A 168,000-nucleotide genomic window follows, 5' to 3' on the forward strand; every position below is an offset into this window, starting at 1 on the left:
GACGCCACGAGGCCGAGCGTCAGGCGGCGGCCGGCGACGGGACGGCCCAGGGCAACACGTAGGCCGTCGCGCGGTCAGGCGTCGCGGTCGGCGCCGGCGTCCGGGTGCGGGTCCCAGAGCGGCGGCCTGCGGGGCTCCGCGGGCGGCTCGGGCGCGACCGGCGGGGCCCAGCCCGCGGGCGCGGCCGCGTCGGGCCCGGCGTCGTCGGGCCGCGGGGGCGCGGCGCCGGGCACGGGCGGCGGCGGCGACGGCGGCGTGTCGGCCGGGGGCGCGATCGGGTGGCCGAAGGCGTCGCGCTCGGGCGCGCGCGCCGACGGCGCCGCCGTCGGCGCGGCGGCGACCCCGTCGCCCGTCCAGCCCTCCTTGCGCACGCGCAGGTCGAAGTAGACGAGCATCGCGACCGCGGCCAGGAACGGCGTCGCGAAGAGCGACACCACCAGGTTGCTGATCGCCTCCACGACGAGCGCCGCCGTCGAGGTGTCGCTGAACGGCGCGAGCAGCACGCTGCCGACGACCGCGCTGGCGACCGTGACGAGGACGACGGCCACGACGAAGCGCCCGCAGGTCGCCCACCAGCGGCCCTGGACGAGCTTGGTCGAGCGCCCGAGCGCCGGCAGCCCGCCGGTGCCCTCGACGATCATCGCGGGATAGGCGACCGACCACGTGACCGCGAGCCAGATGCCCGGCAGGATGAACGCGAAGAACCCGGCCACGATCCCGGCGACGAGCACGATCCCCAGCCACAGCGTCGCGCCGAGCCGCTCGCCGGCGAAGCGCAGCGACGCCGCCGCGCTGGTCTCGCGCCCGAGGTAGGCGTCGGCGACCAGGCGGTAGCAGGCGACCGTGCCGAAGAGGTAGCCGAGGATCATCAGCGCGATGATCGCCGTGCCGCCGGCGACGTAGTCGCCGCCGTGCCCGCTGCTCGTGCTCTCCGGCGTCAGGAAGGTGGAGCCGACCTTGTGGCCGTTCATCGTCGCCAGGGCGATCACCACGGTCGCCACCTGGATCGGCACCCCGACGACGAGCATCACCGTCGCCAGCGCGCGCCACCGCGCGCGGACGATCTTGATGCTCGCGTCGAGCGTCTCTCCGAGGTTCAGCGGGCGCACGGCCCGCAGGCTACGCGGCGGCGCGGCGCAGCAGCGCGACGAGGTCGACGACCAGCGCGCGGCGGGCGGGCGGCACGTCGTCGGCGAGGATCGACGAGTGCTGCTGTCGAGACATGCTGTCTCGACAGTTGGAAGGGCGGCGGGTCGTCGTCGCCGGCGGCACCTCGGGGATCGGCGAGGCGACGGCGGGCGCGTTCGCCGCGCGCGGCCCTGCTGGAGGAGGTCGAGCGGATCGACCGGTCGGGTCGGCGGCGGACGTCGCCGAGGCGATCGTCCTCGCCGCGACCAACCCCCACATCACGGGCGCGGTGCTGCCGGTCGACGGCGGCTACACGCTGCCGCGCGGCTGACGCCGCGGGCTCAGTCGCGCTCGACCGGGATGCGGCGCGGCCCGCGCGGGGCGGGCGGCGCCGCCGGCGGCTCGGGCTCGGGCTCGGCCGCGGCGGCGGCGGGCGGCCGCGGCACGAGGTCGCGCGTGTGCTTCAAGGGCACCAGCTCGCCGCCGCGCAGCTCGCGCTTGACCTGCTCGATCTGCTCGGCGAACTCCGCCTGCAGATCGGTCGTGCGGCGCTCCAGCGCCTCGACGCGGCGGCGGGAGCGCTCCAGCTCCTGCTCCAGGCGCAGCACGTGCTCGACCCCGGCCAGGTTCAACCCCAGCTCGTTGGTCATCTCCTGGATGCGGCGCAGGCGCTCGACGTCCTCGTGCGAGTACAGGCGCGTGCCCTTCGGCGAGCGCTTGGGCTCGATCAGCCCGCGCTGCTCGTACATCCGCAGCGTCTGCGGGTGCATCTCGGCCAGCTCGGCGGCGACCGAGATCATGAACACACCCCGGTCGGAGCTGACCGTGACCGTGGTCCGCGTCGTGCGCCTCATGAGAACAACCTCGCTCTCGGATCGTCGCCCATGACCTCCGACAGCTTCTCGACCGCCTCGGACTGCTCGGCGCTGAGCGTCGCCGGGACGTCGATGACGAACTTGTAGTGGAGGTCGCCCCGGTGGGCGGGTCCCTTCCCGAGCTTCGGCGGCCCCTCGCCGCGCAGGCGCTGCACCGTGCCGTGCTTCGTGCCCGGAGCGACGCGCAGCTTCTTGCGGCCGTTGAGCGTCGGCACCTCGATGTCGGCGCCCCGGATCGCCTCCGGGATCGTCAGCGGCACCTCGACCTCGAGGTTGTCGCCCTTGCGCTCGAAGATCGGCGACGGCGCGACGTGGGTGATCACGTACAGGTCGCCGGGCGGCCCGCCGTTGCGGCCCGCCTCGCCCTTGCCGGCCAGCCGGACCCGCGAGCCCTCGCGGACGCCGGCCGGGATGTTCACCTTGTAGTTCTTGACGGTCTTCTGCTGGCCGGCGCCCTGGCAGGTCGGGCACGGGTCCTCGATGATCGCGCCGGACCCGTGGCACCGGGAGCACGGCTGCGAGATCGAGAACAGGCCCTGGCCCTGGGACTCGATGCCCCGGCCCTGGCACTTCGGGCAGACCTTCGGCGAGGTGCCGGGCTTGGCGCCCGTTCCCCGACAGGTCGGGCACGGCTGCGTCGTGGCGACGCTCAGCGGGATCTGCGCGCCGTTGATCGCCTGCTCGAAGGAGATCGCGACCGACGACTCGAGGTCCTTGCCGCGCTCGGCGCGCGGGCCGGTGGGCTGCGTGCGCTGCTGACGCCCGCCGCCCGGGGCGCCCCCGCCCTGGCCGCCGCCCCCGAACAGGTTGGACAGGATGTCCTGGAAGCCGCCGAAGTCGCCCGCGCTGAACCCGCCGGACGGGCCGCCGGAGCCGCCCGCGCCGCCGGCGCCGCCCATGCCGAAGATCCCGCCGCGGTCGTACTGCTTGCGCTTGTCGGGATCGCCGATCAGGTCGTAGGCGGCCTGGACCTCCTTGAACTTCTCCTCGGCGGAGGCGTCGCCCGGGTTGCGGTCCGGGTGGTACTGGCGGACCAGGCGGCGATGGGCCTTCTTGATCTCCTCCTGGGACGCCTTGCGATCGACCCCAAGGATCTTGTAGGGGTCGCTCGGGCTCACGCCGCCACCACGACCTTCGCCGCGCGGAGGATCTCCTCCTTGTAGCGGTAGCCCGGCTGGTAGACCTGCGTGATGATCCCCGCGTCGACGCCCTCGGCGGGCATCTGCGCGACGGCCTCGTGCTGGTGGGGGTCGAAGACCTCGCCCGCGGGGGCGTACTGCTCGATGCCCACGCGGGTCAGCGCGCCCAGGAGGTCCTGCTGGACCAACCTGATGCCCTTGGTCAGGTGGTGCTCGCCCTCGCCCTCCTCGGCCTCGGCGGCGGCCAGCGCGCGGTCGAGGTTGTCCAGCGACGGCAGCAGCTCGCGCGCCAGGCGCGCGACGCCGCGGGCCTGCGCGACCTCGACGTCGCGCCGCGCCCGCTTGCGGATGTTGTCCGTCTCGGCGGCGGCGCGCAGGTACAGGTCCTTGAAGTCGGGCTCGTCGACCTCGGGCGCCTCGACCGCGCCGTCCTGCGCGTGCTCGGCGACGTCGTCCTCCACGGACGCGTCCACGGGCGCCTCGGCGGCGGTCTCCTCGACCGCCGCCTCCTCGTGCCCCACGTTGGGCTCGTGCTCGGCGCCGCTCACTACTTGCCCTCGTCCACGACCTCGGCGTCGACGACGTCCTCGTCGCCCGACCCGGAGGCGCCGTCGCCCGCGGGCGCGCCGTCGGCGGCCGCGGCGGCCTGCTGCTGCTGGGCCTTCTCGTACATGGCCTCGGAGACCTTGTGGAAGGCGTTCTGCAGCGCCTCGGCCTTGGCGTTGATCTCGTTGGGGTCCTCGGACGTCAGGGCGTCGCGCACCGCGGTGATCGCGGCCTCGATCTCGGTCTTGGACTCGGGGTCGACCTGGTCGCCGAGGTCCTTGAGCTGGCGCTCGGCCTGGTAGGCCGCGTTCTCGGCGTTGTTGCGGGCCTCGGCCAGCTCGCGCGCCTTCTTGTCCTCCTCGGCGTGCGCCTCGGCGTCGCCGACCATCGACTTGATCTCGGCGTCGGACAGGCCCGAGCCCGCCTTGATCTCGATCTTCTGCTCCTTGCCGGTGCCCAGGTCCTTCGCGGACACGGCGAGGATGCCGTTGGCGTCGATGTCGAACGTGACCTCGATCTGCGGGATGCCGCGCGGTGCCGGCGGGATGCCCGTCAGCTGGAACTTGCCCAGCGACTTGTTGTAGGTCGCCATCTCGCGCTCGCCCTGCAGGACGTGGATCTCGACCGACGGCTGGTTGTCCTCGGCCGTCGAGAAGACCTCGCCCTTGCGGGTCGGGATCGTCGTATTGCGCTCGATCAGCTTGGTCATGACGCCGCCCTTGGTCTCGATGCCCAGGGTCAGCGGGGTCACGTCCAGCAGCAGGACGTCCTTGACGTCGCCGCCCAGGACGCCGGCCTGGATCGCCGCGCCGACGGCCACGACCTCGTCCGGGTTGACGCCGCGGTGCGGCTCCTGGCCCGTGAGGTCCTTGACCTTCTCCTGCACGGCCGGGTTGCGCGTCATGCCGCCGACGAGGACGACGTGGTCGACCTTGTCGGTGCCCTTGGCCTTGGCGTCGTCCAGCGCCTGGCGGACCGGCGCGACGATGCGGTCGAGCAGGTCGGCGGTCAGCTCGTTGAACTTCGCGCGGGTGAGGCGGACGTCGAGGTGCTTGGGGCCGCTCTGGTCGGCCGTGATGAACGGCAGGTTGATCTGGGACTCCTGCGCGGTGGACAGCTCGATCTTGGCCTTCTCGGCGGCCTCGTAGAGGCGCTGGAGGGCCATCGGGTCCTGCGTCAGGTCGATCGCCTGGTCGCGCTTGAACTCGCTCGCGAGCCAGTCGACGATCGCCTTGTCCCAGTTGTCGCCGCCGAGGTGGTTGTCGCCGGCGGTCGACTTGACCTCGAAGACGCCGTCGCCGATCTCCAGCACCGACACGTCGAACGTGCCGCCGCCGAGGTCGAAGACGAGGATCGTCTGGTCGGTGTCCTTGTCGAGGCCGTAGGCCAGCGAGGCCGCGGTCGGCTCGTTGATGATGCGCTTGACGTCGAGGCCGGCGATCTTGCCGGCGTCCTTGGTCGCCTGGCGCTGGTCGTCGTTGAAGTACGCGGGGACGGTGATGACCGCGCCGTCGACCGTCTCGCCCAGGTAGGCCTCGGCGTCGGCCTTCAGCTTGGCCAGGATCATCGCGCTGATCTCCGGCGGGCTGTACTGCTTGCCGCCGGCGTCGATGCGCGCGTCGCCGTTGGGGCCGGAGACGACCTTGTAGGGGACGATCGACTCCTCCTCGCGCACCTCGGCCTCCTTGCGGCCCATGAAGCGCTTGACGGAGAAGACGGTGTTCTGCGGGTTGGTGACCGCCTGACGCTTGGCGACGGTGCCGACGAGGCGCTCGCCGCTCTGCGCGAAGGCGACCACCGACGGGGTGGTGCGACCGCCCTCGGCGTTCTCGATGACGGTCGGCTCGCCGCCCTCGAGGACGGCCATGCACGAGTTCGTCGTGCCGAGGTCGATGCCGATGGTCTTGCCCATGTTGGGGAGTGGCTCCTTCGTCGGGGTCGGTCGGGGAAGATCTTAGTGAGAGTGTAGTAGATCTTTTTCCCATCGCGATGTGAGGCGTCAGGCGGCCTTGACCGCGCGCTTCAGGACCACGCGGTCGCGGCCCGCGGCCTTGGCGGCGTAGAGCGCGTGGTCGGCGCGCGCGACGAGGTCGTCCAGCTCCTCGCCGGTCCAGGCGGTGACGCCGATCGAGATCGTCACGCGCAGCTGCGCGCCGCCGGCCTCGATCGGCGTGCCCGACACGCCGAGGCGCAGCGCCTCGGCGACCGCGACCGCGCCGTCGGGCGTCGTCTCGGGCAGGGCCACCACGAACTCCTCGCCGCCCCACCGGCCGACGACGTCCTCCCGCCGCACGCGCTCGCGCAGCCGTGCCGCGAGCTCGCGCAGGACGACGTCGCCGACGGCGTGTCCGTGCTCGTCGTTGATGGCCTTGAAGCGGTCCGCGTCCACCAGGAGCAGGGCGAGCTGATGGCCGTGACGGCGGGCGCGGCTGATCAGCACGTCGATCTGCCGCGACGCGCCGCGGCGGTTGGGCAGCTCGGTCAGCTCGTCGCCGTAGGCGAGGTCCTCGAGGTCGCTGAAGCGCCGCAGCGCGAGGTCCAGCAGCTGGCGCGACCGGTAGGCCAGCCGCACGCGCGCGATCAGCTCGGGCGCCGCGCCGTCGGTGGTCCACACGTCGACCGCGCCGTCGGCCAGCGCGGCGCAGACCGCCGCGACGTCGGCGCCCGGGTGCAGCAGGATCACCGCGACGCCGAGCAGCTCCGGATCGCCGGCGACGTCCCGCACGAGCCCGCCGCCGCGCGCGGAGCCGCCGTCCAGCTCACGGTCCAGCAGGACGACCTGCGGGCGCTCGGCGCGCACCCGCTCGGCCGCGTCGTGGCGCTCGTCGGACTCCAGGACCTCGGCGCCCACGTCCTCCAGGAGCGCGCGGACGGACGCGCGCGCGGACGCGTCACGGTGCGCGACGAGCACGCGCACGTGCTGCAGGGGCTGGGCCGGGGACATGCTGGACGCCGCTATTCCCCTCGGGGACGCCCAGCGAACCTCCGCGCGATGCCTAGGCGTCAGCGCTCGGGCAGCCGGGCGCGGATCGCGGCCCCGAACTCCGACAGACGTCCAGGGTCGCCCATGAAGAACAGCGACGGCTCGGTCAGCTCCAGCTCCAGGACGACCGGGGCGCCCGTGTCGTCCTCGACGAGGTCGACGCGCGCGTAGGCCAACGTCCCGAAGCGCTCGGTGGCGAAGGCCAGCACGCGCTCGGCGACCGCGCGCTCGGCCGCGGTGGCCTCGCGCGGCTCGATCGTCTCGGCCAGGAAGACGTCGGCGGTCGGGTCGACGCCGTGCTCGAGCAGCGGCCCCTTGTGGATCGCGTGCGAGAACGTGCCGTCGAAGAACAGCGTCGCGGTCTCGCCGCGCGCGTCGACCGACGCCACGTAGGGCTGGACCATCGCGGTGCGGCCCGAGGCGTGGATGGCCTCGACCAGCGACGCGGAGCGCGCGGCGTCGGCCGGGTCGGCGGTGAACCGCGCGGTGTCGCGCGAGCCCGCGCTGACCGTCGGCTTGACCACGTAGTCGTCGACGCCGGCGGGTGGCGCGAACGGCGCGCCGGGCTCGACCAGCGCGGTCGACACGACCGGCAGGCCCGCGTCGGCCAGCTCGCGCAGGTAGCGCTTGTCGGTGTTCCAGGCGACCACGTCATAGGGGTTGACGAGCCGGTCGCCGAGGCTCCGCGCCCAGGCGAGATACCGGTCGCGACGGCCCTGGTAGTCCCACGTCGAGCGCAGGACGACCAGGTCGTAGGCGGACCAGTCGACCGCCGGGTCGTCCCAGACGACGAACGTGACGTCGCCGCCGATCGCGGCCGGGAGGCCGGCGTCGTCCTCGTCGCCGGCGGGGAAGGCCGAGCAGGTGGCCAGCGCTACACGCGCTTCTCGGGACATGTTCTCCTCAGGGCGCACGCGGCGCAGTCGGGCCGCTGCGCGTGGCAGGTCCGGCGCCCGTGGCGCAGGAGGTTGACGTGGAACTCCAGCTCGGCGCCGGGCGGGGTCAGCGCGAGCATCTCGTCGTGCAGCTCCTCGAAGGGCGCGCCGGGGCGCAGCAGGTGCAGGCGCATGCCGACGCGCGAGACGTGCGTGTCGACGGGCACGTCGCGCAACCCGTAGGAGAACAGCAGGACGCAGGCGGCGGTCTTGCGGCCGACGCCGGGCAGGTCGCACAGGAAGTCGCGCGACTCGGCGACGGGGACGTCGCGCATCCAGCCGAGGTCGAGGCCGTCGACGCGGTTGGCGGCCTCGATCGCGACCAGGATGTCGTGGATGCGCTGGGACTTGACCTTGGAGATCCCGCCCGGGCGGATCGCCTCCTCGACCTCGGGCACCGGCGCGTCGCGCACCGCCTCCCACGTGTCGAACCGGTCGCGCAGGCGCAGGAACGCGACATCGCGGTTGCGGTCGTTGGTCGACTGCGACAGCACGGTCAGCACCAGCTCGGCCAGCGGGTCCTCGTGCGGCGGCTGGACCGGCACGCCGTAGACGTCGCGCAGCCGGTCGCGGATGCGCTCCACGCGCGCGCGGGACGGCGCGCGCCACCGGTCCCGCGGAACGGTTGCGAGCTTCGCGGCCATCGGCGCCTAGTCCAGCGCCCCGTAGCGCTCGGTCGCGCGCGCGGCGGCGGCCATCGCGTCGGGCAGCATCGCGGCCAGCGCCGCCGGGTAGAAGCCGGTGCGCGCCAGGCCGCTGAGCAGCACGCCGGTGACGGCGTCGCCCGCGCCGGTGGCGTCGACGGGCTCGGCGGCCACGCCGCGCGCGTCCCGGTCCAGCCCGCCGCCGCGCAGCAGCGCGCCGTCGGCGCCGAGCGTCACCACGACGTGCTGGGCGCCGGCGGCCAGCAGCGACCGCGCGGCCGCCTCGACCTCCAGCTCGCCGGTCAGGGCCAGCGCCTCGTCGGCGTTGCACTTGACCAGGAACGCGCCCTCGACGCACGGGCCGACGACCGCGACCGCCGCGCTGCGCGAGCGCCAGCGCTCCAGGCGCAGGTTGGGGTCCAACACGATCGGCTTGCCCGCCGCGCGGGCCGCGTCGCGGGCGGCCAGCGTGACCGCGCGCTCGTCCTCGTCGACGAGCGTGTTGGACGAGAAGAACAGCGCGTCGGAAGCGTCGACGGCCTCCACCAAGCGATCTCCCAGACCGGTGATGGCGGCGCGCACGCCGGCGCCGTAGATCGAGAACGACGGCTGCGCGTCCCGGTCGAGCGTGACGAACGCGACCGGCGTGACGACGTCGGCGCGCCGCTCGAACCAGGTCAGGTCGACGCCCTCGGCGGCCAGGCGCTCGTGCAGCCAGCCGCCCCACGCGTCGGTCCCGACGCCGCCGGCCAGCGCGACGTCCGCGCCCCGGCGCGCCGCGGTGACGGCCACGTTGGCGATCGCGCCGCCGAACCGGGGCACGAAGGCGTCGGCCTCGGAGATCGAGGCCACCGGCCGCTCGCAGACGAGGTCGACGAGCGCCTCACCGACGCAGAGGGTGCGCATCGCGGCCACACGGTACGTCACGGCCCGCCGCGACGGGCGCCGCGTTGCAAGGCTTCACCAGTTCGACACGGCGTCGATCTGAAAGGGCGGATAGGGTCCCGCCTTCGTCGCCGGACCACCGGGCAGGGATCGCCCGCGTCCCGTTCCGACCACCCCACCGGACCTGGAGACCTGAACCCCCCATGCCCGCCGCCGCGCCCCCGCCCGCGCACACCACGTCGTCACGGGCCGAGATCGCGATCGTCCGCGAGATCAACCGCGTTCGCCGTACCCATCACCTCAAGCCGGTCAAACTCATCGCGCCGCTGGCCAAGGTCGCCCGCCGGCACTCGTCGCTGATGCTCAAGCACGACGCGCTGACGCACTCCTCGTTCGACGGGTCGTCGTTCTCGACGCGGCTGGCCAAGGCCGGCAAGCGCCGCACCTACGGCGAGACGCTCGCCTGGGCGCCCGACGGGTCGCACGTCAACGCCAAGGCCCTGCTGAAGCTGTGGCTGACCTCCGCCCCGCACCGGCACGTGCTGCTCGACGGCCAGCTGCACCGCGTCGGCGTCGGCCGCGTGCACGGCAAGCTGGCCGGCCAGGCCGGCGACGCGATCACCGCGGACTTCAGCTCGTAGGCTCAGCGGCTCCACGTGAGCCGCCTGTCCGTCAGAAGCACCCCCGCCTGGCTGGTCGCCGCCGTGCTGGCGGCGATCTACCTGGTCGTCGACCCGCCGTCGGCCGACCTGGCCGCGCAGACCTACCGCACGGGCCTGTTCGACCGCGCGGGGTTCGTGGTCTTCGACCTCGGCTGGTACGGCGGCCACCACAACCCGGCCTACTCGATTCTGTTCCCGCCGCTGGCCTCGTGGTTCGGCCCGCGGCTGGTCGGCGCGGCGGCGGCGGTGGCGACCGCGTGGGCCTACGAGCGGCTCGTCGGGCGCGCCACGACCGCGGCGCGGGTCTCGGCGCTGTGGTTCGCGACGGCGACGATGGTCTCGCTGGTCACCGGGCGGCTGACGTTCGCGCTCGGGCTCACGCTGGCGACGCTCGCGGTGCTGGCGCTGGCGCGCGAGCGCCTGGCGTGGTGCGGGATCGCGGGCGCGGCGGCGGCGCTGGCCTCGCCGGTGGCGGTCGCGTTCCTGGCGCTGCCGCTGGCGGCGTGGGGCGTCGTCACCCGCCGCTGGGTCGCGGCGGGCGCGCTGCTGGCGGTGTCGATCGCGCCCGCGGCGGCGCTGTCGCTCCTGTTCCCCGAGGGCGGCTCGTTCCCGTTCACGCCGTCGGCGTTCTGGCCGACGCTGGCGGGCACGCTGCTGGTGATCGCGGTGCTCTGGCGGCCCGCGCCGCCGATGCTGCGCATCTCGCTCGTGCTCTACGCGCTGCTGCTGGTCGTCAGCGGCGCGATCTCCTCGCCGATGGGCGGCAACGCGGCGCGCCTGGGCGCGATCCTCGCCGGGCCGCTGGCCGCGCTGCTGCTCTGGGACCAGCGACGCAGGCTCCTGGCGCTGGTCGCGCTGCCGTTCCTGTACTGGCAGCTCTCCGCGGCGGTGGACGACGTCCGGCGCGCGTCGTCCGACCCGTCGGTGCGCGCGTCGTTCTACGACGGGCTGCTCGGCTACCTGCACGCCCAGCAGCGCGTCGACGGCCCGTTCCGGATCGAGATCCCGTTCACCGACAACCACTGGGAGTCGGCGCACGTCGCGCCGACCGTGCCGCTGGCGCGCGGCTGGGAGCGCCAGCTGGACCGCAAGCTCAACACGCTCTTCTACGACGACGGCGCGTTCTCGGCCCGCGCCTACGAGGCGTGGCTGCACGACAACGCGGTCCGCTACGTCGCGCTGGCCGACGCGCCGATCGACTACAGCGCCGCGAAGGAGGCCGCGCTGGTGCGGACGGAGCCGGCGTTCCTGCGCGAGGTCTGGCACGACGCGCGCTGGCGCGTCTTCGCGGTGGTCGATCCGACGCCGTTGGCGAGCGGCGGCGCGCGGGTGACGCGGATGGCCCCCGACCGGCTGGACCTGACCGTGCCGCGCGCCGGGACCTACGCGGTGCGCGTCCGCTTCACGCCCTACTGGCGTGTGGACGGCAGCGGCTGCGTCCGGCCCACCGATCCGGCCGACGACGCGTCCTGGACGACCGTCACGGCCCGCGCCGCGGGACCGCTGCGCCTCCGCGCCGGCTTCTCGCTGGACCGCGTGCGCGCGACCGCTGAGCGCTGCTCCGGTTAGCGCCTGTTAGGTGTGGGCACCCCCACTGTGTGCAAACGGTGGGGACCGATAGAGTCGGGCGTTCCATGCCGGTCGGTTTGACACGACTCATGGGACGGGTTTTTCCGAACGGTCCGTTCGACGTCCTCCGCCAGGTGGCGCTCTTCGCGCTCGCCTACTACGCCTACCGGCTCACGCGCGGAGCGATCGACGACCCGCAGGGCGCGGCCGCGGCCTTCCAGCACGCACGCGACCTCGTGTCGATCGAGCAGGCCACGGGCCTGTTCATCGAGCCGACCGTGCAGACCTGGACGAGCGGCTGGTCGTTCGCGACCGACGTCGCCTCGTGGATCTACATCAACGCCCAGACCACGATCTGCCTGGCCGCGTTGATCTACATCTACCTGTTCCACAACGAGCGGTACTACTTCGTCCGGAACATGTTCATGGTGGCGATGGCGATCGCGCTGGTCGGCTACGTGCTCTACCCGACCGCCCCGCCGCGCTTCTTCCCGGAGCTCGGGTTCCAGGACACGGTCAGCAACTACGTCGGCGTCGACCACAACGACGTCAAGGTCAACGCGCTGTTCAACCCGTACGCCGCGGTGCCGTCGATGCACTGCTGCAACGCGCTGCTGATCGGGTGGTCGCTGGCGCAGATGGTCAAGAGCCGTCCGTTCAAGATCCTGTGGGCCGTCTACCCGCTGATCCTGGTGTGGGTCGTGGTCTCGACCGGCAACCACTGGATCCTCGACGCGATCCTCGGCGGGGCGACCGCGGCGCTGAGCTTCTACGCTGCCAAGTGGCTCGCGCAGATGCGCCCGGAAGCGTGGGCCTTCTCGCCCGCCAAGGCCACGGCCTAGAACCTCCCTTTCCGCCCATGTCCATGTCATCTCCCTCGCGCGGTGAGCGCCGCGAGCTCGTGCGCAACGCGCTGATCGAGTCGCGCCTGACGCCCAACGCGATCTCGCTCACCGGCTTCGTGCTCTGCGTCGTCGCGGCCGTGCTGGTCGCCGAGCGCCTCTTCTTCCTCAGCGGGATCGTGTTCATCATCGGCTCGATCTGCGACACCCTCGACGGGCGCTACTCGCGCATGTCGGGCAAGGGAACGCCGTTCGGCGCGTTCCTGGACTCGACGCTGGACCGCATCGAGGAGGGCGTCGTGCTGACGACGGTCGCCGCGTACTTCGCGGTGCGCGACATGCAGTTCGCGGTCGGGGCCTGCGTGGTCGCGGTGCTGGCGTCGTTGATGGTGTCGTACACCCGCGCCCGCGCCGAGGCGCTGGGCGTGGAGTGCAAGGTCGGGATCGCCACCCGGGCGGTCCGCGTGGTGATCCTGTCCGCCGGGCTTCTCTTCGCAAAGGGTGCCGGTTTGGCAGACTTCGAGCTGCTGGCCCCCGCCGTCTACGTCTTGGCGGGCCTGAGCACGATCACCGTCCTGCAGCGCATCTTCCATGTGCGAAAGGCGCTGACCGAGCCGGCGGCGCTGTAACCACAGCGCGCGGACGGAATATTGATCGCAAGACTTCCTTCGCAGAAAGGCAACTCCCCTCTTGAGCACCAACGGCATCACCGCCCCCAAGAAGACCGCTGAGGCGCCCGCGACCAACGGCGCCGCGCGCTACCAGCGCGACAAGGTCCGCGTCGCGATCATCGGCGTCGGCAACTGCGCCAACTCGCTGGTCCAGGGCGTCTACCACTACCAGGACGCCGACCCCGCGACGCCGATCCCGGGCCTGATGCACACCGACCTCGGTGGCTACCACCCGCGTGACATCGAGTTCACCTGCGCCTTCGACATCAACAAGCTGAAGGTCGGCAAGGACCTCGCCCAGGCGATCTGGTCCAAGCCGAACGACACGATCAAGTTCACCAACAAGGTCCCGAAGAAGCTGGGCGTGCCGGTCTACCGCGGCATGACGCACGACGGCCTCGGCAAGTACCTGTCGGAGAAGATCACCAAGGCGCCGGGCGAGACCGCCGACATCGTCAAGATCCTCAAGGACACCCACACCGACGTGGTCGTGTCCTACCTGCCGGTCGGCTCCGAGCAGGCGACCAAGTGGTACGTCGAGCAGGTCCTCGAGGCCGGCTGCGGCTTCGTCAACTGCATCCCGGTCTTCATCGCCCGCGAGGACTACTGGGACAAGCGCTTCAAGAAGGCCGGCCTGCCGATCATCGGCGACGACATCAAGTCCCAGGTCGGCGCGACGATCACGCACCGCGTGCTGGCCCGCCTCTTCCACGAGCGCGGCGTCACGCTGAAGCGCACGTCGCAGCTGAACGTCGGCGGCAACATGGACTTCTACAACATGCTCGAGCGCGAGCGCCTGGAGTCCAAGAAGATCTCCAAGACCAACGCGGTGACCTCGGTCGCCGGCGTCGATCTTCCCGCCGACGACGTCCACGTCGGCCCGTCGGACTACGTGCCGTGGCTCACGGACCGCAAGTGGGCGCACATCCGCCTCGAGGGCGAGGCCTTCGGCGGCGTGCCGCTGACCGCCGAGCTGAAGCTCGAGGTCTGGGACTCGCCGAACTCCGCCGGCATCGTCATCGACGCCGTCCGCCTCGCGAAGCTCGCGCTGAACAACGGCGTCGGCGGCCAGCTCGACGGCCCGTCGTCCTACCTCATGAAGTCGCCGCACAACCAGGTCCCGGACGACCAGGCGCGCGACAACACCGAGAAGTTCATCGCGAAGTACCACAAGGCCAAGTCGCTGACGTCGCCCCGCGGCGCCGCCAAGCCGCGCCGCCGCGCGGCGGCCGCGAAGTAGCGCCCGCGCCGCTTCTCGACACACGCTGTTGGCTTCGACGGCCCGCCCTTGGTGGCGGGCCGTCGGCGTTGTCTAGGGGCCGAGCAGCGCGGCGGGGACGACGGCGACGCCGTCCGGCCGCCGATACGCGGCGCGGCCGGTCGTGACGATCACGCGATCGATCACCTGGTCGCCGAGCCGTCCCGCCAGCCAGTTGAGGTGGGCGACGTCACGGTCGTCGGGCACCGCCGTCAGCTTGACCTCGATCAGCAGGACGTCGCCGTCCTCGCGCTCGACGATCAGGTCGACCTCGTGCTCGCCGCGATGCGTGCGCAGGTGCCGCACCTCCGGCTCGGCGGCCTCCGCCGCCGACACGTAGGCCCGTACCGAGAGCGTCACCAGGGACTCGAACAGCGCGCCGAGCTGCGTGCCGTCGCGCGGGATCGCCGGCCCCGAGGACGCGCCGTCGAGCAGCCGCCCCTTGGTCGCGCGCACCAGGCGCGCGGCCAGGGCGGGATCGACGAGGTGGTGCTTCTCGGCGTCGCCCAGCTCGCCCAACGACCCCGCCGCGGGCCGCCACGCGGGCACCGGATCCAGCACGTAGAGCCGTCGCAGCGCGTCCCGGTACGGAATGACCGTGGTCCGCGCCGGCTCGTCGCCGTCGTTGCTGGTCGTGGCGCGACGGATCTTCTCGAAGCTCGCCGTGGTCGCCGTCGCCGCGGCGTAGGCCGTCATCCACCGGCGCAGCGCGTCGGGGTTGCGCACGCGCTGGCCCAGCTGCGGGAAGTCTTTCTCGACGACGAGGTCGAGGTAGCTGCCGAGCTGCGCCCGGTGCGTCTGGCCCTCGTACCGGCGCAGCCCCGGGAAGCCTCCGAGGAGGATCTCGTCCACGTACCGCTCCAGGTCGACGTCGGAGTCGCCGTCCAGCGCGGGTCGATCGCCCGCCAGGAGCCCGGCGAGGCTGACCGTCGGCGGCGCGTCGAGGCGCTCGGCGAGCGACAGCGGACGGAGGCGCACGCGGGCGATCCGCCCCGCGCCGGTATGGGCCGGGGCGTCGCGCGGGTCCGCCGATCCGGTGAGCAGGAAGGTCCCCGGCGCCGCGCCGTCGTCGTCCGCGTTGCGGATCGCGTCCCAGATCGGCGGATGCCGCTGCCACTCGTCCACGAGCACCGGCGGCCGCGCGTCGAGCACGCGCCGGTGGTCGGCCTGGACGATCGCCAGCGCCTCGGGCTCGTCGAGCTTGAACACGGTCGCCGCACGCTGACGGGCGGTCGCGGTCTTCCCGACGCCCTTCGCCCCTTCGATGGCGATCGCCGAGAAGCTCCGCCGGTACCGATCGAGCGTGCGATCGACGGCGCGCGGGCGGTAGATCCCGGGGACCATGGGGGTAACGCTACAGAATCGGGGACCTGAGGGCTACAGTTTCGGGCTTTGACACGCTACAACTTCGGGACGGTTTGCACGACAACTTCGGAGCGACCGCGCGGCGACGGCGGAAAGTCGCGCGAAGCGTCGCACTAGACTCATCTGCCGTGCAGCCGCTGGCGATCGTCCAGGTGACGCCGTATCCGTGGGAGGATCGGCATGAGGTCAACACGTACGTGGCCCGGGTGAGCGAGGAGCTGGCGGCGAGGGGGCATCGGGTCGTCGTCGCGGCGCCGTCGCGGGACGAGGAGGCGGTCCGGCAGACGCGCCGGGCGATCCGGCAGGGCGACGTCCTCGGCGAGCCGGGCGAGGTGCGGGTCCTGGCGGTCGGCGAGGTGCTCCCGGTCGGCACCGACGGCCGTCGCCGTCCGGCGGTCCCGATCGACGTGGCCCGCACGGTCGAGGAGCTGCTGACGGGCACGACGTTCGACGTCGCGCACGTGCACGAGCCGTTCGCGCCGTCGGTCTCGTCGGTCGCGCTGCGGCATTCCCGCGCGCTGAACGTCGGCACGTTCCACGCGCCCGCCGAGCGCGTCGTCGCCACGCAGGTCGCCCGCAAGCTCGTCACGCTGATCTTCGGTCGCCTCGACGCGCGCCATGCCGCGTTCGAGGCCACCGCGCAGCTGCTGCACCGCTTCTTCCCCGCCACCTACGACGTGGTGCGGCCCGGCACCGGCGCCGGCCTCGAGCACGTCGCCCGCGCCGAGGGCGAGCCGCTGCGGCTGCTGTTCATCGACGTCGAGGAGCGCCAGGCGCTGCGGGTCTTCCTCCGCGCGCTGCGCCGCCTCGGCACCGACCTCCCGTGGGAGGCGACGGTCGTCTCCAAGCAGGGGCCCTCGTCCTCCACCCCGCTGCGCGCCGAGCTGCGCGACCGCGTGCGGTTCACGGAGGACGGCGAGGAGGACGCGATCGCGCGCGCCGACGTCGTCGTCGCCGCCTCGGCCGGCACCCGCCCCGCGCCCGCGCTCGTCCTGCGCGCCATCGCCGCCGGCGCGATCCCGGTGCTCTCGCGCCTGCCCGTCTACGAGGAGCTGGCCGACGAGGACGGGCTCCTCTTCGAGCCGGGCGACACCGAGGTCCTCGCGGGCCAGCTCCAGCGCCTGATCGCCGACGAGGCGCTCCGCGCGCGCCTGCGCGACGGCGCGCACGGGCCGCGGCCGTGGTCCGTGGTCGCCGACGAGGTCGAGCGGTCCTACGCGGCGGTCGTCGCCCGCCGCCACGACCCCACCGGCGACCCCGAGCTGTGGGCCGAGCTGCGGCACCGCCCGCTGATCGACGTCGACCTCCACATGCACACCGACCACTCCGGTGACTGCGCGACGCCCGTGGAGCACCTCCTGGCGACGGCCCGCGAGCAGGGCCTCGGCGCCATCGCGGTCACCGACCACAACGAGGTCTCCGGCGCCTACGAGGCCCAGCAGAAAGCCGAGGAGTTCGGCGTCAAGATCATCATCGGCGAGGAGGTCAAGACCGGCACGCAGGGCGAGGTCATCGGCCTCTTCATCAAGGAGAAGATCCCGCGCGGCCTCACGCTCGAGGAGACCGTCGCCGAGATCAAGCGCCAGGGCGGCCTCGTCTACGTCCCGCACCCCTTCGACCGCATGCACGCGGTCCCCGACTACGAGCACCTGCTGAAGATCCTCGACGACGTCGACGCGATCGAGGTCTACAACCCGCGCGTGGCGATCGGCTCCTTCAACGAGGAGGCCGAGCGCTTCGCGGCCAAGTACCAGATCGTCCGCGGCGCGGGATCGGACTCCCACGTCGCCGCCGGGCTGGGCTCGGTGCGCATCCGCATGCGCGACTTCGACGGCCCGGAGGAGTTCCTCGAATCCCTCCGCCATGCGGAGATCTCCACCAAATCGGGCACCCTGCTCTACGTGCAGGCCCTGAAGTTCCTGGAGACCCGCGCCACCCCGAAGGCGGCCCGCCGCGCGCGCCGGGACCGTCGCATCCGGCGCGCAAGCCGGCGAGGAGCGGCCTAGATGTCGCTCACGACCGTCGCCGGATTGGGCCAGCGGCCACGCAAGGGCTGATGCAGCCGCAGGGGCCTCGTTCGGGACCGTCGAATCTGGGATCGTCCATGCCCGCGACAGACGACGAGATCCGCGAGAAGTACCTCGAGCGCGCCATCCGGGAGCTGAACTCCCTGACCCGCGAGCTGCAGGCCTGTGACGCCTGCCCGCGCGGCGGCATCATGCCGGTGCTCGGCTCAGGCCACCCCCAGGCCGACGTCTTCTTGCTCAAGCACGCGCCGATGCCGTCGGAGGTCGAGGAGGGCGTCGCCTTCTACGGCCGCTCCGGCACCGCGCTGATGAAGGCCCTCAAGCGCCTGCAGGTGGACCCGCTCGCGGTCTACGGCACGCTGTGCGTCAAGTGCCCGGTCGGCGACCCGTCGCTGGCCGACCCCGCCTGCGTGGCCCGCGTGATCGAGGAGCTGGCGATCGTCCAGCCCAAGGTCGTCGTCGTGATGGGCGAGGACGCGCTGAACGTCCTCAACGAGCTGGACGTCCCGCTGGCCAAGCCGGTCGAGTACGTGCCGGGCGCGCGCCAGCAGCTGACGCCGTCGATCGACGCGATCGTCACGCCGAACATCGACGACTGCCTCGACGAGGAGGACGCCAAGCGCGCCTTCTGGTCGGCGTTCCGGGTCCTGGGCGAGTGGTACGCGGACCTGCCGCCCTACTAGGCCTTCTCGCGGCGCAGGTCTACGTCCTCATCGCACCGGACCTGCCGGTCATCGGGGACGTCGACGCGTCGATCCTGATCGCGTCCTCGGTCGGCTCGGCGTTCGTCTTCTTCTGCATCGCGTGCGTGACGCCGATCTCCGACGTCCCGCCGCTGCTGACGATCCTCGCGATCGGCGCCTTCGGGCTGGTCGCGGGGCTCAACGTGGCGAACGTCGGCGCGGGGGCCACGCCGATCGAGGCGGTCGCCTACAGCGCGTTCGGCGGGATCTTCGCGGTCGGGCTGCTGGCGCCGTCGCTCGCGCTCGCGCTGCCGGTCTTCGTCGCGGCCATCGACGTCATCTCGACGTACGCGGGCGGACCGTCGGAGGTGCTGGCCAACGCCGGCCAGACCAAGCCCGGCGACCCGCTGAGCCTCGAGCTGCCCGACTGGGGCAACGGCCTGCCCGCGGGCCGGCTGGGGATCTCCGACGCGGTCTTCGCGGGCGTCTTCCTGGTGTTCGCGCGGCGCTTCGGGCTCCGCGTCGGCGCGACCGCGGTCGGCATGTGGATCGCGACGGTCGCGGCGATCGTGCTGAAGGTCGAGCTGGACCGCGCGGTGCCGGTCCTGCCCCTCCTGGCGGCCGCCTACTTCCTGGCGAACCTCGACCGCCTGCCCGCGTTGCTTCGTGCCGCGAACGCGGGGTAGCCTCGAACCATGAGCCTCGAGGAGCACACGCTGGAGGACGTCGGCGAGCGCTGCGAGGAGTGCGGCGCGAAGCTGACCGAGCGGGAGGTCGAGCTGGCGCTGGAGCGCGGCGGGCCGACGCTCTGCTCGATCCACCTCGCCGACGTCGTCGCCGAGGAAGAGCAGGACGACGACGCTCAGCCGGACACGGCCGGGTAGTCGCCCTCGCGCGCCTGGATCTCCACCCCCTGCACGATGCGGTCGCCGCGCAGCTCGTAGAAGCCGCCGAGGTGCCACGTGCCCTCGGCGTCGTCGATGACCGCCCAGACGCTGACCTGCCGACCCTCGGTGGCGATCCCGCGCACGTCGACCCGCCTGCGGCCGCCGTGCAGCTTGTGGGCGGTGATGTAGTCGATCGCGCGGTCGAAGCGGTCGCCGGAGTGCGGCCAGCGGATGACCGCATGCTCGTCGAGCTGGTCCAGAGCCGTGTCCCAGTCGTCGCGGCGGATGGCGCGCCAGAGGCGCTCGACGGCGTTCATCGGCTCACTCGCCGCCCATCGTCAGCACGATCTTGCCGAGCTTGCCGCCGGCCGCGAAGCGCTCGTAGGCGGCGGGCGCGTCGTCCAAGGTGTAGGTCTCGGCGATCGGGACGGTGATCGCGCCGCGCTGCACGAGCGGCAGGACGTGGCGCTCGACCGCGCGGGCCGCGATCGCCTTCTCCTCGAACGGCCGCGCGCGCAGCGTCGACGCGCTGATGCGGCCGCGGCAGCCCATGAGCGCGCCGAGGTTCAGCTCGGCCTTGGCGCCGGCGCCGATGCCGATCACGACGATCCGCCCGAGCGTGTTCAAGGCCTTCACGTTGGCGGCGAGGTTGGGCGCGCCGACCAGCTCGAGGATGACGTCGAACCGGCCGTCCTCGTCGTCGGGGGTGACGACGGTGTGGGCGCCGAGCTCCGCGACCGCGTCGTGGTGGTCGGTGTTGCGCACGGACGCGACCACCTCCGCGCCCGTCGTCGCGCCGAGCTGGATCGCCGCGGTGCCGACGCCGCCGGCCGCGCCGTGGATCAGCAGCCGCTCGCCGGCCTTCAGCTCGGCCTGCGTGAAGAGCGCGTCGTAGGCCGTGGTGAAGACCTCGGCGAAGCCGCCGGCCTGTGCCCAGGAGAGCGCGTCGGGGACCGGCATCAGCAGGCGCTCGTGGACGGTCAGCAGCTCGCCCTGGCCGCCGCCGCCGACGAAGCCCATGACGCGGTCGCCGGGGCCGAAGCGCGCGGCGTCCGGCCCGCACGCGCGGACCACGCCCGCGACGTCCAGGCCCGGGATGTCCGCCGGCCAGCCGGGCGGCGCCGGGTAGAACCCGCGCTTCTGCATCATGTCGGCGCCGTTGAGCGCGGCGGCGCGGACCTCGATCAGGACCTCGCCGTGGCCGGGCTGGGGGTCGGGGTGCTCTTCGACGACGATCTCGCCGTCGCGGACGGTCGCGGCACGCATGCCGCGCAACCTACCCAACGGAGCGCCGATGACCTCCCAGGGAATCGCGACGACGACCACGGGGCGGAAGGCTGCGCGACATGACCTCCTCCCCCTCTCCCAAGGCGCTGGCGGTCCTGCTCTGCGGGACGTTCATGGCCAGCCTCGACACGGCGATCGTCAACGTCGCCGGCCCCGCGATCCAGTCCGACGTCGGCGTCTCCGGCGCCGCGCTGCAGCTGGTGATCTCGGGCTACGCGCTCGCCTACGCCGCGCTGCTGATCACCGGCGCGCGGCTGGGCGACGACCACGGCCACCGCCGTCTCTTCCTCTGCGGCCTGGCCGGCTTCACGCTGACGTCGCTGGTGGCCGGGCTGGCGTGGTCGACCGAGGTGCTCGTCGCCGCGCGCATCGGCCAGGGCGTCGCGGCCGCCGCGATGGGCCCGCAGGTGATGACCGTGATCCAGCTGCAATACGACGGCGGGGCGCGGATGAAGGCCATGGCCCTGCTCGCGACGGTCGTGTCCGCCGGCGTCGTCTGCGGCCAGGTCCTCGGCGGGCTGTTGGTGGACCTGGACCTCTTCGGCGCCTCGTGGCGCCCGGTGTTCCTCATCAACGTCCCGGTTGGCCTCGCGCTGCTGGCCGTCGGGCCGCGGCTGCTGGCGGTCACCAGGCGGCCGAGCGGCCGGAGGATGGACTGGCTCGGCGTCGCGCTGGCGACCGACACCATCATCTTGGTCATGGTCCCGCTGGTCTTCGGCCACGAGGTCGACTGGGCCTGGTGGACGTGGGCGTGCCTGGCCGCCGCCGTGCCGACCGCGGTCGCCTTCGCGCTGCACCTGCGCCGGCTGCTCGCGACCGGCGGCGCGCCGATCGCCGACGTCCGGCTGCTGGCCGCGCCGCGCTTCGGCCTCGGCATGGCCTCGACGACCGCGGTGATGATCGCCTACGGCGGCTTCCTGTTCGTGCTGACGCTGCACCTCCAGGAGGGCCTCGGCGACTCGCCGCTGCGCTCCGGGCTGACGTTCGCGCCCTACGCCCTGGGCTTCGCGGTCACGTCGCTGACCGTGCCCGCGCTGGCGCCGCACGTCGGCCGCCGGCTGGCGCCGCTCGGGCTGGCGTTGAGCGCGGTCGGCTACGTCGGCCTCGGCGTGGCCGCCGGCGGGCCCGGCGCGTGGAGCGACGCGGAGGCGCTGCCGCTGCTGGCGCTGGCCGGCGCGGGCTTCGGGGCCGGGTACTCGCAGGTCATCACGCGCTCGATCGCGGGCGTGCCGGCGGCGCAGGCCCACGACGCGTCCGGGCTGTTCAACACCATCAACATGCTCGGCTTCGCGCTGGGCGTGGCGACGCTCGGCAGCGCGTACCTGTCCGGGGCGTCCCTGGAGACGATCACCACCCTGTGCGGCGCGCTGAGCGCGGCGGGCGTCGGGTGCGTCCTGCTGCTGGGCCGCGCCGAGCGTCCAGTGCCGACCACCGTCGTCGCGGGGTCTGAGACCATGGCCGCATGACGCTTCCTGTGGAGGGCTACCAGCTCAAGGGGATCTCGGCGCGGGCGTTCGAGCATCCCGCCGACCGGGCCGCGACGGCCGCGCTGGCGTCGATCCCCGGGCTGGACCAGGTCGTCCGCAAGCTGATCGAGCTGGGGTACGAGCGCGCGCTGCGCGTGGCGTACCTCGGCTCGTCCGTGCGCCTGGGGCCGGGCCAGCTGCCCGAGACGTGGAACCTCCACAACCAGGTCTTCCGCACGCTGGACCTGGACGACGTGCCCGAGCTGTACGTCACGCAGTTCCCGGTCGCCAACGCGTCGACGATCGGGGCGGGGCGGCCGATCGTGGTCGTCAACAGCGAGCTGGTCCGGCTGCTGCGCGTCGAGGAGCGCCGGGCGGTGCTGGCCCACGAGGCCGCGCACGTGCTCGCCGACCACGTCCTGTACTTCACCGCGCTGCAGATCCTGCTGCGGATGGGGACGTCGGTGCGGCTGCCGATCCTCGCCGGGCTGCCGCTGATGGCGGTCCGCCAGGCGCTGCTGGAGTGGTCGCGCGCGGCCGAGATGTCCTGCGACCGCGCCGCGGCGCTGGCGACCCGCGACCCCGAGGCGGTCTGCCGCACGCTGATGATCCTGGCCGCGGGCGCCGAGGCCGACGCGCTGGACCTGTCGCAGTTCATGGCGCAGGCGGCCGAGTACCAGGCGCCGGCGTCCGGGCTGGAGCGCCTGTCGCGGATGCTCACCGACCTCAACGTCACCCACCCGATGCCGGTCCGCCGCGCGCAGGAGCTGATGGCCTGGGTGCGCTCGGGCGACTACGACCGGATCGTCGGCGGCGACTACCTCCGCCGCGGCGAGGAGGCCGACGCGCGCACGGAGGCCGGCGACGCCGTCAACCACTACGCCGACCGCTTCCGCAACGCGTTCAAGGAGGCGGGCGAGGCGGTGCGTGACGCGGGCGACGCGGTCGGCAGCGCGACCGAGCAGCTGGCGGACTGGCTGAAGAAGGACCGCTAGGCGCGGGCCCGGCGCCTCACAAGGTGTAGGCGTACCGCGACGTCGGCATCCCGAAGCGCGCGTCGGCGAAGTCGTCGCCGACGTGCTGCCAGCCCTGGCGCTCGTAGAAGCGGCGGGCACGGCCCTGGGCGTAGGGCGTGAAGAGCACCATGGAGGTGAAGCCGCGGGCGCGGCAGTCGTCCACCGCAAGTTGATGGAGGCGTTGGGCGAGGCCGCTGCCGTGCCAGGCCGGGTCGACGAAGAGGCGGACGACGTGGACGAGGCCGGGGTCGTCGGATCGCAGGCGCGAGGTCGAGGCCGGGCGGTACATGACGGTGCCGGCCAGGACGCCGCCGGGCATCGCGACGAGCGTGCGCGTGTCGGGGTGGTCGAGGATCGCGTGCTCCTCCTCCACGGTGTGATCGCGCGGCGTCCAGCCGGGCGGCGAGATCGCGATGTAGTCCTCGAACGCGGCGCGGACGAGCGCGTTGAGGCGCGGCGCGTCGTCGCGGGTGGCGGGCCGGATGTTGTAGGCCTCGTCGTCGGACGGGCGCTCCAGGCGCCAGATGTCGGCCGTGAAGCCCTCGACCTCGATCGGCTCGGTCTTCACGTGCCCGAGCCGCCGGGCCAACCGCTGCGACGGCGCGTTGTCCGGGACGATCAGCGAGATGAGGTGGTCGAACGGCTGCGTCGTCCAGACCCAGCCGAGCGCGGCGCGCGCGGCCTCGGTCGCGTACCCCTTCCCCCACGCGGCGCGATGCAAGCGCCAGCCGATCTCCACGTCCGGCCACCCCTCGGGGTGGTACAGGCCGACGCGCCCGAGCGGCTCGCCGTCCTCCCGCCGCTCCACCATCCACGACCCGAAGCCCCGCAGCGCCCAGTGCCCGGCATGGGTGGCCAGCGACCCGAACGCCTCGTAGGCGCCCTTCGGGCCGCCGAGGAACCGCTGCACCTCCGGGTCCCGCGCGGACGCCAGGTGCGGCGCGACGTCGCGGGGCGCGAAGCCCCGCAGGACCAGGCGCTCCGTGACGAGTCGAGGAGGCGTCACCACCATCGACGAGACCATACGGAAGCGCCATCGTCGCCCGCCGGCAGACTTCCGCTTCTGAGGGTCGCCGGCTACCGCTCGCGCTCCAGCAGCGCCACGCACTCGATGTGCGGGGTCTGCGGGAACATGTCGACGGGCTGCACGGTCTTCAGCGCGTACCCGGCCTCGACCATCTGCGCCGCGTTGGGCGCCAGCGTCGTCGGGTTGCAGGAGACGTAGACGATGCGCTTGGGCGCGGCCTCGAGGATGCGGCGGACGACCTTCTGCGAGAGGCCGGCGCGCGGCGGGTCGACGACCACGACGTCGGGACGGCCCGCCTTCTCGACCAGCTCGCGCAGCGCGGTGCGGACGTCGCCGGCGAAGTAGTGGGTGTTGCTGATGTCGTTGAGCTTGGCGTTGTCGAGGGCGTTGACGATCGCCTCCTCGACGATCTCCAGGCCCCAGACCTCGCCGGAGCGGGAGGCCAGCGACAGGCCGATCGTGCCGATCCCGCAGAAGAGGTCGTACAGCCGCTCCCAGCCCTGGAGCTTGGCGACGTCGGCGGTCACCGCGTAGAGCTTCTCGGCCATCTCGGTGTTGGTCTGGAAGAACGACTGGCCGCCGAGCCGGAAGGTCAGGCCGCCCAGCTCCTCGGTGATCGTCTCCTCGCCGGCGACGCGCTCGGTGGTCCCGCCCGCGGTCGTCTCGCCGACCGTGTCGATCTCGGTGATCAGCAGCGAGTCGGCCTCGACCGCCGCGTTCAGCGACCCGGCCTCGATCTCGACGCCCTCCGACACGACCAGCCGCACCTGCAGCTCGCCGGTGCGCCGGCCCTCGCGGATGACCAGGTTCCGCAGCTCGCCCAGCTGCGTGCGCCGGTCGTAGGCGGTGTGCCCCTGCGCGCGCGCCCACTCCAGCACCGCGCGCCGCGCCGCGTTGCCCTTCTCGGACTGCAGCAGGCAGTCCTCGACGTGCACGATGTCCTCCCACGAGCCGGGCGCGTGGAAGCCGCAGATGAGCTCGCCGTTCTCGCGATCGGTGCCGAAGGAGAACTCCAGCTTGTTGCGGTAGCGCCACTGCTCGACGGCCGGGACGATCGGCAGCATCTCGAAGCCGTCGAGGTGCCCGAGCCGGCGCAGCGCGTCCTCGACCTGGGCGGCCTTGATCTCCAGCTGCTTCTCATAGGGCATGACCTGCCACGGCGCGCCCGGGTGGTCGGCCTTGGGCTCGACGCGATCCGGCGACGGCTCCACGACCTCCAGCAGCCGCGCCTCGCCGTAGTGGCGCTTGCGCTTGGTGACGACCGCGCGGACGGTGTCGCCGGGCAGCGCCTCGCGCACGAACACGACCCACCCGCCCTCATGGCGCGCGACGCCGGCGCCGCCGAAGGCCAGCGAGTCGATGTGCAGCGTCAGCTCCTCCCCGCGCTGGGGACGGGTCGGACGGGGCTCGGTGGACGGCGTGCTCACCCACTTAGGATGCCACCGACATGGACCTCGACGCCTATCGGGCCCGGGCGCAGGCCTTCGCGACCGACCTCAACCGGGCTCACCACCGGCGCTTCGCGGGCCACGACGGGGCCTGGGACCCCGAGTCGCTGTACGCCTTCCACGCCGCGGTGTTCGACCACGCGGCGATCGAGGCGCTGCGCGAGGCCGCCGCGGACGACCCGGCCGCGCGCCGCCTGCTGCGCTTCGCGGTCGAGGCCCGGCTGCACGCGGTCACCGCGCGGACCGACGCCGAGCGCGCGCGGGCCGAGTCCGCCGCGGGCCTGGCCGACCTGACCGCCGAGCTGGCGTCCGGCCCGGACCTCGCGCACCGCATCGCGCTGGAGGAGGCGCGCCTGGACGTCGTCGCGCGGACGCTCACGCCGCTGGCCGCCGAGGGCCTGGAGCGCGTGCGGGCCGAGGTCCGCACGCTCGGCTGGCCGTCGCCGCGCGCGCTGCTGGCCGAGCTGCACGGCCGCGACCCGGGCGCGTTGGCCGCCGAGGCCGAGGCGCTGCTGCGCGCCACCGAGGCGCCGGCGCTCGACGGCGACGGCGAGCCGGTCACCGCCCGCTACGACCTGCCGCGCGTGCACCGCGCCGCGTGGGCCGACCCGCTGCTGCCCGCCGACCCGGTCCGGGCGCTGCGCGACGGCCTCGCCCGCCTCGGCCTGCCCGACGGCGGCTTCGCGCTGGACGCCGAGCCCCGCGCGGGCAAGTCGCCGCGCGCGTTCTGCGCGGCGATCGCCGTGCCCGCCGACGTCCACCTCGTGGTCTTCCCGCGCGGCGGGCTGAGCGACCTGGAGGCGTTGTTCCACGAGGCCGGCCACGCGATCTTCCTCGCCCACCGCGACGCGGCCGCCCCGTTCGAGGACCGCCACCTCACCGATCCGGCCGACGCCGAGGCGATGGCCTTCGCGCTGGAGGAGCACGCGACCGACGGGATCGACGACGAGCGCCTGGCAGCCCATCGCGACGCGCGGGCGCGGCTGCGCGCGCGCCACCTCGCCGCCACGCTGCTGCACGGCCTCGACCTCCTCGACGCCGGGCCGCACCCGTCGCTGCGCGAGCGCTACGCGCGCCGGATGGCCGGCGCGACCGGCCTGACCTGGCCCAGCGCGCCGTGGCTGGTCAGCGCCGACCCGCTGCTGTCCAGCGCCGAGTACCTGCGCGCGCTGGCGCGGGCGCGCCATCTGCGCGAGCCGGACCGGCTGCGGGCGGCGCTCACGGCCTGACATCTGGACGTTCGTCGGTCTGAGCCGCTGAGCGTCCAGATACGATCCCGCGCGCTCTCTCCCGCAAACGATCGAAAGGCTCCACCGCATGAGGTTGCTCTCCCGCGCGGTCGCCGCGCTGGCCGCTGCCGGCGCGCTGTCCGCGACGGCCGTCGCACCCGCCGGCGCCGCATCGCCCGTCGTCGCGCTCGGTGGCTCGCCGCTGACCGTCTGGGTCGGCGACCAGGGCCAGCTGCAGGCCAAGCGCGACACCGACACGTCCAACATCTTCTTCTCGCCGTCCAACCAGGTCGGCGACGCCGGGTTCTTCCTGGCCTTCCCGGATGTTCCCGCCGCCGCCCCGGCGCCCGCGCAGAACGCCGCGCTCAAGGGCCGCGTCTTCGGCTTCGACGGCACCGCCGGACCCTTCATCGAGGATGAGTACGAGCCCGCCGGCCAGGCGGCCACGACCGGCAGCGGCACGCCGACCGACCCGTTCAGCCAGATCACGACGTACGCGGTCCAGAGCGGCACGCCGGCCAAGCAGTACGCGTTGATCACACAGACGACGACCTACGTCACCGGCGCCCAGGTCTTCGACGTGCGCTGGGACGTCAAGAACACGACCAGCCCGGCCGTGCCCCTGCGTTTCAAGGCCATCAGCGCCGCCGACTTCTACTTCGAGGGCTCCGACGTCGGCACCGGCATCTACACGCAGGGCCCGCCGCGCTTCATCGGCGGCACCAACGCCGACACCGGCCGCTCGGGCGGCTTCGTCGAGATCGGCCCGCCGTCGCCGTCGCTGCCGTGGTCGCACTACCAGGCGCTGGCCTTCAAGCTCTCCTTCGGGACCGACGGCAACGACATCTGGTCGCGCGTCGAGGGCGCGGGCGACGCCGCCACGCCGTCCTTCGACGACACGGTCGTCGGCGAGCCGGTCGACAACGCGGGCGCGGTCGAGTGGGACCAGTACCTCGACCCGGCCAAGACGCTGGCCGGCGGCGCCACGGCCTCCTTCGAGCTGCTCGTGCGCACCGCGCTGCCCGCCGCGCTGCAGTTCGACCAGACCAACGCGGGCGCGCCGCAGGGCGTGCCGATCACGTTCACGGTCACCGCCAAGGACACGGCCGAGAACCCGTTCACGGGCAAGAGGCTCGTCTCGGCGATCACCGGCGCCAACCCGGGCAGCCAGAGCGCGGTCATCGGCGCCGACGGCAAGGCGACGATCACCGACCCGGGCGTCAACGCCGGCGCGGACACGATCGTCTCGTTCGTCGACCTCAACGGCAACGGCACGCGCGAGCCCAACGAGCCGCAGGGCTCGGCGCTGGCGACGTTCGTCGACAAGACGCCGCCGAGCTGCAAGGTCGCGGTCTCCGGCGACCGGCCGGTCGGCAGCGGCGGCCAGGGCAAGCCGCTGACGATCACGGTCAACTGCGACTCGGTCGCGACGGTCACGACCGCGTCGACGCTGACGATCCAGCCCGCCGCGTCGAAGGCCACCAAGAAGACGTCCAAGGCCAAGAAGTCGGCCGCGGCGGCCACGACCAAGAAGAAGCCGAAGAAGAAGGCCAAGGCGAAGAAGCCCAAGAAGGTCGTGGTCAAGCTGGCCCCGCGGACGGCCTCGGTGGCGCCCGGCCAGGCGCTCCCGATCGCGGTGACGGTCCCGTCGTCGTTGAACAAGAAGTACCCGGGCGCGACGGCGACCGCGAAGGTCACGGTGACCGCCACGGACACCGCCGGGAACGCCGCGACGACCACGGTCACCAAGAAGGTCACGCTGGCCAAGCCGAAGGCCAAGGCCAAGCACAAGAAGAAGCGGAAGTAGCCCGCTAGCCCCAGTAGCCGGCCATCAGCTCGCGCGACCACGCGGGCTGGTGGACCGGCCCGCGGGGGCCGAACTCCGGCATGTAGGGCTTGACGTCGAGCACCGGCGTGCCGGCGACGGCGTCGAGGCCGGCGACGTGCAGGTCGAGCCCGTCGACGCGCTCCAGGGCGCAGCGCGAGACGCCGAGCCGGTTCGGCCGGTCCTTGGCGCGCTGGGCGAAGATCCCCACGCGCGGCCAGTCGCGGTTGCCGCGCGGGTGGCGCGCGCCAGTCTCGACGCCCGCGGGGTCGACGCGGTCGAAGAGGTAGACGACCTCCAGGTGCGAGAACGCGTCGAGCCCGGCGACGGCCTCGGGGCCGAAGCGCCCGGCGTCCAGGCGCAGGATCGCGCGCTCGGCGTCCCAGTCGTCGTCGCGCACCTCGTCGCGTCCGCCGACGACCACGCCGACGGGGACGACCTCGAACGCCGGCGCCATCAGCCCAGCCGCTGGTCGATCGCGCCGAGCACCGACTTGCGGGCCTTGTTGCCGCGCTCGTGGTCGCGCACCTTGCGCAGCTGCGCGGGCGTCAGGTCGCCCAGGCGCGCGGTGACCTGCGGGGCGGTCAGCGCGTCGTAGCCCTCGATCGGGAACGACGACCCGACGCTCACGCCGACCTTGCGCCGCGCCTTCTCGACCGTGCGCAGCACGGCCTCGCCGGTCCCGCCGCCGCGCCCGAGCAGATGCTCGACGTCGGCCAGGATCGACTCGGTCTGCGCGCGCCCGGCGGCCAGCAGCGTGCCGAGCAGCTCCTCGGCGTCCTTGCGCGTCATGCGCCCGCGGCGGACGGCGTCGTCCACGGCCTCCTGCAGGCGGTCGCTGGTGATCGTCACCGAGGAGACCAGCCGCTCGCGCAGCGCGCCGAGCGAGGCGGCCAGCTCTTCGGGCACCGGCGGCGCGACGGGCTTCTTGTGCTGCGGCATGGCGCCGACCCTACCCAGACATGACCGCAAGTTCTCGCCGCGACCCTCGTTGTCAGCCCGTGCGACACCCCATACCCGGGTCCAGCCGCGGACCGCGGGTCGTCGTCGGAACCCACACACCGACCCACCCGGCGACGACCCGCCTTCGCGCTCGCGCTCAGGCGGCCAGCAACCACTCCAACATCGCCTTCTGGGCGTGGCGGCGATTCTCCGCCTGGTCCCAGATGTGCTGGCGATGGCCGTACAGCACCGACTCGGCGATCTCCTCGCCGGGATGCGCGGGCAGGCAGTGCAGGGCGATCGCGCCCGGCGCCGCGGCGTCCAGCAGCGCGTCGTCGATCCGGTAGGGCGCCAGCGCCGCGCGGCGCGCGTCGGCGGTGTCCTCGTCGCCCATCGACACCCACACGTCGGTGTAGATCGCGTTGGCGCCGGCGACCGCCTCGCGCGGGTCGGTGACGGACTCCACGCCGGGCAGCGCGAGCTCCGGCGGCGTCGACAGCACGACCTCGACGCCCGCGATCCGGCCCATGTCGTGCAGCGACCGCGCCATGTTGTTGCCGTCGCCGACGTAGGTGAGCTTCAGGCCGTCGAGCTGGCCGAACGCCTCGCGCAGCGTCAGCAGGTCCGCGAGCACCTGGCACGGGTGCGCGTTCTGGGTGAGCATGTTGAAGACCGGGAGCTGGTCCTCGGCGGCCAGGCCCTCCAGCTCGCTGTCGGCGTGCGTCCGGACGCCGACGGCGACGACGTGGCGGCCGAGCACCCGCGCGGTGTCGCGCAGCGACTCGCCGCGACCCAGCTGCGTGTCGCCCGGGCGCAGGACCATCGGATGGCCGCCCATCTCGTAGATGCCCGCCTCGAAGCTGACGCGCGTGCGCGTCGAGGGCTTCTGGAAGATCAGCGCGACCGTGCGGCCCTCCAGGAGGTTCGAGGAGCGCGGCGCGAGCTTGAGCGCCGCGGCGCGGTCGAGGACGTGGTGCAGGTCGTCCTGGGTGAGCTCGGTGCCGGTGAGGAGGTGTCGCATGGGAAGCGCGAGATCATAGGCCGCGATGCGCGTCGTGACCTGGAATCTGTTCCACGGGAGGTCGGTTCCCGACACGTCCCGCTCGCTCCTGCGCGAGTTCACGGACATGTTGGCGGGATGGGCGTGGGACGTCGCGCTACTGCAGGAGGTCCCGCCGTGGTGGCCGGCGTCGTTGGCGGACGGCTGCGGGGCCGAGGAGCGCCACGTCCTGACGTCCCGCAACGCGCTGCTGCCCGCGCGGCGGTGGGTCGCCGACCGGCGCCCGGACCTCGTCAAGAGCAACGGCGGGGGCGCGAACGCGATCCTCGTGCGGGACGGCGGCGACGGCGGCGGCGCGGTGCGCGCCCACGCGGCGCGACGGGTCCGGACGTGGCCCGAGCGGCGCGTCGCGCACGCGGTCGCGCTGGCCGACGGCACGTGGGTCGGCAACGTCCACGCGACCACCCACCCGGACGCGCGCACGCGCGCGGACCTGGCGCGCGCGGGCGCCGCGCTGGCCGGGTGGGCGGGCGGCGCGCCGGCGCTGCTGGGCGGCGACATGAACATCGCGGCGCCGCGCGTGCCGGGCTGGGACGACCTCGGCGGGCACGGCATCGACCGCTTCCTCGCCCAGGGGCTGAGCGCCGTGGCGGCTCCTGTGACCTTGGACACGCAGGGGCTCTCCGACCACGCGCCGGTGGCGGTCGAGGTCGTACGCTCACAGGCGTGATGCGCCCGCTCCTCCCCCTCATCGCGATCACCACGACCCTGGCCGCCGGCGTCGCCGGCTGCGGCGGCGACGGAGGCGGCAAGGCCACCGTGCTGAAGCCGGGCGAGGCGATCTCGATGCAGAACCTGCGCTTCAAGCCCGACCACGTGCAGGTCACCGTCGGCCAGAAGGTCACCTGGCGCAACGACGAGAACATCGGCCACGACGTCAAGGCCGACTCCGGCGCGCGGTTCGCGTCCGAGACCTTCGACAAGGGCGGCACGTTCAGCTACACGCCGACCGCGGCGGGCACGATCAAGTACGAGTGCACGCTGCACCCGGGGATGGACGGCACGATCGACGTCGTCGCGAGGTGATCGCCGACCTCCGCGGCCGCGACGAGGTCCCCGACGAGGTCTGGGACCGACGCGACCTGCTGCGGCTGGTCGCCGCCGAGATGGGGCTGACGCGCGTCGACGCGCGGGTCGGGGAGCTGACCGCCCTGCGGACGCTCGACCTCGCGCACAACGCGCTGGCGTCGCTGCCGGAGGAGATCGCCGCGCTGGGCGCGCTGGAGATCCTCTACCTCGGCGAGAACGTCCTCGACGTCGTGCCGCCCGGGATCCGCGGCCTGGCCGGGACGCTGCGCTACCTCGGCCTGGACGCCAACCGCCTCGCCGAGCTGCCGGCGTGGATCGGCGAGCTCGTGGCGCTCGTCGAGCTGCGCGTGCAAGGCAATGCCCTTACCTCGCTGCCGGAGGCGATCGGCGAGTTGTCGTCCTTGCGCGAGCTGCACACGCGCGGCAACGGGCTGACGGCGCTGCCCGACACGCTCGGCGACCTGGCCGAGCTGCGCGTCCTGGACCTGCGCGACAACGCGCTGACGACGCTGCCGCCGTCGATCGCCGGGCTGGAGCGCCTGCACACGCTCGACCTCCGTGCCAACCCGCTGGTCGACCTGCCGCCGCTTCCCGCGTCGCTGCAGAGGCTCGACCTGCGCTGGACGCCGTTCTACCCCGAGCTTCCGCCGGCGGCGCGGGCCGTCGCCGACCGGGGCGGCGTGGTCTGGTCCTAGCGACCGAGCCTGTCCCCGGCAGCGCGGCGCGACGCGGCGCGGGCCACGACCGTGGTTCACTGAGCGTCCGCACCTAAAGTCCGCAGGCGGACGCGCCGATCCTCCGGGCATGCCCCGGCCCTTCGCCGTCCTGATCGCTGCCGTCTGCTCGCCGCTGCTCGCGGCGCCGTCCGCCCTCGCCTCGGGGCAGACGACCACGTTCACGGCCACGCTCCACGGCTCGGAGCAGACCTACGTCGTGCCACTGGGGACGACGCTCGTCCACGTCGACGCCGCCGGCGCGAGCGGTGGCGGCGAGAGCGGCGGCATCGGCGGGCGCGTGGTCGCCGACCTGCCCGTGACGCCCGGTCAAGTGCTGTACGTCGAGGTCGGCAAGCACGGCCACGAGGACGGCACGACCCCCGGCTGGAACGGTGGCGGCGTGGGCACCTACACGACCGGCGGCGGCGCGAGCGACGTCCGCCTCGCCAGCGCGCACGGAGACGTGCTCGACCCGACCTCGCTGGCGTCGCGCGTGGTCGTCGCGGGCGGCGGCGGAGGCGCCTCGTTCTACGCCGGCCCCGTCTTCGGCGGCAACGGCGGCGCCCCGGGCGACGGGCCCGACCCCGGCCTGCCGGGCACGGCCACCGCGGGCGGCGCGGGCGGCATCGGCGGCGACGCCGGACGGCTCGGGGCCGGCGGCGACAGCTTCGCGGGCGGCAGCAGCGGGGGCGGAGGCGGAGGCCTCTACGGCGGCGGCGGAGGCGGCGACTTCAGCGGCGGAGGCGGCGGCGCGAGCGGCATCGTCGCGCCCGCGACCAACGCGACGTACTCCGCGGCGGCCGGCGCCCCGCTCGACGGCACCGTCTCGATCACGACCGGCGACCCGGCCGTCACCGCCCGCGCGAGCGCGCTCGCGTTCGGCGCGCGCCCGGTCGGCGACGTCGGGGCCAAGCAGCTCACGATCGACGCCGGCGGCAGCGGCCCGCTGACGATCCTCGCCGCGACGCTGACCGGCGACGGCGCCGAGAGCTTCCTGCTCGGCGCGCCCAACTGCCAGGGCTTCGTGACCAGCTGCGCGATCCCCGTCCTCTTCAGCCCGACGGCCGTCGGCGCGCACGCCGCCACCGTGTCGGTCGCCACCAACGACCCGCGCGGGCCGCTGCTGGTCGCGCTGTCGGGCACGGGCGTGGCGGAGACCGCCCCGGCGACGCCGGCGACGGCCGCCACCACCGCGCCCACGCCCACGCCCACGCCGGCGCCGGCGCCGGCGCCGGCGCCGACCATCCCCGCCAAGCGCCTGACGCTGCTGACCTGCCACGCCGGGACCTCGCAGCGCAAGCCCGCCCTGCGCTGCCGCGCCGTCTCGGTCCCCGCCGGCACGACGCTGCCCGGCAAGTCGGTGTACCAGGCCAAGCTGTCCAACCGCTCGACGACCTACGCCACCGGCACCGCCCGCGTCGTACGCGGGAGCACCCAGGTCCTGCTCACGCCGTCCCGCCGCATCGCCCCCGGCCGCTACACGCGGCTGACGCTGACCCGCACGGGCGCCAAGACGCTGCGCACCGCGCTGGTCGTCGGGTAGCGCCCGGCGGCTAATGCACCAACACCTTCAACACCACCATCAGCCCGCCCAGCGCGATGTTCAGCGCGCCGAAGACCAGCGAGCGGAGGGTGCCGTAGCCGAGGGCGCGGCCGACGAGGGCGCCCCAGCCGAAGAGCGAGACCAGGCCGCAGCCGATCGCGCTCCAGGAGGCGGCCTCGCGGTCGAGGACGCCGATCGTGCCGAGCACGAGCGGGATCGCGGGCAGGATCGCGGCCTCGACGATCGCGATCTCCTCGTGGCCGATCTCGCGGGTCAGCGACGACCAGGAGCGCTCGGGGTCGCTCACCCGCCGGGCGAGCACGTCGGCGTAGACGTGCACGACGTAGAACACCAGGCTGGTGACGATCACGCCGCCGAGGATGATGTGGGCCTCGGCGTGGCCGGACTTCGTCAGCGCGATGATCACGGCGAGCACGAGGACCGTCCCGTACAGCCCGCCGGACCGTGGCGCCTCGGTCATGACCGCGCTCGGAGCCCGAAGCCGCGCAGGAGCATCAGCGCCCGCTCGCCCATGCCGCCGTGGGCGGGCAGGACGCCGAGCTGCACCGACGTGTCGTAGAGGTCGAAGAACGCGCGCACGCGCCACAGCCGCTCGCGCGGCGGGTCCAGCTCGCAGTAGAGCACAGCGTGCACGGTGAACTTCCGGCGCGTCGGCGGCAGGTTCGGCAGCTCGCCGGTGTGCGTGCCGGCGATCCGGATCGGCGCCGCGACGTAGCGTCCGTCGCTCAGCCGCTCGCCGGCCTGCTCGACCGTCGCGTCGGGCACCGCGACCCACAGCTGCGCGACGTGGTCGCCGAGCGCGTCGACGCCGCGCACCGCCGGGCCGGTCAGCGGATCCTCGTAGTGGACGTCCAACGCGCAGACCGACGCGAACGCCGCGCGATCGCGACCGACCAGCGCGGCCTGGAAGCCGTCGAGGAGCGCGCCCAGCTCGGTCACGCGCGTGGCGGCGTCGCCTCGGCCCCGCCGTGCTCGGCGGGATCGCCGGCCGGGATCGCCCGCGCCGGGTCGGACGGGTGGACGAACTCCGCGACGCCTTCCTCGGCCGTGGACGCCGTGGCGTGCAGCCGCTGCGGGATCCGGCCCGCGCCGCGGGCCAGCAGCCCGGCCTCGACGGCCAGCCGGATCGCCCGCGCCATCGCCACCGGATCCTCCGCGCGCGAGATCGCGCTGGCGCACAGCACGCCGTCGCAGCCCAGCTCCAGCGCCAGCGCCGCGTCGGACGCCGTGCCGACGCCCGCGTCGAGGATCACCGGCAAGCTCGTCTGGTCGCGGATCAACCGCAGGTTGTAGGCGTTGTTGATGCCCATGCCCGAGCCGATCGGCGAGCCCAGCGGCATGACCGCCGCGCAGCCGACGTCCTCCAGGCGCTTGGCCAACACGGGGTCGTCGGTCGTGTAGGGCAGCACGACGAAGCCCGCGTCGACCAGCTCCTCGGCGGCCGCGACCAGCTCGACCGCGTCGGGCAGCAGCGTGCGCTCGTCGCCGATGACCTCCAACTTGACCCACTCGGTGTCGAAGGCCTCGCGGGCGAGCTTGGCGGTCAGCACCGCGTCGCGCGCCGTGTAGCACCCGGCGGTGTTCGGGAGGACGCGCACGCCGGCGTCGTCCAGGACGTCGACCAGCGACCCGCGCGCCGCCGGGTCGATCCGCCGCAGCGCGACGGTCACCATCTCGGTGCCCGACGCGCGGATCGCCTCGGCCAGCGTCTCCAGGCGCGGGAAGCCGCCCGTGCCGAGGATCAACCGCGATGAGAACTCGTGTCCGGCGATGCGCATGTGGTGGGGATCATCCTCCCTGAACGGCGACCAGGACCTCGACCCGCGCGCCGTCGGCGACCGCGAAGGTCTCCCACTCCCCGCGCGGCACGACCTCGGCGTCGACCGCGACGGCGACGCCGCGCGTCGGCACGTCCAAGGTCTGCAACAACTCGGCGATCGTCGTGCCGGGGACGGCGTCCGACGGATCTCCGTTGACGATGATGCTCATGCGGCGGGCTCCTTCACGAAGCGGTCGGGACGCAGCGCGTGGTCGGCACCCTCGCCGGCCAGCTCGGCCGCGACCCAGTCGGCGGTGACCGGGCACAGCAGGATGCCGTTGCGGTAGTGGCCGGTGGCCCACACGATCCGGTCGTCGCGCGGGTCGGCGCCGATCACCGGCGCGTTGTCGGGCGTGCCCGGACGGAAGCCGGTCAGCGTCTCCTCCAGCTCCAGCTCCAGGATCCCGGGCAGGATCTCCGAGGCCTCGCGCAGCAGCTCGTAGACGCCCAGCGCGGTGACGGCGTCGTCGAAGCCGCGCTCCTCGACGGTCGCGCCGAGGTAGTAGCGGCCGTCGCCGCGCGGGACGAGGTAGCCGCCCTCGAAGCGCAGGACGCGGTCGCACAGCCCCGGCCCGGACGGGTCGCGCAGGCGCAGCGACTGGCCCTTGACCGGGCGGACGGGGATCCCCGCGGTCCGCCCGTCGCCGAACCCGCCCGACCACGCGCCCGCGGCGACGACCACGCGGTCGGCGGGCAGCGCGGACAGGTCGCCCACCTCGAAGCCCTCGATCAGCCGCACGCCCGCCCGCCGGCACGCCTCCACCAGCGCCGCCACGACGCGCAGCGGCTCGACCGCGTGGTCGTCGGGCAGCGCGACGGCCAGCCGCAGCGACGGCGCCAGCGCGGGCTCCAGCCGCCGCGCCGCGCTGCCGAGCATCCGCTCGACGCGCAGGCCCAGGCGCTCGCGGACGTCGCGCTCGTGCTCGACGTGCTCGGCCTCGTCGCGGTCGCGCGCGACCAGCAGCGTCCCGCAGGCGCGGTAGCCGACGTCGACGCCGGCGACGTCGGCCAGCTCGCGCGCGAACGCCGGCCAGCGCCGCGCGCTCTCCAGGTTGGCGGTCAGCAGGTCGCGCTCCTGCAGGTCGGCCTCGGCGACCGGGGCGAGCATCCCGGCGGCGGCGCGCGACGCGCCCTGGCCGAACGTGCCGCGCTCGAGCACGGCGACCTCCAGCCCGCGCCGGCGCGCGCGCCAGGCGGCCGCGAGGCCGATGACGCCGCCGCCCACGACCGCGACGTCCACCCGTGGAAGCTCCGTGCTCACCCGCGTTCGAGCGTATCGCGCACGCGGAGTGCCACACTGCGCAGCGGAAATGGCGATGACGCTGCTGGAACGCCGGCGCGCGCGGCTGGCGGGCGCGCGCCTCTACCTGATCTGCGACGCGCGGCCCGGCGGGCGGCCGCTGAGCGACGTGCTGGGCCCCGCGCTGCGCGGCGGCGTCGACGTCTTCCAGCTGCGCTGCAAGGACGCCACCGACGAGGAGATCCTGGAGGCCGCGGCCGACGCGCGCGAGTGGTGCGAGGTCGCCGGCGCGCTGTTCGTCCTCAACGACCGCCCCGACCTCGCGGGCGCGGCGGGCGCCGATGGCGTCCACGTCGGGCAGGACGACGAGTCGATCGCGCGGGCGCGCGCGCTCGCGGGACCCGACGTGCTCGTCGGCCGGTCCACGCACTCGCCCGACCAGGTCGACGCCGCCTACGCCGAGGGCGCCGACTACATCGGCGTCGGGCCCGTGCACACGACGCCGACCAAGCCCGGCCGCGCGGCGGTCGGCACCGACCTGGTGACCTACGCGGCGCGCCACGCGAAGATCCCGTGGTTCGCGATCGGCGGCGTGGACGAGGCCACGATCGACGCGGTCATGGCCGCCGGCGCCAACCGCGTCGCGGTCGTGCGCGCGATCGCCGAGGCCGAGGACCCGGAGGCCGTCTCGCGGCGCCTGGACCACGCGCTGGAGGTCGGCCCGCCCGGCGTGCGCCGCGCGCGCAAGTCCTCCGCGGAGCGCACCGCCGAGATCCAGGCGACGCTCGAGCCGATCGGCGCCGACGAGCGGCCGTGGCCGCTGCTCGTCGCGGTCGCGACCGCGGTCGTCCTGGGCCTCGTCAACCTCGTGCTGGCGATCACCGGCCACAGCGGCGCCGGCGGCGCGGGCACGCTGATCGTCTACTGCGCGCTGATGTTCGCGGCCGCCTACGGCATGTGGGCCAAGCGCTACGTCGCGGTGCTGCTCTTCCAGATCCTGCTCGCGGTCCTGGTCGTCTTCTTCTTCCTGTTCCTGCTGCGCGCGTCGTCGATCGGCGACGTCGTGCTGAGCCTGGCGATCATCCTCCCGGCGGGCTGGCTGTTCTGGAAGCTCGTGCGGGTGCTCGCGCGCCTCCAGGTGCCGACACCTGACCGGGCGTAGGGTCCGACCACCCGTTCGCTACATTCCGGGCTATGTCCGACACGACGTTCGATGTCATCGTCATTGGCTCGGGTCCCGGCGGCTATGTGGCCGCGGTGCGCTCCGCTCAGCTCGGGATGAAGACGGCGGTGATCGAGCGCGATGACGTGGTCGGTGGCCGCTGTTTGAACTACGCGTGCATCCCCGCCAAGGCCGTGCTGCGCTCGGCCGACATCCTCTCCGAGGTCCGCGACGCCGGCGAGTTCGGGATCAGCCTGAACGGCACCGAGCCGACGGTCGACTTCGGCGCGATCAACGAGCGCCGCAAGAAGGTCATCACGACGCTGACCGGCGGCGTGTCCGGGTTGTTCAAGAAGAACGGCGTGGAGGTCATCGGTGGCGAGGGCGCGCTGACCGCCGACGGTGACGTCAAGGTCGGCGACACGGTCTACACGGCGTCCAAGGGCGTGGTCCTGGCGACCGGTTCGGTGAAGCGGTCGCTGCCGGGCCTGGACTTCGGCGGCAACGTGATCGGGACCGAGGAGGCGTGGGCGTTGACCGAGCTGCCCACGACGCTGGCGGTCATCGGCGCGGGCGCGTCGGGCACGGAGATCGCCTCGGCCTACCAGCGCCTCGGCTCGCAGGTGACGTTGTATGAGGGTCTGGATCGCGTGCTGCCGACCGAGGACTCAGACATCTCCAAGGCCGCGCTGCGCGGCTTCAAGAAGCAGGGCATCGAGGTCAGGACGGGCACGTTCTTCGACGCGGCCGACACCGGCAACTACGACTGGGTGGTGATCGCCGCGGGCCGCGGGCCCGACGTCGCCGCGCTGGGCCTGGACACCGCCGGCATCGAGCTGACCGACGCGGGCCTCGTCAAGGTCGACGGCGCGCTGCGCACGTCCAAGGCCAAGGTGTACGCGATCGGCGACCTCGTCCCGGGCCCGGCGCTCGCGCACAAGGCCAGCGATGAGGGGATCATCGCCGTCGAGGACGCCGCCGGCCGTCAGACCCACCCGATCTCCTATCTGGACATCCCGCGCGCGACGTTCTGCACGCCGAACGTCGGCTCGTTCGGGCTGACCGAGGAGCAGGCGCGCGAGCAGGGCTACGACGTCGTCGTCGGCAAGGTCCAGTACGGCGCGGTCGGCGCGGGCACCGTCTACGGCGACCGCACCGGCGTCATCAAGATCGTCGGCGACAAGAAGTACGGCGAGATGCTCGGCGGCCACATCGTCGGCACCCGCGCCACCGAGCTGATCCAGGAGCTCGTCAACGTCAAGCTCGTCGAGGGCGGCTACCCCGAGGTCGCGCGCATCATCCACGGCCACCCGACCCTGTCGGAAGGGGTCATGGAGGCCGCGCGCGCGGCCGACGGCTGGCTGATCCACGGCTAGGAGCGCGGCGGCCGTGGGCCTGGAGGTCACCCAACACGGGTCCGCCCACCCGGAGCCCGCACCTGCGGACCGCGGCGCGTTCTACTACGACTTCGCGTCGCCCGAGGCCTACCTCGCGGCCGAGCGCGTGCTCCAGGTGCTCCCGTTCGCGGCCGAGTGGATCCCGATCCGCTCGCCGCGCGCGTGGGACGACGGGTTCCGCTGCGCGACCGAACGCGAGATCGCCCAGGTCGAGATCGAGCGCGTGGCAGGCCACCGCCGGCTACAGCCCGTCCGCTGGCCGCCCGAGGGCTCCGACCCCGAGCTCGCGCTGCGCGCCGCGACCTACGCCAAGCAGATCGGCCGCGCGGTGGCGTTCTCGCTGGCCGCGTTCCGCCAGGCCTACGCGGGCGGCGCGGACCTCGGCGACACCGACGTCGTGCTGATCGCCGCGTCGGCGTGCGAGATGCACCCGCGCGCGGTCCTGCAGGCGCTGGAGCGCGACGCCGTGAGCCAGGCGCTGGACGAGGCGACCGCGCAGGCGGTGGCGCGCGGCGTGGAGAGCGTGCCGACCGTCTGGGCCCCGAACGGGGAGCTGCTGGTCGGCGACGCCGCGCTGGACGCGGTGGCGCCATGAGCGGCGCGCGCGCCCGGTCGCGGTACGAGGTGCTCGTGTCCGGGGACTCGATCGAGGTCGTCGACCTCGACCAGGGCGAGGGCATCCTCTTCTGGGACTGCACCTCCCGCCAGCGCCGCCGCATGCACGAGGCGCTGATCCGCGACCTCGACCGCCTCAGCCCGCAGGAGTTCCTGTACCAGTGGGCCGTGGCCGAGCCGGGGCACTTCGACTAGCGCGGCGCGTCAGGCCGTCCGCACCAGCCGCCGCAGGTGGCTGAGCGCCGCGGGGCGGCGGACGTCGTCGGGCGCGAGCCGCCCGACGAGGCGGCGCGCGGCCTCGAGGTCGTCGCGGCCGGCGGCGCAGGTCACCCAGCGCTCCAGCAGCGCCGGGTCCCCGGAGCGCAGGACCGCGGAGCGGACCCGGTGGTCCAGCGCCTCGCGGGCCTCGACGACCAGCGGGACCTCGGAGCGCGGCAGCAGCGGGCCGGGGTAGGCGGCGACGTCGGTCGCGGTCACGGCCAGGAAGTCCGCCCGCGGCGGCGCGGCGAGGCGGTAGGGCTCGGCCAGCAGCGCGCCGCCGAGGATGCGGCGCAGGCGCGACAGCTCGGCGCGGGCGGTGACCGGCTTGCCGAAGTCGCCGTAGAGCGCGATCGCGATCTCCTCGGCGGTCATGCCGTCGGGGCGCAGCGCGAGCAGGACCATCAACTCGCTGTGGCGGCGGGAGAGCGTCACGGTCCGGCCGCCGGCGAGCGTGACCTCGGCGCGGTCGCGGCCGAGGACGCGCAGCGACACGCCCTGCGTCGAGGCGGGCAGGATCACGGGCCGCTGCGCGAGGACGGCCTCGACCATCCGCGCCGCCGCGCCGACCAGCGCGAGCGAGTGCGGGTGCGCGGTCTGCAGCGGGCCGCTGAGGTCGAGCACGCCGAGCAGCTGGCCGGTGCGCGGGTCGTGCAGCGGCGCGGCGCTGCACGTCCAGCCGTGGACCGGCGTGGCGAAGTGCTCGGCGCTGAAGACCTGCAGCGAGTGGTCGAGCGCCAGCGCGGTGCCCATCGCGTTGGTCCCGGCGGCGGCCTCGCTCCAGCGCGCGCCGCGCATGAGGTGGACGCCCGTGGCCTGGTCGAGCATCCGCTCGTCGCCGTCGATCCACAGCAGCGTGCCGTCGGCGTCGCAGACCAGGACGACCTGCTGGCCCTCGGCCCGCACGTCGGCCAGCAGCTCGCGCAGCACGGGCTCGGCGGCGGCCAGCGGACTGCGCGCCCAGCGCTCCGACGCCTCGTCGGTCGGCACGGCCAGCGGGGCCAGGCCGCGCTGCGGGTCGATGCCCGCGGCCGCGCAGCGCCGCCACGAGTCGACGATCAGCCCGCGGACCCCGGGCGGCGGCGGCGCGCCGGCCAGCACCGCGTCGTGCGCGCGCGCCAACCGCAGCGCGCGTCGGCGCCGATCCCCCGTCGCGGGAAGCGCGGTCCAGTCGCTCATGAGACCCCGCGTTCGGTTGTACGCCGCTCGCAACGGACTTGCAACCCCCTCCGACGTAGCTTCGCGCCAAGACCCTTTTACGAAGGAGGCACTCAATGGCGCTCGACGCCACGATCGATCAGCACGCCCGCGAGTTCGTCACGCGGCACCACCAGATGCTGATCGGCAACGACTGGGTGGACGCGGCATCCGGTCAGACCTTCGAGACCTACGACCCGTCCACCGGCGACGTGCTCGCGACGATCCCCCGCGGCTCGTCGGAGGACATCGACCGGGCCGTGAAGACCGCCCGCGCGGCGTTCGACCCGGACGGCCCGTGGCGGCGCATGTCGCCGTCGGACCGCGGTCGCGCGATCCACCGCCTCGGCGACCTGATCCTCGAGCACGGCGACGAGCTCGCCACGCTGGAGACCCTCGACAACGGCAAGCCGCTGACGGTCGCCAAGGCGGCCGACGTACCGCTGGCCGCCGACCTGTTCCACTACATGTCGGGCTGGGCCAACAAGAACGGCGGCTCGACCCTGCAGATCTCGGTGCCCTACATGCCGGGCGCCGAATGGCACGCCTACACCTTGCACGAGCCGGTGGGCGTCGTCGGCCAGATCATCCCCTGGAACTTCCCGCTGCTGATGGCGGCATGGAAGCTCGGGCCGGCGCTGGCGTGCGGGTGCACGGTCGTCCTGAAGCCCGCCGAGCAGACGCCGCTCAGCGCGCTGCGCCTCGGCGAGCTGTGCCTGGAGGCCGGGATCCCGCCGGGCGTCGTCAACGTCGTGACGGGCTTCGGCGAGGAGACCGGCGCGCCGCTGGCCGCCCACCCGGACGTCGACAAGGTCGCGTTCACGGGCTCGACCGAGGTCGGCCGGCTGATCCTGCAGGCCGCCGCGGGCAACATCAAGAAGGTGTCGCTGGAGCTCGGCGGCAAGTCCCCCAACGTGGTCTACGCGGACGCCGACCTCGAGACGGCGATCCCGGGCGCGGCCAACGCGATCTTCTTCAACCACGGGCAATGCTGCGCGGCGGGCTCGCGGCTGTTCGTGGAGGAGTCGATCTACGACGACGTCGTCAGCGGCGTCGCCGAGCACGCCCGGAGCATCCAGGTGGGCCCGGGCCTCGACCCGCAGACCCAGATGGGGCCGCTGGTCTCCCAGGAGCAGATGGACCGCGTATGCGGGTTCCTGGCCAGCGGCGAGACCGAGGGCGCCGAGACCGTCGTCGGCGGCAAGCGCAAGGGCGACCGCGGGTACTTCGTCGAGCCGACGGTGCTCGCGGGGACCAACCCGCGGATGAAGGTCGAGGCCGAGGAGATCTTCGGCCCGGTCGTCACCGTGCGGCCGTTCGAGCGCGGCGCGACCCCGGGCGACGCCAACGCCACCAACTACGGCCTGGCGGCCGGCGTGTGGACCAAGGACCTGTCCAAGGCCCACCGGACGGCGAAGGCGCTGCGGGCCGGGACGGTATGGATCAACTGCTACAACGTGTTCGACGCGGCGCTGCCCTTCGGCGGCTACAAGGAGTCCGGCTGGGGCCGCGAGATGGGCGCCGAGGCGCTGGAGCTCTACACGGAGGTCAAGTCGGTCGTCACGCTCCTCTGACCTCTGACCACCGGGGGCGGCCGCACTCTCTCCTCCCGCCCCGTTCGGCCGGGCGTCGCGCCCGATCGCGCGTCCGCGCGATACGCTCGCGGCGCAGATGCTGGGCATCGCGTGCCCAACGTCCGCCCCGCCGCGATACGCTCGCGGCGCGATGCCCGGCCAACCACTCCCCGACGCCGCGACGGCCAAGGAGTGGTGGACCACGATGCTCCTGATGCGCCGTTTCGAGGAGCGTTCAGCGGAGCTGTACGGATCGGGGTCGATCGGAGGCTTCCTGCACGCGGCGCGCGGCGAGGAGGCGGTGGTGCTCGGCGCGGCGCGGGCGCTGCGGCCCGGCGACGCGGTGCTGACGACGTTCCGCGCCCACGCCTGGGCGCTGGCGCGCGGGACCGATCCCGCCGCCGTGCTGGCCGAGCTGCTGGGCCGGTCGGCCGGGACGTCGGGCGGGCTGGGCGGGTCGACGCACGTCGTCGACCCCGACCGCGGGCTCTACGGCGGCTTCGCGATCCCGGCCGGGCACGCGCCGCTGAGCGCCGGCGTCGCGTTGAGCTTCGCCGCGCGGTCCTACGAGGGCGTGGCGCTCTGCCAGCTGACGCTCGGCGCGACCGCCGAGGGCGTGTTCGCCGAGACGCTGGCGCTGGCGGCGTCGTGGTCGCTGCCGGTCGTCTTCCTGGTCACGCACGACCTGGCGCACGACGCGCCGGCGCCCGCGGTGACCGAGCTGTTCCAGCGCAGCGCGGCGTCCGGGGTGGCCGGGCTGAAGTGCTCGGGCGTCGATCCGGTCGAGGTCCGCAAGTGCGTGGTCGAGGCGGCGCGGCGGGCGCGCGAGGAGCGCCACCCGACGCTCGTGGAGGCGATCGTGCGCCGCGCGGGCGAGGGCGCGGTCGACCCGGTCGCGGCGTTCGCCGAGCGGCTGACCGGCAAGGGCGTGCTGTCGGACGCCGAGCGCGACGCGATCGAGGGCGCGGTGCGCGACCGGCTCGACGCGGCGACCGAGACCGCGGTGGCGTCACCGGAGCGCGACGCCGCGTGACGCGCGAGCTGAGCTACCGCGAGGCGCTGCGCGAAGCGCTGCGCGCGGCGCTGGCCGAGGACGACCGGGTGATCCTGCTCGGCCAGGACGTGGGCACGCGCGGCGGGTCCTACGGCGTGACCGCCGGGTTGTTGGAGGACTTCGGCGCCGGGCGCGTGCTCGACGCGCCGTCGTCGGAGGCGGCGATCGTCGGCGTCGCGATCGGCGCGGCGATGACCGGGCTGCGGCCGGTGGTCGAGCTGACGACCGCGACGTTCGCGGGCCTGGCCTACGACCAGCTGGCCCACCACGCGGCGCCGCTGCGGACCATGACCGGCGGGCGCGTGCACGCGCCGATGGTGCTCCGGATGCCGCAGAGCGCGGGCGGGCGGCTGGGGCCGGTGCACTCCAGCAACGTCGAGGCGTTGATGCATCACATCCCGGGGCTGACGGTCTGGGCGCCGTCCTCGCCGGGCGACGCGCACGGGATGCTGAGCGCGGCGATCCGCGGCGAGGACCCGGTCGTCCTGCTGGAGCACACGTTGTTGTATGACACGGTCGGGCCGGTGGAGGTCGACGAGCGCGAGGCCGCGCCGTTGCGGGCCGCGCGCCGGCGCGACGGCGACGACGTGACGCTCGTCGCGACGTCGCGCATGGTCGGCCTCGCGCAGGCCGCGGCGCGGGCGCTGACGGGCGAGGGGGTCGACGCGGGCGTCCTGGACCTCCGCGCGCTGCGCCCGCTCGACGAGCCCGCGATCCTCGACGCCTGCGGGGCGACCGGCCGCGCCGTGCTGGTCGAGGAGGGCCCGCCGCAGGGCGGGATCACCGCGACGCTCGCCGCGCTGCTGCCGCGCACGATCGCCGTCGCCCGCGTGACCGGCGCCGACGCGCCGGTGCCCTACGCCGCGTCGCTGGAGGCCGCGGCGCTGCCCAGCGCGGAGCGCATCGCGGCGGCGGCCCGGACGCTGCTGGCCGAGGAGCGCGCGGCGACGCCGCGGCCCGCGCCGGCCCCGCCGGGCCCCTCCGCGCCCGCCTTCACCACCACCGCCCCGGTCGACGTCGAGTCGCTCCTCGCCACCCACCGCGCCTCCGGCACCGCGCTCGCCACCCTCCTCGCCGACGCCGTCGCCGACCTCCTCCCCACCGCGATCGTCATCTCCGGCACCGACACCATCATCTTGGGCCACCCGACCCCCGGCCCCGCGCCGACCACCCTCACGCTCGGCCCCATCACGACCCGCCCGACCGTCACCTCCGGCGCCGTGACCATCCACCACACCGCGCCGCTGACGCTGACGACCACCACCCACGCCGACGGGGCGGCGCTGTTCGCGTCGATCCGCGCGCGGCTGTCCTGAGACGCCGAGCGCCCGGAGCGTCTCGCTCGGCATCGAGATCGCGGTCCGCACGCCCGTGCGCAGGACCATGGCGCGGCGGTCACCGCGCGGGAAGGGGATCGGCGCGCGAGCGGCGCTACTGGCCCGCGCCGCTGCCCAGGCCCGTCAGGATCCCGCCGACGGCTTGGCCGGCCTGGGTGACGGTGGTGCCGACGGCTTGGCCGACGCCGGAGACGGTGGAGGCGACGTTGGGCGCGGCGGGTGCGAGGGTCTGGGCGGCGCCGGTGGTCGTGGAGGAGACGATGCCGCCGGCGGCGGCGGTCGTGGTCTGGACGGCCTGCGCGGCGGCGTCGGTGACGCTCGAGGGCGCGACGGGCACCGGCGGCGTCGGCGTCGGCGTGGCCGGAGGCGTGGGCGCGGTGCCGCTGGAAGAGGTCGTGGTGGGCGTGGTCGTCGCGGTCGACGACGCGCCCGCGCCCGCGCCGGAGACCCCGGAGGGCTCGTGGGACGGCGCCGTGGCCTGCGACGGCGACGTGCCGCGCGGCGCGCCGCTCACGCCCGGGGAGGACGTCGCGGGCGTCCGGTCCGCGCCGCGCTCGCGCACGTCGTCGACGCTCGCGCGCCGGCGCTCCACGCGCCGCTCGTCCACCCGCCGCACGACGGCCGCGACGGCCGCCCGGCGCACCGGGACGGTGGGCAGCGCGCTCACCGCCGTGTCGTCGCCCGCGCGCAGCGCGGCGCCGCCGTTGGGCGCGGCGGCCAGCGCGGTCGCGCCGTCGCCGGTGCGATCGCCCGGGTCGCGCATGTTCGGCCAGCCGTGGAACGCGACGCCGGCGGAGAGGATCGCGAGCAGGAGGCCGCCCGCCGCGATCACCGATCCCGACGCCCCCACCACACCCGCGAACGCTCGCAACCTGCGCATCCGCGACCGACATCGGTAGGGCCCGAACTTTCCTTGATGTCAACGGCCTGACAAGCTCGGAATCCGGTCCGACGTCGCTTGGCCCCGCGACCGACCGGGAACGCGCGCCAGCTAGTGTCGTGATTCATTCATTCGGTCGCAGCATTCCGGGATGCTCGGAGGCGGCCAGCGAATGAATGAATCACGACACTAGCCCCGGAAGTGCCCGGGGTTGTCCTCGCCGGCGACGGTCGCGTTGGGCCGCTGGTCCGGGTCGGCGCGCACGATCGTGCGCGGATCGTCGGTGCGCACGACCACGCAGAAGTCGCGCTGGGGATCGGGCCCCTCGAAGCAGCTGCGGTACACGCCGGGCCCCGGATGCCACGTGTCCTGCCCCCTCAGCGGCAGGTACCGCTTGGGCGCGCGATGGCCGGCGAACGCCCGCGCCTCGGCCACCGCGAAGGCCATCGTCCGGTCGTCGGCGCGCAGCGTCGGGCGGTGCAGCAGGCCGCCGACGAGCAGCACCGCCGACAACGCCGCCAGGCCGACCGCCCCGGCGAAGTCGGCGGCGACCTCGCGCGGCAGGTCGGGTCGGCGCCGCCGCAGCAGCGGGCCGCCCACCTTGGGCACGACCGCCACGACGATCATGTTCAGCAGGCCCGCCGCCAGCAGGCTGCCGATCAGCGTCGAGCGGCCGCCCGCGAACGGCAGCCGCGACAGCACGACCGTGTCGAAGACCGTCAGGACGCAGAACGCCGGCCACTGCCAGGCCCCCGCCAGCCGCCAGCGCAGGCGGGCACGCCACTGGGCGATCGGGGCGCGTTCGGCGGCCATCTCCCGACCGAGTGTGCCACGCGCCGCGCGGCCCGCCCACGGGGCGCCCCGCTACGCGGGCATCTGCAGAGCGAGGTGCTCCGACCACTCGGGATCGATGTCGGTCAGCGTCTGCACGATCTCGATCCGGTGCTCCTCGTCCTCCAGGGGGTAGACGCGGGTGTCCCCCTCGTCGCCCGCCTCGGCCCGCAGGTCGGTCTGCTGCTCGAGCTCGTCCAGGATCCGCTGGCCCTCGTCGTCCTTGGCCAGGAACGTGATGCTGTCGGCCATGACGACCGCGCTACCCGACCGGCGGCCTTCTACCATCGTGGACATGGAGCTCTGGAGCGTGCACCTGGGCCGCGTGCCCTACCGCGAGGGGCTCGCCCTGCAGCAGCGCGTCCGCGAGGCCCGCCGCCAGGACCTGATCCCGGACACGATCCTCACGCTGGAGCACGACCCGGTCTACACGCGCGGCCGCCGCTCCGACCCCGCCGAGCTGCCCTTCGGCGACGCCTGGTACGCGGAGCGCGGCATCGACGTCGTCGACGTCGACCGCGGCGGCAAGGTCACCTACCACGGGCCCGGGCAGCTCGTCGCCTACCCGATCGCGCGCGTGGACGACGTCATGGCCTTCGTGACCCAGCTCGAGGACGCCATGGTCGCCGCCCTGCGCGAGGAGGGCATCGCCGACGCCCGCGGCCGCGCCGCCGACGGCCGCGACTTCACCGGCGTCTGGGTCGGCGACGACAAGATCGGCTCGATCGGCCTGCACATCTCCCACGGCGTCACGATGCACGGCCTGGCCATCAACCTCGACGACGCGGCGCTGGAGCCCTTCACCTGGATCGTCCCCTGCGGCCTCGGCGGCGTCGCGATGACGTCGGTCGAGGCGCTCACCGGCCGCGCGGGCCGGCTGGACTGCGTCCGCAAGCGCGTGACCCACCACCTCGCGCGGGCGCTCGACGCGCGCCAGCGCATCGTCACGCCCCAGCGCCTCGAACGAGCGCTGACCGCGGCGCCCGTCGCCTGAAGCCGCCGCGCCCGCACGCCGATGCGCTCCGGGCCATGGACGGCCCCCTCGCGATCCTCCTCGTCATCCTCGCCGCGACGATCCCCGCGGCGCTCATCCACGAGCTGGGCCGCGCGGCCGCCGCGCTGGCGCTGACCCGCGGCCGCGTGTGCGTCCTGCTCGGCGCCGGGCGCACGCTCTTCACCGTGCGCGTCGGCCGCCTGATGATCGGCGCCAACCGGACCTGGCTGTGGGGCGGCGAGTGCCTGCACGCGCCGACCGCCTCCAAGCGCCGCAGCACGCTGATCCTCCTCACCGGCCCGCTGGCCGGCAACGTCGCCTTCGCCGTCGCCGCCGCGCTGGCGGTCACGTGGAACGCCGGCGCCAGCGACCGCCCGCTGGCACAGCTCGGCCTGTTCGTCTTCGCGCTCGTCGCGCTCACGCGCGCGAGTGTGGATCTCGTCCGCGCTCGCTAACGTCCCAGCCGCGATGGCCGCGGAACCCAGCACGAGCAAGCGCGAGCACAAGACCCGCTCACGCGCCAACCCCGGTGGCATGGACGTCCTGAAGGTCCTCGGGCCCGACGTCCTCGACCTCCGCGAGCGCAAGCCGAAGTGGTTCAAGGTCCCCATGCCCGGCGGGCCGAAGTACCGCGAGCTGAAGGCCAAGATCGCCGACGACAACCTGCACACGGTCTGCCAGGAAGCGGCCTGCCCGAACATCGGCGACTGCTGGGAGCGCGGCACCGCCACGTTCATGATCCTCGGCGACACCTGCACGCGCCGCTGCGGGTTCTGCCACGTCAAGACCGGCAAGCCGACCTGGAACGACCCGCTGGAGCCCGCGCGCGTCGCCCGCCAGGTCGCGCGCATGGGCCTGCGCCACGCGGTGATCACGTCGGTCGACCGCGACGACATGCCCGACAAGGGCGCCCACGCGTTCGTCGGCGTCATCCGCCAGATCCGCCGCCAGGCGCCCAACTGCAAGGTCGAGATCCTCACGCCGGACTTCCAGGGCCTCGACATGCCGCTGGCCAAGGTCATCGCCGAGCGGCCCGACGTCTTCAACCACAACGTCGAGGTCGTCCCGCGCCTGTACCCGATCGCCCGCCGCGGCTCGACGTGGGAGCGCTCGCTGCGCGTCCTGCGGACCGCCAAGGAGATGGGCGGCGACGCCGTCACGACCAAGTCGGGGTTGATGGTCGGCCTCGGCGAGACGTTCGACGAGATGGTCGACGCGCTCGGCCAGCTGCGCGCCAAGGACGTCCAGGTCATCACGATCGGCCAGTACCTGCGCCCGACCGAGCGCCACCTGCCGCTCGTCCGCTACTGGCACCCCGAGGAGTTCGACGCGCTGGCCGCCGCGGGCATGGAGATGGGCTTCGACCACGTCGCCGCCGGGCCGCTGGTGCGCTCCTCCTACCACGCCGACGAGCACGTCCCGCAGGCCGAGCCCGGGACCGGCCCGCTGGCCGCGACCGCCGGATAGCGTTCTCGGGGCCGACCCGCCCCGCCGCGTGTTCCCCCTCAAGGACAACATCCCCACGACGACGTTCCCCGTCGTCACGATCACGCTGATCCTGGCCAACGTCCTGTCCTACTTCCTGTGGCAGAAGGGCGGGATCCTCCACGGGCCGTCCAACGCCAACGTCATCGACTACGGGTGGATCCCGTGGGAGGTCAAGCACCTCGGCCAGCAGTGCATGGCGGTCCAGGGCGGCGCCGCCATCGCCTGCGGCAAGGACGTCCACGGCCAGGCCCCGGTCTGGGTGACCGCGTTCACGTCGATGTTCATGCACGGCTCGGTGATCCACCTCGCGGGCAACATGTTGTTCCTGTGGATCTTCGGCAACAACGTCGAGGACGCGATGGGCCGCGCCAAGTTCATCGTCTTCTACCTGCTCGGCGGGCTCGCCGCGCTGGCCGGCCAGACGCTGATCGCCGGCGGCACCGGCGACGTCGTCCCGCTGGTCGGCGCGTCGGGCGCGATCGCCGCCGTGCTCGGCGGCTACATCCTGCTCTACCCGCGCGCCCGCGTGCTGACGGTGATCTTCGTCATCTTCTTCTTCACGCTGGTCGAGCTGCCCGCGATGGCCGTGCTCGGGATCTGGTTCCTGGAGCAGATCGCCTTCGGCGCCGCCGGCCTCACGGACCCGGCGGGCGACAGCGGCGGCGTCGCGTACTTCGCGCACATCGGCGGCTTCGCCTTCGGCCTGCTGGCGATCCGCGCGTTCGCGCACCGCCAGAACCCGGCCTACAACAACGGCCGCCCCCGGGGCGCGGTGGTCTGAGGCCGGTGCGTGCCGTCCTGCGCATCGTCGCCCTCGTCGCGCTGCTGGTCCTCGCCGGCTGCGGCACGTCCGACGACGCCACGACGACGACCAGCCGTCCGGACTCCGGCGCGCCGGTCGAGCCGCTGCAGGCCGCCAACGGCCCGGTCGCGCCCGCGGCGGCGACGTCGCCGCTGACGCTCGCGCTGGCGGGCACGCAGGACGTCGTCTCGCTCCGCTTCGGCCACCCGCCGCGCGCCGGGCTGCTGTTCGACCTCGACACCGGCAAGGTGCTGTGGCGCAAGGACCCGACGCGGGTGCTTCCGATCGCCTCGGTGACCAAGATGATGACCGGGCTGGTCGTCACCGACCACGTGCCGGACGGCTCGAAGGTCCGCGTCACCAAGGAGGCGCTGGCCTACCAGGGCTCGGGCGTCGGCGTGCTGCCCAAGGACAAGTGGATCGGCGTCAGCGCGATGTTGTACGGCTTGCTGCTGCCGTCGGGCAACGACGCGGCGATCGCGCTGGCCCAGCGCACCTCGCCCGACCACACCGTGCCGGGCTTCGTCCGCATGATGAACGCGCGCGCGGCGTCGATGGGCCTGACGTGCACGCACTACTCGACGCCCAGCGGCTTCACCGACCGCGGCAACCACTCGTGCGCCGCCGACCTCGCCGTCGAGGCGCGCGCCGTGCTCGACACCCCGCGCCTGGCGAACATCGTCAAGCGCCGCGAGGCGGTCCTGCCGTTCCCGATCAAGGGCGGCAAGCTCTACCTCTACAACCACAACCCGTTGTTGAAGGAGAACTACCCGGGCACGCTCGGGATCAAGACCGGCTTCACCGACGCCGCGGGCCGCTGCCTGGTCGCCGCCGTCAAGCGCGACGGCCGCCGCCTCGGCGTCGTCCTGCTGCACTCGCCCGACCCGGGCGGGCAGGCCGTGAAGCTGTTCGATCGCGGCTTCAAGGCCCTCGGGTAGGCGCTTCGTCCAGGCGGGCTGGACGCGCGTCCGGCCCGGCCGAAGATCGGGGCGAATGGGTCTCCTGCCTCCGACGCCCCCGAACGAGCCCCAGCGCCTGGCCGCGCTGCGGCGCCTGCGCCTGCTGGACTCCGAGGCCGATCCGGCCTACCAGTCGCTGGCCGAGCTGGCCGCCCGCCTGCTGGGCACGCCGATGGCCGCGGTCAGCCTGATCGACGCCGACCGCCAGTGGACCAAGGCGGGCGTCGGCCTCAGGCACGGCGACGAGGATCCGCGCGACGTCGCGTTCTGCGCCCACGCGATCGGCCACGACGCCGACCCGTGGGTGGTCGCCGACGCGGCCGCCGACCCGGACTTCGCCGACAACCCCCTGGTCACCGGCGGGCGCGTCGGCTTCTACGCGGGCGCGCCCGTGCGCACCGCCGAGGGCCACAAGATCGGCACGCTCTGCGTGATCGACCCGACGCCGCGCGAGCTCGACGAGGCCGGGCGCGAGACGCTGCGCGCGCTGGCCGCCGCGGTCGGCGCCCACGTCGAGGTCCGCCGGCAGCAGCTCGTCGCCGACGAGCGCCACGCCGAGCTGCAGGCGATCCTGGAGGCCACGCCCGACGCGTTCCTGCGCCTGGACGGCGACGGCGTCGTCCTGGCGATGAACGCCGCCGCCGAGACGCTCTTCGGCTGGGACCGCGAGGTGCTCACCGGCCTGCGCGTCGGCGACACGATCGTCCCCGAGGGCCTGCGCCAGGCGATCGCCGCAATGCTGCACCGCGCCGGCGACGAGGGCGTCCGCCACCGCCGCCTGGAGGCCCCGGCCCGCCATCGCGACGGCCGCCAGATCCCGGTCGAGCTGACGATCGGCGCGACCGAGACCGACGGCGAGGCCCGCTTCAACGTCTTCCTGCGCGACATCAGCGACCGGCTGGACCGCGAACGCGAGCGGCGCGAGGAGACCGCCGCGCTGGCCGCGCTGGCCGACGTCACCAGCCGCCTGGCGCGCGGCCTGGACGACGCGGTCGTCCGCGACCAGCTCTGCCACGCCGCCTGCCGCGTGGGCGACGCCGCGGGCGCCGTCCTGCTCGTGCCCGACGACGAGGGCGCGCTGATCGCCGCCGGCGGCACCGACAGCGCGCTGCGCGAGACGCGCGTCGCGCCCGGCATGCGCTCGGTCGTGCTCGAGTCCTACACGTCGGGCGACCCGATGTTCGTCGGCGACGCGCTGGCCGAGGGCTGGCCGCTGGCCGCCCGGCACGACGCGCGCTCGATCGCCACGCAGCCGATCAAGCTCGACGGACGCTGCATCGGCGTGCTGGTCGTCTACTGGCACGACGTCCGGCAGCTGAGCGACCGCCGCAGCCGCCTGCTGGTGCTCCTGGCCCACGAGGCCTCGACCGCGTTCGCCCGCACCGCGCTGGTCGCCCGCCTGGCGCGCCAGTCGCGCACCGACGCGCTGACCGGCGTGCTGAACCGCCGCGCGCTGGACGACGAGCTGCACCTGGCGCTGCTCAACGCGCGCCGCGACGACGCGCCGGTCTCGGTCGCGATCCTCGACCTCGACCACTTCAAGGCCTACAACGACACCTACGGCCACGGCGCCGGCGACCAGCTGCTCAAGGGCGCCTGCGCGGCGTGGAGCGGCGCGCTGCGCGCGGGCGACGTCCTGGCCCGCTTCGGCGGCGAGGAGTTCGTCGTGCTCCTGCCGGGCTGCGGGGCGGCGGACGCCCGGGCGATGATCGACCGCCTGCGCGCGGCCACGCCCTCCGGCCAGACCTGCTCGGCCGGCGTCGCCCAGTGGGACGGCGCCGAGGACGCCGGCGCGGTCGTCGAGCGCGCCGACCGGGCGCTGTACCGCGCCAAGGACGGCGGGCGCGACCGGGTCGAGCTGGCGGCCTGACCGTCTGACTCGACACGTCGTCTACAGTTCCCGTCCTACCGACTGGCTGGTCAGCCAAATCAGGAGGACGGGAGAGCGTGGATCTCAACGACTCGCCGGAGCAGGCCGCGTACCGGGAGCAGGTGCGCAGCTGGCTCGAGGCCAACAAGGCGGCGGCGCCGCCGGTGCGCTCGACGCGCGCGGGCGCCGAGGACAGCGAGTACCTGGCCGCGCGGCGCGCGTGGCAGGGCAAGCTCGCCGAGGGCGGCCTGGCCGGCACGACGTGGCCGGCGGAGCTCGGCGGCCAGGGCAAGGGCCCGATCGAGCAGGTGATCGTCAACCAGGAGCTCGCGCGGGCGCAGGTGCCCGGCATCCTGGACGTCATCGGCCTCGGGATGCTCGGGCCGTGCCTGATCGCGCACGGCACCGACGCGCAGAAGCAGCGCCACCTCGGCCCGATGCTGCACGGCGACGAGGTCTGGTGCCAGCTCTTCAGCGAGCCCGCCGCGGGCTCGGACCTGGCGGCGGTGCAGACGCGCGCGGTCGTCCAGGACGACGGCTCGTTCGCGCTCAACGGCCAGAAGGTGTGGACGACCAACGCGCAGTTCGCGTCGTTCGGCCTGCTGCTGGCGCGCACGAACCCCGACGTGCCCAAGCACAAGGGCATGACGATGTTCATCGTGGACATGAGCGCGCCGGGCGTCACGGTCCGCGGCCTGCGCCAGATCTCCGGCGAGGCGGAGTTCAACGAGGTCTTCTTCGACGACGCGCGCGTGCCCGCCGAGAACGTGGTCGGCGGCGTCGACAACGGCTGGGCGACCGCGCTGACGGTCCTGATGTTCGAGCGCCTGACGATCGGCCTGGGCTCGCAGGGCTTCGGCTACGACGCGGCGCGCTTCGCGCGGGCCATCGGCAGCGACCCGGTCGCGCGCAAAGACAAGGCCGTGCGCAAGGCGATCGGCGAGATCGGGACCGACCTGCTGGCGTTGCGCTTCGCCTCCTACCGCGGGCTCAGCGCGCTGTCCCAGGGCCAGATCCCCGGTCCGGAGTCCGGGCTGGCGAAGGTCACGACGGTCAACGCCGCGATCGCCGCCGGCGACCTGATCGCCGACGTCCTCGGGCCCGACGCCCTGGACGAGGACGAGTCCGAGTGGGCCTACATGATCTCGTTCCTGCCCGGCCTGAAGTCCGCGGGCGGGACCGAGCAGATCCTGCGCAACACGATCGGCGAGCGCGTGCTGGGCCTCCCGCCCGAGCCGCGGCTGGACAAGGGCATCCCGTTCAGCGAGTTGCGCACGAAGGAAACGGTGGCCTAGCCATGGATCTCTCGCTGACCGACGAGCAGGAGTTCCTGCGCGAGGCCGCGCGCGGCACGCTGTCGCGCTTCAAGGTGATCGAGGCGGCGCGCGCCGCGCTGGACGACGGCCTCGGCGAGCTGCCCGACCTCTGGCCCGCCGCGCGCGAGGCCGGCTGGCCCGGGCTGCTGATCTCCGAGGCCCGCGGCGGCGCGGGCCTGGGCGTCTTCGACGCGATGCTCGTCGCCGAGGAGACCGGCCGCGTGCTGGCCCCGGTGCCGTTCCTCGGCCTGCTGCCCGCGACCGCGCTGCTGGACGCCGCGGGCTACGACGGCCTGGAGGCGATCGCCGCCGGCGAGGTCCGCCCCGTGTGGATCCCCACGCGGCCGCCGGGCGACCTGGAGATGAACTGGACGGTCGACGGCCCGGGCGCGGCCCGGCCCGCCGCGCCGGTGATCGAGGGCGACGGCGACAGCGTCCGCGTGACCGGCCGCGCCGCCTACGTCCCCGACGCCCCCGGAGCCGACCTGCTGGTCGTCGTCGGCGTCGACGGGACCGTCGCGGCGGTCGAGGCCGACGCCGACGGCGTGACGATCGAGCAAGTCGTCCGCTATGACGTGACACGCGCTGTCGCACACGTCTCGCTGAAGGACGCGCCGGGACGGTTGTTGTCCGTCTCGTCCGACGCTGCGGCCGACGGCTGGTACGTCGCCCAGGCGCTGATCGCCGCCGAGGCGGTCGGCACGGTCCAGACGACGCTGGAGATGAGCGTCCAGTACGCGAAGGAGCGCTTCACGTTCGGACGCGCGATCGGGTCCTACCAGGCGATCAAGCACGAGCTGACCGAGGTGCTGCGGCGCCTGGAGAACGCGCGCTCGCTGCTGTTCTACGCGGGCTGGGCGCGGGACTCCGGACCCGACGAGTGGCCGCTGGCCGCCAGCGCCGCGCGATCGGCCGCCGGCGGGGCGCTGGACTTCGCCTCGCGGTCCAACATCAACGTCCACGGCGGCATCGGAGCCACCTGGGAACATGACGCACCGCTGTACTTCCGACGGGCCCAGCTGACCCGCCGGCTGGCCGGCGGACACGGCGACGCGACCGATCGCGTGGCTGAGCGCCTTCTTGCAGCTTGAGTGAACGAACCCCTCGTGCCGGTGGGAAAGCCCTTCCCACCGGCGCTCTGGGTTGCTACGGTGCCGCGCGACAGGGCCGGTGAGCTGGCTGTACCGGCTAACAGAGCAGCGTGTTGGCGTCGCAGTGGTTGGTTGTCTCGAAGCACCTCCTCGCGTCCGGCAGCACACCCCACGTAGGAGAGCGAGACACATATGCCGCAGGGCGTCGTGAAGTGGTTCAGCGACGAGAAGGGGTTCGGCTTCATCACCCCGGACGAGTCGGGCAAGGACCTGTTCGTCCATCACAGCGACATCCAGGCCGACGGCTTCCGCACGCTCGCCGAGGGCGCGCGCGTGGAGTACAGCACCGAGGCCGGGGCCAAGGGCCCGAAGGCCGTCGAAGTCCGCGCGATCTAAGCCGCTTAGCTCGCGTACTTCCGGCGCGCCCGCGGCGCGGCGAGCAGCGTGCGCATCGCACGCCAGCCGCGCCCGGGCGCGTCCGCGTCACCCGTCAGGTGGCGCGCCTGGTTGACCCCCATCGCAATGGCATTGAGTCCGAACGCGATGTCGTAGGGGTCGGTTCCGCGCGGCAGGTCGCCGTCGCGGATCGCCTGCCGCGCCTCCTCGGCGAGCACGCCCATCCACCGCCGGTGCATCGCGACGACCGCGTCGCGCACTCGCCCCGGGCGATCGTCGAACTCGCAGGAGGCGGCGGTGACGAAGCAGCCGCCCGGGAAGACGTCCCGGCCGAGGTAGTCCAGCCACGCGTCGGCGATCGCCAGCAGGCGCCTGCGACCGGCGGGGACGTCCTGGACGCGGTCCCAGATCTCGCGGCGGTAGACCGCGGTCGCGCCGCCGAGCGCGGCGAGCTGCAGGTCCTCCTTGGTGCCGAAGTGGCCCAGGACGCCGGCCTTGCTCATGTCCAGGTCGGTCGCCAGGCGGCCGATCGTGAGCCCCTCCAGGCCCTCGACGGAGGCGAGGTCGACGGCGCGCGCGACGATCGCCTCACGGGTCCGGGCGGCGTCGGCTTGCGAGCGGCGGGGCATGGCGCCGAAGTTTACCGACCGATCGGTCGCTATTGACATAGCGACCGATCGGTCGTTAACTGCCCGGCCATGAACATCAGGCGATTGGGTTGGGCAGGCGTCGAGCTGGAGGCCGACAGCGGCGAGCGGGCGGTGATCGACGTGTGGACGCGCGCGGACTCGATGCGCCAGTTCATCGGCGACGCGCTGACCGAGCTGCCCGCGCCGGCCGAGGGCGCCGCGCGGCTGGCGCTCGTCACCCACCTGCACGACGACCACTGCGACCCCGACGCGATCGCGGCGGCGCTCGGCGAGGACGGCCTCCTGCTGCGCCCCGCGCCCGACACCGGCGAGTTCCTGGAGATCGCCGCGACGCTGCCCGCCGAGCGGCGGCTGGTCGAGCTGGGCGTCCGCCAGCGCTTCGTGCGCGAGTGGGAGACCGTGACCGTCGGCGCGTTCGCCGCGACCGCGATCCCCTCCGTCGACGGCTTCGGCGACCCGCAGGTCGGCTGGGTCGTGGAGGCCGACGGCACGCGGGTGTCGCACCACGGCGACACGCTCTTCCACGGCTCGTGGTGGAAGATCCGGATGCGCCTCGGCGCGCCCGACGTCGCGTTCCTGCCTATCAACGGCGCGCTCGTCTCCCTCCCCCACCGACAGCCCGGCTCGCCGCTGAACGCGGTGCTGACCCCGGACCAGGCGGTCGCCGCCGCGCGGCTCCTCGACGCCGGGCTCGCGGTGCCGATCCACTACGACGCGGTCCACGCGCCGCCGGTCTACGCCCAGGTCGACGACCCGGCGGGGACGTTCGCGCGCGCGGCCGAGGAGGCGGACGTCCCGTTCCGCGTGCTCGGCGTCGGTGAGAGCCTGGTCACAGAGGGCGCGCATCCGCCGCGTTGACCGGGTAGTCAACGGGGCATGGCCACCGACGTCAGCGAACGCGAAGCACGCCAGGTCGCCGAGGACGCCCGCGAGAACGAGTGGAACCTGCCGAGCTTCGGCAAGGAGCTGTTCCTCGGCCACCTCGACCTCGACCTGATCCACCCTCAGCCCCAGCTGGACCCCGCGGCGGTCCAGCAGGGCGAGGCGTTCCTGAAGGACCTGCGCTCGTTCCTCAGCGAGCACGTCGATCCGCTGGAGATCGAGCGCGAGTCCAAGATCCCCGAGGCCGTCGTCGAACGGCTGAAGCAGCTCGGCGCCTTCGGCATGAAGGTGCCCAAGGAGTACGGCGGGCTCGGGTTGTCGCAGGTGTACTACAACCGCGCGCTGACGCTCGTGGGCTCGGTGCACTCGTCGTTGGGCGCGCTGCTGAGCGCGCACCAGTCGATCGGCGTCGCCGAGCCGCTGCTGCACTTCGGCTCCGAGGAGCAGAGGCGGCGGTGGCTGCCCAAGGTCGCCAAGGACCACGTCAGCGCGTTCCTGCTGACCGAGCCCGACGTCGGCTCCGACCCCGCGCGCGTCGGGACCACCGCCACGCCGTCGCCGGACGGCAAGGACTACGTGTTGAACGGCACCAAGCTGTGGGCGACCAACGGCGCGATCGCCGACGTCGTCGTGGTGATGGCCAAGGTCCCGAAGTCCGACGGCCACCGCGGCGGGATCAGCGCGTTCGTGCTGCCCTACGACACCGCCGGCATCACGGTCACGCACCGCAACGCGTTCATGGGCCTGCGCGGGATCGAGAACTCGGTCACCGAGCTGAAGGACGTCCGCGTCCCGGCCGAGAACCTGATCGGGGAGGAGGGCCAGGGGCTGAAGATCGCCCTGACCACGCTGAACACCGGCCGCCTCGCGCTGCCCGCGATCTGCCTGGGGACGACGAAGCTGGCGACCAAGCTCGCGCGCGAGTTCGCCAAGGAGCGCGTGCAGTGGGGCCAGCCGGTCGGCAAGCACGACGCGGTCGCGCAGAAGATCGCGTTCATCGCGGCGTCCTCGTTCGGCCTGGAGGCGATGCTCGACGTCTGCTCGCGGATGGCCGACGACCGGCAGCGCGACATCCGCATCGAGGCGGCCATCGGCAAGTTGTACGGGTCGGAGATCGGCTGGAAGGTCGTCGACGAGCTGGTGCAGATCCGCGGCGGGCGCGGCTACGAGACCGCCGCGTCGCTGAAGGCCCGCGGCGAGCGCCCGGTGCCGACCGAGATGTTGATGCGCGACATGCGCATCAACCGCATCTTCGAGGGCTCGACCGAGATCATGCACCTGCTGATCGCGCGCGAGGCCGTCGACCAGCACCTCGCGGTCGCGGGCGACATCCTGGAGCCGGAGACCGGGCTGGGCGACAAGGCCAAGGCCGGCGTCGCGGCGGCGAAGTTCTACACCAAGTGGCTGCCGCGGCTGGTGGTCGGCGAGGGCACCAGGCCGTCGTCGTTCTCGGACTTCGGCGAGCTGGGGACGCACCTGCGCTACGTCGAGCGCGGCGCGCGCAAGCTCGCGCGGTCGACGTTCTACGCGATGGGCCGCTACCAGGCCAAGCTCGAGCGCAAGCAGTCGGTGCTCGGGCGGATCGTCGACGTCGGCGCCGAGCTGTTCGCGATCGCCAGCGCGGTCGTCTACGCCCAGACGCTGCAGCGCGAGCAGCCCGAGCGCGCCGCCGAGGCCCTGCGGCTGGCCGACCTGTTCTGCCGGCAGGCGCGGCGCCGGGCCGACGCGCTGCTCGCGGAGCTGTTCGACAACGACGACGACCAGGCCTACGCGCTGGCCCAGGACGTCCTGGAGGGATCGTTCGCCTGGGACGAGGAGGGCGTCCTCGACCTGTCGGCGGGCTGACGACCGGCATCGCTGAGCGTCGTAGACCGTGCCGCCTGGCTCTGGCGGCCCGGTCGCGGCGCGCGGTAGACGTTCCCCATGGCCGTCACCACGCCCCAGGCCCCCTTCGCCGACGCGGCGCTCGCCCCGCCGCTGCCCGGGGTCGCCATCATCGTCCCGGCGCGCGACGCGGCGGGCACGATCGCGCCGACGCTGCGCGCGCTGCTCGACGACACCGCGGGCGTGGTCGGCGAGGTCCTCGTCGTCGACGACGCCAGCGACGACGGGACGGCCGACGTCGTCCGCGGCCTGCGCGCCGAGTACGGGCGGCGGCTGCGGCTGCTGGTCAACGACACGCGCGTCGGGCACGGCGGCAGCGTCAAGCGCGGGTTCCGCGAGCACGCGTGGCTGTCGCCGTTCGTCGGCGTCGTGCACGCCGACGTCGGGCCGGTGGTCGCGGGCGCGCTGATGGAGATGCTCGCCGCGCTGCGGCTGCACCCGCTGCCGGACGTCGTGATCGACGAGCACACGCCGATCGTCGTCCTGCACCGCGAGGTGCTCACGCGCGAGGACGTCGACCGCATGGCCGACGGCGACCTGTTCCACCCGCAGCTGCGCCGGCTGCTGGGCGGCAAGCCGCGCCTGGTCACTCGGGCGGTGTGAGCGCGATGCCGGCGGCGTCGGTCACGCGGCCGGCCAGCAGCGACGTCGTCTGACGCAGCGACGCGGCGAGGTCGAAGGGGTCCAGCGCGGAGACCGCGTCGCGCGGGATGACGACGTCGTACCAGCGCAGCGCGGCCGAGGCGGCGGTGTAGTGCACGCAGATGTTGGCGACCGTGCCGCAGATCACGAGCGTCCTGGTGCCCCACTGGCGCAGCAGGTGGTCCAGCGGCGTGCCGTGGAAGGCGTCGTAGCGGGGCTTGGGGATGACGGTGTCGTCGGGCAGCGGGTGCAGCTCGTCGACGATCGCGTGGCCGTGGGTGCCCTCGATCGCGTGCGCCGGCCAGATCGCGAACTCCGGGTCGCCGTCGCGGTGGGTGTCCTGCGTGAAGACCACGCGGGCGCCGGCGACGCGGAAGCGGCGGATGAGGTCGGCGATGACCGGGACCGTGGCGGCGGCGTCGGGGACCTGGAGGCTGCCGCCGTCGGAGACGAAGTCGTGCTGCATGTCGACCACGATCAGCGCGGTCGTGGCGGGATCGAGCGCGACGGAGGGCGCGATCGGGATGTCCGGGACGGTCAGCTCGGCCATGATGGCAGCGACGGTACCGCCTGATGTCGAAGCCGCGGGCGCGGCTCCGACCTGGGGATGGACGTCATCTATCGACCCGAAGGACCTGCCTGCCATGAAGTACCTGATCCTGATCTACGACAACCCGCACTCGCGCGAGCTGTTCTCGGGCCCGGAGGGCGCCGAGCTGATGGCCGAGATGGACGTGTTGCTGAAGGAGATCACCGAGTCCGGCGAGCTGGTCATGACCGAGGCGCTCGCGGACCCGGCGCAGACGCGGACGATCCGGGTGGTCGACGGCGCGCCGGCGGTGACCGACGGCCCGTACGCGGAGGCCAAGGAGCACCTCGGCGGCTTCATCCTCGTCGACTGCGCGACGCCCGAGCGGGCGTGGGACATCGCGCGGCGCTTCCCGTCGTCGCGCTTCACGCCGCTGGAGGTGCGGCCGATCATGTCGCCGGGCGGAGCGGAGATGTGAGGTCGGCGGGCGCGCCGGACGTCGAGCCCCTGCTGCGCGAGCTGGCGCCGCGGGTGCTCGGCGCGCTCGCGCGGCGCCATCCCGGCGACTTCGACTCCTGCGAGGACGCCGTGCAGGAGGCGCTGCTGGCCGCCGCGCGGCAGTGGCCGGGCGAGGGCGTGCCGGACGACCCGCGCGCGTGGCTGGTCGCGGTCGCCGGACGGCGGCTGGTCGACGCGTGGCGCAGCGAGTCGGCGCGGCGGGCGCGCGAGGAGGGCGCGGCGGCGCTGGAGCCGCCGCGCGCGTTGGAGTCGGCGCCCGGGTTCGGGGGCGGGTTCGCGGAGGCCGGCGGGGACGACGACGGCGCCGGTGGCGCCCCCGACGAGGACGACTCGCTGGCGTTGTTGATGTTGTGCTGCCATCCGTCGCTGTCGGAGCCGTCGCAGATCGCGCTGACGCTGCGGGCGGTGGGCGGCCTGACGACCGGCGAGATCGCCGCGGCGTTCCTGGTGCCGGAGGCGACGATGGGCCAGCGGATCTCGCGCGCGAAGGCGACGATCCGGGCGGCGGGCGGGCGGTTCGCGCCGGCGTCCGAGGGCGACGCGCGCGACGCCGCTCTGCGCGCGGTGCTGCACGTGCTGTACCTGATGTTCAATGAGGGCTACACGGCGACGTCCGGCCCGCGGCTGGCGCGGGCGGAGCTGACGACCGAGGCCATCAGGTTGGTCCGGCTGGTCCGCGAGCGGCTGCCCGACGACGGCGAGGTCGCGGGCCTGCTGGCGCTGATGCTGCTGACCGACGCGCGCCGCCCGGCGCGGACGGGCGCCGACGGCGCGCTGGTGCCGCTGGCCGACCAGGACCGCTCGCGGTGGCGGCGCGCGGAGATCGACGAGGGCATCGCGCTGGTGACCGACGCGCTGGCGGCCGCCCCACCCGGCCCCTACCAGCTGCAGGCGGCGATCGCGGCCGTCCACGCCGAGGCGCCGGACGGCGACGCGACCGACTGGCGCCAGATCGTCGCGCTCTACCGGTTGTTGATGCGAATGCTGCCCGGCAACCCGATGGTGGCGCTCAACCACGCGGTCGCGGTCGCGATGGTCGACGGCCCCGAGGCGGGCCTGGCGCTGCTGGCCGACGTCGAGGCCGCGCTCCCACGCTCGCACCGGCCGATCGCGGTCCGCGCGCACCTGCTCGAGCAGGCCGGCGACGTCGCGGGCGCGCTGAACGCCTACGACGAGGCGGCCCGGCGCACGACCTCGCTCCCCGAGCGCCGCCACCTCGAGGCGCGCGCGACGGCGCTGCGGGCGGTGGGGTGAACGGCGGCGCGCTGCCACGCGGCGCGCGGCGGGGTGAACGGCCCGTTCGGTCGCTTTGCGCGGCGATGAACGGCGCCGTTCATCGCGCGCGACCATCGTTCGTCGCGGAGTCACGCCAGGAGGGCATGAGCACGCTCCTCCCGTCACGTGTCGCGTCCGACCGGTTCGTCAACGCCGGTCGTGCGGCGTCGCTGGCGCTGCTGCGCACGCGGATCGGCCAGCTGCCCGGCCTGACGGTCCTCGACGACCCGCGCCCGCGCACCCGGCGCGGCGATCTGCGCATCGTCATCGACGTTCGCGGCACGGGCCGGTCGGGCTACGAGATCGGGCGCCGGATGCGCCGCTTCTCGGGTCTGCCGCTGGAGCTCTGCCGCGAGCACCGCCTGGTCGTCGTCTTCGACGCCGACGAGGAGATCGGCGCGCGCTCCGAGCGTCTGCTGCTGGCGCTCGCCCACGCCTGCCAAGACGTGGTCCCGGCCTGACCCACTGGGCCACGGCGCGCCGCGAGCGGCGTGCCGAAGCGAGGACCACACCCCGCCGGGATCCCTCCCCCGGCGGCCGGAAGGGTCGCCCGCGCCGCCGGCAAGGACGCCGGCGGCGCCGCGCTCGCGCTCGTGCGCATGCCGCCAGGGTGGGGAGCGTCCCCGGCGGCGGCGATCGCCTACACGGCCGCGCGCGGTCGCAGCGCGAGGCGCGGTCGACGCCGGCGCGGGTGCGTCCGGCGGCGGCCGTCGATCTCGGCGACGTGGAGGCGGAGGAGGCGCACCGCCTGCTCGCTCTCGGCGAACGGATCGGCGACGACGCGGCCGTCGTGCAGCGAGGCGGCGGCCACGAGCCGGCCGTCGACGGTCGCCATGAGCGCCGGGCGCGTGAGCGGGCGGGCGGAGTCGAGCTGCGCGAGGTCACGCAGCGCGGCCTCGTGCGCGGCGGCGGCCTCCTGGATCACGATGGTGCTGGTCGGGGTCATGCGTCCATGGTGCGCCTGAGGGGTGCCCGCGCACATCGGGGGAACGGTGCGAGGTCGGGCGTTCGACCCCTTAGCCGAGGCCGGCGAGGCCTTAGCGACGCCGCGGCGGCGCGGCCCGTCCCCCCGAGAGACGGGCCGCCGCGGGACGCGTCTAGCTCTCCGGGATCGGGGTCAGCGCGTTGCCGGCCGCGATGCTCGAGCAGTTCTTCGGCGCCGGGAGGCCGGCGAAGCGCGCGGTCAGCCACGGCACGGCCTCGCCGAGCCACGGGATCGCGCTCGTCACGTGGCTGGTCAGGTCGTACTGGTCGTACTGGACCTTGACCCCCGCCGCGCAGTACTGGCGGGCGAGCGTGCGGACGTCGCCGGCGATCATCACGCCGTCGCCCGCGCCGATCCCGGGCTTGTCGCCGGGCGTGCCCTCCAGGATGCCGTTGGCGCCCTGGCCGATGAACAGCGGGTGGTTGGGCGAGCCGGGCGCGGTGCCCATGATGAGCTGGTTGGCCGCGTGGACGTACTCGGGGACGCTCTCCGGCGTCGCGTACTGCGGCTTGGCCATCTGCGCCCACGTCAGGCCCGGGTACTGGCCGAGCACGTTCGTGATCGACGTCTTCTGCATGGCGTTGTAGACCTCAGTGCCCTTCGCGCTCAGGTACGGCGTCAGGTTGATGTTGAACGCGCGGGCGACGCCGACGATCGCCATCGGCATCACGCCCGCCCAGATCGGCGTGCCGTCGACGTAGTGCAGGTTGTGCGCCGGGTCGACCAGGACCCCGCCCATCGCCGAGCCGATCAGGTTGCGGTCGACGTCGGGCGCGTAGGACGGTGCCAGCTCGGCCGCCCACTCCGTGGCGATCGCGCCGCCGGAGTAGCCGATCATGCCGATCTTCGAGGACGAGGAGACCCCGGTCTGCGACCGCGCGTTGACCGCGGCACGCAGGCCGTCGAGCGTGTTGTAGCCGTACTCGGGGCCGGCCGCGAAGTCCGCCGCCTGGCCCTCGGTGTCCGGCACCGCGATCGTGTACCCGGCCAGCAGCAGCGGCTGGACCAGGCCCGACTCCAGCTGCGGGATCGCGCCGCCGATCGACAGCCCGCCGCCGGTCACCTGGTAGGACGGCTCGTCGTCCTGGTTGAGCGAGTCGTAGAACGACTGGTAGGAGACCACGCGCGCCGTGCCGATCTGCAGCAGCGGCTTGAGGATCGACGTGACGTTGACCGTCGCCTGGCCACGCTGCCCGGTCGACCGATACAGCAACTGCACCGCCGTGATCGCCGTCGGGATGCCCACGATGTGCATCGACGTCGTCCGCGACTTCAGCACCGTGCCCGGCGCGATCTGCGACAGCGGCGTCGTTCCGCTGTAGCTATAGAACGGATCCTGCCCCGGCGGAACCGCCGCGGTCGCCGATCCGGCGGCGACGCCCAGCACCGACACCGCCACGAACGACACCAGCCATGCGCGCAGACGCATTCGCACTCCCCCTCGTGAGATAGATGAACACTCCCGTACACCGCTTCGGGGACATTCAAACCTCCACGGGGCACGCAGGGAACCGCGAGACGCTGCCACGCGGCAGGACCGGTGTGCCGTTCTCAGCGGATTCTCACGAGACCGTCGTCACGCCGCCCGCGGCGAGCGCCATGACGAACGTGAGCGTCAGCAGGAGCGGGATCTCGACCCCCGCGATCCCCGCCGCCTGCTCTTCGAGCCACGTCCCGTCGGCGCTGCCGCGCTCGTCGTCGAGCAGGACGCTCGCGCCGGAGACGAGGATCGGGGTCGCCGCCAGCGCGCAGCCCGCCGAGACCCAGGCCATCCACCGCCCGCCGCCGAGCACGATGTAGAGCACGCAGAACACCAGCCCGGCGGTGGCCAGCAGCGACGCGAGCCCCAGCGCCGGCGCCGTGAGCCCGCCCGCCCCGGCCATCAGCATCGCCAGCCCGACCACCATCGCCCACATCACCAGCCCGAGCCATTCCATGACGTGCCTCGCCTCCTCAGCTGCCGCCGCAGTCGACCTTCGCGAACGTCTTCTCATAGCTCGACGTCAGCTGGTGCAACGCCGTGTCGAGCTGGGTCTTGGCCTCGCTCAGCGACCCCGACGAGGTCAGTTTCGAGGTGATGTCCTCGACCTGCGCCGTGAACGCGTGGTTGGCCTGCTCGACCTGCTGCTTGCGCTGCCCCGAGAGGTTGCCCTGCGCGTCGGTGATCGACTTGAGGTCGTTGGCGATCGCCTTGACGCTGGCCTCGGCCGCCGGGATCGACGCCGTCGAGACCGGCAGGCTCTTGAGGGTGTCGATCTCCTCGGAGATCGACGTGCGCGCGTCGCAGACCTGCGACTTGGCCTTGTCCGCGCTGGACTGCCCGCCGCAGGCCGGCACGGCCAGCGCGGTCGCGACCACGAGCGCCGCTGAGCCCTTCCCGATCATGCGCTGGACTCTGGCCCGGCGCGGCGGCGCCGGCAATGGCACGCGCATGCCTCGCGGCCGTGGTGTGCTCACCCCCTGGAGGTCGGCCGCGCCCGCGAGGCTAGGAGCCCCGTGCCGCCACGGCCTGCTGCGCGGTGCACAGGACGTAGCGCCCACCGTCGATCGGGCAGACGTGGTACGGGTAGGTGGAGATCCCCGTCTGGGAGTCCGGCGCCGGCTCTCCCTGCCCGATGGCGCCCGGGTAGCCGTCGGCCGGCGGGAAGTCGGGCAGGGCCGGTGGGACGAACCGCGCGGACCGCCTCCGGGAGCAGAACGCCGGGACCGGCCCGCAGGCGACGTGCCGTCCGTCCCGGAGGCTGACGCTCACGTACAACGTGCTCGCCGGCCCGTCGAAGGCCGGCGCGAAGTCCCGCCCGTCCTTGGAGCGCCGCGTGAGCGAGAGGGCCACGCAGTCGGTCCACCCCTCGCCGCGGCCGTCGAGGGATCCGTGGCCGACGGTCTCGGAGTACGACACGCGCCGCCGGCCCCGCAGGCGCAGCTGGACCTCCTCGGGGCTCTGCTGGTAGATCGGCCAGCCCGGGACCGCCTGACGGTCGGCCGGGCGATGCTCCGGGCTCCAGTCGAAGCTCGAGATGTCGTCGGTCCCCGCACCGCAGCCGGTCGCGGCCAGGACCACGCTCGCGGGCTTCTTCACGGCGACCGTCCCCGCGACGCGCACCCGCAGCCGTCCCGACGCGGCGCGATCGGCGGCCAGCGTGAGACGCGTCCCCGCCCAGAAGCCGGTCGGCTTCGACGGAACGACCACCAGCCCCGCCGCGGAGCACGGCGTCGACATCACCGCCATCCCCATGAGCACCGCTAACCACGTCGTACCCCTGCGCATAGGATGGGATGCTACACGCGTGTGTGTCTCATCCGCTCGCCCGGCTCGAGCGCCCGGGCGATTCGGCGGCGGGCCGGAGCGAGGAGGCCCGGAGACGACGAAAGCCCCGCGCGGGCGGGGCTTCCGGGCAGTGGAGCCAGACGGGATCGAACCGACGACCTCCTGCTTGCAAAGCAGGCGCTCTCCCAGCTGAGCTATGGCCCCAGAGAAGGACGAGTGTAGCTCGGCAAGGCGGGCGGACGCGAGCCACGCGCTCGTCGCACCGGCGAGGCGAGCGACGGCGAAGGGACGCGAGCGCGCCGACGGCTGAGGGCCTGGCTCGGCGCGCTCGCGGCGTCCTTCGCCCTCCGTCGCCGGAGGGGCGAGTGCGCGCCGGGATTGTTCCCCGATGCCGACGCGCTGCCTGTGTCGAGGAACGTTTCGACCGGGGCGTGAGCGATCTGAACCGCTGAGTGGGCGGTCTGGACGCCTGTCCGAGCGCGCTAGAGGCGCAGCGAGCCGTCGAGGACGACCACGCAGTCGCCCGACACGCGCACGCGGTCGCCGACGATCGCGGTCTCCAACCGCGACGGGCGTCCCAGCTCGACGCCCTGGGCGACCGTGGTCTCCGCGCGTCCCGTGTGCTCGTGCAGGTAGGCGCACAGCGGGCCAGCGGCGCTGCCGGTCGCCGGATCCTCCATCACCTGCCCGCGCTCGGCCACGAACCCGCGGGCCCGGACCGGCGCGCCGTCGCCCGCGCCGCGGCCGTCCGGCACGAAGACGTACAGGACCATCGTGTCGGTCTGGGCCTCGACCGCCTCGACGCGCGCGACGTGCGGCCGCGCCCGCTCCAGCGCGACGTGGTCGCGCACCGGCACCATCAGGTGGCGCAGCCCGGTCGAGACCGGCTGGACGGGCAGCTCCGGGTGCGCGTCGGCGGGCCCGAGCCCCAGCGCGCCCAGGACCGGCGCCGCCTCGACGACCTCGCCGAACCGCGCGGGCTCCTGCAGCATCGACGCGCGGGCGACGTCGCCGCGCAGCTCGACCTCGACCGGCTGCACGCCCGCGCCGGTCTGCTGCCGGTAGCGCGCCTCGCTCACCCCGGCCGCGCGGGCGACGGCGACGGCCGTCCCCAGCGACGGATGGCCCGCGAACCGGATCTCCTCGTCCATCGTGAAGATCCGATTGCGGTAGTCGGCGCCGTCGACGGTCGCGGCCTGCACGAACGTCGTCTCGGACTGCGCGGTCTCGCGCGCGACGCCGAGCATCGTGGCGTCGTCCAGGCCGTCGGCGTCGTGGATGACCGCCAGGCCGTTCCCGGCCAACGGCGTCGACGTGAACACGTCGATCCACGTCAGCCTGCGGGTGGTGCTCAGAAGTCGAAGTCCTTGGGCGGCTTCTGCTCGAACCAGAGGCGGTCGTGCTCGGGCGTCTCCTGGAGGAAGTCCGGCGTCTGGTCCAGCTCGTCCTCGGCGCCGTCGTCCTCGCCCTCGTCGCCGGCGATCGGCTCGGCGGGGCGCGCCGGCGGGTCGTCGTGGGTCGGCGTCGCGGGCGGCGCCTCGCGGTGGCCCAGCGCGTCGCCCAGCTCGGTCGCCGAGAACTCGCGCGTCGCCTGATGGGCCATCGGGTCGCCGTGCGGCGGCGTCGCGCTGTCGTCCTCGTCCTCGGCCCAGACGTCGTCGTGGTTGGCCGGCGGGTCGGCCGGGTGGGGACGATCGCGCTCGTCGGCCGCGGTGCCGCCGCCGGCGCCGTGCGGGGGCGCGATCGGCTCGTCCTCGTACTCGTCGTCGAGCGGGTCGTCGTCGTAGGCGGCCGCCGGCTCGTCGAGCGCGGCGGGCTCGTGGTCCGCGTACGAACCACCCGCCGAGGATGCGGGCGCGGACGGCTCCTCCGCCGGCGCCTCACGCCGCACGGGGCCGAGCGCCTCGGCCTCCTCGCGGGCGATCTCGCCCGGGTCCGCACCTCGGCGGCGCTTGAGATCGAGGTGCTCCCGGATGGCGTCATCCAACAGGCCCATGGTCGCTCTAGCGTAACGAGCCCGGGACCCGAAGGACGAGGGAGTCTCAGGACGCGCTGACCGTGCGGTTCTTGCCCGCGCGTTTGGCCTGGTAGAGCGCCTCGTCGGCCGCGGCGATGAGGCCGCGGACGTCGTCCGCGCACGCGGGCAGGGCGGCGGCGCCGAAGGACGCGGTCACGCGCAGCGGCTCGGACGCCTCGTCGCCGATGATCGGCAGCGCCAGCGCCTCGATGCCCTCGCGGACGCGCTCGGCGAGCTGGTGGGCGCCGTCGAGGTTCGTGCCGGGAAGGACGACCGCCAGCTCCTCGCCGCCGTAGCGGGCGGGCTCGTCGATCTCGCGCGAGGACGCGCGCAGGACCTTGGCGACCTCCTTGAGGACGAGGTCGCCCTGCTGGTGGCCGTAGGTGTCGTTGACGGCCTTGAAGTCGTCGATGTCGAGCAGGACGAGGCCCAGCTCGCCGCCGAAGCGCTTGGTGCGCTCGACCTCGGCGGCCATCGTCTCGGTGAAGCGGCGGCGGTTGGAGAGCCCGGTCAGCTCGTCGGTCGACGCCTGGCGCTCGACGGTCTCGTGCAGGCCGACGTTCTCGACGCTCACCGCCGCCTGCCCGGCGAGGTAGTGGAACAGCTCGCGCTCGCGGTGCGAGAACGCGCGATCGGTGCGCCAGACGCAGATGAGCCCGGCGATCGCGTCCGCGTCCGGGCCGGCGGCGGGACCGGCGCGCAGCGGGTGGGCGAGCGCGTGGCCGCCCTCGAGGTCGGCGAAGGACGGCTCGCCGACGGCCAGGACGCGGCGCTCGGCCTCGCCGGCGGCGGACATCGGGCGCGTGTCGAGGCCGATCGCGGCGACCGGGCGGCGCTCGCCGTGCGCGTCGCCCTGGTCCTGCATGAGCGCGCGGCCGCCGGAGGCGCCGACGGCGTCGACCGCGGTGCGCACGACGATCTCCAGCAGGCCGTCGCGATCGAGGTTGGAAGCGAACGTCTCGCCGATCCGCCGCAGCGACAGCTCCAGACGCAGACGCTCCTGGCGCAGCTCGCCCAGCCGGGAGTCCAGCTGGTCCGACATCTTGTTGAACTCCTCGCCGAGCTGGGCGAACTGGTCGCGCCCGCGGGTCTTCACGCGCGCGGAGAAGTCGCCGGCGGCCAGGCGGCGGGCGGCGGCGAGGAAGTCGGCGATCTGGCGGTCGAGGCTGCGGGAGACGACGATCGCGGCGACCAGCGCCAGCAGGAAGAACCCGAGCAGGATGAGGCCCGCGACGAGGCGGCCCCGGCGGATGTCGGCGGCGGTCCTGGCGCGGGGCTCGAGGACCGCGACCCGGAGGTGCTCGCCGAGGAAGCCGGGCGCGTCGAAGGCGGCGACGCGGTAGTCCTCGCCGTCGATCGTGCGCGTCCCGGTGTGCCGCGGAAGCTCGGGGTTTCCGGCGCGCGGGATCGTGGACGCGATCGTGGCGCCGCCGCGCTCGACGATCGTCTCCAGGCCCGTGGTCCGGCGGACGGTGGCGGCGTAGGCGGCCGCGTCCTGCGTGGAGACCTGCAGCTCGGCGACCGGCGAGCGGCCCGCGACGAGCGTGCGCGTCGCCGGGAACGTCGCGTTGCGGCTGCCGGCGTCGGAGAGGACCCCGGCGGCGGCGCCGTCGCGGGAGAGCGCGATGCGCTTGGCGCGCGTCGCGGTGAGCAAGCGGTCGGTCGCGCGCTGGATCGCGGCCTTGTCGTCGGCGCGGATCGCCCGCGCCAGGCCCGGGTCGCGCCCGATCCGCGCCGCGAGCCGATCCGCGTCCCCGCGCGCGTCGTAGTAGAGCGAGATCGCCGTCTCCTGCCGAGCGGCCACCCGCGCGTCGGCCTGGCCGTTCTCCGACTCGGCGATCAGCCGGAAGACGATCAGCGTGACCGCGATCATCGGCACGATCACGATCAGCACGAAGAACAACCGCAACCGCGTGCGGAAGCTCGCCAGCCGGTCGCGCAGACCGCCGATCACACCCTGCTCGGACATCTCCCGCGCGAGCGTACCCGCGCGAACATGCGACACCGCAACCCATCGACCAGGTGTCTAGCTGCCACCGAGCCCATCCGACGGCTACAATCGCTGATCCACCCGGGGCTATAGCTCAGTTGGGAGAGCGCCTGGATCGCACCCAGGAGGTCGGGGGTTCGAGTCCCCCTAGCTCCATCGTTGCGAAACCCCTGCTAACGCGGGGGTTTCGCTTTTGCGCCGAGGGTGGTCATGAGGCCGAAATCGCGCTCCGTTTCAGGCACTAGTGCCTGAAACACCCCCGGGGGGGACGGTGGCACAGGGTCGAACAACGGCGAGATGACAGCAGCGGGGACGGCCGGCACGCGCATCCGGTACATGGGAACAAGGTCGCCCTCGCCGGCGGCGTCGCGAACCTGCTCGAGGACGTCTCGCCGGGTGCTCCGCTCGTCGACCTGTTCGCGGGCATGTGCTCCATTGCTGGTGCTGTATCTCGCTCCGGACGGCAGGTATGGGTCAACGACGTCCAGCAGTACGCGCAACTCGTAGGCCATTGTCTGCTGGCAAGCCGGGAAGGGCCGCCCTCCCGCGACGACGCGATGCGGGTTCTTGTTCCTGGCTATCGGGATAACCTCGCCGCCCTCAAGTCACGCTTTGCGGACGACTTGAAGGCCGAGGGCCGTCGGCGTAGGTCTTCACCGACGCGCGTCGGCCGAGCCCGCGTGGCGCTTCTCGGGGTCGACAGAAGGCTCAGGCGAGAGGTCCTGCATGTTTCGGATGCTACGTAACACTCATGGACCCGCACTTCGCGGGATCCGTTGCGGCCGCGAAGCGCTCGGCGACGTCGCGGACCGCCGCGGCGAGCTCCGGTGGGCCGTGGACGACGAACGGGAGGCGCAGCGTGGCCAAGCGGAAGACGAGCCAGTCGATCGTGTCCGGAGGCGAGGTCCATCGGCAGCGGTCGCCCTCGACGGGGACGAGCTGCTCGCCGACCGGCTCGCCGAGGGCCGCCGCGGCCTGGTCGACGGGAGCGTGGATCAGGACGTCCGCCGCGCAGAGCGTGTGCGTGCCGAGGGCGTCGGCGACGACGAACGCGGCGATGTCGCCGCCCGGGAGCTCCTTCGTCCGCGACGGCGCCCCGGTCGCGGTGAGCTCGGCGGCCCGGTCGAGGCGGAACGTCCGCCAGGCGTCCCGGTCGAGGTCGAAGGCGATGAACCGCCACCGGCCGGAGGCGACGACCAAGGCGTGCGGCTCGGCGTGTCGGCGCGCCGGCGCACGGTCGGGCCGGGTGTAGGAGAAGCGCAGCCGCTCCTGTCGGGCGATCGCGCCGGCCAGCGTGACGAGGGCCTCCGGATCGACCGGCGCGGCGGAGGACGCAAGCGGATCGGCGGTGATCGCGGTCGACAGGCTGTCGACCCGATGGCGCAGGCGCGGCGGCAGGACCTGGGTCAGCTTCGCCAAGGCGCCCGTCGCCGCCACGTCGGCCGCCTTCAGCGGCCCGGCGCCGGCCAGGCGCAGCCCGACGGCCATGGCCACGGCCTCCGCGTCGTCCAGCGCGAGCGGGGGCAACGCGGTGCCGCCGACCAGCCGGTACCCGCCCTGCCCACCGCGGACGGCCTCGACCGGATAGCCGAGCTCGCGGAGCGCCTCGACGTCGCGGCGCAGGGTGCGCCGCGAGACCCCGAGGCGCTCGGAGAGCTCGCTGCCGGGCCAGATCCGGGGCACCTGCAACACGGACAACAACGACAGCAGGCGCTGAGGAGGACCGGTCATACGGGCATCCTGCCGATATAGGACAAGCGCCGGCCTATACGTCTCCTAGCGTGCGCCGGGTTGACCATCAACTCGACATCGGAGGAGACATCGATGAGCACCCCGGCCGGCTACACCAGCGTCACGCCGTGGATCATGACCGACGACACGCGCGCCCTGCTGCGCTTCGTCGAGCACGCGTTCGGCGGGGTCGATGCCGCCACGGTCCCGCTCGAGGACGGCAGCGTCGGCCACGCGGAGATCCGTGTCGGCGACACCGTCGTGCTCGCCTTCGACCGGCGTCCGGACTGGCCTCGCCTCCCGGCCATGCTGCGGGTGTTCGTCGACGACGCGGACGCGGCCACCGAGGCTGCCCTCGCCGCCGGCGCGACCCTCGTGACGCCCTTGGTGACCCAGGCGTTCGGCCAGCGCGGCAGCCGCGTCCGCGATCCCTTCGGGAACCTCTGGTGGATCACCGCCGCGATCGAGGACGTGGCGCCCGACGAGATCGCCCGGCGGCTCGCCCAGCCGGCCTACGCGGAGGCCATGCACGAGGCCCAGGCGAGCTTCGACCGCGAGATGCGCGGCGGAGGTCCCGGCGAGGCCAGCCCTCCGGTCATGCCCTGAGCTCCAGCGCCTGCTTCATCGCGTGCCGACCTCCATCATCGCCTCGGTCTACGCCGCCGTCTCGTCGGGCAGGATGTCGACGCTCCGACGAACCGCGACCGGCCGCCGTCCAGCGGGAAACCTGGCCGCTGCCGTTGTGATGGGTGTACGGCCCCTCGAACGCGGTCCAGGAGAGTCGCCGCAGCTCGTCGTCGCGCGCGATGAAGCGCTCGGCGACCTGGGTGTCGGCGACGAACCCGGGGGCGAGCCGGGTGTGCAGCGCGCCCCAGTCGGCCAGGGCGTCCCAGACCGCCTCGGGCGTAGGCCGACGACTCGGAGCACGGGATGCGCGCTTCTCACACATCGTCGAGAAATACCCAATTCCGACCGATACAGTGGAAATATCTTGATCGGTGGTCAGCCACCCACGGCCACGGGCAGGTGGTCGTGGGTGCTCCACTGCGACCACGAGCCCGGGTACAGCGCGGCGTCGATCCCGGCGATCGCCAACGCGGCGATCTGGTGGGCGGCGGTCACGCCCGAGCCGCAGTAGACGCCGACCGGCTCGGAGCCGGTCGCGCCCAGCCCCGTGAAGCGCTCGCGCAGCGCGGCGGCGCCCAGGAAGCGTCCGTCGGCGTCGAGGTTCTCCGTCGTCGGCGCGCTGCGCGCCCCCGGGATGTGGCCCGCCTTGGGATCGACCGGCTCGACCTCGCCGCGGAAGCGCTCGGCCGCGCGCGCGTCGAGCAGGACGCCGCTCGCCGCGAAGGCGGACACGTCGTCCAGCGCGAGCGTCGGCAGACGCCCGCCGTCGAGCACGACGTCGCCCGGCGCGGGCGTCACCTCACCGGCCTCCAACGCGCCACCCGCCGCGACCCACGCCGGCAGCGCCCCGTCCAACAGCCGCACGTCCTCCACGCCCGCCCAGCGCAGCAGCCACCAGGCGCGCGCCGCGGCGAGGTTCCCGCCGCCGTCGTAGGCGACGACCGCCTGTCCGGCGCGCACGCCCCAGCGCCGCGCGGCGGCCTGCAGCGCCTCCACCGACGGCAGCGGATGCCGGCCGTCGGTCGGCGCGCCGTGGGCGGCCAGCTCGGTGTCCAGGTCGACGTAGGCCGCGCCCGGCACGTGGCCTTCGACATATAGGTCATGGCCGGGCGGGCCGCCCAGCGCCCAGCGGACGTCCAGGACCGCCGGGGGCTCCGGCCCCTCCAGCGCGGCGGCCAGCTCGGCGGCCGAGACCAACACGGTGGACATGACGCTCAGCGGACGTCCAGCAGCCGGCTGTGGCGCTCGAAGAACGCCTCGGCGGCCGCGATCGCGGTCAGCTCGACGTTCGGGTCCAACCCGCGCCGCGCCAGCAGGTTGAGCCCGGCCCAGCCGACGTTGGGCAGATCGTCGCGGGTGACGAGCCCCGCCGGATCGCCGCCGACGCTCGGCAGCAGGGCCACGCCCAGCCCGGCGCGGACGCCGGCCAGCACGCCCTCCAGCGTCGTCGACTGCCCGGTCACGCCGACGCGGTGGCCGTCGGCGGCCAACGCCGCCAGCGCCCGATCGCGCAGCGCGCACGGCTCCTCGAAGGCCACCAGCGACAAGGCCTCACCGTCGGCCGGCGGCTCCCATCCGGGCGCCGAGTACCACTTCAACGGCAGCTGCCCGATCTCGCGGCCGCCCTCGTCGCCGCGCGAGGCCAGGATGAACACGAAGTCGACCGCCCCCTTGCCGACCGACTCGATCAGCTGGGTCGAGCGCGCGATCTCGAAGCGCGTCGTCATGTCCGGGAACGCCTCGCTGAGCGCGCGGATCATCTCCGGCAGCACCTGCTCGGCGGCGTGCTCGGTCGATCCGACCACCACAACTTGCTCGGAGCGCACGTCGAGGCGGTCCAGCGCCTGGTCGTGCACGGCCAGGATCTGGCGCGCCTCGGCCAGGACGCGCTCGCCGTCGGGCGTCAGCTTCATCCCGCGGCCGTCCTTCTCGAACAGCTTGCGCTTGAGCCGGCGCTCCAAGAGCCGCACATGCTGGCTCAGAGCGGGCTGGCTCATGTGCAGGGCGGACGCGGCCTTGCTGAAGCCGCCGCACTCGGAGATCGCGACGAGGGTCCGCAGGTGGTCGAGGTCCAGTGCCGTAGCCATTACCCACATCTTAGATAGAAAATGCCAGATATCCATCAGAGAACGCCATGACTTCCCATCGGCCATCGCACTTGGACGCCCGCGGCGCCGGCCGTGAGGATCGAGTCCGTGACCTCCGCCACGCTGTCCAGCGACGCCCTGTCCTTCGACGAGCCGACCGGCATCGCGCCGCGCGGCACGCTGATCCTGCTCACCGGCCGCGGCGAGCCCGCCGCGATCTACGGCCGCTTCGGCCGGCGGATCGCCGCCGATGCCTACCGCGTCCGCGTGGTCGAGACCCGGCTGGCCGACCTCGCCGCCACCCGCGCCGACGTCGTCGCGCTGCTCGACGACCCCGAGCTGCCGAGCCCGAGGGTTCTGGTCGGCAGCGACGCCGGCGCGGTCTACGCGGCGCTGCTGGCTCAGGAGCTGAACGTCGACGCGCTCGTCCTCGCCGGCCTCGCGCTGTCCGACGGCGACGGCCCCGACCCCGCCGACACGTGGGACGACGAGCTGGACCGGCGCACCGCGTGCCCGGCACACCGCGGCGTGCTGACCGAGGAGGCCGGCGTGCGCCGCGGCCGCTTGGCCGACCCGTTGCCCGCCGCGCTGGCCACCCCGCTCGGCGCGCCGACCATCCCCACGCTCGTCGTCCACGGCACGGCCGACCCGGTCGCCCCCGCCGCCGACGCGCTCGCGCCCTTCGGCGACGACGCGTCCGCGTCCACCGTGCAGGCCGTCCTGGTCGCCGACGGCCGCCACGACATCCTCAACGACGTCACCCATCGCTCGGTCGCCGCGACCATCATCCTGTTCTTGGAGCGCCTGCGGCTCGGCCCCGAGCTGCCGTCGATCGTCCGCGCCTCGTGAGCCTGCCCGCCGGCGCGACGACCGACCCCGCGACGCTGGACGCCGCGCGGACCGACCGCTCCGGCGCGACCGGTGCGCCGCCCCGCGGCGTGGTCCGCGCGCGCGACGTCGCCGAGGTGCGCGAGGTCGCCGCCTGGGCCCACGCTCAGCGCGTGCCGCTGGTCGTCCGCGGTGCCGGGTCGGGTCTGGCCGGCGGCGCGATCGCCGACGGCGCGTTGGTCCTCGACCTCGGCGCGCTGGACCGGATCGTCGCCATCGACCCGGTCGACGAGATCGCGGTTGTCGAGCCCGGCGTCGTCACCGCCGACCTCGACGCGGCCGCGCGACAGCACGGCCTGTTCTTCGCGCCCGACCCGGCCAGCGCGGCGCTGTCGACCGTCGGCGGCAACGTCGCCACCAACGCCGGCGGCCTGCGCTGCGTCAAGTACGGCGTGACGCGCGACGCCGTGCTCGCGCTCGACGTCGTCCTGGCCGACGGCCGCCTGATCCGCACCGGCCGGCGCACGGTCAAGGGCGTCGCGGGCTACGACCTGACCGCGCTGCTGGTCGGCTCGGAGGGCACGCTGGGCATCGTCGTCGGCGCGACCGTCCGCCTGCGCCCGGTGCCCGAGCAGGTCGTCACGCTCGCCGCGGACTTCGCGACGACCGACGACGCGGCCCAGGCGTGCGTGGCGCTGCAGGCCGCCCGCCTGACACCGAGCATGTTGGAGCTGTTGGACGACGCGACGCTCGACGTGATCGACCGCGCCCAGGGCACGACGCTGCGCGGCGGGGCCACCGGCGCGCTGGTGATCGCCCAGTTCGACGGCCTGGCCGCCGACCGTGAGCTGGCCCGCGCGCTGGAGGTCCTGGAACCGCGCGCCACGCGCGTCCGCCACGCGACCGACCCCGAGGACGCCGCCGCGCTGCTGGCCGCCCGCCGCCTCGCGCTGCCGTCGATCGAGCGCTTCGGCCCCGCGCTGATCGAGGACATCGTCGTGCCCCGCTCGCAGTTGGCGACCGCGTTCGCGCGGCTCCGCGGGATCCGTCAGGACCTCGGCGTCGACCTGTACGCCTTCGCCCATGCCGGCGACGGCAACGTCCATCCGATCTTGTCCTATGACCCGTCCCTGGACGCCCCGCCGCCCGCCGTCGCGGAGGCCGCCGACAGGATCTTTGCGCTGGCACTTCAGCTCGGCGGGACCGTCACCGGCGAGCACGGCGTCGGCACGCTCAAGCGCGACTGGCTGGCCCACGAGCAGGGCGACGACGTCCTGGCGCTGCACGCCGCGGTCAAGCGCGCGTTCGACCCCCACGACGTCCTCAACCCGGGGAAGGCGATATGAGCGCGACGGCGCTCGGCCCGACGGCGCTGCGCGCCGCGATGGGCCATTTCGCCACCGGCGTGACCATCATCACCGCGCCCGGCGCCCCGCCGCGCGGCAGCACGGTCAACGCCATCACCTCGGTGTCGCTGGACCCGCCGCTGCTGCTCGTCTGCCTGCGCGACGGCTCCCGGACGCTCGCCGCGCTGCTGGAAGCCGAGCGCTTCGCGGTCAACGTCCTGCACGCCGACCAGGCCGCGCTGGCCGAGCGCTTCGCCACCCGCGGCGTCCCGCCGTGGGACGGCGTCGGCCACGCGGCGGGCCCCGCCACCGGCGCGCCGCTGCTGCACGGCGCGGTGGCCACGCTGGAATGCGCGCTGCACGACGTCGCCGACGGCGGCGACCACCGCATCGTCGTCGGCCGCGTGCTCGCCGTCGCGCACCCCGAGGAGCACGTGCCACCGCTGCTCTTCTATCGCGGCGCGTTCACCGCGCTCGGCCGCTGACCGCCCGGCACCGCGGCGATCAACGCGCGCGTGTAGGCCTCGCGCGGCGCGGTCAGCACGTCGTGCGCGCGCCCGGCCTCGACCACGCGGCCGCGCCGCAGGACGACGATCTCGTCGGCCAGCTCGCTCACCACCGCCAGGTCGTGCGAGATGAACAGGTAGCTCACGCCGGTCTCGTCCTGCAGCTCGCGCAGCAGCGCGATGATCCGCGCCTGGACGGTCACGTCCAGCGCCGAGGTCGGCTCGTCGCAGACCACCAGCCGCGGCCTCAGCCCGATCGCCCGCGCGATCGCGACCCGCTGCTGCTGACCGCCCGACAGCTCCAGCGCGCCCTTGCGCAGCGCGGTCGCGGACAGCCCGACCTGGTCGAGCAGCTCGCGCACGCGCGCGGTGATGGCGGACCGCTCGTGCCCGGCGTTGCGCAGCGGCTCGGCGATCACCTGCTCGACCGACCAGCGCGGGTCGAACGACGCGGCCGGGTGCTGGGAGACCAGGTGCGTGGCGCGGCGCAGCGCGCGTCGGCCCGCGCGGTCCAGCCGGGCGACGTCGACGCCGTCGAACACGACGCGCCCGTCGGTCGGACGCTCGAGTCCGAGCGCCAGCCGCGCCAGCGACGTCTTCCCGGCGCCCGACTCGCCGACCAGCGCGACCGTGCGGCCGGCGCCGAGCGCGAACGAGACGCCGTCGACCGCCGAGAACACGCGCGACCGTCCCCAGCCGCCGAGCCTGATGTCGCGCCGGACGTCCTCGACGGTCAGGATCGGCGGCCCGTCGCCGCCGGGGCGCGGCGGCCGCGGCGCCAGCTTCGGCGAGGCGGCCAGCAGCGTCCGCGTGTAGTCGGTCGACGGCGCCTCGAAGAAGCGTGCCGTCGGCCCCTGCTCGACCAGGCGGCCGTCGTGCAGCACGACGACGTCGTCAGCGTGCGCGGCGGCCAGCTCCAGGTCGTGGGTGATGAGCAGGACCGAGACGCCGTCCTGCTCGACGATCTCCTCCAACAACGCGAGCACCTGCGCCTGGACGGTGACGTCGAGCGCGCTGGTCGGCTCGTCGGCGACGACCAGCGCCGGCCGCCCGGCGATGGCAATGGCGATGAGAACGCGCTGCAGCATGCCGCCGCTGAACTCGTGCGGGAACTGCCGCGCGCGCGTCGCGGGCTCGTCGATGCCGACCCGCGTCAGCAGCGCCTCGACGCGCTCGTCGACCTCGCCCTTGGCGCAGATCCGATGCTCGAGCAGCACCTCGCCGATCTGCGCGCCGATCCGCTTGAGCGGGTGCAGGCTGCGGCCCGGGTCCTGCGGCACGAAGCCGACGACCGAGCCGCGCATCGCCTGCAGCACCGGCTCGGGGGCGCCCACGACCTCGATGCCGTCGATCGCGATGCCGCTGCCCTCGGCGACGCGCGCGGTGGCGGGCAGCAGCCCGACCGCGGCGCGCGCGATCGTCGTCTTGCCCGACCCCGACTCGCCCACGACGGCGACGATGCGCCCCGCCCCCACGTCGAAGGACACGTCCTCGACCGCGGTCTCGGAGTAGTGATGGGTCTCGTAGGCGATGCCCAGGCCGCGGACGGCCAGCGCGGGACGCTCGGCGTCCGCGGTCATGCGGCCGCCCTCGTCGCGCCCTGGAAGTACAGGAACACGCCGTTGGCGGCGACGACGACCGCGGTCACGACCAGGCCCGGCAGCGTCGTCAGCCACCACGCGGTGTCCAGGAACGACCGGCCCTCGGCCACCAGCGACCCCCACTCCGGCTGGGGCGGCTTGACGCCGAGGCCGAGGAAGCTCAGCGACGAGATCGCGATGATGCTCGCGCCGAAGTCCAGCGCGACGTAGGCCGCGACCGGCGTGAACGCGTTGGGCAGCACGTGGCGCACGAGCGCCGACGTGCGGCTCGCGCCGCTCAGCGCGGCGGCCTCGACGTAGGCCGACCGCGCGACGACCAGCACGCTGGAGCGCATCAGCCGGGTCACCGCCGCGATGCCCGCGACGCCGACCGCGATCGCGACGTTGATCGTCCCGAAGCCCAGCGCGGCGACGACCGCCAGCGACAGCATCAGGCTGGGGATCGACATCATCAGGTCGGTCGCGCGCATCAGCGTCGCGTCGACGACGCGGCCGCCGGAGCCCGACAGCAGCCCGAGGAGCGTGCCGCCGGTGAACGAGATGCCGAGCGCCACCAGCGCGGCGACCAGCGAGACGTGCGCGCCGTGGACCACGCGCGAGAAGAGGTCGCGCCCGAGGTTGTCGGTGCCGAACAGGTGCGCGCCCGACGGCGCCTCGAGGTTGTGTCCCTGGAAGATCTCATAGGGGTCGTGCGGGGCGACCAGCCCCGGGAACAGCGCGGCGACGACCGCAACGGCGAGCACGAGCAGGCTCAGCCCGAGGCCGATGCGCGCGCCCAGGGGCCGCGGCGCGTGGCGGCGCGCGCGATCCGCGCGGCGTGCCCGGCGGGTCATCGCGCCGCCCTCCGCACACGCGGGTCGATCAGCGGGTAGGCCGCGTCGGTCACCAGGTTCACCAGCACGAACATCGCGGCGGTGACGACGATCGTCCCCTGGACCAGCGGGAGGTCGCGCTGCAGCACCGCGGTCTGCATGAGCGAGCCGAGGCCCTGGCGCGAGTAGATCGTCTCGGAGATCACCGCGCCGGCCAGCAGCGTCCCGAAGTTGACGCCGATGACGCTGACCACCGGCAACAGCGACGACGGCAGCACGTGGCGCAGGTGCACCGCCGTCGCCCCCACGCCCTTCGCCCGCGCGGTCATGATGTACATCTCGGCCTGGGCGCGGCGGATGCCGTCCAGCGCGACCTGGGCGATCATCGCGCCGTAGGGGATCGCGATCGTCACCGCGGGCAGCACGATCGCGTACCACGTGCCCTGCCCCGTGACCGGGAAGATCCTGATGTTGAAGCTGAAGAGCTGCAACAGGATCAAGGCCACCCAGAACGTCGGCACCGAGTTGCCGAAGGCGGGCAGGATCCGCGCGGCCCGCGCGAGCGGGCTGCGCGGCCACCGCGACACGAGGACCGCGAACCCGACGCCGAAGAGCACCGACATCGCCATCGCGCACAGCGTCAGCGCGACGGTGGGCGGCACCGCCAACCCGATCAGGTGCCCGACCGACGCGCCGAGGTCGGCGGAGCGGCCGAGGTCGAAGTGCAGGTAGTTGCCGAGGTCGTGGAGGTAGCGGTGCAGGAACGACCCGTCGAGGCCGAGGTCGGCGCGCAGCCGCGCCTCGGCCTCCGGATCGACCGCCGTGCCGCCGCCCGCGTTGAGCATCACGCTCACGCTGTCGCCGGGCACGAGGTAGAGCACCACGAACGAGACCGTGAAGGCGCCCCACACCACGAGCACGGCCTGCGCCAGCCGCATCGCGATCCGTCGCACGGGTCAGCGCATCCCTAGTGGGAGAGCCAGATGTCGGAGTACAGCGGCCCCGGGCCCGACAGGTACAGCAACTGCGCGCCGTGCACCTTCGACGAGACCGCGAAGGACTGGGCCCAGTCGTAGATCGGGATCAGGTACCCCTCCTTGACCAGCTGCTGCTGGATCTGCGCGAGCGTCGCGTTGCGCTGCGTCGGGTCGACCTGCTGGACCTGCTTCTGCAGGAGCCCGTCGAGCTCGTCCTTGGACGCGCGGTTGGACCAGTTGCCCGCGTCGACGGCCAGCACCGCGCGCAGCGTGTCGGGCTCCGGCGTGTAGCCGTTGACCCACCGCGAGTCGAACTTCCCGCTCTTGTAGATCGCCGCCGACTGGCCGGAGGGCACCAGGTTGATGTCCAACTCGAAGCCGATCTTCTTGAGCTGCTCCTTGACGGCGGCCAGCACGCTGGAGGTCGCGTTCCAGTCGATCTCCCAGGTGACGTCGAACTTGAGCTTCTTGCCGTCCTTGACGCGGATGCCGTCCGGGCCCTTCTTCCACCCGGCCGCGTCGAGCAGCTGCTCGGCCCTGGCGGGGTCGGCGGCCAGGTCGGTCGACAGGTCCTTGTAGCCGACGGTCGTCGAGCTGAGCGCCGAGGTCGACGCGTGGAACCAGTCGCCGATCACGCCGCTGATCGCCTGCTTGCGGTCGAAGCCGATCTGCAGCGCCTGGCGGACGGCCGGGTCGCTGAAGATGGTGCCCTTGACGTTGGGCAGGATCGCCACCGGGTAGCCGGCGTTGGTGGTGGTGTAGACGTGCCCGCCGGACTGGTCGATGCGGCCCGCGTCCTGGGGCAGGACCACCGAGTAGGCGTCGATCTGGTTGCTCAGCAGGCTGTTGGCCAGCACCGACGTGTCCTTGATCGAGACGATCTGCAGGCCGTCGAGGTAGGCCGGACCGCGGTTCTTGCCCAGCGGGTTGGCCCACTGGTAGTCGGCGCGGCGCTTGTAGGCCAACGACTGCGCCGGGGTGAACTTGGTGATGACGAACGGGCCCGTGCCCACGACGCCCTTGGCGCAGCGCTGCTCGGCGCTGAGCTTCGACGTCGCCTCCGAGACGATCCCGAGGTTCGTCGTCGCCGTGCCCTGCAGGAAGGCGATGTTCGGCTTGGAGAAGTCGACCTCGACGGTGTTCGCGCCGGTCGCCTTGGCGTCCTTGTAGTTGTTGAGGTAGCCGATCGGCAGCGAGGCGGCGGCGCCGAGCTTGTTGACGATCGCGTCGATGCTGTCGGCGACCGCCTGGCCGTCCAGCGGCGTGCCGTCGCTGAACGTGACGCCCTGACGCAGGGTGAAGGTGAACTTGGTCGCGCTGTCGTTGACCGTGTAGGCGGTCGCCAGCCACGGCAGGAACCTGCCGGTCTTCGGGTCCTGGGCCAGCAGCGAGTCGGTGACCGGCTTGAGCTGGTAGCTGGACGGGTTGTTGCCGCGCTGGTGCGGGTCGGCGCAGTCGACGACCGTGTCGCCGAAGCGCAGCGTCCCGCCGCGCGTGATCGCCGTCGCGGTGGTGGTGTCGGCGCTGGCCGTGGCGCTCGCGCCGCCCGCGCCGGAACCGCTCCCGCCGCCGCAGCCGGCGGCCAGCGCGGAGACGACCAGGGCGGCCGGGAGGACGGCGGACAGGGGTGTGATCTTCATCCTTGCTTCTCTTGTTGGGGTGCTTGGTTGGGAGAGGTCGGGCGCGTCAGGCGGGCTGCAGCGCGCCGCGTCGGGCGGGGTGGGACGCGGGCAGGCGCGCGCCGGCGCCGAAGAGGCGCTCGCGCAGCGTCGTGCCGGGCGGGTCGTACTCGGCGCGCATCAGCCCGCGGCGGGTCAGCTCGGGCGTCAGGTGGTCGGCGAAGTCCTCCCACGAGCCCGGCGAGATCAGGTAGTGGACGTTGAGGCCGTCGACGCCGACGTCGGCCCAGTGCTCCACCGCGTCGGCGATCTGCTCGGGCGTGCCGACGGCGTGGCGGCGACCGTGCCAGCGGACGTAGCGCTCCAGCGTCCACGCGTGGTCGGGCGCACGCTCGAGCTGGGCGCGGAAGCCACCAAGCTCGTCGCCGGTCTTGTTGAGGATGTCGGAGATCCGCTCCTGGTGGCCCAGGACGCTGAGGTCGGCCTTGGCGCCCTCGCTGAGCTTGATCAGCAGCGACTCGACCGAGCGCGTCTCCGCCAGCTCGTCGTCCAGGCGCCGCGCCTCCTCCTCGGTGCTCCCGAGCACGAAGGCGAACTTGCTGATGATCTTGAGGCTCGCCGGGTCGCGCCCGGCGGCCGCCGCGGCCGCGCGCAACCGGGCGACATTGGCGGCCGGGTCGCCGACCTCGATCGAGGAGAAGACGCCCTCGGCGTGATCGGCGGCGAACTGGGCGAAGCGATCTGACGCGCCGGCGGTGAACAGCACCGGCGTGCGCTGCGGCGAGGGCTCCGACGGATGCGCGCCGGGCACGTCGTAGAACTCGCCCGAGTGGTTGATCGAGTGGATCTTGGCCGGGTCGGCGTACCGGCCGGTCGCGCGGTCGCGGACGACCGCGTCGTCCTCCCAGCTGCGCTCCCACAGCGCGTAGACGACCCGCAGGTACTCCTCCGCGCGGGCGTAGCGGTCGGCATGCTCGGGCAGTCCGCCGTAGCCGAGGTTGCGTCCGGTGCCGGGGATCGAGCCGGTGACGACGTTCCAGCCCAGGCGGCCGCCGGTCAGGTGGTCGAGCGTCGAGGCGCGACGCGCGAAGGAGTACGGCGGTTCCTGGAGGACGTTCTCGGTGAAGGCGAAGCCGAGATGCTCGGTGTGGAAGGCCAGCAGCGCGAGGATCGAGGCGGCGTCCAGGACCGGCGCCTGCAGCCCGGTGCGCAGCGCGGCGTCACGGCTGCCGCCGTGCAGCTCGTAGGGCGCCAGGACGTCGGCGAAGAACAACAGGTCGAATCGAGCACGCTCGAGCGTCCGAGCGACGTCGACCCAGTACTCCGGCCGCGTGTAGTCACGCTGGCCGCTCTCGTCGCGGACCCACTGCCCATGGTCGTGATGGGACGGCGCGAGCATGTTGAAGGCGCTGAACAGCAACGGCATTCGCCTGGCCATGGTGGCTCCTCGGCTGAAAAGGGAGATCGCGGTCGGCCCGGCGTGGGGTCCGGACGACCAAACTGGATAATAACGATAGGATTAGTCCCGTATTGGAGCAACACGGATCCGCGATCGGATGCCATAAGGGCCGCTGATGCGTCCTCGCATCGTCGTTCGTGATCGATGGCCATCGCCGATCCCACTTGGACGCCTCCCGCCGCGGCGCCTAGCGTCGTGGCCCGTTCCGCCCCTTCCCCACGATCGTTCAGGAGTACGACTTGCCCGAGAAGAGACCCGTCCGCCTGGTCTTCAACCTCACGCCATCGGGCATCCACGACGCGGCCTGGAAGGCCCAGGACGACGCGGCGACGTTGTCCACCAACATCGACCAGCTCGTCGAGAACGCCCGGATCGCCGAGGCGGGCAAGCTCGACGCGATCTTCATGCCCGACAGCTTCGGCGGCCTGTCGGCCGACGACCCGCCGCGCCGGCCGTGGCGCTCGCTGGACCCGACGGTCGTCTTCTCGGCGATCGCCGTCGCGACCGAGAACATCGGGTTGATCGCGACCATCAACTCGGTCTACGGCGCGCCGTTTCAGGTCGCCCGCGACATCGCCTCGCTGGACCACCTGAGCCGCGGCCGCGCCGGGTGGAACGTCATCACCTCGCAGAACGCCGCCGCGCTGGACGTCCTGGGACTCGACACCGTCCACGAGCGCGACGCCAAGTACGAGCGCGCCGAGGAGTTCGTCACGATCGTCCACCAGCTCTGGGACTCGCTGCCCCAGGAGGCGGTCGTCGCCGACGCCGGCGCGCACCGCTACGTCGACGTGGCCCGGACGCGCCCGGTGGAGTTCGAAGGACGCCACTTCCGCGCCAAGGGCATCCACAGCGTGCCGCCGTTCGAGGACAACAAGCCGGTGATCGTGCAGGCCGGTGCTTCCGAGCAGAGCAAGCAGTTCGGCGCGCGCTGGGCCGACGCGCTGTTCACCAAGCACCGCACGATCGCCTCCGGTCAGAAGTTCACCGCCGACGTCGGGCGCTACGCGGAGGGGGCCGGGCGGTCGAGCGACGACGTCCTGCTCCTGCCCGGCCTGCTGCCGATCGTCGGCTCCACCGAGGAGGAGGCGCGACAGATCAAGCGCGACCTCGACGAGCAGCTCGACTTCGACCACCTGCGCGAGGCGCTGGCCGAGAAGCTCGGGATCGGCGCGGGGCAGCTGCGCGACGACCGGCCGCTGCCCTACGACGCGATCGAGGTCGAGCACGCCTCGCCCTACGACCGCCAGCAGCGCGGCAACCTCGTCCAGGAGGCCAAGGACAAGGACCTGACCACCCGCCAGGTGCTGTTGAACAACTTCCTCGCCGGCCACCGCGTGGTGGTCGGCGCGCCGGAGCAGGTCGCCGACGACCTGGAGGCCTGGGTCGACGCGCGCGCCGCCGACGGGTTCGCCTTCAACGTGGAGTCCAACCCGCGCGGCATCCGGTCGATCGTGGACGGGCTGGTGCCCGAGCTGCGGCGGCGCGGGCGGTTCCGCACCGAGTACGAGGGCACGACGTTCCGCGCCAACCTGGGCATCGGCGCCGGGAGCCGGGCCCGATGAGCGCCGTGGCCGACACGGCGCCGACGCTGACGCCGGAGCGGCTGGCGTCGTTCACCGAGATCGCCGCCCGCCGCGCCGAGCACGTCGACCGCACCGCGACGTTCCCGGGGCCGACGCTGCGGGACCTGCACGACGCCGGCGCCTACGACGTCGTCTTCGCCGACCACGTGAGCCTGGTCGAGTTGTCGCGGTTGGTCCAGGCGGTGTCGCAGGGCGATCCGGCGGCGGGGCTGATCCTGGTCAACAGCATCCACGCGATCGAGAAGCAGCGCGCCAGGCAGGCGTGGCCGGCGCGGTTGTACGAGGACTTCCTGGCCGCCGCCGCGCGCGGGCCGGTGTCGCTGAACTCCGCGCGCGCCGAGCCGGAGCTGGGCGCGCCGGCGCGCGGCGGGCTGCCGAAGACGACCGCGCACCGGACCGCCGACGGGTGGTCGCTGTCGGGCCGCAAGGCCTACGTGACCGGCGCGGCCGACCTGGACTACCACTTCGTGTGGGCCAAGACCGACGAGGCGCGGCCGCGCGTGGGGCACCTGATCGTGCCGCGCGGGACGCCGGGGATCGAGGTCATCGAGACCTGGGACCACCTCGGGCTGCGCGGCAGCGGCACGCACGACGTCGTCTACGCCGACGTGGTCGTGCCCGAGGAGCACTTCCTGGAGATCCCGTTCACCGACGGCGTGTACGTCGACCCGGTCGGACGCGGCGGGCCGTCGAGCCTGCTGCACGCGGTGATCTACGTCGGCGTGGCGCGGGCCGCGCAGGAGGCCTTCGCGACCTTCGCGCGCGAGCGCGTGCCCAGCGCCCTGGGGCGGCCGATCGCGACGACCGAGCGGATCCAGAGCGTGGCCGGCGCGATCGAGGGGCTGATCGTCACCGCCGAGGAATTGGTGTACGGGTTGACCGCGCGGGCCGAGGCGGGCGACGCCGACGCGGTGCGCCGGACGCAGATCGCCAAGCCGGTGATCGCGCGCAACGCGATCGAGGCCGTGCAGACCGCGGTCGCCGCGCTGGGCAACCCGGCGCTGTCGCGGTCGCACCCGCTGGAGCGTCACCTGCGCGACGTGCTCTGCGCGCGGGTGCACCCGCCGCAGGAGGACGCCGCGCGCGTCGCCGTCGGCCGACGGGTGCTGGGCCAGTGAGCGGCGCGACGCGGTACGTCATCGTCGGCGCGGGCGCGACGGGCGCCTCGCTGGCCGCCCAGCTGCACGAGGCCGGGTTGGACTACATCCTGGTCGCGCGCGGGCGCCAGCTGGAGGCGCTGCGGTCCGACGGCCTGCGCTACCGCCGGCCGGCGGGCGAGGTGTCGTTGCGGTTGAAGGTGACGAGCGCCGACGAGCTCGACGCGCTGGAGCCCGACGACGTCCTCGTCGTCACGGTCAAGACCCAGGATCTCGACGCGACGTTGGCGGAGTGGGCGTGGCGGCCGGTCCGCGGCGGCGGCCTGGTCGCCGACCTCCCCGTCGTGACCCTCCAGAACGGCCTGGCCGCCGAGCGCAAGGCGCTGCGGCGCTTCCGGCACGTGCTGGGCGCGTCGTTCCACCTGCCCGCGAGCTTCGTCGAGCCGGGCGTGGTCGAGGTGCGCTCGGCGCCGACGATCGCCGTCGTCCTGCTCGGCCGCTACCCGGCGGGCCCCGACCCGCTGGCCGACGCGATCGCCGCGCAGTGGAACGGTGCCGGCTACGCGGTGCAGGCCACCGACGACATCGCCCGCTGGAAGGCGTCCAAGTTGTTGTGGAACGTCAACAACGCCGTCGACGTCCTCTCCGGCACGCCCGACGAGATCGCCGCGCTCAAGGAGGCGCTCGTGAAGGAGGCGCGCACCGTGCTGACCGCGGCCGGCGTCGCCTTCGCCGACCCGTCAACCGAGCAGACCGTCGACACCTCCGGCTTCGTCGTCCATCCCCGCCTCACCGACCGGCCCGGCGGCATGTCGACCTGGCAGTCCTTCGCGCGCCCCGACGCCCGCGGCCACGAGGTCGACCACCTCAACGGCGAGCTCGTCCTCCTGGCCCGCCTCCACGATGTCGACGCCCCGCTGAACGAGGCCGTCCAACGCCTCCTCGGCCGTTCCTTCGACCTCCGCGAGCCACCGGGCACGCGACACGTCTCCGAGGTCCACCCACGCGCGGCTCGAATCCCGACCGCCACATCACCCTGACGTCGATGACGATCGACCACCGCGCTCGGCTCTTGGGCGGTGCCGGCTCTTCGGGATCGCGCTGTGGGCCGGTGCCGCCGGATCGCTCGACCTCGCCGGCGGCCCGCGTCGGCGACGTCCTGAAGGTCGACGAGCCGCAAGCCCGCGCCCAGGTCGAGCGCCTCGTCGCGAAGGGCCTCGTGCAACCGACCGCCGGCGAGCCGTCGCGGATCGCGGTCGGCGAGAGCGGCCGCGCGCTCCACTCGCGGGTCCTGGCAGCGACCACCGAGATCACCGGGCGCCTCTGGGGCGACCTGCCCGCCGAGCAGCTCGCCGTCGCCGGCGACGTGCTCGCCACGGTCCTCGCCCGAGCCAACGCCGAGCTGGCGTCGTAGCGTTCCCGCCGGCTCAGCCGAGCGTCTCGCGCACGCCGAGCAGGTGCGCGCGCATCGCCGCCTCAGCCCCGTCGGCGTCACGGCGGAGCAGCGCCGAGACGAGGTCGTCCAACTCCGCGACGGTTTGAGCGCGGCGCTGCGGGTCGGGCGCGGTGCGGGCACGCGAGAGACGCAGCACCGCGTTCAGCTGGGCCAGGCATCCCTGCAGGAACCGGTTGCGGGACAGGTCGGCGATGGCCCCGTGGAGCTCCAGATCGGCGTCCGCGAAAGCCGCCGGCCGGCCGACGAGGCGGCGCAGGCGTCCGAACTGCGACCGGATCTCCGCCAGCTGGGCGTCGTCGGCGCGCGCGGCGGCGAGGCTCGCGGCCGTCGGCTCGAGCTGCAGGCGCACCAGCATCAGGTCGGCGTGGTCGACCTCGGCCAGGTAGGTGCCCGAGCCGGTGCGCGGCTCGAGCAGCCCCACGCCGATCAGCCGGCGCGTCGCCTCGCGCAGCGCTGAGCGCGAGATGCCGATCTGCGCCGCGAGCTCGCGCTCCGGGGGCAGGCGGGAGCCGGGCTCCAGAGCGTGCGTGGCGATGTAGTCGGCGAGGTGCTCGGTCAACGGGTCGACGGCGGCCATGGCCGCGAAGTATATTGGCAGGACCAAAGCTGTCGGACCAATTGGAGCCTGATGAGATTCGCCACCGTTGACCTGGACGGAACGCCCTGCGTGGTCACGATCGACGACGACGGCGCGCGCACCCGCGTCCGCGGCGGCACCGGTCGCACGCTGACCGACCTCCTCGCGCTGCCGGAGCCCGCGCGCGCCGCCGCCCTCGCGCCCGGCGAGCCGGCGCCCGCGGACGCGCCCCTGCTCGCGCCCATGCGCCCGTCGAGCATCGTCTGCATCGGGCTCAACTACCTCGACCACATCCGCGAGGCCGACATGGAGCGCCCGACCACGCCGCTGGTGTTCGCCAAGCTGCGCGGCACGGTGATCGGGCCGGGCGAGACGATCGCGTTCGCCCGCTCGGTCACCCGCCAGGTCGACTGGGAGGTCGAGCTGGCGGCGGTGATCGGCCGGCCCACGCGCGACGTCGGCGTCGAGGACGCCCTGGACCACGTCTTCGGCTACACGGCCGCCAACGACGTGTCGGCCCGCGACGTGCAGTTCTCCGACGGCCAGTGGGTGCGCGGCAAGTCCCTGGACACCTTCTGCCCACTCGGCCCCACGGTTGTCACGGCCGACGCGCTGGGCGATCCCCAGGCCGTGCGCCTCTCCACGCGCGTCAACGGCGAGATCGTGCAGGATTCGTCGACCAGCGAGATGGTCTTCGGCGTCGCCGAGCTGGTGTCGTTCTGCTCGAAGTCCTTCACCCTGCTGCCCGGCGACGTCCTGCTGACCGGCACGCCGTGGGGCTGCGGCGCGTTCGCCGACCCGCCCCGGTTCCTCGAAGACGGCGACGTCGTCGAGGTCGAGGTCGAGGGGATCGGCGTGCTGCGCAACCCGGTCGTCGCGACGTGAGGTACGTCTACCGGTTCGACGAGGGGTCGCGCGACATGCGCGACCTGCTCGGCGGCAAGGGCGCCAACGTGGCGGAGATGACGCGCGTGCTCGGCGCGGAGCGCGTGCCGACGGGGTTCACGATCACCACCGAGGCGTGCGTGGCCTACATGAACGCCGAGCGGACGTTCCCGGAGGGGTTGGAGGAGCAGGTGGCGACCGCTTTGCGGGATCTGGAGGCCAGCGCCGGCAAGACGCTCGGCGATCCTTCCGATCCGTTGTTGGTGTCGGTGCGCTCGGGCGCGCGCGAGTCCATGCCGGGGATGATGGACACGGTGTTGAACCTGGGCATGAACGACGAGTCGGTCGTCGGCCTGGCGGAGAAGACCGGCAACGAGCGCTTCGCCTGGGACTCCTACCGGCGCTTCGTGCAGATGTACGGGAACGTGGTCGTCGGGATCCCGGGGGAGAAGTTCGAGGACGCGATCAAGGCCTGCAAGAAGGCGCGAGGCGTGAAGGAGGACACGGAGCTGGACATGGAGGCGCTGCGGGAGCTGACCTCGACGTTCAAGGGGTTCTACGCGTTCCCGAGCGACCCCCAGGAGCAGCTCGCGGGCGCGGTCCGCGCGGTCTTCGACTCCTGGATGGGCGACCGCGCCGTGGCCTACCGGCGCATGGATGCCATCCCCGACGACTGGGGCACCGCGGTCAACGTCCAGCAGATGGTCTTCGGCAACAGGGGCGACACGTCCGGCTCCGGCGTGGCGTTCAGCCGCGATGAGGTCACCGGCGCACCCGAGCCGTCCGGCGACTTCCTGGTCAACGCCCAGGGCGAGGACGTCGTCTCCGGCGTCCGCACGCCACGCGACCTCTACGAGCTGAGGACGTGGCAGCCCCGCGTCCACGCGCAGTTGATGGACATCTTGCGCACGCTGGAACGCCACTACGGCGACATGCAGGACACCGAGTTCACGGTCGAAGAGGGCAAGCTTTACATGTTGCAGACCCGCAACGCCAAGCGCCCCGCGCAGGCGGCGGTGCGCTTCGTGGTCGACGCGGTGAACGAAGGGTTGTTGGACAAGCCGCAGGCGCTGATGACCATCGACGCCGAGAAGCTCGATGCCCTGCTACACCCGACCTTCGACCCCGACGCGACGTACGACGTGCTCGCGCGCGGAGTGGCGGCGTCACCCGGCGCGGCCAAGGGCGCCATCGTCTTCCACGCGGCCGACGCGGTGGCCGCGGCCGCCGAAGGCAAGGACGTGGTCTTGGTCCGCCCGTTCACCGAGGCCGACGACGTCGCGGGCTTCCACGCGGCCAAGGGCGTCCTGACCGCCGAGGGCGGCAAGGCGTCCCATGCCGCGCTCGTCGCCCGCGGCATGGGCGTTCCCGCCGTCACCGGCGCCGCCGCGCTGGAGATCGACCTCGCCGCTCGCACCGTCCGCGTCGGCGACGCCACCCTCGACGAGGGCGACCTCATCGCCATCGACGGCACCACCGGCGCGGTCACCACCGCCGACGTCCCGCTGGCCGAGCCCGAGCCGAGCGAGGACCTGCTCACGGTCCTGGGCTGGGCCGACGAGCTGCGCACGCTCGACGTCCGCGCCAACGCCGACACGCCCGCCGACGCCGCCAAGGCACGCGAGCTGGGCGCGCAGGGCATCGGCCTGTGCCGGACCGAGCACATGTTCTTCGGCGAGGACCGCCACGAGAAGATGGTGGAGGTGATCCTCGCCGAGGACGACGAGGAGCGCCGCCGCTGCCTCGGCGCGCTGCTGCCCTTGCAGCAGGGCGACTTCGAGGGCATCTTCGCCGCCATGGACGGGCTGCCGGTGACGATCCGCCTGCTCGATCCGCCGCTGCACGAGTTCCTCCCCGATCCGGCGACGATGCCGCCGGGCCCGGCCCGCGACCGCGCCGCCGCGCTGCAGGAGGCCAACCCGATGCTCGGAACCCGCGGCGCGCGCCTCGGGCTCCTGCATCCCGAGCTGTACGCCATGCAGGCCCGCGCGATCGCCGGCGCGATGCTCTCCCACCACGAGACCTGGAGGGAGTGGCCCGACGTCGAGATCATGATCCCCTTGGTCGTCTACGAGCGCGAGCTGGAGCTGCTGCGCGCGCTCGTCGAACAGGTCATGGACGAGCACGGCCTGCACCGCGGCGAGCGGTACGCCATCGGCACGATGATCGAGCTGCCGCGCGCCTGCCTGCAGGCCGACGCGATCGCCGCCGAGGCGGACTTCTTCTCGTTCGGCACCAACGACCTCACCCAGACCGCCCTGGGGTTCTCGCGCGACGACATCGAGAGCCGCGTCCTCGGCCGCTACATCGACATGAAGGTCTTGGATCGCTCGCCGTTCGAGACCCTCGACGCGCCCGGCGTCGGCCAGCTCGTGCGCATGGGCGCGTGGCTCGGCCGGACCACCAAGCCCGCCCTGAAGCTCGGCGTCTGCGGCGAGCACGGCGGCGACCCCGACTCCATCGACTTCTTCCATCACAACGGAATCGACTACGTGTCCTGCTCCCCCTTCCGCGTCCCCGTCGCCCGGCTGGCCGCCGCCCAGGCCGCGATCCGCTCATGAGCGCGCTCGGGCAGCTCGGCGACGCCATCGACGTCACCACCGATCCCGACGTCCTGGAGGCGCACCGCCGCGACCAGGCGGCCATCGCCTTCCTGGACCCCGGGATGCCCAGCGCGCTGATCCGGGCTCACGCGCGCGCCGACGTGCAGCGCGTCCTGCGCGTCGCCCACGAGCACGGCGTCCCGGTCGTCCCGCGCGGCGCCGGCTCCGGCCTGTCCGGCGGCGCCAATGCCGTCGACGGCAGCTGGATCCTCGCGCTGGACCGCATGACCGGGATCCACGTCGACGATGCCGCGCTGCTGGCCGTCGCTCAGCCCGGCGCGATCAACAACGACATCAAGTCGGCCGCCGCCGAGCACGACCTGTGGTACCCGCCGGATCCGGCCAGCGCCGCGTTCTCGACGATCGGCGGCAACGTCGCCACCAACGCCGGTGGCCTGTGCTGCGTCAAGCACGGCGTCACGCGCGACTTCGTCCTGGGCCTGGAGGCCGTGCTGCCCGGCGGCGAGGTCGTCCGGCTCGGTGGCCGCACCCGCAAGGACGTCGTCGGCTACGACCTCGCCTCGCTGCTGGTCGGCTCCGAGGGCACCTTGGCCGTCGTCACCGAGGCGACGCTGCGACTGGTTCCGCGGGTCACCGGCGCCGCGACGCTGGCCGCGTCGTTCCCCGACCTCGCCGCCGCCGGGCGCGCGGTCGCGGCGATCATGCGCCGTCACGTGCCGTCGCTGCTGGAGATCATGGACCGTGCCTCGATCAACGCCGTAGAGGACCTCGAGCCCATGGACCTCGACCGCGACGCCGGCGCGATGCTCTTCGCCCGTGCCGACGAGGGCCTTGCCGCCGCCGACGCGCTCGCCGAGCTCTGCGAGGCCCACGGCGCCGCGCTGGTCGTCACCTCCGACGAGGAGGCCGAGGGCCGCATGCTCCTGGCCGCCCGGACCCTCGCCTACCCGGCGCTGGAGCGCCAGGGCGCGACGCTGCTGGACGACGTCGGCGTGCCGGTCGATCGCCTCGCCACGCTGCTGGACGGCATCGCCGCCATCGCTGCCCGCCACGCGGTCGTCGTCGGCACGTTCGGCCACGCGGGCGACGGCAACCTGCACCCCACGATCGTCTACGACCACCACGACCCCGACCACGCCCACCGGGCCGCCCGCGCGTTCGAGGACATCATGAACCTCGCGCTCGACCTGGGCGGCACGGTCACCGGCGAGCACGGCGTCGGCAAGCTCAAGCGCGCGGCGGCCGCCCGTCAGCTGGGCGACGCCGCGCGCCTCCACCAGGGGATCCGCGCGGTGTTCGACCCGCGCGGCATCCTCAACCCGGGCGCCGCGATCTAGCGCGCCGCCCGGCGCCCGCTCAGGGCATCGGGCGGCGGCGCTCGTCGGCGTCCGAGCAGGCTCGCTCGTCGCCGACGAAGACCTGCTGCGCGGTGGCGTCGATCACGCCGCATTGCGCGAGCAGGCCACGCAGCCAGCGAAGCCGCCACCGTGTCGGCTGGTCGGCTCGCTGGGGCGGGCGCTCCGTCCCGTCGTCGGGGCGGCGCATGGCCGGATCAGCCCTCGTTGCCCTCGATGTAGGCAATGGCCTCGATCTCGACGACCCAGTCGGGGTGGACGAGGTTGGCCACCTCGACGACGGTCGATACCGGGTAGGGCTCGTCGAAGTACTCCTGGCGGATCCACTGGTACTCGTGGTAGAAGTGGATGTCGGAGACGAAGACGTTGGCCATCACGACGTCCGACATCGTCCCGCCCGCGGCCTTGACCAGGTCCTCGATGTTGTTCAGGGCCTGACGCCACTGCGCCTCGGCGTCGATCTTGCCGGGCGTCGTCCCGGTCCCCGGTCCGCGACCGATCGTCTGCTGCTTCTCGGTGTCGTACGGCGCGCACCCCGAGAGGAAGAGCCACGGCCCGACCTTCAGCCCTGGACTCCAAATGCGCCCGCCGAGGCCGGCGGCGACGCTCGGAGCCGCGATCAGCTCCTTCTTCATGACATCACCTTCTTGTTGTTGATCAACGAACATCCTTGAGCACCTCTGCCGTGCCGGCGCTCCCGCTGCGCAGACCCTCGTAGACGAGCGGCGCGGTGGCCGCCACGTCGCCGATGGGCAGGCCATGGGTCGAGGCGATCCGGCGCACGCCGAGCCTCGCGATCTGCTCCGCCAGCGCGGACACGAACGGCTCCATGTCCTGGAAGCGCGTCCAGTGCAGCGCGTAGGCGGCGAACATCGCCGCCATGTCCGGCAGCGGCAGGTCCTCGGCTTCCTCCGCCAGGTGGCCGCAGTGGCCGTCGGCGTGCACGTGGCCGTAGGCGAACCCGTCCCCGGGGAACAGCGTGCGCGAGCGCTCGTCGAAGGCCCAGAGGGTCGACTCCAGATCGCGGATGACCGCTCCGACGGCCTCGACGCGCGTGCCGCCGAGGTCGATCGCGTCGCCGATCCGCAGCCGATCCACACGGTCGGCGTGCTCGGGGAAGACGAGATGGAAGTCGCGCGTGTCGCCGCACAGCCGCAGGTCGGGATAGCGCTCCAAGAAGCGCGCCGAGCCGGCGGCGTGCGGCGTCTCCTGGTGCGTGACGAACAGGTGCTTCAGCGGCGCCAGCCCCTCGGCCAGCAGCCCGTCGACCTGCGCCTCGACCTCGGCCACGTCGCCGGGGAAGCCGGCCTCGATCAGCATGCTGGCGCGCTCGCCGGCCACCAGGTAGGCCGAGTTGTAGCTGTGCAGGAGCTCGCCGTCGCCGCGCGGATGCTCGTAGCAGGCGCCGAGCCAGTAGACGCCGTCGGCGAGACGGCGCGGAAGCGGGTTGACCGTCATGCCGCCTGCTCCACGCGCGGCTGCTCGCTGCCCAGGGCCGCGAGCGCGCGATCGACCAGGTCGACGTGGCGGGCGACGACCTCCGCGCCCTCCAGGACGCACCCGTAGGCGGGCGCGATCCGTCGGACCGCGAACCGCTCGAAGATCTCGGCGAGGTCGGCGCGCAGCGCGTCGGTCCGTGCCCCCGACAGCCACCAGTAGCGCATCGACAGCATCCATCTCCGGACGTGGGCGACGGTGGTGGCGTCGGCGTCGCCGGGGCGGAGGACCCACGGCCCCGCGCCCGCGACCGCCCGTTTGGCGTAGCCGAAGCTGTCGGACGTGAACAGCGTCCCCGTCGCCTCGTCGAACAGCCAGTGCGTCTGCAGCAGGCGCAGCAAGGGCGCCAGCACCGTGACCGTGCGGGTCGGCGGACGCCCCAGGCGGATCGTGCCGGTCTGGCCGATCTTCTCGTAGTCCAGGCCCGCGGGCAGCGGTCGCCCGAAGCTGATCCAGCGCAGGCCGTTGTCCTGGATCCCGTACACCTTCTCCACGCGGAAGGCGGAGGCGATCGCCAGCGCGTTGGACGAGGAGTCGAACTCGCCGAGGCGCAGCGGGAACACGGAGAGCCGGCGCCCCTCGCGCACCAGCGGCCGCAGCTGCGAGACCATCGCCTGCTCGTACGCCGGGAAGCCGGTGTCGACGAGCAGCGCGTCGTCGCCCTCGGTGAGCAAGTACGTGTTGAACGCGCTCTCCCCCGCCCCGTCCGCCGGGACGGCGGTGACCCGACCGTCCAGCGGGACGGGCATGCGGAGCACCGCGAGCCGCGGTGCCGCCAGCGTCTCCATCTCCACGACCGGGGCTGTTGCACCGTTGTGGTGCGTCACGCCTCCACCTCCTGTTCTGCGTTGTTCATGTCATCGACTCGCGGACGCGGCGCTCGGCCGCCCAGAGCGCGAAGTTGCCGGCGAGGGCGATCAGCGTGATGAGCGCGACCATCGCGAACAGCTCGTCGTAGCGCTGGAACGCATAGGCCGTCTGCACGAGCTGGCCGAGGCCCGTCTTGGCCGCGTACATCTCCGCGATCGTCACGGTGACGAAGGAGATGCTGAACCCGACGCGGATCCCGACCATGATCGCCGGGGCGGCCGCGGGCAGGTAGATCTTCTGCAGGGTCTGGCGCCGCGAGCAGCTCGTGGCCGCGGCGAGCTTGACGAACGTCGGGCTGACGTCGCGGATGCCCGCGGCGGTGTTCAAGATGATGGGGAACACCGCGCTCAGCACGGCGAGCCACAGCTTGGCCGGGAGGCCGACGCCGAAGATCGCCAGCATCACCGGGTAGAGGATGATCCGCGGCGTCGCGAACATCGCCGTGACCAGCGGCTCGAACGCGAGGCCGAGCAGCCGCGACCGTCCCAGCCCGACGCCGACCAGGACCCCGACGACCGCGGCGATGGCGAAGCCGCCGAGGACCGCCTTCAGCGAGTCCAGCAACGGGCCGAAGACCGACCCCGAGGAGAACGCCTCCCACAGCGCGCTCGCGGTGTCGGGCACGCTCGGCACGAGCGTCGAGGTCTGCGCGAACACGCTCCACAACGCGAGGCACACCAAGGGCACCGCGCAGCGGCCGGCCAGGACGGCCATGTCCCTACGCGGCTTCTCCTTGGCGACCGCGGTGCGGCGGGCCGAGAACGTCGCCACGCGCGCGCTCATGCGAGGTCGCTCCTGATCCGCCGCTCGACGAGCGACAGCGCCGACATGATGGCCATGGCCAGCAGGACGACGATCACGATCCCCGCCCACATGCGCGGGATCACGAAGTTGTCGTAGTCGTGGTTGATCCGGTAGCCGAGCCCCTGGTCGGCCAGGATGAACTCCGTCGCGATCGTGCTCGTGACGCCGTACATGACGCCGAGCCGGATGCCGGGGAACACCAGCGGCGCCGAGGCGGGCAGCAGCACCTTGAAGAACAGCTGCCGCGACGAGCAGTTGACCGACCGCCCCATCTTGATCAGGACGGGTCGGATGCCGCGCAGGCCGATCACCGTGTTGAGGACGACCGGCACGAAGACCATCACCGCCGCGATCAGGATGATCGGGCCGGAGCCCAGCCCCATCACCGCGAGCAAGATGGGGTAGAACGCGATCGTCGGCATCGCGTAGAGCGCCGCCAGGTAGGGCTCCAGCACCGCGCCGAAGCGCGGGAAGCGCCACGAGGCGATCCCGACCGCCACACCGGCGACCACGCCGATCGCCGACGACGCGGCGATCTCCCGCAGCGTCCGCCACAGGTCCGCGCGGAACTCGGCGGTCCCGATCCGCTCCCAGAGCGCGTCCCAGATGACGTCGGGCGACGGGAGGATGAGCGGCGACACGGTCCCGTCCGCGGTCACGGCGAACGCGAGCCCGAGCAGCGCGACGACCGCCAGCGCCCTCAGCCCCCAGCGGGTGACGGCGAGCTCGTGCAGCTCCATCGAGGTCCGGGCGCCAGTCATGCGGCGGACTCCTCCGCCGCGGGCCCGACCTCGACGCGCAGCAGCTCCCACAGGTCGTCGGTGTAGGCGTGGAACCGTGGGTCGCCGATGATCTCGGCGGGCCGCGGGCGAGGCAGGTCGATCTGCCGGACCGCCTTGATCACCGACGGCCGCCGGGACATGACCCAGACCTCGTCGGACAGGAGCACCGCCTCCTGGATGTCGTGCGTGACGAACATCACCCGCTTGTGGGTGCGCTCCCAGATCCGCGTCAGCTCCGCGCCGACCAGCAGCCGGGTCTGCTGGTCGAGCGCGCCGAACGGCTCGTCCATCAACAGGATCCCCGGGTCGGTGACCAGCGCCCGGGCGATCGCGACGCGTTGCTTCATCCCGCCCGACAGCTGGCGCGGGCGGTGGTCGGCGAACTCCGCCAGGCCGACGACCTCGAGCATCTCCCGCGCGCGCTCCGCGCGCTCGGCCTTGCCGACCCCCGCGACCTCCAGGCCGAACTCCACGTTCTCGCGCACGGTGCGCCACGGCAGCGTCGAGTCCTCCTGGAACACCATCGCGGTGTCGGTGCGCGGGCCGGTGACCGGGTCGCCGTCGATGACGATCCGGCCCGACGACGGCCGCTGAAGACCGCACACCAGGTCCAGCAGCGTGCTCTTGCCGCAGCCGCTGGGTCCGATGACGGAGACGAACCGCCCCTTGTCGATGGTGCCGGTGACCGAGGCGATCGCCTCGGTCACCAACCCCTTCGCCCGGAACGTCATCCCCACGTTCTCGAAGCTGACGCCGCCTTCAGGCACTGCCGGCCGCCCGCGCGTACTCGTCGAAGACGAGGTCCTCGTAGCGGACCTCCTTGGTCAGCGTGCCGAGCTGCTTGGCCGCCGCGATCTGCGAGTCGAACAGCGCGCGGTCCACGCCGATCTTGAACTGCGGCGCGTAGCGCTCGATCGTCGCCGTCGCGACCGCCTCGTCCACGCCGGTCACGCCCGCGTAGATGCGGCCCGCCGCGGCGGGGTCCGCCTTCAGGAAGGCGTGGGCCTTGGCGATGGCCTCGATCCAGCGCTTGACCGCGTCGCCGTTGCGATCGAGCATCGACTTGGTGGAGAACAGCGCGGTGTTGACCAGCTGCGGCGGGTGCGACGCGCCCTCGTAGAGCAGCCGGAACTCGCCCTTCTGGACCAGCTCCACCGACATCGGCGGCGACGACCAGCCCGCGTCGACGAGGCCGTTCTGCATCGCGACGATCGACTCCGGCCCGCCCTTGACGTCGATGAGCTTGACGTCCTTGTCGGTCAGCCCGACGCTCTCCAGCATGGCCAGCGCGGTGAGCTGGACCGACGTGGTCGGCGCGCTCACGCCCAGCTTCTTGCCCTTCAGGTCGGCCGGCGTCCTGATCGACGACTTGGCCGGCGTGAGGAACACGTTGGTCGTGGCGGCCAGGTTGGTGCCCACGATCCTCAGGTCGGTCAGCCCCTCGGCGTAGGCGAGGATGCCCGACAGCGCCGAGGACGAGCCCATGCCCGACTTCGCGACGCCGCGGATGGCGTCCGAGCCGCGCTTGTAGGACACCGGGTCGAGGTTCAGCGAGCTGTCCTTGAAGTACCCCTGCTTCAACGCCACCATGAAGACGACGTTGTCGGGCACCTCCTTGTACAGGCTCGCCGAGATCTCGCCCTTGTAGGACCCGCCACCGCCACCGCCCGACGCGGCCTCGCTGCCGGAGTCGCCACATCCAACGGCGCCGAACAGGCCGAGGCCCAGAGCGCCGGCCCCGGCGACCTGCAGGAACTGCCGGCGATCGAGATCGCCACCACGCTTCCCACTCAACACGCACTTCCTCCTTCGTTGGTTTCCTGCCCAGCCTTCGTCGCGGCGGCCTCCCACCGCCGCGTGACCAGTTGCCGCGCCGCCCGCGCGACGTCCTCCGCGGTCGGCAGGAGCTCGCGCTCCATCGCCGCGGAGTAGGGGTGGATCGCGTCGGGCATCGCCACGCGCGCCACCTGCACCGGACGACTCGACCGCTCGACGACGCGCGCGACGATCTCGGCCCCGACGCTGCCGGTGATCGGCGTCTCCTCGGCGACCAGCAGCCGTCCCGTCCGCTCGACCGACGCGAGGATCGGGTCCCAGTCGATCGGGCTGATCGTGCGCGGGTCGATCAGGTCGGCGGTGATGTCCTCGCGCGCGAGCGCCTCGACCGCGAGGACGGCCTCGGTGCGCATCCAGCCCCAGGCGACGACCGTCAGGTCGTCCCCCTCGGCCACGAGCTCGGCGCGGCCGAGCGGCACGCGGTGGCCCGGGTCGGTCGGGACCGGCCCGGCGACGTCGTAGAGCCGCCGGTGCTCGAGGAAGACCACCGGGTCCGGCGAGGCGATCGCGCTGCGCAGCAGCCCGGCGGCGTCCGCGGGCGTGCCGGGCGTCACGACGGTCAGGCCGGGCGTGTGGTGCAGGTAGGGCTCCATCGCCTGCGAGTGCTCCGGGCCCAGGCCGCCGTTGGCGCCCATGCACCCGCGGATCACGATCGGCAGCGCGCCGCCGCGGCCCTGCTGCTGGCGCCACTTCGGAATGTCGTTGACCACCTCGTTGGCCACCGCCAGCAGGAAGTCGGCCGAGTAGATCTCCACGATCGGCGTGAACCCCGACAGCGCGAGGCCGAGGACCGCCCCGAAGATCGCGTTCTCGGACACCGGCGTCTCGATCACCTGCCGCGAGCCGAAGCGCTCGAACAGCCCGGCCGCGACGCCGGCGGCACCGCCGTCGCGGATGGTCTCCCCGAGCACGAGCACGTCGGACGACCGCGCGAGCTCCTGTCCGAGCACCTCGGTCAGCGCCGCCTTCATCGTGCTCACCGCTGCACCGGTCTGCGTCAGCTCGGTCACACCATCCCCCGTTCACGGGCCGTGTCCCAGGTGGCCTCCGGCGCGGCGTCGGCGCGCTCGAACGCGTCGGCGACCTCCGCGCGGGCGGACGTCTCGAGGTCGTCGAGCAGGTCGCTCGCGAAGCCCAGCTCCGTCAGGCGCCGGCGCGTCGCGGGCACGGGGTCGCGCTCGCGCCACGCCGCGATCTCCGCGTCGGGCTGGTAGCTCGCGTCGTCCCACCAGATGTGCGGGTCCAACCGATAGGTCATGCCCTCGACCACGGCCGGGCCGCCCTGCGCGCGCACCCGCTCGACGCTGCTCGTGACCGCCGACCAGACCGCCTCGGGGTCGTTGCCGTCGACGACCTCGACGTCGACGAAGCCGGTCCAGGCGTCGCTCATCCGCCGCGTGGGGTAGAGCCATTCGGTCCGCGACGTGAACGACCAGCCGTTGTTCTCGGCGACGAAGACGACCGGCAGCTCCCACAGCTTGCTCATGTTGAGCGCCTCGTAGAGCGGGCCGCGCGCGCCGGCCGCCTCGCCGTAGAAGCAGACGCAGACACCGTCCGTGCCACGCAGCTGCTCGGCCAGTGCCAGCCCGGCGGCGACGCCGAAGCGCGTGCCGAACACGCCCTCCCGGCCGGGGATCCCGAGGTCCGGGCGGTTGACGTGCATCAGCCCACCCAGCCCTTCGGTCGTCCCGCCGGTCTTGTTGTAGGTGTCGAGGGCGATCTCCAGGACCGAGACGCCCTTGGCCAGCAGGTGGCCGTAGCCGCGATGGGTGTAGATGATCTGGTCCTCGGGCCGCAGCGGGGCGACGGAGGCGACCATCAAGGCCTCCTGCCCGACGCCCGAGTGGAAGTGCGGAACCACCTCGCCGCGGTCCAAGCGGCGCATGCACTCCTCGTCGAACGCGCGGCTCACGAGCATCGTGCGGTAGACGGAGAGCAGCTGCTCGCCGGTGGGGGCGTCGGTGGCGCTCACCGCGTGATGCCGGCGATCGCGCGAGCCTCTTCCGGGGTCGCGATCTCGCGCCCGACGCTGCGGGCGACGTCGACGGCGACCTGCACCAGCTCGGCGTTGCTCTGCGCCAGGCTGCCGTCGGGCAGGTACGGGTAGTCCTCCCAGCCGACGCGGACGTGGCCGCCCATGGCGATGGCCAGCGGCAGCAGCTTCCAGTGCGCCGGGTCCATGACCGAGAGGTTCCAGTTCACGTTCTCGGGGAGGTGGCGGACCATGTACAACAAGGCGTCGTGGGTCGGCGGGGTCCACGCGCCGCCCTTCCATCCGAGGAACAGCGTGGCCCAGACCGGGTTCTCCAAGAGGCTGCGCTCGCGGATGTACTCCAGGTTCCAGAAGGCGCCGGTGTAGAAGCACTCGACCTCGGTCTTGACGCCGTGGTCGAGCGCCGCGCGCGTGAACTCCTCCAGCTCGTCGCGCGGATGGATGGCGTACATCTCGACCGCCGGGTAGGCCGGGTCGGGCTGGAAGAACTCGTCGTGGACGTTGAAGGCGTAGGACATCATGTCCGGCTTCAGCTCCATGAGCTTGACCTTCTCGGGCAGCCGCGCCGAGGCGATCCCGAACTGGATCAGCGGGTCGTCGCCGGTCGCGCGGATGCGCTCGGTCAGGTCCCGCCAACCGTCGTGGTCGATGCGCGAGAGGCGTTTGCCGTCCGGCTGCATCTCGGTCTCGAGGTGGTGCACGCCGTGGTGGTGGCAGATGCTCGCGCCCGCCCGGACGGCGTCGATGTAGTGCTGCGCGACCGCCGCGGTGTCCTCGATCGGCGGCATCAGCCTGTTGCCCGGATACGACATCGACGAGTCGACGGTGACCGTGATGATCAGCTTGTCCACGCTGGTTCCTCTCCCTGTGGCCGCCGCATTGGTTCGTATGCGACAGAACGTTCAAACTTAGTCCCGGAACATAGTTCCTAGAGCAGGACCCTACGTACCGAGCTGTCCAACGTCAAGGGAAGTTCGGTAGCTGGAACTGTGTTCGTTATGCTCGGCTCAAATGGGAACCCCAGGCGACGAAGGAGTGCGAGGCAAGCGGGCGGGCGGGCGGGCCAGCCTGCGTGAGGTCGCGGCGACGGCCGGCGTCGCGCTCTCGTCCGCCTCGCGGGCGCTCAACGGACACCCGGACGTCAGCGACGCCATGCGGCGGCGCGTGCAGGCCGCCGCCGAGCAGCTCGGCTACGAGCAGAACCTGTTGTGGGAGGGCATCCGCGACGGCCAGACGCACACGGTCGGCATCGTGGTCCGGGACATCACGAGCAGCCTCTGGTCCGAGATCGCGCTGACCGCCGAGCTCGTGCTGCAGCGCCACGGCTACTCCATGTTGTTGTCCAACTCCCAGGGCGTCCCGGAGTTCGAGGTCAGCCAGATCCGCCTGCTCGACCAGCGCCGGGTCGACGGCTTCATCGTCTCGCCGTCCGACGTGAGCGACCCCGAGACCGCGGCCGCCCTCTCGCGCCTGCGTGTGCCGATCGTCGTCATCGACCGCGACCTGCCCGCGGGCGTCTCGGCCAGCCAGGTGATGATCGATCAGCGCGCGGGGGTCGGCGAGGCCGTCCGCCACCTGATCGGCCTGGGCCACCGCCACATCGGCCTGATCGTCCCACCGCACAACTTCCGTCCCAGCGCCGAGGCGGCGGCCGCCGCGCAGGAGGTCTGCTCGGCCCACGGCGTCGCGCTGACCGTCAAGGCGGGCCCGTTCTCCGAAGCGCACGGCGCCGCCGCCACCCGCGAGCTGCTCACCGCGGAGCCGCCCGCCACGGCGATCATCTCGGGGTCGGGCCAGATCTTCCCCGGCGTGCTGGCCGCCGCCCGCGAGCTCGGAGCGCGGATCCCCGGCGACTTCTCCATGGTCGCCGTCGAAGGCCTGCCGCTGCTGTCCTACCTCGAGCCCCCGATGGCGCTCGTGACCCGGCAGCCGCGCCGCGTCGGCGAGGTCGCCGCCGATCTGCTGCTCGACCTGATGGCCGGCGGCACGCCCGGATCCCGCTGGGTCAGCACCGCCTTCCAGCCCGCGGCCAGCTGCGCACCGCCGCCCGTGAAGGCCGCGAAGTAGACCCGCGACGACCGAGACCTTCGAGGCCCGCGTCCGGGAGAGCTTCGGCCGCCAGAAGGTCATGGACACGCTCGGCGCCGCGCTCGACAAGGTCACCCACGGCGGCGGCGCGATCCGGCTGCCCGGCGACGACGCGCTGACCCCAGCAGCACGGCTACATCCACGCAGGCGCGCTGATCGCAGTCGTCGGCTCCGCCTGCGGCCATGCGGCGCCGTCCGCCGCGCCGACCGGATGCGAGATCCTGACCGCCGAGCTGAAGGTCAACCTCCTCTCCCCCGCGCCCGGCACCGGCGGCATCCGCGCCCGCGGCCGCGTCATCCGCGCCCGGACGCACGCTCACCGTCTGCCAGGGCGACGCCTTCGCCGTCGGCGACCGTCCAAGCACCTCGCGACGATGCTCGCGACGCTGGCGATCATCCGGCCCTGAGCCGCCGACGGCGACCAGGCGAACGCTACAAGTCGCCTTCACCGGCTCCCGGAACGACGCAAACGCGGGACCGCGAGACGTCTCGGACGCCCGGGGACCGATGGGCGGATGGCCCAGGTCGGTCTTGGCCGAGATCGTTGACCACTCGACGGAGCCAGGTCGTGGACCACGAGGGCCCGTTCGCCTTGGTCGTCGTGATGCCGCCGGGCGCACCCGACAAACGTCGCCGCGGAGGGACCGACGACCAGCTGCGACACAGCAAACGTGTCCCCTCAGCCCAGGCACGAGAACGCCGCCAGTGCCTGGATCCCCGGAATCGCCGCTGATCGCCGGCATTCCGAGACCAAAAGCTCGGACGAGGCCGAATAAAGCTCCCGCAAATGACCCCATCACCATCGGGGCTGCTCGACGGATCGGGTCAATCTTGCGTCACGTTCCTGTTAACGGCGCCGTCGGTTCACGCTACGCCTTCTACATGTGATTGTGGGACGGCGAGTGCGTGCCGGCGTCTTGACCACCAGCACGCGCATACGTCGGGGTCAACGCCTAGGCCTTCTTGTGGCGCTTTGGGCTTGTCGTCGGTCTGCTTGAGGGCGCGGGCCTTGGTCAGGCGGGCCATGCAGTTGGCTACGGCGCCGGAGGCGCGGCCGAGGGCGCGGGCGACGGCGACGGCGACGGCGACGGCGACGGCGACGGCGACGGGGCCTACGGGGCCTACGGGGTCCTTCTGCTTGGTGACGTAGTCGAGGACGAGGGGGTCCAGCTGGCCGGGGCGTAGGCGGTCGGTAGTGGACTGAGACCAGCGGTCGGGGGCGCGGCGGCCGCCTTCGCGCGGACCGGGGGTGCTGGTGACCTTGTTGTCGCGCTTGAGCGCGTTGAGCTGCTTGCTGGCGGTCGAGCGGGACACGCCGATGGCGTCGGCGATCTCGTTGGTGGTCTGGTCGGGCTTGGCCTGCAAGGTCTGCAGCACTCGAGCCTGGCTACGGAGCAACAGGTGCTGTTGAGTTCGCTGTCAGCCATGGCCCGTGCGCGATAACGCGCGGATACGGAGCCCTAGGAGATCGGCGCCCTATTCCGAGCCCGTTTGGTGGGCTGGACGACGGGCGTCCGTAGCTGGTCGCGTGCTCTTCGCGTTGTGCAACTTCCGCCGAGGCGCTTTGCGGATCGTCAGTTCCTCCGCCCGGAACCAGGCGGGTGTTGGCCCTGTCTCGTGCGCGTGCTGCTCACCGTTCCCCTTGACCGCTCGATCGAGGCAGACGTGGGCGACGGGCTATTGGCTTGGCTCGATGCCGAGCGTGGTCAGGGCGGCGAGCAGATCCTCGCGGCTGGAGGCGAGGATCGTGGTGCCGCCGGCCTCCGGGTCGAAGTCCAAGCGGGATAGCAGCGCCGCATCGGCGGCACGCAATCGGCGGCGCGCCGCGTTCAACGCGTCGTACTCCGTGCTCTGGTCGAAGTGCGCCACCAGGCTCCCGTAGGTGGTCCATGTGCCGTCGTCCTGTGCCGGTGCGGCGATGGTCCAGGGCGGCACAACGTCAGCCGGCTCGGTGCGCAGCTCCCGCGCGACGATCGGCGGATGCTCACCGGGAAGTCCCAGGTGGCGCTTCATCGCGGCCTGCGCCGCCTCCGGATCGGCGGCCCCGACGATCACCCGCTTCAGCTTGCGCGAGAGACCTTTGAACGGCGGCTCGAGCGGCGACGGCCCGGGCCCGACGTGGATCACACCGGTGATTTGCAGGTTTTCGAGCTCTGTCAGCAGGCGCAGGAACCCGAGGTCGGCCTCGATCGCTGTGCCGTCGATCCCGTCTGCGCGCACGTCGAGCGCCGGGAGCCTGGACAGCGCCGCCCAGTCGATCGCGGCGAGGAGCGCCGCCACCAGCCCGTCGTCGTCCTCAGATCCCGGACCGGAGATGAAGAGCATCTCGAGCGATGGGGGCAGCGTCAGGTGAGCCGGAACCACGCAGTCGCGGGGGGCGTCGAGGACTAGGTCCAGCGCCCGCAGTCCAGGGTGCAACCTCCCCAGGACGCCGAAGTCCACGCCTCGGACACGCTCGAGCCGGAGGACCTCCGGATGCAACTCGGCCAACGGCGCCAGATCGGCGTCGCGCACGTCGGTGAGCCTCAAAACCTCGAGGTCGCCGAACGTTGCCAACGGCCTGAGCCCCTCCGCCGTCTCACGACCATCGAGCTGCTTGACCTCCAGATCCTTCACGACCCGTCGGCCGGGGGTCATCCCGTCCAAGGATCCGATCGCCTCGTACAGGCCGACGTCGGCCGGGCGGCCGCGGAGCTTGCGTAGCGGGCTCATCGCGGACCCCCGACGCCAGCGCACACCTTGCTCCGGGTGTAGTGGGCGGCGGCGTAGCTGCCATAACCGTTCTCCAGGAGCATCATCTGACCGAGCACGAGCCGAACACAGTAGCTGGGACGATCCGGGTCGATCGAGTGGACGATGTTGTCCAACTGCCCACGCGAGCCGAAGCGGTTGTTGGGCAGCTCACCCGTCGTGCCGAAGTGGGCGATCAGCGCCTCCTCGACCGACCGTGCCTCCTGGAACACCAGCGGGGGCAGGTTGAGCCTGCGGATGCTCGGTCGCCGTTCCACGGGGTGCTTGCTGCACCGCTCATCGAATGCTCGGCTGATTCCGACGTACTTCACGTCTTCCGGCGGCGGTGCCGGCATTCGAAGCGACTAGACATTCCCTGCAAAGTTGCATCCTTTTTTTGGCGCAGCTCTTCTGCACCCCACCCAGGAGGTCGGGGTTCGAGTCCCCTAGCTCCACTCGGTAATGGAACCCCTGCGTGAGCGGGGGTTTCGTGTTCCGGGGATGGTCGGCCGGACGGTGAAATCGCGCTCCGTTTCGGCACCGGTGCCCATATCCCGGATGTGTGACTGCTTCGCGGAGGATTGCCGGCGATTCAGGGGCCCTGATGTGAGCCGGTCGCGGTCGCGACGGCCGCATGGGCGAGAAGCGAGCGTTACCGACTTCGTTGGCGGAGGGTCAGGAGGCGGGTGGGCTCGGGACCGTGGTTCGGACGATCGGGGCTTCGCGGGTCCAGGCCTCGGAGTCGTGGTCGGTCAGGCTCTCGCCGTCGTCGCGCGGGGAGCGTTTGCGTAGCAGCACGGCGGCGAACCGCCGGCCGAGCGCGGTAGCAAGTGGGTTGAGCGGCGTGGTCTTGCCGGTGTCGTCGATGCCCTCAAGGACAAACGAGCGCCCCTTTACCGCAAGTGCGCGCGTTCCAGGAGCCAGCGGACGACGCCGTCGTCGTCGTTTGAGGCCACAAGCGTGGTGGCGGCCGCGATGGCCGCCTGATGCGCGTTGGCGGGGACGATGGTCTCGTGAGCTACCGCGAACATCGGCAGATCGTTGAGGTGGTCTCCGCAGGCCAGCACTTTGGTGCTTTGCATGCCGGTGAGCTCGAGCAGGTCGGTCACGGCCTGTCCCTTGTCGGCATCCGCATGTTGGATCTGGATCTCCGTCCAACCTGTGCGGTAGATGTGGCGGGCGGACGTCACCGTCGCCACGTCGCCGACGTCGGCGACCAAGTGGGCGAGAACGGCGTCGGCGACGGCGTCGGCGACGAACCCGGTCACCAGCACGACCTCTTCGTGCTCGACGGCCGCGGCGAGATCCTCGGTCAGCACCAGGCGGGGGTCGCCGTACGCACGCTTCTCCGCGACGAACCACTCGCTCGCGGCATTGGTGGTCGTGGTGAAGTGCACGCGGTCTCGCCGGCCGTCCCACGTGGTCAGCACCGGTCCGGCTCCGTGCGCGTCGAGGACGGACAGCGCCGCGAACGCGGCGCTGGACTCCAGCGCCCGTACGACGACGTGATCGCCCGTGCCGATCTCGGTGATCAGCGCGCCGTTGAGCTCGATCACCGGAAGCCTCATGCGCACGCCGTCCAGCAGCGCGCGCATGGCGTGGACGCTGCGGGCGCTGGCCACCGTCAGATGCATCCCCTCGTCGATCAGCCGGTTGAGGCCGTCGCGAGCAAACGGGCTGAGCGATGCATCGGAGCGCAACAACGTGCCGTCGAGATCGCATACGACCATCGCTGTGTCGAGCAGAGGCACGTCAGATCCGAACCTACACGATGGTTTGCGCTGCGCCATCGAGTGTGGGACGCCGACCAGCACTGAGCAGAAGGGCGCCGACGCAGCTAGCTGCGCCGCCGGCGCTCGGCACCGGTGTCGAAGAAGCGATCCAGGTAGGCGTCGGCGTCCAGCGTGCTGTCGCGCATCAGCGAGAAGATCTCGGCGCCGCTCCCGGGCTCGTCGAACAGCTCGTAGGCCTGCGCGAGGCCCGCGTACTCGCTCTCGGTGTCCTCGGCGTAGGCCTGCGCCTCCTCGGCCGCGACCGCGATGGCCGCATCGAGGTCGGCCGCCTGCCAGAGCGTGATCCGCTCCTCGTAGACGGATCGTTCCGCGTCGTGGCGCTCGGAGCGGAACACACAGCGGACGGCGAACCAGCCATCGTCGGTGGGCATGGCCGCGGAGGATGACATCCCTTCTCCCTCTTGCCGGAGCTGTGGCCGCTCCTCGTCGGTCCCGCTGCCCTGCCGCCGCGTCGCCCGACCGCCGAAGCGGGCGGGCGACACGGCCCGTGCTCAGCGGTGCGCCGAGACGCGCGAGAGGCTCAGCGTCTTCAGCGGCGCGCCGCGCAGGTTGCCGGCGCAGGTGCGGTACCGGCGCGTCGTGGCGTAGCGGGCGCCGGAGGCGGTGCGGGCGGTGACGCGGACGACGACGAGCTGCTTGGGCCGGCCGTTCATCCGGACGTTGACGCCGCCGCGCTTGCCCGGGAGCGTCGCGTAGCGGGCGCCGTTGAGCGTCACCGTGTAGGAGACGACGCGCTGGCCGCGCGGCGTGCGCCAGTGCAGCGTCACCGAGCGGCGGCTGATGCACATCGCCGGGGCGGCGGTGCTCGGCGCGGCCGCCTCGGGCGCGGGCGCGGACGTGGCCGGCGCGTCGACGGCGGCGGGCGCCGGGGTCGCCACGACCTCGACGACCTTCGTCATGCCCGTGGCGATCGTCACCGTGCCGCCCGGGTTGGAGGCCTCGGCGACCATCCGCAGGTGGTACCCGACGTCGCCGGCGGTGGGCGTGTAGCTCGTGCCGGTCGCCCCCGGGATGTCGACGCAGGACGACTCGTCGTCGGTCAGGCAACGCTGGAAGTAGAAGCGCACCGAGGTCGCGCCGGCGAACGTCCCGGGGTTGGCGGTCAGCGCCTGGCCGACCGCGGTCCGGACGTTGGCGAGCGTGCCGTCACCCGTGCCGCCGGCCGTGCCCGCGCCGCCGTCGTGCGAACCGCCGGAGCCGCCGGACTGCGACGTGCCCGGCGTGACGACCACCTTCGGCGGCGCCGGCAGGACGTGGCCGCCGATCGGCGAGTACACGGTGGTCGACCCGTAGGTGTTGGTCGCCGTGACGACGAAGCGCACGGCGCTGCCGGCGTCCGCGGCGGTCGGCGTGTAGCTCGTGCCCGTCGCGTTGGGGATGTCGACGCAGGACGACGGGTCGGTCGTCGCGCAGCGCTGCCACCGGTAGGTGTAGGTCCCGGCGTCGGTCCAGGTGCTGATGTCGCCGGTCACCGTGGCGCCCTCGCGGGCCGGGCCGGTCGTCGAGACCGACGGCGTGCCGGTGTTGACCGGGGGCAGCCCGGCGACGGCGCCCGTGAGGGCCGAGCCCCGCTCGACGTCGCCGTCGGCGTTGGTCGCGGTCTCGACGAGGCGCAGGTGGGACCCGACGTCATCGGCCGTGGGCGTGTAGTCCAGGTGCGTGGCGCCGGCGATGTCGACGCAGGACGACGGGTTGGTCGTCGCACAGCGCTGCCAACGCACCGACGTCGAGGTCGCGTCGGTCCAGGCGCCGGCAGTGCCGTGCAGCTCCGTCCCGCGCACCGCGGCCGTGCCGGCGACCGGCGCCGCCGTGTTGGCGGGAAGCAGGGCGCCCACGGCGTCGGTCAGCGCCGACGCCCGCTCGGCGTCACCGTCGGCGTTGGTCGCCGTCTCGACCAGGCGCAGGTAGGACCCCACGTCGTCGCTGGTCGGCGTGTAGTCCAGGTGCGTGGCGCCGACGATGTCGACGCAGGACGACGGGCTGGTCGTCGCACAGCGCTGCCAACGCACCGACGTCGAGGTCGCGTCGGTCCACGTGCCGGCCGTGCCGTGCAGCTCCGTCCCGCGCACCGCGGCCGTGCCGGCGACCGGCGCCGCCGTGTTGGCGGGAAGCAGAGCGGCCACGGCGCCGGTCAGCGCCGAGCCCCGCTCGGCGTCGCCGTTGGCGTTGGTCGCGGTCTCGACGAGGCGCAGGTAGGACCCGACGTCGTCGCTGGTCGGCGTGTAGTTCAGATGCGTGGCGCCGACGATGTCGACGCAGGACGACGGGCTGGTCGTCGCGCAACGCTGCCAACGCACCGACGTCGAGGTCGCGTACGTCCACGTGCCGGCCGTGCCGTGCACGACGCTGCCCCGGACCGGCTCGGTGTCCGTGGTCGGCGCGGCGGTGTTGACCGGCGCGGGCGGGGCCACGACGGCCGGGGTCTCCGACGACGCGGCGTCGGCGGTGCCGTCGGTGTTCGTCGCGGTCTGCACGAGGCGCAGGTAGGACCCCACGTCGTCGCTCGTCGGCGTGTAGCTCGGGTCCGTCGCGCCCGGGATGTCGGTGCAGGAGCTCGTCGCGGTCGTCGTGCAGCGCTGCCACTGGTAGGTCTCCGTGGCGCCGGAGTCGTCCCAGGTGCCCGGGGTCGAGGTGACCGGCGTGCCGACGGTCGGCGCGGTGGTGGTGTCGACGGTCGGGGTCGAGGTCGGCGACGGCGGCACCAGGCCCGGGGGCGGCGCGGGGATGTTGCCGGCCGGGTCGAAGACCGTGTTGAACGACACGACCTGCGTCTGCTGGGCGGTCAGCGACAGCGGCCACTGCACCGCGACGCCGTTGTCGATCTGCGTGCCGCACTGGCACGTGTTGGGCAGCGTGCCCTTGCCGGCGATCGCGGTCCAGATGTCGCTGTACTTGGCCTGGAGGTAGCGGACCGTGTGGCCCGGGGCCGGGATCAGCGCCTCGACCAGCCCGACCGGGTTGTTGTTGGCCGACATGGAGCAGCCGGCTCCGCCGCTGGCGGCGTCGAGGAACCCGTAGCCCTTGTCGGAGCCACCGAGGTAGCAGTCCATCGCGCGCTCGATCGTCGTGCTCAGCGCGCTCGTCGTGAGGTTCTTCACCGCGACGTTGGTCGTCCAGTAGTCGTTGCCCGTCACGTAGGAGTCGGTCTGCGTGAGCCGGAGCTTGCTGCCCGCGGTGACGACGGTGACCACCTTGTAGGGGTCGGCGCTCGTGCCCGAGCCGGAGACCGCGCTCTGCGAGACCGGCGCGGACGGCGTGCCGACGCTGCCGAGGGCCGCCGTCGTCGCGGTGCTGCCGTGCCCGGCGAAGTTCGGCTTGTACAGCGTGTTGTCGTACAACGCGAACGTGCCGCAGTCGCCCGGCGACTGCGTGTTCGGGTACAGCTGCATCGCGCCGCTGCGCGAGACCTGGCAGCTCAGCTCGTTGCCGAGGAAGATGCTCGTCAGGGGACCGCCGGCCGACGTGATCGCCGTCGTGGGCGTGGCGGCCGCCGCGGCGGAGCCGACGGCGATGAGGAACAGGGAGACCGCGGCGATGCCGAGCCGAAGGAAACGGGACATGACCTTGTGCTCGGCCAAGACGACGCCGGCTGGAGGCCAAGGTGTCCAGCAGCAAACGGCGGGAACCGGTACGTGGCGCGAACGCTCCCGCGTCGCGGCACGACCGCGGCGACCCCGGCGGGCGGGGGCGACGGATCAGCGGCGCTTGGACGCCCCGCGCTTCAGCTTCACCTTGCGCGTCGCCACGCGCCTGTTGCCCGCCTTGTCGCGGCTCGTGACCGTCACGGTCGCGCGGACCGTGCGCGTGTGGGCGAGCGCCGTGCGGCCGCGCCGGGTGAGCTTGGCCTTGATCGTCGCGCGGCGGCCGGCGGCGATTCGGCGGTGGCCGGAGGCCAAGGTCACCAACTTGCTCGCGCGGGTGGTGGCCGCGGCCGCGGCCGTGGTGGCGCGGATCGTGACGTCGACCGTGCAGCCGCCGGTGCTCGCCGCCGGGCAGAGGACCGGGACCGTCGCCGTCGTGCCGGCCACGCTCACGGTGCCGCCGCGCAGGCCGGCGCCGGCCGGCGGGACGGCCGCGACGTCGGCGCCCAGCGTCGAGCCCGGGAACGCGACGAGCTGACGCACCGCCTTCCCGCTGCCGTCGAAGACGCGCACCGTCGCCGCGCCGGCCAGCGGCGCCACGAGGACGTCGCCGCGGCCGTCGCCGTCGACGTCGCCCACGGCGACCGAGACGCCGCTGCGGTCGGCGGCGTCGCCGGCCATCACGTCGACCTCGACCTTGCCGGTCGCGCCGTCGAACACGCGCACGCGCGGGGGCGCGCCCGCGCCGGGGCCCGCGACGACGTCGGCGAGCCCGTCGCCGTCGACGTCCCCGGCCGCCACCGCGACCCCGCCGCGGTCCGTGGCGGCGCCCGCCAGGAACGTCTTGCGCGGCGTGGTCGCGCCGTACGCGTACACGGCGACGGTGGGCGCGGCGCCCGCGCCCGCGCCGACGACGACCTCGTCGCGGCCGTCGCCGTCGACGTCGCCCGCGGCGACCGAGGCGCCCGTCCGCGCCGACGCGTCCCCGAAGGCGAGCCAGTCCATCAGCTTGGCGCCGGTCGCGCCGTCGTACACGGTCACGCGCGGGGCGGCGCCGGACGCCGGCGCGACGATCACGTCCGCCTTGCCGTCGCCCGTGACGTCGCCGACGGCGACGTTCACGCCGCCCCGGAACGACGGGTCGTAGGCGAAGAACGCCGAGCGCACCGCGCCGCTCTGCCCGTCGAAGACCTTCACCAACGGCGCCGAGCCGGCCCCGGCGCCGGTGACGACCTCCGCGCGGCCGTCGCCGTCCACGTCGCCGGTCGCGACGTGGACACCGCCGGTGACGCCGAGCGGGTCGAACGCGTAGAAGTCGCGCAGGACGCCGAGCCCGGGCAGGCCGAGCGCCCGCACGCGCGGCGAACCGGACGCGCTGCCGACGACGATCGGCATCAGCCGCCCGGCGACCGCGCCGCCGGCCGCGGAGCGGTCGAGCACCGCGACACCTCCGGGCGTGCCGCCACCGTCGCCGCCACCGCCCGTCCCCGGGTCCGTCCCGCCACCGCCGCCTCCGCCACCACCGCCCGTCCCCGGCCGGTCACCGCCCGCGAGCCGCGCGAGCGCGAACACGCCGCCCAGCGCCGACGCCGCCCCGCCCGCGACGACCGGCCTGCCGTCCTGCAGCAGGACGCCGCGCGCGTAGGACGCGCCGTCGCCCAGCGTCACCGCGGCCGCCCCGCCCGCCGCGAAGCTCTCGTCGGGCGCGCCCGCGGCGGTGAGCCGTCCGACCGCCACGCGCCGGTCGCCCGCGCCCCGCGGCCCGCTGTCGGTCTCGCCCGCGAACACGACGCGCCCGTCGGCCTGGGCCGCCGCGCCGTAGGCCACGCACGTGCCGCCGAGCGCGATCGCGGTCGTGCCGCCCGTGCCGAAGGACGGGTCGAGCGCGCCGCTCGCCGTCAGCGCGGCGGCGCCGCAGCTCGCCGAGTCGCTGCCGTTCTGCGCCAGGCCGACGGCGATCAACCCGCCGCCGGGCCGCGCGATCAGCGCGCGCACGTCGTTGACGCCGTGGCGCGGGATCTCGGCGGCGCCGGGGACGCTCGCGCTCCCGTAGGTCGTGTCGACGTGCCAGCCGCGGTCGCCCGTCGTGGGCACGAGCTTGAAGACCCGGCCGCCGAGCAGGTTGCCCTGCTGCTGCGCGCCGCCCACGTAGATCGCGCCGTCGGCCAGCAGCAAGGAGTAGGCCTCGCAGTCGGTCACGGGGACGTCCGCGTCGCACGCCGTGTCGGGGACGAACACGACGCCGGTGCCCGAGTCGTTGGTGGAGTCGAACGTCCCGTCCGGCTCGCCGCCCGTGGTGAAGCGGGCGACGAAGACGCGCTGATGGCCGCCGATGAACGCCGTGCCGGCGACCACGATCCTGCCGTCGGACGCGATCGCGATCGCGCGGCCGTCGACCCGCGTGGCCGAGGTCAGGGCGATCAGCCTGGTGCCGTCGTTGCCGAACGACCCGTCGGCCTGGCCGCCGGTCGTCAGCCGCCCGACGCCGATCGCCGACGCCGTCTGCCCGGTCACCACCGGCTTGCCGTCGGCCTGCACGGCGATCGCCAGCCCGCCGGCCGCGAGCGGACCCGTCACCGGCGACGTCGCGACCGGCTGCGAGCGGCCGTTGCCGTTGAACGCGGTGTCGGCCTGCCCGTCGGCCGTGTCGCGCGCCACGACCCAGTCGCGGTTGCCCGCCGCGTTGACGCGGGTGCCGACCGCCAGCAGGCGGCCCTGCGGGTCGAGCGCCACGCCGGTGGCCGTCGACGCGCCCTGCGTGAACGGCGACAGCGCCGTCCCGCCCGCGCCGAAGCCCGCGTCGAGGTCGGACGGCGCGGCCGCGGCGGAAGCGGGCGCGGCGGCGGCGAGCAGGACGGCGGCGAGCCGGGCCGCACGGCGGACGAGGACGTTCATCTCGCCACTCTCCCAACCGGTGCGTCGGTTGTCGACCCAGCGATGGTCGAGTCCTCCAGCCGGTGGGGTCGGCCGGCGCGCGCTACTGCTCGGCGCCGACGTAGCGCATGAAGTTCACGCGCGTGCGCTCGGCCGCGGCGGCCGCGTCGCCCGCGGCGACCGCCTCGACGATCCGCTCGTGCTCCTCGTGGGAGCGATGGCCGAGGTCGAGCTCGGTGAAGTACAGGGCCTCCAACCGCCGGATGTGGGTCAGCATCGGCTCGATCGCCGCGGTCAGGTACCGGTTGCCCGCGCAGCGCACCAGCACACCGTGGAAGGCGCGGTCGGCCTCCCGGGCGGCGACCGCGTCGTTGGCCTCCACCGCCCGCAGCAGCCGCGCGTTGTGCTCGCGCATCTCCTCCACGTCGGCCTTCGCGACCTTGGGCGTCGCCGTCCGCGCGGCCAGCGCCTGGAGCGCCGACAGCGGCGCGTAGACCAGCGCGATGTCCTCCGGCGCCGTGTCGGTCACCCGCGTCAGCCGGCCGGGCTCCATCTCGACCAGGCCGTGCTGCTCCAGGATCTGCAGCGCCTCGCGGACCGGCGTGCGGCTCACCCCCAGGCGCTGGGCGATGTCCGCGTCCTTGATGACCTCGCCGGGCGCGAGCTGTCCCTCCTCGATCCAGGAGCGCAGGCGGGCGAGCACGACCTCGCGGGCCGAGCGCCGGGTGATCGGAGCGCTGTCGGACGGAACGGGCACCTCAGGCCCCACATCCTGCACGATCGGCCGGAAGCTCAGCGCGACTGATCAGCGCCAGCGCGTCGAGCACTGCGCGCTCGAGGGCCTCCGCGGCCCGCCGGACCATGTCCAGCTCGATCGACTCGTCGGCCGTGTGCGACTGCTCCGGGTCGCCCGGACCGGCGATCACGGTCGGGATCCCGGCCGCCGCGAACCACGAGCCGTCGGTCGTGTACGGCGCGTGATGGCGCTCCGCGCTCGCGCCGAACGCGGCCGCCACGACGTCGGCCAGCCGCGCGTCGGGCGCCGGGTCCATCGGCGGGACCGCGAGCGTCACGTCGATCTCCGCGGCGCGCGGCGCGCCGGCGGTCGCCTCGGCCACCAGGCGGACCAGCTCCTCCTCGGCCTGCGCGACGGTCTCGCCCGGCTTCAGCCGCAGGTCGATCCGCAGCTCGCACTCGGCCGGCACGACGTTGGCGGCGGTGCCGGCCGCGAGCTGCCCGATCAGGTACGGGCGCCCCGTGGCCCGCAGCGCCTCGTGCAGGCGCCACGCGTCGGCGAGCGCGTCGTGGCCCAGGTGGGGCCGGCTGCTGTGGGACGCCCGGCCGTGCAGCCGCACCGTCCAGTTCAGCTGCCCGTTGGTGGAGGCGTAGACCTCCATGCCGGTCGGCTCGGCGACGATCGCCGCGTCGGCGCGGAGGCGGTCGACCTCGACCGCGTGCCGCGCGCCGAGCGCGCCGACCTCCTCGTCGGCGGTCAGCGCCAGCACGACCGTCCCGCCCAGCGCGACGCCGCGCGCGGCGAGCAGGGCCACCGCCACCGTGCACGCGACCAGTCCGCCGCCCATGTCCGACGACCCGCGCCCGTAGAGCCGGCCGCCGTCGATCTCCGCGCCGAACGGGTCGCGGGTCCACCCGTCCCCCACCGGCACCGTGTCGAGGTGGCCGTTGAGCAGCACGACCGGCGCGCCGGAGCCGACCTCGGCGTACAGGTTGGGACGGCCGGGCCGCACGTCGCTGCGCCACGTGGTCACCCCGTGGGCGTCGAGGTAGTCCTGCAGCACGCCGACGACCGCCTCCTCGGCGCCCGGCGGGTTGACGCTCGGCGTGCGGACGACCCGCGTCAGCAGCTCCACCACGTCCTCGGCCCGGGCGCTCATCGCAGCACCCCCCGCCGGTCGAGCGCGTCGAGGACGACGTCGACCGGGAGGGCGTGCGCGACGACGTCGCGGTAGCCGGTCGTCGTCCGCGCCGCGAAGAGCGAGTTCAGGACCGCCTCGTGCACCGCCTCGACCGACGCCTCGAACAACGGGTTGAAGTTGGGGTTGAACCCGTCGGCGACGGCGTGCAGGTCGACGTCGTGGCGCGGGCCGGCGACCCGGGCCGCCGTCGAGAACGCGACCGCGATCTCCCCCGACCCGTTGCCGACGAAGGCGCCGCTGCGCGTCAGGCCGACGACCGCGCGCGCCGCCACCCGCCGCAGCTGGTGCGGCAGCAGCGGCGCGTCGGTGGCCAGCACCACGATGCACGAGCCCTCGTGCCGCGGGGGCGGGATCGGCAGGTCGATCAGCGGCCCGACCGGCACGCCGCCGATCGTCAGGTTGCGCCGCTCGCCGTAGTTGGTCTGGACGAGCGCGCCGATCGTCCACTCGACGCCCGGCTCGGCGACGAAGCGACGCGACGCCGTCCCGATCCCGGCCTTGAGGTCGTAGCAGATGGTGCCGGTGCCGGCCCCCACCCCGCCCTGGGCGGGCGGGTCGGTGGTGGCGCCCTCCAGCGCGGCGGCGACGTGCTCGCGCGTGATCGGGAACGCGCGGTTGTCGCTCAGCACGAGGTCGGAGACCTCCGCGACGACCGGCATGAAGAACGCGCCCGCGCCGTGGCCGGCCTGGCGCGGGTCCTGGTCCACCGCCCAGCGCGCGACCCCGTCGTAGACGGCGCCCAGCGACAGGCTCGACGTCAGCATCAGCGGCGAGCGGAGCACGCCCCACTCGCGCAGCTGGGAGATCCCGATCAGCTCGCCGTGGCCGTTGGCGACGCTGACGCCCGCGTAGACGCCCTCGTCCCACGGCCGGCCCTCGTGCGGCCAGATCGCGGTGACGCCGGTGCGCAGCGCGCCGTGGCGCTCGGTGGCGTCCTCGGCCACCGTCGCGTGGCCGACCCGCACCCCGGCGACGTCGGTGATCGCGTTGGCCGGCCCGGGCTCGAAGAACCCGAGCGGGATCCCCAGCTCGCGCGGGAGCCTCATCGCCCGGCCTCCGCGGCGACGTCGTCCCAGGCGGCGAGCAGCTCCACGAGCGTGCGCGTCGGCGCGCCCGTCGCGCCCGCCGGCCACGTCTTCCACGGGTAGTTGACCCAGGCGACCCCGACCACGTCGACGTGCGCCCACGCGCGCCCGGCCGCGAACGGCTCCAGGAACGTGCCGACGACCATCAGGTCCTGGCTCATGTGGGCGTAGGTGAAGTTCTTGCTGTCGGCGACCGTCGAGGCGATCCACTCGTCGTAGCCGTCGACCATCGGGATCTGGACGGCCACCTCGCCGGTCGTCCGGGCCGCGCCGGCCAGGCCCTGGCTGAGCCACGGGTGGCGCGAGATCGTCGTCCAGCCGACCGGCGCGAACGGCGCCTCGCTCAGCGTCCCGACGTCGATCAGCGCCGCGCCATCGCCGGCCTTCGCGGCGTAGGCGAGGCTGTCGGCCAGCAGCAGCCGGCCCTCGGCGTCGGTGTTGGAGACCTCGGTCCGGCGGCCGTCGGGATGCTGGACGACGTCGCCGGGGAGCAGCGCGCCGGGCCCGACGAGGTTCTCGACCGACGGCACGAGCACCCGCACGTTGAGCGGCAGCTCCAGCGTGGCGGCCGAGGCCAGCGCCGCGAGCACCGCCGCGCCGCCGGCCATGTCGGACTTCATCACGGCGGCCATCGGGCGGTTGGTCTTGAGGTTGAGCCCGCCGCAGTCCATCGTGACGCCCTTGCCGACGAGCACGACGTCGACCGGGCCGTCACCGCGCCCGCGGTAGGTGACGTCGATCAGCTGCGGCGGGTTCGCGCTGCCGCGCCCGACGCCGTGGATGGCGCCGAGGCCGGCGTCCAGGAGCGCGTCGCCGCCGAGGCTCGCGTCCTCCCACCCGTGGGCCGCGGCCAGCTCGCCGGCGACCCGCGCCAGCGCCGCCGGCGTCAGATCGGTCGGCGGCGTGTCGGCGAGGCGGCGGGCCCAGTTGGCGGCGCGCGCCCGGACCGCCGCGCGGCGGCAGGCCACGCGAAGCGCCTCGTCGCCCTGGGCGTCGCCGACGTCGACCCGCAGCGCGGGCCCAGACGGCTCGGCGCCGCCCGGCTCCGGCGCCGACCAGCGGTACGAGCCGAGGATCGCGCCCTCGACGACCGCGGCGGCGCCCGCCGCCTGCTCGTCGCCCGGCAGCCCGGTCAGGTCGAAGGCGAGCAGCTCGCCCTCGGGGGCGCGGCGGCCGACCTCCAGCGCGCCGAGGCGCAGCGCGTCGGCGTCGCCGCGCGCGCCGATCCCGAACGCGAGGCGCAGGGCCCCGTCGCCGTCCCCGGCCAACGCCATCGCCTCGCCGATCGCCCCGGTGAAGCCCGCGGCGCGCAGGCCGGGCGCGGCGTCCGCGCGATCGGCCGACGCCACCGGCACCGCGACCACCGCCGGCGCGCGATCGTCGTCGTCGCCGCTCAGGCGGACGGGTTCGTGGTCGAGCTTCAGCACGGGCGCTCCTTGGGGTCGGACGGCGTCGGCGGCGCGGTCAGGTCGGCGAAGTGGCAGGCGACGCGATGCCCGGTGTCGCCGAGCGGCCGCGCGTCGGGCTCGTCGGCCGCGCACCGGTCCCGGGCGCCCGGGCAGCGCGGATGGAACCGGCAGCCGGACGGGACGCGCGTGGCGTCCGGCGGCTCGCCGGACAGCAGCGTCAGCGGCCGCGCCAGGCGCGGGTCCTTGCTCGGCACCGCGCCGAGCAACGCCCGCGTGTACGGATGGCGCGGCCGGCCGACGACCTCCGCGGTCGGCCCCGACTCGACCACCCGGCCGGAGTAGAGCACCACCATGTGGTCGGAGATGTGGGCAGCGGTCGCGAGGTCGTGCGTGACCATCAGGATGCCCAGCCCGTCGCGCTGGAGATCCTTGAGCAGGTCCAGGATCGCGGTGCGGACCGACAGGTCGAGCATCGACACCGGCTCGTCGGCGATCAGCAGCTTCGGCTCCAGCACGAGCGCGGCGGCGATCGCCACGCGCTGGCGCTCGCCGCCCGACAGCTGGTGCGGGAAGCGGTCCAGGTACGCGTCGGGCGCGAGGCCGACGCGCTCCAGCGCGTGGCGCACCTTCGCCTCGCGCTCGGCGCGGTCGCCGGCGCCGTGCACGATCAGCGGCTCGGACACCGTGTCGCGCACGCGGAAGCGCGGGTCGAGGCTCTCGTACGGATCCTGGAAGACCACCTGGACGCGACGGCGCAGCTCGCGCAGGCGGGCGCCGCCGAACGTCGAGACGTCCTCGCCCTCGTACCGGATCGCCCCGGACTCGGCGGGCACCATGCCGAGGATGCCGCGGACGATCGAGGTCTTGCCCGCGCCGGACTCGCCGACCAGCGCGACCAGCTCGCCGCGCCGCACGTGGAACGAGACGTCGTCGACGGCCCGCGCCCCGCGCGACGGCCGCCGGGCGACGAGGTCGCCCATCGTGCGGCGCATCGCGTAGCTGCAGACCGCGTGGTCGACTTCGAGCAGGACGCTCATGCGGGCACCACCTTCCCGGTCGCCGCGTCGACGACGGGGATGTCGAGCGCGGCCCCGAAGAGCTCGCGCGTGTACGGGTGCTTGGGGTCGTGGTACAGCGCGTCCACGGTCCCCTGCTCGATCAGCGCGCCGCGCTGCATCACCGCCGCCTCGCCGCAGAGCAGCGAGACCGAGGCGAGGTCGTGCGTCACCAGCAGCACCGCGATGTCCAGCTCGTCGGCGAGGCGGCGCAGTAGCATCAGGATCTGGGCCTGCACCATCGCGTCGAGCGCGGTCGTCGGCTCGTCGGCCAGCAGCACCTTGGGGTCGCAGGCCAGCGCCATCGCGATCGCCGCGCGCTGGCGCATGCCGCCCGACAGCTCGTGCGGGTAGCGGTCCAGGACGGTGGCCGGCAGGCCGACCATGCCGACCAGCTCGGCCGCGCGGGCGCGCGCCGCGCGGCGCGACGCGCCGTTGTGCAGGCGCATCGGCTCGACGATCTGGGCGCCGACGGTGTGGACCGGGCTGAACGAGTTCATGCTGCCCTGGAAGACCATCGCGATCTCCTTCCAGCGCACGGTCCGCATGCCCGCCTCGCCGCCCGCGAGCAGGTCGCGGCCCTCGTAGCGGATCGCGCCGCGCACGCGGGCGTTGGACGGCAGCAGGCCGAGCACGCTCATCAACGTGGTGGTCTTGCCCGAGCCCGACTCGCCGACGAGCGCGAAGCGGTCCGCGCGGCCGAGCGAGAAGCTGACGTCGCGCACGACGTGCAGCTCGTCGCCGGCGGCGTTGCGCATCCAGACGTCGAGGTGCTCGACGGCCAGCAACGGCGGCGTCGCGGCGGCGGGCGCCGCGGCCGCGGCCGCGGCGTGCTCCGCCGCCACGGGCTCCACCGTGAACCGCTTGCCGCTGAGGTACGGCACGCGCGAGCGCGGGTTGAGCTTGGCCTCGATCGCCTGGCCGACGAGGCTGCAGGCGAGCACGACGACCGCGACCGCGACGCCCGGGTAGATCAGCGCCCACCACGCGCCGGCGCTCACCGCGCCGCGGTCGAACGCGTTGTAGATCATCGACCCCCACGACACGCGGCCGGGATCGCCGAGCCCGAGGAACGCGAGCGCGGTCTCCACGAAGATCGCCTGCGCGACCGTCAGCACGGTCGTCGCGATCATCAGCGGCGCGACCTGCGGCAGGACGTGCGTGCGGATCATCCGCGCCGGCCCGACGCCGAGCACGCTCGCGCGCCGGACGTAGGTGCGCTCCCGGACGCTGCGGACCTGCGACCGCAGGATGCGCGCCGTCTGCGGCCACGACAGCACGCCGATCATGATCACGATCATCGCCAGGCTCGACCCGAAGGCCGCGGCGATCGCGATCATCAGCGGGATGCCGGGGACGATCAGCGTGTAGTCGGTCACCGCCATCAGGACGGTGTCCGCGCGCCCGCCGAAGTAGCCGGCGCTGATCCCGACCAGGCCGCCGATCACCGCCGCGACCAGCGCGGCCGTGATGCCGACCAGCAGCGAGATCCGCCCGCCGTAGAGCACCTGGGTCAGGACGTCCTGCCCGAGGTCGTCGAGGCCGAACGGATGGGCGCCCGACGGCGCGCCGAAGACCTGCCCGGCGTGGTCGAACGGGCCGTAGCCGGTGAGCAGCGGGGCGCCGACCGTGACCGCCACGGCCAGGGCGAGCACCGCCGCGCCCACCGCCGAGCGCGGGTCGCGCAGGATCCAGCTCAGCTGGGAGCCGGGGCGCGGTCGCTTCGCCGGGGCGCTCACGACGCCGCCACCCGCGGGTCGAGGACGAGGTACAGGAGGTCGGCCAGGTAGGTGAACAGGACGACCGACAGCGTCAGCACGAGGAAGGCTCCCTGGAGCATCGGGAAGTCGCGGTGGGTCACGGCGTCGTACACGGCGCGGCCGACGCCCGGCCACGAGAACACGGTCTCGGTGAGCACCGCGCCGCCGACGACGAAGCCGAGCGTCAGCGCGATCAGCGTCGCCGTCGGCAGCAGCGCGTTGCGCAGCGCGTAGCGACGCAGGATGCGCGCCGTGCTGAGCCCCTTGGCCCGCGCCGTCAACACGTAGTCCTCGCCGAGCGTCTCCAGCACCGCCGAGCGCACGATCACGTGGAAGCTGCCGAACAGCGACAGCGCCAGCGTGGTCATCGGCAGCACCAGGTGCCGCAGGTAGTCGGTGAACCTCGCCCACGCCCCGACGTCGACGAGAAACGGGTCGTGCATCCCTCCCGACGCGAACCACGACGAGAACCCGACGATCAGCACGAGCCCGACCCATTGGACCGGCATCGCGTTGAGCGTCAGCGCGACGCCGGTCATGCCGGGGTCGGTCACCCCGCCCTGGCGCCAGGCCGCGAGCGTGCCGGTCAACAACCCGAACATGATCGCCAGCAGCGTGGCGCCGAGCGCCAGCGGGATCGTGTTCTTGAGGGCGTCGCCCAGCCGGCCGGTCACCGGCTGGCGGTCGACGACCGAGATCCCGAGGTTGCCGTGGCCGAGCTGCTCGACGTACTTGACGAACTGCGTCGGCATCGGGTCCGAGAGGCCGAAGTCGCGCCGCAGCTGCTCGCGCATCTGCGGCGTCGCCTCGGGCACGGCGCCGAAGCTCGCCGACGCGTCACCGGGCAGCGCCCGGAAGAGCACGAAGTTCAGCGTCAGCGCCACGACGACCATGAGCAGCGCGGCGGCGGTCCGCCGGGCGACGTAATGGGCGCGATCGCGATGCATCGGTCCGGAGGGAGGTCGGGTCCGTCGCGCCTAGGAGGCGCGGTGGACGTCGATGAGCGGGAACTTCGACAGCGCCGAGAACGTGCTGCCCTTCATGCGGCCGTAGCCCGTCCACTGGGCGCGCCAGCCCTCGATCGCGGGCTCGTTGTAGAACACCGAGAACGGGCGGTCGCGGTAGAGCATCTGCTGCAGGCGGTACACGATCGGCTTGCGCTTGGCCACGTCGATCTCCGAGGCCTGCCGCTGATAGAGCTTGTCATAGTCCTTGTTGCAGTAGCCGGTCTCGTTGAGGCCGCCGAGCTGCGCGCAGGTCTGCAGCGAGAGGCTGAAGTCCGGGTCCGGGTAGTTCGACCAGCTCTCCACGAACAGCTGCGAGTTGGTGTACTTGTAGTCCGGGCCGGTGACGCGGTCCCAGAACGCCGAGCCGTCCATGATCTTGGCGTCGACCTTGACGCCGATCCGCGCCAGCGACGCGGTCAGCAGCTGGGCGACGCGCTCGGACGAGCCGAAGCCGGTCGAGAGGTCCAGCTGGTAGGACATCGGGTGCCCGTCGGCGACGCGGATGCCGTTGGCGCCCTTGCGGTAGCCGAGCCGGTCGAGCAGGGCGTTGGCCCCGGCGACGTCGACGGCGACGGGCTTCAGCGACGGGTCGCTGAACTCGCCGACCGGGATCTGGGTCGCGGTCGGCTGCGCGTAGCCGAGCTGGAGCCGGTCGTTCAGCTCCTTGGTGTCGATCGCCTTGGCGAACGCCATGCGAACGTCCGGGTCGAGCAGCTCGCGGTGGTCGGTGCGCTTGGGGTTGGAGTTGATGCCGAGCGCGTCCCAGATCCAGCCGGGGCCGCTCTTGACCTTGATGCCCTGCATGCCCTTGAGCGAGTTGGCCTCGACGCCGTTGAGCTCGAGCGCGGCGTCGATCTCGCCGTTCTTGAGCGACTGCAGCAGCGCGTCGTTGCTGGAGTAGTGCTGGATGCCGAACCCCTCGAGCCGCGGGGCCTTGCCGTAGTAGTTGGGGTTGCGCTTGAAGAGCGCGACTTGGTCCTTCTTGAAGGTCGTCCAGATGAACGGGCCGCCGGAGACGATCGGCGCCTCGTTGCGGAAGGACTGCAGGCCCTTGCCGTCGGACCCGACGTGCGGGGCCCAGACGTGCTGGGGCAGGATCGGAACGCGGCGCAGCTGCGAGAGCGCGGTGCCCGCGGCGCGCGAGTAGTGGAGGACCAGCGTGGTGGCGTCGGGCGCCTCGGCGCTGACGAGGCCGTCGATGCCGCTGCCGAAGGCGGCCGTCGGGCCGTCCTTGTACTTGACGGCGGTGTTGAGCGTCCAGGCGGCGTCGCGGCTGGTCAGCGGCCGGCCGTCGCTCCACTTCGCGTCGGCGGCGGTCTTCATCGTCAGCGTGCGGCCGTCGTCGCCGAACGTCCAGCTCTTGGCGAAGTCGCCGGTGATCTGGTTGTCGTAGCCGTACTGGACGAGCTCGGGATAGGTCTGCTCGTAGGCGGCGCGCGCGAGGACGTTCGTGCCGACGAACGGGTTCGTCGCGTCGATGTTCGACAGGGCGTCGCCGAAGCGCAGGGTGCCGCCGCCGGTCGACCCGGCGGCGCCGGCGCCGCCGCCGCACCCGGCGGCGGACAGCGCGGTCGCGGTCGATACGGCGGCCGCGAGCAACAGCCCGGCTACGCGGCGGTGACGGCGCCCGTGGGCGGCGGATGACGTGAGACGGTCCATCGAGCTCTCCTCCTCGAATCCTGCGGATCTTGCAGGCTGGCGTGCAGGGTGCAATATACTGCGTTTCGCATGACACGCCAAGTCGCCGACCCCCAGGACCCCGACAGCGCCGATCGCACGGCCGCCGTCCAGAGGCCGCTCCACCTCGAGAACCCCCGGCGACAGCCGGGATTCCGCGCTCCGGCGGCCCCGCCCGCGGCCCGCGCGTTCCACGAGCGCCTGCCGCTCTACCAGCGCACGCGCCTCGCCCGGCTGGACGACCTCGCCGGCGAGCTGGGCGTCGGGCGCCTGTGGGTGAAGGACGAGTCCTCGCGGCTCGGCCTGCCCGCCTTCAAGGTGCTCGGCGTCTCGTGGGCGATGTACCGCGCGCTGTCGGAGCGGCTCGGCACCGAGCCCGGCGAGTGGCGGACGCTCGACGAGCTGCGCGCCGCGTTCGCGCCGCTGCAGCCGCTGACCGTCACGGCGGCGACCGACGGCAACCACGGGCGGGCGCTGGCCCGCGTCGCGCGCTGGCTCGGCGTGCCCGCCGTGATCCACGTGCCGCGGCAGGTCCCGCCGGAGCGCGCGGCGGCGATCCGGTCCGAGGGCGCCACCGTCGTGGTCGTCGACGGCACCTACGACGACGCGGTCGACGCGGCGTTCGCCGCCGCCGCGGCCGACGACCGCACGCTGCTGGTCTCCGACACCGCGGCCACCGAGGACGAGGTCGTCCCGCGCTGGATCGTCGAGGGCTACTCGACGCTGTTCGCCGAGGCCGACGAGCAGCTCGCCGAGCTGGGCGAGCCCGGGCCGGAGCTCGTGCTCGTGCAGATCGGCGTCGGCGCGCTGGCGGGCGCGGCCGCGATCCACTACCGCCGCGCGGGCCTGGCGGTGGCGCCGCGGCTCGTCGGCGTCGAGCCGCTGTCGGCCGCCTGCCTGCTGGAGTCGGCGCGCGACGGCGCCCGGCACGTCGTCCCCGGCCCGCACACGTCGGCGATGGACTGCCTCAACGCGGGCGCGCCGTCGATGGCGACGCTCGCCGACCTGCTGGCCGGCTTCGACGCCTTCGTCGCGGTCGGCGACGCGCTCGTGCCGGGCGCGATCCAGGCGCTCGCGCGCGCCGGCGTCGTGTCGGGCGCGACGGGCGTCGCGGGGCTCGTCGCGCTGCGCGAGCTGCGCGACGAGCTGGGGCTGACGGAGCGCACGAGCGTCCTGATCGTCAACAGCGAGGGCGTCGCCGACCCGAGCGGGTACGCGGCGGCCCTGCTGGCCGCCGGGTAGGCGGGGCGTCTCGCCGTCGCGCCGCCGTCGGCCTGGCCGGGGGCGGCCGACGGCGAGCCGGAGCGGGAGAGAGGGGAGCCGCTCCGGCTCAGCCGTGGATCAGCCAGCCGTCGGCGGCGCGGGCGGCTTCCATGACACCCTCCGACAGCGTCGGGTGGCCGTGGATCATCCGCGCCACGTCCGGGTAGCCGGCCTCGGCGAGCCTGAGGCTCGCAAGCTCCTGGATCAGCTCGGTCGCGCGGGCGCCCACGATGTGGCCGCCGAGCAGCTCGCCGTAGGTGCGGTCGCCGACGATCTTGATGAGGCCGGTGCGGTCGCCGTAGACCGTGCCCGCGCCGACGGCGCCGTACTGGACCGTGCCGACGACGACGTCGTGGCCGGCCGCGCGCGCCTGCTCCTCGGTCAGCCCGAAGGAGCCGACGTTGGGCGTGCAGAAGGTGGCGCGCGGGATGTCGCCGTAGGCGATCGGGTGGGTGCCGTGGCCCGCGGCGTCCTCGACGGCGATGATGCCCTCGTCGCTGGCCTTGTGGGCAAGCGCGGGACCGGGCACGAGGTCGCCGATGGCGTACACCTTGGGCTTGGAGGTCCGCAGGGCGCCGTCGACGGCGACGAGGCCGTGGTCGGTCAGCGCGATGCCCGCGGCGTCCAGCCCGAGCGCGGCGACGTCCGGCCCGCGGCCCGCGGCGATCACCACGTGGTCGAAGTCGTCCGTGTCGGCCGGGTCGAAGAACGTGGAGGTCTTGACGTCGATCCCCTGGCGCTTGAGCCCGCGCGCGACGGCCTTGGAGATGTCTGAGTCCTCGGCGGGCAGCACGCGGTCCAGGCCCTCGTAGAGCGTGACCGCGGTCCCGAGGCGCGCGTAGGCCGAGGCGATCTCGGTGCCCGACGCGCCCGCGCCGATCACCGCCAGCGTCGTGGGCAGCTCGGTCAACGCCCACGCCTCCTCGGTCCCGATCACGTTGCCGCCGAAGTCCAGGCCGGGCAGCGGCCGGCGGACGCTGCCGGTCGCCAGCACGACCGCCTTGGCGGCGACGTGGGCGGTGCCGCCGACGAGGACGTCGCCCTCCGGCGTCAGCGACGCCTCGCCCGCGATGCGCGTGACCCCGTGCTTCTTGAGCAGGCCCTCGACGCCGCCGGTGAGCGTGCGGATGACGCCGGTGCGGCGCTCGACGACCTTGGCGAAGTCGACCGCCGGCTCGGCGCCGCCGATCGTGATCCCGAAGTCGCCGGCGCCGCGCACCTCCGACAGGACGTCCGCGCTGCGCAGGACGGCCTTGGCCGGGATGCAGGCGTGGTTGAGGCAGCGGCCGCCGACGACGGCCTCGCGCTCGACGACCGCGGTCCGCAGGCCGAGCTGGGCCGACCGGATCGCCGCGACGTAGCCGCCCGGCCCCGCGCCGACGACGATCACGTCGGAGCTCGTGTCGTCCGTCGCCATGGCGCTAGAGGGCCAGCCGCAGCGGCTGCTCGAGCAGCGTGCGGATGTCGGACAGCAGCTCGGCGGCCTGCGCCCCGTAGAGGATGCGGTGGTCGCAGCTGAGCGTGAGGGTCATGAGGTGGCGGTCGACGATCTCGCCGTCGACGCGGGCGAGGACGTCGCGCATCGCGCCCACGCCGAGGATCGCCGCCTGCGGGACGTTGATCACCGGCGTGATCGCGGTCATCCCGTACATGCCGAGGTTGGACACCGTGAACGTCGCGCCCGACAGCTCGGGCGGGCTGACCGTCCCCTCGCGCACGCGCGACGCGAGCCGCCGCGCCTCGGCGGCGATCGCCCCGAGCGACCTCTCGTCGGCGTCGAAGATCGTGGGGACGACGAGCGCGCCGTCGGCCGCGACCGCGATGCCGACGTTGACGCGCGAGTAGCGCTCGAAGCGCCCATCGCGATAGGAGCCGTTGGCGGTCGGATGGCCGCGCAGCGCCAGCGCGGCCGCCTTGACGACGAAGTCGTTGAGCGACGGGGCGGCCGCCCCGGTCTCCTTGAGCTGCGCCCGGAACGCGAGCGCCGCGTCCATGGCGACCTCGGTCTGGACCTGGAAGTGCGGGACGATGGCCTTGGCCTCCGCCATGCGGCGGGCGACGACGGTCTGGATGCGCGTCGGCTCGACGACCTCGACGTCGCCCTTGGCGCCGGTGGCGGCGGGCTCGGGCGCCGGGGCGGCGACGGGCGCGGGCGTGGCGGCGGGAGCGGGCGGCGTGGGCGTGGCGCCCTGAGCGGGCGCCGGGCCGGAGGGCAGCGGCGACGGCGCGGCCGGGACGCCGGCGGCGCGCAGCACGTCGGAGCGGGTGACGCGGCCGAGCGGGCCGGTGCCGAGCACGTCGGCGAGCGCGATGCCGTGGGCGGCGGCGATCCGCCGCGCGAGCGGCGTCGCGCGGGCGGGCGCGGCCGCGGTGGAGGCGCCGGCGGTCGCCGGGGGCGCCAGGGGCGCCGCGGCCGGTGGCGCGGCGGGGCCGTCGCCGTTCGACGCCGCGGGGCCGGCGCCGCTCGCCGCGGGCGCCGCCGGCGCCCCCGTCCCGCCCGTCTCGACGCCCAGCCGCGCGATCGTCGCGCCGACCGGCAGCGAGGTGCCTTCCGGCGCCACGATGGTGAGCGCGCCCGACGCCTCGGCCGGGTAGGTCATCGTGGCCTTGTCGGTCTCGATCTCGACCAGGTCGTCGCCGGCCTCGACCAGCTCGCCGTCGGCCTTCAGCCAGGACAGGATCGTGCCCTCCTCCATCGAGTCGGAGAGCTTGGGCATGGTGATGTCGGTCACGAGTGGGTCTCCAGGAGGTCGACCGCGGCACCGACGATCGTCTCCGTGTCGATGCCGAAGTGGCGGTAGAGGTCGTCCACGTCGCCGGACTGGCCGAAGTCGTCGACGCCCAGGCAGGCGATCGGCGCGCAGCGGATCGCGGACAGGAAGCTCAGCGTGTGCGGGTGGCCGTCGAGCACGCTGACGATCGGCGCCGCGCGCTCGGCGGGGAACAGCTCGTCCAGGACGGCGGGGTCGCCCTCCCCCAGCCCCTGGCGCGCCTGCAGCGCGCGGAAGACGAGGTCGGCGGAGGTGAGGCAGACCACGTCGCAGCCGACGCCGGCGGCGTCGAGCGCGTCGGCGGCCGCGCACACCTCGGGCATCAGCGCGCCGATCCCGACGAGCGTCAGCCGCGGGGCCCCGGCCGCGGCGCGCAGCCGGTAGCCACCGGCCAGCACCGCCCGGCGGCGCGCCTCGCGCGCCCGCGGATCGTCCGGCACCCGCGCCAGCGTCTGGTCGACCGGCCGCGTCGTCAGGCGGAAGTACGCCGACGTGCCGTCCGCGCGGCCGAGCCGCGACAGCGCGTGCAGCAGCGTCCATTCGAGGTCCTGCCCGAAGGCCGGCTCCCACGCCACGCAGCGCGGCTGCTCCAGCCCGACCGACGGCGTGATGATCGACTGATGCGCGCCGCCCTCCGGCGCCAGCGTCACGCCCGACGGCGTCCCGACCAGGATCGACTGCCCGCCGGCGTACATGCCGAACGACCAGGGCTCCAGCGCGCGGTTGACGAACGGGTCGTAGATCGTGCCGATCGGCAGCAGCGCCTGGCCGTCGCGCGACCATGTCGCGCCCAGCTCGCCGAGCAACCCCACCAGGTTGCCCTCCGCGATGCCGAGCTCGAGGTGCTGGCCGTGCGCGCTCTCGCGCCAGCGCACGAGCGTGTCGGTGTCGTCGGCGAACCAGTCGATGCGGTCGCCGAGGTGCCAGATCCCCACGTGGTTGATCCAGCCGCCGAGGTTGGTCGAGGACGCGACGTCGGGGCTCACGGTGACCACGCGCTTGGCCACGTCGGGCGCCGTGTTGCAGAGGTCGACGAAGAAGCGGCCGAACGCCTGCTGCGTGGAGGCCTTCCCGCCGTGGGTGCGCCCCAACTCGGCCGGCATCGCGGGCGCGGGCGCCGGCGTGACCGCCTCGCGCTCCAGACGCTCCGCGGTCGCGCGGCACAGCTCGGCCGCGGGCGCGTCCTCGTCGAAGAGCGCCCACGGGTCCTCGGCGTCGGCGCCGGTCGCGGCGGCCAGCTCGCGCCACTGCGCATCGGACAGCAGCGCCGAGTGGTTGGCGGGGTGGCCCTGCGTCGCGAGCCGCCACGCCTTGATGGTGTAGGCGAACACCACCGACGGGCGGTCGGTGACGGCGTCGGCCTGCGCGAAGGCGTCCCGCAGGTCGGCGAGGTCGTGGCCGCCGAGGTCGCGGATCGCGCGCAGCAGCTCGTCGTCCTCCAGGTCGCCGACGAGCTTGGCGACGTCCTTGGACCCGCGGCCGCCGCCCGGGAGGCGCTCGCGCAGCTCGGCGGGCGTCGAGCGCAGCAGGCGCTGGTACTCCTCGTTGGGCATCTGGTCGATGCGGCGCCGCAGCGCGCCGCCGCCGGACCGCTCGAACAGCTCGCGCAGCCAGCGCCCGTACTTGACCGTCACGGTGTGCCATCCGGCCGCCTCGAACATGCCGGCGATCCGGCCGGCGGCGATGTTCGGGACGACGCGGTCCAGCGACTGCCGGTTGAGGTCGACGATCCAGAGGACCTCGCCGAGGTTCGGGACGATCGGGTCGACGAGCGTCTCCCAGATCGCGCCCTCGTCCAGCTCCGCGTCGCCCAGCAGCGCGACCTGCCGCCCGCCCTGGGGCACCTCGAAGTGCCCGGCGACGTAGCGGTGGGCGACCGCGCTCCAGATCGGCGCGGTCGCGCCGATGCCGACGGAGCCGGTGGAGAAGTCGGCCGGCACGGGGTCCTTGAGCCGGCTCGGGTAGCTCTGCAGGCCCCCGAACTCGCGCAGGGTCGTCAGGTACCGGCGGTCGAGGCGGCCGAGCAGGTACTCGATCGCGTGCAGGACCGGCGAGGCGTGCGGCTTGACCGAGACCCGGTCGGGCGCGCGGAGGTGCTCGAACCACAGCGCGGTCATGATCGACACCATCGAGGCCGACGACGACTGGTGGCCGCCGACCTTCACGCCCGACGGCGTGGCGCGCACCTTGTTGGCGTGGTGCACGATCGACGTCGCGAGCCAGAGGACGCGGTCCTGAACGGCTTCCAGGGTCGCCAGCGCCGGGCGCTCGGGTTGGGTCTCGACCATGGCGCGGCATCCTGGCGGGGCAGGGCGCCGACGTCGAGCGCTTTCGCCGTTCTAGGGACGCAAGACGCAAAGTCTTTGCGCTATGGCGCGTGCCCACGTAGGGTTCTGCGCGTGCACCGACGAGACCTTGACGCCGTGGACCGGCAGATCCTCGACCTGCTCGTGGAGGACGCGCGGCGGTCGGCCAGCGAGATCGGGCGCGAGGTCGGGCTCTCGCCCGCCGCCGCGAAGCGACGGATCGACCGCCTCGAGGAGTCCGGCCTGATCCGGGGCTACACCGCGGTGCTCGACCACGCGCGGCTGGGCAGCCGGCTGGAGGCGTTCACCGAGCTGCGGTTCGCGCCGGGCACGCAGGTCGCCGACATCGACGAGGCCGTCGGCCACCTGCCCGAGGTGGTGGAGTCGTTCACGCTGGCCGGCGAGCCGGACGCGCTCGTCCGCCTCCGCGTGGACGACGTCGACCACCTCAAGCGCGTCATCGACCGCATCCGGCGCGGGCAGCGCAGCGGCGCGAAGGTCGTGGGCACCAAGACGCTGATCGTGCTGGGGACGAGCCGGGGCGGCTGAGCCCGGCGGCGGCGGGTCCGAGGGCCGCTCGGGGCCGTGTCTGGGGCAGGTCGCGGAAGTACTGGAGCACGGCGAGCACTCTGCGGTGATCGGTCCCGCCGGCCGGGAGGTCGATGCCCCGAGGCGACGCGACGCTGAGGGTGCCGTCCAGCGCCCCGACGCGGTCGATCAGCCCGCGCAGCACGGGTCAGTCGTCGCGCCGGCCCCCGGCCGGCGGCGGGCTCCGCCGCCACCAGCACCACTCGATCTCCGCCATCGGGGCCAGGCGCTCGTACTTGTCCTCGGCGAGCCGGACCCGGAGCCCGCTGCGCCCGTCGTGCGTGATCGCCTCCAGGATGCCGATGTCCGGATCGACCCATCCGAGCGGGTCGGCCAGCACCACGCGTGCCGGGATCAACGGCGCGCCGGTGAACTCGCTGTCGGCGTAGTACACGCACATGAGCGCCTCGGGCTCCACCGCCGCGCGGACGCCGGGCAGCCCCTGCTCGACGTCCGCCGCGCTCGCGCCGACCAGGGCCCAGTGGTCTTCGACCTCCGGCGGCACCGGTGCGGCGCCCATCGCGACGGCGTGGGTGACGCGCCGCACCTCGGTGAGCAACCGGTCGCTGTCCTCCAGCGACGCGAAGGCGATCGCCTCCGGAGCGCATCCCAGCGTCTGGGCCAGCTCCTCCCGGATCGCGGGCATGGCCGCCCGGCCGCGGTTGCGGCGTAGGGCAAGGTCGAGCGCGTGAGAACGGTCCATCAGCGCTTGTAGGTGTATCGCGTCTTGCCGCCGCGCTTGGTGCGGTTGTTGTACTTCGGGTGCTCGCCCTTCGGGACCTCGTCGGCGCCCTGCTGCCGCCGGCCCTGCTCGTAGTGCGGCCCGTGGTCCTCGTCGACGCCGTGCCGCGCGACGACCTTCTCGTTGCCCTGGTGGTCGCGGTAGCGACCGCTGCTGTGCGATCCGCCCCCGAACTGCTCGAACGGCTGCTGGCTTGTGGGGATCCCCGCGTCACGCTTGGCCTTCCGGCGCGCCTGGCGCGACGTCTCGGACTCGACCTCGACATCCCCTCGGTCGCGCTTGGGAGCATCGACCTTCTTGGCGCAGTTGTGCACCAACACGGGCTCGGTGCCCGCGTAGTAGGTGTGGACGCCCTGGACGGTGAGGTTGAAGACCCGGCCCCACAGGCCGTAGCGCGAGACCGCCGAGACGGTCGCGGGCCCGCCGTCGGCGGTGCGCAGGACGTCGCCCGGCCGCAGGTCGGTGGCGGCGACCCAGGCGTGGCGGCTCTCGACCCAGAACGGATGCCGGGCGGTGGCCTGGATGACCGTGCCGTCGACGACGATCCGGACCATCGCCTTGATGCCCTCGCCGACGATCACCCGCTCGACCGGACGGGGACCGGTCACGCCCGTCGCCAGGTCGGTGGCCAGCACGACGTCGCCGACCGCGATCGTCGAGATCGCCGTCGCGGCGCCGTCGCCCAGGACGACCGGCGTGTCGCCGGCGAACGAGTTCGCCGTGCAGTCGGTGGCGACGTCGGTCTTCGCCGAGCGCGAGCCGGTCTTGCCCGTCGCCTCGGCCGCGCCCTTGGCCCCGGCCTTGGCGCCCGCCTTCGCCCCCGCCTTGGCGCCCGCCTTGACGGCGGCGCTGGCGCCCTTGCCGCCGGCGACCGTCCCGGTGATGTAGCCCGCGCAGTTGGCCGCGCCGCGGCCCTTGCAGGAGCCGGCGATCGTCTTGGCCGTCTGCCACGGGTGCGTCGCGGCGTGGGCCATGCCCTTGGCGGTGCGCTCGGGGTGGGTGACCGCGTCGGCGGTCTCCTTGACGCTGTCGTAGCCGCCCTCGGCGAACTCCTTGCCCTGCTTGGCCCCCTCCTTGGCGACGTCCTCGCCCTTGTCCTTGACGTCGTCGAGGGTGTCCTTGGCGTCGTCGAGGATGTTGTGGCCGTCGTACTCGACGTTGGTGATGGGGTTGCCGCCCGCCCACGCGTAGCGGCTCTGGGTCAGCGGGTCGGCCTCCAGCGCGAAGTCCTGCGCGGAGTCCTCCAGCCGGTCGGCGGTCTGGAAGCGCCCGACCTGCGGCCGGTAGGCCCGGGAGCGCATGTCGTAGGTCTTGACCGCCGCGTCGTACATGAAGCCCTGGAACCGCAGCGGGTTGGCCTGGGCGTCACCGCTCAGCTGGGTCTCCAGGTCACTGCCCGCGGGCGTCATGGCCGCGGAGCGCGCCGACTGCGCCGCGCCGTAGGGGTCGTAGCGGTAGCGGTTGAACGGGCCGCCCGCGGCGTCCGGGTTCGTGGAGCCGCTGCCGTTCTCCAACCCGCCGATCGACCCGTTGGCCGTCAGCGTGAACGACCGGTAGCCGCCGGCGCCGCCGCTCATCCCCAGCGGCTCGCCGTCGGCGGAGTAGTCGAAGGTGCGCGTGCTCGCGCCGGTGGTCTGGGCGCTGAGCTCCTCGCTCGTGCCCGCGTAGGAGTAGCTCTTGGTCGTCGCGCCCGCCTGCGCCTGGCGGCGGTCGAACGCGTCGTAGGTCGTCGTCGTGGCCGTGCCCGGCGTGCCCGAGGACGAGATCGGCGTCGAGCTGACGACCCTGTTGTAGGCGTCGTAGCTGTAGTTGGTCTTGTTGGTGCCCTCGGTGATCGACGCGGGGTTGGCGCCGCTGGTGGCGTCGTAGGCGTAGGTCGTCGACTGCTTGAAGGCGCCCGCCGACGCGCTGGTGCCCATGAGGCGGTCGGCGAGGTAGGTGTAGTCGGTGGTCCCGGTCGTCCCGATGCCGCCGCTGGTGTCCTTCTCCTGCTTGAGGTCGCCGGTGCCGGTCAGCTGGTAGTCGGTGACGTCCAGCGCGGACGTGCGGTATCCGTCGGCGTCGTACTCCGGCCGTGTCCACTTCGTCAGCTGCGCCCGCGCGTTGTAGGCGTAGGTGCCGTTCTCGTCGGCGGTCAGGTTGCCGTCGGCGTCGTAGGTGTAGGCCTGCGGCAGGCCGAGCTGCGGGCCGCTGGACAGCGGCGGCCCGGGCGGCTCCATCAGCGAGATGCCGTTGGCGTCGACCCGGTTGACCTGGATCGGGCTCCCGTCGTCGCGGAACAGCTTGGACTCGCTGACGCGCGTGGCGGGCGCGACGCCCGCGGACGCCTGCGCCGTCTCGACCACCGTGTCGGGCTCGCCCGACGGGAAGAAGCTGCGCTGCCAGCGCTGGATCGGGTAGCCGCCGCCGGTCGACGGCGTCACCGTGGTCGCCACCTCGCGGTCGAGGTGGTCCCAGTCGCCGGCGGTCAGCTTCCCGCCCGTGTACGTCGACCCGGAGATCGCGCCGTCGGTGCGCTGCGACGTGCGGTTGCCGGCGAGGTCGTAGGCGGTCAGCGTGTCCTTGCCGCCGGTGAACTGCTCGTCGTGGCTGGTCGGCCGTCCCGCGTGGTCGTAGCCGAGCGCGTAGCGGCGGTCGTCGCCGGTCGCCGCGGTGGCGACGTCGTCGGTCAGCGCCGTCACCTGGGTGTTGGCGTCGTAGTCGTAGGTCAACGTCCGCGCCACCGTGGCGGGCGGCGTCGGCGACGTCGTCCGCGTGCGCAGCGCGCCGCTGGGGAGGTAGTCGCGCCGCGTCACCCGCGACGCGCCGCCCTCGCCGTCGTCGGTCGCCGAGCGGTTGGTCTTGGTCGACCACGACGTCTGCAGGCCGCGGCGGTCGTAGTCGTAGATCTGCCGCTCGCCGTAGACGGCCACGGTGCCGCTCTGCGCGTCCGGCCCGGTCGCGGTGCGGATCCAGCCGTTGTCGTAGTTGGCGTAGACCGTGCGCTTGACGCAGTCCCCGGCCACCGGCGTGGCGGGGGCCGCGGCGCACGCCGCCGGCGCGGCGGTCCAGTCGTTGGCCTGGCGGATCGCGGTGACGTACCCGCGCGCGTCGCGCTCGAAGTCCTGGCGGTAGCGCTTGTCGGTGGTGTCGGCCGGGTCGCTCGCCACGCCCCACGGGAGGTGGACGGAGACGAGCAGGTTGTCGTCGTCGTACTCGTTGAGCGTCGCGCGCCAGCCGGCGTTGGCGATCGTCGGGTCGGCGCGGTCGGTCGCCGAGGCGAACGAGGACGTCGCGGGCGCCGCGTCCGCGTACCGCGGCAGGCCCGAGACCAACCCGGACATGTTGACCGTGCGCCGCAGGTTGCGGTTGCCGTCGTACTCGGTGACGGTCGTCGTGCGGGCGTTGGGCGCGGTCGCCGTGCCCTTGCTCGTGGCCCACGGCAGGTCGCGGCCGTCGTAGGTGGTGGACATGACCCGCGGCAGGACCGGGCCGCCCGCCGCGGCGCGCGCGCCGGGCTCGGAGGACTGCGTGCGGTTGCCCGCGCGGTCGTAGGTGTAGGACGCGACCTGGCCGAGCGGGTCGGTGACCTGCGTGGTCCAGCCGTTGGGGTCGTAGCGGACGTCGGTGTCCCAGTCGCCCTTCGGCCCGCCGTCGAGCATCGGGTAGGAGCCGCAGCTCGGGCTCGCCGACGCCTGCGCGGTGCCGCGCGGGCTGCGCTGTCGGACGACCTGGCCGACGTTGTCCAGGCGGTAGCGCGTCACCGCCAGCTCCTCGTCGATCGCGGCGACGAGGCGGTCGGCCTGGTCGAAGCAGGACCGCGTCGTCCAGGCGGCGCCGTTGGGCTCCTGCACGGCGACCACGTTGGAGTTGTCGTCGTAGGAGTACTGCGTGGTGTTGCGCGCCGCGCCCGGCGTCGCCGAGTTGGCCGGCGTCGTCCGCGACAGCATCCGGTCGAACTGGTCGTAGGCGGTGGTGGTGCGCTCGCCCTCGCCGTCGGTGGTCGCCGCGAGGTTCCCGTCGCGGTCGTAGTCGGTCGTCTGGACGATGTAGCGCTTGTAGTTGTCCTGGACGCGCTGGTAGGGCGTCGTCAGCGCGCCCAGGCGGCCGAGCGCGTCGCGGGCCAGCGAGCGCCGCGCGCGCTCGCCGTTGACCAGCGGCGACTCCAGCTCGGTGACCGACGTCAGGCGCAGCTCGTTGTCGTAGGCGAACTGCACGTCGCCCGCCTTGGGCAGCACCGTCGGCTGCTCCTGCGGCGAGACCGTGCCGAAGTCGCCCTCGCCCTGGCCGCCGTCGGACGGGTCGGTGTCCGGGGCGTCGCCGTCGTTGCCCAGCTGCGCGACGTCCTTGAGCGTCAGCTCGTCGCCGCCCTGCCCGGGCGTGAAGGTCCACATGGCGGGCCGCGTCGTGGAGAGCAGGTCGCCCGTGTCGAGGTAGGTGTTGGTGAACGCCTTGCCGCGCGGGTCGGTGACCGTCGTGGCGTTGCCGACCGCGTCGCGGGTGAACAGGACCGTCCGGACCGCGTTGGCGTAGCTGCTGGCGCTGGAGGCGATCCGCGGCTGGGTGATCGACGTGATGTCGCCCGCGGCGTCGTACCCGTACTTGGTGACGAAGTCGTCGGCGCTGACCTTCTCGGCCGTGAAGTGGCGCGGGTTGCGGACCTCGGTGACGAGGCCGTCGGCGCGGCGCGCGACCTCGGTCCTGCTGCCGTCCCGGGTCTGCGTGAGCATCCGGTCGGCGCCGTCGTAGGTGTAGGTCGTCTCGTAGGCGACGTCGGGCGTCAGCGGGTCGGCCGGGCCGAACTCCGAGCCCTGGTTGCGCGCGTCGCGCACGCGCGTGACGTTGTCGTTGGCGTCGTAGTCGGTGCGGGTGGTCAGCCGCAGGCCCGCCGGGTCCTCGACCCGAACCGTCTGGCGGTCGGCCTTGTCGAAGGTGAACGACCAGCGCCGGCGCGCGGTCATCGTCGCGTTGGCCGCCGGGTCGGCCGGCCACGTCGCGTTGGCGCGCGGGTCGCTCTGCCCGACGACGTTGTCGCGGCGGTCGTAGGCGTAGCTGGTGACCAGGTCCGTGCTCGCCGACGCGCCGCGCGAGCGGCGCCGCTCGACGACCGGCCGGTTGACGTCGTCGTAGGTGTAGGCGGTCGAGTAGTCGTCGGCCTGGGCGGTCACGACGCCCTTGGGCCGCGTCTCGGAGGTGACGTTCTGCTCGGCGTCGTAGGTGTACTCGGTGGTCTCCGGGGCGACGGTGGGCTCGTCGACGTGCGGCACCGCCGGGCTGGCCTTCTCGACGACGTTGTCCATCGCGTCGAACGCGCTGGTCGACACGGCGCCCGTGCCGTCGGTGGCCGTCAGCAGATCGCCGTTGTCGTTGTAGGTGTAGGACCGCGTGATGAACTGGCCCTGCTCCGAGCGCTTGGGGATCTCCTCGGTCCTGAGGCGGTCCTGCGCGTCGTAGGTCAGCGACGTGCGGTAGCGCTTCTGGGCGTCGCCCAGGCCGCCGAAGGCCTGCGAGCGCGGGTCGGCCACCGCGGTCACGTTGCCCACGGCGTCGTAGGCGTAGAAGGTGTGACCGCCCTTGGGGTCCCAGACCTCGCGCGGGAGGCCCGAGGGGTCGTGCTGGTGGTAGCTGACGACGTTGCCGGCGGGGTCCCTGTCGTAGTCGACCAGGCCCCAGTCCAGGTAGGCGGTCTCGGCACGGCCGCCGGCGCCGTCGATCGTGGCGGTGACGTTGCCGCGCGCGTCGACCTCGAAGCGCGTGGCGAAGTCGTTCGGGTCGCCGGTGTCGGAGCCCTTCGGCGTCTCGATCCGCACCAGGTCCGAGACGAACCCGTGGGCGGAGTCGGGGTAGGTGGCGCCCGGCGAGAACCCGTCGCCGTCGCGGTAGCGCAGGACCGTCCGGGCGTCGGCCCCGTCGATCGTCTCGATCAGGCGGCCGTTGGCGTTGTAGGCCATGCGGGTGACGGCCTCGTCGGCGGTGCCCGCGGCCTTGGCCAGGACCGTCAGGTTGTTGTCCGCGTCGTAGGCCATCGTCGTGGCCGTCGCCAGCGGGTCGGTGCGCCGGACCGGCCGCCCGCGGCGGTCCATCCGGTAGGTGTAGGTCTTGCCGCGGCCGTCGGTCAGCCGCGCCGTCCACCAGGAGTCGGAGCCCGACGTCGCGGTGTCGTAGGCGTAGGTGTGGGTGTTGGTCCGACGGTCCCGCAGCGTCGTGACGCGGCGGTCGGCGAGCGGGTCCTGGACCAGGCCGGCGGCGGTCAGCGTCCCGTACCCGCCGGTGTAGGTGAACTGCGTGGCGTGGCCGCGCGGGTCGGTCACCCAGGCCAGGTCGCGGTCGCCGCCGGTCGGCTCGTAGCCGAAGCCGAACGAGCGCTCCGCGGAGGTGCCGGTCGCCTCGGTCAGCGTGGTCAGGCGCCCCGTCGTGGCGTCGTAGGCGAACGTGGTGACGCGGCCGGCGTGGTCGGTCAGCGTCGCGATCGGGCCGGCGGCGGAGGCGTAGGCCAGCGTGACGTCGCGCCCCGCGGCGTAGGACGGCGCCAGGCCGGCGGCATCGGTGACCTTGGTCAGGCGCTGACGGCAGGCGACGGGGTCCAGCGTCGTGCTCGGCCACATCGGGCAGGTGGCGCCGACGACCTTCGGGACGATCTCGTAGGTGTACTTGAGCGCGTTGCCGTTGCGGTCCTCGGCGTAGGTCTGGTAGCCGAGCGAGTCGTAGTAGAACGTGATGCCGTCGGGCCGCGTGATCGCCCACGCCTTCTGCTGGTCGCCGGAGAAGCGGCGCAGGTGCAGGTCGACGCCCGGCGGCGGGTCGAAGTGGGTGCCGTCGGCCGACGCCGTGAACGGGTGCTGCGTGCCGTCGCCGTCGATCAGCCGGACGGTCCCGGCCGCCGCGGTCGACAGGTCCAGCGGCTCGTTGACGCGCGTCAGGCCCGACAGCGTCAGCGACCACCCGCGGCTGAGCTCGTCGTAGCCGCCGCCCGACTGCGCGTTGTAGGTGACCTGCGCGAACGTCGACAGCCCACGGCCGGGGTTGACGAGCGGCGTCTGCTGCCACACGAGGTTGCCGCTGGCGAGGTTGACGTACGCGCTGGAGCCGCCGCCGGTCTCGACCTGGTCGTACGGCAGCCAGTCCTCCAGGCCCGACCAGCGCGTCTGGTCGAAGGAGACGGTCCCGCGGCTCGCGGTGAACGTCCGGTCCGACGCGTTGCCGAGCATGTCGGTGGCGTGCAGGCGGAACGTGAGGCCGCCGGGCGCCAACTTGGTGGCGTCGACCGTCGCGACCAGCGTGCGGTCGCAGGAGACGTCCTTGCAGGCGCGCGTCGTGGCGTCCAGCAGGCGCTCGGTCGGGACGCCGCCCACGAGCTCGGTGACGTACAGCTGCACGTCCTTGGTCCCGGCGCCGCGGATCGGGAGGACGCCGTCGAGCACGTCGGCCCGCAGCCGGTACTCGTCGCGCGTGAGCGTCGTGCCGCGCGCGTCGTAGAGCGTCCCGCTGAGCGTGATCTGGGGCCCGGTGGTGTCGACGACGAAGGTGATGTCCTCGGTCGCCTCGTTGCCCACCTTGTCGGTGGCGACCACGCGGATCGTGTGCTGCCCCGGCCCGTACTTCGTGGCGTCGACCGCGAACGTGTCATCGGTCCCGCAGGAGTCGGCGCAGCCGGCCGCCGGCGCGTAGGCGGCCTCCTGCTGGAACCCGCTGCCGTCGAGCTTGGAGATCGACACCGTCACCGAGGCGACGCCCGAGCGCCGCTGCGCGTCGGTGCCGCCGGGGACGCCGTCGGTCGCCACGACGTGCAGGGTCTTCTGGGCGGTGCCCGCCATCGGTGTGCCGGTGGCGATCCCGTCCAGGTCGATGACCGGCCCGGAGCGGTCGACGCCGACCTTGGCGGTCGGCAGCGGCGTGGCGACCGTGTTGCCGAGGACGTCCTCGGCGTCGAGCGTCAGCGGCACGAGGCCCTCGGGCAGGGTCGCGGTGTCGGGGTTGACCGTCCTCTGGAGCGTGCGGTTGTTCCACGTGGCCGGGCAGGCGTTGGCGAGCGTGCCGAGGCAGGGGTCCTCACCGGTGACGAGCGTCGTCCCGCCGTAGCCGACCTTGACGCGCTTGGCGCCCAGGCCGGTGTCGCTCGCCGTGACGGTCACGGGAACGGTCCCGGACCGCCGCCACGGGGTCGGCGTGGCGACCTGGCCCGTCACCGTCGGGCGGTCGGTGTCCTCGCGGTAGAGCTTGAACCCGCTGTAGTCGACGGAGCCCGACTCCGCCCACGGATGCGAGGGGCCGGTGGTGTCGGCGAAGGACCCGCCGACGAAGGCCCGGTTGCCCGGCGTGCCGCCGATCCCGCACGTGCTGGTGACGCAGATCTTCTGCACCGTGGCGGCGCCGCAACCGACGGCCGTGCTCGTCCTGGACCCGATCGGCCCGGTCCCGGTCGCGCCGTAGGCGCCTTCGTCCGCCCCGCTCGCCGAGCGGATGCCCGCGGCGCCGCACTGGCCGGAGCCGCTCGCGGCGAGCCCGCCGATGTCCACGCGGCTGATGAAGCTCGTGCCGGGCGACAGGAGCCGCAGCTCGCCGGAACCGGACGAAGCCGCGATGTCGTCCCCGCAGTTGCGGTAGATGGACACCGACCCGCTGCCCACGCCGTAGTCGCCGTCGCAGTCGTAGTAGGCCCCGTCCCACGAGAAGTCCAAGAAGCTGGAGGCGTTCGGGTTGGTGTCGATGACCGGGTCGACCACGATCGGATAGGCGACGTCGGCCGGAGCGTGGACCTTCACGGCGACGCCCGCACCGGAGCGCTCGAGCGTCACCGGCACGGCGTGGTGGCCGGCGTCCCAGGCGACGGGCGCGCTCACGCCGCCGAGGGTCCGGCCGTCCTGGACGATGCGGAACCCGCCGCCCTCCGGCTCCAACCGGTCGTCGGCGCCGAGCGCGAGGTCGAGCGCGAGGGTCTCCGGGCTCTGCTCGGAGCGCAGGACCCAGCCCACCTGGACGCCGGCGCCCGTGCCGGCCACGATGGCGTCGGTGTCGGTCAGCGCGTTGGGGTAGACGACGCCGGCGCCGTCGGCCACGCCGGCGACGTCGCGCGCGTCGACCAGCTTGACCTTCAGGTCGTCGCCCAGCGCGACGACGCCGGCCGACCGGCCGGGGATCGCCAGCGGCGTGGGCGCGGCGGTCGGCGCCCAGCCGCCGCCGGCCGCGGGACGCAGGGCGCGGTCGACGGCGATCCAGCTCCCGCCGCGCCGGACGTAGGCCGGTGCGACGGACTCCAGCAGGACCCGGCGGCCGCCGACGCGCTTGATCGCCGTGCGCTCGTCGAGCACCTCGGCCGGGACGGCGGGCGGCGTCGGCGCCGCCAGCAGCCGGGCGGCCTGCTCGCGCGCGACCGCCGCGGCACGTGCGTCGGAGAGCGTGGTCAGGCCGCGCGCGGGCGGTGCCGTGGGCGCGGGCGCCGCCGACGAGGCGGGGGCCGCCGTCGAGCCCGGGGTGGCGGTGGACGCCGGGCGCGTGACGGACTGCGCCTCGGAGCGACTCGAGCTCCAGGCGAGCGCGGCCACCAAGATCGACAGCACCACCGCACCGGTGACGACCAGCGTCGACACGCCCACACGAGAGCCGCGAGACATTCCCACCCCTGAGATCGAGATCGGGCGACCGTCCGGCGCGGAGCGCCGAAGCGAAGACCCCTGATGGCCCCGCCCGCCGGCCGTGGCGGGCGATGAGGCATGTGTTCAGCAGCGCTGTGGACCGGACAAAGAACGCTGACTAGAGGGGCAGATCAAATACCGCGAGTTGTGTTGCGTCAAGGAACCGCCGTGGCCGAAACCTGATGTTGTCCGTCGACAGACAGGCCGCGCGACGCCGAGGTGCCGACGGCGATGCCCTCCGGCGTCTCAGGCCTGCTGCTCCTGCGGCACCGCCGCCGGGTCCATCCACATGACCTGCCAGCCGTGGCCGTCCAGGTCGAAGAAGCTGCGCGAGTACATGAAGCCGTGGTCCTCGGCGTCGTCGTGGTCGACGGCGCCGGCGGCGACCGCGGCGTCGGTGACCGTGTCGACCTCCGCGCGGTCGTCGACGCTGAAGCAGAACAGCCCCAGCGCGTGCGTGCGCGGATCGGCCGGCGGGAGCTTCGTGAGCTCCAGGAACTTCTCGTGCTCCACCAGCATCACGAACGCGTGCTCGCCGACCAGCATGCACACGCCGTTGCCGTCGCTGAACGCCGGGTTGAACGTGAACCCGAGCCGCGCGAAGAACGCCCTGCTGCGCTCGGCGTCCTCCACGGGCAGGGTCACGAACAGCATGCGGCCGGGGTGTGCGGGGGTGCTCATGGTGGGTCTCCAGTCGGGTGGTTCAGCCGTCGGACACCACGTAGACCGACCCCGCGCCCGGAACTCATCGCGGTCGACGTCGTCCGCTTGGCCGTCGAGCGGCCGCGCCCGACCCCACCTGAGCCGTCCTGCCTCACCGCCGACCGCCGCCGGCGGGCAAGGCCGTCGACCCCGAGATCACCCCTGATCTTCGGCCGGCGCCGAACGTCCGCGTTTACGAGAAACGCCGCTGTTGCCTCGAACAGCGATAGGCCGTAGGCTCGCGCGCTGTGTCACCCCACGGACACGCAGTCGGCGTCTTACCCGGTCACCGCGATGGCACCTGGGACACGTTGCGCGCGGCGGTGCCGTCGGCTGTCGCGCGCCACGGGATCGAGCAGGTGGGGCTCGAGCAGATCGCCGAGGTCGCGTGCGTCGGCATGCGGCGAGCGCGTGACCGCGTCGGCGGCGACGACGCGCTCGGGCTGATCGGCAGCGCGTACCTGGCCTCGGCCGGCGGGCTGCAGCGCGGCTTCCAGCGCGCCGGGCTCGACGCGCCCAACGCGCGCGAGGGTCTGCGCCACGCCGTCGGCTGGCTGCTGAACACGCTCGCCGACGACCCCGCCCGCGCGGCCTTCTGCTACGTCGAGATCGTCCGGGGTGCCAGGCCGCTCGTGACGTTGCGCGAGCAGATCCGGCGCGGCTCGGTCGGCTTCTGGAGCTCGCAGCACCAGCGCAGCGTGCCGGGGCAGGGGCTGCCGCTCGAGCACTTCGAGCTCGTCAACAGCGCGACGATCAGCCTGATCGTCACGCGGACGGCGCAGGGCCGCACCGACGAGCTCCGGGACCTGCCCGACGCCGTGATGGCGCTGGTCGAGCCGGGTGAGGGGCCGATCCCGAAGCTGTCGGTCGTGCGCTGCTAGCGGCTGGTCTTCTTGGCCTTGGCGGGGCCTGCCGGGTCGAAGGTCACGGTGACCTTGCCGACCGCGCCCGCGGTGCGCCGGGCGGTGATCGTCGCCACCGTCGACTTCGCGATGGTCTTGCTGGTCTTCTTGATGCCCTTGCCGGTGACGGTGACCTTGCCGGCGCCCAGGCCGCCGACCTTCAGCGTGACCGCCTTGGCCGTGACCTTCTTGCTGAGGATCTTGGTCGGGCAGGACGGCGTCTGGACGTAGACGTCGGCGTCGGCGGCCTTGTTGTTCTGGCCGTCGATCTCCTGCTCGGCGATCTGCGCCGCGGCGCAGATGTCGGTCTTGGCATCACCGGTGATGACCAAGATCCCCTTCTTGCCCCCGTTGATGTCCAGCTTGAACGAGGACACCGCCGCGTCGGGGATGTCGTCGAACGTCGTGACCAGATGCTCGTTGTCGGGCGTCGCCGACGTCCCCGTCAACGTCAACCGCACCCCGTTCTGCCCCACCAACGGGATCACGAGCTTGGGCAACGTCGCCTTCGACCGCCCCGTCCTGGGATCGACCCGCTGGTTCTTGACGAAGTACACCGGACCGCTGAGCGGCTCATCGAGGATCGGCGTCACCGCCGACGCCCGACCCACCACGCTGCCGGCCGGACAGTTGGGGATCACCTTGGACCCCTCCACGAACGAGCACATGTCATCCGACCTGGCCTGCTCGGGATCCAACGCCAACGACAACGGCAACGTCACCCGCACCCGCTTCAGGTTCGCCTGACCACCAGGCTGCGTCAACACCGCGCTCAACGCCGGATGCGACCCATCACGCGTCTGCCCGCGGCCCGACAGCGACATGGACAACTTCGGCGTCAACGCCAGGTTCTTGCATGCGCTGACCTGGAGCCGCTGGCTGATCGGGACGGCACGGCCGTCCGGCGCGCTCAGCGTGCCGCCGATCGTCTTGGCCTCGCACGACGTCGGGTTGACCATGAACCCGGGCCGGTCGACGACGACGTCCAGCGACCGCATCCGCAGCGGCACGCCCTTGACGATCGTCGGCAGCGGATCGGAGACCACCGTCACGTGCGCGTCGATCGGATCGATGTGGATCGCCTGTCGGACGACGACCGTGCCGAGGTCGAACGGCCCGGCCTTCGCCCGCGCCGCGACCACGAGGCCGAATTGCCCGCCCTTGTAGCCGTCGGTGAGGAACACCGGCTGGTCGCGCAGGTAGAACGGCGCGCTGCCCGGGCCGACGCCGACCGTGGCCGAGCCGACCCGCGACGCCGCGCCGCAGGCCCCGGTCGCGGCCTGCGCCTCGGCGCAGCGCGGGATGCCCTTGAGGCGAGCGAGCAGGCCGGGCGGGAGCTGGAGGGTGAGACCGTCGACGACCTGCTGCCCGTCGGCGCGGTCCACGTGCAGGCCGAACGACGAGAACGCGCCGGCGGCGCTCGACGCCGAGCCTGCCGAGAACGCGGGCGCGAAGGCGCCGAGACCGGCGCGGCAGTCGGTCGTGAAGCCGCTGCTCCGCGTCGTCGGCGCGGCGCTGGACCACGGCGTGAGCTCCGCCACGACGTCGTGGCGCCCGCACGTCGCCGGCGTCGCCAGCGGCGCGCGCGGCCCGTCCTTGAAGCGCAGCGTCAGATCGGACACCGGCAGCTGCGGGTTGTCGGCGAACGTGACGACGAGCCGGCCGGTCGCCGGGTCGGCCTTCACGTGTCCGAGCAGCTTCACGGTCACGCCGCGCAGCTCGTTGCGCAAGGCCAGGATCAACCGGAACATGTCGCCCGAGGCCGGGTCGTCGGACTTCTGGGTGCCCAGGTAGATCGCGCCGTCGAGCGGATCGGCGAGCACCGGCGTGGTCGCCGTCGCGGTGCCGATCTTCGACGCGCCCGGGCACGCGACCGGAGCGTCGCTGCGCAGGCCGGCCTGCTCGTCGGTGCACGCCTCCAGGCCGTTGGCCGACGACGGGTTGATCGTCAGGCCCTCCGGCAGCGTGACCGTCGCCGTTCGCAGCGGCGGCGTGCCGTGCGTGTCGACGTCGTCGGTCTGGGCGAACGTCAGCCGGGTCTCCAACCCCGTCGGGGCATCCGCCTCCCGGGTGCTCGGCGCCGCCGTGAACGTCGGCTGGAAGTCGAGCACGTCGCAGCCGGTGACGGCGCTGCCGGTGGTGTCGGAGTAGGGCAGGTCGACGTCCGGCGACTCATAGGAGTCGAGGCGCAGGGTCGTCGTCAGCGGGCCGGCGGCGCAGTTGGTGGGGTTGGTCAAAAACGGCCGGCGCGCGGCGTTGGTGGTGGCGCCGAAGCCGCCGACGTCCGGGTTGTAGCGGTACGGGTCGTGGCGCGGGTCGGCGGGATCGCCCCACATGATGAACTCGGTGCCGAGCAGGCCGGCGAACGAGGACAAGTGCTTCAACGACACGGTGAGGCCGTAGTCCCCGGAGGAGCGGACGTTCGCCGAGAAGTGCACCGGGACACCGGCGACGTTGAACCCGAACGCCGCCGTCTCCCCGTCCGCCGGGGTCATGTTGTAGATCGGCGTGCTCGCGTTGACGATCACCTTCGTGATCTTGATCGTGATGTTGGCGATGCCGACCTGGCTGGCGATCGGGCAGGTCGGGTTGGGCGTGCTCACCTTCGCGGCCGGGCAGGTGGCGAACGCGGTGGGGTTGCCGATCAGGCCGGCCGGCAGGTCCACGTCGATGTTCCGGGTGTTGCCTGACGTGACGAGCTGGCCCTGCGACGACTGACGCGTGGTCATGAGGAAGCCCGCCGCGACCTCGAACGGGTGGGCGCCCGCGCGCGTGTCGGTGCGGCCGTCGGCATCCCGGGCCCCCGCGTGGAACGATCCGGGCCGGGCGCCGAACGGCGCGGGCGTCGAGCTGACCGTGATGTCCCGTGAGGTGCTGATCTCCGCCGGAGCGCCGCCCCCGGAGAGGGTCGACGCCACGGTCACGGTGCCGCTCAGCGACGGGGCGACGTCGACCGTGATGTCCACCTGGTCCGGGCCGGAGTAGCGCGAGGGGCCAGGGTTCTGCGTCGGCGCGTTCGGCTTCGTGACGCAGGTCACGGTCTGCGTGCCGGAGCACGTCCACCAGGTCTGGCTCTGCGGATGCAGGGTCATGCCCTCGGGCAGCGCGATCGTCGCGGTGATCGGCGCGCTCGTCGGCTCGTCACCGCGGTTGCCGACGACGACGATCACACGCCCGCTGCCGCCCGGCGCGAAGTTCGTCGGGTAGTTCTGCTGGTCGATCGTGAAGATCGGCGCGGCGGAGGCGCCCGCGGGCAGCACGAGCGCCACCAGCGCGAGCAGGAGCGCCGCCAGCAGCCCGTGGCGCACGCGCGCCACCGGCCCGTGCGGGCGGCGGAGGTCGTTCGAGTCCTTGCGCATCGTCAACACCTAGGCCTTCGTGGTGACCGCGAAGCGCGCGGTCGTCGTACGTCCCGTGTTCGGGCGGAACTGCACCGCGCCGGTCACCCGCAACTTCTTGGAGCGCTTGAGCGCGCGCCGGGCGCTGGAGGTCAGCGTGACGGTCAACGTCATCGACTTGGCTCGCGAGACCGCGACGCGGCGCGTGGTGACGTAGCGGCCGCTGACGGTGAGCACGCCTGCCGTCGGGGCGCTCACGCGCAGCGTGACCTTCTCGCGGCGGGCCGACTGCTTGCGCACGGACACGGCGCCGACGCGAGTCGGCAGCGCGGGCTGCTCGCCCGGCCGCGCGGTGCCACTGGCCGGCGCGAACGGCACGGGCGCCGGGCCCGGCGGCGGCTGGCAGGCGTCGCCCACACAGCCCTCCGGCGCCGGATCGGGCGTGGGGAAGCCGCCGCCGACGCGCGCGTCGTAGAGGTCTCGGTTGCCGTCGTGGTCGCCCGGCACCAGCCGGTCCGACGTGGCGAAGTAGACGTCGGTGCCATCGGCGCTCACGTCCACGACGATCTGGTCCGCGTCTCCGTGCCCGCTGGTGAGCAGGTAGGTCCGTCCGTCCTGCCACAGGTACACATCGTCACGGCCGTTGTCGTCCCTCGGGTCCAGCGGCGTCGCCGTCGTGAAGGCGATCGCGCCGTCGTTCGAGGGTCGGGTCGGCAGGTCTGCCGCGCCCAGTTCTGGCATCGACGCCAGGGGTTGGCCGTCACCGCAGGAGACGCAGATCACGGCGCCCGATGCCACGTCCAGCCGGTAGGTCTGGGTGGTGCCGGCCGTGTCCTGCTGGGTGAGCGGACTTGGTGACACGAGCGTCGCGAACCGACCGTTGGCGCTGAACGTGCTGCCCGAGACGAACGCGCGCACGCCGATGAAGGTGTACTGCGTGCCGCCGGACGCCTCCGGCTTCGCCAAGTACAGGTTGTCGGCGCCTGCCACGGGCACGTCGCCGCGGGCATTCGGCGCGTTCGCCAGGACCTGCGTGCTGGTGAGCAGCAGCGTCTGGCCGTCATCGGACAGCGCGTTGACCAGCCGGTTCTGGTTCTTCACGACGTCCGGCGCGATGAAGCGCAGACGTCCGGTCGTCAAGTTGTATTGGTAGAGGCCGGGCGCCGTGGGGTCGGACGAGCCGTCCCCGTCCACGAGGCGCGTCGCGGATCCGAAGTACGCCAGCTCGCCGGACCTGGACGCCCCGGCGAAAACCGGCAGAACGCCGGCGTCGTCGCAGGTCGCCTGAACGCACTGCTCCGCGTCCAACTGCCGCGTGACACGATCGTCCTCGCGCACGTACAGGTGCATCGGACGTCCGCCGGCGCGCTCCCCCGTGACGAAGAACACGCGCCTCCCGTCCTGGGAGATGGCGTTGGGCCCGCCGCCTCCGGAGCGTGTGGCGCCCCCGACGCTGCTGGCCAGGCCGCCGATCGACGCACCGGCCTCGCCGAGCAGCGTGCCGTCGGTGGCGCGGTTGACGAGCCGTGTGCGGCCGTCCCTGCGCACGTAGGCGTTGATCGCCCCCGGAAGCGAGCCCGCGGCCTCCGGCTCGATGACGTCCGACGTCTCCCAGCCGATCGAACGCCCGTCGGCGGAGACCTGAGGGGCTTGGAAGTCCGGGCTGCCGGCGCCGGCCCCAGGCAGGGAGCCGCGCGAGACGCGCGTCCATCCGTGTCCGTCGGTGACGTAGGCGTCGAAGCTCCCGGTCGTGTCCGTCGGGTCGGCCGCGATCTGGGTCCAGCCGACCACGTCCTCGCACGTGTCGCACAGGAACGCACCGTAGTTGGCGAGGAAGTCGGCGGCGCTCGAGAAGTCCGCGTCCAGAGGGGCGGTGATCGGCAGGCTCACCCAGCCATCCGCCGTGCGGCGTGCCAGGTACTGGCTCAGCCAGCCGGTGTCCGATCCCGCGAACGAGGCGTAGGAGTCGTAGACGACGCGCCCGGGCATGGCGGAGCTGAAGGCCCCGCCGATGCCGCCGTACCGGGTCTGCGAGAGCAGCATCGCGTCCCCGCCCGACTTGTCGTCGGGCGAGACCTTCTCCAACACGCGGTTGGCGGGCAGATTGGGCGCCGCCGACGCGGTCGCCGCCGCGAACGGGGCGAGCGCGCACAGGACGCCGGCGCACAGGGCACGGACAGGGGCGGTCATCGATCAGCACCTCGGTTCAACGTGACGTTCAGTTTGCGTGTCGACGGCGTGCCGCCGACGGGCGCGAAGCGAACGCGGATGTGGACGGTCGCCGCGCGACCGTGACGACGCAGGGCCTTGCGGCCCGCCGCCGAGAGCGGCGCGCGCACGGTCACCGTGCCCGCCTTCGCGGCGTCGGCGCGGCGCGTCGCCAGCGACGTGCCGCCGCTGACCGTGACGGTCCCGGCGCTGCCGACCTTGGCCGACACCGTGATCGTCGTGCCGCGCAGGCGTGCGGTCGCGCTCAGGCTGTTGGACGGCTTGGGCGCGGCGACCTTCATCGCCACCGCCTCGGACTGGTGGCCGCAGTCGACCTGCACCCCGACCGTGCCGCGTGCGTCGTCGGGGACGACGAACGTGATCGCGTTCGCGCTGTAGGCCGTCGTGGCCACGAGCGCGCCGTCGACCGCCACCGAGCCCACGAGCCCGAGGTCGGAGCCGCTGAGGGTCACCGAGCGTCCGGCCGTCACGGTGCCCTGGGGCGCCCGGAGGCTCGGCGCGGCGCAGCCCCACGGAACGGCGCCTCCGCCGGGCAGCGGACCGGGCGCCGTGAAGCCCGGGCGCGCCGGCGTGGAGAACGCGACCCGCTCGCCTGCCCGGTCACCGCCGACGGTGGACGCCGTGACCTGCGCGAGGAAGCGCTCGCCGGCGGGAAGCCCGGAGAGGACGGCCGTCACCGCCTGCGCCCCGTCGCGCGCGTCGATCGCGATCGGCCCGACGCTGCTCGCGTAGGCGGAGTCGACCGACGCCACCGACACCGTGTAGCGGCCCGCATGGCCGCGCGTGTCGACCGTCGCGTGGACGGTCACGCCGGTCCCGTCGACGGACGCCGAGGCGCCGCCGATCGCCGGCGCCGCCGGGCCGGTCGTGAAGGTCGCGTCGGCGCCGACCACCGCCGGCCCGATGCCGTTGTCGACGACGACGCGGAAGTGGTACAGCGTGTCCGGCCGCAGGCCGTTGACGAGCTCGCCGATGCGCGTTTCCGTGCCGCCGTCGCCCGCCGACCGGTCGGGGGTCCGCGAGCCGTAGCCCGCGTCGGTCCCGTACTCGAAGTGGAACGTGGTCGCCGCCAGACCGGGGTTGACCGTCGCGCCGAGCACCGCGGCGTCCGCGGTGACGCCGGTCACGCCCGGCGCGGACACCACGGGCGCCACCGGCACGGTCTCGTCGTAGGCGAACACGCGCACCACGCCGAAGCCCTGGTCCTTGTCGGAGAGGACGTAGAGGCGCCCGCCATGGCCGGGCCCGATCGCCGCGCCGGCGATCTGACCCCACTTCCCTTCGGGCAGCGTGTAGCTCGCGCGCGGCGCGGTCGCGCCGGCGTCGTAGAACCGGACCGCCGGGATGACGTCGGAGCTGTAGGAGTCGTTGCTGTCGCCGACGACGACCTGGTCGTCGGCGTTGACGGCCAGCGCGTTGGGCTCGGTCAGCCCGTCCAGCGCGCCGTCGGGCTCGCCGGCGGCGGTGAAGCGCCGCACGGTCGTCCCGTCGACGAGCAGGATCGCGCCCGTGCCGTCGACCGCGATCGCGCCCAGCGCGGAGAAGGGGCCGGCGGGGACGCCGGTGGCGATAGGCGTCCCGTCGGACGCGTAGCGCTCGACGGCGTTGGTGTCGGGGTTGGCGACGAGCAGGTCGTCGGTGACCGGGTCGACGGCGAGCTGGCCGTGGGTCGCCAGGGGCGCGAACGTCGCGTCCGGGGTGTGGCCGCTGGTGAACTTGACGACCGCGTCGGCGTCGCTGACGTAGATCGACCCGTCGGACGGATCGACCGCGAGCCCGCTGGGGTCGTCCACGACCCCGGCGCCGAACTGGTCGGCGTAGGTGGCGCCTCCGGCGTCCGGCGTGAAGACCTGAACGCGATCGTTGTCGCGATCGGCCACGAGCACGTCGCCGTTCGCGGCCACGGCGACCGCGCGCGGTGACGTGAACTGACCATCGTCCCCACCCTGGTCGCCGAACGCCCCGGCGAACACGTAGCCCGGGGCGGCCGCGGCGGGCGCGACCTCGACGACACCGACGGCGCACACGGCCGCCACGGCGGTGACGGCACGCGCCGCCCGCCAGGTGCGCCTGCTCACAGGCGCACCACGCTTGCTAGGACCCGACAACTCTCCTCCTCGTCCGTCCGGGCGACACACCCGGCAACGTCTGCCCGAGGCCCGCGAGCCCTCCACACCGTTGGAGATACACAGGCGTTCCTCGATTGCCGCGCAACCGTAGACAGGCTGTATCTGGAAGTCAAGCGTGAGGCAGATCTCCCGAGACTCCATGCGATCATGGGGGAACGCAAACGTTCCTCTTGACGAAGCGACGGCGCCTGTGGTTGGTTGATATTTCAGGAACGTTCCTGTGTAGCAAACATCAACCAACCAGGAGGAAAGATGCTCATCACCAAGATGCGTGCGGCCGTCGCCACGGCCGCGGCGGCCGCGGCGCTGCTCGCCGCGAGCGCCGGATCGGCCGCCGCCGCGCCGGCCCACTGGGTCTCGCCGAGCGGCTTCGGGCTCTACGGCACGAACATCACGCTGACGCTCAACGGCGGACAGCCGAAGACCTGTCCCACGTTCTCGCTGAGCGGGTGGACCCAGAACTCGGGCTCGCAGGGCTCCATCCAGTTCCAAGGCGCGTCGAACGCCACGTGCGGCGGCGGCGAGCTGAAGATCTGGCCCACCGCGACGGCCTCGACCACGGCCACGGGCTACGCGCTGACGTTCGGCCCGTCGGGCTTCGGCAACTGGGACACGGTCTGGAGCGTGTCGTCGTCCCCGATCAGCCTGGTGCCGGCGACGGTGCCGTTCACCAACGGCACGCCGTCCAGCGTCACGTTCAACAACACGCCGATCGGCACCCGGATCAGCGGCGGCGGCACGATCGCCATGACGGGCGTCCTGCAGACCGTCCTCGTCAACCAGACGCTCGCCCCGTAGCACCAGACGTGCCCGGGCCCCGTCGGGGCCCGGGCACGCGTCGTCTCTATGACAAATTGTCGTTTGGCAAACGTCTACGTCTCTCGTAGGATCGCCGCCCGTGACCTCCCGTTCCCCACAGCTGACCGATGCCGTCACCCTGCGTCCTGGGGCGGTCGCGTTCCCGGCTTGGTGGCCGCGCAGCCCGCGCAGCGCGATGCTCGCCGGGATGGCCGCGGCGTGTGCCCAGGACGGCTACGTCAACGCCCGGGTCGAGAACGTCATCGAGCACGCCCGCGGCTCGCGGCGGACGTTCTACCGCTACTTCGACAACCGCGAGGACTGCGTGCTGGCCCTGCACGAGGCGATCCTCGAGGACTGCCTGCGCGCGGTCGGCGACGGGCCGCAAGAGCTGGAATCCGCCTTGTGGCGCTTGATGACCTACTTCGCCGCATGGCCTGCGCACGCGCGCCTGCTGCTCGTCGAGATCCTCGCGGCGGGCCGCGCCGGCGCCGCGCGCCACGAGGCCGCGATCGCCCAGCTCTCCGAGCGCCTAGCCGAGTGCGCGCCCACGCCCGGCGACGACGGCTGCCCGGCGCTCACTCCCGAGCAGCTGGCGCAGGCGCAGTTCGGCGCGCTGCACATGCTCGTCCTGCAGCGGGTCATCGGCGGCCAGGAGCGCTCGCTTCCGCGCCTCACCCCGGCGCTGGTCGCGCTGGCCGAGCGCGGTTAACCGAACCTGTCAAAAACTCTTTTGCGTTGCGCTCGCGGAGACGTGTATGTTCCTCAGCGAGCATGATGAACGGACGATCGCCGCATGCCCGCGCAGCTCACCAACTCCCGTCCGGTCGCCACGGGCTGCCGCGGGACTTCGTGATCTCCAACCAGCGCGAGCGGATCCTCGGCGGCGTGATGATCGCCGTCAGCCGCAACGGCTACGGCCGCACGCGCGTCGAGGACGTCATCGCGCTGGCCGGCGTCTCGCGGCGGACGTTCTACGACCACTTCGCCAACAAGCACGAGGCCTTCATGGCGGCCTACGACTTCGTCGTCGAGCAGCTGCGCGTCGGCGTCGCGGGCGCCTACGCGACGGGCGGCACCTGGGCCTCCAAGGTGCGTCGGGGGCTGGCCGCGTTCCTCAACCTGCTGGCCGGCGAGCCGGAGCTCGCGCACGTCTGCATCGTCGAGGTCGTGGCCGCGGGGCCGGACGCGCTGGAGCGGCGGATGGCCGCGATGGCGGACTTCCGGCAGTTCCTGACGCCGCCGACGCCCGAGCACCCTCCGGTCATCGTCTCGGCGGTCACCGCCGAGACCGTCGTCGGCGGCGTCTACGAGGTGATCTACTCGCGCGTGGTCACCCACCGCACCGAGGAGCTTCCAGGCCTGCTCCCGGCGCTGCTGTACAGCGTGCTGCTGCCGTTCGCCGGCCCCGAGATCGCCGGCGCGGAGTACCGACACGCGGCCGCCGCGGCCGCCGCGCGGACGGCGCAACCGGCCCCCACCCCGTTTTGACACACCATGCCCGGACCCGAAGATGGCTCGTTTTGGTCAAAGGGCGATGACGCCGGTAGAGATTTCTCAGCGCCTAGGGTTCCAATCTCCGGCGGACACGGGTACGTTTCCGTCCCTGTGAGCCCTTCTCCGCCTCGTGAGCCCCACCACCTGCCTTCGGGACGCCACGGTCTTTCCCGAGAGGAGGTGCTGGCCAACCAGCGCCGGCGGGTCCTCGAGGCGGTCGCCGACGTGAGCAGCACCGCCGGCTACGGGCCGATGACCGTCGAGGACATCGTCGTCACCGCCGGGATCTCGCGCCGTTCCTTCTACGACCTCTTCACCTCCAAGGACGACGCGTTCCTGGCGTCGCTGGACGACGCGACCGAGCAGCTCTTCGCGGCGATCAAGGACACCCAGGACCAGTCGGCCGGGTTCGCCGTCCGGATCGAGGCGTGCCTGCGGGCGCTGTTGAAGCACTTCTCCGAGCGACCGTCCTACGCCGACATGTGCCTGGTGCAGGTCATGAGCGCCGGGCCCGACGCGGTCGACCGCCGCAACGACGCCCTGCGGCGCTTCGCGGCGCTGATCTGCGGCGTGGCCGAGGAGGAGATCCCCAAGCGGGGGCGGCCGCCGGAGATCATCGCCGAGGCGATCGTCGGCGGGATCTACGAGATCCTCTACGCCCGCGTCCTCAACGGGCGCATCGACAAGCTGCCCGAGCTGCTGCCGGACCTGATGTACTCGGCGCTGTTGCCCTACGTCGGGCCGGATCAGGCGATCGAGCAGCAGCGCCGCCTGCGGCGCCAGCTCACGCGCACGGCCTAGCCGGCAGCGGCTCGCCGGTCAGCAGGACCAGGCCGACCAGGCGCGTCGGCAGGTCGTCGAGCTCGTCGAGCTCCAAGGCAGTGGCGATCACGTGGACGACCGCGCCGCAGAGGAACTCCAGGTGCAGCTCGGGCACGGGCTCGCCCGGATGGTGATGCTCCCAGCCGCGGCGCACCGAGGAGATCGTGCGCCGGCGCTCCAGGTCGGCGAGCGCGAGCAGCTCCCGGCCCGCGGTCCGCGCCCCGATCACCAGCAGCCGCGCGGCCGCCGGGTCTTCGGCCACCTGCTCGGCCAGGCCGGCCAGGCCGGCGGCCACGCCCTCGCTCCAGGAGCCCGCGGTCCACACGCGGTCCTCGAACCGCGCGCGCATCGCGACCGTCGCCTCGACCAGGGCGGCACCGTTGCGGCGCGGGACATCCGTGCTGACCATCTGGGACCTTTCCCCTGGAGGTGTAGGGCGTACCGGCGTGCGCGGGACCGAGTCCGGCTAAGGAGAAACTCTCGTGTGTACCTAATTGTGACGTACGCAGGTCACGCGGTGGGAAAATTCTTCACCCGCGCACGATCAGCCCCGTGGTCGTGATATCGAGAAACGCGCGCGGTTCCCGGTTGTCACGCCGCGCGGGGCCGGCGCGATGCCCGCCAGCAGCTCCCAGCCGTGCCGGGTCAGCGTCCACCGGTGCGCGCGGTCGGCGCGGGCGAGGCCCGCCTGCTTGAGGTCGTTGAGGACCCGCAGGCACGAGGACATGTCACGGCCCGCTCCGCGCTGGATCACGGCGAGGTTCGCGCTCCCGAGCTCGCGCAGCAGCTCGAGCACGCGCAGCCGCGAGGAGTTCAGCGAGTACGGGCGCGGGCCCGGATGCGCGGAGGGAGTGCCGAACACCCACGCGCCGGAGAGCGCCTCGACCACCGGCCGGCGCAACCCCCGAAAGCGCGGGTCGCGCGTGTCGTCGCGGGCGACCAGGCAGCGGATCGCATGCGCCAGCGCCGGCCCGTGGTTGCGCGCGATCGCCAGGTCCAACGTGGCGCGGAGGTCCTCGATCCCGTCGTCCCCGTCGACGGCCCAGAACGCGTCGGTGACCTGCCGGACCAACGCGGGCGGGCCGTCGCCGCGCGGCCGCACGGCGGGGCGCCTGCGCGCCCGCGGCGCCGGGCGCCCGGACATGGCGCTCACGATCTGGACGAGCTCGCGGTGCAACGCCGGCGTCGCGGCCAGCGTCCCGTCGAGCACGTGCGGGCGCAGCGCGGCCAGCGCCGCCTCGACGCCCCATTGCGGCGCGGTCGGCGGCCCGCCGGCGGGCATCAGGCGGCGCAGGCGCTCGCGCACCGGGGTGAGCGCCTCGTCGCGCCGCCGCCAGGCCTCGGGCCCGATGCCAACGGCCTCGAGCATCGCAAAGCGCGTCCACGCCAGATCGGTCGCCGCCGCGTCCAGCAGCGCCCACACCCCCGCCTGCAGCGCCGCGTCGAGGTCCGGCGCGGCGTCGAACGCGCGGCAGACGCGGTCGACGGCGAACGAGATCCCATGGCTCATCGCGTCGACGACGAGCCGCTCGCGCGTCGGGTAGAGCCGGTACAGCGTGACCTTCGTGACGCCCGTCGGCTGATGGATGTGCTCGAACGGCGTGTTCGCGATCCCCGCCTTTGCGACGACCGTCGCCGTGACGTCGAAGATCCGCGCGCGCTGGTGGTAGGTGACGTACTCGCTGGGGAACCCGTGACGCCCAGGAGCTACAGGCTGAGCGGCAGACGATGGCATCTCGTGCGGGAGCGTAACGGTTTGGGGTACGCGTGTGTGTTCTCAACATTGGCGAAGGCCCGCGGGCGCCGTGCTGGGCGCCCGCGGACCTTCACCGCTTCGCGTCCTACTTGCTGGTCTTCTTGGCCTTGGCCGGGCCGGCGGGGTCGAAGGTCACGGTGACCTTGCCGACCGCCCCCTTGGTGCGCTTGGCGGTGATCGTCGCCACCGTGGACTTGGCGATCGTCTTGGTGGTCTTCCTCACACCCGGGCCGGAGACCGTCACCTTGCCCGCGCCCAGGCCGCCGACCTTCACGGCCACCGAGCGCGCGCCGACCTTCTTGGACAGCACCTTCAGCAGGCAGGACGGCGTCTGGAGGTAGACGTCGGCGTCGGCGGCCTTGTTGTTCTGGCCGTCGATCTCCTGCTCGGTCACCTGCGACGCGGCGCAGATGTCGGTCTTGGACCCACCGGTGACGACCAAGATCCCCTTCTTGCCACCGTTGATGTCCAACTTGAACGACGACACCGCCGCGTCGGGGATCTTGTCGAACGTCGTCACCAGACGCCCGTCGTCATCCACGTCGCTGGTCGCCGTCAACGTCAGCCGCACCCCGTTCTGCCCCACCAACGGGATCGCCAGCTTCGGCAACGTCGCCTTCGCCCGCCCCGTCTTGGGATCGATGCGCTGGTTCTTGACGAAGTACACCGGCCCCGTGAGCGGCTCGTCGAGGATCGGCGTCACCGCCGTCGCCCGCCCCACCACGCTGCTCGCCGGGCAGTTGGGAATGGTCTTGGAGCCCTCCGCGAACGAGCACAACGCGTCGGACTGCGCCTGCTCGGGATCGAGCGCCAGCGACGCGGGCAGCGTCACCTTGACCCGCTTGAGGTTGGCCTGGCCCCCGACCGGCTGGGTCAGCGTCGCGCTCAGCGCCGGATGCGCGCCGTCGCGGGTCTGCCCCTTGCCGGAGAGCGACATGGACAACTTCGGCGTCAAGGCCAGGCCCGCGCAGTCGGCGGCCTGGAACGGCACGTCGAGCGCGACGCTCCGGCCGCCGGTCGACGCGACGCTCCCGGTGATGCGCTTCGCCGCGCAGGACGTCGGGTTGACCATGAACCCGGGCCGGTCCATCGCGATCCGGATGCTGCGCAGCCGCAGCGGGATGCCCTTGACGATCGTCGGCAGCGGATCGGAGACCACCGTCACGTGCGCGTCGATCGGATCGATGTGGATCCCCTGCCGCACCACGACGGTGCCCAGGTCCAGCGGCCCGGCGATCACGCGGGCGGCGACGGCCAGCGAGTACGGCGCCCCCTTGTACGGACCGGCCAGGTAGACCGGCTGATCACGCAGGAAGAAGGGCGCGCCCGCGCCCGAGCCGATCGTCGCCGACCCGACGCGCGTGCCCGCCGGGCAGGCGCCGGACGCCGCAAGGCCCTCGGCGCACACCGGCACGCCGCGCAGCCGTCCGAGCAGGCCGGTCGGCAGCGACACCGTCACGCCGTCGACGTACTGCTCGCCGTCGGCGCGCTCGATGGTGATGATCAACGGCGAAGACGCCCCGCCGGCCGACTCGGTCGTGCCCGCCGTCACGCGCGGCGCGAAGCCGGGCGGCGTCGCCGGGCACGCGATCGTGAAGCGGTCGGTCAACGACGCCGCCGCGCCACCGCTCCACGGCGTCAACCGCGCCTGCACCACCTTGGGACCGCACTCCAACGGCGTCGCCAGCGGCGCGCGGGATCCCGACTTGAACCGCAGTCGCAGGTTCGTGAACGGCAGCTGGGGGTTGCGCTGGAAGGTGGCGGTCATCCGCCCCGTCGCCGGGTCGAGGTCGACCTTGCCCGGGATCTTCACCAGGACGCCCTGGCCGTTCAACACCAAGAACAGCCGCAGCAGCTGATCCGGCGTCTGCCGGCCGACGTAGACCGCGCCCTCCAACGGCTTGGCCAGCACGGGCGTGTCGACCGTCGCGGTGGCGACCATCGACGCCTCCGGGCAGGCCGGCGGCGCCTCGGACGTCGGCGCCAACTGCTCGTCGGTGCACGCCTCGAGGCCGTCGGCCGACGACGGGTTGATCGTCAGCCCCTCCGGGAACGTGATCACCGCGTCGCGCATCGGCGACGTCGTGAGCTCCGTCGGACCATCGGTCTGCCGCAGCCCGAGGTCGACCGTCAGCCCCGTCGGGGAATCGGGCTCCGTGGTGCCGGGCTGCGCCCGGACCGACGGGTCGAAGTCGACGTGCTCGCAGCCGACCGGGTCGGCCTGCGCGACCGCGGTGGCGGAGACCCAGCGGTCGGGGTGCTGCCAGGAGCGGGCGCGGAACGTCGTCTTGGCGCGACCGTCGCAGGTGGCGGGGTTGGTGACGAAGGGACGAACGTTGGTGCTGAACGGCGCGGGCCCGCCCCACAGCCCGTAATCGCAACCGAGGGTCGGCGTGCACGCCCCGCCGCGCTCAGGCTTGTGGGCATCGTCGCCCGGCACGCCCCACAGCGTCACCTTCAGGCCATAGACCCGCGCGGCCTGGGACACGTTGGAGGTCCGGATGCGAATGCCGCCGTCGTCCGGCCGCACGCTGGCCACGAGCACGCTCTGGGTGTAGCTCGTCTTGAACGCGAGCTCCGCGACATGGCCGTTGGACGGCTCCATGTTGTAGAGCGGGAACGTCCACGTCTCTCGCTGGCCCAGCAGCGCGTCCCAGTCGAGCTCGACCTTGCCGACCTGGCTGCTGGGCGGGCACGTGTTGGGGGTGAGGAGCATCGTGTACGGGCACGTCGGGCCCGCCTGCGGGTCACCGAGGAAGCCGACCGGCAGGTCCGCCTCGATGTCCTTGAGCTGCTCGTCCGGGACCTCGCGTCCGTTGGAGTCGTAGACCGTGTTGAACGTGAACTGCGTCGAGGCGGCGAACGGATGCGCTCCGGCACGGGTGTCGAACCCGCCGTTGGCGTCGTAGGCGTCCGCGTGGACCGACCCCGGCGCGAAGCCGAAGTCGGCACGGGCGGTGCTCTGTCCGGCCGCCAGGGCGATCAGCAGGCCGAGCGCGAACAGCCCGAGCGCGAGTCGGCGACCGGCGAGCTGCGCGATGCGCGACGTGGTGAACATGGTCGATGTCCTCTCCGTGGTGTTGTGACCGCGCGTCATCGCGCTCCTCCGCTCCGCGGCCGGGTGAGCGTCACGCGCAGCGTCTTGCTCTTCGGGGCCGCGGAGAGCCGCACGTCCACGGCCAGCGCAAGGCGACCCTTGCGCCGCAAGGCCGTCCGTGCCTGGCGGCTCAGGGCCAGGACGAGCTGGGCCTGCCCCGCCCGTGCGAGCCGACGCGAGGTCCGCGCGACCGACCGGCTGCCCCCGTCGAGCGTCGCGCGGGCGCTCGCGGTCACCGTGCCCGGCACGTTCACCTTGGCCTTGATGGTCAGCCGGCCCGTCCGGGCCGCCGTCCGCAGCGCGGCCTGCGACAGCGCGCCGACGCTGACGGTGGCACGGGTCGGCGCGGGCCCGTCACCCGGGCCACCCGCCCGCGACGTGGCCGGCGACTGGGACGCCGGCGGCGCCGTCGCGCGACCCTGGCACTCGTCACCGTCGCAGGACGGCCTCGGGGTCTCGCGCGGGAACCCGCCATCGAGTCGGGCGTCGTAGATGTCCCATTGCCCGTTGGTGTCGGAGTCATCGATCGGGACGGTGGTCTGGATGAACAGGTCCTTGCCGTCCGGCGACACCCCGATCGGAACGGCCGCCGGGATGAACCACGGGTTCTGGCCGCCGTAGCCGGCGGACACCAGCGCCGTGCTGTTGTCGCTCCAGCGCCACCGATAGACGTCGCCCGCGTCGTTGCCGTCGTGGACGTCGAGTGGCTCGTTGGTGGAGAACAGCCCGTACTCGCCATCGTCGGAGAGGTAGTGCGACTCGCCGACGCGATGGGTGGAGAACGCGCCGAGGACGTCGAAGTCGCCGTTGCCCGCCGACAGCTTCTTGAGGGTGTCGGTCGGGGCGTCGTACCCGTACAGGTCGATCTTCTGATCGGTGTCCGACGCCACCAGCGCGGCTCGCGAGGCGAAGACGAGACGCCGTCCGTCGGGCGTGGCCTCGGCCTGGCGGCCCCACTCGCGCGAGGTCCACACCTCGGAGTCCGAGTCGTCGAGGGTGGTCACCAGACGGGTGGCGCCTGCCGCGGTGCGGACGAACAGGTTGGGCCGACCGACCGCGCCGCGGCCGTCGAACGGGCCGGTCACGACGAAGTAGACGAGCGACTGGTCGTCGGCCGCCCGGACCACCCCTCGGTAGTCCGCGCTCGCGTCGTCGGTGACCCAGGTCAGCGTGTCGTGGCGGAGGTCGTACTGGTACAGGTCGACGTGGCTGTTGGTGTCGTCGTCGACGAGCTGCTCAGCGGTCTCGAACAGCACCTTGTCCCCGTCCGGGGTGCCCTGCACGAAGGTCCGCGCCTGCGGGCCGGCGGGGTCCGGCGTGGAACGGCGCGACGGCGACACGTCGACCGTGCGGGTGAGGTCGCGCCGCGCGTAGAGGTGCGCGGGCCCGTCGCAGGAGCGGCTGAGGAAGAACAGCGTGCTGAGGTCGCCGGAGGCCAGGAACCGCGCCGCCTCGCCCTGCCAGTTCGGGACCCATGCTCCACAGGTGTCGATGAGCGTCCCGTCGTTGCGAACGCCGACCATCCTCGGCTGGTCGTGCTCGTCGTAGACGTAGACCTCCGAGCCGTTGGTGTAGGGCGGGTTCGTGTCCACGTGGGTGTCCTCCGGCACGAGCCGCGTCCCGGTCTGGAACGCGGCAGAGCGGCCGTCGTCCGACACGGCGTAGGCGACGCCTCCGTCGACGAACACGCCGCCGACCGCGGCGAGCCCGACCCGGTGCGGCGGCCCGTCCAACGAGCTGCGCCAGAAGTCTCCGTCCGTGGGGTTGCTCAGCGCCTCGGCCCGCCACCAGAACGCGGTCAGCGCGCGGTTGTAGGTCGGCGAGGGCGTCAGGTCCAGCGCGCGGGGGCTCGGGGGCGTGTTCAACGCCTTGAACGTCCATCCGGACGCCGTGCGCGTGGAGCGGTAGACCACGCCCGTGCCCGCCTGCGCCGGCGCATGAGGTCCGATGTAGTCCCACTGGATCAGGTCGTTGGCAATGCCTTGCGCACTGCCGAACGCCTGCCCGTCCAGCTCGTTCGGCGTGACGCGCTCGTAGACGCGGCCGTCGGGCAGCGTTCCCGCCGCGCCGGCCACGCCTGGCGCGGTCAGCCCGGCGGTGGCCAGCGCCAACGCCGAGATTCGAATCGTTCGACCCAGCAACCCTCTCTCCTCACATGGGCGACGCGCCCTTTGGGGACACGCCGACGTTTCTGGTGCGCTATCAAACATGACGGTTTCTATCTTTGTCAAGGGCAACCACGCAAAGGCCGCCGCGCACGGGCACGCGGCGGCCCCGTGCCCACTAGGACAGCGTCAGCAAGCTGCCGTCGAGCCGGGTCACGTTCAGCACGCCGCTCATGGAGATGACGTGGCCGTTGGTGCTCGTGCCCACCACGACGTTGTTGAAGGAGATGGTCGACGGGGTGGAGCCGGAGCCGTTGGTCCACGTCGTGGTGAACGTCGGGCTCATGACCGTGTAGCCCGGGAAGCCGACGAACTGCGCGCTCCAGATGAGCGAGTAGGCGCCGTCGTCCTTCCAGGCGTTCTGCGTGAGCTGGAACCAGAGTGGGGGCGTGTTGCCGAGGCAGCTGCCCACCGTGCCGCCGATGCCGTGGGTGCCGTTGTAGAGGAAGCCCGCGCCCTGCAGGTTCGGCGTGCACGAGCCCGTGTACACCCCGTCGACGTACCACTTCAGCGGGTTGGCGGAGGTGTTGCTCTCGCTCACGTTCCCGTTGGACGAGAACGTGGCCGGCACCGGCGTCGCGCTCGCGGTCGCGGCGCCCAGCGCGCCCATCAGGCAGGCCACCGCCATCGCCTTCGACATGCGGCCGGCCAACTTGTTCAACAACATGTGTCGCTCCTCGTGTCGTCGGGCCAGGCCCCGTGGAACGCCGTCGACCGAGAGGCCCGCCGGTCGGCGGGTTCGCCTGGTATCTCCCCTCCGCCGCGCGGCCGGGGTGTTCCCGACACAACCGCGTTCCTGGAGTAATCAAACACCATGTTTTCTCTTCGTGTCAAGGGCCACCAGCCGATCCACGAGCCGGCGGCCCACCTCGGTCAGCTCCCAGGCGTTGGACCGGCCGCTGCGGGCGCGTCGCGCGGCGCCGGCGCGCTCCAGCCGCGCGAGGTGGCGGCTGATCTGGCTCTCGTGCGCGACCGCCACGCCCGCGGCGACCTCGGTGTTGCACGCCCCGGGGTGGCGAGCGAGGAACACGAGCGTGCTCTCTGTCAGCTCGGTCACGTGGAGGTCGGCGGCCTCGGCCGCGCCGGCGGCGGCCGAGAGCGAGGACGCCGCCGCCGCGGCCTCCTCCGGCCCCGACCCCTCCAGCGCCTCGGCGCGCTCCGACGCCGCCCGCTCCGCGTACGCCCGCGCCGTGCGCAGCGCCGCCCCGCGCCCTGTGTGCGGCGCCAGCGCGAGGAACACCGCCGGCGCGACGAGCGTCGTCAGCGGAGGCTCGGGGTCCTCGCCGGTGAGATGGCGGTGGACCAGCTCCAGCACGGCGCCGACCGCGCCCGCGCCGGTGGCGACGACCGCGTCGTCGGCGACCTCGTCGATCAGCGCGACCAGCGGCGCCAGCGCCGCGGCGCGCCGCTCGCGCGCCGCCGCCCCGCCGTTGGGCGCCTCGACGACCGCGACCCAGGCGCGGTGCCGGTCCGCGTCCAAGGCCATCAACAGCTCCGACAGCGCGGAGGCCACCCGGTCGCGCCATCCCGATGGCGCCCCGCACACCGCGCGGGCCACGGCGCGGCTGAGCGCGGTCGCCGCCGTCTCGACGGCCGCGACGAAGCAGTCCTCGCGGTCGTCGAACAGCTCATAGAACTTGGCCCGGCTGACCCGCGCCTGCGCGCAGACGTCGCCGACCGCGACCCGCTGCCAACCGCGCTCGGCGGCCAGGACGGTCATCGCGGCGACCAGCCGCTCGCGGTGCTGCTCGACGGCCGGCCGCGCGTGGCCGCCGCGATACGGCCGCTTCTTGCGGTCCATGCTCGCTCCTGTTCGACGCCCGGCGGGGAGGATCGGGACACCGCCGGTGTTTCCGGACAGGATCAAACATTATGGTTTCTATTCTTGTCAAGCGTCGTGCTCGAACCCGTCCCGGCTGCGTCGCCACCGCCGCGCCCCGTGCGCTCCCGGAAGCGCGACGACCAGGCCGAGGGCCTCCAGGCGCCGCAGCAGCCGCGACGTCTGCGACGCGTGGCGATGCCCGAGCGCCCGCTGCAGTTCCGCCCCGGTCGCGCCCGGCGCGGCGTCCAGCGCGGACAGGACACGACGGCCCTGCTCGCCGACGCGATCGTCGGCCGAACGACCGGCGTGGCGCAGCAGCTCGCCCGGCGCGGGCGAACGGGCCAACAGCGCGCGGCGCACGGGGTCGGGCTCGACCGCGGGCCGGCCGCCGGCGATCGTGAGCTCGACCAGGACCGGGATCGCCTCGACGAACGCCGCGGACACGCAGACCCGCGCCTCCACGGGATGGCGCGCCGCGAGGTCCTCGAGCGCCGCCGCCACCGCGACGGCCCGCTCGCCCGGGGCGTCGTGCCGTGCCGCGACGCGGCGCGCGCGGTCGGTCATGCGCGCCACGAGGATCGCCGCGGCCTCCTCCCGCACCGCGCCGAGGCCGCCGAACAGCCGATAGAGCAGCTTGCGCGAGACCCCGGCCCGCTCCACCAGCGCCGCGACGCCCGGCTCCGCGCCGTCGCGCTCGGCCAGCAGCGACACGTAGGTCAAGGCGATGTGAGCGCGTCGCAGTCGGTCCGCGTCGGCCGGCGCCAGACGGCAAACGTGCGTGTGTGCCGCCACCCCGTTATCAAACACTGCGCTTCCCATCTCGTCAATCGCCTTGACAGAGGAGAATGCAGGGCTCTTAGTGTTCCGCCCGTGAGCCCGCTGGCCCGATCACGCACCGCCTCCTTGCCGCCCGCGCCGACGCCCCCGAACGACGAGACGACACGCGCGCTGTTGAAGGCGGCGGTGGCGACGGCCGCCGCGAAGGGGTACCGGGCGATGACCGCGCGGGACCTGATCGGCGCGACGGGGATCTCCAGCCAGACGTTCTACGCGCGCTTCCCCAACAAGGAGACGTGCTTCGTCGCGGCCGTCGCGTTCCTGGCCGACAACGCGACCGCGCAGGCGCGCGCGGTCGCCGGCGACGCGGCCGCCACGCCGGCCGCGCGGCTGCGGCTGCTGGCCGACGGCCTGCCGCGCCTGGCCGCCCAGCATCCGATCGGGACACGCGTGCTGCTGCTGGAGTCCGCGGCGGGCGGCGCGGCGGCGGTGGCGCATCGCGATCGCGCCGCCGACGCGGTCGTCGCGCTCGTCGGCGGCCGGCCGGACGTCGCGCGCGCCGTGCTCGGCGCCGCGGCCCGCGCGGCGCTGGACGCGATCCTCACCGGCACCGAGGCGACGCTGCCCAGGACCGCGAGCGCGCTGGCGACCTGGGCCAACGGCTACGCCGACCTGCTGGACGCGCCGCTGCCCGCCGGCGCCACCGGGCCGTCGCGGCGCCGCGGCCGCGCTCCGGGGTCGCTGGTCCCGGTCGGCCCGGAGGGCACGCGCCGCCTGCGCCCCGGCCCGCGCTCGGAGCCGCGCGCGTTCGTCGAGCACTCCCAGAGCGACCGCATCCTCGACGCGGTGGCGACCGTCGTCGCCGAGCGCGGCCTGGACGCGCTGACGATCCGCACGCTGACGCCGGTCGCCGAGGTGTCGTCCAAGGCGTTCTACCAGCACTTCTCCTCGTTGGACGAGGCCTTCGCCGCCACCATGCTCGCCGGCGGCCGCGGCGCGCTGGCCGCGGCGCTTCCGGCGACGATGGCCGAGGCCGACTGGGCGGACGGCGTCGCGTCCGGCCTGCGCGCGCTGCTGGAGTTCCTGTCCGAGGAGACGACCTTCGCGAAGGTCGCGCTCGTCGACGCGCCGGCCGCCGGCGCCGCCGGCGCCGCCTTCCAGCGCGAGGCGATCGCCACGATCGCCGCGACCATCGCCCACGGCTACGAGCGCGCCGGGCTGGCCACCATCGACGTGGTCTCCGAGGCCGTCGCGGCCGGCGCGTGGGAGCTGTGCGCCGACCGCGTCCGGCGCGGCGCCGCCGCCACGCTGCCCGAGCTCGCGCCGACGCTCGCCGCGCTGGCGCTGGCGCCGGTCCTCGGCGCGGCCGCCGCGCTGAAGTCGGCGCGGCGGATCGCCGCGGCGACCGCGCCCAGCGGCGCGTAGGGCAGCAGCAGCATCGCCGTCGCCGGCGCGGCGAGATCGGCCAACCGCGGTCGCGGCCGCGCGCCGAGCCGGACCTCGACGGCCTCCAGCACGCCGTCCAGCGCCCAGGCGGCCGCGCCGCGATCCATCGGGCGCAGCGTCCCCGCTCCGGCCGTCGCGCCGGCGGCGACCAACGCGTGCAGCTCGGCGTACAGCCGCCCCTCGCCGCGCCGCAGCCGCGCCACCGCGCGCCGCGCTCGCGCCGGGTCCCGCTCGGCGGCGGCCAACAAGGCCGTCACCCGCTCGCGCACCTGCTGCGCATGCGTGCCCATGTCAAGCGACATGACGCCATCCACCCACGGCGTTCGGTCGTTGTCAATCGGGACACGTGCACGTTTCCCGCGGCACCGCGATTTGGCTCTGCGACGGGCCACACGCGCCGCGGCGATGCCCGTGCGACGCCATTTGAGAAACGTCCGTGGTGCCGCCAGCTCAGCCGCGGCAGGTGACGCGGCCGCGGGCGGCGACCGCCGCGCCGTCCACGAAGCGGACGCTCGCCGCGTACGCCCACGGCCGTGCCGGGCAGGGCGCCACCCGTAGCGCCCGTCCGCGATCGAGCACCACCGCCAGCCGCTCCAGGCCCAGCGGCAGGCCGGCGACGGTCTGCAGGCCGGCGGGAAACGCCAGCGTGAGGCGCAGACGGCCCCCGGGCCCCGCCCCGACGCGACCGTCGATCACCGTCTTGACGTAGGCCGGATGGCGGACGACGGTGGCCAGCAGCACGTGGTCCGCGCCGCCGTTGACGACCGTGATCGCGCCGCGGGTCGTCGCGGTGTCGGCCGCCGCCACCGCGGTGCCGCGACCGATGACGGCCGCCCGCGGGCAGCCTGCGACGCCCGTCCGGGCCAGCGTCGCCCGCGCGCACGACGGAGCGTCGCCCCCGCGCCAGCGCACGCCCTCGGGCAGGTCGAGCGTCGCCACCCGCGCCAGCGGCGGGTCGACGCCCTCGGGCTGACGCAGCGCCAGCGCGAGCCGCGCCCGGGCGGCGTCGAGCACGACGCTGGTGCCCAGGACGCTGACCGCCGGCGGTCGCGCCGCCGCGGCGCCCTCGGCGGTCCGCGACGCGACGCCCGGGCCCGCGGACGAGCCGCAGCCCGCCGCCGCCAGGGCGGCTGCTGACAGGACCGACAGGGCGGCGAGCGGCGCGCGCATCCGAGCTTCACCCTATCCGATGAGAAACGCCAACGTATCCCGGAAGGAGACAACGGCCCGTGGAACAGCTATGTTTCCCATGTGGCCGAGTCCAAGCCCAAGAAGAAGCGGACACGCGAGCCCCACCAGCTGCCGGCCGGCCGGCACGGCCTGCCGCGGCAGTTCGTCGTCGAGAACCAGCGTCACCGGATCCTGGCCGCGGTCGCCGACGTCTGCAGCGGCGCCGGCTACGCCGCGATGAGCGTCGAGGACATCGTGGTGGCCTCGGGCGTGTCGCGACGCACGTTCTACGACAACTACCGCGGCAAGCAGGACGTGTTCCTGGCGGCCTACGACGAGGTCGCCCAGCAGTTGCTGGCCAAGGTCAGCGCCGCCTACGGCAGCGCCGACGGGCCGATCGACCGGGCGCGCGAGGGCCTGCGGGCGCTGCTGGACTTCATCGCGGCCGAGCCCGCGTTCGCCGACATGTGCATCGTCGAGGCGCTCGCCGCCGGCCCCGCCGCGATCGAGCGCCGCAACGGGATCATGCGCGCGCTGGCCACGATGATCGACGAGGCCGCCGCGGCCGAGCTGCCCAAGAGCCGCAGGCCCGGGCCGGTCGTCGCCGAGACGCTCGTCGGCGGGATCTACGAGGTCATCTACGCACGGGTCGTCTCCGGGCGCTACGAGGAGCTTCCTGCGCTGCTGCCCGAGCTGATCTTCGCGCTGCTGCTGCCCTACGTCGGCACCGAGCAGGCCAACGCGGTCCTCGAGGAGGAGCGCCGCCGCCTCGGCCAGGCCCCCAAGGCGATCACCGTCTGAGGCCCGCGTGACCGCGTTCGCGCTGCGCGAGGCCGGCGACGCGGACGGCCCGTGGATCGTCGCGCGTCACGGCGAGGTCTACGCGCGCGAGCACGGATGGGACGCCACGTTCGAGCGGCAGGTCGCCGGGATCGTCGCCGCGGCGCCCCTCGCCGGGTGGATCGCCGTGGATGCGCGGACCGGCGAGCGCGTCGGGTGCGTCCTCTGCGCGCGGGGCGACGACGAGGGCGTCGCCAAGCTGCGTGCGCTGCTGGTCCTGCCCGGTCACCGCGGCCACGGCATCGGCCGCGCGCTGGCGCAGCGGTGCGTGGCCTACGCGCGAGACGCCGGCTTCTCGCGGCTGTCGCTCTGGACCGTCGACGCCCTGGCCGACGCTCGCCGCCTCTACGCGTCGCTCGGCTTCGCCGTCACCGACGAGCGGCCCGTCGTCCAGTTCGGCCAGGCCATGGTCGACGTGCTCATGGAGCTCGACCTCGGCGGCGCATGACCCACCGCCCCCGGCGCCTTGAGGCGCCGGGGGCAGCGGGACTCCGCTCGTCGCGGCGGGTCCTACTTCTTCTTGGTCTTGATCGTCACCGTCTTGGTGACGCGCTGGGCCGTGCTCGACCCCTTGGGGGTGAACGTGGCGGTCAGCTTGACCGTCAGCTTGCCCTTGCGGGCCAGCGTCTTGCGCGCGGTCGCGGTGAGCCGGGCGGTCAGCGAGGCGCCGTGGGCGCTGGCGATCGTCCGGGACACGGCGGTCACGCCG

Annotated in this window: 153 protein-coding genes and 2 tRNA genes (1 of these 155 running past the window's edge); 64 read left to right on the plus strand and 91 right to left on the minus strand. The window is 73.4% G+C overall.

The window, feature by feature from the left end:
* Positions 1-62, plus strand: partial view of a hypothetical protein gene (locus VFG42_RS23520; RefSeq protein ID WP_324911269.1) — the 3' portion only. 199 nt of this gene lie to the left of the window's left edge; 62 of the gene's 261 nt are visible here — the last part of the coding sequence; the start codon falls outside the window, past its left edge; its stop codon occupies positions 60-62.
* Positions 63-74: 12 nt separating this feature from the next.
* On the opposite strand, the gene VFG42_RS23525 is transcribed toward VFG42_RS23520, so the two are convergent.
* Positions 75-1,109, minus strand: a complete 1,035-nt coding sequence (locus VFG42_RS23525; RefSeq protein ID WP_324911270.1) for a glycerophosphoryl diester phosphodiesterase membrane domain-containing protein — start codon at positions 1,107-1,109, stop codon at positions 75-77.
* A gap of 113 nt (positions 1,110-1,222) precedes the next feature.
* Between VFG42_RS23525 and VFG42_RS23530 the strand changes: the two genes are divergently transcribed.
* Positions 1,223-1,459 carry a hypothetical protein gene (locus tag VFG42_RS23530; protein WP_324911271.1) on the plus strand — a complete coding sequence of 79 codons (237 nt, stop codon included), beginning with the start codon at positions 1,223-1,225 and terminating at the stop codon, positions 1,457-1,459.
* Positions 1,460-1,469: 10 nt separating this feature from the next.
* Here the strand turns inward: VFG42_RS23530 and VFG42_RS23535 are convergent, their stop codons facing one another.
* From VFG42_RS23535 to VFG42_RS23570, 8 genes are all read right to left on the minus strand, one after another.
* Positions 1,470-1,982, minus strand: a complete 513-nt coding sequence (locus VFG42_RS23535) for a heat shock protein transcriptional repressor HspR (protein ID WP_324911272.1) — start codon at positions 1,980-1,982, stop codon at positions 1,470-1,472.
* Positions 1,979-3,121, minus strand: a complete 1,143-nt coding sequence (gene dnaJ / locus VFG42_RS23540) for a molecular chaperone DnaJ (protein ID WP_324911273.1) — start codon at positions 3,119-3,121, stop codon at positions 1,979-1,981. The genes VFG42_RS23535 and dnaJ overlap by 4 nt, the downstream gene beginning before the upstream one ends.
* Positions 3,118-3,690, minus strand: coding sequence for a nucleotide exchange factor GrpE (locus VFG42_RS23545; RefSeq protein ID WP_324911274.1), 573 nt, complete (start codon positions 3,688-3,690; stop codon positions 3,118-3,120). The genes dnaJ and VFG42_RS23545 overlap by 4 nt, the downstream gene beginning before the upstream one ends.
* Positions 3,690-5,600 (minus strand): molecular chaperone DnaK, encoded by a 1,911-nt coding sequence (gene dnaK, locus VFG42_RS23550; RefSeq protein WP_324911275.1) that lies wholly within the window; start codon positions 5,598-5,600, stop codon positions 3,690-3,692. The genes VFG42_RS23545 and dnaK overlap by 1 nt, the downstream gene beginning before the upstream one ends.
* A gap of 87 nt (positions 5,601-5,687) precedes the next feature.
* A complete protein-coding gene (locus VFG42_RS23555) occupies positions 5,688-6,632 on the minus strand; it encodes a diguanylate cyclase (protein ID WP_324911276.1) in 945 nt (314 codons plus the stop codon).
* Positions 6,633-6,691: 59 nt separating this feature from the next.
* A complete protein-coding gene (locus tag VFG42_RS23560; RefSeq protein ID WP_324911277.1) occupies positions 6,692-7,567 on the minus strand; it encodes a hypothetical protein in 876 nt (291 codons plus the stop codon).
* A complete protein-coding gene (locus VFG42_RS23565; RefSeq protein ID WP_324911278.1) occupies positions 7,546-8,250 on the minus strand; it encodes a DNA lyase in 705 nt (234 codons plus the stop codon). Before VFG42_RS23565 ends, VFG42_RS23560 begins: the two co-directional genes overlap by 22 nt.
* Before the next feature lie 6 nt (positions 8,251-8,256).
* Complete coding sequence (locus VFG42_RS23570) at positions 8,257-9,156, minus strand: carbohydrate kinase family protein (protein ID WP_324911279.1); 900 nt, start codon at positions 9,154-9,156, stop codon at positions 8,257-8,259.
* Positions 9,157-9,338: 182 nt separating this feature from the next.
* On the opposite strand from VFG42_RS23570, the gene VFG42_RS23575 reads away from it, so the two are divergent.
* The 5 genes from VFG42_RS23575 (at position 9,339) to VFG42_RS23595 (ending at position 14,119) form a co-directional block, all read left to right on the plus strand.
* Positions 9,339-9,776: a CAP domain-containing protein gene (locus VFG42_RS23575; RefSeq protein ID WP_324911280.1), complete on the plus strand. Its 438-nt coding sequence runs from the start codon at positions 9,339-9,341 to the stop codon at positions 9,774-9,776.
* A 15-nt stretch (positions 9,777-9,791) separates the two neighbouring features.
* The gene (locus VFG42_RS23580) at positions 9,792-11,366 is read left to right on the plus strand and encodes a hypothetical protein (RefSeq protein WP_324911281.1); all 1,575 of its coding nucleotides are present in this window, start codon (positions 9,792-9,794) and stop codon (positions 11,364-11,366) included.
* Positions 11,367-11,500: 134 nt separating this feature from the next.
* On the plus strand, positions 11,501-12,208 hold the full coding sequence (locus VFG42_RS23585; RefSeq protein ID WP_324911282.1) for a phosphatase PAP2 family protein: 708 nt from the start codon (positions 11,501-11,503) through the stop codon (positions 12,206-12,208).
* A 17-nt stretch (positions 12,209-12,225) separates the two neighbouring features.
* Positions 12,226-12,837 carry a CDP-alcohol phosphatidyltransferase family protein gene (locus tag VFG42_RS23590; RefSeq protein ID WP_324911283.1) on the plus strand — a complete coding sequence of 204 codons (612 nt, stop codon included), beginning with the start codon at positions 12,226-12,228 and terminating at the stop codon, positions 12,835-12,837.
* Between the two features lie 157 nt (positions 12,838-12,994).
* On the plus strand, positions 12,995-14,119 hold the full coding sequence (locus VFG42_RS23595; protein WP_349260454.1) for an inositol-3-phosphate synthase: 1,125 nt from the start codon (positions 12,995-12,997) through the stop codon (positions 14,117-14,119).
* Between the two features lie 72 nt (positions 14,120-14,191).
* Here VFG42_RS23595 and VFG42_RS23600 read toward each other — a convergent pair whose 3' ends face one another.
* A complete protein-coding gene (locus tag VFG42_RS23600) occupies positions 14,192-15,481 on the minus strand; it encodes an ATP-binding protein (protein ID WP_324911285.1) in 1,290 nt (429 codons plus the stop codon).
* Between the two features lie 149 nt (positions 15,482-15,630).
* Between VFG42_RS23600 and VFG42_RS23605 the strand changes: the two genes are divergently transcribed.
* The 4 genes from VFG42_RS23605 to VFG42_RS23620 all read left to right on the plus strand — a co-directional run bounded on the left by VFG42_RS23605 (position 15,631) and on the right by VFG42_RS23620 (position 19,096).
* Positions 15,631-17,508 carry a PHP domain-containing protein gene (locus VFG42_RS23605; RefSeq protein ID WP_324911286.1) on the plus strand — a complete coding sequence of 626 codons (1,878 nt, stop codon included), beginning with the start codon at positions 15,631-15,633 and terminating at the stop codon, positions 17,506-17,508.
* A gap of 98 nt (positions 17,509-17,606) precedes the next feature.
* Complete coding sequence (locus VFG42_RS23610) at positions 17,607-18,212, plus strand: uracil-DNA glycosylase family protein (RefSeq protein WP_324911287.1); 606 nt, start codon at positions 17,607-17,609, stop codon at positions 18,210-18,212.
* Positions 18,185-18,898, plus strand: coding sequence for a hypothetical protein (locus VFG42_RS23615; RefSeq protein ID WP_324911288.1), 714 nt, complete (start codon positions 18,185-18,187; stop codon positions 18,896-18,898). The genes VFG42_RS23610 and VFG42_RS23615 overlap by 28 nt, the downstream gene beginning before the upstream one ends.
* Positions 18,899-18,907: 9 nt before the next feature.
* Entirely contained in the window at positions 18,908-19,096 is a 189-nt protein-coding gene (locus tag VFG42_RS23620; RefSeq protein WP_324911289.1) for a hypothetical protein, read from the plus strand.
* Here VFG42_RS23620 and VFG42_RS23625 read toward each other — a convergent pair.
* Positions 19,075-19,416, minus strand: coding sequence for a hypothetical protein (locus tag VFG42_RS23625; RefSeq protein ID WP_324911290.1), 342 nt, complete (start codon positions 19,414-19,416; stop codon positions 19,075-19,077). The genes VFG42_RS23620 and VFG42_RS23625 overlap by 22 nt on opposite strands.
* A 4-nt stretch (positions 19,417-19,420) precedes the next feature.
* A complete protein-coding gene (locus VFG42_RS23630; RefSeq protein ID WP_324911291.1) occupies positions 19,421-20,365 on the minus strand; it encodes a zinc-binding dehydrogenase in 945 nt (314 codons plus the stop codon).
* A gap of 80 nt (positions 20,366-20,445) precedes the next feature.
* Between VFG42_RS23630 and VFG42_RS23635 the strand changes: the two genes are divergently transcribed.
* Together VFG42_RS23635 and VFG42_RS23640 are read left to right on the plus strand one after the other, a co-directional pair.
* A complete protein-coding gene (locus tag VFG42_RS23635) occupies positions 20,446-21,852 on the plus strand; it encodes an MFS transporter (protein ID WP_324911292.1) in 1,407 nt (468 codons plus the stop codon).
* Complete coding sequence (locus tag VFG42_RS23640) at positions 21,849-22,847, plus strand: M48 family metallopeptidase (protein ID WP_324911293.1); 999 nt, start codon at positions 21,849-21,851, stop codon at positions 22,845-22,847. Before VFG42_RS23635 ends, VFG42_RS23640 begins: the two co-directional genes overlap by 4 nt.
* Positions 22,848-22,863: 16 nt before the next feature.
* Here the strand turns inward: VFG42_RS23640 and VFG42_RS23645 are convergent, their stop codons facing one another.
* Both VFG42_RS23645 and rlmD read right to left on the minus strand, forming a co-directional pair.
* Positions 22,864-23,880 carry a GNAT family N-acetyltransferase gene (locus VFG42_RS23645; RefSeq protein ID WP_324911294.1) on the minus strand — a complete coding sequence of 339 codons (1,017 nt, stop codon included), beginning with the start codon at positions 23,878-23,880 and terminating at the stop codon, positions 22,864-22,866.
* Between the two features lie 65 nt (positions 23,881-23,945).
* Positions 23,946-25,322, minus strand: coding sequence for a 23S rRNA (uracil(1939)-C(5))-methyltransferase RlmD (rlmD, locus tag VFG42_RS23650; RefSeq protein ID WP_324911295.1), 1,377 nt, complete (start codon positions 25,320-25,322; stop codon positions 23,946-23,948).
* A gap of 20 nt (positions 25,323-25,342) precedes the next feature.
* On the opposite strand from rlmD, the gene VFG42_RS23655 reads away from it, so the two are divergent.
* Positions 25,343-26,572: a hypothetical protein gene (locus VFG42_RS23655; protein WP_324911296.1), complete on the plus strand. Its 1,230-nt coding sequence runs from the start codon at positions 25,343-25,345 to the stop codon at positions 26,570-26,572.
* Positions 26,573-26,660: 88 nt separating this feature from the next.
* On the plus strand, positions 26,661-28,379 hold the full coding sequence (locus VFG42_RS23660) for a hypothetical protein (RefSeq protein ID WP_324911297.1): 1,719 nt from the start codon (positions 26,661-26,663) through the stop codon (positions 28,377-28,379).
* 4 nt (positions 28,380-28,383) lie between these two features.
* On the opposite strand, the gene VFG42_RS23665 is transcribed toward VFG42_RS23660, so the two are convergent.
* The 3 genes from VFG42_RS23665 to argF all read right to left on the minus strand — a co-directional run bounded on the left by VFG42_RS23665 (position 28,384) and on the right by argF (position 30,360).
* On the minus strand, positions 28,384-28,854 hold the full coding sequence (locus VFG42_RS23665; RefSeq protein WP_324911298.1) for an SAM-dependent methyltransferase: 471 nt from the start codon (positions 28,852-28,854) through the stop codon (positions 28,384-28,386).
* Entirely contained in the window at positions 28,854-29,339 is a 486-nt protein-coding gene (locus tag VFG42_RS23670; RefSeq protein ID WP_324911299.1) for a hypothetical protein, read from the minus strand. Before VFG42_RS23670 ends, VFG42_RS23665 begins: the two co-directional genes overlap by 1 nt.
* 157 nt (positions 29,340-29,496) lie before the next feature.
* Complete coding sequence (gene argF / locus VFG42_RS23675; RefSeq protein WP_324911300.1) at positions 29,497-30,360, minus strand: ornithine carbamoyltransferase; 864 nt, start codon at positions 30,358-30,360, stop codon at positions 29,497-29,499.
* 25 nt (positions 30,361-30,385) lie between these two features.
* Between argF and VFG42_RS23680 the strand changes: the two genes are divergently transcribed.
* From VFG42_RS23680 to VFG42_RS23695, 4 genes are all read left to right on the plus strand, one after another.
* Positions 30,386-31,069, plus strand: coding sequence for an endonuclease/exonuclease/phosphatase family protein (locus VFG42_RS23680; RefSeq protein WP_324911301.1), 684 nt, complete (start codon positions 30,386-30,388; stop codon positions 31,067-31,069).
* Positions 31,069-31,425, plus strand: coding sequence for a cupredoxin domain-containing protein (locus VFG42_RS23685; RefSeq protein WP_324911303.1), 357 nt, complete (start codon positions 31,069-31,071; stop codon positions 31,423-31,425). The genes VFG42_RS23680 and VFG42_RS23685 overlap by 1 nt, the downstream gene beginning before the upstream one ends.
* Positions 31,422-32,123, plus strand: coding sequence for a leucine-rich repeat domain-containing protein (locus VFG42_RS23690; protein WP_324911304.1), 702 nt, complete (start codon positions 31,422-31,424; stop codon positions 32,121-32,123). The genes VFG42_RS23685 and VFG42_RS23690 overlap by 4 nt, the downstream gene beginning before the upstream one ends.
* Positions 32,124-32,232: 109 nt before the next feature.
* Complete coding sequence (locus VFG42_RS23695; protein WP_324911305.1) at positions 32,233-33,687, plus strand: glycine-rich protein; 1,455 nt, start codon at positions 32,233-32,235, stop codon at positions 33,685-33,687.
* 10 nt (positions 33,688-33,697) lie between these two features.
* Here VFG42_RS23695 and VFG42_RS23700 read toward each other — a convergent pair whose 3' ends face one another.
* From VFG42_RS23700 to thiO, 5 genes are read right to left on the minus strand one after another with little or no spacing between them, the layout of a single operon-like run.
* A complete protein-coding gene (locus tag VFG42_RS23700) occupies positions 33,698-34,168 on the minus strand; it encodes a hypothetical protein (protein ID WP_324911306.1) in 471 nt (156 codons plus the stop codon).
* Positions 34,165-34,647 (minus strand): ester cyclase, encoded by a 483-nt coding sequence (locus VFG42_RS23705; RefSeq protein ID WP_324911307.1) that lies wholly within the window; start codon positions 34,645-34,647, stop codon positions 34,165-34,167. The genes VFG42_RS23700 and VFG42_RS23705 overlap by 4 nt, the downstream gene beginning before the upstream one ends.
* Positions 34,644-35,486 (minus strand): thiazole synthase, encoded by an 843-nt coding sequence (locus VFG42_RS23710; protein WP_324911308.1) that lies wholly within the window; start codon positions 35,484-35,486, stop codon positions 34,644-34,646. Before VFG42_RS23710 ends, VFG42_RS23705 begins: the two co-directional genes overlap by 4 nt.
* Positions 35,487-35,496: 10 nt before the next feature.
* Positions 35,497-35,697 carry a sulfur carrier protein ThiS gene (thiS, locus tag VFG42_RS23715; protein WP_324911309.1) on the minus strand — a complete coding sequence of 67 codons (201 nt, stop codon included), beginning with the start codon at positions 35,695-35,697 and terminating at the stop codon, positions 35,497-35,499.
* Positions 35,694-36,788, minus strand: coding sequence for a glycine oxidase ThiO (gene thiO, locus VFG42_RS23720; protein WP_324911310.1), 1,095 nt, complete (start codon positions 36,786-36,788; stop codon positions 35,694-35,696). The genes thiS and thiO overlap by 4 nt, the downstream gene beginning before the upstream one ends.
* A 55-nt stretch (positions 36,789-36,843) precedes the next feature.
* Here thiO and thiE point away from each other — a divergent pair, with 55 nt between their 5' ends.
* From thiE to VFG42_RS23740, 4 genes are read left to right on the plus strand one after another with little or no spacing between them, the layout of a single operon-like run.
* Positions 36,844-37,929 (plus strand): thiamine phosphate synthase, encoded by a 1,086-nt coding sequence (gene thiE / locus VFG42_RS23725; RefSeq protein ID WP_324911311.1) that lies wholly within the window; start codon positions 36,844-36,846, stop codon positions 37,927-37,929.
* A gap of 32 nt (positions 37,930-37,961) precedes the next feature.
* Positions 37,962-39,305, plus strand: coding sequence for a dihydrolipoyl dehydrogenase (gene lpdA / locus VFG42_RS23730; RefSeq protein ID WP_324911312.1), 1,344 nt, complete (start codon positions 37,962-37,964; stop codon positions 39,303-39,305).
* A 13-nt stretch (positions 39,306-39,318) separates the two neighbouring features.
* The gene (locus VFG42_RS23735) at positions 39,319-39,921 is read left to right on the plus strand and encodes a DsbA family protein (RefSeq protein WP_324911313.1); all 603 of its coding nucleotides are present in this window, start codon (positions 39,319-39,321) and stop codon (positions 39,919-39,921) included.
* Complete coding sequence (locus VFG42_RS23740) at positions 39,918-40,136, plus strand: hypothetical protein (RefSeq protein WP_324911314.1); 219 nt, start codon at positions 39,918-39,920, stop codon at positions 40,134-40,136. The genes VFG42_RS23735 and VFG42_RS23740 overlap by 4 nt, the downstream gene beginning before the upstream one ends.
* A gap of 9 nt (positions 40,137-40,145) precedes the next feature.
* Here VFG42_RS23740 and VFG42_RS23745 read toward each other — a convergent pair whose 3' ends face one another.
* Entirely contained in the window at positions 40,146-41,378 is a 1,233-nt protein-coding gene (locus VFG42_RS23745) for a GAF domain-containing protein (protein WP_324911315.1), read from the minus strand.
* 95 nt (positions 41,379-41,473) lie between these two features.
* On the opposite strand from VFG42_RS23745, the gene VFG42_RS23750 reads away from it, so the two are divergent.
* The 3 genes from VFG42_RS23750 to VFG42_RS23760 all read left to right on the plus strand — a co-directional run bounded on the left by VFG42_RS23750 (position 41,474) and on the right by VFG42_RS23760 (position 45,340).
* Entirely contained in the window at positions 41,474-42,970 is a 1,497-nt protein-coding gene (locus tag VFG42_RS23750) for an aldehyde dehydrogenase family protein (RefSeq protein ID WP_324911316.1), read from the plus strand.
* Positions 42,971-43,121: 151 nt separating this feature from the next.
* Positions 43,122-44,003 carry a thiamine pyrophosphate-dependent enzyme gene (locus VFG42_RS23755; RefSeq protein WP_324911317.1) on the plus strand — a complete coding sequence of 294 codons (882 nt, stop codon included), beginning with the start codon at positions 43,122-43,124 and terminating at the stop codon, positions 44,001-44,003.
* Positions 44,000-45,340 (plus strand): alpha-ketoacid dehydrogenase subunit beta, encoded by a 1,341-nt coding sequence (locus tag VFG42_RS23760; RefSeq protein ID WP_324911318.1) that lies wholly within the window; start codon positions 44,000-44,002, stop codon positions 45,338-45,340. The genes VFG42_RS23755 and VFG42_RS23760 overlap by 4 nt, the downstream gene beginning before the upstream one ends.
* A gap of 115 nt (positions 45,341-45,455) precedes the next feature.
* On the opposite strand, the gene VFG42_RS23765 is transcribed toward VFG42_RS23760, so the two are convergent.
* The 3 genes from VFG42_RS23765 to VFG42_RS23775 all read right to left on the minus strand — a co-directional run bounded on the left by VFG42_RS23765 (position 45,456) and on the right by VFG42_RS23775 (position 47,324).
* Positions 45,456-46,241 (minus strand): hypothetical protein, encoded by a 786-nt coding sequence (locus VFG42_RS23765; RefSeq protein WP_324911319.1) that lies wholly within the window; start codon positions 46,239-46,241, stop codon positions 45,456-45,458.
* A gap of 189 nt (positions 46,242-46,430) precedes the next feature.
* Positions 46,431-47,054 carry a hypothetical protein gene (locus VFG42_RS23770; protein ID WP_324911320.1) on the minus strand — a complete coding sequence of 208 codons (624 nt, stop codon included), beginning with the start codon at positions 47,052-47,054 and terminating at the stop codon, positions 46,431-46,433.
* Between the two features lie 51 nt (positions 47,055-47,105).
* Entirely contained in the window at positions 47,106-47,324 is a 219-nt protein-coding gene (locus VFG42_RS23775; RefSeq protein ID WP_324911321.1) for a hypothetical protein, read from the minus strand.
* A 43-nt stretch (positions 47,325-47,367) separates the two neighbouring features.
* Between VFG42_RS23775 and lipB the strand changes: the two genes are divergently transcribed.
* From lipB to VFG42_RS23820, 9 genes are all read left to right on the plus strand, one after another.
* The gene (lipB, locus tag VFG42_RS23780; protein ID WP_324911322.1) at positions 47,368-48,066 is read left to right on the plus strand and encodes a lipoyl(octanoyl) transferase LipB; all 699 of its coding nucleotides are present in this window, start codon (positions 47,368-47,370) and stop codon (positions 48,064-48,066) included.
* Positions 48,067-48,101: 35 nt separating this feature from the next.
* Positions 48,102-48,521 (plus strand): hypothetical protein, encoded by a 420-nt coding sequence (locus tag VFG42_RS23785; protein WP_324911323.1) that lies wholly within the window; start codon positions 48,102-48,104, stop codon positions 48,519-48,521.
* A 13-nt stretch (positions 48,522-48,534) separates the two neighbouring features.
* Positions 48,535-49,533, plus strand: coding sequence for a lipoyl synthase (gene lipA, locus VFG42_RS23790; RefSeq protein ID WP_349260451.1), 999 nt, complete (start codon positions 48,535-48,537; stop codon positions 49,531-49,533).
* A gap of 28 nt (positions 49,534-49,561) precedes the next feature.
* Entirely contained in the window at positions 49,562-50,335 is a 774-nt protein-coding gene (locus VFG42_RS23795) for a rhomboid family intramembrane serine protease (protein WP_324911324.1), read from the plus strand.
* 5 nt (positions 50,336-50,340) lie between these two features.
* On the plus strand, positions 50,341-51,294 hold the full coding sequence (locus VFG42_RS23800; RefSeq protein ID WP_324911325.1) for a D-alanyl-D-alanine carboxypeptidase family protein: 954 nt from the start codon (positions 50,341-50,343) through the stop codon (positions 51,292-51,294).
* Between the two features lie 55 nt (positions 51,295-51,349).
* A complete protein-coding gene (locus VFG42_RS23805; RefSeq protein WP_324911326.1) occupies positions 51,350-53,185 on the plus strand; it encodes a diguanylate cyclase domain-containing protein in 1,836 nt (611 codons plus the stop codon).
* A 77-nt stretch (positions 53,186-53,262) separates the two neighbouring features.
* A complete protein-coding gene (locus VFG42_RS23810; RefSeq protein ID WP_324911327.1) occupies positions 53,263-54,480 on the plus strand; it encodes an acyl-CoA dehydrogenase family protein in 1,218 nt (405 codons plus the stop codon).
* Between the two features lie 2 nt (positions 54,481-54,482).
* Complete coding sequence (locus tag VFG42_RS23815) at positions 54,483-55,592, plus strand: acyl-CoA dehydrogenase family protein (RefSeq protein ID WP_324911328.1); 1,110 nt, start codon at positions 54,483-54,485, stop codon at positions 55,590-55,592.
* Positions 55,593-55,784: 192 nt separating this feature from the next.
* Positions 55,785-55,988 (plus strand): cold-shock protein, encoded by a 204-nt coding sequence (locus VFG42_RS23820; RefSeq protein ID WP_324911329.1) that lies wholly within the window; start codon positions 55,785-55,787, stop codon positions 55,986-55,988.
* Between the two features lie 5 nt (positions 55,989-55,993).
* Here the strand turns inward: VFG42_RS23820 and VFG42_RS23825 are convergent, their stop codons facing one another.
* A complete protein-coding gene (locus VFG42_RS23825; protein WP_324911330.1) occupies positions 55,994-56,617 on the minus strand; it encodes a TetR/AcrR family transcriptional regulator in 624 nt (207 codons plus the stop codon).
* A gap of 69 nt (positions 56,618-56,686) precedes the next feature.
* Here VFG42_RS23825 and VFG42_RS23830 point away from each other — a divergent pair, with 69 nt between their 5' ends.
* The 3 genes from VFG42_RS23830 to VFG42_RS23840 all read left to right on the plus strand — a co-directional run bounded on the left by VFG42_RS23830 (position 56,687) and on the right by VFG42_RS23840 (position 60,007).
* Positions 56,687-57,496, plus strand: a complete 810-nt coding sequence (locus VFG42_RS23830) for an MBL fold metallo-hydrolase (protein ID WP_324911331.1) — start codon at positions 56,687-56,689, stop codon at positions 57,494-57,496.
* Between the two features lie 18 nt (positions 57,497-57,514).
* Positions 57,515-59,365, plus strand: a complete 1,851-nt coding sequence (locus VFG42_RS23835; protein ID WP_324911332.1) for an acyl-CoA dehydrogenase family protein — start codon at positions 57,515-57,517, stop codon at positions 59,363-59,365.
* Between the two features lie 78 nt (positions 59,366-59,443).
* The gene (locus VFG42_RS23840; protein WP_324911333.1) at positions 59,444-60,007 is read left to right on the plus strand and encodes a glycosyltransferase; all 564 of its coding nucleotides are present in this window, start codon (positions 59,444-59,446) and stop codon (positions 60,005-60,007) included.
* Here the strand turns inward: VFG42_RS23840 and VFG42_RS23845 are convergent.
* The gene (locus VFG42_RS23845; protein ID WP_324911334.1) at positions 59,991-60,596 is read right to left on the minus strand and encodes an isochorismatase family cysteine hydrolase; all 606 of its coding nucleotides are present in this window, start codon (positions 60,594-60,596) and stop codon (positions 59,991-59,993) included. The two genes, VFG42_RS23840 and VFG42_RS23845, sit on opposite strands and share 17 nt — an antisense overlap.
* Before the next feature lie 94 nt (positions 60,597-60,690).
* On the opposite strand from VFG42_RS23845, the gene VFG42_RS23850 reads away from it, so the two are divergent.
* The 3 genes from VFG42_RS23850 to VFG42_RS23860 all read left to right on the plus strand — a co-directional run bounded on the left by VFG42_RS23850 (position 60,691) and on the right by VFG42_RS23860 (position 62,830).
* Entirely contained in the window at positions 60,691-61,053 is a 363-nt protein-coding gene (locus tag VFG42_RS23850) for a YciI family protein (protein WP_324911335.1), read from the plus strand.
* Entirely contained in the window at positions 61,050-62,348 is a 1,299-nt protein-coding gene (locus tag VFG42_RS23855) for an RNA polymerase sigma factor (RefSeq protein WP_324911336.1), read from the plus strand. The genes VFG42_RS23850 and VFG42_RS23855 overlap by 4 nt, the downstream gene beginning before the upstream one ends.
* Positions 62,349-62,473: 125 nt before the next feature.
* Positions 62,474-62,830, plus strand: coding sequence for a hypothetical protein (locus VFG42_RS23860; protein WP_324911337.1), 357 nt, complete (start codon positions 62,474-62,476; stop codon positions 62,828-62,830).
* A 179-nt stretch (positions 62,831-63,009) separates the two neighbouring features.
* Here VFG42_RS23860 and VFG42_RS23865 read toward each other — a convergent pair whose 3' ends face one another.
* The 9 genes from VFG42_RS23865 to VFG42_RS23905 form a co-directional block, all read right to left on the minus strand.
* A complete protein-coding gene (locus VFG42_RS23865; protein ID WP_324911338.1) occupies positions 63,010-63,315 on the minus strand; it encodes a hypothetical protein in 306 nt (101 codons plus the stop codon).
* 151 nt (positions 63,316-63,466) lie between these two features.
* Entirely contained in the window at positions 63,467-64,783 is a 1,317-nt protein-coding gene (locus VFG42_RS23870) for a lipase family protein (protein WP_324911339.1), read from the minus strand.
* Positions 64,784-64,916: 133 nt separating this feature from the next.
* Positions 64,917-65,291 (minus strand): hypothetical protein, encoded by a 375-nt coding sequence (locus VFG42_RS23875; RefSeq protein ID WP_324911340.1) that lies wholly within the window; start codon positions 65,289-65,291, stop codon positions 64,917-64,919.
* A 16-nt stretch (positions 65,292-65,307) separates the two neighbouring features.
* Positions 65,308-65,739, minus strand: coding sequence for a hypothetical protein (locus VFG42_RS23880; protein ID WP_324911341.1), 432 nt, complete (start codon positions 65,737-65,739; stop codon positions 65,308-65,310).
* A 100-nt stretch (positions 65,740-65,839) separates the two neighbouring features.
* On the minus strand, positions 65,840-66,622 hold the full coding sequence (locus VFG42_RS23885) for a hypothetical protein (RefSeq protein ID WP_324911342.1): 783 nt from the start codon (positions 66,620-66,622) through the stop codon (positions 65,840-65,842).
* A 131-nt stretch (positions 66,623-66,753) separates the two neighbouring features.
* Positions 66,754-66,826 (minus strand) — tRNA-Ala (locus VFG42_RS23890).
* 278 nt (positions 66,827-67,104) lie between these two features.
* A complete protein-coding gene (locus VFG42_RS23895; protein WP_324911343.1) occupies positions 67,105-67,944 on the minus strand; it encodes a PhzF family phenazine biosynthesis protein in 840 nt (279 codons plus the stop codon).
* A 29-nt stretch (positions 67,945-67,973) separates the two neighbouring features.
* On the minus strand, positions 67,974-68,618 hold the full coding sequence (locus VFG42_RS23900; protein WP_324911344.1) for a hypothetical protein: 645 nt from the start codon (positions 68,616-68,618) through the stop codon (positions 67,974-67,976).
* Positions 68,619-68,664: 46 nt separating this feature from the next.
* Positions 68,665-70,608, minus strand: coding sequence for a diguanylate cyclase (locus tag VFG42_RS23905; RefSeq protein WP_324911345.1), 1,944 nt, complete (start codon positions 70,606-70,608; stop codon positions 68,665-68,667).
* 104 nt (positions 70,609-70,712) lie between these two features.
* Between VFG42_RS23905 and VFG42_RS23910 the strand changes: the two genes are divergently transcribed.
* Positions 70,713-70,785 (plus strand) — tRNA-Ala (locus VFG42_RS23910).
* A gap of 582 nt (positions 70,786-71,367) precedes the next feature.
* Here VFG42_RS23910 and VFG42_RS23915 read toward each other — a convergent pair.
* Positions 71,368-72,360 (minus strand): helix-turn-helix transcriptional regulator, encoded by a 993-nt coding sequence (locus VFG42_RS23915; protein WP_324911346.1) that lies wholly within the window; start codon positions 72,358-72,360, stop codon positions 71,368-71,370.
* A 93-nt stretch (positions 72,361-72,453) separates the two neighbouring features.
* Here VFG42_RS23915 and VFG42_RS23920 point away from each other — a divergent pair, with 93 nt between their 5' ends.
* Complete coding sequence (locus VFG42_RS23920; RefSeq protein ID WP_324911347.1) at positions 72,454-72,966, plus strand: VOC family protein; 513 nt, start codon at positions 72,454-72,456, stop codon at positions 72,964-72,966.
* On the opposite strand, the gene VFG42_RS23925 is transcribed toward VFG42_RS23920, so the two are convergent.
* Genes VFG42_RS23925 through VFG42_RS23935 form a run of 3 tightly spaced genes read right to left on the minus strand, consistent with a single transcriptional unit; the run spans position 72,956 to position 75,074 of the window.
* Complete coding sequence (locus VFG42_RS23925; protein WP_324911348.1) at positions 72,956-73,309, minus strand: hypothetical protein; 354 nt, start codon at positions 73,307-73,309, stop codon at positions 72,956-72,958. The two genes, VFG42_RS23920 and VFG42_RS23925, sit on opposite strands and share 11 nt — an antisense overlap.
* A gap of 53 nt (positions 73,310-73,362) precedes the next feature.
* Positions 73,363-74,196 carry a sulfurtransferase gene (locus VFG42_RS23930; protein WP_324911349.1) on the minus strand — a complete coding sequence of 278 codons (834 nt, stop codon included), beginning with the start codon at positions 74,194-74,196 and terminating at the stop codon, positions 73,363-73,365.
* Between the two features lie 5 nt (positions 74,197-74,201).
* Entirely contained in the window at positions 74,202-75,074 is an 873-nt protein-coding gene (locus VFG42_RS23935; protein WP_324911350.1) for a LysR family transcriptional regulator, read from the minus strand.
* A 108-nt stretch (positions 75,075-75,182) separates the two neighbouring features.
* On the opposite strand from VFG42_RS23935, the gene VFG42_RS23940 reads away from it, so the two are divergent.
* From VFG42_RS23940 to VFG42_RS23950, 3 genes are read left to right on the plus strand one after another with little or no spacing between them, the layout of a single operon-like run.
* Positions 75,183-75,923 carry a hypothetical protein gene (locus VFG42_RS23940; protein WP_324911351.1) on the plus strand — a complete coding sequence of 247 codons (741 nt, stop codon included), beginning with the start codon at positions 75,183-75,185 and terminating at the stop codon, positions 75,921-75,923.
* Positions 75,920-77,248: an FAD-binding oxidoreductase gene (locus VFG42_RS23945; RefSeq protein WP_324911352.1), complete on the plus strand. Its 1,329-nt coding sequence runs from the start codon at positions 75,920-75,922 to the stop codon at positions 77,246-77,248. Before VFG42_RS23940 ends, VFG42_RS23945 begins: the two co-directional genes overlap by 4 nt.
* Positions 77,245-77,733, plus strand: coding sequence for a flavin reductase family protein (locus tag VFG42_RS23950; protein WP_324911353.1), 489 nt, complete (start codon positions 77,245-77,247; stop codon positions 77,731-77,733). Before VFG42_RS23945 ends, VFG42_RS23950 begins: the two co-directional genes overlap by 4 nt.
* On the opposite strand, the gene VFG42_RS23955 is transcribed toward VFG42_RS23950, so the two are convergent.
* The 5 genes from VFG42_RS23955 to VFG42_RS23975 are packed head-to-tail and all read right to left on the minus strand — an operon-like array spanning position 77,700 to position 84,201.
* Positions 77,700-79,334, minus strand: coding sequence for an ABC transporter ATP-binding protein (locus VFG42_RS23955; protein WP_324911354.1), 1,635 nt, complete (start codon positions 79,332-79,334; stop codon positions 77,700-77,702). The two genes, VFG42_RS23950 and VFG42_RS23955, sit on opposite strands and share 34 nt — an antisense overlap.
* Complete coding sequence (locus VFG42_RS23960; RefSeq protein WP_324911356.1) at positions 79,331-80,188, minus strand: ABC transporter permease; 858 nt, start codon at positions 80,186-80,188, stop codon at positions 79,331-79,333. The genes VFG42_RS23955 and VFG42_RS23960 overlap by 4 nt, the downstream gene beginning before the upstream one ends.
* On the minus strand, positions 80,185-81,120 hold the full coding sequence (locus VFG42_RS23965; RefSeq protein ID WP_324911357.1) for an ABC transporter permease: 936 nt from the start codon (positions 81,118-81,120) through the stop codon (positions 80,185-80,187). The genes VFG42_RS23960 and VFG42_RS23965 overlap by 4 nt, the downstream gene beginning before the upstream one ends.
* A gap of 14 nt (positions 81,121-81,134) precedes the next feature.
* On the minus strand, positions 81,135-82,784 hold the full coding sequence (locus tag VFG42_RS23970; RefSeq protein WP_324911358.1) for an ABC transporter substrate-binding protein: 1,650 nt from the start codon (positions 82,782-82,784) through the stop codon (positions 81,135-81,137).
* A gap of 46 nt (positions 82,785-82,830) precedes the next feature.
* On the minus strand, positions 82,831-84,201 hold the full coding sequence (locus VFG42_RS23975) for an NtaA/DmoA family FMN-dependent monooxygenase (protein WP_324911359.1): 1,371 nt from the start codon (positions 84,199-84,201) through the stop codon (positions 82,831-82,833).
* A 260-nt stretch (positions 84,202-84,461) separates the two neighbouring features.
* On the opposite strand from VFG42_RS23975, the gene VFG42_RS23980 reads away from it, so the two are divergent.
* From VFG42_RS23980 to VFG42_RS23995, 4 genes are all read left to right on the plus strand, one after another.
* A complete protein-coding gene (locus tag VFG42_RS23980) occupies positions 84,462-85,787 on the plus strand; it encodes an NtaA/DmoA family FMN-dependent monooxygenase (protein WP_324911360.1) in 1,326 nt (441 codons plus the stop codon).
* Positions 85,784-86,926, plus strand: coding sequence for an acyl-CoA dehydrogenase (locus VFG42_RS23985; protein ID WP_324911361.1), 1,143 nt, complete (start codon positions 85,784-85,786; stop codon positions 86,924-86,926). Before VFG42_RS23980 ends, VFG42_RS23985 begins: the two co-directional genes overlap by 4 nt.
* Complete coding sequence (locus VFG42_RS23990; RefSeq protein ID WP_324911362.1) at positions 86,923-87,945, plus strand: ketopantoate reductase family protein; 1,023 nt, start codon at positions 86,923-86,925, stop codon at positions 87,943-87,945. The genes VFG42_RS23985 and VFG42_RS23990 overlap by 4 nt, the downstream gene beginning before the upstream one ends.
* A gap of 71 nt (positions 87,946-88,016) precedes the next feature.
* Entirely contained in the window at positions 88,017-88,319 is a 303-nt protein-coding gene (locus VFG42_RS23995; protein ID WP_324911363.1) for a hypothetical protein, read from the plus strand.
* Between the two features lie 13 nt (positions 88,320-88,332).
* On the opposite strand, the gene VFG42_RS24000 is transcribed toward VFG42_RS23995, so the two are convergent.
* A complete protein-coding gene (locus tag VFG42_RS24000; protein WP_324911364.1) occupies positions 88,333-88,938 on the minus strand; it encodes a FadR/GntR family transcriptional regulator in 606 nt (201 codons plus the stop codon).
* A 51-nt stretch (positions 88,939-88,989) separates the two neighbouring features.
* On the opposite strand from VFG42_RS24000, the gene VFG42_RS24005 reads away from it, so the two are divergent.
* From VFG42_RS24005 to VFG42_RS24015, 3 genes are read left to right on the plus strand one after another with little or no spacing between them, the layout of a single operon-like run.
* On the plus strand, positions 88,990-89,823 hold the full coding sequence (locus tag VFG42_RS24005) for a fumarylacetoacetate hydrolase family protein (protein WP_324911365.1): 834 nt from the start codon (positions 88,990-88,992) through the stop codon (positions 89,821-89,823).
* Positions 89,820-92,384 (plus strand): pyruvate, phosphate dikinase, encoded by a 2,565-nt coding sequence (gene ppdK / locus VFG42_RS24010; protein ID WP_324911366.1) that lies wholly within the window; start codon positions 89,820-89,822, stop codon positions 92,382-92,384. Before VFG42_RS24005 ends, ppdK begins: the two co-directional genes overlap by 4 nt.
* On the plus strand, positions 92,381-93,724 hold the full coding sequence (locus VFG42_RS24015; RefSeq protein WP_324911367.1) for an FAD-binding oxidoreductase: 1,344 nt from the start codon (positions 92,381-92,383) through the stop codon (positions 93,722-93,724). Before ppdK ends, VFG42_RS24015 begins: the two co-directional genes overlap by 4 nt.
* A gap of 19 nt (positions 93,725-93,743) precedes the next feature.
* Here VFG42_RS24015 and VFG42_RS24020 read toward each other — a convergent pair whose 3' ends face one another.
* The 11 genes from VFG42_RS24020 to VFG42_RS24070 are packed head-to-tail and all read right to left on the minus strand — an operon-like array spanning position 93,744 to position 102,375.
* Entirely contained in the window at positions 93,744-93,932 is a 189-nt protein-coding gene (locus tag VFG42_RS24020; protein WP_324911369.1) for a hypothetical protein, read from the minus strand.
* Between the two features lie 7 nt (positions 93,933-93,939).
* Positions 93,940-94,377 (minus strand): RidA family protein, encoded by a 438-nt coding sequence (locus VFG42_RS24025; protein WP_324911370.1) that lies wholly within the window; start codon positions 94,375-94,377, stop codon positions 93,940-93,942.
* Positions 94,378-94,399: 22 nt separating this feature from the next.
* Positions 94,400-95,200 carry an MBL fold metallo-hydrolase gene (locus tag VFG42_RS24030; protein WP_324911371.1) on the minus strand — a complete coding sequence of 267 codons (801 nt, stop codon included), beginning with the start codon at positions 95,198-95,200 and terminating at the stop codon, positions 94,400-94,402.
* Positions 95,197-96,066: an MBL fold metallo-hydrolase gene (locus VFG42_RS24035; protein WP_324911372.1), complete on the minus strand. Its 870-nt coding sequence runs from the start codon at positions 96,064-96,066 to the stop codon at positions 95,197-95,199. Before VFG42_RS24035 ends, VFG42_RS24030 begins: the two co-directional genes overlap by 4 nt.
* Positions 96,067-96,091: 25 nt before the next feature.
* Positions 96,092-96,892, minus strand: coding sequence for an ABC transporter permease (locus VFG42_RS24040; RefSeq protein WP_324911373.1), 801 nt, complete (start codon positions 96,890-96,892; stop codon positions 96,092-96,094).
* A complete protein-coding gene (locus VFG42_RS24045) occupies positions 96,889-97,674 on the minus strand; it encodes an ABC transporter permease (RefSeq protein ID WP_324911374.1) in 786 nt (261 codons plus the stop codon). Before VFG42_RS24045 ends, VFG42_RS24040 begins: the two co-directional genes overlap by 4 nt.
* The gene (locus tag VFG42_RS24050; protein ID WP_324911375.1) at positions 97,671-98,426 is read right to left on the minus strand and encodes an ABC transporter ATP-binding protein; all 756 of its coding nucleotides are present in this window, start codon (positions 98,424-98,426) and stop codon (positions 97,671-97,673) included. Before VFG42_RS24050 ends, VFG42_RS24045 begins: the two co-directional genes overlap by 4 nt.
* Positions 98,427-98,454: 28 nt before the next feature.
* Positions 98,455-99,492, minus strand: coding sequence for an ABC transporter substrate-binding protein (locus tag VFG42_RS24055; RefSeq protein WP_324911377.1), 1,038 nt, complete (start codon positions 99,490-99,492; stop codon positions 98,455-98,457).
* Positions 99,486-100,541 (minus strand): alpha-ketoacid dehydrogenase subunit beta, encoded by a 1,056-nt coding sequence (locus VFG42_RS24060; RefSeq protein ID WP_324911378.1) that lies wholly within the window; start codon positions 100,539-100,541, stop codon positions 99,486-99,488. Before VFG42_RS24060 ends, VFG42_RS24055 begins: the two co-directional genes overlap by 7 nt.
* A complete protein-coding gene (locus VFG42_RS24065) occupies positions 100,538-101,503 on the minus strand; it encodes a thiamine pyrophosphate-dependent dehydrogenase E1 component subunit alpha (RefSeq protein ID WP_324911379.1) in 966 nt (321 codons plus the stop codon). Before VFG42_RS24065 ends, VFG42_RS24060 begins: the two co-directional genes overlap by 4 nt.
* On the minus strand, positions 101,500-102,375 hold the full coding sequence (locus VFG42_RS24070; RefSeq protein WP_324911380.1) for a 3-keto-5-aminohexanoate cleavage protein: 876 nt from the start codon (positions 102,373-102,375) through the stop codon (positions 101,500-101,502). Before VFG42_RS24070 ends, VFG42_RS24065 begins: the two co-directional genes overlap by 4 nt.
* Positions 102,376-102,559: 184 nt before the next feature.
* Here VFG42_RS24070 and VFG42_RS24075 point away from each other — a divergent pair, with 184 nt between their 5' ends.
* Positions 102,560-103,591, plus strand: coding sequence for a LacI family DNA-binding transcriptional regulator (locus VFG42_RS24075; protein WP_324911381.1), 1,032 nt, complete (start codon positions 102,560-102,562; stop codon positions 103,589-103,591).
* An 885-nt stretch (positions 103,592-104,476) separates the two neighbouring features.
* Here VFG42_RS24075 and VFG42_RS24080 read toward each other — a convergent pair.
* From VFG42_RS24080 to VFG42_RS24150, 15 genes are all read right to left on the minus strand, one after another.
* Positions 104,477-105,010, minus strand: a complete 534-nt coding sequence (locus VFG42_RS24080; RefSeq protein ID WP_324911382.1) for a winged helix-turn-helix domain-containing protein — start codon at positions 105,008-105,010, stop codon at positions 104,477-104,479.
* Positions 105,011-105,289: 279 nt separating this feature from the next.
* Positions 105,290-106,324, minus strand: coding sequence for a hypothetical protein (locus tag VFG42_RS24085; protein ID WP_324911383.1), 1,035 nt, complete (start codon positions 106,322-106,324; stop codon positions 105,290-105,292).
* Positions 106,321-106,698: a hypothetical protein gene (locus tag VFG42_RS24090; RefSeq protein WP_324911384.1), complete on the minus strand. Its 378-nt coding sequence runs from the start codon at positions 106,696-106,698 to the stop codon at positions 106,321-106,323. Before VFG42_RS24090 ends, VFG42_RS24085 begins: the two co-directional genes overlap by 4 nt.
* A 537-nt stretch (positions 106,699-107,235) precedes the next feature.
* Positions 107,236-108,093, minus strand: coding sequence for an HAD hydrolase family protein (locus tag VFG42_RS24095; RefSeq protein ID WP_324911385.1), 858 nt, complete (start codon positions 108,091-108,093; stop codon positions 107,236-107,238).
* Between the two features lie 86 nt (positions 108,094-108,179).
* Entirely contained in the window at positions 108,180-108,506 is a 327-nt protein-coding gene (locus VFG42_RS24100) for a hypothetical protein (protein WP_324911386.1), read from the minus strand.
* A 120-nt stretch (positions 108,507-108,626) separates the two neighbouring features.
* Positions 108,627-111,695: a hypothetical protein gene (locus VFG42_RS24105; protein WP_324911387.1), complete on the minus strand. Its 3,069-nt coding sequence runs from the start codon at positions 111,693-111,695 to the stop codon at positions 108,627-108,629.
* 135 nt (positions 111,696-111,830) lie between these two features.
* Entirely contained in the window at positions 111,831-114,611 is a 2,781-nt protein-coding gene (locus VFG42_RS24110; RefSeq protein ID WP_324911388.1) for an FG-GAP-like repeat-containing protein, read from the minus strand.
* An 82-nt stretch (positions 114,612-114,693) separates the two neighbouring features.
* Positions 114,694-115,347, minus strand: coding sequence for a GntR family transcriptional regulator (locus VFG42_RS24115; RefSeq protein WP_324911390.1), 654 nt, complete (start codon positions 115,345-115,347; stop codon positions 114,694-114,696).
* A gap of 1 nt (position 115,348) precedes the next feature.
* The gene (locus VFG42_RS24120) at positions 115,349-116,485 is read right to left on the minus strand and encodes a M20 family metallopeptidase (RefSeq protein ID WP_324911391.1); all 1,137 of its coding nucleotides are present in this window, start codon (positions 116,483-116,485) and stop codon (positions 115,349-115,351) included.
* Complete coding sequence (locus VFG42_RS24125; protein ID WP_324911392.1) at positions 116,482-117,573, minus strand: P1 family peptidase; 1,092 nt, start codon at positions 117,571-117,573, stop codon at positions 116,482-116,484. Before VFG42_RS24125 ends, VFG42_RS24120 begins: the two co-directional genes overlap by 4 nt.
* Entirely contained in the window at positions 117,570-119,039 is a 1,470-nt protein-coding gene (locus tag VFG42_RS24130; RefSeq protein WP_324911393.1) for a hypothetical protein, read from the minus strand. The genes VFG42_RS24125 and VFG42_RS24130 overlap by 4 nt, the downstream gene beginning before the upstream one ends.
* The gene (locus VFG42_RS24135) at positions 119,033-120,058 is read right to left on the minus strand and encodes an ABC transporter ATP-binding protein (protein ID WP_324911394.1); all 1,026 of its coding nucleotides are present in this window, start codon (positions 120,056-120,058) and stop codon (positions 119,033-119,035) included. The genes VFG42_RS24130 and VFG42_RS24135 overlap by 7 nt, the downstream gene beginning before the upstream one ends.
* Positions 120,055-121,815: a dipeptide/oligopeptide/nickel ABC transporter permease/ATP-binding protein gene (locus VFG42_RS24140; RefSeq protein WP_324911395.1), complete on the minus strand. Its 1,761-nt coding sequence runs from the start codon at positions 121,813-121,815 to the stop codon at positions 120,055-120,057. The genes VFG42_RS24135 and VFG42_RS24140 overlap by 4 nt, the downstream gene beginning before the upstream one ends.
* Positions 121,812-122,783, minus strand: a complete 972-nt coding sequence (locus VFG42_RS24145; protein WP_324911396.1) for an ABC transporter permease — start codon at positions 122,781-122,783, stop codon at positions 121,812-121,814. The genes VFG42_RS24140 and VFG42_RS24145 overlap by 4 nt, the downstream gene beginning before the upstream one ends.
* A 30-nt stretch (positions 122,784-122,813) precedes the next feature.
* Entirely contained in the window at positions 122,814-124,502 is a 1,689-nt protein-coding gene (locus VFG42_RS24150) for a peptide ABC transporter substrate-binding protein (protein WP_324911397.1), read from the minus strand.
* 69 nt (positions 124,503-124,571) lie between these two features.
* Here VFG42_RS24150 and VFG42_RS24155 point away from each other — a divergent pair, with 69 nt between their 5' ends.
* Positions 124,572-125,762, plus strand: a complete 1,191-nt coding sequence (locus VFG42_RS24155) for a diaminopropionate ammonia-lyase (protein ID WP_324911398.1) — start codon at positions 124,572-124,574, stop codon at positions 125,760-125,762.
* A gap of 88 nt (positions 125,763-125,850) precedes the next feature.
* On the opposite strand, the gene lpdA (VFG42_RS24160) is transcribed toward VFG42_RS24155, so the two are convergent.
* Genes lpdA (VFG42_RS24160) through VFG42_RS24170 form a run of 3 tightly spaced genes read right to left on the minus strand, consistent with a single transcriptional unit; the run spans position 125,851 to position 130,842 of the window.
* Entirely contained in the window at positions 125,851-127,200 is a 1,350-nt protein-coding gene (gene lpdA, locus VFG42_RS24160) for a dihydrolipoyl dehydrogenase (RefSeq protein WP_324911399.1), read from the minus strand.
* A 4-nt stretch (positions 127,201-127,204) separates the two neighbouring features.
* A complete protein-coding gene (locus tag VFG42_RS24165; RefSeq protein ID WP_324911400.1) occupies positions 127,205-128,515 on the minus strand; it encodes a dihydrolipoamide acetyltransferase family protein in 1,311 nt (436 codons plus the stop codon).
* A complete protein-coding gene (locus VFG42_RS24170) occupies positions 128,512-130,842 on the minus strand; it encodes a transketolase-like TK C-terminal-containing protein (protein WP_324911401.1) in 2,331 nt (776 codons plus the stop codon). Before VFG42_RS24170 ends, VFG42_RS24165 begins: the two co-directional genes overlap by 4 nt.
* A gap of 135 nt (positions 130,843-130,977) precedes the next feature.
* Here VFG42_RS24170 and VFG42_RS24175 point away from each other — a divergent pair, with 135 nt between their 5' ends.
* The gene (locus VFG42_RS24175) at positions 130,978-131,409 is read left to right on the plus strand and encodes an Lrp/AsnC family transcriptional regulator (RefSeq protein ID WP_324911402.1); all 432 of its coding nucleotides are present in this window, start codon (positions 130,978-130,980) and stop codon (positions 131,407-131,409) included.
* A 187-nt stretch (positions 131,410-131,596) separates the two neighbouring features.
* Here VFG42_RS24175 and VFG42_RS24180 read toward each other — a convergent pair whose 3' ends face one another.
* The 3 genes from VFG42_RS24180 to VFG42_RS24190 form a co-directional block, all read right to left on the minus strand.
* A complete protein-coding gene (locus VFG42_RS24180) occupies positions 131,597-132,151 on the minus strand; it encodes a hypothetical protein (RefSeq protein ID WP_324911403.1) in 555 nt (184 codons plus the stop codon).
* Positions 132,151-141,756 (minus strand): polymorphic toxin-type HINT domain-containing protein, encoded by a 9,606-nt coding sequence (locus tag VFG42_RS24185; protein ID WP_324911404.1) that lies wholly within the window; start codon positions 141,754-141,756, stop codon positions 132,151-132,153. Before VFG42_RS24185 ends, VFG42_RS24180 begins: the two co-directional genes overlap by 1 nt.
* Positions 141,757-142,047: 291 nt before the next feature.
* Positions 142,048-142,482 carry a VOC family protein gene (locus tag VFG42_RS24190; RefSeq protein ID WP_324911405.1) on the minus strand — a complete coding sequence of 145 codons (435 nt, stop codon included), beginning with the start codon at positions 142,480-142,482 and terminating at the stop codon, positions 142,048-142,050.
* 344 nt (positions 142,483-142,826) lie between these two features.
* On the opposite strand from VFG42_RS24190, the gene VFG42_RS24195 reads away from it, so the two are divergent.
* Positions 142,827-143,384, plus strand: coding sequence for a hypothetical protein (locus VFG42_RS24195; RefSeq protein WP_324911406.1), 558 nt, complete (start codon positions 142,827-142,829; stop codon positions 143,382-143,384).
* Here the strand turns inward: VFG42_RS24195 and VFG42_RS24200 are convergent.
* From VFG42_RS24200 to VFG42_RS24210, 3 genes are read right to left on the minus strand one after another with little or no spacing between them, the layout of a single operon-like run.
* Positions 143,381-146,764 carry a hypothetical protein gene (locus tag VFG42_RS24200; RefSeq protein WP_324911407.1) on the minus strand — a complete coding sequence of 1,128 codons (3,384 nt, stop codon included), beginning with the start codon at positions 146,762-146,764 and terminating at the stop codon, positions 143,381-143,383. The two genes, VFG42_RS24195 and VFG42_RS24200, sit on opposite strands and share 4 nt — an antisense overlap.
* 9 nt (positions 146,765-146,773) lie before the next feature.
* Positions 146,774-148,933: a hypothetical protein gene (locus VFG42_RS24205; protein WP_324911408.1), complete on the minus strand. Its 2,160-nt coding sequence runs from the start codon at positions 148,931-148,933 to the stop codon at positions 146,774-146,776.
* Entirely contained in the window at positions 148,930-151,050 is a 2,121-nt protein-coding gene (locus VFG42_RS24210; protein WP_324911409.1) for an NHL repeat-containing protein, read from the minus strand. Before VFG42_RS24210 ends, VFG42_RS24205 begins: the two co-directional genes overlap by 4 nt.
* Before the next feature lie 303 nt (positions 151,051-151,353).
* Between VFG42_RS24210 and VFG42_RS24215 the strand changes: the two genes are divergently transcribed.
* From VFG42_RS24215 to VFG42_RS24230, 4 genes are all read left to right on the plus strand, one after another.
* Positions 151,354-151,899 (plus strand): hypothetical protein, encoded by a 546-nt coding sequence (locus VFG42_RS24215; protein WP_324911410.1) that lies wholly within the window; start codon positions 151,354-151,356, stop codon positions 151,897-151,899.
* Between the two features lie 100 nt (positions 151,900-151,999).
* Positions 152,000-152,611 (plus strand): TetR/AcrR family transcriptional regulator, encoded by a 612-nt coding sequence (locus VFG42_RS24220; protein ID WP_324911411.1) that lies wholly within the window; start codon positions 152,000-152,002, stop codon positions 152,609-152,611.
* A gap of 140 nt (positions 152,612-152,751) precedes the next feature.
* Positions 152,752-153,390, plus strand: a complete 639-nt coding sequence (locus tag VFG42_RS24225) for a TetR/AcrR family transcriptional regulator (RefSeq protein ID WP_324911412.1) — start codon at positions 152,752-152,754, stop codon at positions 153,388-153,390.
* Positions 153,391-153,576: 186 nt separating this feature from the next.
* Entirely contained in the window at positions 153,577-154,197 is a 621-nt protein-coding gene (locus VFG42_RS24230) for a TetR/AcrR family transcriptional regulator (RefSeq protein ID WP_324911413.1), read from the plus strand.
* Here VFG42_RS24230 and VFG42_RS24235 read toward each other — a convergent pair.
* The 7 genes from VFG42_RS24235 to VFG42_RS24265 all read right to left on the minus strand — a co-directional run bounded on the left by VFG42_RS24235 (position 154,181) and on the right by VFG42_RS24265 (position 163,769).
* On the minus strand, positions 154,181-154,627 hold the full coding sequence (locus VFG42_RS24235) for a hypothetical protein (protein ID WP_324911414.1): 447 nt from the start codon (positions 154,625-154,627) through the stop codon (positions 154,181-154,183). The two genes, VFG42_RS24230 and VFG42_RS24235, sit on opposite strands and share 17 nt — an antisense overlap.
* A 135-nt stretch (positions 154,628-154,762) precedes the next feature.
* The gene (locus VFG42_RS24240) at positions 154,763-155,953 is read right to left on the minus strand and encodes a TetR/AcrR family transcriptional regulator (RefSeq protein WP_324911415.1); all 1,191 of its coding nucleotides are present in this window, start codon (positions 155,951-155,953) and stop codon (positions 154,763-154,765) included.
* A gap of 106 nt (positions 155,954-156,059) precedes the next feature.
* Positions 156,060-159,032 carry a hypothetical protein gene (locus VFG42_RS24245; RefSeq protein WP_324911416.1) on the minus strand — a complete coding sequence of 991 codons (2,973 nt, stop codon included), beginning with the start codon at positions 159,030-159,032 and terminating at the stop codon, positions 156,060-156,062.
* A 35-nt stretch (positions 159,033-159,067) separates the two neighbouring features.
* Complete coding sequence (locus VFG42_RS24250) at positions 159,068-161,182, minus strand: hypothetical protein (RefSeq protein WP_324911417.1); 2,115 nt, start codon at positions 161,180-161,182, stop codon at positions 159,068-159,070.
* Positions 161,183-161,354: 172 nt separating this feature from the next.
* Positions 161,355-161,903 (minus strand): hypothetical protein, encoded by a 549-nt coding sequence (locus tag VFG42_RS24255; RefSeq protein ID WP_324911418.1) that lies wholly within the window; start codon positions 161,901-161,903, stop codon positions 161,355-161,357.
* A 138-nt stretch (positions 161,904-162,041) separates the two neighbouring features.
* A complete protein-coding gene (locus VFG42_RS24260) occupies positions 162,042-163,037 on the minus strand; it encodes a TetR/AcrR family transcriptional regulator (RefSeq protein WP_324911419.1) in 996 nt (331 codons plus the stop codon).
* Between the two features lie 87 nt (positions 163,038-163,124).
* Positions 163,125-163,769, minus strand: a complete 645-nt coding sequence (locus VFG42_RS24265; RefSeq protein WP_324911428.1) for a helix-turn-helix domain-containing protein — start codon at positions 163,767-163,769, stop codon at positions 163,125-163,127.
* 159 nt (positions 163,770-163,928) lie between these two features.
* Here VFG42_RS24265 and VFG42_RS24270 point away from each other — a divergent pair, with 159 nt between their 5' ends.
* Entirely contained in the window at positions 163,929-165,260 is a 1,332-nt protein-coding gene (locus VFG42_RS24270) for a TetR/AcrR family transcriptional regulator (protein ID WP_324911420.1), read from the plus strand.
* Positions 165,261-165,731: 471 nt separating this feature from the next.
* Here the strand turns inward: VFG42_RS24270 and VFG42_RS24275 are convergent, their stop codons facing one another.
* A complete protein-coding gene (locus tag VFG42_RS24275; protein WP_324911421.1) occupies positions 165,732-166,451 on the minus strand; it encodes a hypothetical protein in 720 nt (239 codons plus the stop codon).
* Between the two features lie 81 nt (positions 166,452-166,532).
* Between VFG42_RS24275 and VFG42_RS24280 the strand changes: the two genes are divergently transcribed.
* Both VFG42_RS24280 and VFG42_RS24285 read left to right on the plus strand, forming a co-directional pair.
* A complete protein-coding gene (locus tag VFG42_RS24280) occupies positions 166,533-167,252 on the plus strand; it encodes a TetR/AcrR family transcriptional regulator (RefSeq protein WP_324911422.1) in 720 nt (239 codons plus the stop codon).
* Positions 167,253-167,259: 7 nt separating this feature from the next.
* Positions 167,260-167,739, plus strand: coding sequence for a GNAT family N-acetyltransferase (locus tag VFG42_RS24285; protein WP_324911423.1), 480 nt, complete (start codon positions 167,260-167,262; stop codon positions 167,737-167,739).
* 62 nt (positions 167,740-167,801) lie between these two features.
* Here VFG42_RS24285 and VFG42_RS24290 read toward each other — a convergent pair.
* A partial coding sequence (locus VFG42_RS24290) for a hypothetical protein (RefSeq protein WP_324911425.1) occupies positions 167,802-168,000 on the minus strand: 199 nt, incomplete at its 5' end.

Source organism: Baekduia sp. (assembly GCF_035685985.1).
In the GTDB taxonomy this organism is placed as follows: Bacteria; Actinomycetota; Thermoleophilia; order Solirubrobacterales; family Solirubrobacteraceae; genus Baekduia.

Excerpts from the sequence above, each read along its gene's own strand:
- VFG42_RS23785 (WP_324911323.1), top strand. The coding sequence starts at position 48,102 with ATGGACGGCCCCCTCGCGATCCTCCTCGTCATCCTCGCCGCGACGATC.
- VFG42_RS23950 (WP_324911353.1), top strand. The coding sequence starts at position 77,245 with ATGAGCGCGACGGCGCTCGGCCCGACGGCGCTGCGCGCCGCGATGGGC.
- VFG42_RS24180 (WP_324911403.1), bottom strand. The coding sequence starts at position 132,151 with ATGGACCGTTCTCACGCGCTCGACCTTGCCCTACGCCGCAACCGCGGC.
- VFG42_RS23620 (WP_324911289.1), top strand. The coding sequence starts at position 18,908 with ATGAGCCTCGAGGAGCACACGCTGGAGGACGTCGGCGAGCGCTGCGAG.
- VFG42_RS23535 (WP_324911272.1), bottom strand. The coding sequence starts at position 1,982 with ATGAGGCGCACGACGCGGACCACGGTCACGGTCAGCTCCGACCGGGGT.
- VFG42_RS24090 (WP_324911384.1), bottom strand. The coding sequence starts at position 106,698 with ATGCCGGCACCGCCGCCGGAAGACGTGAAGTACGTCGGAATCAGCCGA.
- VFG42_RS23905 (WP_324911345.1), bottom strand. The coding sequence starts at position 70,608 with ATGTCCGAGCAGGGTGTGATCGGCGGTCTGCGCGACCGGCTGGCGAGC.
- VFG42_RS23975 (WP_324911359.1), bottom strand. The coding sequence starts at position 84,201 with ATGGCCAGGCGAATGCCGTTGCTGTTCAGCGCCTTCAACATGCTCGCG.
- VFG42_RS24100 (WP_324911386.1), bottom strand. The coding sequence starts at position 108,506 with ATGCCCACCGACGATGGCTGGTTCGCCGTCCGCTGTGTGTTCCGCTCC.
- VFG42_RS23745 (WP_324911315.1), bottom strand. The coding sequence starts at position 41,378 with ATGAGCGACTGGACCGCGCTTCCCGCGACGGGGGATCGGCGCCGACGC.
- VFG42_RS24000 (WP_324911364.1), bottom strand. The coding sequence starts at position 88,938 with ATGGCCGCCGTCGACCCGTTGACCGAGCACCTCGCCGACTACATCGCC.
- VFG42_RS23700 (WP_324911306.1), bottom strand. The coding sequence starts at position 34,168 with ATGACCGAGGCGCCACGGTCCGGCGGGCTGTACGGGACGGTCCTCGTG.
- VFG42_RS24020 (WP_324911369.1), bottom strand. The coding sequence starts at position 93,932 with ATGCGCCGCCCCGACGACGGGACGGAGCGCCCGCCCCAGCGAGCCGAC.
- lpdA (WP_324911312.1), top strand. The coding sequence starts at position 37,962 with ATGTCCGACACGACGTTCGATGTCATCGTCATTGGCTCGGGTCCCGGC.
- VFG42_RS23640 (WP_324911293.1), top strand. The coding sequence starts at position 21,849 with ATGACGCTTCCTGTGGAGGGCTACCAGCTCAAGGGGATCTCGGCGCGG.
- VFG42_RS24040 (WP_324911373.1), bottom strand. The coding sequence starts at position 96,892 with ATGAGCGCGCGCGTGGCGACGTTCTCGGCCCGCCGCACCGCGGTCGCC.
- VFG42_RS24155 (WP_324911398.1), top strand. The coding sequence starts at position 124,572 with ATGACACGCCAAGTCGCCGACCCCCAGGACCCCGACAGCGCCGATCGC.
- VFG42_RS23860 (WP_324911337.1), top strand. The coding sequence starts at position 62,474 with ATGAGCACGCTCCTCCCGTCACGTGTCGCGTCCGACCGGTTCGTCAAC.
- lpdA (WP_324911399.1), bottom strand. The coding sequence starts at position 127,200 with ATGGCGACGGACGACACGAGCTCCGACGTGATCGTCGTCGGCGCGGGG.
- VFG42_RS23835 (WP_324911332.1), top strand. The coding sequence starts at position 57,515 with ATGGCCACCGACGTCAGCGAACGCGAAGCACGCCAGGTCGCCGAGGAC.
- VFG42_RS23830 (WP_324911331.1), top strand. The coding sequence starts at position 56,687 with ATGAACATCAGGCGATTGGGTTGGGCAGGCGTCGAGCTGGAGGCCGAC.
- VFG42_RS23670 (WP_324911299.1), bottom strand. The coding sequence starts at position 29,339 with ATGCCGCAGCACAAGAAGCCCGTCGCGCCGCCGGTGCCCGAAGAGCTG.
- VFG42_RS23625 (WP_324911290.1), bottom strand. The coding sequence starts at position 19,416 with ATGAACGCCGTCGAGCGCCTCTGGCGCGCCATCCGCCGCGACGACTGG.
- VFG42_RS24135 (WP_324911394.1), bottom strand. The coding sequence starts at position 120,058 with ATGAGCGTCCTGCTCGAAGTCGACCACGCGGTCTGCAGCTACGCGATG.
- VFG42_RS23560 (WP_324911277.1), bottom strand. The coding sequence starts at position 7,567 with ATGTCCCGAGAAGCGCGTGTAGCGCTGGCCACCTGCTCGGCCTTCCCC.
- VFG42_RS23665 (WP_324911298.1), bottom strand. The coding sequence starts at position 28,854 with ATGGCGCCGGCGTTCGAGGTCGTCCCCGTCGGCGTGGTCGTCGGCGGA.
- VFG42_RS24030 (WP_324911371.1), bottom strand. The coding sequence starts at position 95,200 with ATGACGGTCAACCCGCTTCCGCGCCGTCTCGCCGACGGCGTCTACTGG.
- VFG42_RS23750 (WP_324911316.1), top strand. The coding sequence starts at position 41,474 with ATGGCGCTCGACGCCACGATCGATCAGCACGCCCGCGAGTTCGTCACG.
- VFG42_RS23755 (WP_324911317.1), top strand. The coding sequence starts at position 43,122 with ATGCCCGGCCAACCACTCCCCGACGCCGCGACGGCCAAGGAGTGGTGG.
- VFG42_RS23805 (WP_324911326.1), top strand. The coding sequence starts at position 51,350 with ATGGGTCTCCTGCCTCCGACGCCCCCGAACGAGCCCCAGCGCCTGGCC.
- VFG42_RS24150 (WP_324911397.1), bottom strand. The coding sequence starts at position 124,502 with ATGGACCGTCTCACGTCATCCGCCGCCCACGGGCGCCGTCACCGCCGC.
- VFG42_RS23770 (WP_324911320.1), bottom strand. The coding sequence starts at position 47,054 with ATGGCCGCCGAACGCGCCCCGATCGCCCAGTGGCGTGCCCGCCTGCGC.
- VFG42_RS24205 (WP_324911408.1), bottom strand. The coding sequence starts at position 148,933 with ATGACCGCCCCTGTCCGTGCCCTGTGCGCCGGCGTCCTGTGCGCGCTC.
- VFG42_RS23570 (WP_324911279.1), bottom strand. The coding sequence starts at position 9,156 with ATGCGCACCCTCTGCGTCGGTGAGGCGCTCGTCGACCTCGTCTGCGAG.
- VFG42_RS24050 (WP_324911375.1), bottom strand. The coding sequence starts at position 98,426 with ATGACGTTCCGGGCGAAGGGGTTGGTGACCGAGGCGATCGCCTCGGTC.
- VFG42_RS24085 (WP_324911383.1), bottom strand. The coding sequence starts at position 106,324 with ATGAGCCCGCTACGCAAGCTCCGCGGCCGCCCGGCCGACGTCGGCCTG.
- VFG42_RS23925 (WP_324911348.1), bottom strand. The coding sequence starts at position 73,309 with ATGTGTGAGAAGCGCGCATCCCGTGCTCCGAGTCGTCGGCCTACGCCC.
- VFG42_RS23915 (WP_324911346.1), bottom strand. The coding sequence starts at position 72,360 with ATGACCGGTCCTCCTCAGCGCCTGCTGTCGTTGTTGTCCGTGTTGCAG.
- VFG42_RS24190 (WP_324911405.1), bottom strand. The coding sequence starts at position 142,482 with ATGAGCACCCCCGCACACCCCGGCCGCATGCTGTTCGTGACCCTGCCC.
- VFG42_RS24260 (WP_324911419.1), bottom strand. The coding sequence starts at position 163,037 with ATGGACCGCAAGAAGCGGCCGTATCGCGGCGGCCACGCGCGGCCGGCC.
- VFG42_RS23660 (WP_324911297.1), top strand. The coding sequence starts at position 26,661 with ATGAGGTTGCTCTCCCGCGCGGTCGCCGCGCTGGCCGCTGCCGGCGCG.
- VFG42_RS23685 (WP_324911303.1), top strand. The coding sequence starts at position 31,069 with ATGCGCCCGCTCCTCCCCCTCATCGCGATCACCACGACCCTGGCCGCC.
- VFG42_RS23985 (WP_324911361.1), top strand. The coding sequence starts at position 85,784 with ATGAGCGCCGTGGCCGACACGGCGCCGACGCTGACGCCGGAGCGGCTG.
- VFG42_RS23960 (WP_324911356.1), bottom strand. The coding sequence starts at position 80,188 with ATGACCCGCCGGGCACGCCGCGCGGATCGCGCGCGCCGCCACGCGCCG.
- VFG42_RS24170 (WP_324911401.1), bottom strand. The coding sequence starts at position 130,842 with ATGGTCGAGACCCAACCCGAGCGCCCGGCGCTGGCGACCCTGGAAGCC.
- VFG42_RS24025 (WP_324911370.1), bottom strand. The coding sequence starts at position 94,377 with ATGAAGAAGGAGCTGATCGCGGCTCCGAGCGTCGCCGCCGGCCTCGGC.
- thiE (WP_324911311.1), top strand. The coding sequence starts at position 36,844 with ATGACGCTGCTGGAACGCCGGCGCGCGCGGCTGGCGGGCGCGCGCCTC.
- VFG42_RS24245 (WP_324911416.1), bottom strand. The coding sequence starts at position 159,032 with ATGTTCACCACGTCGCGCATCGCGCAGCTCGCCGGTCGCCGACTCGCG.
- VFG42_RS23590 (WP_324911283.1), top strand. The coding sequence starts at position 12,226 with ATGTCCATGTCATCTCCCTCGCGCGGTGAGCGCCGCGAGCTCGTGCGC.
- VFG42_RS24125 (WP_324911392.1), bottom strand. The coding sequence starts at position 117,573 with ATGAGGCTCCCGCGCGAGCTGGGGATCCCGCTCGGGTTCTTCGAGCCC.
- VFG42_RS23935 (WP_324911350.1), bottom strand. The coding sequence starts at position 75,074 with ATGGCTACGGCACTGGACCTCGACCACCTGCGGACCCTCGTCGCGATC.
- VFG42_RS24145 (WP_324911396.1), bottom strand. The coding sequence starts at position 122,783 with ATGCATCGCGATCGCGCCCATTACGTCGCCCGGCGGACCGCCGCCGCG.
- VFG42_RS23680 (WP_324911301.1), top strand. The coding sequence starts at position 30,386 with ATGCGCGTCGTGACCTGGAATCTGTTCCACGGGAGGTCGGTTCCCGAC.
- VFG42_RS23645 (WP_324911294.1), bottom strand. The coding sequence starts at position 23,880 with ATGGTGGTGACGCCTCCTCGACTCGTCACGGAGCGCCTGGTCCTGCGG.
- VFG42_RS24005 (WP_324911365.1), top strand. The coding sequence starts at position 88,990 with ATGAGATTCGCCACCGTTGACCTGGACGGAACGCCCTGCGTGGTCACG.
- VFG42_RS23630 (WP_324911291.1), bottom strand. The coding sequence starts at position 20,365 with ATGCGTGCCGCGACCGTCCGCGACGGCGAGATCGTCGTCGAAGAGCAC.
- VFG42_RS23820 (WP_324911329.1), top strand. The coding sequence starts at position 55,785 with ATGCCGCAGGGCGTCGTGAAGTGGTTCAGCGACGAGAAGGGGTTCGGC.
- VFG42_RS23610 (WP_324911287.1), top strand. The coding sequence starts at position 17,607 with ATGCCCGCGACAGACGACGAGATCCGCGAGAAGTACCTCGAGCGCGCC.
- VFG42_RS23880 (WP_324911341.1), bottom strand. The coding sequence starts at position 65,739 with ATGATCGGGAAGGGCTCAGCGGCGCTCGTGGTCGCGACCGCGCTGGCC.
- VFG42_RS23695 (WP_324911305.1), top strand. The coding sequence starts at position 32,233 with ATGCCCCGGCCCTTCGCCGTCCTGATCGCTGCCGTCTGCTCGCCGCTG.
- lipA (WP_349260451.1), top strand. The coding sequence starts at position 48,535 with ATGGCCGCGGAACCCAGCACGAGCAAGCGCGAGCACAAGACCCGCTCA.
- VFG42_RS23655 (WP_324911296.1), top strand. The coding sequence starts at position 25,343 with ATGGACCTCGACGCCTATCGGGCCCGGGCGCAGGCCTTCGCGACCGAC.
- VFG42_RS23775 (WP_324911321.1), bottom strand. The coding sequence starts at position 47,324 with ATGGCCGACAGCATCACGTTCCTGGCCAAGGACGACGAGGGCCAGCGG.
- VFG42_RS23765 (WP_324911319.1), bottom strand. The coding sequence starts at position 46,241 with ATGCGCAGGTTGCGAGCGTTCGCGGGTGTGGTGGGGGCGTCGGGATCG.
- VFG42_RS24255 (WP_324911418.1), bottom strand. The coding sequence starts at position 161,903 with ATGTTGTTGAACAAGTTGGCCGGCCGCATGTCGAAGGCGATGGCGGTG.
- dnaK (WP_324911275.1), bottom strand. The coding sequence starts at position 5,600 with ATGGGCAAGACCATCGGCATCGACCTCGGCACGACGAACTCGTGCATG.
- VFG42_RS23635 (WP_324911292.1), top strand. The coding sequence starts at position 20,446 with ATGACCTCCTCCCCCTCTCCCAAGGCGCTGGCGGTCCTGCTCTGCGGG.
- VFG42_RS23710 (WP_324911308.1), bottom strand. The coding sequence starts at position 35,486 with ATGCGCATCGCCGGACACGAGTTCTCATCGCGGTTGATCCTCGGCACG.
- VFG42_RS23900 (WP_324911344.1), bottom strand. The coding sequence starts at position 68,618 with ATGGGCCTGTTGGATGACGCCATCCGGGAGCACCTCGATCTCAAGCGC.
- VFG42_RS23870 (WP_324911339.1), bottom strand. The coding sequence starts at position 64,783 with ATGCGTCTGCGCGCATGGCTGGTGTCGTTCGTGGCGGTGTCGGTGCTG.
- VFG42_RS23955 (WP_324911354.1), bottom strand. The coding sequence starts at position 79,334 with ATGACCGCGGACGCCGAGCGTCCCGCGCTGGCCGTCCGCGGCCTGGGC.
- VFG42_RS23885 (WP_324911342.1), bottom strand. The coding sequence starts at position 66,622 with ATGCGCAGGGGTACGACGTGGTTAGCGGTGCTCATGGGGATGGCGGTG.
- VFG42_RS23930 (WP_324911349.1), bottom strand. The coding sequence starts at position 74,196 with ATGTCCACCGTGTTGGTCTCGGCCGCCGAGCTGGCCGCCGCGCTGGAG.
- VFG42_RS23575 (WP_324911280.1), top strand. The coding sequence starts at position 9,339 with ATGCCCGCCGCCGCGCCCCCGCCCGCGCACACCACGTCGTCACGGGCC.
- VFG42_RS23815 (WP_324911328.1), top strand. The coding sequence starts at position 54,483 with ATGGATCTCTCGCTGACCGACGAGCAGGAGTTCCTGCGCGAGGCCGCG.
- VFG42_RS23600 (WP_324911285.1), bottom strand. The coding sequence starts at position 15,481 with ATGGTCCCCGGGATCTACCGCCCGCGCGCCGTCGATCGCACGCTCGAT.
- VFG42_RS24045 (WP_324911374.1), bottom strand. The coding sequence starts at position 97,674 with ATGACTGGCGCCCGGACCTCGATGGAGCTGCACGAGCTCGCCGTCACC.
- VFG42_RS24015 (WP_324911367.1), top strand. The coding sequence starts at position 92,381 with ATGAGCGCGCTCGGGCAGCTCGGCGACGCCATCGACGTCACCACCGAT.
- VFG42_RS23850 (WP_324911335.1), top strand. The coding sequence starts at position 60,691 with ATGAAGTACCTGATCCTGATCTACGACAACCCGCACTCGCGCGAGCTG.
- thiS (WP_324911309.1), bottom strand. The coding sequence starts at position 35,697 with ATGAGCATCATCGTCAACGGAGATCCGTCGGACGCCGTCCCCGGCACG.
- VFG42_RS24120 (WP_324911391.1), bottom strand. The coding sequence starts at position 116,485 with ATGAGCGCCCGGGCCGAGGACGTGGTGGAGCTGCTGACGCGGGTCGTC.
- VFG42_RS23920 (WP_324911347.1), top strand. The coding sequence starts at position 72,454 with ATGAGCACCCCGGCCGGCTACACCAGCGTCACGCCGTGGATCATGACC.
- VFG42_RS23875 (WP_324911340.1), bottom strand. The coding sequence starts at position 65,291 with ATGGAATGGCTCGGGCTGGTGATGTGGGCGATGGTGGTCGGGCTGGCG.
- lipB (WP_324911322.1), top strand. The coding sequence starts at position 47,368 with ATGGAGCTCTGGAGCGTGCACCTGGGCCGCGTGCCCTACCGCGAGGGG.
- VFG42_RS23825 (WP_324911330.1), bottom strand. The coding sequence starts at position 56,617 with ATGCCCCGCCGCTCGCAAGCCGACGCCGCCCGGACCCGTGAGGCGATC.
- VFG42_RS23530 (WP_324911271.1), top strand. The coding sequence starts at position 1,223 with ATGCTGTCTCGACAGTTGGAAGGGCGGCGGGTCGTCGTCGCCGGCGGC.
- VFG42_RS24200 (WP_324911407.1), bottom strand. The coding sequence starts at position 146,764 with ATGCGCAAGGACTCGAACGACCTCCGCCGCCCGCACGGGCCGGTGGCG.
- argF (WP_324911300.1), bottom strand. The coding sequence starts at position 30,360 with ATGCGACACCTCCTCACCGGCACCGAGCTCACCCAGGACGACCTGCAC.
- VFG42_RS23840 (WP_324911333.1), top strand. The coding sequence starts at position 59,444 with ATGGCCGTCACCACGCCCCAGGCCCCCTTCGCCGACGCGGCGCTCGCC.
- VFG42_RS24240 (WP_324911415.1), bottom strand. The coding sequence starts at position 155,953 with ATGCCATCGTCTGCCGCTCAGCCTGTAGCTCCTGGGCGTCACGGGTTC.
- VFG42_RS23970 (WP_324911358.1), bottom strand. The coding sequence starts at position 82,784 with ATGAAGATCACACCCCTGTCCGCCGTCCTCCCGGCCGCCCTGGTCGTC.
- VFG42_RS24105 (WP_324911387.1), bottom strand. The coding sequence starts at position 111,695 with ATGTCCCGTTTCCTTCGGCTCGGCATCGCCGCGGTCTCCCTGTTCCTC.
- VFG42_RS24110 (WP_324911388.1), bottom strand. The coding sequence starts at position 114,611 with ATGAACGTCCTCGTCCGCCGTGCGGCCCGGCTCGCCGCCGTCCTGCTC.
- VFG42_RS23555 (WP_324911276.1), bottom strand. The coding sequence starts at position 6,632 with ATGTCCCCGGCCCAGCCCCTGCAGCACGTGCGCGTGCTCGTCGCGCAC.
- VFG42_RS23565 (WP_324911278.1), bottom strand. The coding sequence starts at position 8,250 with ATGGCCGCGAAGCTCGCAACCGTTCCGCGGGACCGGTGGCGCGCGCCG.
- VFG42_RS23865 (WP_324911338.1), bottom strand. The coding sequence starts at position 63,315 with ATGACCCCGACCAGCACCATCGTGATCCAGGAGGCCGCCGCCGCGCAC.
- VFG42_RS24275 (WP_324911421.1), bottom strand. The coding sequence starts at position 166,451 with ATGCGCGCGCCGCTCGCCGCCCTGTCGGTCCTGTCAGCAGCCGCCCTG.
- VFG42_RS23740 (WP_324911314.1), top strand. The coding sequence starts at position 39,918 with ATGAGCGGCGCGCGCGCCCGGTCGCGGTACGAGGTGCTCGTGTCCGGG.
- VFG42_RS24215 (WP_324911410.1), top strand. The coding sequence starts at position 151,354 with ATGCTCATCACCAAGATGCGTGCGGCCGTCGCCACGGCCGCGGCGGCC.
- VFG42_RS24235 (WP_324911414.1), bottom strand. The coding sequence starts at position 154,627 with ATGGTCAGCACGGATGTCCCGCGCCGCAACGGTGCCGCCCTGGTCGAG.
- VFG42_RS23845 (WP_324911334.1), bottom strand. The coding sequence starts at position 60,596 with ATGGCCGAGCTGACCGTCCCGGACATCCCGATCGCGCCCTCCGTCGCG.